This window comes from Microbacterium psychrotolerans, from assembly GCF_031085295.1.
GTDB classification, from domain to species: Bacteria; Actinomycetota; Actinomycetes; order Actinomycetales; family Microbacteriaceae; genus Microbacterium; species Microbacterium psychrotolerans.
Genome location: NZ_JAVFWO010000002.1, coordinates 274,189 through 500,380 on the forward strand (window position 1 = coordinate 274,189; position 226,192 = coordinate 500,380).

The window sequence follows — 226,192 nt, forward strand, 5'->3', positions numbered from 1 at the left end:
CCGCCGATTCAGCGACGGCACGACTGCCGACCGGAAAGACCGTCCCGGTCGATCAGCCGACCCGATACGAGGCTCCGACGGCCGAGACGGAACCGCTGCGGCCGTCCGCGCCCGCCAGTGCGACGGTGGGCCGTGTCGGCGAGGCTCCGTCATGGACGACGGAGGCTTCGCCTGCGGAACCTCGCCCGGCCCGGCGCCGCCGCCGAGCGGGAGTCATCGCCGCCGCGCTGATCGTCCTGGTCGCGCTCGGAATCGGTGCCACGCTGCTGTTCACCCTCCAGCGGCCGCGGGCACAGCCCGACGCGGACCCGACGGCGGCGCCCACTTCGTCGTCGACTCCGGTCGAGGAGTCGGCCGAGCCCGAGACGGTGCCGCCCGTGCCGGCCACGTCGGCGCCGCCGGAGGAGGAGACGGAGCCCGACCCCGTTCCGGTATCGTCCGAGCAGCGGGTGGTCGACACGATCTCGGGCTATTACGCGATGATGCCCGATAATCGGGACGGCGCCTGGCCGCTGATGACCGCGGACTATCAGGAGAACCACGCCGGCGGTCGCGGCGGGTACGAGGAATTCTGGGCTGCGATCTCGGATGTCTCGATCGCGGACGTCACCGCGACGGGACCCGACAGCGGGCAGGCGACGCTGACGTACTACTTCCGAGACGGCCGCGTCGTGGAGGAGGTCACGGCCTACCGGCTCACGGATGAGGCCGGCGTGCTGAAGATCGCTGCGACCGAGGTGCTGAGCAGCCGATGACGCCGGCGAGACGGGGTCGCGCACGGGCGTCGCGTGGCGTCATCCCCTGCCGTCGGCGATGACCTCGGCCGCGGCATCCGACCCCAAGGCGAGGTAGTCGGGATTGTCGTTGCTCTGGGCGAGGAGCATCAGCACGACCGCTGCCGCCCACGCGTGCGCGCGTCGCCACGTCGCGGCGTCGTAACGCGTGCCCGTCGCGGCGATGAAGTGGGCGCGGCCGGCCGCGTCGAATGCGAGCCAGGCGACGGCCAGGTCGTACGCGGGATCGCCGGAGGTCACGTCGCCGAAGTCGATGATGCCCACCAGCACCCCCTCGTGCGAGACGAGGTTGCCGGGGTGCAGGTCGCCGTGGATCCAGACCGGGGGCCGGTCCCACGCCGCGGCCTCGAGGCCCCGGCCCCAGACGTCCTCGAGAGCGGTGGCGGATGCCGCGTCCAGCGTGCCCGCCGCGCGCAGGGCGTCGAGTCGCTCCGCGGTCGCCCCGGAACGCCCCGCCAGTGGGACCCCGCGGAACGGGTTGACCGGGTGGTCCGCGGGAGCATCGACGTGGAGGGCTCCGAGCGCACGTGCGAGCGTCTCGGCCCACGCGCCGCGGGCGGCCGCTGGCTCGTCGAGCGCGCGCTCGCCGTCGATCCACGGTACGACCGACCACGCCCACGGGTACCCGCTGCCGGCGACACCGCGGACGACCGGCGCTGGCACCCGCACGCCGACGGGGGCGAGTCTCTCGGCGATGGCCGGAAGGACCAGGTGCTCGTGCCGCACCAGTGGGGCGGCCAGCGCCCGCCGGGGAAGTCGCACCGCGTGGTCTTCTCCGAGCCTCCAGACCTCGCTGTCCCAGCCCTCGGCCACCTTGTCGAGGGGAAGCGTGGCGGCCTCGGGGATCGCGTGCGTGGCCTGCTCGGCGAGCAGAGCGCGGATGAGTGCGGCGTCGATGTCGACCTCGGCAGCGGGTTTGTCTGGCATCCTCCGAACATATCGGTTGTGTTTATGTTGGAATGTGTTGTATTGTGTGGGAATCCAACGAAGGGTTGTGCAGATGTACGCGACGGAGCGCCACGAGCAGATCGAACGCCTGCTCGCCGCACAGGGTCGGGTGAGCGTGGTCGACCTCGCCGACCGCTTCGACGTCACCACCGAGACCATCCGCCGCGACCTCGACCACCTCGAATCCGCCGGCGCCCTGCGCCGCGTGCACGGCGGAGCCGTCGGGCGCGAGCGGGGGAGCACGCGCGAGCCCTCACTGGCCGAGCGACTCGAACACCACGGCACCGCCAAGGAGGCGATCGGCCGGCGGGCGCTGGACGCGCTCGGCCGCGACTTCACCGGCTCGGTGTTCCTCGATGCCGGCACGACCACGGCGGCGGTCGCGTCGGCGCTCATTCCGCGCCTCGCGGGCACGCCGATCGAGGTCGTCACCCACTCGCTGACCCTCGGCAACGCCCTCGCCGGGGTCCCGGGCGCCTCGCTCTCCTTCGTCGGCGGGCGGGTGCGCGGTCTCACCGCCGCCGCCGTCGGCGCCGACACCGTTCAGGCCATCGGGGGGATGCGGCCGGACGTCGCGTTCATCGGCACCAACGGGGTGTCGGCGTCGTTCGGCCTCAGCACGCCGGATCCCGACGAGGCGGCCGTGAAGCGGGCGATCGTCGCGTCGGCGAGACGCGTGGTGGTCGTCGCCGACGCCGAGAAGCTCGGCGCGGAGCTGCTCGTGGGCTTCGCGTGCCTGTCGGATGTGGACGTGCTCGTCACGGATGCCGCACCGGACCCGGAACTCGCCGACGCGCTCGCGGACGCCGACGTGGAGGTCTGGCTCGCATGATCGTCACGCTGACCGCCAACCCCTCCCTCGACCGCACGGTGGTGCTGCCGGCTCCGCTGCAGGTGGGCGACGTCCAGAGCGCCGATTCGGCGCGTGAGGATGCCGGCGGCAAGGGCATCAACGTCGCCCGCGCGATCGCCGCCGCGGGTGAGGACTGCCTCGCCGTCCTGCCTCTCGCCATGGGTGACCCGTTCGACGCGGCGCTCCGCGAAGCCGCCCTCCGCACGCAGGCCGTGCCCGTCCGTGGTCACGTCCGCGCGAACCTCGCGATCACGGATCCTGCCGGAGTGACGACGAAGCTCAACCTGCCGGGCGCCGAGCTGTCGGCCGACGAGGCCGCCGCGGTCATCGACGCCGTGGTGGCCGCATCCGCCGGCGCCGGCTGGCTCGTCCTCGCCGGCTCGCTGCCGCCCGGTGTCGCCGACGACTTCTACGTCCGCATCATGCGTGCCGTGCGGGCCGCTCACGGCACGGCCGCCCCGTTCATCGCCGTGGACGCGTCGGGCCCGGCTCTCGCCTGCGTGGTCGCCGACGGTGCTCCCGACCTCATCAAGCCCAACGACGACGAGCTCGGCGAGCTCGTGGGCATGCCGCTCGACGGCGCCGACACCGCCGCCGTCCTCGAGGTCGCCCGATCGCTCGTACCCGCGCGCGTCGGCGCCGCCCTCATCACGCTGGGCTCCCGCGGCGCCGTGCTGGTCAGGGCCGATGGCGCGTGGCTGGCGCGGCCGCCGCGGATCCAGGTGCGCAGCACCGTCGGGGCGGGCGACAGCTCCCTCGCCGGCTACGTGCTCGCCGCGATGCGGGGAGCCGACCACGAGGAACGGCTGCGCCTCGCCATCCGCTACGGCGCGGCGGCGGCATCCCTCCCGGGTACGCAAGCGCCGACCCCCGCAGATCTTCCGGTGGGCGACGTGCCCGTCGCCCGTCTCGCCTGAAACCCACCCCACGACCGCAGGAGGTCACCGTGTCCGACACCATCACCACAGGCCTGGTCAGCCTCGACGTCCCCCTGGGCGCCGACAAGTCCGACGTCATCCGCTCCCTCGCCGCACGCGTCGTCGCACAGGGTCGCGCGACCGACGCGCAGGCCCTCTTCGACGACGCCTGGGCGCGCGAGGAGAAGGACGAGACCGGGCTGCCCGGCGGCATCGCGATCCCGCACGCCAAGAGCGCGGCCGTCACCACGCCTTCGCTCGCGTTCGCCCGGCTGACCCCCGGCGTCGACTTCGGCGCTCCGGACGGCGCGGCCGACCTCGTGTTCCTCATCGCGGCGCCCGCCGACGCCGCCGAGGCGCACCTGGCCGTGCTGTCGAAGCTCGCGCGCAGTCTCATGCAGGCCGACTTCACGGAGGGCCTGCGCGCAGCGACGACGGATGAGGAGGTGGTCGCGATCGTGCAGACGGCGATCGGGGAGCGGGATGCCGCCGCCGCACCGCCGGCGCCCGAGGCCCCGGCGCCCACCGTCGCAGGTTCGGCCCAGCCTGCAGCCGTAGCAGGCCTCGCAGTCGACGGCCGCCCCGCCCGTGTCGTCGCGGTGACGGCCTGCGCCACCGGCATCGCGCACACCTTCATGGCGGCCGACGCCCTGACGGCGGCCGGCAAGAAGGCCGGAATCGACCTCGTCGTCGAGCCGCAGGGCTCGAGCGGCTACCAGGCACTCCCGGCGGACGTCATCCAAGGAGCCGACGCCGTGATCTTCGCCACTGACGTCGACGTGCGCGAGCCGCAGCGGTTCGCGGGCAAGCCCGTCGTGCGCTCCGGCGTCAAGCGCGGTATCGAACAGCCCGACCAGCTCATCGCCGAGGCGGTGGCCGCAGCGAACAACCCGAACGCGACCCGCGTCGGCGGTGAGGCCGCTGCCGCGACGGCCGTCGCGGGCGAGAAGCTCTCGTGGGGCGCCCGCATCCAGCGGATCCTCCTCACCGGCGTCAGCTACATGATCCCGTTCGTCGCCGGCGGCGGCCTGCTCATCGCCCTCGGGTTCCTGTTCTTCGGGGACGACTACTCAGCGCCGGGCAATGCGACCAAGGTGATCGTCACGAACTCGCTGTGGGACCTGCCCGAAGGCGGACTCGGGATCTATCTGGGCTCGGTCGCCTTCGCGATCGGCGCCGCGTCGATGGGCTTCCTGGTCTCGGCGCTGGCGGGATACATCTCCTTCGCGATCGCGGACCGACCGGGCATCGCCCCGGGCTTCGTCGCCGGAGCGATCGCGGTCACGATGAATGCCGGCTTCATCGGCGGCATCGTGGGTGGTCTGCTCGCGGGTGTCACCGCGTGGTGGATCGGCACGTGGCGCGTGCCCCGCTGGCTCCGCGGGCTCATGCCCGTCGCGATCATCCCGCTGCTGGCATCCATCGTGGCCTCGGGGCTGATGGTGCTCTTCCTCGGCCGTCCGATCGCGACACTGATGGTGTGGCTGACGGACTGGCTCAACGAGCTCGCAGGCACGTCGGGGATCGTCGTCGTCGGGATCGTGCTGGGTCTGATGATGTGCTTCGACCTGGGTGGGCCGGTCAACAAGGTCGCCTACGCGTTCGCGGTGGCGGGGCTGGCCACCGCCTCTCCCGAGAACACCACGCCCTACCTGATCATGGCGGCGGTGATGGCTGCGGGAATGGTGCCGCCGCTCGCGATGGCCCTGGCATCCACGGTCCTCGCACGCGACCTCTTCCCGCCCGTCGAAAGGGAGAACGGCAAGGCGGCGTGGCTGCTCGGCGCGGCCTTCATCAGCGAGGGCGCGATCCCGTTCGCTGCCGCGGATCCGCTGCGGGTCATCCCGGCTTCGCTCGTCGGCGGCGCGGTCACAGGCGCCCTCAGCATGGCGTTCGCGGTCCAATCGCTCGCGCCCCACGGCGGCATCTTCGTGTTCTTCGCCATCAACCCCGTCTGGGGCTTCCTGGTGGCGATCGCGGCCGGCACGGTCGTCAGCGCTCTCGCCGTCATCGCGCTGAAGAAGTGGGTGGGACGCAAGGAACTCGAACAGGCCGAAGCGGTCGAGTCCGGCCTACCCGTGGCGGCCTGAGGCCCTCGTCCGACAGAATCGGATTCGTCGACCGCGCAGAGGTCCGACGCAGACAGGAGAGAACCATGGCAGAACGTCAGGCCACCATCGCCAGCAGCTCAGGACTCCACGCACGCCCCGCGAAGCTCTTCGTCCAGGCGGTGCAGGCGCAGTCGGTCCCGGTGACCATCGCCGTCGAGGGCGGCGCCGACCTCAACGCCGGCAGCATCCTGTCGCTGATGGGACTCGGCGCCTCTCAAGGCACCGTCGTCACGCTGAAGGCCGACGGCGACGGCGCCGAGGAGGCCCTCGACGCACTGGTCGCGCTGCTCGAGACGGACCTCGACGCGCAGTAGGCCCCGACCGTCCGCACGGCGTCCGCGCCAGGCGGATCGCACCGAGACGACGGATGCCGCAGATCGAAGCTGCTGCGGCATCCGTCGTCCGCGTTTCGCGGTCGACGTCGGGTCAGACGTCGGTGGAGTCGCCCGGGTCGAGGTTCACGAGCTCGCCGCCGTGCTGCTCGGCGGCCCACCCCAGGCGCAGGCGTCCGGTGTCGCGGCCGGCCACCGAGAGGGTGAGGTCGTGCGTGCCGAAGACGCGGCGCGGTGCGACGGCCAGCACGAAGTCCATGGCCTCGCCGATCTTGAGCCACGGCGCCCCGACGGGCGCCGCGAGCAGCTTCACCTCACGTCCCTCGGGGACGGCGTAGGAGTCGCCGGGGTAGTAGAACTCGTCGTTGACCAGCACGCCCACGTTGTCGACCACCGGCACCGACTCGTGAATGAGCGCATGACGGCCGCCGAAGAACTCCAGGCGGAACGGCTCGACCTCCATCACGTCGCCGGGACGCACGATGGTGATGTCGTAGTCGGCGGCGGCTTTGGCCACACCCTCGGGGCCGTAGATCGGGATGCCGGGGAATGTGCCGAGGATGCGGTCGAGGTGATCCGAGGTCCAGTGGTCGGCGTGCTCGTGGGTGATGACGATCGCCACCACGCTCTCGAGCTCACCGAGGGGTGCGGTGAACGACCCCGGGTCGACGACCAGCGTCTTCCCGGCGTTGAAGAGGGTGAGTGTGGCGTGCTCGAACTTCGTGACTCGCATGCGACGAGTCAAGCGCCCCGGGGCCGCTCGGGCAAGCCGCAGGGGAGGTCTGCGCCCCGGCCGTGTCGATTTGGACCGGGCATATGCGACGTGGCATAATCGAACGGTTGCCTGAACGGCCCCATCGTATAGCGGCCTAGTACGCCGCCCTCTCACGGCGGTAACGCGGGTTCGAATCCCGCTGGGGTCACCAGTCAGGCAGCAACGTCGCAGCAGCCGCTGCGGCACGCTGTACGGCCCCATCGTATAGCGGCCTAGTACGCCGCCCTCTCACGGCGGTAACGCGGGTTCGAATCCCGCTGGGGTCACACACGCAAGTCGAGAAGCCCGGTCCATGAGGACCGGGCTTCTCGCGTCAGCGGCTACCGACGTAGGGCAGCAGCACGATCACGGCCGACACCGCACCGCACCCGATGACGAAGAGCGTCAGGAGGAGCAGGAGGCCGGCGCCCGGCAGGTCGCCGGGGCGATCATGCAAGAGTGCACGGCTGACGAGCGTCTGGCGCGCCCGCGCCCGTGCCCACAGCAGCACCGCGAACACCAGCCCGAGGATGCCGGGAGCGACCCAGGCCGGCTGCAGCTCAGTCGCGCGGGTCATCGACCGTCTGCGGGGCCGGGGGTACGGCATCCGCTCGACTGCGGCGCCTCCCGCGCACGAGCCGCACCACGCCCCACACGATGAGAGCGGCGACCGCTGCCACGGCGAGCCAGGGCAGCAGGAAGCCGATCGCGATCACGATGCCGTTGAGCGTGGCGACGAGCCCGTTCCAGCCCGCGGCGAGACCGTCGCCGAAGCCGGCCGGATCGGCGGTCACGGTCTCGATGTCGGGCACCACGGTGACGGACAGGGTCGACATCGCCACCTGATCGTCCAGCATCTCCAGCTGCTGCTGGTACGACTCGAGCAGTGCCTGACGCTCCGACAGCGCCGCTTCGGCCGCGATCAGATCGGCGACGCTCTGCGCCTGGCCCATGAGCTCGGTCAGCCGGTCGACGGACGCCTGCGCCGCGTCGATCCGGGCCTCGAGGTCGACCGTCTGTTCCGTGACGTCCTGCCGCGAGAGGTTCGTCGCCGTCACCTCGCCGACATCGTCGAGCTCGTCGACGACGTCGGTCAGCTGATCGGCCGGTACGCGGACGGTGATCCACGCGCCGTCGGTGGGGGACGGGTACGGCATCGTGTCGTAGACGACGCCGCCGTCGCTCGGTGTGACCGGGTAGACGGCGCCGTCGCTGCCGATGCTCATCGACTCGACGTAGCCGCCGTGGGCGACGGCGGAGTTGGCGATGGAGCGCGTGGCCGCGTCGACCTCGTCGACCGAGACGGTGGCCGAGGCCGTCGTGATGATGTCGCGGTCCGCCGCGATCTCGCCGGACGACTTGTCGCCGGCGGCGGCATCGGGCGCGATGGTCAGGGGTGCGGATTCGGTCGTGGTCGCCGAGTCCGAGGAGCCGTCGGAGCCGGCGCCCGAGTCGGCGGGGGCGACCGGGGCGACGGCGTACTCGTCGGCGGCGCCGCCGACGCCGCCGACGAGTACGCCGACGGACGGTGCGATGACCGCGGCGACCGCGATGATCGCCGCCGCGGCGCCGCCCGCGATCCACAGACGGCCGCGGCGCGTACGCCGGGCCGATCGTCGCAGGCGGTCCCGCGCGATGTCGGCGAAGAGTGCGTCCTCGATCTCGTCGATGCGCTCTGCGCTGAGGTCGGGAAGCGGTGCCGGGGTGCCGGCGACCGGGGGCTGCGTGTTCATGTGCTCTCCTTCACGACGGTCCGCAGACGGGTGCGGATGCGGGAGAGACGATTGCGGACGACGCCGTGTGCGACGCCGAGCTCGTCGGCGGCGGCCTGGTAGGCGTACCCCTCGGTGGCGCACAGCCGGAAGATCGCCCGATCGAGTTCGCTGAGGCCTGCGACTTCGCGGAGGATCGCGTCCGCGAGCCGTTCATCGATCACCTGCTGTTCGACGTCGACCGTGGCGGGCAGATCCTCGTCGGCGGCGGCCGTGGTGTGCAGTCGGTCGCGTCGCTGCCGGCGCACGCGATTGGCCGACTGGAAGCGGCAGATCGTCGCGAGCCACGGCAGCAGCGAGTCGCCGGCGAGGTCGAGGCCGGGCAGCTTCCGCCAGGCGACGAGGAACGTCTCCTGGGTGACCTCCTCGGCGTCGGCGGGATTGCCGACGAGGCCATGCGCCAGCCAGTACACCGGTCGCACGTACGCACGGTACAGCGCGCGGAAGGCGTGCTCGCTTCCGCCCGCGGCCAGCACCACGAGCTCGGCGTCGCCGGTGGCGCCGCGCGGCAGGTCGTCGTCGGGCATCCCCATCCTCCGAATTGTCTCTCACCGTGACAGTGTCCGCACCGCCCTGATCGTCTCAGCGACGCCGGGCGCGGCATCCCGACCCTGTATCCTGTTGCGAGCGAGAGGGAGTATCCCGACACCGCGCATCCGTCATCACGGGTCCCGACAGAGCGACCCCGGGTACGCGCCGCAGGCCGACAGGTCGCGGGGGAGAGACTTTCGGCACCGACCGACCCCTCGTTCGCCCCATTTCGAAAGGCCCTGCATGGACCTCGAACTCCCCCTGTGGTTCGAAATCGGATCCCTCGTGATCCTCATCCTGATCCTCCTCGCGGATCTGCTGCTCATCCTGAAGCGGCCCCACATCCCGTCGACACGCGAGTCGACCCTGTGGGTCGTGTTCTACGTGACGCTCGCGCTGATCTTCGCGGGCCTCATGTGGGTGTTCGCGGGACCGGAGTACGCCGGCCAGTTCGTCGCCGGCTGGCTCACCGAGTACAGCCTGTCGATCGACAACCTGTTCGTGTTCGTGCTCATCATGAGCCAGTTCGCGGTGCCTCGTCGCTATCAGCAGGAAGTGCTGATGGTCGGCATCATCATCGCGCTCGTGCTGCGCGGGCTGTTCATCCTCGCCGGCGCCGCGATCATCGAGCAGTTCAGCTGGGTGTTCTACATCTTCGGAGCGTTCCTGGTTTGGACGGCGTGGCGACAGGCCTTCCCGGGCGGCGACCACGACGAGGACGTCAAGCAGGAGAACTTCGTCGTGCGGCTGCTGCGTCGCGGGATCGACATCAGCGACCACTACGACGGCGCGAAGCTGCGCACCGTCGTGGACGGCAAGAAGATGTGGACGCCGATGATCATCGTGTTCGCCGCGATCGGCGTCACCGACCTGTTGTTCGCCATCGACTCGATCCCCGCCATCTTCGGCATCACGACGAGCCCCTTCATCGTGTTCACGGCGAACATCTTCGCGCTGATGGGCCTGCGACAGCTCTACTTCCTGCTCGGCGACCTGCTCGACCGCCTCCGCTACCTCCACTACGGGATCGCGTTCATCCTCGCCTTCATCGGCGTGAAGCTCGTCTTCCACGCGATGCACGTCAACGAGCTGCCGTTCATCAACAACGGCGAGCACATCGAGTGGGCGCCCGAGATCTCGACCTGGATGTCGCTCGGCGTCATCATCGTCGCGATGACGGTGGCGACCATCGCCAGCCTCGTCGCATCCGCTCGCGACAAGCGCCGGGGACTGACGGATGCCGCAGCCGGCGGCACCCCGGAAGCCCACGGCTGACGCGCACGGCGCACCATTGTCGGCGACCCACGGCGGTGCGATACTGCCGCCATGGGGAGCGGGGGATTCCTCGCGGACGGCGCTCTCGACGCGGAGCTGACCGCCCTGAGGGCACGTGCGTATGGAGTGGACGCCGACATCGACGCCGACCCCGTCGCCGCGGCACGGCTGGCCGAGCTCGAGGAGCTGCATGCGGCGTCCCTCGCGAGGGCCGTTCATGAGTCTGCTGCGCGCGGTGCAGAACCTGCGGCGAGGGCGATCGAGACGGGCGCACCCGACGACGGCGCCCCCCGAGACCGCAGCTGGTGGTATCGCGGCCGCACGGGTGCGTTCCTCGCGGGCATCGCCGTCGCCGCCGCCGCGGCGGCGGCCGTAGCCGCGTGGATGCTGTGGACCGGCCCGCGGCCGGACGCCACGCTGCGCCCGACGGGGGTGGCGCCGAGCGAGCAGGTGCTCCGTCTCACGGATCACGCCCGCCGGCAGATGGTGTCGAAGACCACGCTGCGCGGATTCGAGCCGATCCTCGGGCTGGAGGTGTGGGAGGCGCAGAGCGGCCTGGGCAACAGCTGCCTCCTCGTGTTCGAACCGGCGACCGACGATCTCCTCGCCGTCGGGTGCGTGCCGCCACCGGCGAACCCGGGCGTCGAGATCTACGACGTGCCGGTCGCCTGGACGCAGGAATGGACGGAGCGCTTCCCGACCGGAACCGTGGTGCGTTTCGTCCTGACCGAGGACGCCGTCGACGTCTGGATCCTCGAGGGAACCTCGTGAGCGCTCGCCCGCGTCCGAGGTCGCCGGGTGACGTCCGGGAGCCGATCGCCGCAGCGGCGGTGGTAGCCTGGGCACGTGCGGATCGCTCGCCTTCTCCTTAGCGGCCGCGACGAGTCCTAGTTTCCAGGCCTCTCTCGTCGCGGAGTTCGTCGCGGGCCCCACCCCATGCGGGCACAGTCCCTCAGAGGAGAACGACTAGCAATGAGCACGACCGATTCATCCGGCATTCCCGACCGCCCCCGCACCCTCGCCGAGAAGGTGTGGGACGACCACGTCGTGGTCCACGGCGAGAACGGCCAGCCGGACCTGATCTACATCGACCTCCACCTGGTGCACGAGGTCACGAGTCCCCAGGCCTTCGACGGCCTGCGCGCGGAGGGCCGGCCGGTGCGCCGTCTCGACCTCACGATCGCGACCGAGGACCACAACACCCCGACGCTCGACATCGACAAGCCGATCGCCGACCTCACCAGCCGCACGCAGATCGAGACGCTGCGCCGCAACGCCGCCGAGTTCGGGGTGCGCCTGCACTCGCTCGGCGACAAGGAGCAGGGCATCGTCCACGTGGTCGGTCCGCAGCTGGGGCTGACCATGCCCGGGATCACGGTCGTGTGCGGAGACAGCCACACCTCGACGCACGGGGCGTTCGGCGCGATGGCGTTCGGCATCGGCACCAGCGAGGTCGAGCACGTGCTGGCCACGCAGACCCTGCCTCTGAAGCCATTCAAGACCATGGCCATCACGGTCGAGGGCGAGCTGAAGCCCGGTGTCACGGCCAAGGACATCATCCTCGCGGTCATCGCGAAGATAGGCACCAACGGCGGCCAGGGCTACGTCCTGGAGTTCCGCGGCAGCGCCATCCGCGCCCTGTCGATGGAGGGCCGCATGACGATGTGCAACATGTCGATCGAGGCCGGGGCCCGCGCCGGCATGGTCGCGCCCGACGAGACGACGTTCGCCTACCTCGAGGGCCGCCCGCATGCGCCGAAGGGTCAGGACTGGGACGACGCCGTCGCCTACTGGCGGACGCTGCCGAGCGATGAGGGCGCGGTCTACGACGCCGAGGTGTTCCTCGACGCGAACGAGCTCGAGCCGTTCGTCACATGGGGCACGAACCCGGGCCAGGGCGTGTCGCTGAGCGACACCGTTCCCTCGCCCGACGACTTCGCCGACCCCAACGAGCGTGCCGCCGCCGAGCGTGCGCTCGAGTACATGGACCTCGCCCCGGGCACCCCGCTCAAGGAGGTGCCCGTCGACGCGGTGTTCATGGGCTCGTGCACCAACAGCCGCATCGAAGACCTCCGCGCGTTCGCGTCCGTCATCGAAGGCCATCGCAAGGCCGACGGGGTACGCGTCATGGTCGTGCCCGGCTCGGCTCGCGTCCGCCTCGAGGCGGAGGCCGAGGGCCTCGACAAGATCTTCCAGGAGTTCGGCGCCGAGTGGCGCTTCGCGGGCTGCTCGATGTGCCTGGGCATGAATCCGGACCAGCTGGCACCGGGGGAGCGCTGCGCCTCGACGAGCAACCGCAACTTCGAGGGCCGGCAGGGCAAGGGCGGGCGCACGCACCTGGTGTCGCCGCTGGTGGCGGCCGCCACCGCGGTCATGGGACGCCTCGCCAGCCCCAGTGACCTTCCTGCGCCCGTCGCAGCCGCAGCCCAGGGTTCGGAGGCCTGACATGGACGCGTTCACCACGCACACCGGTATCGCCGCCCCGCTGAAGCGGTCGGCCGTCGACACCGACCAGATCATCCCCGCCGTGTACCTGAAGCGCGTCACCAAGACGGGCTTCGAGGACGCACTGTTCGCCAGCTGGCGCCAGGACCCCGAATTCGTCCTCAATCAGCCGGTCTACGCGGGTGCGAGCATCCTCGTCGCGGGACCCGACTTCGGCACGGGCTCGAGCCGCGAGCACGCCGTCTGGGCGTTGCGGGACTTCGGCTTCAAGGTCGTGCTGAGCCCCCGCTTCGCCGACATCTTCCGCGGGAACGCGGGCAAGCAGGGACTGGTCGCGGGGGTGATCTCGGAGGCCGACCTCGAGGCGGCGTGGGCGGCCATCGAGGCGAACCCGGGTGTCACCATGACGGTCGACCTCGCGGCGCGCACCGCAACCATCGGCGACCCGGCGACGGGTGCGGCGGAGCGCCTGGAATTCGCTTTCGAGATCGATGATTACACTAGGTGGCGGCTTCTCGAAGGGCTCGATGACATCGGGCTCACGCTGCGCGACGAAGACAAGATCGCGCAGTTCGAGGCTCGCCGAGAGGCGTGGCGGCCGCGGACGCTACCCGTTCCGTAAGCCAGGCCGGGCACCCACAACACGGGCGCCCGACCCTCTCAAGCCCCCTCGTGCACACCAAGTGAGGACCACCGGATGAAGCCACTTCTGAATGTCGCCGCGGGCGAGAGCACTGCCACCGAGGCGGGAGAACAGGAAGTGACCGGAGAAGTCCTGGCGATCAGGGGCGGGCGACCGCTGACCGGTCGCGTCGAGGTCAAGGGTGCGAAGAACCTCGTCACCAAGGCGATGGTCGCCGCTCTCCTCGGTGAGACGGTGAGCACGCTGCGCGATGTGCCCGACATCAGCGACGTTCACGTCGTGCGGTCGCTCCTCGAGGTGCACGGTGTGCGCGTCGAGGACGGCGAGGAGGAGGGGACCTTCCACTTCGACCCGAGCGGCGCCGTCTCCGCCCACTTCGAGGAGATCGACGCCCACGCCGGCGCCTCCCGCATCCCGATCCTGTTCTGCGGTCCGCTGCTGCACCTCCTCGGCGAGGCGCTCATCCCGGATCTCGGCGGCTGCCGCATCGGCGACCGGCCGATCAACTTCCACATGGACGCGCTGCGTGCGTTCGGCGCCGTCGTCGACAAGAGCTACGAGGGCATCCGGATCACGGCCCCGAACGGCCTGCACGGCGCGAACATCGAGCTGCCTTATCCGAGCGTCGGCGCGACCGAGCAGGTGCTGCTGACCGCCGTCAAGGCCAAGGGCACCACCGAGCTCCGCAACGCCGCCATCGAGCCCGAGATCATGGACCTGATCGCGGTGCTGCAGAAGATGGGCGCGATCATCTCGTACGAGCCCAACCGCGTCATCCTCATCGAGGGCGTCGACACGCTGCGGGGCTACGACCACCGGGCGATCTTCGACCGCAACGAGGCCGCCTCCTGGGCCTGCGCCGCTCTCGCCACCGACGGCGACATCTTCGTCGGCGGCGCGCGCCAGCAGGAGATGCTGACCTTCCTCAACGTCTTCCGCAAGGCCGGCGGCTGGTTCGACGTTCGCGAGGACGGCATCCAGTTCCGCCGTGACGGCGCGCTCAAGCCCGTGGTCGTCGAGACCGACGTGCACCCCGGCTTCATGACGGACTGGCAGCAGCCCCTCATCGTCGCGCTTACGCAGGCGGAGGGCACCTCGATCGTCCACGAGACGGTGTACGAGAACCGCCTGGGCTTCACCGACGCGCTCAACCAGATGGGGGCCGACATCGTCGTGCACCCGCGTGGTCTCGACACCCCCGGCCGGCGCGTCCCGCGCCGCGCGCTGGAGCAGGCGGCTGTCATCAACGGCCCGACCGCCCTGCACGGTGCGGACGTGGTCGTGCCCGACCTGCGCGGCGGCTACAGCTACGTGATCGCGGCACTCGCGGCTGAAGGAGAGTCGATCGTGCGCAACGTCGGCATCATCCGCCGCGGCTACGAGAAGTTCCTCGCCAAGCTCGACATGCTCGGCGCCGACTTCGACGTCATCGGATAACCCGGTGGCGACCGATCGTCGGCGCGCATCGGCCGAGAAGACCCGCCCGAGCGTCTTCTGGCCGCTGGCGGCCATCGTCGTGCCCCTGCTGAGCCTGATCTTCAAGGTCGAGGTCGAAGGAGCCGATAAGCTCCCGCGCGACGGCGCCTACGTGCTTGCGCCGAACCACGTCAGCGAGATCGACCCGCTCGTCGTCGCCCTCGCGGTGTGGCGCATCGGCCGGGCCCCCCGGTTCATGGCCAAGGAGAGCCTGTTCCGCGTGCCGGTGCTCGGCGCCGTCCTGCGGGCCACCGGGATGGTGCCGGTCGCCCGCGCCACGTCGGCCGCCTCGGCCCGCGCGACGCTCGAGGCCTCGGAGACGCTCGTCAAGCACGGTCGCGGCGTGATCGTCTACCCGGAGGGATCGCTCACGCGCGAGCCTGATCTGTGGCCCATGCGCGGCAAGACGGGGGCGGTGCGCCTCGCCCTGGCCGGCGGCATCCCCGTCATCCCGATGGCGCACTGGGGCGCCCAGCAGGTGCTTCCCCGCTACGGCAAGCTCAAGCTGTGGCCGCTGCGCCGCCGCGTGCGCGTGATCGTCGGCGAACCCGTGGACCTGTCGGCCTACGCCGGGCGTGCGTCGTCGCAGAGCGCCCTCGTCGAGGCGACCGACGCCGTGATGGCCGACATCGCCGGGCTGCTCTCGCAGCTGCGCGGCGAGCCGGCGCCGCCGGAGCGCTGGAACCCGGCCGACCACGGCCAGAAGGAGACGGGGCGCCTTGAGCCGTAGGCAGGATGCCGCACGCCCGCGCGTCGCCGTCGTCGGCGCGGGCAGCTGGGGCACGACATTCGGCAAGATCCTGGCCGACGGCGGCGCGCACGTGACGATGTGGGCACGCCGCCCCGAGCTCGCGAGCGAGATCCAGGAGGGCAAGCGCAACAGCGAGTACCTCCCCGGCATCAACCTGCCCCGCGACATGCACGCCACGCACCACCTCTCCGAGGCGCTCGAGGGTGCCGAGCAGATCTACCTGTCGATCCCCAGTCAGGCGGTGCGACAGAACCTCAAGGCCGTCCGGCCGTTGATCGCCCAGAGCGACGCACCCATCGTGTCGCTGATGAAGGGCGTCGAGCGACGCACGGGCCTGCGCATGAGCCAGGTGATCGAGCAGGAGCTGCACTGCGATCCCGCGCGCATCGCGGTCGCATCGGGACCGAACCTCGCCCTCGAGATCGCACGTGAGCAGCCGACGGCGGCCGTCATCTCGTCGACCAGCCAGGAGACGGCCGAGGCCGTCGCCCGCCGTGCCCGCAACCAGTACTTCCGCACCTTCGTGAACACCGACGTCATCGGCACCGAGTTCGGCGGCGTGCTCAAGAACCTCATCGCGGTGGCCATCGGCATCGTCGACGGCGTCGGCTACGGCGAGAACACGAAGGCGTCGATCATCACGCGGGGCCTCGTCGAGATGACCGACTTCGCGGTGGCTTTCGGAGCGCAGCACGAGACGCTGCAGGGCCTTGCCGGCCTCGGCGACCTCATCGCGACGTGTCAGTCGCCGCTCAGCCGCAACAACACCGCCGGACGCCTGCTGGGTCAGGGCTACCGCTTCGACGACGTCGTCAAGCAGATGAACCAGACCGCCGAGGGACTCGCCTCGGTCGCGCCCATCCTGCAGCTGGCGCGCGATGTGGGCGTGCAGATGCCCATCGTCGAGCAGGTCAAGATGGTGCTCGACGGCACCATGAATCCGCGCGACATCGCGCCGCATCTCACGACAGACGATGACACCCCCCAGGGCGAGAGGACGACGAATGGACAAGCCGGCGGTGGCGGTGCTCTTTGGCGGTCGATCCAGCGAGCACTCGATCAGTTCCGCAACGGCGGGCGGGGTGCTCCGGGCGATCGACCGTGACAGCTACCGCGTGATCCCCATCGGGATCACGCGCGAGGGGGTCTTCGTCCTCGAGGAGGACGACCCCGACAAGTTCGCGCTCGACGCCGACCGGCTCCCCGAGGTCGTCGACAACGGCACGCGGGTGGTGTGGCCCGAGGGCGGCGCCGACCGCACGCTGCGGGTCCGGCGCGCCGACGGCGCGCTGGACGAGCTCGGCCGCCTCGACGTCGTGCTTCCTATCCTTCACGGCCTCCACGGCGAAGACGGCACGGTCCAGGGCTTCTTCGACACGCTCGGCATCCCGTACGCCGGCGGGGGTGTGCTCGACTCCGCGCTCTGCATGGACAAGCACTTCATGAAGATCGTGCTCGCCGCGGCCGGCGTGCCGGTGTCGCCGTCGATCACGGTCACCCGTGCCCGCTGGGAGAGCGATCCGGAAGGCGTGCGGGCCGATGCCGCGCCCCTCGGCGAGCCGACCTTCGTGAAGCCCGCCCGCGCCGGCTCGAGCGTGGGCGTCTCGAAGGTGCACGATGCGTCCGAGCTCGACGGCGCACTCGCGATCGCGTTCGCCGAGGACGACAAGGTGCTCATCGAATCGGCGATCGTCGGCCGCGAGGTCGAGGTGGCGATCCTGGAGGGACGCCGCGGTGGCGCCCCGCGGGCGTCTCTGCCCGGCGAGATCGTGCTCACGACCCGCGAGTTCTACGACTTCGAGGGCAAATACCTCGGCGGCGACGGCGCCGAGGTGGTCTGCCCCGCTGATCTCACGGACAGCGAGATCGCCGCGATCCAGGAGCTCGGCATCCGCGCGTTCCAGGCTGTCGACGGCAAGGGACTGGCGCGTGTGGACTTCTTCCTCACGGCGGACGGCCTCTACGTCAACGAGCTCAACACGATGCCCGGCTTCACGCCGATCTCGATGTTCCCCAAGTGCTGGATCGCGTCGGGCATGTCGTACCCGCAGCTGATCACGGAGCTGATCGACACGGCGCTCGAGCGCACGACGGGCGCGACGGTCGAAGCGGCCGCACGCTGAGTCCGCCGGCTCGGCGAGCGTCCGCTTGTCGGGCCTCGGTGGTCAGGGTGCCGGCGTCGCCTCGGCGCGGTCGAGGCATTCGCCGTCGACCGGCAGCACACTCACGATCGGCGACAGAGCGTCGAGGACGTCGCGGCTCGACGCGCCGTTCCCGTCCTCGTCGGCGGTGGTGTCGAGGTAGATCTCGACGGCAGGGGTGCGGCCGAACGTCGTGATCCGGAAGCGCGGCGCATCGGAGTCGTCCACGATCCAGTCCACGCCGGCGACGCTCTGGCAGCGGAGGGTGGTCGGCCCCGGCGGCTCGACCCCGCACGTCAGCAGGACCCTCGTCGGCTCGCCCCATGCGCCGGTCGCCTGAGCGTCCGTCCAGCGACGCGGCTGCCCGCTCAGCGTGTCGGGAAGGTTGGACGTGATCTCAGCGCACTGGGGATCGTTCGCGGCCTCGGCCGGATCGAGGTCGACGGTCGACGTGCAGCCGGCGAGTCCCAGCACGGCGACCGCGGCGAGGCCGAACGCAGCCAGTGGGGGAAGAACGCGCACGCTCCAGGCTAACCCGGCGGGACGGCCGCCCTCGCCGCCGGCGGTAGCGTGGTGATGTGGACGACGAGCGCGGGGATCCGACGGTGGGCGAGCTCAGCGAGGGGCGGATCCTCCGGCGGATCCTCGAACGCCTGGGCGAGTCCAACGCACTCGTCGGCCCGGGCGACGACGCCGCCGTGATCGCCGCGGCCGACGGTCGCGTGGTCGCCACCGTCGACACGCTCGTCCACGGGCCCGACTTCCGCCTCGCCTGGTCGAGCGCGTACGACCTCGGCTACAAGGCGGCCGCGGTCAACCTCGCCGACATCGCCGCGATGGGGGCGACGCCGACCGCTCTGCTGGTGGCGCTCGCGATGCCCGACGAGACGCGGCTGTCGTTCGTCACGGGAATCGCCGACGGCCTCCGCGCGGCGTGCCGCGACCTGGCCCCCGGCTGCCGCGTCGAGGGCGGCGACCTCACCGTGTCGGACACGCTCACGATCGCGGTGACGGCGCTCGGGGCGTTGGCCGGACGGGCGCCGGTGCTCCGCTCCGGCGCACAGGTCGGCGACGTCGTGGCGGTGGCAGGCGAACTGGGTCGCGCGGCGCGGGGCCTGCGCACGCTCTTCACCCGCTTCACGGATGCCGCGGGTGCTCCGATCGCCGTGGACGAGCGCGTCCTCGAGTCCACCGAGCTGACCGACCTCGCGGCGCAGCTGCGGCCGTCACCTCCCGTCTGGCTGGGCCCCGACGCTGCGGATGCGGGCGCGACGGCGATGATGGACGTGTCCGACGGGCTCGTGCTGGATGCCACGCGTCTGGCGTCGGCATCCGGAGTCACCCTCTCGCTGGAGTCGGCGCTGCTGGGCGCCGATCCCGCATCGGCATTGTCCGGCGGAGAGGATCACGCGCTCCTGGCGACCTTCCCCGCTCGCCGCCCGCTGCCGCACGGGTTCGTGCGGGTGGGGGTCGTCCAGCCGCGGGGCGCGGACGCTGTGATGGTAGACGGCCGGCCGTACGAGGGCCGAGGCGGCTGGGACCCCTATCTCGACTGGGACGCCCGAACGGGGTGATGTGCGCTGTCGCAGCCGGGCGCTACCGTGACACGGTGACCGATCTGCTTCCGCGCTCGACCCCCGAATCGCAGTCCGTGCCCTCGGCGGCGATCTCCCGCCTCATCGCCGCGCTCGACGGCATCGACCACGTCCACACGTTGACGGTCCTGCGACACGGCCACGTCATCGCCGAGGCCACTTGGGCGCCGTACGACCGCGATCTGCCGACGGCGATGTACTCCGTGAGCAAGAGCTTCACCTCGATCGCGGTCGGTCTCGCGATCGAGGAGGGCAGGTTCGCGATCGACGACCGCGTCGTCGACCTCATCCCGGATGCCGCTCCCGACGACCCCTCCGACCGGCTGGCCGCGCTGCGCGTGCGGCACCTGCTGACGATGACGACCGGTCATGCCGCCGAGCCGCCGCTCGACGACCGCGATTGGGCCCGCACCGCCCTGTCCGCCGACTTGGCGTACGAGCCGGGGACGCACTGGCTCTACAACACGCCCGCCACCTACCTGCTGTCGCAGATCATCCAGGCCCGCACCGGCGAGCGGCTGCTCGATTTCCTGCGCCCGCGGCTGTTCGATCCGCTCGGCTTCCGCAACCCCTGGTGGCTGCAGAGCCCGAACGGCGTCGATGCGGGCGGGTTCGGGCTGTCGATCCGGCCGGAGGAGCTGGCCGCTTTCGGCCAGCTGCTGCTGCAGCGCGGAGAATGGCAGGGGAGGCGGCTCGTCCCCGCGGCATGGATCGACCAGGCCACGGCCCAGCAGGTGGCGAACGAATCCGACAATGCGGACTCTCGCCAGGGCTACGGCTTCCAGTTCTGGCGCTGCCGGCACGGCGCCTACCGTGGCGACGGCGCCTTCGGCCAGTACGTGATCGTGATCCCGGATGCCGACGCGGTCGTCGCCATCACGGGAGGCCTGCCCGACATGCAGGCGACCCTCGATGCAGTCTGGGACGAGCTGCTGCCGGCTTTCGACACGGAGGACGCCGGGCCGCGCCGTGCCGCCCCCACGCCGATTCCCGCTCCGGGCGGCGACCTGCGCGACGGAGAGGTCCGCCATCGCTACGACGGTCCGGTGCGCGAGCTGCGGATCGCCCGCGGCGTCATCGAGATCGACGGCCGTGAACTGCGGTGCGTCCCCGGCACGTGGTCGGTGGCGACGTTCGCCGGTGATGCTGCGACGGGACGAGAGTGGTACGGCGACCAGGTGGCGGTCGCCGGAGGGTGGCACGACGACGTGTTCGTCGCGGAGCTGCGCATCCTGAGCGACGCGCCGACGTTCCGGCTCGAGCTGCAGTCGAGCGGACGGCTCCGCATCACGCGCGATGTGGGGTTCGACGGCTCGGAGGTCTGGGAGGGCGCGCCGGCGACTCAGTCCGCGACCGCGGCCCACCACAGCGCGGTGTCGCCGTAGCGCTTCGAGCGGCCGACGGCGAGGTGGTCGGGCAGGGTCGGCTGGGGTGAGCGCGCAGCGCGTTCGATGACGACATCCGCTCCCGCTGACAGGACCGGCACGAGCAGGGCGAGCGTCGACGAGAGCTCGGCCTCGCTCACGTCGTAGGGCGGATCCAGGAACACGAGGTCGAACGGGCCGTGCGCGGTCCGCAGAAACGCGTCGGCCGAGCTGCGGTGCACGCGCACCGCGGCTCCCGCGCCCACGGCCTTCGCCACCCGGGCCGCGTTGCGCTGTGCGACGGTCGCCGCCCGGGGCGACTTCTCGACGAGGTCGGCGGATGCCGCGCCGCGGCTGAGAGCTTCGAGCCCGAGGGCGCCGGATCCGGCGTAGAGGTCGAGCACGGCAGCGCCGCGCAGCGCGTCCGCGGACTCGAGCGCCCCGAACAGGGACTCGCGCACCCGATCGCTGGTCGGCCGGGTGCCGGCGTCCGGCACATCGAGCACGAGGGAGCCGGCGCGGCCCGCGATGATGCGCGTCATCCCCTCACGATATCTCCGGCATCCTCTTCCCTGAGGCGGGGCACGGTGCGCAGTTCGGGGCGGAGGCCCGACTTGTCGGCGTAGAACGCCCGGATCACATCCATATCGCCGCGCACGTCGCCGGTGAGCTCGATGGTGGGGCCGAGGCCCGTCGTCATCGTGGTGCGGTCGACGTAGCCGAGGGTGACGGGCAGCTGCGCCTCGCGGGCGATGCGATAGAAGCCGGACTTCCAATAGGAGCCCGAGCCACGGGTGCCCTCCGGCGTGACGACGAGGCCGAACACCTCGCCCGCGCGGATGCGTGCCACCACGTCGCCCACCACCCGTGAGGGATCCGCCCGGTCGACGGGGATGCCGCCGAGGCCGCGCATGAGCGGGCCCTTCCACCCGCGGAAGAGGCTCGCCTTGCCGAGCCAGCGCACCGGCATGCCGAGCCGCCACGCGATGCCGAGCATGAGGACGAAGTCCCAGTTCGAGGTGTGCGGCGCCCCCAGCAGGACGGTGGGGCGGTCAGGCGCCGGCTCGGTGGACAGCGTCCAGCGACTGCAGGCCCAGTAGACACGGGAGAGGAGTCGTCGGAGCATCTCGCCACCTTAGGATCCGCCGCTGTGGTTCGGCCGACAGTGGGTCCGTGGCGGCTCCTAGACTCGTCTCATGGCGTCCTTCACCCTCGACTCGAGCCTTGGTGGCGCGGTCGGCGGCAAGACGGCGGCGGCGCTGGAGCGCGCATTCGGCATGACGACGGTCGGCGACCTGCTGGTCCACTATCCGCGCCGATACGCGCGCCGCGGTGAGCTGACGCAGATCTCCTCGCTGCCGGTGGGCGAGCCGGTGACGATCGTGGCCGAGGTCAGGCGCGTCAACGAGCGGCGGATGAAGAACCGCAACGGATCGCTCCTCGAGGTCGTGATCAGCGATGGCAACGGCGAGCTGTCGCTGACGTTCTTCAACCAGGCGTGGCGCGTCAAGGATCTCCGGCCCGGGCGGCGCGGCATCTTCGCGGGCAAGGTGGGGGAGTACCGCGGTGCGAAGCAGCTCGCGCACCCCGACTACGAGCTCTTCGACGACGAGGAGCAGGCCCGCCTCACGGCCGAGGCCAACATCAACCTCCCGATCCCGATCTACCCCGCCACCAGCACCGTCGCCAGCTGGCAGCTGCAGAAGATCGTCGACCTCGTCCTCGACGGGCTGGGCGACGTGCCGGAGCCGCTCACCGACGAGCTGCGCGCCCGCCACGGGCTGCTCGACGCCCGGACCGCGATCGAGCGCATCCATCGCCCCAAGGCGCTCGAGGAGATCGAGCCGGCGCGGGAGACGCTGCGCATGCAGGAGGCCTTCGTCCTGCAGGTGGCGCTGCTGCAGCAGCGTCAGTTCGTGCGGGCGCTGTCGGCGACTCGTCGGGTGCCGGGTGCGCTCCTAGAGCGGTTCGATGAGGCGCTGCCGTTCCCGCGGACACCCGACCAGGTGAGCGTCGGGGACGACGTGGCGCGCGACCTCCAAGGAGACTGGCCGATGAACCGGCTGGTGCAGGGCGAGGTCGGCTCCGGCAAGACGCTCGTCGCGCTCCGCGCGATGCTTCAGGTGGCCGAGGACGGCGGCCAGTCGGCGCTCATCGCCCCCACCGAGGTGCTGGCCGCCCAGCACGTCCGCTCCATCGCGCGGATGCTGGGGCCGCAGCTCGCGCCCGAGCTCATGCCGACGCTCCTCACCGGGCAGCTTCCCGCGGCCGAGCGACGCAAGGCCGCGCTGCGCGCGGCGTCGGGACAAGCGCGCATCGTGGTGGGAACGCACGCCCTCCTCAGCGAGAGCACCACGTTCGCCGACCTCGGTCTCGTGGTGGTGGACGAACAGCATCGGTTCGGTGTCGAGCAGCGCGAGTCGCTGCGTGCGAAGGGCTCGTCGCCGCACGCCCTCGTGCTGACTGCGACGCCCATCCCGCGCACGGTGGCCATGACCGTGTTCGGGGACCTCGACGTCTCCACGATCCGCACGATGCCCGCCGGTCGCGCCGGGATCGAGACCTTCGTCGCTCCGCTCGCGGAGCGACCCGGCTGGTTCGGGCGCGTGTGGGAGCGCATCGCCGAGGAGGTCGGCCAAGGGCGCCAGGCGTTCGTCGTGTGCGCCGCCATCGATGCCGAGGCGCTCACAAAGGACGACACGGCGGATGAGCCGCCGGGCGACACCGAAGGCGAGACCAGCCGCACCCGCTGGGGCGTCGTGCAGGTCGCCGACCTGCTGTCTCGGCATCCGTCGTTCTCCGAGATCCGGGTCGAGAAGCTGCACGGCAAGATGCCCTCCGACGAGAAGGATGCCGTGATGCAGGCGTTCGCTCGCGGTGACATCGACGTGCTCGTGGCGACGACGGTGGTCGAGGTCGGCGTGGATGTGCCGAACGCCTCGACGATGGCGATCCTCGAGGCCGACAGGTTCGGCGTCTCGCAGCTGCACCAGCTGCGCGGGCGCGTGGGCCGCGGCGGGGTGCCCGGCCTGTGCCTGCTGGTCACCGAGGCGCCGGCCGGCACGCCCGCACGCGAGCGCGTCGAAGCCGTCGCCTCGACGCTCGACGGCTTCGCGCTGGCCGAGGTCGACCTCGAGCTGCGCGGCGAGGGCGATGTGCTCGGCGACGCGCAGTCCGGCGCGCGGTCGTCGCTGCGACTGCTGCGCGTCGTGAAGGATGCCGACATCATCTCCGAGGCGCGGGTCGCCGCCGAGCAGGTGCTCGCCGATGATCCGGCCCTGCAGCGGCACCCCGGTCTCGCGGCCGCCCTGGAACGCAATGTCGGCATGGCCGAGCGCGCTGCGCTCGCGAAGAACTGACGCGGCCGGCCGTCCCGGCGCCGCCCAGTAGGCTGGTCCGCATGAGCAGCCGGATCGCCGTCGTCCCGGGATCGTTCGATCCGCCGACCCTCGGTCATCTCGACGTGATCCGTCGCGCCGCGTCGCTGTACGACCAGCTCCACGTGCTCGTCGTGCACAACCCCGGCAAAGAGGCGATGCTGCCGATCGCGCAGCGTCAGGCGCTCCTGGAGCAGTCCATCGCCGAGAGCGACATCGACGGCGACGTCGTCGTCGCCTCGTGGAGTATGGGACTGCTCGTCGACTACGCGACGGATGTCGGTGCGAGCGTCCTCGTGAAGGGCATCCGCTCGCAGGTCGATGTGGCGTACGAGACGCCGATGGCGATCGTGAACCGCCACCTCGCGCATGTCGAGACGGTGTTCCTGCTCCCCGACCCCGCGCACGCGCTCGTCTCGAGCTCGCTGGTGCGCCAGGTGGCCGCGCTCGGCGGCGACGTCTCGCCGTACGTGCCGTCGGCGGTGGCGCGGTTCCTCGACACCGGCGCACGGGGCATCTGACCACAGGCCTTCTGAGCGCGCGGTATCCGGCCACGGGGCATCTCACCAGGAACCGCCGCTAGGCTGGAGGGGTGGTCAGAAAGCATGTGACGGGTCCGTTCGTCCTCCCGATCCGCGACATCATCCACCGCTCGGGCGAGATGCGCGAGCACACCATCGAAGTTCCGGCGCCCGGCAAGTGGGGCGAAGGACTGGTGGCCGTCGCCGAGGGCGAGCCCGTCGTCGTCGACGTCCGTCTCGAGTCGGTGCACGAGGGCATTCTCGCCTCCGGAGAGATCGACACCGAGTACACCGGCATCTGCAGCCGGTGCCTCATCGACATCGGCGAGGGGCTCAAAGTCGAGTTTCAGGAGCTTTTCGCGTATCCTGGGGAGGAAGAAACTGACTTCGAGGTTCAAGACGACCACGTGGATCTTGAAACTCTGGTCAGGGAAGCGGTCGTCCTGTCGCTTCCGTTTCAGCCGGTGTGCCAGCCGGATTGCCCCGGCCTAGATCCGGTCACGGGCGAGCGACTGGCCGACGACGCCGGATCGCAGCAGAGCGAGCCTCTCGATCCACGATGGGCCGCGCTCCAGGACTTCACCACGACCAACGACGACGATTCACCGCGCTCCCGCGGCTGACACGCCATCGAGAACACAGAAGAGAGCTAGCCATGGCAGGCAACCCCCCGAAGCGGAAGGTCTCCCGTTCCAACACGCGCTCGCGTCGCGCGCAGTGGAAGGCGGCGCCCATCACGCTGACCACCACGATCGAGAACGGCAAGAAGGTCTACAGCCGTCCGCACCAGGCGAAGGTCGTCACCGACTCGCAGGGCACCGAGCTGTTCCTCGAGTACAAGGGCCGCAAGGTCGCCGACGTCTGACCGTCCTGCACTTGACGTGACAGACGTCGCTGCCGAGCGGACCGCTCACGCAGACCTCACGCAGAAGCTCGGAGTCGTCATCGACCCCGAGCTTCTGTCGCTGGCGCTCACGCACCGGTCCTGGGCGTACGAGAACGGACAGGTGCCGAACAACGAGCGACTGGAGTTCCTCGGCGACTCCGTGCTGGGCCTCGCCGTCACCGTGCGACTGTTCACCGGTCACCCCGATCTCGAAGAGGGCGCTCTGGCGAAGCGCCGTGCCGGCGTGGTGTCGACGGTGGCCCTCGCGGAGATCGCGCGCGGCATCGGCCTGGGCGAGCACCTCATGCTGGGGCGGGGCGAGATCCTCACTGGCGGTCGCGACAAGGACTCGATCCTCGCCGACACCATGGAGGCCATCTTCGGCGCCGCCTACCTGTCGGCAGGATCGGATGCCGCGACCGGCCTCGTGCTGCGGCTCGTCGAGCCGCTGCTCGCCGACCCCGAGCGCTATGGCGCGGCGATGGACCCCAAGACGGCACTGCAGGAGCTCGCCGCGCACAGCGGACTGCAGCCCCCGGTCTATGCCGTGACCTCGACCGGCCCCGACCATGACCGGCGCTTCACCGCTGCCGTCACCGTCGGCGACCTCATCGCCGAGGGCGGCGGGACGAGCAAGAAGCACGCCGAGATGGCCGCGGCGCTCACCGCGTGGCGCGAGCTCAGCGGGCGTGCCTGAGCTTCCCGAGGTCGAGGTCGTCCGTGCCGGCCTCGCACCCGCGGTCACCGGCGCCCTGGTGCTCGGAGCCACCGTGCTCGACGAGCGCGCGCTGACCCGGCACACCGGAGACGGCGCCGAGTTCGAAGCCCGCCTCACCGGACGAGTCGTGCTCTCCGCCGCGCGGCGCGGCAAGTTCCTGTGGCTGCCGCTGCAGCCGGCGACGGACGGAACCGCCGCGACGGACGCCGTCGTGGGGCATCTCGGCATGAGCGGTCAGATGCTGCTGCGGGCTCCCGGCGCGCCGATGGAGCGGCACGAGCGCGTGCGCATCGACCTGGCGCACCCCGTCCACGGCGAGCTCTCCGTCGTCTTCGCAGATCAGCGGACGTTCGGATCGCTGGCGATCGACGATCTGATCCCCACTGCGGACGCCGCAGCGGGCGGACAGGGGTGGGCCGAGGCATCCGTTCCCGCCCAGGTCGCCCACATCGCGCGGGACCCGCTGGATCCGGCGTTCTCCGACGGGGCCTTCCGTCGCACCCTCGACCGCAAGGACTCGGCGATCAAGCGCGTGCTGCTCGATCAGACGGTCGTGAGCGGCGTCGGCAACATCTACGCCGACGAGTCGCTGTGGGCTGCCCGCATCCATCCCGAGACGCCGGCGCGGGCACTGTCCACGCGCGCGGTGAAACGGCTTCTCGCGGAAGTGCGACACGTGCTCGAGAAGGCGCTGGCCGAGGGCGGCACCAGCTTCGACGCGCAGTACGTGAACGTCAACGGCCAAGCCGGCTACTTCGCGCACTCCCTGAACGCGTACGGCCGCACCGGAGAACCCTGTCCCCGATGCGGCCGTCCGATCGTGCGCGTGTCGTTCACGAATCGCTCGAGTCACTTCTGCCCGCACTGCCAGCGGATGCCGCGCTCCCTCCCTGTGACGCGCTGACGGCGTCCGAAGGGCGCGGCGGCCAGCGGTGCGATCACACCGCGAGAACCTTCTTCCACGCACCCGCGTACGACGCGGGCACGAACCCGATCGTCTCGTTGATGTCGAGCATGTGGCGGTTCTCCTCGGCGTTGAACGTCGAGACCCGCGGCGACTCGGGCACGAGCTCCCGCCAGCGCAGCAGATTCGCGCACTTCACGATGGTGCCGAGGCGGTGGCCACGGTGCTCCTTCACGACGAGCGTTCCGAACTGCTGGGTCGCCCCGGCACGGTCTTCACCGATGGCGAGCTCGTTGTATGCCGCGATCCGCCCGGTGGGCACGTGCAGCACGGCGGCCACCGAGACGGTGAGTCCCTGAGCCTTCAGCCGGGCGTCGCGACGCTCGACGCGCGCCGCGTCCCAGTGCTGCTCGTCGATGACCAGGCCGCCCGCCGGCACGTCGGTCGACATGCGCGAGATCGCGTAGGCGAACCCGTCGACGTGCTCCGGCGGCGTCGGCGACGTCCACTGGATCGAGCGGTACTCCTCGCCGGCGATCGCCAGAGCCTCGTCGAGCATGCGCTCGACGAGCGAGAGGTCGCCGGTGAGGTCGAACACGCTGTTGCGCTCCACCTGTTCGAGCGTGAAGCCGCTCGCCAGCTGGAACTGCGTCTGCGGATCCTCCGCGGGTACCGAGCCCCATCCGGTCGACGGCTCGAGACGTGCACCGTCCGTGTGCGGGCGATGCAGCGTCCACGTCTGGATCGTGCCGAGCCCGCGTTCCCGGGCCTCACGCTCGACCTCGGCGAGGAGGACCTCCTCGATGCCGTGGCCGCGGTGCGGCGGGTCGACCATGAGATCGAACTCTACGGTGCTCGCGTCCGGCTGGTTGGAGATCATGAGCTTCACGGCGCCCAGCACGTCTTCGCCGCGGATCGCGGCGAACCCGAGCTGGGTCCAGTCGGTCTGGTCCTGCCAGAACCCGAGCATCTCCTCGGGCTCTTCGTGCAGGTAGTCGTGGCCGGCGTCCGCGAGGCAGACCGCGTTGGCGATCCGCACCATCTCGAGGAACAGGCGTGCGTCCGCGGCAGCGGCCGTCTCGGGGACGGGGATCCGCTGGACGGTCACGACGGTGGTCTCGGCGAGATCAGTCATGGAGCACCTTCTTCCATGCGCCCTCGTACGCGACCGGCTCGAAGCCGATCGCCTCGTTGATGTCCAGCATCGGTCGGTTCTCCTCTGCGTTGTAGGTGATGACGCGCGCGGACGCGGGCGCCACGTCGCGCCAGGACAGGAGCCCGGCGCACTTCACGAGCGTGCCGAGCTTGTGCCCGCGGTGCTCCTTGAGGACGAGGGTGTCCTCCTGATGGGATGCCTCGGTGCGGTCCTTGCCGATCACCAGCTCGTTGAACGCGCACAGCTTGCCGGTCTCGATGTGCTGCGCCGCGGTGACCTGGATGGTGCGGCCGGACGACGTGTAGCGGCCGTCGTGCTCGGCGATGCGGGCGGCGTCCCATGTCTCCTCAGCGAACTCGAGAGCGGCCGAGGGTGCATCGGTCGACATCCGGGACTTCATCCAGGCGTAGCCCGCGACGAACTCCTCGGGGGTCGGGGCGAACCACTGCACGACGCGATAGTCGGGTGAGGCGGCCTGCGCTTCGGCGAGCAGCTTTTCGACGCCCGCGAAGGAGCCGGTCAGATCGAAGGCGCTGTTGCGTTCCACCTGCTCCAGCGCGTACCCGTGACGCAGGTAGAACCGCGCGACGTGGTCCTCGGGGATCGCACCGAACCCGGTGGGCGGCGCGAGCTGCGGTCCGGGAGCGGCGGGATGCTCGGCCCACGACTGCAGCACGGTGCGGCCGTACTCGCGCGCAGTCTTCTCGACAAGCTCGTAGGCGGCGGAGCCGATACCCCGACCCCAGGTCTCGCGCAGCAGCTCGATCAGCCAGAACGCGGCGTTCGATCCCTCCTCATGAGGGATGTCGACGCCGACCCGGCCGATGATGGCGCCGTCGTCGACGATCACCCAGGACAGGCGGGTCTCGTACTCGGTGGGCCGATAGTGGGGGAGCAGTTCGTCGGCGGCGATGCGGTGATCGTCGTGCCCGGAGATCTCCCGGTAGATGACGTTGCGGACCCGGACCATCTCGACGAAGTCGGCGGCGTCCGGTCCGTCGATCGAGGCGGGTACGACGAGGGGGCGGAATTCCAGCCCCGTGATGGTGGTCATGTCAGCGCGTCCTTGCGAGGTCGATGCGGATGGTGGAGGTGTGGGGTCCGCCGCCCGGGTGCGGGCGGCGGACCCGGTGGCCGTCACGGCCGGGGTGCGAGGCTGGCCTCGCGGAGGTAGGTGCGTTCACGCTGCGCGGTGGCCTCCTGGTGCCGGTACGTGTGAGCGTGCCGGCGGCGGTCGTCCGCGAGCCGCGGGGTGCGGGTGCTCCACAGCAGCAGCCTCAGGCCCACGTGCAGGGCGAGGCGGTCCAGGAGCGAGGTCCGGGTGTCGCGGCTCGGGAGCCGCAGCGTATCGGGAAGCCCCGACGGGCGCTGCGGCGCAAGGAGAGTATTCATGATTGCTCTTTCCGGTTGTGAAAGGGATGCCTCGGCCGGCGCCGGAGGCGGGGGATGTCATGCCGCAGCACGACGGGACGAAGGCAGGAGTGCGCTCAGCACCGCGAAGCGGATGCGGCGCAACAGACGGGTATCGCCCGAGAACGGGCAGACTCGTCCCCTGCGGGGATCAGATGGCGGCGGGGAAGCGGCCGCTCAGCACAGCGCCGAAGGAGAAGGTCCCCGACGCGACGGCACGAATCGCTCCGCCATCACGGGCGGCGATTCCAGTGGGATTCATCAGCATCATCGGGGGACCTCCTTTCTCGACTTCAGACGCGGAGAGTCACGCTAGCGCGTGCCGGATGCCGGCGTCAAGCGAATTCGCAGATTCGGTCTTCGCATGGCGTGTCGCGGCATCCGGGTCCTGCGGCCGGTCTGCCGGGCGACGGGGCCGCGCTCCGGTAGCGTAGGCGGGTAATCGACCGGGTGGGGGGCGGATCCATGCACCTGAAGAGCGTGACGCTCAAAGGGTTCAAGTCGTTCGCCCAGCCGACGACCTTCGCCCTCGAGCCCGGGGTGACGTGCATCGTGGGCCCTAACGGCTCCGGCAAGTCCAACGTCGTCGATGCTCTCGCCTGGGTGATGGGGGAGCAGGGCGCGAAGACGCTCCGCGGCGGCAAGATGGAGGACGTCATCTTCGCCGGCACGGCGACGCGCGGTCCCCTCGGTCGTGCCGAGGTGCAGCTCACGATCGACAACAGCGACGGTGCCCTCCCCATCGAGTACGCCGAGGTCACCATCAGCCGCACGCTGTTCCGCAACGGCACCAGCGAGTACGCCATCAACGGCGAGTCGTGCCGCCTGCTCGACGTGCAGGAGCTGCTGAGCGACACCGGCCTCGGCCGCGAGATGCATGTCATCGTGGGTCAGGGACGGCTCGACAGCGTGCTGCAGGCGACTCCCGAAGATCGCCGAGGCTTCATCGAGGAGGCCGCCGGCATCCTCAAGCACCGGCGTCGCAAGGAGAAGACGCTCCGCAAGCTCGACGCGATGGAGGCCAACCTCACGCGACTGAGCGATCTCGCGGGCGAGCTGCGCCGGCAGCTGAAGCCGCTGGGCCGGCAGGCCGAGATCGCCCGTGAGGCGGCGACCATCGCCGCGGTCGTGCGCGACGCGAAGGCGCGGCTGTTCGCGGACGAGATCTCGGGCCTCCGCGCCGAGCTGGCGTCGCACGCGCAGAGCGAGCAGGAGCGTCACGCCGAGCGGATGGTGCTGCAGGACCGGCTGGACAACGTGCGGGCGCGCATCGAGCAGCTGGAGAACGACCAGCGATCCGAGAGCGTCGACCGTGCTCGTCGCGTCGCCTTCGGGCTCGAGCGCGCACAGGACCGCCTGCGCAGCCTCTACGCACTCGCCGGCCAGCGTCTCGCGCTGCTCGGGGACGCCGAGGACGAGGAGCGCCTGGAGCTCACCACCGTGTCGCAGGCGATGATCGACGAGGCCCGCACCGAGATCGACGACGTGTCGGACGGCCTGGGCGCCGCGCAGGACGCCGCCGCCGCGGCCGCACGCGACGTCGTGCGCGCGCGCGCCGAGCTCGACGCCCTCGATTCCGATATCGCCGCGCAGAGCGCTCTCGTCTCCGAGCACGACATGAGGATCACCGCACTGCGCGGCACGGCCGAGGCTGCGGCATCCGCCCTCGCCGCCGTCCAGACCGCGGTCGAGCGCCAGCAGAAGGCGCTGGATGCCGCGCTGGCGCGTCGCGCCGAGGCCGAGGAGACCCTCGCCGGTGTCGACCCCGACCTCGTGCCGGACGCGTCGACGGCCGACCATGCCGCCGCCTACGAGCGTGCACAGCGCGATGCCGCCGAGGCGGAGGCGTCGGTGGCGTCGTTGCGTGAGCGGCTGCACGCCGCGGAGCGGGAGCGCGAGGCGCTGACCGCGCAGACGGCCGCGCTGAGCCGCGCGCTGGATGTCAAGAACGGCGCGTCCGCACTGATCGCGCAGGGCCGCGACGGTGTTCGTGGCCTCGTCGGGGACGCGGTGCAGGTGCGATCCGGGTTCGAGGCCGCGATCGCGGCCGTGCTGGGCCCCATCGCCGAGGGGGTGCTGGTCGCCGATCGCGAGAGCGCCTTCGCCGTGGCAGACGCGGCGCGTGACGCCGAAGCCGGCATGGTCGACATCGTCATCGCGTCGGCGGGCATGATGCGACCTGAGTTCCCGCAGCTGCGCGGGGTCGTCCCTGCGCGCGAAGTGGTGACGGCGCCTGAAGGCGTGCTCGGCCTGCTCTCGTACGTCGTGGTCGTCGACGACCTCGAGACGGCCCGGGAAGCCGGACCGGTGCTCGCGAGCGCAGAACTCGGCGGACCGCTCACGCTCGTGACCCGCCGCGGCGAGGTGTACACCGAGTACTCGCTCCGCGCAGGTGCAGGATCGTCCTGTTCCCGGCTGGAGCTGGCAGCTGAGCGGGACGCCGCGGCCGAGCGCCGCGACGAGATCACGGTGGTGGCCGAGTCGCTGCGAGAGGCGCTCGGCGATGCCACCCGAGAGCTCGACTCCGCACGCCTGCGCACCAAGACGGCGCTGGCGACGCTCCGTGAACACGACGCAGCCCTCGCCGCCCACGCCGAGCAGGTGAACCGCGCGACTGTGCGGCATGAAGCGGCCGTCGCCGAGTGCGAACGTCTCGCCGCGGGCCTCGCGCAAGCCGCCGCGGCGGTCGAAGAGGCCGAGGGCTCTGCGCGCTCGGCGCAGGATCAGCTCAACGCTGCGCTCGAAGCTCCCCGGCCCATCCTGGATGCGTCGGCCCGCGACGGCATGCTCGCCGCACTCGAAGCGGCCCGCGACGCCGAGATGGCTTCGCGTCTCGACGTCGAGACGCTCCGCGAGCGCATCCGCGCCGGTGAGGCGCGGGTCGCGGGGCTCGAACGCCAACGGGAGCGCGAACGCGAGGCCGCCGCCGAGGCGGCGCGCCGGGCGGTGGTGCGCCGGGCCCAGCGTGAGATCGCAGCCGGCGTCGCCGGGCAGCTGCCCGCAGTGATCGACTCGGTCTCCCGCTCGCTGGCTCAGGCGCGGGCGGAGCTCGCCGCCGCCGAGTCGGAGCGCACCGCGGTGACCGCCGAGCTCGGCGAACTCCGCGCCCAGGAGAGCTCGGCGCGGGAGCGACTGGCCGGCCTGACCGAGAGCGTGCACAACCTCGAGTTGCAGATCCACGAGAAGCGGCTGCACGTGGGCGGTCTGCTCGCACGCGTGCAGTCCGAGCTCGGCCTCGACGAGGACATTCTCATTTCGGAATATGGGCCGGACCAGCCCGTTCCACTCCATGCGACGACTCAGCCCGCCGAGCCGGACGCGGAGGGCACGGAGGCGGATGCGATCCCCTACGACCGCACCCAGCAGCGGCGCCGACTGCAGGAGGCCGAGCGGAAGCTGACGCAACTCGGTCGGGTGAACCCGCTCGCGCTCGAGGAGTTCGAAGCCCTCGAGCAGCGGCACAAGTTCATGACCGAGCAGCTCGCGGACCTCACTCAGACCCGCAAGGATCTGCTGACGATCATCGAAGAGCTCGACGAGCGCATGCAGTCGATCTTCCTCGCGGCGTTCGAAGACACGAGGGTCGCCTTCGGCGAGGTGTTCCCGATCCTGTTCCCCGGCGGAACGGGGTCGATCACGCTCACCGACCCCGACTCCCCGCTCACCACCGGCATCGAGGTGGCCGTCCGACCGGTCGGCAAGAAGATCGAAAGGCTCTCGCTGCTCTCCGGCGGCGAGCGTTCTCTTGCCGCGGTGGCGCTCCTGACGGCGATCTTCAAGGCGCGGCCGAGCCCTTTCTACATCCTGGACGAGGTGGAGGCCGCGCTGGACGACGCCAACCTCGGCCGCCTTCTGGGAGTCTTCGAGCAGCTGCGCGAATCGAGCCAGCTCATCGTCATCACGCATCAGAAGCGCACGATGGAGATCGCCGACGCGCTCTACGGCGTGTCGATGAGGCAGGACGGCGTGTCGGCCGTCGTCGGTCAGCGCATCGTGGAACGCGTGGCCTCCTGATCGCTGCGTGGGCTCCGCAGGCAGCCTGCGCGGACGCCAGGGCTGGGGAGTAGCGTTCGCCTATGCACACCTCTGCGCGCGCGGTGATCGCCGGACTGCTGCTGTCGGCGTTCGCGCTGACCGGGTGCTCGCCGTTTCCACCGGGTGCGCGGCTGCTGTCGCCTGAGCCCTCCGACACCGCCTCGCCGGACGCCGCCGAGACGCCTGAGCCTGCGGACGACGCCGGCACTCCACCGACCGAGATCACCTTCGCGGCGGGCGCGGAGCTGGACCCCGCGCTATGGACGGTGGGCTGGGACGATCGGCTGATGGCCGCCGACGAGCGTTTCACGGCATCGTCGCCCGACGACGGCAACGGCAGCTGGGCCTATCTGGATGGACAGACCCAGTGCACCGTCGCCTTCTACCAGGGCGCCATCACCGACCTCGAGCTCGGAGCGGACGATCGCGAGAGCACCGACAACATGCTCGCCGCGGTGCTCAGCACGCAGATCCCCGGCGTGACGGGCGCAGACGTGAGCGCCAATGCGTCGGACGACTACGTCGCCCAGACGACGCAGGAGGGGACGGTCGACATCCGCATGGTCGGCGGCACTGGCGGCGCGGGCGGCGACGACGCGAGCTGGAGCGAGTTCGGGCGCACGTTCGGCACCCTCGGCACGTCACTGGTCGTGAATGTGGAGTGCCCGCCAGGACAGGACGTCGCCACCGAGGTGACCGACCTGCTGGGCAGCTACCTGGGCATCGCGGTGGCGCCCGCGTCGGGGTGAACGGCGCGGGCACTTAGGCTGGGGGGATGGCAGACAGCTCCTGGTCGCTCGGCCGTGCGCTGCGCGGCATGTTCGTCAAGCCCACGATCGATGAGACGACCTGGGAAGACCTCGAGACGGCGCTCCTCACGGCGGACTTCGGCCCCGACATCACCGAACGCATCATCGACGAGCTGCGCGAGAAGGTCGAGCGGTATCGCACGACCGACCCGCGCGACCTGCAGCGGATGCTGAAGGAGACGCTCGAGGAGCACTTCGCGAAGTTCGACACCACCCTGCGCCTCACCGAGCGACCGGCCGTCGTGCTCGTCGTCGGCGTGAACGGCGTCGGCAAGACCACGACCATCGGCAAGTTCGCGAAGTTCCTGCAGCGCTACGGGCGCTCGGTGGTGGTCGGTGCGGCCGACACCTTCCGTGCCGCGGCCGTCGACCAGCTCGCGACGTGGGCCGAGCGGGGCGGAGCGGCGATCGTCCGGCCGCAGCAGGAGGGCCAGGATCCGGCATCCGTCGCCTTCCAGACCATCGAGTACGCCAAGAGCACGGGCACCGAGATCGTGCTCGTCGACACGGCCGGCCGCCTGCACACCAAGGGCGGGCTCATGGACGAGCTCAGCAAGATCCGACGCGTGATCGAGAAGCAGGCGCCCATCAGCGAGGTGCTCCTGGTGCTCGACGCCACGACCGGTCAGAACGGCGTCATGCAGGCGCAGGCGTTCCTGGAGCACGCGGGCGTCACGGGCCTGGTCCTCACCAAGCTCGACGGCTCGGCCAAGGGCGGCTTCGTACTCGCCGTGCAGGAGCGCACCGGGATTCCGGTGAAGCTGCTGGGCCAGGGCGAGGGCATCGGCGACCTCACGGGCTTCACCCCGCACGTGTTCGCGGCGGCTCTCGTCGACTGATCCGACCGCCGCCGCGGACCGAATTCGCGCCATGCCGTGTTCGGGCTATCGCCGACGGGCTCGTTGCGGTTTCATGGGGTCATGGCGATCGAGCACGACTACTTCGGACTCCTGGAATCGGGGCCTGACGGATCGATCTTCTGGTCGGAGAACGTCGAACTCGGAGACCAGTCCGTCACGGTGGATCTCACGGCGCCCGACCAGGACGACGTCTCCGAAGCGGCCCTCGACGTCGCCGCCGCGCTCATCTCGTCGATCGAGGACATCGACCGCAGCGCGCGCAACGGCATGGTGAACGAGCTGAACGATCGCACCAGCGAGGTGACCGAGTACATCCTGCAGCAGCAGGAGACGCTGGGAGAAGCGCTCGAGGACACGCTCGTCGACATCTCGGGTGACGTCCAGATCGACGTCATCCGCTCGCTCCAGCTCATGAGCATGACGATCCTCGCTGACGAGCACGGCGGCTCGGACCCGTTCGCGGTGCTGGAGTACGCGCTCGATCCCGACGCCACCGACGATGTGCTGCTGGTCAACCTGGATTCCGACGGGGCCGTGCTGTCGGTCACGAGCGCGGATTGACCGCCGCCGTCACACCGCCTGCGCGAAGCCGCGCTCGACGTGGACGTCCTCGGCGATGTGCGCGAGGTGCGCCGGGATCTCGCGACCCTTGGACAGCATCGACTGCGCCCAGAGGCGGCCCGCACGGTACGACGAGCGCACCAGGGGACCGGCGAGCACTCCGAGGAATCCGATCCGCTCGGCCTCCTCTTTGAACTCGACGAACTCCTGGGGCTTGACCCACCGCGCGACGGGCAGGTGACGGGGCGACGGGCGGAGGTACTGGGTGATGGTGATGATGTCGGTGCCGGCGGCGTGGAGGTCCTCGAGGGCCTGGACGACCTCCTCGGGCTCTTCCCCCATGCCCAGGATGAGGTTCGACTTGGTGATGAGGCCCGCATCGCGCGCCTGGGTCAGCACGTCGAGCGAGCGCTCGTAGCGGAAGGCGGGCCGGATCCGCTTGAAGATGCGAGGGACCGTCTCGACGTTGTGTGCGAAGACCTCGGGGCGGCTCTCGAACACCTCGCCCAGCAGCGCCGGGTCGCCGTTGAAGTCGGTGGCGAGGATCTCGACGCCCGTGTTCGGATTCATCGCGTGGATCTGCCGGACGGTCTCGGCGTGGAGCCACGCGCCGCCGTCCGGCAGGTCGTCTCGCGCCACGCCGGTCACGGTGGCGTAGCGCAGGTTCATGCGCACGACGCTCTCGGCCACGCGGCGGGGCTCGTCGGTGTCGTAGTCGGCGGGCTTGCCGGTGTCGATCTGGCAGAAGTCGCAACGCCGCGTGCACTGCGACCCGCCGATGAGGAAGGTGGCCTCGCGGTCCTCCCAGCACTCGTAGATGTTGGGACAGCCGGCCTCCTGGCACACGGTGTGAAGCTCCTCGGTCTTCACGAGCGAGTGCAGCGCCTGGTACTCGGGCCCCATCTTGGCCTTGGTCTTGATCCACTCCGGCTTGCGCTCGATCGGAGTCTGCGCGTTGCGCACTTCGAGCCGCAGGAGCTTCCGTCCGTCAGGACCGGAGGGAGCGGATGCCGCGTCCGGCGTGCCCGCCGCGCCCGGCCCGCTGCTGCACGCGCTCATGCCGGCACCCCGGCGAAGTCGGCGGCGAACACGCGGCTCACCGTGTCGATCACGTCGCTCGGCGCGATCTCCGCGCCGGCGACCTCGCTGATCGTCGTCACTCCGGCATCCGTGATCCCGCACGGGATGATGCCGCGGAAGCCGGCGAGGGAGTTGTCGCAGTTGAGCGCGAAGCCGTGCATCGTCACCCCGCGCTGCACGCGCACGCCGATCGCGGCGACCTTGTCCTCGCCCAGCGGGCGGCGCACCCACACGCCGCTGCGTCCTTCGACCCGGTAGCCCTCCACGTCGTACTCGCCCAGCACGTCGATGAGCAGCTGCTCGAGGCGGCGCACGTGGGCGACGACGTCGACGGGTTCGGTGAGCCGCACGATCGGGTAGCCGACGAGCTGTCCCGGCCCATGCCACGTGATCTTGCCGCCGCGGTCGACATCGACCACCGGCGTGCCGTCGGTCGGGCGCTCATGCCGCGCCGTGCGAGCGCCCGCGGTGTAGACGGGCTCGTGCTCGAGCAGCAGCAGTGTGTCGGGTCGCGTACCCGTCACCACCTCGGCGTGGATGCTGCGCTGCAGAGCCCAGCCGTCGAGGTACGGCACGTAGTCGGGGGAGAGGCCGACCGTCTGGATGTCGAGCATCGCGCTCCTTCACTCGTTCGCTCGTGGCGATTGATGGATTGCGTCCAACAATACATCCGCGTCGCGACATGCACGGCGCATCCGGCAACTCCGATGCCGCGCGCTGCACCGGTCATAAGGTGGCTTCATGTCCACCGAGCCGCGCGCGGGACGACCGAAGGCGTCGTCGCGCGAGACCATCGCCGAAGCGGCGTGCGAGCTGTTCCTCGAGCAGGGCTACGAGCAGACCTCGATCGCCGACATCTCCAGCCGCGCCGGCGTCAGCCGGTCGAGCTTCTTCAACTACTTCTCATCCAAGTCCGACGTGCTGTGGGCCGGGCTCGACGAGCGACTCCTCGCCTTCGAGGGGCGTCTGGGCTCCGACGAGGAGGCGGATGCCGTCGCCGCCGTCCGCGCGGCGACCCTCGCCATCTCCGAGGGCTTCGCGCCCGACAGCCTGGCGCTGGGCATCGTGAACGCGACGGCGATGGGACTCGAGGCCGAGTACGAGCGAGACGCCGCCCTCCGCCGGGCGCGCGTGGCGAGGTCGGTCGCGACGCGGTTCGTCCGTGCCGGCTCGGATCGCGTGCACGCCGAGGTCGCCGGCGCCGCGTGGGGCGGAGCCGTGCTCGCCGCCGTCGAGGCGTGGGCCCACGACGGTGCCGGACGCACCGCGCTCGCGCGCTTCCTGGCGCGTGCCGCGGACGCCGCTCAGGTCGTCAGACCCATGCGCGCCGGAGAGGTGCGGCAGCTGCGCGTGGTGGTAGAGGCACCCGACTTCGAGGACGCCCTCCGCTTCTACCGCGACGTCGTCGGGATGCCGCAGGCCGAGGCGTACGAGGCCGAGGGCGGCGCCCGTGTGGCGATCCTCGACGCGGGGCGCGCGACCCTCGAGCTGTCGAACCCGGCACAGGTCGCCTTCATCGACCGTGTGGAGACGGACGGCGATGCGCCGAGCGAGCGCATCCGGCTCGCACTCGAGGTGGAGGACTCGACAGCCGCGGCGGATCGGCTGGCGGCCGGGGGAGCGGCGGTCGAGGCATCCGCCCGCGAGACTCCCTGGCGCTCGGTCAACGCGCGGCTTCGCGGGCCGGCCGACCTGCAGCTGACGCTCTTCCAGGAGCTCGGGCCGCAGTAGCCAGGACGAAACGCCGGGTGCCGGACACGTACGGAGTGAGACCACCCCGACGATGGAGGCACCATGACCCGCGACGCGTTCGATGATCTGCTCGACCGCTCGGCTCCGGCGACCCGCGAACCGCTCGACGCCGACCTCGCCGCGATGATCGCCGAGGCCCGCACCGAGGTTCCGCGTCCGCGTCGACATCGGATCGCGATCGCCTCCGGAGTCCTCGCGATCGCCCTCGTCGGCGGAGCGGGCGTCGCGGTGGCGACTGATGGCTTCAGCTGGGCGCCGTGGGCGCAGGACCCCGTGGGCGCCGTGTCGTTCTCGATGTCGAACGGGTTCGACTGCGAGCTGCGGTTCTCGCGATACACGGCAGGATCGGATCCCGCGTTCCTCGCCGACGTCAACCGCACTCTCGAGGACTGGTACCGCGCGACGGATGTCGTTGGCCGAGCACAGGCTCGCATTCCACAGCAGCAGGAGGATCTCGCTGCAATGAGGACAGCCGAGGAGAAGGCGGAACTCGATGCCCAGCTGGCGGAACTGTCGCCGCAGGAGCGTGCCGAGGCGATCGCGCACAACGCCTGGGCGGATGAGTGGATCGCGTGGGAGCTCGTGGTGAGCGACCTCGAGACGGCGGCGCTCCGGGAGGCCGGATTCGCGGTGCCCGACGAGCGATTCGTCGGCAGCGAGCGCGGCTCGCAGATCCAGTGCTTCGACGAAGACGGGGAGCCCTACGGTATGGGTGCCGGTTCGTGAGCCGCGACGAGCGACGGCTCACGACGGCGCTGCGCGAGGCATCTGGCGACCTTCTCGCCTACCTGCAGCGGCGCGTCGGGAACGACGACGCCCCCGATCTTCTCGGCGAGACGATGGTCGTCGCCTGGCGACGGGTCGGCGACCTTCCCGACGACCCGGAGCGAGCGCGGATGTGGTTGTTCGGCATCGCCCGTAAGACGCTCCTCAATCACGCGAGGGGCGAGCGTCGCCGCTGGGCGCTGGCCGATCGCATCCGCGGACAGGTGACGACGGATGCCGCGGCCGCGGCCGCCGACGAGGGAGCCGAGGTGCGCGACGCCATCGCCCGCCTGCAGCCCGATCTCGCGGAGCTCGTGCGGCTCGTCCACTGGGAGCGCTTCTCCATCGCGGAGGCCGCCGAGGTCCTCGGGGTCCCCGCATCCACGGCTCGCGGCCGGTATGCGCAGGCGAAGGACGTGCTGCGCGCCGCGCTGGATGCGGGCATCGTCGTGCCTGGTCGCTGAGCGGCGGCGGGAGGCGGCATCCGCTCGCGTAGAATCGGGGGATCATGGCGACTTTCGGCACCCTCTCCGACCGGCTCACCGAGACCTTCCGCAGCCTCCGCACCAAGGGCAAGCTCACGCCCGCGGACGTCGACGGCACGGTCCGCGAGATCCGGCGTGCCCTGCTCGACGCCGACGTGGCGCTGCCCGTCGTCAAGGAATTCACCGCCAAGGTGCGCGAACGCGCCCTCGGCGACGAGGTCAACCGGGCGCTGAACCCCGCGCAGCAGGTCGTCCAGATCGTCAACGAGGAGCTCGTGGCGATCCTCGGCGGCGAGCAGCGTCGCCTGCAGTTCGCCAAGAACCCGCCGACCATCATCATGCTGGCGGGCCTGCAGGGTTCGGGAAAGACGACGTTCGCCGGCAAGCTCGCCCGTCAGCTCGAGAAGGACGGCCACACGCCGCTCCTCATCGCCGCCGACCTCCAGCGCCCCAACGCCGTCAACCAGCTGCAGGTCGTCGCCGAGCGCGCCGGTGCCGCGATCTACGCGCCCGAGCCGGGCAACGGCGTCGGCGACCCGGTCAAGGTCGCCCGCGACGGCGTCGAGGTCGCGCGCCGCCAGCAGCACGACGTCGTCATCATCGACACCGCCGGCCGTCTCGGCGTCGACGCCGAGCTCATGAAGCAGGCCGCCGACATCCGCAAGGCCACCGATCCGGACGAGGTGCTGTTCGTCATCGACGCGATGATCGGACAGGATGCCGTCAACACGGCGAAGGCCTTCCAGGACGGCGTCGACTTCACCGGCGTCGTGCTCTCGAAGCTCGACGGCGACGCCCGCGGCGGTGCCGCCCTCTCCGTCGCCTCGGTGACGGGCCGCCCGATCATCTTCGCCTCGACGGGCGAGGGCCTGGACGACCTCGAGGCCTTCCACCCCGACCGCATGGCGTCGCGCATCCTCGACCTCGGTGACATCCTCACCCTCATCGAGCAGGCGCAGCAGGCGTTCGACGAGGAGGAGGCGCTCAAGGTCGCGGAGAAGCTCGCGACCGAGCAGTTCACGCTCGAGGACTTCCTCGCCCAGATGCAGCAGATGCGCAAGATGGGCTCGATGAAGAAGATGCTCGGGATGCTCCCGGGCATGGGCTCCATGAAGGATCAGCTCGAGAACTTCGACGAGCGCGAGATCGACCGCACCGAGGCGATCATCCGCTCGATGACCCCCGCTGAGCGCCGCAACACCAAGCTCCTCAACGGCTCCCGCCGGCTGCGCATCGCGCGCGGCTCGGGCATGACCGTCACCGACGTCAACCAGCTCGTGCAGCGTTTCGAGCAGGCCGCGAAGATGATGAAGACCGTCGCACGCGGTGGCGTGCCGAACATCCCCGGAATGGGGCCGATCCCCGGCGCCGGCCGGCCGGGCGCTTCGTCCAAGCGCGGCAAGCAGCAGAAGGCGAAGGGCTCGCGTTCGGGCAACCCCGCCAAGCGCGCGGCCGAGAACGCCGGCATCGCGGCTCAGGGCGCCGAGGCACCCACCGGCTCGGGCTTCGGGCTCGGCGCCGGCGGTGCGAAGGGCGCCCCGACCGAGGCGGACCTGGCCGAGCTGCAGAAGATGCTCGGTCGCGGCTGACGCCGCATCAGCCGGCTGCCCCGGCCGCGGCATCCGCCCCTTCCAGGACGAGCTCAGGTGATGTCGCCGGCGTAGGCCCCGGCATGGCAGCCTCCTGCGAAGCGAGAATGCGGGTCAGTGGCCGAGCGTGGCCAGGTGCTCGCGCAGCGTGGGGCCGGAGCGGAACTCGCCGACCAGGTGGCGCACCACCTCGCGGAGGTCGCCGTCGGCCGCATCGGCCACGGCGAGCTGGCGGGAATAGCTCGCGCCGCCCGTGAGAATGGCCTCTATGCCCGCCAGCTCGCGGGCGCATTTGAGGTCGTCGGCGATGTCTCCGATCTCGGCCAGCGTCTCGCGCAGGTGCTCGGTGACGAGGCGCTGGGTGCCGTGATGATCGACGATCACACGGGCGTCGAGTCCGTAGCGGGCGGCGCGCCACTTGTTCTCGCGGACGAACCAGGGCTGGATCGTCTCGAGCGGCAGGCCCTCGTCGAGACGGCGGGAGAAGTGCTCGACCAGCAACTGCACCAGGGCGGCGACCGCGGCCAGCTCGGGGAGTGTCGACATGCCGTCGCACGCGCGCACCTCGATGGTTCCCCAGCGAGGTGCCGGGCGGATGTCCCACCGCACCTCCGTGGCGTCCTCCATGACTCCGGTGCCGACCATGTCGTCGAGATAGCCCTCGAACTCGCTCCAGTTCTGGAGCGGCCACGGCAGGCCCGCGGTGGGCAGCTGCTGGAAGACGAGCGCCCGGTTCGACGCATAGCCGGTGCGCTCACCGGCCCAGAACGGGCTCGACGCCGACAGCGCCTGCAGGTGAGGCAGGTATACCGCGAGGGCGTTGATGATCGGGAACACCTTGTTGACGTCATCGACGCCGACGTGCACGTGGATGCCCCAGATCATCATGTTGCGACCCCACCACTGCGTGCGCTCGATGAGCTTGTGATAGCGGGTCTTGTCGGTGACGCTCTGGTCGTACCACTGCGCGAACGGATGGCTGCCTGCACAGAGGAGGTCGACGCCGTGCGGGTCGGTGTAGGTGCGCACCTCGGCGATGGCGTCGGCGATGTCGTCGACGGCGGCCGCGACGGTGTCGCCGATGCCGCTGGTCACCTCCACGGTGTTCGTGAGCAGCTCGCCGGTGACGGTGTACCGCTCGAGGCTGGAGCGCTCTTCGAGTGCGGCGAGCAGATCCGGCCCACGCGGGATCAGGTCCCCGGTCGCGGTGTCGGCGAGCATGAGCTCCCACTCGAGGCCCACCGACGAGCGGGCGGATGTCGCGAAGGGCACCGTCATGCGCACAGTCTGGCACGCACGTGTCTGGACTCCGGTGGTTCGCGGCATGGTGCGTCATCTGGCAGAATAGAGGGCTGGACCACACGCTCGACCCTCTATCCAGCGTCGTGCTCCTCCTCTGAGCTCCCGCCGGGTGTGCACCCCACGCTCCAGGCGACAGGTTCGTTCGCTTTCCACACATTCAGGAGAATCGTGGCTGTCAAGATCCGTCTCAAGCGCCTCGGCAAGATCCGTGCGCCCTACTACCGCATCGTCGTGGCCGACTCGCGCACCAAGCGCGACGGCCGTGTCATCGAAGAGATCGGCAAGTACCACCCCACCGAGGAGCCCTCGTTCATCGAGGTCGACTCGGAGCGTGCCCAGTACTGGCTGAGCGTCGGCGCGCAGCCCACCGAGCAGGTGCGCGCGCTCCTCAAGCTCACCGGCGACTGGGGTCAGTTCAAGGGCGACAAGAACGCGGTCTCGACCGTGAAGACCCGCGAAGAGAAGCCTGCGTTCGAGATCGACTCCTCGAAGAAGTCGGTCGTGAAGCCGAAGGCCGAGAAGAAGGCCGAGGCCGCCGAGGCTCCCGCCGCCGAGGCGACCGACGAGGCCGCCGCCGAGTCCGCAGAGTAATCCGTTGCTCGCCGCCGCGCTCGAACACGTCGTCAAGGGGATCGTCGATCACCCGGACGACGTCCGCATCGACTCGTCCACGTCGCCTCGCGGCGACGTGCTCGAAGTGCACGTCCACCCCGATGACCGGGGTCGCGTGATCGGGCGCGGCGGCCGCACGGCCAAAGCCCTGCGCACCCTCATCAGTGCCCTCGCCGACGGACGCCGCGTGCGCGTCGACGTCGCGGACGACTGAGGTGTCAGGCGAGAACACCGCGGGATCGGGCGCAGACGCCCGCAAGCCCGTGAATGCCGTTCCCCCCGCGGGCAAGACGCAGCTCCGTGTCGGTCGCCTCGTCAAGGCGCACGGGCTCAAGGGGGCCATCAAGCTCGAGCTGTACACCGACGACCCCGAGGGCCGCTTCGTCCCCGGTGCCACGTTCACCCTCCAGGTTCCCGAGTCGTCGCCCTGGCACGGCAAACCGCTCACGGTGCGCGAGTTCCGCTGGATGAACAGCCACCCGGTCGCCTTCTTCGAAGACGTCGACGACCGCGACGCCGCAGAGGCGCTCATCCGCGCCATCCTGTGGGTCGATGAGGACATCCAGGCCTCGCCGGCCGAGGAGGACGCCTGGTTCGATCACCAGCTCGTCGGACTTGACGTCGTGCGCGACGGCCAGGTCGTCGGCAAGGTCGCCCGGGTGGATCACTTCCCCGCGCAGGACCTGCTCATCGTGAAGGTTCGCGACGACGAGGTGCTGGTGCCGTTCGTCAAGGCGATCGTGCCGGAGGTCGACATCGCGGCCGGGCGCGTCATCGTGACACCGCCCGCGGGCCTCTTCGAGGATCTCCCCGAGGACGACAACGACGACGACGACGATGCGGCGGACACCTCCGCCGCAGTCGACGACGACGACACCGCTCGCTGACCCGTCTCACGCGGGCCCGCCGGTGCCCGTGCGGCAGATGTGATCTGCGGGAAACACGGCGGGAAACGCCCCGGAACCTCCATCCCGGATCATCGGAGGCATGGGCGAAGTACGCACCGTGTGCTCCTACTGCGGCGTCGGCTGCGGTATCTCGGTGACGACCTCTCACGCCGGGGCCGGGCAGCCGCTCACCATCGCGAAGGTCGCCGGCGACCGCTCCCACCCCACCAACGCCGGCCGGCTCTGCACCAAGGGCGCGACCCACGCGGAGCTGATGCAGGCTCCGGGCCGCATGACCTCCGCACACGTGCGCGGCGCACGAGGGGAGCCGGCCGAGCCCGTCGCGCTGGCTGATGCCGTGACGGATGCCGCCACGCGCCTGCGCGCGATCCTCGACGAGCACGGGCCCGACGCCATTGCGATGTACGTGTCGGGACAGATGAGCATGGAGGCGCAGTACCTGTCGAACAAGCTCGTGAAGGGCTACGTGCGCGGCATCCACATCGAGTCGAACTCCCGCCTGTGCATGGCGTCGGCCGGGACCGGCTACAAGCAGTCGCTCGGTGCCGACGGCCCTCCCGGCTCGTACGAGGACTTCGACCACGCCGACCTGTTCTTCGTGATCGGATCGAACACGGCCGACTGCCACCCGATCCTGTTCCTGCGGATGGCCGACCGGCTCAAGCAGGGCGCGAGGCTCATCGTCGTCGACCCGCGCCGGACCACCACGGCCGACCGTGCCGATCTCTTCCTGCAGATCGCCCCCGGAACCGACCTCGCCCTCCTCAACGGCCTGCTGCACCTGCTCGTGGAGGCGGGCGACATCGACGAGAAGTTCATCGCGGCCCACACCGAGGGCTGGGAGCATATGGCGGAGGTCCTCGCCGAATACCCACCCGCGCGCGTCGCGGAGCTCACCGGCCTCGCCGAGGACGACATCCGCACGGCCGCCCGCTGGATCGGGGAGGCCGACGAGTGGATGACGCTGTGGACCATGGGCCTCAACCAGTCCACCCATGGCACCTGGTCGACCAACGCGATCTGCAACCTCCACCTCGCGACGGGCGCCATCTGCCGGCCGGGGAGCGGGCCGTTCTCGCTGACGGGCCAGCCGAACGCGATGGGCGGGCGCGAGATGGGGTACATGGGCCCCGGCCTTCCCGGGCAGCGCGCCGTCTTCAGCGCGCCGGACCGCGCCTTCGTCGAAGAGGTCTGGGGGCTGGAGCCCGGGTCGATCCGCGCCGAGTCCGGGGCCGGCACCATCGACATGTTCCGCCGCGCCGCCGAGGGCGAGATCAAAGCGGTGTGGATCATCTGCAGCAATCCGGTCGCCTCGGTCGCGAACCGCAAGACGGTGATCGAGGCGCTGGAGAAGGCGGAGCTGGTCATCGTCCAGGACGTGTACACCGAGACCGCCACCACCGCTTACGCCGACATCCTGCTGCCCGCCACGCTGTGGGTGGAGGCCGACGGCGTCACCGTCAACAGCGATCGCACGCTCACGCTCGTGCGCGACGTGCTGCCCGCTCCGGGCGAGGCCCAGCCGGACTGGCTGACGATCTGCCAGGTGGCGCGGGCGATGGGGTTTCCCGGCTTCGACTTCGCCTCGAGCGATGAGGTGTTCGACGAGATCCGCCGCTTCTGGAACCCGCAGACCGGGTGGGACCTGCGCGGCGTCACGTACGAGCGGCTGCGCGAGACGCCGGTGCAGTGGCCCGCGCCGCCTGAGGACGCCGCGACGCGGCATCCGATCCGGTACCTCAACGACGGGGTGAGCCAGTCTCTGCACGTCGAGGACGACGGCACGGTGCCCCGCCTCGCCTTCGCGACCCCGTCGCGCCGCGCACAGTTCCTGGCGCGCCCGCACCTGCCTCCTGCGGAGCTGCCCGACGACGACTATCCGTGGGTGCTCAACACGGGCCGGCTGCCGCACCACTGGCACACCCTGACGAAGACGGGCCGCGTCGCGAAGCTGGCGAAGCTGCACCCCGGCCCGTTCGTGGAAGTGCACCCCGTCGACGCCGAGCGGCATGGGATCGCGGCGGGCGACCTCGTCGAGGTCGCATCGCGCCGCGGCCGCTTCGTCGTGCCCGCAGTGCTCACCGATCGCGTGCAGCCCGGGGCGCTGTTCGCCCCGTTCCACTGGAACGACGAGCACGGCGAGTACGTGACCGTGAACGCGGTCACCAACGACGCGGTGGACCCGCTGTCGGCCCAGCCCGAGTTCAAGTTCGCCGCCGTGACGCTGCGGCGCGTGGGGCCGCCGCCGGGCACGGCCGCGACGGGTTCCGCCGACGAGGCGCTGGCCGCCGCCGGGGTCGACCTCGCGCCGCCGGCGCTCGACGATCTCGAAGGCGCCTACCTCGTGGGGTTCCTGTCGACGGTGCGCTCGGCGGTGCTCGCGCCCGGTGAGGTTCCCGTGCTGCCCGTCGAGGCGCCGCTCGGTGCGCGAGCGCGAGCCTGGTTCGACGGCGTGCTCGCCGGCGCCTTCTCGCGCACCACCGTCGGCGGCGGGATGCCGGCGGCCGCGGCCCAGGACGAGGTCGTGGTGCTGTGGGGATCGCAGACGGGCAACGCCGAGGAGTTCGCCACCGCGGCGACCGCGGCGCTCGGTGCACGCGGCATCCCGGCGCGTGCCCGGAGCATGGCCGAGCTGCGCGCGTCGGACCTGACCGCGGTGCGCCGGCTGCTCGTCGTCACGTCGACGTTCGGCGACGGCGGCCCGCCCGACAACGCGGTGGCGCTCTGGCACGAGCTGAACGCGGACGGCGCCCCCGAGCTGTCCGGGCTGCGCTACGCGGTGCTCGCCCTCGGCGACTCGAACTACGACGACTTCTGCGGTCACGGCCGCCGGTTCGACGCGAGACTCGGCGAGCTCGGCGCGACAGCTCTGCTCGAGCGCGTGGACCTGGAACCGGATGCCGACGAGCCGCGTGCGGCATGGCTGGCGCAGATCCTCGAGACGCTCGCGGCGGAGGGTGCGGACACCGCGTCGTTCGGCGGCGGGGGCGGGGGAGCACTCGGGCTCCAGGCGCCGCCCGCCCGGCGGTTCTTCAGCCGTTCGAACCCGGTGGGCGCGACGCTCGTGCGCAACGACCTGCTCAGCGGACCGGGCTCGCAGAAGGAGGTGCGACGCATCGCGTTCGACCTCTCCGACACGGGCGCGCGGTACGAGGCCGGCGACTCGCTCGGCGTGGTGTGCTCCAACTCGCCCGGCGTCGTCGCAGAGTGGATCGAGGCCACCGGGATCGCGCCCCACACGATCGTCGAACTCGACGGCCAGGAGCGGACCTTCGTGGACGCTCTGCGCACGCGACTCGACATCACCAAGACACCGCTCGACCTGGTCCGGTTCATCGCCGAGCGCAGTGGCGACGGCACGCTGTCGGCGCTGCTCCGCCGCGAGAACAAGGGCCGTCTCGAGCAGTTCCTGTGGAGCCAGCAGGCTGTCGACCTCGTGCGCGACTTCCCGGTGACGGCCACCGCCGCCGACTGGGTCGGCGTGCTCAAGCGGCTGCAGCCGCGCCAGTACTCGATCTCGTCTAGTCCCAAGAGCGACCCCGATACCGTCGAGCTGACGGTCTCGGTCGTGCGTTTCGAGACGGAATCGGGCCGCGCGCGCGGCGGCGTGTGCTCGACGTTCCTGGCCGACGGCGATGCGGCCACGGCTCCTGTGTACCTGCAGCGATCTCCTGCCTTCCGCCCGCCCGCTGCCGGTGACACGCCGATGATCATGATCGGGCCGGGCACCGGCGTCGCGCCGTTCCGAGGGTTCCTGCACGATCGCCGGGCAGACGGGCACACCGGCCGTAACTGGCTCTTCTTCGGGGAGCAGCACGCGGCGACGGACTTCTACTATCGCGAGGAGCTCGAGGAGATGCGCGAGGACGGCTTCCTCACGCGCCTGGACCTCGCCTTCTCGCGCGACCAGCGGCAGAAGATCTACGTCCAGGACCGCATGATCGAGCACGGTGCGCGGCTGTGGCGCTGGCTCGAGGAGGGCGCCCACGTCTACGTGTGCGGCGACGCGACGCGCATGGCGAAAGACGTCGACGCGACGCTGGTCGCCATCGCGCAGCAGCACGGCAAGCTCTCGGAGGAGGCGGCGATGGAGTACACGCGCGCTCTCGCCGCCGAGGAGCGCTACGTCCGCGACGTGTACTGACCTGCCCTCCGAACGCCGGGAATCGCGAACGGGAGGTTTCCGCACGCTGGGACGTGCGGAGACCTACCCTTCGCGACTCCATACGAGCGGAGATCTATCCTTTCGCGGATCCTGCCGACGACCACGAAAGAGCGGATGCCTCGATTCGAGGCATCCGCTCTTCTGGTGACGACGTGCGGTCAGATGCGCTGCTTCGCCAGCGACGGCCGCGGGATGACGTAGACGAACAGGGTCAGCAGGAGCAGACCGACGTAGGCGGCGACGAAGCCCACGAACGCGGCCGAATAGCCGCCGGTCGCCAGCTGCGACGCGTTCAGCACCTGCGGCACCAGGAAGCCGCCGTACGCGCCGATCGCCGAGATGAGGCCGAGTGCCGCGGCCGACTTGCGCTGCATCTTGACGGCCTCGGGCGTGCCCGGAGCGAAGCCCTTGGCGATCGTGCGGGCGGCGAAGATGCTCGGGATCATTCGGTAGGTGGAGCCGTTGCCCATTCCGGTCGCGGCGAAGAGCACCAGGAAGCAGGCGAGGAACACCGCGAAGTTGCGCAGCGGCAGCGTCCAGACGAGCGTGAGCGCGCCGAGCGCCATCACCGCGAAGGCGCACACGGTGACCCGCGCGCCGCCGAAGCGGTCCGCGAGACGACCGCCGTAGGGACGGGCGAGCGAGCCGACGAGCGCGCCGAGGAACGCCAGCGAGACGGCGGCCTGGCCGACCTGGATGGTCGAGAACTCCGGGAACTGGTCGGCGATGAGCTTGGGGAACACGCTCGCGAAGCCGATGAACGAGCCGAACGTGCCGATGTAGAGCACGGCCATGATCCACAGGTGCGGTTCGCGCAGGGCTGCGGCGGAGCTGCCGAAGTCGGCCTTCGCAGACGACAGGTTGTCCATGTAGCGCCACGCGCCGAACATCGCCACCAGGATCAGCGGGATCCACATCCATCCGGCGAGGGAGATGTTGAGGGTGGCACCCGCGCCGATGGTCACCGCGATCGGGACCGCGAACTGCGCGACCGACGTGCCGAGGTTGCCGCCCGCGGCGTTGAGGCCGAGCGCCCAGCCCTTCTCCCTCTGCGGGAAGAAGTACGTGATGTTCGCCATCGAGCTCGCGAAGTTGCCACCACCGACACCGCCGAGCGCCGCCACGAGAAGCAGCACCCCGAACGGCGTGTCGGGGTTGCCGACCACGATGCCGAGGAGCACGGCCGGGATCAGCAGGAGTCCTGCCGACACGATCGTCCAGTTGCGGCCGCCGAAGATCGCCACCATGAACGTGTACGGAAAGCGAAGGGTCGCGCCGACGAGGCTCGGCAGCGAGATGAGCCAGAACGACTCAGAGCTCGTGAGCTGGAAGCCCGCCGCCGGGAGCATGACGACGACGATGCTCCACAGCTGCCAGATGATGAACCCGAGGAACTCGGCGAAGATCGACCACCCGAGGTTGCGCCGCGCGATGGCGCGACCCTCTCCGAGCCAGAATGTCGCGTTCTCGGCGTTCCACCCGTCGATCCAGCGCCCGGGGCGATGAGCGAGGGCGACCGGCGCATCGGCCGGCGAGGTGGTGCGGGGCGATGATGCGGTATCCGTCAACGACGGCGAATCGGTCGTGGTCATGGCGCCTCCCTGAGGGTGAGCAAACACGTGGGGGTGAGTGTGTCTCCACGTTAGGAACGCGGTGTTTCCGCCCGTCGGCCCGTGCGGTTACTTCTCGATCACTTCTGCGTCACCGCCGGCCCCGCGCCGAGGTGGATGCGCCGTCACACGCCGGAAACACGGCGGCCTCCTAGACTCGGAGGCATGCGCGTCGACATCGTCACGATCTTCCCGACGTTCTTCGACGTGCTCGGGGTCTCGCTGATCGGGAAGGCCCGTGACCGCGGCATCCTCGACATGCACGTCCACGACCTGCGCGACTGGACGCACGACCGCCACCGCACCGTCGACGACACCCCGTACGGCGGCGGCGCGGGCATGGTGATGAAGCCGGAGCCGTGGGGCGAGGCGCTCGACGAGCTGCTGAGCGACGATGCCGTGCTTCTGGTGCCCTCGCCCGCCGGGGAGCTGTTCTCGCAGCCGATGGCGCGGGAGCTGGCCGAGGAGAAGCACCTCGTCTTCGCCTGCGGACGCTACGAGGGGATCGACCAGCGCGTCGTGGATCATTACGCCGCGCGCGGGCGCGTGAGACTCGTCAGTCTCGGAGATTACGTGCTCAACGGCGGCGAAGTGGCCGCGATGGCGGTCATCGAGGCGGTGTCGCGCCTCATCCCCGGCGTGGTCGGAAACCCCGAGAGTCTCGTGGAGGAGTCGCACGAGCTGGGCCTGCTCGAGTACCCGAGCTACACCAAGCCCGCCGAGTGGCGGGGCATGGAGGTTCCTCCGGTGCTGCTCAGCGGCAACCACGGAGCGATCGCCGCGTGGCGGCGAGAGCAGAGTCTCGAGCGCACGCGGGCGCACCGCCCCGATCTGCTGCCGGAGCCCGAGCCCGAGTCGGCGCCCTGACACGGCTCAGGCGGGTTCGATCACGTTGAGCCGGTAGCCGCGTTTGACGACTGTCTTCACCAGGTCGGGAACGCCGAGCGCCTCGCGCAGCCGTGCGACGGCCATCTCCACCGCATGGGTGTTCTCTCCGGACCGGGGGAGTGCCGCCTGCAGGCGGGGACGTGAGACCACGCCGCCCTGTGCGTCGAAGAGGGCCGCGACGATGTCGGTGGCGCTGCGTGAGAGCGCGATGTGCCGGCCGTCCAGCACGATCCCACCGCTGCGCAGCTCGAGCCGTCCGGCGGATGTCGGGAGGGATGCCGCGCCGCCGCCGCCGAAGTGCGTCACGACGGCGCGCACGAGAGAGCCCAGGCGGCCGCGTTCCGCGATGAGCGGGTGAAGGCCGGCATCCTGCAGCGGACCTGCGGTGATCGGCCCCACCGCGGCCATCAGCACGCGCCGCTCGGTCTCGCGCTCGACGATCGCCTCGAGCACGCCTTCGTTGCGGGCCGCGGTGATCCACTCGGCGGCGCCGGGTGCGGAGGTGAACAGCACGGCGTCGACCTCGCCCGCCGCGGCCGCGACGACCGAGCGCGAGACCGCCGCCGGATCCGGCGGCGGGCCCCAGCGGTACACCGTGAGGCTGACCACGTCGGCGCCGGCACGCGTGAACAGCTCGTCGAGGCCGTCGGCGCCGGAGCCGTGATGCTGCACCGCGACGCGTCTGCCGGCGACTCCCTCGGCGAGGAGGAACTCGCCGAGCTCGACCGACGTCTCGGACTCCGCCACCCAGTCGGCGGTCAGGCCCGCCTGCTGTATCGCGCCGCGGGCCTTGGGGCCGCGGGCGACGATCTGCGCGCGGCCGAGCGCTGCGTGGAGGTCGTCGAGGAGTCCCGCTTCGTCGGCCGCCTCCATCCAGCCGCGAAAGCCCACGCCGGTGGTCGCGACCACGACGTCGGGCTGACGCGCGATCAGCTCGCGGGTGGCTGCGATCAGGGCGTCGTCGTCGATGTGCGGCACGATCGTGAGCGCCGGCGCGTGGCGGACCTGTGCGCCGTGGCGCTCGAGGGCAGCGGCGAGCTCCGACGACCGACGGTCGACGGCGATGACGATCGTGCAGCCGTCGAGTGCGGCCGACAGGGTGGGGCGGGTGGTGGAGCTCAACGGACGGTGTCACCTGCCAGCTGGTGTTCGGGCTGCAGCAGCCCGGCACGGGCGACGTCGCCCACGACGATGACGGCGGGGTTTCGCACACCGGCACGTCCGGCATCCAACACCACCGAGCCCAGCGTACTGCGCGTCGTCCGCTGATCGCGGTGGTGCCCGCGCTCGACGATCGCCACCGGGCGGTCGGCCGGGACGCCGGCGTGCAGCGCGTCGGAGACGATGCGGGGCAGCGCGCCGACGCCCATCAGGATGACGGTGGTCACGCTGTCGTCGCGGAGCGCGGCGAGCGTCGCGTCGGTGACCTCGGACGGGCCGTTGACGATGTGGACGGCGCCGGCGACGCCGCGATGCGTGACCGGGATGCCGGCGGCCTGCGGCACTGCGATGGCGCTCGAGATGCCGGGCACGACGTCGACGGGGATGCCGGCTGCCAGGCAGGCGGCGACCTCTTCGCCGCCGCGGCCGAAGACGAACGGATCGCCGCCCTTGAGGCGCACGACACGCTTGCCGTTCCGCGCGCGGGCGACCAGGAGGTCGTTGATCTCCTCCTGCGGCACCGGGTGGTGCCCCGGGTGCTTGCCGACATCGATGACCTCGACATCCGGCCCGACATGGTCGCGGATGTCGGTCGGCCCCAGCCGGTCCATCACGACGACGTCCGCCCGCTGCAGCAGACGCCACGCCCGAAGGGTGAGCAGGTCGATCGGACCCGGACCGCCGCCGATGAGGTCGACGCGCCCGACCGCGCTCATCTCTCACCCTCCCAGCGGACGAGCACGTGTCCGTCGTCCACCGCGACGGGCCAGACGTGCAGGCTCTTGGGCTCCTTGCCCTGGGTATCGAGGCACGCGCCGGTCCGCAGGTCGAAGACCTGCTTGTACATCGGGGACGCGACCGTGGGCACGTCCTGGCGTGTTCCGACGATGCCCCGTGAGATGACGTGCGCGTGGCTGTACGGGTCGAGGTTCGACACCGCGTGCACGCGGCCGCCCGAGCCGTCCGGTCCGTGGAGGAGGAACAGGGCGATCTGGGTGCCGCCGAGGAGCGCGGCGCGGCCGCGCTCCACCTCGAGGTCGTCGAGGGCGCATACGCGCACCCAGCCGTCGGGAGCGGTGTACTCGGCCGTCTGCGGGTCGACGAGCGTCATCGGCGCACCTCCAGTGTCGTTCCGGCGATGAGCACACGCGAATCGGCGCGCTCGTCCTCGGTCGCGGGTCGGGGCTGTCCGCGCTCGGCGGTGTAGGCGAGCGAGGGGTCGGGAGTCGTCGGCGCGTTAACGAAGGAGGCGAACCGGCGCAGCTTCTCGGGATCCTCGAGCGTGGCCTTCCACTCGTCCTCGTAGGAGTCCACGTGCGCGGCCATCGCGGCGTCGAGGTCGGCGCAGATGCCCAGGCTGTCGTCGAAGATCACGGCGCGGAGCCCTTCGATGCCCCCGTCCAGATCCTCGAACCACGGCGCCGTCCGCTGCAGGCGGTCGGCGGTGAAGATGTAGTACATCAGGAAGCGGTCGATCGCGGTGAGCAGCTCTTCGTCGCTGAGGCCCTCGGCCAGCAGCACCGCGTGGCGCGGAGTGAAGCCGCCGTTGCCGCCGACGTACATGTTCCAGCCCGCCTCGGTCGCGATGACCCCGACGTCCTTGCCGCGCGCCTCCGCGCACTCGCGGGCGCAGCCCGAGACGCCGAGCTTGATCTTGTGCGGTGAGCGCAGGCCGCGGTAGCGCAGCTCCAGCTGCACCGCCATGCCGACGGAGTCCTGCACGCCGTACCGGCACCACGTGGACCCGACGCACGACTTCACCGTGCGCAGCGACTTGCCGTAGGCGTGTCCGGACTCGAACCCCGCCTCGACGAGGCGCTGCCAGATGTCGGGCAGCTGCTCGAGCCGGGCGCCGAACATGTCGATGCGCTGCCCACCGGTGATCTTGGTGTACAGGCCGAAGTCCTTCGCGACCTGGCCGATCACGACGAGCCCCTCAGGGGTGATCTCTCCGCCCGGGATGCGGGGGACCACCGAGTAGCTGCCGTCCTTCTGCAGGTTGGCCATCACATGGTCGTTGGTGTCCTGCAGCGTCGCGTTCTCGCCGTCGAGAACGTGCCCGCGCACCAGCGTCGAGAGGATGCTCGCGAGCGCCGGCTTGCAGATGTCGCAGCCGCGGCCGGTGCCGAAGCGCTCGATCACGGCGCTGAAGGTCGTCAGCCCCGACACGCGGACGGCGTCGAACAGCTGGCGGCGCGACATGTCGAAGTGCTCGCAGATCGCGTTGCTCAGCGCCGCACCCGTCTTCGCGAGCTCCGTGCCGACGATCTTCTTGACCATCATGACGCACGAGCCGCAGGCGGCTCCCGCCTTCGTGCACGCCTTGATGCCGGCGACGTCCGTGCAGCCCTCGTCATGGACCGCGTGCCGGATCCGGCCGGCGGTGACGCTGTTGCACGAGCACACGAGCGCGTCGTCGGGGAGATCGCCGGTGGGAGCCGCGACGCCGCCCTCGGGCATGAGGTAGGCGGCCGGGTCGCCGCCGAGCGCGCCGCCCACGAGGGGCCGCAGCGAGCCGTAGGCCGATGCGTCGCCGACGAGGATGCCGCCGAGCAGTGTCTTCGCGTCGTCAGAGAGCACGAGCTTCTTGTAGACGCCGGCCACCGGGTCGGCGTATGTGACATCGAGGGCGCCCGGGGTCTCGGCGAAGGCGTCGCCGAAGCTCGCCACATCGACGCCCGACAGCTTCAGCTTCGTCGACAGGTCGTAGCCGGGGAACGACGCCTCGCCGCCGAGCAGACGGGTCGCGGCGACCTCCGCCATCGCGTAGCCCGGTGCGACCAGTCCGACGCACATGCCGTCGTAGTTGGCGACCTCGCCGATCGCGAGGACCCGCGGGTCGGAGGTCTGGCACCCGTCGTCGATCAGCACGCCGCCGCGCTCGTGCACGTCGAGGCCCGCACTGCGGGCCAGCTCGTCGCGCGGCCGCACGCCGACCGTGAACACGACGACGTCGGTGCGTGCATAGGAGCCGTCGCGGAACTCGAGGCCGGTCACCTGGCCCGACCGGTCAGGGTCCAGTCGCGTCGTCACCGTCTCGGTCTTGACGGCGATTCCCCGCGATTCGATCAGCCGGCGGAGCGCGTTGCCGCCGGGCAGATCCAGCTGGGCCGACATCAGACGGTCGGAGGACTGCACCACGGTGCAGGCGACGTCGAGCCCCTGGAGGGCACCAGCTGCCTCGAGCCCCAGCAGGCCGCCGCCGATGACGGTGCCCACGAGCGGTCGACCGAGCTCGGCCGAACGTCGCTGCACGAAGTCCTCGAGCTTCTCGACGTCGTCGAGGGTGCGGTAGACGAAGCAGCCCTCCAGGCCGAAACCGTCGACAGCGAGCCGCGCGGCGTAGGAGCCGGTCGCGAGCACGAGCCGGTCGTAGGCGACGCTCGTGCCGCTGCGCGTCGTCACGCGGCGCGCCGCGCGATCGATGCGGGTCACGGCATCGCCGCGGAGGAAGCGCACGCGGCTGTCTTCGAGGACCGAGCGCTCGAGCTCGAGATCCTCGGCGGACGCCCCGGCGAAGAAGCCGGTGAGCCCGACCCGGTCGTACGGGTGACGCTGCTCCTCGGCGATCAGCGTGATGTGCCACTGCTCGCCCGCTCGGCTCAGCAGGCTCTCGACGAATCGGTGAGCGACCATGCCCGCGCCGACGACCACCACATGGGTGCCGAGGGCAGGGGTGTCGCTCATGTGGTCACCGTACGCGGCTGATGTTGCAGCAGCGTCAGCGTCATGTTTCCGGCTGTCGACACGATCCCGGTGGGCCATGGCTCCTCCTCGTGGGGCGAAGGTCTCGGTGATCCAGACGCTACGAGGGCGGTGTTTCACCCCCCGACCGCCCACCGTTACCCCGAGCGAACGTTTCTCTCACAGCCCGAGCGGCAGGGGTGTGAGAACGGCGTGGTCGACCACGCGCATACCGTGTCTCCGGCGCCGGGCACCACCCCGAGCCTCCGTTCCCTTGCGCCCGCTAGGGTGAAGGCCCCGCCGAAATGGAGGTCGCATGCAGATCTGGCCCGGTTCCCCGTATCCGCTGGGGGCGACGTTCGACGGCAGCGGCACCAACTTCGCGCTCTTCAGCGAAGGCGCCGAGCGCGTCGAACTCTGCCTCTTCGATGACGACGGCACCGAGACGCGCGTCGACCTCGTCGACGTCGACGCCTTCGTGTACCACGGCTATCTGCCCTCCATCCAGCCGGGACAGCGCTACGGCTATCGGGTCCACGGAGAGTACGACCCCGCCTCAGGCAAGCGGTTCAACGCGAACAAGCTGGTGCTCGACCCCTACGCCAAGGCGGTGGAAGGTCAGGTGCGGTGGGGGCAGGCCGTGTTCGGCTACGACTTCGGAGCGCCCGATTCGCGCAACGACGAAGACTCCGCGTCCCACCAGATGATGGGCGTCGTCGTGAATCCGTACTTCGACTGGAGCGGCGACCGGCTGCCGAAGACGCCGTACGCGGAGTCGTTCATCTACGAGGCCCACGTGCGCGGGCTGACGAAGCTGCACCCGGCGATCCCCGAGGAGATTCGCGGCACCTACAGCGCGATCGCGCATCCCGCGATCATCGAGCACCTCGAGAAGCTCGGCGTGACGGCGATCGAGCTCATGCCGGTCCACCAGTTCGTCAACGACTCGGGACTCGAGGAGAAGGGCCTCTCGAACTACTGGGGCTACAACACCATCGCGTTCTTCGCTCCGCAGAACACGTACTCCTCGAGCGGCGAGCGCGGCCAGCAGGTGCAGGAGTTCAAGGCCATGGTCAAGACCCTGCACGCTGCGGGCATCGAGGTGATCCTCGACGTCGTGTACAACCACACCGCCGAGGGCAACCATCTCGGCCCGACGCTCTCGATGCGCGGCATCGACAACGAGGCCTACTACCGTCTCGAAGACGACGACAAGCGCTACTACACCGACTACACCGGTACCGGGAACAGCCTCAACGTCGGCAACCCTCACACGCTGCAGCTCATCATGGACTCGCTGCGGTACTGGGTGCTCGAGATGCACGTCGACGGGTTCCGCTTCGACCTCGCGTCGACGCTCGCCCGCGAGTTCTACGAGGTCGACCGCCTGTCGACCTTCTTCGAGCTGGTCCAGCAGGATCCCGTGGTGTCGCAGGTGAAGCTCATCGCCGAGCCCTGGGACGTCGGCCCGGGCGGCTACCAGGTCGGCAACTTCCCGCCGCAGTGGACGGAGTGGAACGGCAAGTACCGCGACACGGTGCGCGACTTCTGGCGGGGTGAGCCGGCGACCCTCGGCGAGTTCGCATCGCGACTCACCGGCTCGTCGGACCTCTACGAGCACTCGGGGCGCCGGCCGGTGGCATCCATCAACTTCGTCACCGCGCATGACGGATTCACTCTGCGTGATCTCGTCTCGTACAACGAGAAGCACAACGAGGCCAACGGGGAGGACAACCGCGACGGCGCCGATGACAACCGCTCGTGGAACGGCGGCGTCGAAGGGCCGACGGACGATCCGGGCGTGCTGGCGCTGCGTGCCCGTCAGCAGCGGAACTTCATCGCGACGCTGATGCTCTCGCAGGGCGTTCCGATGCTGCTGCACGGCGATGAGCTCGGCCGCACCCAGAGCGGCAACAACAACGGCTACGCGCAGGACAACGAGGTCACGTGGGTCGACTGGTCGGCGCCCGACCAGCCGCTGCTCGAATTCACCGCGGCCCTGGCGCGGCTGCGTCGTGAGCATCCCACGTTCCGTCGCCGTCGCTTCTTCGACGGACGCCCGGTGCGCCGCGAAGAGGGCGCGCCGATTCCCGACATCGTGTGGGCGCGTCCCGACGGTTCGCAGATGCAGCCGGAGGACTGGGGGTCGGGCTTCGGCCGCGCCGTCGCGGTGTTCCTCAACGGCGGCGGCATCCGCGAGCGCGACCGCCGCGGCGAAGCGATCTCGGACCGCCATTTCATCGTGCTCTTCAACGCCGGAGACGACCCGGTGGACTTCCTGATCCCGGCGGTCGAGTTCAGTCCGAAGTGGGACGTCATCGTCGACACTGCGGGGCTTCACGCCAACACCGAGCCCATCGAGCCGGGGTCGACGCTGGCGGTTCCCGCCCGGTCGCTGATGGTGCTGCGAGAGCACGAGCTGCCTGAGCCGGAGGTCGACCACTCCGTGGCGGCGTCGCTCGCGGCCGCGAATCCGGTCGGACCGGACGAGGTGCGCGGTGCCGCTCCGCGCGCAGAGCTCCGCCACTGAGAGGATCTGAAGAGCCATGCCGACGTCGCGTCCGGCCTCCACGTATCGTCTGCAGATCCGTCCGTCGTTCACGCTCGACGACGCCGTCGCGCTCCGCGACTACCTGAGCGATCTCGGCGTCGACTGGGTGTACTTCTCGCCCCTCCTCACCTCTTCCGAGGGGTCCGACCACGGCTACGACGTCGTCGATCCGACGTCCGTCGACCTCTCACGAGGCGGCAGGGCGGCGCTCGAGCGTGCGGCCCACGCCTTCCACGAGGCCGGTCGCGGCATCCTCGTCGACATCGTCCCGAACCATGTCGGCGTCGCGCGCCCCGAGGAGAACCCGTGGTGGTGGGATCTGCTGACGCATGGTCGCCGGTCGCGCTGGGCTGATGCCTTCGACATCGACTGGGACTTCGGCGGAGGCAAGGTACGGCTGCCGGTCCTCGGCGAAGCCCCGCAGCAGGCGGCGGCGGCCGGCACCCTCCGCGTCGAGGACGGCGAACTGCGCTACTACGACCACCGTTTCCCGCTCGCGCCGGAGAGCGCGGGATCCGACGCGGACGACGTGCTGGCCGTGCACGCGCGCCAGCACTACGAGCTCATGTCGTGGCGCCGAGAGGCCTCCGACCTCAACTACCGCCGGTTCTTCGGCGTCTCGAGTCTCGCAGCGGTGCGTGTCGAGGACCCGGCGGTGTTCGAGGCCAGCCACGGCGAGATCGGCAGCTGGTTCGCCGACGGCCTGGTCGACGGCCTGCGAGTGGATCATCCCGACGGTCTGCGTGCCCCGGTCGAGTACCTGGAACGCCTGGACGCGCTCACCGGCGGCGCCTACGTCATCGTGGAGAAGATCCTCGAGCACGGCGAGGCGCTGCCGCAGTTCTTCGCGACCGACGGCACGACGGGCTACGAGGCGCTCGCCGCGATCGACCGGGTGTTCGTGGATGCCGCCGGCGAAGCACAGCTGGACGCCGTCGACGCGCGGCTGCGCGAGCGCTCGAACCTCCCCTCGGCGATGCCGTGGTCCGAGACGATTGCGGCGACGAAGCGCGCGATCGGCGAGGGGATCCTGCGCTCCGAGGTGCGCCGGCTCGCCCGTGACCTCGGAGCGCCCGACGATGCGGCGACCGAGGACGCGCTCGTCGAGCTGCTCGCACGCTTTCCGGTGTATCGCTCCTATCTGCCGGCGGGCCGCGAGCACCTGGACGCGGCCGAGGCCGCCGCCCGCGCGCACCGACCCGACCTGGCCGCGACGTTCGAGGCGGTCCTGCCGGCGCTCGCGGACCCGCAGCATCCCGCCGCCCTCCGCTTCCAGCAGACCAGCGGCATGGTGATGGCGAAGGGCGTCGAAGACACGGCGTTCTACCGGGCGACGCGTCTCGGGACGCTCACCGAGGTGGGCGCCGATCCCTCCGTGTTCGCGCTGTCGATCGACGAGTTCCACGCCGCCCAGGCCGCACGCCACGCCGCCTGGCCGCACTCGATGACGACCCTGTCGACGCACGACACCAAGCGGGGCGAAGACGTGCGCGCGCGGCTGGCGGTGCTCTCCGAGATCCCCGAGAGGTGGGGTGAGGTGCTGCAGAATCTGACGGATGCCGCCACCACCGGCCACGGACCCTTCGACGCCCTGCTCTGGCAGGCAATCGTGGGTGCCTGGCCGGCATCGCGTGAGCGGCTGCGCGCATATGCCGAGAAGGCGGCGCGCGAGGCCGGCGAGGCCACTTCGTGGCTGGAGCCGGACGCGGCGTTCGAGCGCCGCCTCCACGCGGCGGTCGACGCGGCCTTCGACGACCCCGCGGTGACGGCGCGCCTGGAGACCTTCGTCTCCGAGATCGAGGGCGCCGGCTGGTCCAACGGACTGTCGGCGAAGCTGCTCCAGCTCACCGGTCCCGGCGTCCCCGACGTCTATCAGGGCAGCGAGCTGTGGGAGCAGAGCCTCGTCGACCCCGACAACCGCAGGGCCGTCGACTTCGACGAACGCCGTCGGCTGCTGTCACGCATCGACGCGGGCGAGCAGCCGATCGTCGACCGGAGCGGTGCGGCGAAGCTGCTCGTCACCTCCCGCGCCCTGCGGCTCCGCCGCGACCGTCCGGACCTGTTCACGCGCTATACGCCGATGACGGTGGTCGGCGTGGCCGCCGAGCATGCGATCGCGGCAGACCGCGGCGGCGCGGTGGCGGTGGCGACGCGTCGCCCGGTCGGGCTGGCACGGCGCGGTGAGGCGACCGGATCCCCGTGGGGTGACACGGTTCTGCTGCGGCACGCCGGACCGACCACCGACGTGCTCACCGGGCGGTCGTTCACGGGTCACATCGCGTTGGCGGAGCTGCTCGACGTCTATCCGGTCGCGCTGCTCATCCCGGGGGAGCAGTCATGATCCCCGAAGTCTGGGCTCCGCGGGCGACGAGAGTCGCGCTGCGTGCGCCCGGTCGCGGCGCCGACAGCCCGATGACTCACGTGGGCGGGGGCTGGTGGCGCGCCGGCATCGAGCTGGGGCACGGCGACGAGTACGGCTTCGTCCTGGACGACGCGACGGTCGCACGGCCCGATCCGCGATCACGGCGGCAGCCCCGCGGTGTGCACGAGCTGAGCGCCGTCTTCGACCCGGGCCGCCACGAGTGGAACGACAGCGCGTGGACCGGGCGGCAGCTCGCCGGGGGAGTCATCTACGAGCTGCACGTGGGGACCTTCACGCCGGAGGGGACGCTGGATGCCGCCGCCCGGAAGCTCGGACACCTCGTCGAGCTCGGCATCGACTTCGTCGAGCTGCTGCCGGTCAACGGGTTCAACGGCGCGCACAACTGGGGCTACGACGGCGTGCTCTGGTACGTCGTCCATGAGCCGTACGGCGGGCCGGCCGCATACCAGCGCTTCGTCGACGCGTGCCATGCGGCCGGGCTCGGCGTGATCCAGGACGTCGTCTACAACCACCTCGGCCCGAGCGGCAACTATCTGCCCGAGTTCGGACCGTATCTGCGCGACGCGGAGTCGAACACCTGGGGGTCCTCCGTCGACCTCGACGAGCCCGAGGTCCGCCGCTACATCGTCGAGAACGCGCTGATGTGGCTGCGCGACCACCACGTCGACGGCCTGCGGCTCGACGCCGTGCACGCCCTGAAGGACGAGGGCCCCGTCCACGTCCTGCAGGAGCTCGCGGAGTCCGTCGACGCGCTCAGCGCACACCTCGGCAGGCCGCTCACGCTCATCGCGGAATCCGACCTGAACGATGCGCGCCTGATCTCGGCGCGCGAGGCCGGAGGCTACGGGCTCACGGCGCAGTGGAGCGACGACTACCACCACGCGCTGCACGTGGCGCTGACGGGGGAGACCAGCGGCTACTACGCCGACTTCGCCTCCCTCGAGTCGCTCGCGAAGGCGGCCACCCGCGGCTTCTTCCACGACGGCACCTGGTCGTCGTTCCGGGGTCGGGCGCACGGCCACCCCATCGACCGGCGCATCCCCACCTGGCGACTCGTTACTTTCTCGCAGGATCACGATCAGATCGGCAACCGGGCCGCCGGCGACCGCCTCTCGCAGACGCTCGACGAAGGCGGTCTCGCGATCGCCGCGGTCCTCACGGTTCTCGCGCCGTTCACGCCGATGCTGTTCATGGGCGAGGAATGGGCCGCCTCCACACCCTGGCAGTTCTTCACCTCCCACCCCGAGCCCGAACTCGGCGCGGCCACCGCGCGCGGGCGCAAGGCGGAGTTCGCGCGGATGGGCTGGGACGAGTCCGTCGTTCCCGACCCGCAGGATCCCGAGACGTTCCGGCGCTCCACCCTGCGGTGGGAGGAGAAGGATGCCGGCAGCCACGCGAGCGTCCTCGCCCTCTACCGCGAGCTCCTCGCGCTGCGACGGGAGCGCCCCGAGCTCGCCGACCCCGACTTCCGCCACATCGCGGCCATCGCCGACGACGGAGCACGCTGGTTCCGGCTCGATCGCGGCGGCACGGAGATCGTCGTCAACTTCTCGACCGAGCTCCTCCACCTGCCGGTGAGCGGCCCGGGGCGGATACTGCTGTCGACGGATCCGGCAGCGTCGGCGGACGAGGGGACGCTCGCGCTGCCTCCGCGCTCAGCGCTCGTGGTCGCGACCGGAGTGGGCTGAGGTCAGCGGACGCCGAGCCACGAACGGTCCGAGAGCACGATCGGGCCGTCATCGGTGATCGCGACGGTGTGCTCCGAGTGGGCACCGCGCGACCCGTCGACCGAGCGGAGCGTCCAGCCGTCCGGGTCGGTGATGAGCTCGTCCGTCGTCTGCAGGAACCACGGCTCGAGGGCGAGCACGAGTCCTGCCCGCAACGGGTAGCCCCGCCCGGCCTTGCCGTCGTTGGCCACATGCGGGTCGCCGTGCATCTCGCGACCTACGCCGTGCCCGCCGAAGTCCGTATTGATGGAGTACCCGTCGCCATGGGCGACGGCGGCGATGGCTGCGGAGATGTCGCCGATGCGGTTGCCCACCGTCGCCGCCGCGATTGCGGCATCCAGCGCCCGCTCCGTCGTGTCGATCAGCGCGAGGTCCTCGTCACGGGGTGTGCCCACGACGAAGGAGACCGCGGAATCGGCGACCCAGCCGTCGATCGACACGGCGAAGTCGAGCGACACCAGATCCCCGTCGCGGAGGGCGTAGTCGAACGGCAGTCCGTGCAGCACCGCGTCGTTCACCGAGGTGCAGATGACCTTGCCGAACGGGCGGGCGCCGAAGGACGGGTGGTAATCGATGTAGCACGACTCGGCACCGGCCCGGCGGATCAGCTCGTGGGCTCGGCGGTCGATCGCCAGGAGGTTCGTGCCCACCTTGGTCTCGTCGCGCAGCGTCGCGAGCGTCTCGGCGACGAATCGCCCGGCGGGCTTCATCGCCTCGATCTCGGCAGGGGTGCGCAACTCGATCATGTGGAGCTTCCTCTCAGTCCTCCTCCATTCTGTCGGACTCGTCGCCACCGGGCTGGGAGGATGCCCCGTGGCACGCGGAACCGCGCCATGACCCGCATCGGCGGCGTAGCATCGGAGGCATGTGGCTGCGTCGCGCGTTCTTCGGCTGGCTCATTCCGGCGGCCTTCCTGCTGCCACTGTGGCTCTTCGTCGGATGGGCCGTCTTCAACGCGGGCGGCTGGGCGTTCCTCTGGGTGCTGTTCCTCGCGATACCCGGCGTCTTCGTCTGGCAGCTGATCCTCACCCTTCTGGTGCGGGCACGCGGCACCGTCCGCGCCCATCGCGCCGTCTCGTGGTGGGACGTCCTCGGGTTCACCGTCTGGCACTTGCTCGTCATCTCGCTCGGCTTCTTCGCCGAGGCCTGGTGGGCTCCTGTGATGGTCGTGACGATCCTGGCCGGTGTCGGGCTGTTCTGGCTCGAGCTGTGGCAGCTGTGGAGCGAGGCGCGGCCGTCGCGATTCGTCCTGCGCACCTCGGACGGCGTCGCCTACATCCCGGCGCAGACCGATGAGCCGCGCGCCGCGGAACGCGATGTCATCATCATCTCCGAGAAGCAGACGCCGCCCGCGAGCTGACGCGTTTTGGCCGGGTGCGGCATCCATGGCAGAATGGCTGTTTGTGCCCTGACCGGTTCTGCCGCAGGGGAATCAGCTGAACGGCGTCACGCCGGAGGCCTGCGGCACACCGAGTCCTTCACCTTACTTCCCGCGGTCGACCTGTGGCGGCCGCAGAGAGAGACGATCATGCAGATCCTCGACGCCGTCGATGCGGCTTCGCTCCGCTCCGACATCCCCGCCTTCAACGCCGGCGACACCGTGAAGGTGCACGTCAACATCACCGAGGGCAACCGCTCGCGTATCCAGGTCTTCCAGGGCGTCGTCATCGGCCGCTCGGGCGACGGCGTGCGCGAGACCTTCACGGTCCGCAAGATCAGCTTCCAGGTCGGCGTCGAGCGCACCTTCCCGGTGCACTCCCCGGTCATCGACCACATCGAGGTCGTGACCCGCGGTGACGTGCGTCGCGCGAAGCTCTACTACCTGCGCAACCTCCGTGGCAAGAAGGCCAAGATCAAGGAGAAGCGCGACAGCTGACACCCGCTGCCTGCAGCGCTGTCTCGAGGCCCCGGACGCTTGCGTCCGGGGCCTCGTCCGTTCTCCGGAGCGGCCGGAATGTGCGACCCTTGAAGGCGGGTCGCCGCGACCGTCGGCGCCCGCGAAGGAACTCCATGACGACCGAGAAGTCGGCTCCTGCCGAGCCGGCGCCCGGGCCTGAGCCCGCAGCGACCAATCAGCCGCGTCGTCGGGGCTGGCTCGTCTTCCTGCGCGATGTGATCGTGATCATCCTGATCGCCGTCCTCGTCTCGCTCGTCGTGAAGACATTCCTCGTCCGCTCGTTCTACATCCCGTCCGGATCGATGGAGGACACCCTCCACGTCAAGGACCGCATCCTCGTCGACGAGATCACCCCGCGGTTCGGCGCCTACGACCGGGGCGACATCGTCGTGTTCCAGGATCCCGGCGGCTGGCTGCCGCCGAGCACGGAGCCTGCCCGCCCGCCGATCGTGGAGGGCGTGGAGTGGGTGCTGTCGCTCGTGGGCCTTGCCGCGCCCGACAGCGATGACCACCTCGTCAAGCGCATCGTCGGACTCCCGGGCGACCATGTCGTCTGCTGCAATGCCATCGGTCAGATCACCGTCAACGACGTTCCCATCGACGAGAGCGGCTACATCAAGCTGCCCGCGGGGGAGTCGGCGGCATCCGGCGACCCCTTCGACATCGTCGTGCCGGAGGGCAGCCTCTGGGTGCTGGGTGACAACCGCTACCGCTCCAAGGACTCGCGGTACAACACCGACCAGCCGGGGAAGGGCTTCGTGCCGATCGACAACCTCGTCGGTCGCGCCTTCCTGGTGACCTGGCCGTTCGACCGGTTCGGCTTCCTCGACTTCCATCACGACGTGTTCGCCGGCGTTCCCACGCCGGAGCCGGAGGGCGGCGCGAAGTGACCGTCGCGGAGCCTCGTCTCACGCTCGAGCGCCGACTCCTGCGGGAGCACACGCTCGTGATCGCGTGCGACGAGGTCGGCCGCGGTGCGCTGGCGGGTCCGGTGGCCGTCGGCGCGGCGGTGGTCGACGCCCCCCGCTCCCGCAAGCGGATCCCGCAGGGGCTCCGCGACTCGAAGCTCGTCCCGGAACCCCGACGCGCCGACGTCGCCGCGCGGGCGGCATCGTGGGTCGCCGCGAGCGCGGTCGGCTGGGCGAGCTCGGAGGAGATCGACGACATCGGCATCATGCGCGCGCTGGGGCTCGCCGCCATCCGCGCGATCGCCGACCTCCGCGCTCACGGGGTGGTCCCCGAGGACGCCATCGTGATCCTCGACGGCAACTACGACTACATCCGCCCCGCCGGTGCATGGGGACTGACGGTGCAGCCGGTGATCAAGGCCGACCGCGACTGCGCATCGGCGGCAGCGGCATCCGTCATCGCCAAAGTCGCGCGCGACAGTCTCATGACCGAGCTCCACGACGAGCTTCCGGCCTACAACTGGGCGCGCAACAAGGGCTATGCGAGCCCCGACCACCGCGAGGCCATACGCACGCACGGCATCAGCCGGCACCATCGCGCGTCCTGGTCGATCGCGGACGCGCCGACGCTCTTCTGAGCGTTCGCCACGCGCGGACCGGCGTCGCGGCATCCGTTCGCGCCCATAGGATGGGAGCACCATGGATGACGAGGTCTTCGAAGACTATGACCGCGAACTCGAACTCGCGCTCTACCGCGAGTATCGCGATGTCGTCTCGCAGTTCCAGTACGTGATCGAGACGGAACGGCGCTTCTACCTCGCGAACGAGGTCAACGTCGTGCGCCGCGACACCGAGCACGACTTCTACTTCGAGATCTCGATGTCGGACGTCTGGGTGTGGGACATCTACCGCGCCGACCGCTTCGTCAAGGCGGTGCGCGTGCTCACCTTCAAGGACGTCAACGTCGAAGAGCTGTCGCGCCGGGACTTCCACCTGCCCGAAGAGCTCTCGCTCGACACCTGAGCCGCCGGCTCCTCCCCAGCCCGCACGATCCTGGGACGCACACCGGTTCTGAACGGATGCCGCTGCCGGGCGTCCGCGCGCGTGCACGCTCACGCGACGATGCCGTCATGGCAGACAAAGACGTGCTCGGCCGAGCGGGCGAAGACCGCGCCGCACGGTACTTCGAGACCCAGGGCTTCACGGTCCTCGCGCGCAACTGGCGAGGCCGTGAAGGCGAACTCGACCTCGTGGTGGCGGACGGCGCCGCGGTGGTCGTCGTGGAGGTCAAGACGCGGCGGGGCGAAGAGTTCGGCCACCCGTTCGAGGCCATCGACGCGCGCAAGCGTGTACGACTGTGGCGGCTCGGCGTCGCCTGGGCGAGCCAGCACCGCGAGCTCGTGCAGGGGCGTCGGCTGCGCATCGACGCGATCGGCCTCACGGGGACGGAGCCCTCGACGGCTCGCCTGGAGCACCTCGTCGACGTGGAGGTGCCGTGAGCGTCGCACGCACGTGGGCCGTCGCGCTCGTCGGCGCCGAGGGCGAATGCGTCGAGGTCGAGGCGGACCTGTCGCAGCAGACCCCGGAGTTCCGCATCATCGGCCTGCCCGACAAGGCGCTCGGCGAGGCGGTGCAGCGCGTCCACAACGCGTGCGCCAACAGCGGCACCCCGCTTCCCCGGCGACGGCTGACGGTGAACCTGTCACCGGCGAGCCTGCCGAAGCAGGGATCAGGCTTCGACATCGCGATCGCCATCGCGTCGCTCGCGACCGAGTCCTCGATGGATGCGGCCTCCGTCGCGTCGGCCGTGCACATCGGCGAGCTGGGCCTCGACGGGCGCCTGCGCCCCGTGCCGGGCGTTCTGCCCGCGGTGGTCGCCGCCCGGCGGGCAGGTCATCGGCGGATCGTCGTGCCGCACGCCAACGGCGCCGAAGCCGCGCTCGTCGGTGGAATGGACGTCCTGGCAGCCGTCAACCTGGCGCAGGTGGTCGCCTGGCACGGCGGCGACGTGGAGGTCGTCGCCGAAGAGCCCGTCGCGCTGCTGGACGACGAGCAGGCTCCCGAGCCCGCACTCGATCTCGACGAGGTGATCGGCCAGCGCGATGCCGTGGACGCGCTCATCGTCGCAGCGGCCGGCGGGCATCACCTGCTGATGTGCGGACCGCCGGGTGCCGGCAAGACGATGCTCGCGCGACGGCTGCCCGGCATCCTGCCCGAACTCGACGACGGCGCGGCGCTCGCGAGTGCGTCGATCCGCAGCCTCGCGGGCTCGCGCGTCGTGGAGCTGTCACGGACACCGCCGTTCGAAGCCCCGCACCACAGTGCGAGCGTCGCCGCTCTCGTCGGCGGGGGATCGCGCCTCATCCGGCCCGGCGCGATCGCCCGCGCGAGCGAAGGCGTGCTGTTCCTCGACGAGGCCGGCGAGTTCGCCGCAAGCGCCCTCGACGCCCTGCGGCAGCCGCTGGAGTCGGGTTCCATCACGATCCATCGCGCCGGCGCGTACGCACGGTTCCCGGCGCGCTTCCAGCTGGTGCTTGCCACGAACCCGTGCCCGTGCGGCGACTACGGGATCCGCGGCGGCACCTGCACGTGCCCGCCGGCCGCGATCCGCCGCTACCTCGGCCGGCTGTCCGGGCCGCTGCTGGACCGGATGGACATCGAGCTGACCCTGACGAGGGTTTCCGTCGCCCACCGCGGCCGCGGACCGACGATCTCGACCGCTGCCGCGCGCGACCGGGTCGCCGAGGCCCGTGGGCGCGCGCGTCACCGGCTCCGGGGAACGCCCTGGCGCGTGAACGCCGACGTACCCGGGACCTGGCTCCGCGAGGGACCTGCCGCTCCGCCGCCCGTCGTCCGGCGGCCGTTGGACGCCGCGCTGCACCGCGGCGCGCTGACGCTGCGCGGCTACGATCGCGTGCTGCGGGTGGCATGGTCGCTGGCCGACATCGAGGGCAGAGGGCAGCTGAGCGCCGAGCACATCGGGCGGGCGCTCTATCTGAAGAAGGGGCTGGCCCTGTGATCTCGTTCGACCTGAGTGCCGACGCCGCCCGGCGTGCGCTCGCACCGCTGGGCATCCACCACAGCGCCGACGCGGCTCGCGAGCGATACGCGACGGCGGTGTGGTGCCACCTGATCGAGCCCGGCGACTCCGTGGCAGGGCGCATCGTCGCCGCTCGCGGTGCCGCGCCCGCGCTGGAGGCGGTCCTCGCGGAGGGGAACCTCGCAGACGTCACCCCGCGCGAACTGGCCGAGGGCCGCAAGCGGTGGCTGCCGCGGCTCTCAGCGCGCGCCGTCGAGGACTCGTTCCTCAGGGCCGCAGCGCGCGGCGTCAGTCTCGTGACGCGGGCCGATCCCGAGTGGCCGGGCCAGCTGGACGACCTCGAGGCGCATGCCCCCCTGTGCCTCTGGCTGCGCGGCGATGCCACTGCGCTCCGACGCCTGGACGCATCCGTGGCCATCGTCGGCGCACGGGCGGCGTCCCGCTATGGAGACCATGTCGCGATGGAGCTCGCGGCCGACCTTGCCGGTGACGGCATCGCGGTGGTGTCGGGCGGCGCATACGGCATCGACGGGTCTGCCCACCGCGCGACCCTCGCTGCGAGCGGTCTGACGGTCGCCTTGCTCGCGGGCGGCGCCGACCGCTCGTACCCTGCCGGGCATGCGGGTCTGATCGACGAGATCGCCCGGCACGGTGTCGTGGCGAGCGAGGTGGCCTGCGGCTCCGCTCCCACGAAGTGGCGCTTCCTCCAGCGCAATCGGCTCATCGCAGCACTGTCTGCGGCGACGGTGGTCGTCGAGGCCGGGTGGCGGAGCGGCTCGCTCAACACCGCCGGCCATGCGGCGGCGCTGTCGAGGCCGCTCGGCGCGGTTCCGGGCCCGATCACCTCGGCGACGTCTGCGGGCACGCATCGCCTCATCCGCGAGTACGGCGCGCAGTGCATCACCGGGGCCGACGATGTGCGGGAGCTGCTCGGACTGGCGTCGGCGAAGGATGACGGCGCCACTCGGGTGCCGGGCTACACGGCGGACGCGATCCGCGTGATGGACGCGATGAGCACACGCGCCTGGCGCGGCCCCGGCGACATCGCGCCGGGCGGGGATGGCCGCGGACGCCGTCGAGGGTGTTCTCGGCCTTCTGCGACTCGACGGAGCCGTGGAAACGGGCGCCGAGGGATGGAGGCTGCGACGCATGGGGGCATGACGAGCGCGCAGCCGCGGGGGCGTGCAGTCGCGGGTCGCGCAGTCGTGACTGGCGCGCAGCCGTGGGGGCGCGCAGTCGCGGGTCGCGCAGTCGTGGGTAGTGCGCAGCCGTGGGTAGTGCGCAGCCGTGGGGAGCGCACAGCCGTGGGGAGCGCGCAGCCGTCGGGAGCGCGAGGTCGTGTGCGAGGGCACGGCCGTGGGAAGCCAGCGGCGTGGCGAGCGCAACGCCGTGGAGCGCAACGCCGTGGAGCGCAACGCCGTGGAGCGCAACGCCGTGGAGCGCACCACCGTGCCGCGGGCCGTCCGTGCCGGGCCGTCCGTGCCGAACGCGCGGTGGCGACGAGCTCATCGCCGTGCCGTTCTCGCCGGCTTCGACGCGCCATCCAGCGAGAGCTCGCGAGGCAAGAGGCAACCGCGCGGTGCGTCGCCGCGCCGCGCCCCTCACCGGGGCGCAAGCTGGAGGCATGGAGATCGTCGACGCCGCAGAGGCGTACCTGCGCCATCTGGCGGAGGTGCGTCGTCTGTCGCCGGCGACGGTCCGCGCGTACCGCTCCGACCTCGCCGGGCTCGCCGTGGCGTGCGGCGACGTCGATCTCGCCGTCGTCGACCTCGAGAACCTCCGCAACTGGCTGTGGCAGGCGGTGCAGCGGGGCGACAGCCGCGCCACCATCGCGCGCCGGACGGCCGCCGTACGCGGCTTCTTCGCCTGGGCGACCGAGAGCGGCGCCGTGGCGTCCGACCCCAGCCTGCGGTTGGTCGCTCCCAAGCGAGGCCGTACGCTGCCGAAAGTCGCGACCGCCGACACGCTGACCAGCGTGCTGGAGCGGCTCGAATCCGCGGCCGCCGACGGCGACCCGCTGGCACTGCGCGACCACGCGATGCTCGAGCTCCTCTACGGGGCCGCGGTGCGCGTCTCCGAGCTGTGCGGACTGGACGTCGGCGACCTCGACCGCGAACGACGCACGGCCCGCGTGTTGGGCAAGGGCTCCAAGGAGCGGGTGGTGCCTTTCGGGCTGCCCGCGCTGCGCGCCGTCGATGCGTACCTCGTGCGGGGGCGGCCGGCGCTCGCGGCGCGTCGAGTCGACGGTGCCGCCGCCTCCGCCCTGTTCCTCGGCGCGCGAGGCGCCCGCATCGGGCCTCGTGCTGTCTACGATCTGGTCTCTCGTGAGCTCGGGCCGGAACTCGGCGCCCAGGTCGGTCCGCACGCGCTGCGGCACTCGGCGGCGACGCATCTGCTCGACGGCGGCGCCGACCTGCGCGCGGTCCAGGAGATGCTCGGCCACGCGAGCCTCGGAACCACGCAGATCTACACTCACGTCTCGAGCGAGCGGCTGGCGGCCTCCTACCGCCTCGCCCACCCGCGCGCATGAGCAGGCGTTCAGCAGCAGGGCAGCAGCACCGCTCGCGGTACGCCGCCCAGCAGCACGAGCGGGTTGATGTACCGGCCGTCCAGGCGCACGCCGAGATGCAGCACGCCGGGCGTCGTGTGGCCGCCGACGGAGACGCGCCCCACGGCGGCGCCGGCGGCCACCGGCGTGCCGGCCACGAGGTCGGACTCCACGGGCTCGAGGGTGGACACGAGGCCCTCCCCGTGGTCGATCGTCAGGATGCCGCGCCCGGCCACCTGGCCGGAGAAGGCGACAGCGCCCGGCGCGGGGGCGTGGACGACGTCCTCGCCGATCGCGGCGAGATCGATGCCCCGGTGTCCGGGGCCGTAGTCGTGAGCCGGGGCGACGAAGGGGCGCTCGAGGCGGAAAGGCTTCACGGGCCACAGCCAATCGCGTGCGAGTGAGACCGACCCGGCGTCCGCGCCGCCCCCCGCCGGAGGGTCGCCCTCATCCGGCGTCGCGGCTGAAGCGGTCACAGGCGCCGCTGCGATCCACACGACGAGTGCGAGCGCCGTCACGGCGCGAAAGCGCCGGAAAGAGGTGGGTGGGATGACACGCATGGCCCGACCCTTCCGCATGTCGTCCGGGCGCGACGGCCGCGCAGGGAACTCGTGGAGAACCGTCGGCGGGCGCCGAGGGGGGAGGAGGGTCGGCCCGGTCGCCTGCTGATACACTGGATGCGCACTCCGCGTGTCGGAGTGACTCCGCGTGCCCACAGCGCCACATACCCCGAGTCTGACGAAGGGTGACGGCGCGGCATCCACTCCCAACGGTCCCTGCGAACGCTCATGAGCGGGCGCGGGGTGGGAATGTGCCGGGCACCAGGCTCGCCGGCTCCATGCCGGCGCGAGAACAACCGCAACAGGCGCGTACGCGCCGGAACAGGAGAACGGCCATGGCCGTCGTCACCATTCGCCAGCTGCTCGACAGCGGCGTGCACTTCGGACACCAGACCCGCCGGTGGAACCCGAAGGTCAAGCGCTTCATCCTCACGGAGCGCAGCGGCATCCACATCATCGACCTGCAGCAGTCGCTGACGTACATCGACAAGGCGTACGAGTTCGTCAAGGAGACCGTCGCCCACGGCGGCACCATCCTCTTCGTCGGCACCAAGAAGCAGGCGCAGGAAGTCATCGCCGAGCAGGCGACCCGCGTGGGCCAGCCCTACGTCAACCAGCGCTGGCTGGGCGGTCTGCTCACCAACTTCTCGACCGTGTCGAAGCGTCTCGCCCGCATGAAGGAGCTCGAGGAGCTCGACTTCGAGGACCCGGCCGCGAGCGGCTTCACCAAGAAGGAGCTCCTCCTCAAGAAGCGTGAGCTCGACAAGCTGCACAAGTCGCTCGGCGGCATCCGCAACCTCCAGAAGACCCCCTCGGCCATCTGGGTCGTCGACGCCAAGCGTGAGCACCTCGCGATCGACGAGGCGTCGAAGCTCGGCATCCCCGTGATCGGCATTCTCGACACGAACGCCGACCCCGACGAGTTCCAGTACCCGATCCCCGGCAACGACGACGCGATCCGCTCGGTGGGCCTGCTCACGCGCATCATCGCCGACGCCGCCGCGGAGGGCTTGATCCAGCGCCACCAGCCCACCGACGAGACCGCTGACGCGGAGCCCCTCGCCGACTGGGAGCGCGAGCTGCTCGAGCAGGGTGCGCCCGTCGAGACCGACGTCGCCGAGGTTGAGACCATCGCGACCGAGTCGGCCGCCGATGAGGCCGGCGCCGAGGCCGCTGAGGTCGTCGAGACCGCCGACGTCGTCGAGACCGCCGAGGCCGCTGACGCTGCCGAGGTCGCCGAGGCGACCCCCGCCGAGTAAGCCCCACTCACACTCCGCCTCGGCGGGATCGTCCTGGCCCCACGGCCGGACGGTCCCGCCGAGGCATCCACGAGAACTCACGAGATTCAAGGAGCCGCCACCCATGGCAAACTTCACGATCGCCGACATCAAGGCCCTGCGCGAGCAGCTCGGCACCGGCATGGTCGACACCAAGAAGGCGCTCGAGGAGGCCGACGGCGACCTCGAGAAGGCCGTCGAGATCCTGCGCCTGAAGGGCGCGAAGGGCAACGCCAAGCGCGCCGACCGCTCCACGAGCGAGGGGCTCGTCGCGGCCAAGGAGGTTGACGGTCAGGTCACGATCATCGAGCTCAACACCGAGACCGACTTCGTCGCGAAGAACGAGCGCTTCATCGCCCTCGCCGACAAGGTGCTGGACGCCGCCGCTGCCGCTCACGCCGAGTCGGCCGAGGCTGCGCTGGCCGCGCCCGCCGGCACCCAGACGGTCGCCGAGCTCATCTCGGACGAGGCCGCCATCATCGGCGAGAAGGTCGAGCTGCGCCGCGTGAGCACGCTCTCGGGCGACAACTTCGAGATCTACCTGCACAAGACCAGCAAGGACCTGCCGCCGCAGGTGGGCGTCGTGCTCGCCTACTCGGGCGACGACGCCGAGACGGCGCGCAGCATCGCGCAGCACATCTCGTTCGCCAACCCGTCGTACCTGTCGCGCGACGAGGTCCCCGAGGCGGATGTCGACAAGGAGCGCGAGATCGTCACCGAGATCTCGCGCAACGAGGGCAAGCCCGAGGCTGCCCTTCCGAAGATCGTCGAGGGCCGCGTCAACGCGTTCTTCAAGCAGGTCTCGCTTCTCGACCAGGACTACGCGAAGGACAACAAGCAGTCCGTCGCGCAGGTCGCGAAGGATGCCGGTCTGACCCTCACGGGCTTCGCCCGCTACAAGGTCGGCGCCTGATCCATTGAGAAGGCCCGCATCGGCAATCCGATGCGGGCCTTTTCTCATGCCCTTCGGTAGTTTGTCGTAGACGAGAGGACCACAGTGATCAACGAGAACACCGGGCGCCGCCGCGTCCTTCTGAAGCTGTCCGGCGAGGCGTTCGGTGGGGGCCAACTGGGTGTGAACCCCGACGTGGTCAGCCAGATGGCGCAGGAGATCGCTGCCGCGGTCGACCGTGTCGAGATCGCCGTCGTCGTCGGCGGCGGCAACTTCTTCCGCGGCGCCGAGCTCAGCCAGCGCGGCATGGACCGCGGGCGTGCCGACTACATGGGCATGCTGGGCACCGTGATGAACGCCCTGGCGCTCCAGGACTTCCTCGAGCAGGCGGGCGCCGCGACGCGCGTGCAGTCGGCCATCTCGATGACCCAGGTCGCCGAGCCGTACATCCCGCGCCGCGCCGAGCGGCACATGGAGAAGGGCCGCGTCGTGATCTTCGGCGCCGGCGCCGGCCTGCCGTACTTCTCCACCGACACCGTGGCCGCTCAGCGTGCCCTCGAGATCGACGCGCAGGAGGTCCTCGTCGCGAAGAACGGCGTGGACGGCGTCTACACGGCCGACCCGAAGAAGGATGCCTCGGCCACGCTGATCGATCGCATCACGTACCTCGACGCGCTGCAGCGAGGCCTCAAGGTCGTCGACTCGACCGCATTCAGCCTCTGCATGGACAACCGCATGGACATGCGGGTGTTCGGCATGGAGCCGGCCGGCAACGTGACGAAGGCCCTCCTCGGCGAGACCATCGGCACGCTCGTCACGGCGTGACGACGCTGCCGCCGATACACTTGACCAGCCCCATCTACCTGAAGGAGACACTGTGATCGCGGACGTCTTGGCCGATGCCGGAGTGCGCATGGACCGCGCTGTCGAGGCTGCGAAGGAGGACTTCGCGACGGTGCGCACCGGACGCGCGAACCCGCAGCTGTTCCAGAAGGTCCTCGTCGACTACTACGGCAGCCCGACGCCGCTCGCGCAGCTCGCGTCGATCAACAACCCCGAGGCGCGCACCCTCCTGATCACGCCGTACGACAAGTCGGCGCTGAAGGCGATCGAGCAGGCGATCCGCGACATCCCGAACCTCGGGGTCAACCCGACCAACGACGGCAACCTCGTGCGCGTCACGATGCCCGAGCTGACCGAGGAGCGTCGCAAGGAGTACGTCAAGCTCGTGCGCGGCAAGGGCGAGGACGCCAAGGTGCATGTGCGCGGCATCCGCCGCAAGGCCAAGGACGACATCGACGCGCTGAAGGGCGAGGTCGGTGAGGACGAGCTGGCCCGCGCCGAGAAGGAACTCGACGCGCTGACGCGCGCCCACGTCGACGGGATCGACGACGCGCTCAAGCGCAAAGAGGCCGAGCTCCTCGAAGTCTGAGGTCTGCCCATGACCGACGCATCGGACCCGCCGCGCGGCGAAGAGGCCGCTTCTCCGCAGACGCGGCGCGAAGCGGGCGACGCACGGCGTAACGCGGAGGCCCACGACACCCCGCCGGCGCTGCAGGCGCATCTGCGCGCCGCGCGCAGTGAGCTGGAGAGCCAGGTCGCGCAGGCGAGGGCCGACTTCGAGGAGGCGAACGAGCGCATCAAGGAGCGCACCGGACGAGATCTCATCGTGGCGACCTTGATCGGGCTGGCCATCGGGGTCGCCCTGCTCGGCTCGCTGATCTTCGTGAAGTGGGCGTTCGTGCCGTTCGCCCTGGCGGCGGCGCTGCTCGCGATGTTCGAGTTCTCCCGCGCGCTTATCGCGAGCGGACGCCGCGTCGACCTGGTCCCGCAGCTCGTCGCGGGTGCCGTCGTCATGCTGTCGGCCTACTTCGTGGACGCGTGGCTGCAGTGGGTTCTGCTCTTCGTCGTCCTGGCGTTCCTCGTGGTGTGGCGGCTCGTTGCGCAGATGGCCTCCCACGACGGCCGCGTCTACTCCGCCGTGCTCGGGGATGTGCTGATCGCCGCCTTCCTGCAGCTGTACGTGGCGTTTCTCACGAGCCTCTGCCTCGTGCTGCTGAGCCAGGACCGCGGCGAGTGGTGGGTGCTGTCGTTCATCATCGTGGCGGTCGCCGTCGACACCGGTGCGTACATCGCAGGCATCACCCTGGGCAAGCATCCGATGGCTCCACGCATCAGCCCCAAGAAGACGTGGGAGGGCTTCGCCGGCGCCGCGGCGGCGGCCACCATCGCAGGCGTGCTGGTCGGCATGTTCATGCTCGGCCTCGAGTGGTGGATGGGCGCGGTGTTCGGCATCCTCATCCTCGCAACGGCCACGGTCGGCGACCTGGGAGAATCGATGATCAAGCGCGATCTCGGCATCAAGGACATGAGCTCCTGGCTGCCCGGTCACGGCGGCGTCCTCGATCGACTCGATTCGATCCTGCTGTCGGTCGTGGCGGCGCTGTCCCTCTACTACCTCTTCACTCCGCTGGTGGCATCATGACGGCATCCGAGACGACCTCCCGGGCATCCTTCCCCGAGGCCCGCGGGCGCGAGAAGGGCTACGACAAGCAGCCGGTAGACGAGTTCCTCGCCCGCGCCCGCGCGTCGTTCGAGCAGGGCAGCGAGTCCCTCACGTCGGCCGACGTCCGCCAGGTGGCCTTCCCGCTGGTGCGGCACGGGTATGCGATCGCATCGGTCGACGCGGCGCTCGGTCGCATCGAAGACGCGTTCGCTGCGCGTGAGCGCGCTTCCGCGATGGCGGCCGCAGGCGTCCAGGCATGGGTCGGCCACACCCGGGAGCTCGCGCAGGAGGTGCTGGATCGCCTGTCGCGCCCCACCGGGCGCCGCTTCGACCGGGTGTCGCGGCTGCGCTACGGCTACCGGGTCGCCGAGGTCGACCTGGTCACCGACAAGCTCGCGCGATTTCTCGAGACCGGCGATTCCGTGACCGTCGAGCAGGTGCGCGCGGTCGCGTTCCGCATGCAGCGCGGCGGCTACCGCGAGACGCAGGTCGATGCCGTGCTCGACGCGGTCGTCGAGGTGATGCTCGCGGTGAAGTGACACGCGCGGGCGTCGCGGATGGCACGGCCTCGTGCCGGTATGCGAGAATCGGGGCACTGTGACTTCTGGAAACGAGCTGAACCCGACCAGGCGCGCCCGTCGTCACGAGGTGTCGACCCGGGCTGCGGGACGCGTCGTCTCGACTCCGACCGTCGCTCCGGCGGCGACAGCCCGCCCGGCGGGCTCCCCGGCCCGATGGTCACGTCGCCGCGGTGTGCTGGGAGGCTTCGCAGCGTTCGCGGTGCTGGGGTTCGTGGTCGCCTATATCGGTCCGACCGGTTTCGCCCTCGCGCAGGCGACGGCCGAAGAAGCTCCGCAGGTCTCGCTCTACGCGAGTTCGCTCGACGACGTCCAGTCCCTGAGTGGCGATGGAAGCGCAGAGGCCGAGCCTGCAGCGCTCGACCGCGGCGGCTATTCCGTGTACGTCAAGCCCAAGCCCACTCCGACGGTGGCGCCGACGGCCGCCTCGTCATCGTCGTCCGGTGGTTGGCGGCCTCCGTTCGTCACCCCCGACCCCGGCACGGCGCAGGCCATCGCCTACGACATGGTGCTCGCTCGCGGCTGGGGCGACGACCAGTTCGCCTGTCTGGTGGCGCTGTGGAAGAAGGAGTCCGGCTGGCGGGTCAACGCCTACAACGCCGGCAGCGGCGCCTACGGCATTCCTCAGGCGCTGCCCGGCAGCAAGATGGCGACCGCCGGTGCCGACTGGGAGACCAACCCGGCGACCCAGATCACCTGGGGCCTGGGCTATATCGGCGGTCGCTACGGAACGCCGTGCGGCGCCTGGGACCACTCGCAGCGCACGGGCTGGTATTGAGCCGTGCCCCGATCGAACCGCCGCCGTCCTGATCCGAGCGGCGACGAGTCCTTCGAGCGACTCCTCGCCGGCTGGAAGCGCAGTGAGATGCGGCGAGGCGTGGAGTGGATCGTGCAGCCGGTCTCGGCCGCCCAGGCTCAGAAGCCCTACACATGCCCGGGCTGCGGTCGCCAGGTGGACGTCGGCGTCGCCCATCTGGTGGCCTGGCGCGCCGACGGAGTGCTCGGCGACGCCGCGGATCTCGCCGCGCGCCGGCACTGGCATCAGCACTGCTGGAAGGTGGCGTGACATGGAGATCCGCGGACCGATGCTGCTGCCCGCACGGCGTGAGGACATCGAGCTCGAGACGCTCGACGGACTGACGCTCGTCGGTGAGCTCGCACTGCCCGAGAGCCGGGATCCCGTCGCGACCCTCGTCACGCTGCATCCCCTGCCGACGGCCGGCGGATTCATGGACTCGCACATCATCCGCAAGGCGGCCGGGCGCCTCCCCGCGCTGGCGGATCTCGCGGTGCTGCGGTTCAACACGCGGGGCACGACCTCGCCCCGGGGGACGAGTGACGGCGCCTTCGACGGCGGCCGAGCCGAGGCCTTCGATGTCGCGGCCGCGATGGACTTCGTGCACAGCCGTGGCCTGCCGCGGCCCTGGCTGGTGGGATGGTCGTTCGGCACCGAACTCGCGCTGAAGTACGGGCGCGATCACGCGGTCGAAGGCGCGGTCCTGCTCTCGCCGCCGCTGCACCGCGCGACCACGGAAGATGTTGCGGCGTGGGCCGGCGACCACAGGCGCCTGATCGTGCTCGTTCCGGAGTTCGACGACTATCTCCGACCGGATGCCGCGACCGAGCGCTTCGCGAGCGTCCCCGAGGCGATCCTGATCCCGGTCGAGGGCGGCAAGCACCTGTGGGTGGGCGAGAACCAGACTCGGCGCGTGCTGACCGAGATCGTGGCGGCCGTCAATCCGGACGCGCTGCCGTTGCCTCTGGAGTGGGACGGACCCGTCGTCGCCGACGCCTGATCCGCACCTCGGCGCGTCTCTGACCCGGCCCGGGTGCGACCGGCCTCAGCGCTCGTTCTGCCGCGGGATCACGACCTGGCGGTAGATGATCAGGATGCTGGCGGCCACCGGGATCGCGACCAGGGCGCCCAGCAGTCCGAGCAGCGATCCGCCGGCGAGGGCGGCGATCACGACGACCGCTCCGGGGACCGAGACGGCTCTGCCCATGATGCGCGGCGAGATCACGTACGCCTCGATCTGCATGTAGATCAGGTAGTAGATGGCCGCGATGAGCGCGGTCGTGGGGGAGCCCACTACCAGGCATGTCAGGACGATGATGACGGAGCCGGTCAGGGTGCCGACGAGCGGGATCAGCGAGAAGAAGAAGGCGATGACTGCGAGCACCGCGGGGAACGGCGCTTTGATGATCGACAGGAAGATCGCGCTCAGCACGCCGTTGATGAGGCCGAGGAGGAACTGGCCGATCACGTAGTAGCCGACGGAATCGGTGATCTGCTCCCCGAGGTCCATGAACCGGGCGCGCTTGGATGCAGGCACGAGCTGGTAGACGGCCCGCTTCAGGCTCGGAGTCGACGCCGTGAAGTAGATCGTCAGGATGAGCACGATGAACGCCCCGGCGAACCCGGCAATGAGCGCGCCCATGATGGTGATGATGCTGCCGCCCACTTCGGAGCCGATCGCCCCGACGTCCAGCGACGCGTACCAGTCCTCGATGTAGCCCCACACCTCATCCACGTTGAGTGCGGGGAACACCGTGTGCAGCCAGTCCTGGATCGCGCCCACCGGGTCGTCGAAGGTGCCCTTCTCGGCCAGGTCCTGGATCGTGGTGACCAGCTGGCCGATCTGCTGCACGATGATGGGGACGATCATGAGGACGATCCCCGCGAACGCGGCGAGCACGCCGAGGATCGTGATGAGGACGGCCGCCCAGCGCGGCAGCTTGCGGCGCTCGAGCCACGCGACGATCGGGTCGAGACCCAGTGACAGGAACAGAGCGGTGCCGACGTAGAGGAGGATCGTCTGGAGGTTCTGGATGCTGCCGATCAGCAGCAGACCCAAGCCGACACCGAGCGTCGCGAGCAGCGCGGTGCGGAACGGGCTGTGCAGCTTCATCGAGGTCCCCCTGCCGATCGACTTCCCGTCGATGCGTTGTGTCCGCCCAGGATACGCATGTGGAGTGCCCAGTCCGTGGAATGGTCCCTCCCACGCGCCTCACAGGTCATTCCCGCTAGTCTGAAACGTCGAATCGAAGGGTTGCGCTGCGTCTGCGCGCCCGGGAAAGGTGTTCTTCGTGCGTTTCGTATGGGCCGTGGCGGCCTTCGTGCTCGCCACCGTGATGATCGGGGCGGGCATCGCCCAGCGGACGATCTTCCAGGGTCCGAGGACCGAGACCACGGCCATCTCGGTCGAGGAGGAGACTCCCTACCTCCTGATCGACGGCGCCGTGCTCAATCAGAAGCCGGGTACCCAGACGCTCCGCGCCCAGGCCGAGGGCGACATCTTCGCCTCGTACGGGCGGACGGCCGACATGGAGGCGTGGTTGTCCGACACCACGTACACCCACGTCACCCTGGCGGGCGACGGCGACGTCGAGACTGCGGTCGTCGAGCCCGAGATCGACGCGATCGCCGACCCCGCGACGGACGCCCCCGCGGACGGCTCCGCGACAGACGACGCTGCCGCTGACGCGTCGACGGATGCCGCGACCGACGCGGCTGGCCGCAGCCCGGTCGGTTCGGACCTGTGGCTCGACGAGTATCAGCAGAAGGACCTCCTCATCGCGCCCCTCCAGCTCCCGGAGGAGATGAGCGTGCTCGTCGCCGCCGACGGCACCGCACCCGCACCGAGCAAGGTCACCGTGACCTGGCCGCTACAGACTTCGACGCCGTGGGCGGGTCCGCTCATCGTCGGCGGCGGCATCCTCATGGCCGCCGGCGTGTTCCTGTACATCCTCGGCATCCGCCACGCCCGTCGCAAGCGGGGACCCCGCCGCAAGGGCCTGCCCCTGCCGGTGACCGAGCCGATCGACATCGCCATCGACGGCGACGACAAGGGCGTCATCAGCAGCTCGCGTCGTACCCCGCGCGCGGTCGCGAGCGGCCGCCGTGCGTTCGCGGTGCTGCCGGTCATCGCCGTCTCGGCCCTGCTCTTCACGGGCTGCTCCGCCGATGCCTGGCCGCAGCTCGGTGCGTCGCCGACCCCCACGCCGACGGCGACCGTCATCGCGCCCGACGGCCAGCAGGCGCCTGCCGTGACCAAGGCACAGGCCGAGCGGATCCTCACCCGCATCGCTGCCACCGTGGCGGACGCCGATGCGGCGATGGACGGCGACCTCGCCGAGACGCGGCTCGAGGGTGCGGCTCTGGCTGCACGCGACACGAACTACAAGCTGCGCTCGGCGCTCGGCGACTATCCCACGCCCGCCCCGATCCTCTCGAAGCCGCTCGAGATCATCCTGCCGCAGGCCTACGACGCGTGGCCGCGTTCGGTGATCGCCATCGCCGACGACGAGGAGTCGAAGACCTCGAGCATCATGGTCCTCACCCAGCAGGATCAGTGGTCGGAGTACAAGCTGTCGTACGTCGGGAGCCTGGAGGCGTCGACCGCCATCCCGGATCTCGCCCCGGCATACATCGGTGCGGCGGCGGTCGAGCCCGATTCGCCCTTCCTCGTGCTGCCGCCCGATCAGGTGGCTGCCGCGTACGCGGACGTCATCAGCAAGGACAAGGAGAGCGAGTACTACGACCTCTTCGAGGCCGACGGCGATCAGCTGCGGGCGAGCATCGCCGCAGACCGTCAGCGACGGCGCGACGAGTTCAACCAGACCGCGAACTCCGGCGCATCCACGGGCACCCTCGAGTTCGGTGCCGTGGCCGGGCCTCAGGCGCCCTTCGCGCTGCAGACGGTCGAGAGCGGCGCGATCGTGGCCGTGAACATCAACGAGGTCGACACGGCCAAGCCCACCAACGCGGATGCCGTCATCAAGGTGGAGAACAACCGGACGGTGAAGACGCTGGCAGGCGCCGACCAGTCCGCCACGGGCTTCGAGACGACGTTCAGCGATCAGGTGTTCTTCTACGTGCCGAACGCCGGTTCGAACGAGAAGATCCGCCTGCTCGGTTACTCATCCGACATTCTCGATGCGAAGATTCTGTAGTGACCGATCCCACTCTTGGTGCCTCGCTGCGTGGTGCCGTCGACCTGTCCACTCTCCGCAATCGGCCCGCGTCCACCGGGCCGGCCGCACCCGGTGAGGAGGCCCCCGCGGGCAGCGGGGCCCTCGTCCCGTCACTCGTGCTCGACGTCACCGACGAGACCTTCCCGCAGGTGCTGGAGCTGTCGCGCACCGTTCCGGTGGTCGTCGACCTCTGGGCCGAATGGTGCGGCCCGTGCAAGCAGCTGAGCCCCATCCTCGAGAAGGTCGTCCTCGAGCTCGGCGGCCGCCTCGTGCTTGCGAAGGTCGACGTGGACGCCAATCCGCAGCTTTCGCAGGCGTTCCGGGCGCAGTCCATCCCCATGGTCGTCGCGCTCGTCGCCGGGCAGCCGGTGCAGATGTTCACCGGGGCCGTGCCCGAGCAGCAGGTGCGCGAGGTCTTCGCCCAGCTTCTCCAGCTCGCAGCGCAGAACGGTGTGACCGGCACGGTCGCCGTCGACGGCGAGGCGCCGCACGAGGCGGCCGATGAGCCCGCGCTCCCGCCGTTGCACGCCGAGGCGTTCGAGGCCATCGAGGAGGGCGACTACGCCCGTGCCGTCACGGCATACGAGAAGGCGCTCGCAGAGAACCCCCGCGACGCGGAGGCACGTGCCGGGCTCGGTCAGGTGCAGCTTCTGCTCCGCGTCCAGGGCGTCGACCTGCAGGCGGCACGTGCGGCCGCGGCATCCGCTCCACAGGACATCCCCGCCCAGCTGACAGTCGCCGATCTCGACCTCGCGGGCGGACACGTCGAGGATGCCTTCGGTCGCCTGCTCGATTTGTTCGCGCAGCTGCCTGCCGACCAGCGCACGCCCGTACGGGAGCGCCTGCTGGAGCTCTTCGCGCTCGTGGGCGACGCTGACCCGCGCGTCATCGCGGCACGCGGTCGCCTCGCCTCGCTGCTGTTCTGAGTCGCGCGGACCGACGGCGGGTCAGCCCCGCGTCGGTGACGGGATGTGTGCGCTCGTCTCGTGACGCAGCCACAGCACCCCGAGGGGCGGCAGCACGAGCGACGCTCGTCCGTCGGCGCCCGCGTGGACGACGCCCAGGTTCCCGACCCCGGATCCGCCGTACGCCTGCGCGTCGGTGTTGAGGATCTCGTGCCACACACCGCTCTCGGGCAGGTCGAGTTCGTACGACGTGAGCGGCTGGCCCGAGAAGTTCGCGGCGACGACGATGGTGTTGCCGTGCCAGTCCCGTCGGGCGAACGCGATCACGTTCGGGTTCCACTTCGGGGAGCCGAGCCGTGTGAACGCCGCACCGTCGCTGTCACGCGCCCAGAGAGCGGACTGCTCGCGGTACACCCGGTTGAGGACGCCGACGAACTGCTGCAGCTGGGCGTGGGTGGGCTGATCGAGCAGCCACCAGTCGAGTGAGCGCCCCTCCGACCACTCCGACAGCTGGCCGAACTCCTGGCCCATGAACAGCAGCTGCTTGCCCGGGTGCCCCCACATGTACGCGAGGAACGCGCGCATGTTCGCGAGCTGCTGCCAGTGGTCGCCCGGCATCCGCGCGAACAGGCTGCCCTTGCCGTGGACCACCTCGTCATGGCTGATCGGCAGCACGTAGTTCTCGCTGAACGCGTACACGAACGAGAACGACAGCTCGCCCTCATGGTGGGCGCGGTAGATCGGGTCGCGCTTGATGTACTGGAGCGAGTCGTTCATCCAGCCCATGTTCCACTTGAACCCGAATCCGAGGCCCGCCTGGCTCGTGGGTGCCGTCACTCCGGGGAAGCTCGTCGACTCCTCCGCGATCATCGCGATGCCGGGATAGCGCTTGTACGCGGTGGCGTTGACCTCCTGCAGGAAGTGGATCGCCTCGAGGTTCTCACGGCCGCCGTGGACGTTGGGCGCCCATTCGCCCTCGTTGCGGGAGTAGTCCAGATACAGCATCGACGCGACGGCATCCACTCGCAGACCGTCGACGTGGAACTCCTCGAACCAGTACAGCGCGTTGGCGACGAGGAAGTTGCGCACCTCGCTGCGGCCGTAGTCGAAGATGTACGTGCCCCATTCGCGGTGCTCACCGCGTCGGGGATCCGCGTGCTCGTACAGCGGCTCGCCGTCGAACCGGGCCAGCGCGAAGGCATCCTTCGGGAAGTGGCCCGGAACCCAGTCCATGATCACGCCGATGCCGGCCTGGTGGAGTCTGTCGATGAGGTACCGCAGATCGTCGGGGTGCCCGAACCGGCTGGTGGGCGCGTAGTAGCCCGTGACCTGATAACCCCACGAGCCGCCGAACGGATGCTCGGCGAGCGGGAGGAACTCGATGTGCGTGAATCCCTGGCCCGTGACGTAGTCGATCAGCTGATCAGCGGCGTCGCGGTACGTCAGTCCCTGACGCCATGAGCCGAAGTGCAGCTCGTACACCGACATGGGTCGCGACACGGGCGTCGAGCGAGCCCGCTCGGCGAGCCAGGCGGCATCGCCCCAGGAGTACGACGAGCCGACGACCACGGATGCCGTCGCAGGCGGCACCTCGGCGAACCGGGCCATGGGGTCGGCCTTCAGCGCCCACTCGCCGCCGCGACCGCGCAGTTCGAACTTGTAAGTGGTGCCCTGGCCGATGCCCGGGACGAAGATCTCCCACACGCCGCTGCCGCCCATGGAGCGCATGGCGTGGCCCTGGCCGTCCCAGCCGTTGAAGTCGCCGACCACCCGGACGGCCCGCGCGTTGGGCGCCCACACCGTGAAGGCGGTGCCCATCGTGCCGTCGTGCTCGCGCTCATGGGCGCCGAGTGCGCGCCACAGCTCTTCGTGGCGCCCTTCGGCGATGAGGTGCAGGTCGAGCTCGCCGATCGTCGGCGTGTGACGGTAGGGGTCGTCCGCCACGTAGTCGGGTCCGTGCGCGTAGGTGGTGAGCAGCTCGTAGCGGGTGAGGGCGCCGGCGCGCGTGCCCTCCCAGATCCCCGCTCTCACGTGCTCGAGCGGAACGCGCGTGCCGTCGGCGAAGACCGCTGTGACGCTGCGGGCGAGCGGCCGGCGCGCGCGGATGATCCACGTCGCGGTGCCCTCGGCATCCGTGTCGGGATGGATGCCGAGCACGGCGTGGGGGTCGTGGTACGAGCCCGTCGAGACGGCATCGAGGATCTGGTCGGTGAGCGTCATCGCGGCCCCTTGACGTGGAGGATGTGGACGGGCTCGGTGAACGCGTCGAGCATCACGAAGTTGTGATCCGACCACGTCCACCGACCGCCGGTGACGAGGTCCTCGACCTCGTACGGCGAACCGGGCTCGACGCCCCAGATGCGGGTGTCGAGGTGGACCATCGTCTGGCGCACCGAGTGGGGGTCGGTGTTGACGACGACGATGATGGTGTCGCTGCGACCGTCGGGGGAGAGCGCCGCGTCCAGGTGCTTGGCGTACACGAGGATCGCGTCGTCGTCGCTCCAGTGGACGCTGAGGTTGCGCAGCTGCCGGAGAGCGGGGTGCGCGCGCCGGATCTCGTTGAGCCTGGCCAGGAACGGGGCGAGCGAGTCGCCGCGCTCGGCGGCGCCCGCCCAGTCACGGAACTTGTACTCGTACTTCTCGTTGTCGATGTTCTCTTCCGAGCCCGGACGCGCCACATTCTCGTAGAGCTCGTAGCCGGCGTACACGCCGTAGGTGGGCGCGGCGGTGGCCGCGATGGCGGCGCGGATGCGGTAGGCCGCGCGCCCGCCGAACTGCAGGTACTCCGTGAGGATGTCGGGCGTGTTGACGAAGAGGTTCGGACGCAGGAAGTCGTCGGTCTCGTGGGCGAGCCCCGAGAGGAACTCCTCCAGCTCGGCCTTGGTGTTGCGCCAGGTGAAGTACGTGTAGCTCTGCTGGAAGCCCGCGGACGCGAGGCTCTGCAGCGGCGCGGGCCGTGTGAAGGCCTCGGCGAGGAACACCACGTCGGGGTCTTCCGCGGTGACGGTCGCGATGAGCCACTCCCAGAACTGCAGGGGCTTGGTGTGCGGGTTGTCGACGCGGAAGATGCGCACGCCCTGTGCGATCCAGTGGCGCACGATGCGCAGGACCTCGGCACGGATGCCGGCCGGGTCGTTGTCGAAGTTGACCGGGTAGATGTCCTGGTACTTCTTGGGCGGATTCTCGGCGTACGCGATGGAGCCGTCGGGCAGCGTGGTGAACCACTCCGGGTGCGCGGCGACCCACGGGTGGTCGGGAGCGGCCTGCAGCGCGAGGTCGAGCGCGACCTCGACGCCGGCGGCACGGGCATTACGCACGAAAGCCCGGAAGTCGGCGAGCGTGCCGAGGTCCGGATGGACCGTGTCGTGCCCGCCGTCCGCCGAGCCGATCGCCCACGGCGAGCCGGGATCGCCGGGACCTGCATCGAGGGTGTTGTTGGGTCCCTTGCGGTTCACGGTGCCGATCGGGTGGATCGGCGGCAGATAGAGCACGTCGAAGCCCATGTCCGCCACGGCCGGCAGACGCTTCGTCGCGGTGCGGAACGTGCCGCTCTTGACCGTGCCGTCCTTGAGCTGCCGGGCGCCCTCGGACCGGGGGAAGAACTCGTACCATGCGCCCACTCCCGCGCGCTCGCGCTCGACGAGCAGCTCGAGGTCGTCGCCGACGGTCCCGAGCGACATGAGGGGGCGCGCTCGGAAGTAGCCGGCGATCACCGGGTCTTCGACGATGCTCAGTGCGGCCGCGTCATCGACCGTCGCGTCACGGAGGGATACCGCAGCCGCGGCGAGCGCGCGGCGCTCGGCGACCGGGCGCCCCTTCTCGGCGCCGGCGCGATCGAACAGGAGCGCACCGAGTTCGCGCATGAGCGCGGCATCCACTCCCGCGGCGATCTTGAGCGACGCGGCGTGCTCCCACGTGGCGAAGTCGTCGCCGAACGCCTCGAACCGGAAGCTCCAGATGCCCTGCTCGAGCAGCACCACCTCGGTCTGCCAGCGGTCGAAGCCGTCGTCGAGCGACTCGAGGCGATGCAGGGACTCATCGCCGGACGGCGAGAAGAGACGCACGTGGACGCCGATGCGGTCGTGTCCCTCGCGGAACGCCGTCACGCGGAACGGCACTGCTTCGCCGTTGTACGCCTTGGGCCGGTAGTCACCCCAGGGGACGGCTGGTGACGGCTGGGCGAGCGGGACGCGCCGTGCGGCGGTGTCTCGTTCAGCCTGCCAGGCATGGATGTCGCGAACAGGGAGGGCCGTGGCGCTCCGCCACGGGCGGGAGCGCGCGGAGCGCGTCGTCGTGACCACGTCTCGAACCTATCGCGCGACCGACCGGGATGACAGCGACGTGACGGGGCGCGTCCGCCGGGTCACTGCTTCTGGTCTACTCGGCACGGAAGAGGCGCATCGAAGTGCCGGGCAGCGCGACGGTGTCGCCCGGCTCGAAGGTCGGCGTCAGCTCGGAGGGCGTCTCGTCGGCGCTCGACCACAGCGAGACGTAGCGTGTCACGTCCTCGACATCGGGAAGTGTGACCGTTGTCGGATGCTCGGTGCCGTGGACCATGAGGAGCACACGGTTGAACCCCTCGAACTCCGGCGTGGACGCCGCCACGTACTGGAGCGTGCGGTGTGCGGGATCGGTCCATCGCTCGAGCGACATCGTCTCGCCGCGCTCGTCATACCACTCCATGACGGATGCCGAGGGCGTGCGTTCGCCGAGACGCGCGAAGCGGCTGGGGCGCAGGGCCGGGTTCTCCCGCCGCAGCCGCAGCAGATGCCGCACGTGCGCGTACAGGTCGCGCTGCCAGGGCGCGTGCTCCCACGACAACCAGGTCAGCACCGAGTCGTGGCAGTACGCGTTGTTGTTGCCCCGCTGCGTTCGTGCGAACTCGTCGCCCGCGGTCAGCATCGGCACGCCGGCCGACAGCAGGAGCGTGCCGAGCAGGTTGCGCATGGCCTTGCGCCGCGTGGCGAGGATCCCCAGGTCGTCCGTCGGCCCTTCGGTGCCGTGGTTGAAGGAGCGGTTGGTGTCGGCACCGTCGCGGTTGTGCTCGCCGTTGCCGAAGTTGTGCTTGACGTCGTACGAGACGAGATCGCGCAGCGTGAAACCGTCGTGGGCGGTCACGAAGTTCACTCCCGCGAGCGGCCCTCGCGCTTCGGCGAACGTGTTCGCGGAACCTGCGAGCCGGTTGGCGAAGCCGCCGATGCCGACGGGGGAGGTGGACGCTCGTCGTGCGTAGTCGACGTCGCTCAGCCAGAAGTTGCGGACGCGATCGCGATAGCGGTCGTTCCACTCGGTCCAGCCGTCTCCGAAGTTGCCGGTCTGCCACCCGCCCATGCCGACGTCCCAGGGCTCTGCGATCTTCTTGACCCCGGCCAGCGCGGGGTCGTCCACGATGGCACGCAGCAGCGGGTGCTCCGGAGTGAAGGCATGGGTCTCGTCGCGGCCGAGCGTCGCGGCGAGATCGAACCGGAATCCGTCGACCTGCACGTCGTTCGCCCAGTAGCGCAGCGAATCGAGCACCAGGCGGGCCGCGGCATCGGTCGAGGTGTTCAGCGAATTGCCGCAGCCCGTGACGTCGATGTAGACCCCGTCGTCCTGCTGGCGGTAGTACGCGCGGTTGTCGATGCCGCGCAGGCTCGAGCGGGGGCCGCCGATGCCCTCTTCCGCCGTGTGGTTGTACACGACGTCGAGGATCACCTCGAGACCCGCCTCGTGCAGCAGCCGGACCATGCCCTTGAACTCGCGCAGGACGGCCTCGGGACCCTGCCGGCGGGCCTCCTCGGTGGCATACGCGCCGTGGGGCGCGAAGAACCCGAGCGAGTTGTAGCCCCAGTAGTTCGCGAGGCCGTGCTGGAGCAGCCTCGGCTCGGTCGCGAACGCGTGGATGGGCAGGAGCTCGATGCTCGTCACGCCCAGGTCGAGGAAGTGCTTCACCATCGCCGGGTGCGCGAGCCCGGCATACGTGCCGCGCAAACTCCCCGGGACATCCGGATGCCGCTTCGACATGCCCTTGAGGTGGCCCTCGTAGAGGACGGTGCGGTCCATCGGGACTGCGGGCTTGGACACGCCGCCCCAGTCGAAAGACCCCTCGACGACGGCTGACCGCCAGCCGTCGTAGCCGGTCCGTTCCAGGCCGCGGGCGTAGGGGTCGAGCAGGAGCGTGCCGCGGTTGAACGTGTTGCCGGCGCCCTGCGGGCCGTCGACGCGGATCGCGTAGCGGGTGCCCGGCCGCAGGAGCGGGGTCGAGATCTCCCACACGCCACCGCCCGTGGGGGCGAGGGGCTCGGTCGCGGTGATCCAGTCGAGGTCGGTGTCGTCGAAGACGACGAGGTCGACCGCATCAGCTGCACCCGACCAGACCCGCAACCGACCGCCGTCGGGATGCAGCACGACGCCCAGCCCGTCGAGCTGCGGGCTGAGCAGACCCGCGGCTGGGGGCGAGAGGACGGACTCCGGGCTGACCATGCGGACTACCATAACCATGGTCCGAGTCGGACTTGTTACGAGACCCGGTTCCGCGGTCCACGGGACTCGGATGCACCAGACGGGCAGGCGATCGTGAAGGAGGTCGAGCGGTCATGAGCGACGTGCAGATCTACCTCGACCACGCTGCGACCGCACCGCTGCGTCCGGAGGCGCGCGACGCGTGGCTCGATGCCTCCGCTGCGGTCGGCAACGCCTCGTCGATCCATGGCGCGGGCCAGCACGCACGCCGCGTGCTCGAAGAGGCCCGCGAGCGCCTGGCAGCGGTGATCGAGGCGGACCCGATCGAGGTCGTCTTCACGTCCGGCGGCACCGAGGCCGTGAACCTCGCCGTCAAGGGCCTGTGGTGGGCGCGGCCGGCCGATGCCGATGCCGTCGTGCTCCCGGACGGCGAACATCACGCCACCCTCGACGCGGTCGAATGGCTCGAAGGGCAGGGTGCGCGGGTACGGCACGTCGGGATCGACGCCGCCGCCCGCATCAGCCTCTCCGAGTTCTCCGCGGCGCTGCCGGGGGCCGCGGTCGCCACGGCCGTCGTCGCTAACAACGAGGCGGGAACGGTCAACGACGCCGCCGCACTGTCCGCCGCGACCGCCCAGGCCGGCGTGCCGCTGCACCTCGACGCGGTAGCCGCGTTCGGCCACGTGCCCGTGTCGTTCCGCCGCTGGCGCGGCGACGCGCAGGGCCGCGCCGGGCTCGCGGCGCTCAGCGTCTCGGCACACAAGATCGGCGGGCCGACGGGCGTCGGAGCGCTGGTGGTCGCGCGCGGCGCCGAGCTCGCGCCGCTCCAGCACGGCGGTGGCCAGCAGCGGCGGCTGCGCGCCGGCACGCAGGATGTGGCCGGCGCGGTCGCCTTCGCCGTGGCCGCCGAAGCCGCGCGCAATGAGCGTGAAGCCGAGGCGGCGCGCCTCGGGGCGCTGCGGGATCGGCTCGTGAGCGGCATCCGTCGCAGCATTCCGGATGCCGAACTGCTCGGCGACCCCGTCGACCGGATCCCCGGGAACGCCCACGTCCTGTTCTCCGGAGCGTCCGGGGAGACCCTGTTGTTCCTGCTTGACCTCGCCGGGATCGCGGTCTCCACCGGGTCCGCGTGCCAGGCCGGAGTGCCGGAGCCCTCGCACGTCGTCCTCGCCATGGGGCGGACGGATGCCGAGGCGCGGCAGGTGCTGCGGTTCACGCTCGGCCGCACCACCGTCGACGGCGACATCGACGCGGTGCTCGCCGCCCTTCCCGGTGTCGTGGAGCGGGCGCGCGCGGCATCCGGGTCCCGGTCAGCTCCGGGTTCGTAGACTGGACCCATGCGAATCCTTGCGGCCATGAGCGGCGGAGTGGACTCCGCTGTCGCGGCCGCCCGGGCCGTCGAGGCGGGACACGACGTCGTCGGCGTGCACCTCGCGCTCTCACGCGCCGGCGGCACGCTGCGCACCGGCAGCCGCGGCTGCTGCACCATCGAGGACGCCATGGATGCGCGGCGCGCGGCCGATCGGCTCGGCATCCCGTTCTATGTGTGGGACTTCTCCGAGCGGTTCCGCGACGACGTCATCGACGACTTCGTGGCCGAGTACCGCGCCGGCCGGACGCCCAACCCCTGCATGCGGTGCAACGAGAAGATCAAGTTCGCGGCTCTGCTCGAGCGGGCGCTGGAGCTGGGGTTCGACGCAGTGTGCACCGGTCATTACGCCACGCTCGTGGACGGACCGGAAGGCCTCGAGCTGCACCGGGCCTCGGATGCGGCGAAGGACCAGTCCTACGTGCTCGGCGTGCTGAACGCCGAGCAGCTCGCGCACACCTACTTCCCGCTCGGGGCGACGCCGTCCAAGGCGCTCGTGCGGGCCGAGGCCGAGGAGCGCGGGCTCACCGTCGCGCACAAGCCCGACAGCCATGACATCTGCTTCATCCCGGACGGCGACACCCGCGGCTGGCTTGCCGACAAGGTCGGGGCGGAGCGCGGCGACATCCTGGATCGCACGGGGGCGGTCGTCGGCTCGCACGAAGGCGCTCACGCTTTCACGGTGGGTCAGCGCCGCGGCCTGCAGCTCGGTGTGCCCGCACCCGACGGCAAGCCGCGCTTCGTGCTCGAGGTGCGCCCTGTCTCGAACACGGTCGTCGTCGGGCCGAAGGAGGCCCTCGCGACCGCGGAGATCGCCGGTGAGCGCTTCTCCTGGGCCGGGCGTCCGCAGGAGGCGGGGGAGTTCGCATGCCACGTGCAGATCCGCGCGCACGCCGATCCGGTGCCGGCGACGGCCACGCTGGCGGCGGGCCTGCTGACCGTGGTTCCCGAAACGCCGTTCGACGGCGTCGCCCCGGGCCAGACCGCCGTGCTCTACGAGGGCACGCGGGTGATCGGCCAGTTCACGATCGATCGCACCGTATCGGCCGTCCCCGCAGACGCGTGAGCGCACGCGGCGGCGACCGGGCCGCCCGGCGCAGCGCGGCCCGTCGAGCCTGCCTGCTGTCGGAGCCCGCTTCTAGACTGGCGTGGTGACGGATGACCTCGGTACGCCAGCCACCGCGCCGCTCGATGCGCCGACCGCCCTCGCCGCCGACGGAGGCCTCGCCGCCGATGCGGGTCTCGACGCGTCACGCGCCGAGGCCGAGGCGCTGACCGAGCGCATCCTCGACGCGCGAGACGCCTACTACGGCCGCAACGCCGAGATCGTCGACGACGCCACATACGACGGCTGGATGCATCGGCTCGAGGAGCTCGAGCGGCTCCACCCCGAGCTGCAGAGTCAGGACTCGCCGACGCAGACGGTCGGCGCGGCCGAGAGCTCGATGTTCGCTCCCGTCGAGCACGCCGAGCGGATGCTGAGCCTCGACAACGTGTTCAGCCTCGACGAGCTGCGCGACTGGTGCCTCAAGGCCGAGGCGTCGGCCGGCCGGCGGGTGCGCTGGCTCACCGAGCTCAAGATCGACGGACTCGCGATCAGCCTGCGCTACGAGCGCGGCGTGCTGACCTCTGCCGCCACCCGCGGCGACGGCCGGATCGGCGAGGACGTGACGGTGAACGCCGTTCGCGTCGCCGGCATCCCGCAGCGACTGGCCGGCAGCGGGCACCCCGATCTCGTCGAGGTGCGCGGCGAGGTGTTCATCCCGGTCGCCGCATTCGAGCAGCTCAACGCCCTTCAGGCCGCCATGCGGGATCGCGCCGTCGACGAGACCCGCGCACGCAGCCGCGCGTTCGACGAGGCGAAGGCGCGCCTGAGCGCCGAGCGGCGGTTCCCGTCGTTCGCGAATCCGCGGAACGCGGCCTCGGGGGGCCTGCGCCAGCAGCTCGACAAGAAGGACGGCCTCGAGCGCGAGGCGGGGCAGGCTCGGCTGGATTCCCTGCGGCTGTTCGTCCACGGCATCGGTGCGTGGAGCCGCCCCCCGGTCGACTCGCAGAGCGAGATCTATGCGCTGCTCGCGGAGTGGGGACTGCCGACGAGCCCGTACTTCCGCACCTCCGACGACATCGACGGCGTGCTGGACTTCGTCGCCCACTACGGCGAGCACCGCCACGACGTCGAGCACGAGATCGACGGGGTCGTCGTGAAGGTCGACGAGCTGGCGCTGCACGACGAGCTGGGCGCGACGAGCCGTGCTCCGCGGTGGGCCATCGCGTACAAGTACCCGCCGGAGCAGGTCAACACCAAGCTGCTCGACATCGTCGTCTCCGTCGGCCGCACCGGTCGCGCGACGCCCTTCGCGGTCATGGCGCCCGCCCGCGTCGCGGGGTCCGTGGTGCGGCAGGCGACCCTGCACAACCAGGACGTCGTCCGCGCGAAGGGCGTCCTGATCGGCGACACCGTCGTGCTCCGCAAGGCGGGCGACGTCATCCCCGAGATCCTCGGACCCGTCGTCGAGCTGCGCGACGGCACCGAGCGCGAGTTCGTGATGCCCTCGGCGTGCCCCGAGTGCGGGTCGCCCCTGGCGCCGGCCAAGGAGGGCGACATCGATCTGCGCTGCCCGAACACGCGCGCCTGCCCGGCGCAGGTGCGCGGGCGCGTCGAGCACATCGGCTCGCGGGGCGCGCTCGACATCGAGGCGCTGGGCGAGGTCACGGCGGCGGCGCTGACCCAGCCGTCGGTTCCCGACGTGCCGCCCCTCGAGACCGAGGCGACCCTCTTCGAGCTCACCGTGGAGCAGCTCGTGCCGATCGAGGTGGTCGTCCGCGACGCCGAGACCGGGGAGCCGCGCATCGACGAGAAGACCGGTGCCATCGTCCGCCGCTCGCCCTTCCGGCGCAACCCGACGCAGGCCGAGAAGAAGGCCGGTTCCACCGGAGCCCAGCCGTCGGCGCAGGCGCTGACGCTCATCGATCAGCTCGAGCGGGCGAAGACCAAGGAGCTGTGGCGGTACCTGGTCGCCCTGAACATCCGCCACGTCGGTCCCGTCGCAGCCCGCGCACTCGCGCAGTGGTTCGGCTCGGTCGAGGCGATCCGCACGGCGTCGCGCGACGAGCTCGCCGGGGTCGAGGGCGTCGGCGGCATCATCGCAGACTCTCTTCTCGACTGGTTCGAGGTCGACTGGCACCGCGAGATCGTCGAGCGCTGGGCGGCAGCGGGGGCCCAGTTGGCCACGCCGGGCCACCCCGGGCCGGGCGCCGCGATCGACGCCGGGGGAGTGCTCGACGGGATCACGGTCGTCGCGACCGGGTCCCTCGATGGCTACAGCCGCGAAGGCGCGCAGGAGGCGATTCTCAAAGCCGGTGGCAAGGCGGCCTCGAGCGTGTCCAAGAAGACCGACTTCGTGGCCGCAGGACCGGGTGCGGGATCGAAGCTCGCGAAGGCCGAGGAGCTGGGCATCCGCATCCTCGATGCCGCGCAGTTCCACGTCCTGGTCACCCAAGGACCCGAGGCGCTCGACACGGCTGCTTCCGACGCCGGCTGACCCGTGCGGTCGCGCGCCGCGACTGGGATGATGGCGGCATGGCGCAGTGGCTGTATCGCATCGTCCCTACGCGGCCCGCGATGGTGAGCGATCCGACGCCCGACGAGCAGCGGATCGTCGGGGATCACTTCGCGTACCTCGTCGCGCTCCGCGATCGCGGCATCCTGCTTCTCGCCGGCCGGACGCAGGAGGCCGAGGGCACGTTCGGCATCACGATCTTCGAGGCGGACGACGAAGGGGCGGCTCGCGAGATCATGCACGCCGACCCCGCGGTCGCGGCAGGCGTCTTCGACGCGACAGTCCATCCGTACCGGATCGCGGTCGCCCGCGACGGACTGGGGGAGTGAGGGTCAGACTCCCGTGTTCAACGCGAGCAGGCGGTCGCGGACCTGCCGCCGCAGCACCTTGCCGATGAGCGACTTCGGAAGCTCGTCGACGACGTAGATCCTGCGAGGCACCTTGTACGGCGTCAGGATGCCGCGCGCGAACTCGCGCACCGCCTCCACGTCGATCTCCTCGCCCTGCCCCACGACGATCGCGGCGGCGACCTCCTCACCCGAGTGCTCGCTGGGCAGGCCGACGACGGCTGCGTCCTCGACCTGCGGATGCTGCCGCAGAGCGTTCTCGACCTCGGTGGGGGCGACGTTGAAGCCGCCAGTGATGATGAGCTCCTTGATGCGGTCGACGATGCGCACGAATCCCGCGTCGTCGATGGTGACGATGTCGCCCGTGCGGAACCAGCCGTCGGCGAAGACCGCCTCGGTCTCCTCGGGCTTGCCGTAGTACCCGCCGAAGACCTGGGGACCGCGGACGACGAGCTCACCCCGCTCGCCCGCGGGCACATCCTGTGTCGGGTCGTCGGGATCCACGACACGGCACTCGGTGCCGGGCAGCGGCAGACCGACGGTGCCGGGCACACGGTTGTCGGCGACCGGGTTCGCCATCAGCACCGGCGAGCACTCGCTCAGCCCGTACCCCTCGACGAGGAACCCGCCGGAGGCCGCCTCGAACGGCACGACGAGTTCGTGCGGCAGTGCCATCGCCCCGGAGATCGCGACCTCGGTGCCGGCGAGCGACACTCCCTTCTCGCGCGCCGCCTTGAGCAGCCGATCCGCGATCGGCGGCACCAACGGCAGGAAGGTCGCGGGGTGCTTCTTCGTGACCTCCAGCACCATGTCGGGGTCGAAGCGCGGGAACAGCACCAGGCGCGCCCCCATCGACATCGCGAACGTGAGGCACAGCGTGAGTCCGTAGGCGTGGAACATCGGCAGCACGGCGTAGACCACGCAGCCGTCGCCGCGAACGATCGACGGGACCCAGGCCTGCGCCTGCGCGGCGTTGGAGAGCAGGTTGCGGTGGGTCAGCGCCGCGCCCTTGGGGGTGCCGGTGGTCCCGCTCGTGTACTGGATGAGGGCCAGGTCGTCGGTACCGGGGCGGGGGTGGGATGCCGGCAGCGGGGCGCTGCCCACGACCTGCTCCCACGGGACGGTGCCCGACACGCGCTCGGTGAGCGCCTCGCGCGCCTCGCGCGCCTTCGCGACGGGGAGCCGGAGGGCGACCCGCGTGCCGAACGGCATGGCCTTGATCACGTCGACGGAGACGAGACTCGTTACGGCCAGGTCGGCGGGGAACTCTTGCACGCTGGCCACGACCTTGGTCCACACGATCGCGTGCTTCGCGCCGTGGTCCTCGAACTGCTTGCGGAGCTCTCGCGGCGTGTACAGCGGGTTGTGCTCGATGACGACCGCCCCGAGTCGCAGGATGGCGTAGAAGGCGACGATGTGCTGCGGGCAGTTCGGGAGGACGATCGCGACGGGGTCGCCCGCCTTCACGCCGAGTTCTCGGAGCCCTGCGGCGGCACGCTCGATCTGCTCGTGCAGCGAGCGGTACGACGTCTCCCGTCCGAAGAACTGGAGGGCTGCGGCATCCGGATAGTCGCGCGCCGACGCGTCGACGATGTCGACGAGAGAGCCGGTCACGGGTGCGAGGTCCTCTGGGACACCATCGGCGTAGCTGGCGATCCAGGGGCGCGGCGGGTCGTAGGTCGTCACGCGATCAGCCTACGCCGGGGCCGCCGTGGGCCAGGGGCGCGGCCCCGGTAGGCTGGAGGGGTGTCTGAAATCACCCCCGATCTCGTGCGCCATCTCGGTGTGCTCGCCCGGATCCAGCTGAGCGACGAGGAGGTCGAGCGCCTGACCGGCCAGCTCGACGCGATCGTCGACAACATCGCCAAGGTCTCCGAGGTCGCCACGCCCGACGTCGCCGCCACCAGCCACCCGATCCCGCTCGAGAACGTGTTCCGGCCGGACGTTCCAGGAGACCTGCTGACGCCCGCGCAGGTGCTGCAGAACGCACCGGATGCCGCGGACGGCCGGTTCCGCGTGACGGCGATCCTCGGCGAAGAGCAGTAAGGGGCCCGACGTGACCGATCTCACGAAGCTGAGCGCTGCCGCGCTCGCAGACAAGCTCGCCGCCCGGGAGGTGTCCAGCGTCGAGGCGACGCAGGCCCACCTGGACCGCATCGCGGCGGTGGACGCCGACGTCCACGCCTTCCTCCACGTCAACGAGCACGCGCTGGACGCGGCTGCCGACATCGACCGCCGCCGTGCGGCCGGTGACCACCTCGGCCCGCTCGCCGGCGTGCCGCTCGCCATCAAGGACGTCCTGGTGACGACGGACATGCCGTCGACGAGCGGCTCGAGGATCCTCGACGGCTACATGTCGCCCTACGACGCGACCGTCGTCGCGCGCTCCCGCGCGGCCGGGCTCGTCCCGCTGGGCAAGACGAACATGGACGAGTTCGCCATGGGTTCGTCGACGGAGCACTCGGCCTACGGTCCGACCCGCAACCCCTGGGATCTCACCCGAATCCCCGGCGGCTCCGGCGGCGGTTCGGCGGCCGCGGTCGCCGCGTTCGAGGCACCCCTCGCGCTCGGCTCCGACACCGGCGGCTCCATCCGCCAGCCGGCGCACGTCACCGGAACGGTGGGCATCAAGCCCACCTACGGCGGCGTCAGCCGGTACGGCGCGATCGCGCTCGCGTCCAGCCTCGACCAGGTCGGCCCCGTGACGCGAACCGTGCTCGACGCCGGACTGCTGCACGACGTCATCGGCGGGCACGACCCGCACGACTCGACCTCTCTCGCCCACGATTGGCCGTCGTTCGCCGACGCCGCGCGCGAGGGCGCCGACGGTCAGGTGCTGAAGGGCCTCAAGGTCGGCGTCATCCGCGAGCTGCCCGACAGCGGCTTCCAGGCCGGCGTCTCGGAGTCCTTCCGTGCCGCGCTGGCGGCGATGGAGGCACAGGGCGCCGAGATCGTCGAGATCAGCGCACCGCACTTCGAGTACGGCGTCGCGGCGTACTACCTGATCCTCCCCGCGGAGGCATCCAGCAATCTGGCGAAGTTCGACTCCGTGCGCTTCGGCCTGCGCGTCGACGTGCCGGGCGGCACCGTCGAGGACGTCATGGCGAAGACCCGCGACGCCGGCTTCGGCGACGAGGTCAAGCGCCGCATCATCCTCGGCACGTACGCGCTGTCGGCGGGATACTACGACGCCTACTACGGCTCGGCGCAGAAGGTCCGCACCCTCATCCAGCGCGACTTCGCCGAGGCGTTCGCGCAGGTCGACGTCATCGCGACGCCGTCGGCGCCGACCACGGCGTTCCGCCTGGGGGAGAAGATCGACGACCCGCTGCAGATGTACCTCAACGACGTGACGACGATTCCGGCGAACCTCGCCGGCGTGCCGGGCATCTCGATCCCATCCGGGCTCGCGTCCGAGGACGGTCTTCCCGTCGGCATCCAGTTCCTCGCGCCGGCGCACGAGGACGCGCGGCTGTACCGCGTGGGGGCGGCGCTCGAAGCCCTGCTCGTCGACTCCTGGGGCGGCCAGCTCCTGGACAGGGCTCCCATGCTGGAGAAGGCGCCGGAGCTCGGCGCGAACGGAGGAGCGCGCTGATGGCCAAGGACAAGCTGATGGACTTCGACGAGGCCCTCGAGCGGTTCGAGCCGGTGCTCGGGTTCGAGGTGCACGTCGAGCTGAACACCGAGACCAAGATGTTCTCCGCGGCGGCGAACCCCGCCAACTCCGCGAACCACGAGGCAGGGCCGAACACGCTCGTGGCGCCGGTCGACATGGGCCTGCCGGGCGCGCTCCCGGTGGTCAACGAGACCGCGGTGCGCTACTCGATCAGCCTGGGTCTCGCGCTCGGCTGCTCGATCGCCCCCTCGAGCCGGTTCGCGCGGAAGAACTACTTCTATCCCGACCTCGGCAAGAACTACCAGATCTCGCAGTACGACGAGCCGATCGCCTTCGAAGGTTCCGTGGACATCGAGCTCGCCGACGGCGAGATCGTCACGGTGCCGATCGAGCGCGCCCACATGGAGGAGGACGCCGGCAAGCTGACGCACGTCGGCGGGTCGACCGGTCGCATCCAGGGCGCCGAGTACTCGCTGGTCGACTACAACCGTGCGGGCGTGCCGCTCGTCGAGATCGTCACGAAGCCGATCTTCGGGGCGGAGCACCGCGCGCCCGAGATCGCGAAGGCGTACGTCGCGACGATCCGCGACATCGTGATCTCGCTGGGCATCTCGGAGGCGCGTATGGAGCGCGGCAACCTCCGCTGCGACGCGAACGTCTCGCTGCGCCCCCGCGGCCAGGAGAAGCTCGGCACGCGCACCGAGACGAAGAACGTCAACTCGATGCGTTCGGTGGAGCGCGCGGTGCGTTACGAGATCCAGCGCCAGGCCGCGATCCTCGCGGCGGGCGGCACGATCACGCAGGAGACCAGGCACTGGCACGAGGACACCGGCACCACGTCGCCGGGTCGCCCGAAGTCGGATGCCGACGACTACCGCTACTTCCCGGAGCCCGACCTGCTGCCGGTCGCGCCCTCGATCGAACTGATCGAAGAGCTCCGTGCAGCGCTCCCCGAGCCGCCCGCGGCACGCCGTCGCCGCCTGAAGACCGAGTGGGGCTTCACCGACCTCGAGTTCCAGGACGCGGCGAACAGCGGCATCCTGCCCGAGATCGAGGCGACCGTCGCCGCCGGCGCCTCGCCGGCGACCGCTCGGAAGTGGTGGACCGGCGAGATCGCCCGCATCGCGAAGGTGCAAGGTCGTGAGGCTTCCGAGCTGGCGACGCCCGCCGATGTCGCTGCATTGCAGGCGCTCGTCGACGCCGGCACGCTCACCGACAAGCTCGCCCGTCAGGTGCTCGAGGGCGTCATCGCCGGCGAAGGCTCCCCGCAGGAGGTCGTGGATGCCCGTGGTCTCGCCGTGGTCTCGGACGACGGCGCCCTCATCGGCGCGATCGACGAGGCGCTCGCCTCGCAGCCCGACGTGCTCGCGAAGATCCGCGACGGCAAGGTGCAGGCGGCGGGAGCGGTCATCGGCGCCGTCATGAAGGCGATGAAGGGACAGGCGGATGCCGCACGCGTGCGTGAACTGGTCCTCGAGCGCGCGAGCGCGACCGACGCCTAGCCGCTGATCCGGGTGCCCGCACCTGATCGAACCCCGAGAGGGCGGACCCGGCAGGGTCCGCCCTCTCGCGTCGATGTCGGCGGCTGCTGCGACAATGGACGACATGGGGCGTGGTGACGGATCCGGGCGTCTCGTCTCGCCCGAGAACGCCGACGACACCGGTGCCGGCATCCTGCACGTCGACATGGATGCGTTCTACGCCTCGGTGGAACAGCTCGACGACCCGTCGCTCCGAGGCAAGGCGATCATCATCGGCGCCCCTGAGAGCCGGTCGGTCGTGTCCAGCGCGTCGTACGAGGCGCGTCGATTCGGCGTGCGATCGGCGATGCCGGTCGGCCAGGCGCTCCGGCTCTGCCCGACGGCGATCGTCGTCCCTCCCCATTTCGAGCGGTACCTCGAGATGTCGTCGCAGGTGATGCGGATCTTCCGCGACGTCACGCCGCTCGTCGAGCCGCTGTCGATCGACGAGGCGTTCCTCGACGTGCGCGGAGCGCGCCGGCTGTGGGGGAGCCCCGGGAGGATCGCGCGCATGCTGCGGCAGCGAGTGCTCGACGAGACCGGGCTGACCTGCAGCATCGGCGCCGCAGCGACGAAGCACGTCGCGAAGATGGCCTCCACCATCAGCAAGCCCGACGGGCTGCTCATCATCGCGGAGGCGGACACCGCGGCGTTCCTCGCCCCGAGATCGGTGCGCGCGCTCTGGGGCGTCGGTCCGAAGGCCTCGGAGGCTCTCGAGAACCGGGGGATCCGCACCATCGCCGACGTGATCGAGGCACCGCGCGAGATCCTCGATCGCGCGCTGGGCTCGGCGATGGGCGACCGGGTGTGGCACCTGGCGCGCGGGATAGACGCCCGGGAGGTCGACACGCGCCGCGTCGAGAAGAGCGTGGGCCACGAGGAGACGTTCCACGACGACATCGCTGACACAGCGATCCTGCGTTCCGAGCTGCGCCGTCTGGCCGACCGAGTGGGCGCTCGGCTGCGCGGCAACGGCTGGGAGGCCTCGACCGTGGCGATCAAGGTGCGCTTCGCCGACTTCACGACGATCTCCCGCTCACAGACACTCGTCGAGCCGACGGCCGTCGGCCAGCGGATCGGGGACGCCGCCCTCGAGCTCTTCGGCTCGCTCGAGCGCACGCTTCCCGTCCGGCTGATCGGCGTTCGTGCGGAGAAGCTGCGCACCGCCGGCGCCGCGGCGCCGACGCTGTGGGACGACGACGAGGGATGGCGGCGCATCGAGGACGCTCTCGACGGGGCGACGGCGAAGTTCGGCCGCGGCGCTGTCACACGCGCCACGCTGCTCGGCACCCGCGGGGGCGGCAGCATTCCGACGAGCCCTCCCGCGCCGCGCCTGGACCAGGGCTGACCCCGCCGACGTGGTTCCGCGCGTCGGGGCCGGTTCATGTCGCCGCAGCGGGTGTGCCGGAAGGCCCCGGGCCGCTACCGTTGACCCATGCCCAACATCGCACTCGAACTCGGCAAGCAGTCCGCCTCCTTCGGCGTGAAGAGCGCATACGGGGACCAGCAGGACGTCGACGGCGTCCGCATCATCCCCGTTGCGCTGACGTGGTCCGGCTTCGGCGGTGGCTCCGACGAGGCCGGTAACGGCGGCGGTGGCGGAGGCGGCTGGGCGATCCCCGTCGGCGCTTATATCCGCCGCGGGGACGACCTTCGCTTCGAGCCGAACCTCATCGCGCTGCTCACCGTCGCGGTCCCGTTCGTCTTCTTCGCCGGCCGCGCCCTCAGCCGTGTCATCCGCACCATCAAGAAGTAGCACGGACGCAGTCGGCAACTCGCTTGCGATCGCGGTCGACCAGATCAGCCAGGCGATCGCGGCGGTTTCGGCATCCAATCCCGTCGTCCTCATCGACGGCCGCAGCGGTGCCGGCAAGTCGTCGCTGGCACGCGCGCTCGTCGCACGGTGGCCGCTGCGCGGCCGCGTGCAGGTCGTCGCGCTGGATTCCCTCTATCCGGGGTGGGACGGTCTGGACGACGGCGTCGAGCTGGCGCGGGAGCTGATCCTGAGACCGCATGCCCGAGGCCTCGTGGGCGTATGGCAGCGGTGGGACTGGACCATGGGAGAGCCGGCGGAGGCGCATGCGGTCGATCCGTCGCTGCCGCTCATCGTCGAAGGTGCCGGACTGCTCACCCCGGCGACCGCGCGGCTCGGAGACGTGCGGGTGTGGCTCGAATCGCCCGCGGCCTCACGCAAACAGCGGGCGCTCGCCCGCGACGGCGACGCCTACCGTCCGCACTGGGAGCGCTGGGCGCGCCAGGAGCAGCGGCACGTCGCACGCGATGATCCCATGCGGCTGGCCACCCTCGTCTTCCCCGTGCCCTGACGTCGGGCGTCAGTCGTCGGTGTCGAGCGCGTTCACGAGGCCGTCCAACCGGTACCCGATCCAGTCGTAGATGCCGAAGCGCGGGTCGGTGGTGTCGTGATCGTCCTCGCCCACGACACCGAGACGCGTGGCGAGGACCAGCCGCACCGCCGCGAGAGTGCGCAGCCACGCGTGTCCCGCAGCCGGTTCGAGCCGGATCTCGACCTGCTCGAGCAGAGCCGGGTCGTCGGGATCCTCGGGAATCGTCGCCGCCTCCTGCAGCGACGCCAGGACGTCGGCGGCGTCGGCGGCGCGCCGGTCCAGCAGATCGGACTGCGTCAGCGCGCGGAACTCCTTGGCGGCGTCGTCATCGTCGGAGTACGCGGGGGGCACGAGCCGCTCGAGCGCGGGATCGCCGTCCTCGGGCGCGGAGTCACGCAGCAGCTCGGCGAACTGGCCGACGAGGCCGGCGAGATGCGCGGCCTCCAGACGGGTGATCTCCATCACCACGACACGGTCGCTCATGCGGGCTCCTGCCGAACGGTCGCCCACAGGCCGTAGTCGTGCATGGCCTGGGCGTGCAGCTCCATCTGCTCCCGGGCCCCCTGCGCGACCACCGCGTGGCCCTCGTTGTGCACTGCGAGCATCAGGCGCTCCGCCTCGGCGCGCGCGAGCCCGAAGTACTCGCGGAACACATGCGTGACATAGCTCATCAGGTTGACCGGGTCGTCCCAGACGACCGTCTGCCAGGGTCGTGCCGGGTCGACGCGGGCTGCGAGATCGAGCTCGTGGTCGAGGGAGGGGACGGCGACGGGTGTCATCACGCCCACCCCAGCTCGTGCAGACGGTCGTCGTCGATCCCATAGAAGTGGGCGATCTCGTGCACGAGGGTCGTGTGGACCTCGTCACGCAGCTCGTCCTCGTCGTCGCACGCCGCCAGGTGCGGCTCACGGTAGACGATGATGCGGTCCGGCAGCTCGCCGACTCCGTACCGCTCGCGCTCCGTCAGCGCCCAGCCGTCGTAGAGTCCCAGCAGATCCAGACTGCCGTCCTCCGGGCGGTCTTCGACGACGAAGACGACGTTGTCGAGGCCCTCCACCATGTCGTCGGGGAGTGCATCCAGCTCATCCGTCACGAGTTGCTCGAAGGTCGCGGCATCCATCTCCATCATGATGCCTCGCCTCGACGCGAATGGGGCGCGAATACGCGCCCCATTCGACCGGAATTGGGGTGAGTAACGGGACTCGAACCCGCGACATCCGGCACCACAAGCCAGCGCTCTACCAACTGAGCTATACCCACCATGTCTCCCGCCTGAGCGGGCAACCAGACGATTCTCTCACACCTCTGGGGCAAACGACGACACCACGGCAGCGGCTGCTGCGCGCGCGCCGTCGCTCGTCGGACCCGGCTCGGGAACGAACACCGCCTGGCGGTAATACGCGAGTTCGCGGATCGATTCGAGGATGTCGGCGAGGGCCCGGTGGCCGCCGTCCTTCGCCGGAGCGTGGATGTACGCGCGCGGGTACCAGCGCCGCGCGAGCTCCTTGATGCTCGACACATCGACGTTCCGGTAGTGCAGCCAGCGGTCGACGCGCGGCATGTACTTCGCGAGGAACATGCGGTCGGTGCCGATCGTGTTCCCCGCGAGCGGGGCCCTTCCTTCGAGCGGCACGAAGCGCTGGATGTACTCCAGCACCTGGAACTCGGCATCCGCCAGGCTCACGCCGTGAGGGATCTCGTCCAGCAGTCCCGACGAACGATGCATGTTCGTCACGAACTCGTTCATGTTCGCCATCGCCGAATCGTCCGGCTTGATCACGACGTCGAAGCCCGCGTCGAGCGGTCGCAGCTCGAAGTCGGTCACGACGACGGCGATCTCCACCAGTTCGTCGACGCCGAGGTCGAGCCCCGTCATCTCGCAGTCGATCCACACCAGACGGTCGTTCTCGGATGCACCCACCATGTGCTCCATCCTTGTCGCAAGTCCAGACATCCCACGGGCCTGGACCCGAGTTCCGGCTCCCACGCCGGACCCGTTGCCCCTCCGGGAGGATTCGAACCCCCGACCTTGCGGGTAGAAACCGCTCGCTCTGTCCCCTGAGCTACGGAGGGAAAGGTGTTTCCACACTACCGGGTCGCACCACGCCGTCGCGGACGCTGGTGGATCGGGCCGGCGCGGCGTACCGTCGGCATCGGAGGCATCGAAAGGAGTTCACGATGAGCACCACAGAGACGCACCACCCGCTCTGGGTCGCCTACGGCGCGTCGGGCGTGGCAGGAAGCATCCGCAAGGACGACGACGGCTACACCGTCACGATGGCGGGCGCCGACCACTCGGCGGGCACCTATCCGACCATGGAGATCGCGAAGAGCGCACTGCATTCGCGGATGGCGCCGGGAAGCGACTGGCCGCTCTTCCGCGAGCACTGAGCGCGGCTCTCCGTCCGACGCCGCTGCCACCGGCGAGAGTGGGCCGCGTGTGGCTGCGGTGTCAGCGCGCCCGTTCGGCCACCACGGCCTCGCGTCGGCGCGTGTCGAGCAGGGGAAGTGCGACGTGGACGAGCGGGCCGATCAGTACCGCGAAGAGCACGGTACCGATGCCGACTGTGCCGCCGAGGAGCCATCCGATGAGTAGCACGGTGAGTTCCACCAGCGCGCGGCAGAGCCAGATCGGCCAGCCGAGCCGCGCGTTCATGCCGGTCATGAGCCCGTCACGCGGCCCGGGACCGAAGTGCGCACCGATGTAGAGGCCTGAGGCGATAGCGACCAGCAGGATGCCGCCCAGCAGCGTCGCGAGCTGTGCGGGGAACCCCGTCACCGGCGGGACGACCCCGATCACGAGCTGCATGCTGGTGCCGACGAGCAGGATGTTCGCGATGGTTCCGACACCGGGCTTCTGCCGCAGCGGAATCCACAGCAGCAGCACGATGAAGCCCACGATGTTTGTGATCCAGCCGATGCCGATGCCCGTTCGCACGGAGAGTCCTTGCGCGAAAACAGTCCAGGGGTCGACGCCCAGTCCCGCCTGCACAGTGAGGGCGCAGCCGGCTCCGTAGAGGAACAGGCCGACGAGCAGCTGGATGATGCGGCGGGGCATGACTCCATCCAATCTCATGATTGGCCTGCGACATGCAGTCCAATATGACTACGCTGGCCTTATGGATTCTCGGGTCTCGGCGCGCGCCCTGGCAGCCTCCCTCGGCGGCTGGCGCACGAGAGAGCCCGCGTACGAGGCACTGGCCGACGGCATCCGGCTGCTCTGCCTCGACAACCGACTCGCGCCGCGGACCGCCCTGCCCGCGGAACGGGAGCTGGCCGGCGCACTTCACGTGAGTCGCAGTACCGTCGCTGCGGCCTATCGGAGTCTGCGCGACACCGCCCACATCGCGAGCCTGCGAGGATCGGGCAGCGTCACCCTGCCGCTCGGACGCCGCGACGCCGGCCGCGTCGACGCGGTGGACGGCATGATCGATCTGCAGCAGGCCAGCCCACCGGCGTGGCCGGGGCTCGCGGGCATCATGGCGGAGACGGCGGCGAGCGCATCCTCGCTGGTGTCCCGCGTCGGATACGACGTGCTCGGACGCATCGAGCTTCGCGAGGCCATCGCACGCCGCTACACGGACCGGGGCGTGCCGACGCATCCGGACGAGGTGCTCGTGACGACGGGTGCGCAGAGCGCGATCCATCTCGTCTCGTCGGTGCTCATCGGACGCGGCGACCGTGTGCTCGTCGAGACGCCGACCTACCCGCACGCGGCGGACGCCATCCGACGCGTAGGAGCGCGGCTCGTCGGAATACCGGTGACGACAGACGACGGGTGGGACATCGACCGCGCCGAGCAGGCGTTCGTGCGCACGCTCCCGGTCATGGCGTACCTGATGCCCGACTTCCAGAACCCGACCGGGCGCAGTATGACCGCCGAGGAACGGCAATCGATGCTCGTGGCGGGTGAACGCTCGGGATCCGTGCTCGTGCTCGATGAGACGACTGCCGATCTCGACATCGATCGCGGCACCTTGCCACCGGGTTTCGAACCCTCTGAACCGGGGACGGTGGTGCGGCTCGGCTCGCTCGGGAAGACGGTATGGGGCGGGCTGCGGCTCGGCTGGGTGCGCGCCGACGGCGAGCTCATCCGCCGGCTCGTGGCGGCGAGGCCGGCGCACGACCTGGGAACGCCGGAGTTCGAACAGGCGATCGCGACACGCCTGCTGACCCGCTTCGACGAGATCGTGACCCAGCGATCGCAGCTGCTGCGGTCCGGTCGCGACGCGCTGGTGGCTGCGCTCCGCGCGGCTGTCCCGTCATGGGACATCCCGGCCGTCCACGGAGGAGTGTCGCTGTGGATCGAACTCGGTGCGCCGCTCAGTTCGGCGCTGGTCATGGAGGCACGCTCCCGCGGTCTGCTGTTGAGTGCGGGACCGCGGTTCTCCGTCGAGGGTGGCCATGAACGTCACCTGCGGGTGCCGTTCACCGCCCCGCCCGAGGAGATGGTGCGCGCCTCACGCGTGCTCGCCGAGGCATGGGAGGCGGTACGGGCAGGTGCCCCGTCGTCCATCGCGGAGCGAGCCGACGCGGTCATCTGAGCGGGCGCCCGGCACGCTCCTCACCGCGCGAATCGCAGGCACTCCACGGCGTCGTCGGCGCTCCAGAAGTCCCCGAGGTCGCGAAACGCGTGGGAGGGCGCGTGGAAACGGCGCGCCCGGAAGCGGCTCCCGCCGGGATGCGGCACCCCCTGCAGGTGGCCGATGACCACGCCCGCGTGATCCAGCACGCGCCAGAGTGCGGGCGCCGCGGCGACGAGATGCACGCGCGGGTTCGAGGTGAGGCGAGGTGTGCGGGATTGTCCAGCTTCGATGACGGTCGACATGATTCCTCCTTCCGCTCGAACATATCTACGGGTTGCGACATTCCATGTTCGCGCGGCCTCCGGCGATTCCTCCCCAGATCCCCCCTGGCACGGGCTCTCCCCAGATCGCCGGTTGCCCAGCCCATGCACCGGGTCGCCGGGTGAGGCTGGACCCACCGCCGGCGTCCTCGGGCACGGGGCGCCGGCGGTACCACCCGGGGAGAGTCCCCGGCCTGAGAGACGGGACACGATATGAGCGACAGAGGCGACACCATCACGATCACCGGGAATGTGGCCACGCCACCTGAGCTGAAGCGCACGCCGGGGGGTGTGGTGATCACGACCTTCCGCGTCGCGAGGAGCCTTCGGCGGTACAACCGCGAGACCGGCGCCTGGGCCGATGCGGGCACGAACTTCTATACGGTGTCGGCCTACCGCACCCTCGCCGAGCACGCGCACCACTCGCTCCGCAAGGGCGATCGCGTCATCCTGACCGGCCACCTGCGCGTGCGCGAGTGGGACAACGGCACCCGCAAGGGGACCGCGGTCGAGATCGACGCCGATGCGATCGGTCACGATCTGCGGTGGGGGACGACGACCTTCCTGAAGGATTCGCAGGACGCGACGATGGATGCTGCGCGCGTCCTGCCGCAGGGGGCGGAGGAGGACGCGTGGGCGGCTCCCGGTGTCGAATCCGCTCCCGCGGGCAGCGACGGTCCGGATGCGCCGCCGGTGCTCGTCGGGGCAGTGTCCGCTGCCTCTTCGGCAGTCGACGGCGACGAGACACCCTTCTGACGCGTGCAGGCTGCGCCGGGCGGGCGGCCCTAAACTCTCCCCGTGGCCCGAGACCTCCCGCCCCGCGCTCGCTTCGAAGCCCGGCACCGCCCTATCGCATCGGCGATCGCGGCATTGCTGCTCGCCGCCGCATTGACCGCGTGCGCTCCGGAAACCGTCCCCGACCCGACGTCCTCGCCGACCGTCACCGCGACGACCGCTCAGCCCGGTCCGAGCTCGACCCCCGAGAGCCCGGCCGAGGCGACGCTCATGCCGGACGGTACGGCCGCAGACAACCTCCCGCTGTTCGCGGCGGTGACCGCCGCGGTTTGGGCGTCGGAAGGCCGAGTGACCGGACGTGCATACGTGGACGCGCTAGCGGCCGCCGGCTTCGACAAGGCGGCGATGCAGGTGACCGCCGATCAGACGACGGTGGGCAACCCGGCAGAGAGCATCCAGTTCGCGGTGCGCTGGGGCGACGAATGCCTCGTCGGCCAGGTGGGTCCGGCGACCGGGAACCCGGTCACGGTGGTGGTGCCGGTCCTCGCCGAAGGAACCTGCCTCGTCGGACAGACACGACCCATCGACTGGTGACACCCGCCGTCGCGTGGGACGCGCCGGACGGCGGCGGTCCGCAGCTCGCGGGCTCGCACCGGGAGTCGGTCGGTCGAGAGGCCGGTAGGCTGGGACGCTGACGTCCGAAGTCCGAGGAGAGCAGAAACCCGCATGGCTGAGTACATCTACTCCATGGTCCGCGCCCGAAAGGCCGTCGGCGACAAGCTGATCCTGGATGACGTCACGATGGCGTTCCTTCCCGGCGCGAAGATCGGCATGGTCGGTCCGAACGGCGCCGGAAAGTCCACGATCCTGAAGATCATGGCGGGCCTCGACACCCCGTCGAACGGCGAGGCGAAGCTGAGCCCCGGCTTCAGTGTCGGCATCCTCATGCAGGAGCCCGAGCTCGATGAGACCAAGACCGTGCTGGAGAACATCGAGGACGGCATCGCGATCAAGGCGAAGGTCGACCGCTTCAACGAGATCTCGGGCCTCATGGCCGACCCCGATGCGGACTTCGATGCACTGCTGGCCGAGATGGGCGTACTGCAGGAAGAGATCGACGCGGCAGATGCGTGGGACCTCGACTCGCAGCTCGAGCAGGCGATGGACGCGCTGCGGACCCCGCCCGGGGACGCCGAGATCGGCCCTCTGTCGGGCGGTGAGAAGCGGCGTGTCGCACTGACCAAGCTACTGCTTCAGAAGCCCGACCTGTTGCTGCTCGACGAGCCCACGAACCACCTCGACGCCGAGAGCGTGCTGTGGCTCGAGCAGCACCTCCAGAAGTACCCCGGCGCAGTGATCGCCATCACGCACGACCGGTATTTCCTCGACAACGTGGCCGAGTGGATCGCCGAGGTCGACCGCGGCCGCCTCATCGGCTACGAGGGCAACTACTCGACGTACCTCGAGAAGAAGGCGGAGCGTCTCGCCATCCAGGGCAAGAAGGACGCGAAGCTCGCCAAGCGTCTCGCCGAGGAGCTCGACTGGGTGCGCTCGAACGCGAAGGGCCGCCAGGCGAAGTCGAAGGCGCGTCTGGCCCGCTACGAGGAGATGGCCGCTGAGGCCGACCGCACGCGGAAGCTGGACTTCGAGGAGATCACGATCCCGCCGGGGCCGCGCCTGGGAAGCGTCGTGATCGAGGCGAAGAAGCTCCAGAAGGGCTTCGACGGCCGGTCGCTCATCGACGGTCTGAGCTTCAGCCTGCCGCCCAACGGCATCGTCGGCGTGATCGGCCCCAACGGCGTCGGAAAGACGACCCTGTTCAAGACGATCGTCGGCCTCGAGCCGCTTGACGGCGGAGACCTCAAGATCGGCGAGACGGTGAAGATCAGCTACGTCGACCAGTCCCGCTCGAACATCGACCCCAGCAAGACGCTGTGGGAGGTCGTCTCGGACGGGCTCGACATCATCACGGTCGGCAAGACCGAGATTCCGTCGCGCGCCTACGTGTCGAAGTTCGGCTTCAAGGGACCCGATCAGCAGAAGAAGGCCGGCGTCCTGTCGGGTGGTGAGCGCAACCGCCTCAACCTCGCGCTGACGCTCAAGGAGGGCGGAAACCTTCTGCTCCTCGACGAGCCGACCAACGACCTCGACGTCGAGACCCTGCAGTCGCTCGAGAACGCGCTCCTGGAGTTCCCCGGCTGCGCTGTGGTCATCACGCACGACCGGTGGTTCCTCGACCGCATCGCGACGCACATCCTCGCGTACGAGGGCACCGATGAGGACCCCGACCAGTGGTACTGGTTCGAGGGCAACTTCGAGGCGTACGAGGCCAATAAGATCGAGCGCCTGGGTGCCGACGCCGCGCGTCCGCACCGCACCGCCTACCGCAAGCTCACGCGTGACTGACACCCGCGACGCGGCGGTCGCGCTCGATGGAGCCGGCCGCCGCCTGCACATCCCCATCCACCTGCGGTGGGGCGACCTCGACGCGTTCAACCACGTCAACAACACGTCCATGCTGAAGCTCCTCGAAGAGGCGCGCGTGCGGGCGTTCTGGCTGCCGGAACCGGGGGAGGACGCGCCCGACACCGCGGTGCTCGACTCCAGCATCTTCAGTGGGATGCTGACCCTCATCGCCCGGCAGGAGATCGAGTACCTGGCGCCGGTGCCGTACCAGCGGCACCCGCTCGACGTGCAGATGTGGTTCGGCAAGCTCGGCGGCTCGAGCATCGAGGTCTGCTACGAGGTGCGCAGCCCCGTCGAGACGGGCGCCGATGGCCAGACCCTCTACGCGCGCGCCACGACGGTGATCGTGAAGGTGGACGCCGCGTCAGGCCGCCCGCTCCGACTCAGCCCCGAGGAGCGGGCCGCGTGGCGACCATACATCGGCGAGCCCATCGTCTACGCCCACCGTCACTGACGCCGCCGGCGCCGACGCATCGCTCCGACGCTCCGCGCTGACGCTCCGGCGCGCACCCATCGCTTCGATTCTCTGGCGCCGACGCTCCGGCGCCGCCGCATCGCGCTGACGGTCGGGCGCTCACGCCTCCGGCGCCGCCCCGGAGGCGCTGGCGCACCGGCGCAGACGCCGGGTGCGCGTCAGCCGGCGGCCCCGGCCTCGTCGGGGACGCGGACCATGATCTCCTGCGCGACGCTGGCCAGCAGCGTGCCGTCAGCAGCATAGATGCGTCCGGTCGCCAGGCCTCGCCCGCCGCGAGCGCTCGGCGACTCCTGGACGTACAGCATCCACTCGTCGACACGGCCGAAGCGGTGCCACCACATCGCATGATCGAGGCTGGCGACCTTGAGCCCGGGAGTGGCCCATGAGACGCCGTGCGCGCGGAGGATCGACTCCTGGATCGTCAGGTCGCTCAGGTAGGCGAGCGCCGCCCGGTGGGTCGCGGGGTCGTCGGGGATCTGTCGGCGCACGCGCATCCAGACCGCCTGCCGCGGAGCGCGCTCGGGGTCCGCGGCGACGTAGATCGGCGCGGGGATGTGGCGCAGGTCCACCGGCCGGTCGGTGAACAGACGCTTCGACATCGGGTGCAGGCCTTGAAGGTGCGATTCGACGTCGGGAAGCTCGTCGGGTGCCGGCAGGCCTTCGGGCATCGGCTCATGGTGGTCGAGACCCGGGTCCTCGTCCTGGAACGAGGCGATCATCGAGAAGATCGGCACGCCCTCCTGGTACGCCTGCGTACGCCGCGTCGAGAAGGAGCGTCCGTCATGGATGCGGTCGACCGAGAAGGTGATGCCCTTCGTCGAGTCGCCGGGGCGCAGGAAGTACCCGTGCATCGAGTGCACGATCCGCTCGTCGGGGATGGTCCGCGACGCCGCGACGATCGACTGCGCCAGCACCTGACCGCCGTATACGCGGCCTAGCGGCATCGACTGCGACCGCCCCGTGAAGATGTCCTCGGTGGTGCGGGCATCCGAGGCGCTCAAGTCGATCACCGACAGCATCGACGCGACCGGATCGGTCTCGGGCGCCGCCTCGGCGTTCGGCTCGGCTTCCACGGTGCTCCTCTCCCGGCCGGCGACCGCCCGCAGGTCCGGTTGGTAGCTTAGAAGACGATGTCTCCGCGCCTGTTGCTTGCCGACCCCGAGTCCGCGGCCGACGCCCTCACGTTCGCCGCCCGCGCCGCGCGCTTCACGGTCGAGGGCGTGCGGCTGCAGGCCTCCGGTGGCGTGCTCGCGATGACCGCCGCCCCGCTCGCGCCCCGCGGGTTCGGCGACCCGACGCCCACGGTGCTGGCTCTGCGCACCCTCGGGGCGGATCCGGAGCTCGTGTGCGACCTGGTGGTCGATGCCTCCGCTCTCTCCGCATCTCCCGACGATGCGCGGGCGCTGACGCTTCCCGAGACCGCCCTGTCGCCGGCGTGGGCAGGCATCACGCCGCCCCGCAGCGGTTGGGAAGCACGGCCCGGCATCGACGCGTCGACCCTTGCCGCGAAGGCCCAGGGCGGGATCGCCCGTGTCGCCGACGCCGTGCCGACGGATGCCGGCGAAGACGTCGTGCGGACGGTGCGCGCCGCGGTGTGGGGGGCGCCCGACGACGAACTGGGCGGGCTGCCGCTCGGCGTCGCCTTCGCTGCGCTCAGCCTCGGGTTCATCAGCGGCGGCGAGACCGCCCGGGTGTTCTCGAGCGGGCCGTGGAGACGCGTGAGCCTCACGCGGGGGCACGTGCTGATGCGCGGACCGGTGGCCACCGGTCTCACGCCCGTTCGCCGGACAGGTCCGGCCGCGAGCTGAGGCCGACGTCCGGTCCGCCCGGACGTCTGATCACACGCGAGGTCAGACGGCCGCCGCGGCGGCCCGGCCGGCCACGCGCCCCGAGAAGAGGCATCCACCGAGGAATGTCCCCTCCAGGGCGCGGTAGCCGTGCACGCCGCCGCCGCCGAACCCGCTCGCCTCTCCCGCGGCGTACAGTCCGGGGACCGGTTCGCCACCGACGCCGAGCGCCCGGGCGGACAGGTCGGTCTCGATGCCGCCCAGGGACTTGCGCGTGAGCACGTGCAGTTTGACGGCGATGAGCGGTCCGGACTTGGGATCGAGGATCCGGTGGGGGCTCGCCGTGCGTATGAGCCGGTCCCCGCGGAAGGCCCGTGCCGAGCGCAGCATGGCGATCTGCGCGTCCTTGGTGAAGTCGTTGGCCATCTCGCGGTCCCGTGCTTCGACCTCGATTCGCACGCGATCGGGGTCGAGGGCATCTCCTCCGGGGAGAGCCTGCATGCCGGCGATGAGATCGTCGAGTGTGTTGCGCACGACGAAGTCGGCGCCCTGGTCCATGAACGCCTGCACCGGGCCGGACGCGCCCTTGCCCAGGCGGGACTTGGCGAGCAGCCGCACGTCCTTGCCGGTGAGATCCGGATTCTGCTCGCTGCCCGAGAGCGTGAACTCCTTCTCGATGATCTGCTGCGACAGCACGAACCACGAGTGGTCGTATCCCGTGGCGCGCAGGTGCGCGAGGGTGCCGAGGGTGTCGAACCCCGGGAACAGCGGGACCGGCAGGCGGTTGCCCGTCGCGTCGAGCCAGATCGACGACGGGCCGGGGAGGATGCGGATGCCGTGATCCGGCCACACCGGGTCCCAGTTCTGAATGCCCTCGACGTAGTGCCACATGCGGTCGCCGTTGATGAGACGGGCGCCCGCCGCCTCGCTGACCGGCTGCAGGGAGCCGTCGACGTAGGCCGGGACACCGGTCAGCATCGTCGCCGGGGGAGTGCCCAGGCGGTCCGGCCACCACTTGCGCACCAGCTCGTGGTTGCCCCCGATGCCTCCGGACGAAACGATCGTGGCGCCCGCGGTGATCGAGAACGCGTCGACGACCTCCCGCGAGCTCGCCGCACCGCGCGCCGCCCCGGACGGTGCGAGCACGTCGCCCGAGGCACCGGTGACCGTGCCGGCGTCCAGCGTGAGCGAAGTGACGCGGTGGCGCGGCAGGATCGTCACGCGTCCCTCCGCCTCGCCGGCTTCGACGGCTGCCTGGAACGGGGCCACGACGCCCGGTCCGGTACCCCAGGTCACGTGGAACCGGGGCACCGAGTTCCCGGGTCCGGTGGCGGAGTATCCGCCGCGCTCGGCCCAGCCGACGATCGGGAAGAAGCCGACGCCCTTCTCGCGCAGCCACGAGCGCTTCTCCTCGTGGGCGAACTGCAGGTAGGCCTCGGCCCAGCGGCGCGGCCAGAGGTCTTCGTCGCGGTCGAAGCCCGCGTTGCCCAGCCAGTCCTGACGGGCGAGGTCGAGCGAGTCATGGATGCCGAGGCGGCGCTGCTCCGGCGAATCGATGAAGAACAGCCCGCCGAACGACCACCACGCCTGACCGCCGAGATTGGAGCGGGGCTCCTGGTCCACGATCGTGACGCGTTTTCCGGCGGCGACGGCCTCCGCCGTCGCGACGAGACCGGCGAGGCCCCATCCGATGACGAGGATGTCGGTGTGGTGGGCGGCGGGGGGCATGTCGACTCCTTCGTCGGCGGGGGTGAAGACCGAGACCGTGTCTCAGCGAGCGGTGCCGGGCTCCGCGGGCGGGGCTGCCGTCACGGGGAAGGATGCCGTGCTGCGAGCGCCTGCGGCGGGTCCGATGCCCGAAGGCTCGAAGGTGTTCACCATCGCATACGCGGCACGCTGCAGGTAGTCCCAGAGCGTCACCTCGTGCAGGGGCGGCAGTTTCAGCTCGTCCACCGCGACGCGCATGTGGGCGAGCCACCGGTCGCGCGCGCCGGGATCGACATGGAACGAGGCGTGCCGCATGCGCAGGCGCGGGTGCCCACGCTCCTGGCTGTACGTCGTCGGGCCGCCCCAGTACTGCTCGAGGAAGAGGGTCAGGCGCTCTTTCGCGGGACCGAGGTCCTCTTCGGGGTACATCGGCCGCAGCAGCTCGTCGTCGGCGACGCCGCGGTAGAACGCGTCCACGAGCCGCACGAAGGTGTCATGTCCGCCGACCTCGTCGTAGAAGCTGAGCGGCGCAGCCGGTTCCGCGGCGGGCAGAGGGGAGGCGCCCGCGTCGCCCGGGGCGCCGGCGGGCGGCAGGGGAGGCGTGGGGTCGGTCATGGCGTTCCTCCGGGGGTCGTGCCGAGCTGATCGTCCGGTGACGCGGTCTTCTTGCTCGTACGCTTGGGCTTCCACACGGCACGCTCGGGAGTGGACGTCACGGGGGTGGGCTTGGTCCTCGGCGGGTTGGCGCCGCGCACGCGCTGAGCGCCCTCGATACCCGTGGGCATCACTGCGGTGAGCGCGGGAAGCGTGATGCCCATCTCGTCGATCGTGTGCTTGAGCCGCATGCGCAGCTCGCGCGCGACGTCGTCCTTCGCGTTGGCGCGGGTCTTCATCACGAGGCGGATGACGAGCGCGTCGCCCGAGATGGACTCGAGTCCCCACACCTCGGGCTGCTCGAGGATCCGCGTGCGCCACTTGGGGTCCTTCGCCAGGGCCTTGGCGGTGTCGAGCATCGCTTTCTCGACCTCGTCGATGTCGGAGTCGGTGGCGACGGACAGATCGAGGATGACGCGGGACCAGCCCTGCGACAGATTGCCGATGCGCGTGATCTCGCCGTTGCGGACGTACCAGAGTGTGCCGTTGACGTCGCGCACGTGGGTCACGCGGACGCTCACGTACTCCACGATGCCGGTCGCGAGACCGAGGTCGACGACGTCGCCGATGCCCACCTGATCCTCGGCGACGATGAAGATGCCGTTGAGCACGTCCTTGACGATGTTCTGGGCACCGAAGCCGAGGCCGGCGCCGATGGCGGCGGTCAGCAGGGTGAGCGAGCCGAGCGCTGTCGGGGCGAGGACGTTGAGGATCAGCAGCAGCGCGATGATGACGATCGTCACGTTGACGATGTTGCTGAGGATCGAGCCCAGGGTGCGCGTGCGCTGGACGAGCCGCACCGACGCGAGCGGTGACCGCTCCAGCGCCTGCGTGTCGTCGACGTTCGCCTTGTTCTTCGCGCCGTTGACGATCCGGTTCACCACGCGGTGGATGACGAGGCGCAGGATCCACGTGACCAGGATCGCGCCGACGATGATGCCGGCGACAGCGGCCAGGTTCAGACCTGCCCTCGTGAAGAATGCGCCGACCTCCTGCCACAACGCCGCGTCCGTGAGGTCTACGGTCTCGGGCGAAGGCGTGGCGTTGTCGAGGGGAGCGCTGATCATCGTGACGATCCTAACGGCGCACCCGCCGCTCGGCCTGAGGCCGTACTCAGGCTGTCTGGCTGCTGCCGTCAGCCCCGCCACCGCCGCCAGGTCGCCCCGGCGACGCTGCATCCACGAGACGGAGACGGTGCGCGAGGATCACGGCGTGCACGCGGTCGCGGGCGCCGATCTTCGCCAGGACACGTCCGACGTGCGTCTTCACCGTCGACTCGCTGACGAAGAGGTGCTGCGCGATCTCCGCGTTCGTCATGCCGTGCGCGATCGCGAGGAACACCTCACGCTCCCGCTCGGTCAGCTCAGAAGTGGGATCGGCAGGCGCCGGTGGCGGTGCGAGCGGGGTGCTCGGCGCGGCGTGCAGCCGCTCGATCAGGCGGCGGGTGACCGCGGGCGCGAGCACGGCATCACCGCGATGCACGGCACGGATGGCCGCTGTGAGCTCGGCGCGCTGTACGTCCTTCAGGAGGAACCCGCCGGCACCGGCCTCGAGGGCACCGAACGCGTACTCGTCCAGGTCGAACGTCGTCAGCACGAGCACGCGCGTCGCGGGATGGGCCGCGACGATCTCGCGCGTCGCGGCGATGCCGTCGGTGCGCGGCATCCGGATGTCCATGAGCACGACGTCGGGGGAGTGCTCGGCGACGGCGCGAACGGCCTCCTCACCGTCGGCGGCCTCGCCGACCACCTCGAACTCGGGCTCGGCCTCGAGAACGAGCCGGAAGCCGAGACGGATCAGCTCCTGGTCGTCGGCCAGCAGGATGCGGATGCCGTCGGTCATGGATTCTCCTTCCCGGGATCGAGCCCGGTGTCACTCGCCCCGGCGGCCGGGAGCGAGGCCCGCACCATCCAGCGCCCGCCCTCCGCGGGTCCGGCGGTCAGCTGTCCGCCGACATGCGCGGCGCGCTCGCGTAGACCCGGCAGCCCATAGCCTCCGCGGGCATCGCCTGCCGGCTCAGGGCGCGCGCGGACGCCGTCGTTGACGATCTCCACCTCGACGTCGTCGCCCACGACGATGCGCACGTCGATGCGGGACGCGGTCGGTGCGTGCCGCATGGCGTTGGTCAGTGACTCCTGCACGATCCGTGTCACCGCGAAGCGCACCTCGGCGGGTACGGAGTCGATGCGCCCCTCCGTGTGGAGGCGCACCGGGAAGCCGGCACGCTGGGCCGCCTCCACGGCGTCGCCCGCCGTCGCGGGCAGGACCGGCGACAGGGGTGCTCCGGGTGACGGGTCGGGGTCGCGCAGCACACCCAGCATCGCCCGCATCTCGGCGAGCGCACCGCGAGCGGTCGCGGCGATCTGCTCCGTCGCCACCCGGGCGCGCGCCGGATCCGTGGTGGCGGTCGCGCCCTCGGCCAATGCGACGACGACGGTCAGGTTGTGCGACACGATGTCATGCATCTCCCGCGCGATGCGCGTGCGCTCGGCCGCGGCTCCCAGCCGCGCCTGTTGGTCGCGCTCGACGAGCAGCTGCCGTGAGCGGTCTATGAGCGCCTCCAGGTACCGCCGCCGGTTGCCGACGTTCACTCCGATGAGCGCGGCGATGAGCAGGACGACGACCGCCGATACGAGCGTGGTGACGAGCGACGTCAGCTCGGACGGCAGCGCGAGCACCGTGATGGCCGTGGCCAGCGTCATCGCCGCCGTCGCCGCCCCCAGGGCGATCCAGCAGGCGCGTGCGGAGCGGTACACCGCGACGGCGTAGAGGGCGAAGGCCGGGAGGAGATGGGATGCCGGAACCAGGCTCGGCGGAAGCACCAGCACCGGCACCATGGTGGCGGCGAACACCGCGAGCGGCCGATCACGGCGGAGCATCAGCGCGGCGGACGCGAGCAGGATCAGGACGACCGCGAGCCAGACCTGCGCGTCCGTCGGCGGCGCACCGAACTCCGCGCGGAGTGTCACGGCCGGTGCCGACAGCACCAGCGCGACGAATGCGATGACTGCGTCGGCGATGCGCCGATGCCGCGCCCAGTAGCGGCGGAAGAAGCCGGGCTCCCGCGGCAGCAGCAGACCGTCGTCGGCGCCCGGAGGGGCGCCGACGACGGCCGTGAGAGTGCGACGGGGCATCCGGCCGACTCTACGCGTCGCGGGTGCGCAGCACCGCCCAGCCGCCGACGAGCAGCACGGCGACCCAGCCGATCAGGGCGAGGAGTGCCGGCAGGACGTCTTCGGCGCCGGGAGTGGAGATGGTGCTCGCGGCGGCCATGGGCAGGTACTCCCCGAGGTCGACGATCCACTGCCATGCCTCGCCCGCCATGGCGAACATGCTCGTGACGATCGGCAGCACGAACAGCAGGCCGACGGTCGCCGCGATGGCTCCCGCGCCGTTTCGGACCAGGAACCCCCACCCCAGCCCGATGAGCGTGAACGCCACCATCGACAGCACGCCGTAGGCGAGCGGGATCCACGACTGCGCGGCATCCGACCAGTCGATCTGCTCGGAGAGCAGCGGCGAGGTCGCGAGGATGGCGATCGCGTACATGACGACCGTCGTCGCGGCCATCAGCGCGCTGACGACGACCGCCTTGGCGGCGAGCACCGTCCCACGGCGGGGGTCCGCGGTCAGGGTGGAACGGATCATGCCGGTCGAGTACTCGCCCGTGATCGCGATGGCACCGAGGATGCCCGCGACGAGCATCGTGAACTGGGTGGGCGTGAGGATGGCGCTCACGGCGGGGAATTCCGGTCCGAACGACGAGGAGGCTGCCGCGATCATCATCGATATGCCCACCGAGAGGGCTGCCGCGATGCCGAGCGACCACCAGGTCGACCGCAGGCTGACGAGCTTGATCCCCTCGCTGCGGATGAGGTGGCCGAACGTCAGGCGGTGGGCGGAGGCGGCCCGGGTCGCGTGGGCCGGAGGCGCGGTGAGCGTGGTCATGAGATCTCCTTGGAGGCGTACTCGACGGCTTCGCCGGTGAGGGCGAGATAGGCGTCCTCGAGCGATCCGGTTCGTGAGGTCAGCTCGTGCACGGGGATGCCGAGCGAGGCGGCGAGGTCACCCACGACGGCGGCGGTGACGCCCGAGATCTCCGCGGCGCCGGGTTCGGTCGCGGTCACCGCGATGTCGGGGCCCCCGAGCGCCGCGACGAGCTCCGTGAGGCGCGGGGAGCGCACCGCCACGGTGTTGGTGGTCCAGGCGCGCACCAGTTCGGAGAGCTCGGCGTCGGCGAGCACCCGGCCGCGGCCGAGGACGATGACGTGATCGGCGGTCTGCGCCATCTCACTCATGAGATGTGAGGACAGCAGCACCGTGCGTCCTTCGGCCGCGAGATGGCGGACGAACTGCCGCACCCACCGCACGCCCTCGGGATCGAGCCCGTTCACCGGCTCGTCGAGGATCAGGGTCCGGGGGTCGCCGAGCAGGGCCGCAGCGATGCCGAGCCGCTGGCCCATGCCGAGGGAGAACTTGCCGGCGCGCTTGCCTGCGACGGATCCGATGCCGGTGAGCTCGATGACCTCATCGACCCGCGCATTGCCGATGCCGTGGGTCGCGGCCATCGCCCGCAGGTGGTTGCGGGCCGAGCGCCCCGTGTGCACCGCCTTGGCGTCGAGCAGCACCCCGACTTCTGTCAGCGGCGCGCGAAGCCGCGAGTAGGGCTCCCCACCGACGGTGACGGTGCCCGACGTAGGCCGGTCCAGGCCGACGATCATGCGCATGGTGGTGGACTTGCCGGCACCGTTCGGACCGAGGAACCCGGTCACCTTGCCCGGCTGCACCGTGAACGAAACGTCCGATACGGCGGTCTTGTCTCCGAATCGCTTCGTGAGATTCTCTGCAACGATCATGCTCCCACGCTAGGAGCGCGCCGCTTCGGGCGCGTCCACCTGGAGGACGAACATGCGCCTCGACGAGTGGTACCACGGTGCCGCAACGACGGATGCCCCGGCTCGGCGACTGCCGAGGCCGGGGCATCCGTGTGTCGGCTACTGGGCGTCGCGGTCCTGCACCGAGAGCGCGCGCTCGACGCCCGCGAGGTTCTCGGCCACCAGGCGGCGCAGCGCCGGGGCGGCGTCGACGTTCGCCTCGAGCCAGGCGCGCGTGGCGTCGCGCAGGGCGACGTTCGCGAGCGGCGCGGGGTAGAGGCCGACGATCAGGTACTGCGCGATCTGGTAGGTGCGCGAGTCCCAGATCGGCAGCAGTGCGTCGAAGTAGCGCGCGACGAAGCCGTCGAGCAGCTCGCGGCCGGCCGGGTGCACGAAGCCGAGCGCGGCGGCGCGGACGATCGTGTTCGGCTGGTCGTCGCTGTCGACGAGCGACGACCACGCGGCGGCCTTCGCCTCGGGAGAGGGCAGGGCGGCCTTGGCCTGGGCAGCGAACTCCCCGCCCTTGGCGGTGTTGTCGGCTGCGAGCGCGGCGTCGATGTCGTCCGCCGTCACGACGCCGCCGGCCGCGAGCGACACGAGCAGCTGCCACGACAGGTCGGTGTCGATCGCGAGGTCGGCGAAGGTGACCTCGCCGTCGCGCACTTGACGCACCTTCTCCCACTGGCTCGGCGTGGCGGCCGCCGAGGCGAACGCCGTGACGAACTGCAGCTGGCTGTCGCTGCCTGCCTCCGCTGCCTCGGCGAGCTGCCACAGCGCATCGGCGACGTGGGCGCGGGTGACGTCGCGCTTCTCGGGCGCCACGTACGAGTTCGCCGCGAGCTGCAGCTGCGCGAGCGTCGTGCGCACGGTGGTCGACTCGGTCTCGGCGCCGATGTTGCGCAGCACCAGGTCGACGTAGTCCGAGGCGGATGCCTCGGCGTCGCGCGTCTGGTCCCACGCGGCACCCCACACCAGCGACCGCGCGAGCGGGTCGCTGATCTTGCCGAGGTGATCGATCGCGGTCTGCAGCGACCGGTCGTCGAGGCGGATCTTGGCGTACGCCAGGTCCTCGTCGTTCAGCAGCACGAGCGCGGGGCGCGTGCGGCCCTTGAGCTCCGGTACCTCCGTCAAGTCGCCGTCGACGTCGAGCTCGACGTGGTGCACGCGCACGAGGGCGTCGCCGTCGAGTTCGTAGAAGCCGACGCCGAGACGGTGCGGCCGGATCGTGGGGTAGTCGGCCGGCGCGGTCTGCACGATCGCGAAGCGCGTGATGGTGCCGTCGACATCCGTCACGATCTCGGGCGACAGCGTGTTCACGCCGGCGGTCTCGAGCCACTTCTTCGACCACGTCGAGAGCTCACGGCCGCTGGTGACCTCGAGCTCGGAGAGCAGGTCCGACAGCTCGGTGTTCGACCACTCGTGCTTCTTGAAGTAGGCGCCCACGCCCGCGAAGAACTCGTCGATGCCGACCCACGCGGCCAGCTGCTTGAGCACCGAGCCGCCCTTGGCGTACGTGATGCCGTCGAAGTTGACCTGCACGTCTTCGAGGTCGTTGATCTGCGCGACGACGGGGTGCGTGGAGGGCAGCTGATCCTGGCGGTACGCCCAGGTCTTCTCCATGGCGTTGAAGGTCGTCCACGCCTCGGTCCACTCGGTGGCCTCGGCGGTGGCGATCGTCGACGCCCACTCGGCGAACGACTCGTTCAGCCAGAGGTCGTTCCACCACTTCATGGTGACGAGGTCGCCGAACCACATGTGCGCGAGCTCGTGCAGGATCGTGACGACGCGACGCTCCTTGACGGCATCCGTCACCTTCGAGCGGAACACGTAGGTCTCGGTGAAGGTCACCGCGCCGGCGTTCTCCATCGCCCCCGCGTTGAACTCGGGGACGAACAGCTGGTCGTACTTCGCGAACGGATAGGCGTAGTCGAACTTCTCCTCGAAGTAGGCGAAGCCCTGACGCGTCTTGTCGAAGATGTAGTCGGAGTCGAGGTACTGCCAGAGGCTCTTCCGGCCGTACACGCCGAGGGGGATGACGCGGCCCGACGAGCTGGTGAGCTCCGAGAACGTCGCCTCGTAGGGGCCGGCGATGAGCGCCGTGATGTACGACGAGATGCGCGGAGTGGGCTCGAAGCGCCACGTCGCGGTGCCGTCCCCGTGCTTCTTGGGCTCGGGGGTGGGGGAGTTGGAGACGACCTTCCACGGCTCGGGCGCGGTCACCGTGAACGCGAACGTCGCCTTCAGGTCGGGCTGCTCGAAGACCGCGAAGACGCGGCGCGAGTCGGGAACCTCGAACTGCGAGTAGAGGTACACCTCGCCGTCGACCGGGTCGACGAAGCGGTGCAGGCCCTCGCCTGTGTTCGTGTAGAGGCAGTCGGCGTCGATGACGAGCTCGTTGTCGGCGGCGAGGCCGTCGAGGGCGATCCGCGAGTCCGCGAAGGCGGCTGCCGGGTCGATGGACCGCCCGTTGAGGGTGATCTCGCGCACATCGCGCGCGATGAGGTCGATGAACGTCGCGGCGCCCGCAGTGGCGGTGAAGCGGACGACGGTGCGCGATCCGAAGATCTCGGCGCCCTTCGTCAGGTCCAGCGCGATCTCGTAGGACTGCGTGTCGACGATCGCGCGGCGCTCCTGCGCCTCGATCCGGGTGAGGTTCTCTCCAGGCACTGCTTTGGCTCCCATGGGTGAGGATGACGGATGATCTCGATAAGCCCGTTGCGCGGACACTCGATCCGGCGGCCGCCATCAGCGCTGCTGGCACCGATGACAACCGGTCCAGCCTATGTCAGCCGCCGTGTGAAGCACCGATCGTGGGCGGAATCGTGCGCTCCGGGTGTCAGGATGGAGGGGTGACCTCTCCCGAGCAGCACGTCGTACCGTTCGCATCGCCCGCCGCCGCCTCCGGGGCTCCGTACGTGGAGCAGGCCGTCGCCTACGACGGCATCCTGCTCGCCGGGTTCGGGGGTCCCGAGGGCCAGGACGACGTCATCCCGTTCCTCCGCAACGTCACGCGCGGTCGGGGCATCCCCGACGAGCGCCTCGAGGAGGTCGCCCACCACTACCGCCATTTCGGCGGGGTGAGCCCGATCAATGCGCAGAACCGTGCGCTGAAGGCTGCGCTCGAGGCGGAGCTCGCCACCCGCGGCATCGATCTTCCGGTGTACTGGGGCAACCGCAACTGGGCGCCGTATCTCGATGAGGCGGTGACGGATGCCGCGGCCGCGGGCGACACGAGGCTCCTGGGCCTCGCCACCAGCGCCTACTCGTCGTTCTCGAGCTGCCGGCAGTACCGCGAGGATTTCGCACGCGTGCTCACCGAGACGGGACTGGAGGGCACCGTCACGATCGACAAGGTGCGCCAGTTCTTCGATCACCCCGGCTTCGTACAGCCCTTCGTCGACGGCGTGCGCGACGCCGTGAGCGGATTCCTCGCCGACGGCATCGCCCCCGAGGCGATACGCGTGCTGTTCTCGACCCACAGCATTCCGACCGCGGATGCCGAGCGGTCCGGCCCGCGCGAAGGGGACGAGCAGCACCGTGATCTCGGCGAGGGGGGCGCTTACGCGGCCCAGCACCTCGCCGTCGCCGAGGTGGTCATGGCGGCGGTCGCGGCGGAGGTGCCGGGCGCCGACCGGGTCGCGTGGGATCTCGTCTACCAGTCGCGCTCGGGCCCGCCGAGCCAGCCATGGCTCGAGCCCGACGTCAACGACGTGATCGCCGAGCTTCCCTCGGCCGGCGTGCAGGCGGTGGCGATCGTCCCCCTCGGCTTCATGAGCGACCACATGGAGGTTCTGTGGGACCTCGACACCGAGGCGATGGATGCCGCGGCGGAGGCGGGAATCCGTGCTGTGCGCACGCCGACGCCCGGTGTCGACCCGGTGTTCGTGTCGGGGCTCATCGACCTCGTCCAGGAGCGGTTGAACGGAACCCCGGCAGCGCAGCGCCCGCACGCGACGGACCTCGGGCCGTGGTTCGACGTGTGCCGCCCGGCCTGCTGCGAGAACGTGCGCGCGGGCTTCAAGCCCGCTGCCGCCGGCGTCGCGCCCTGAGCCACCGGATCCGCACCACGGCAGCGCCGGCACCGACGTGCCGGCATCCGTCACCGTCCCCTCCGGCTTCCCTAGGATTGAGCCCATGCGCATCCACATCGCGACCGACCACGCCGGCCTCGAGTTCTCGACGCAGCTGCAGCACCATCTCGCGGCGGCGGGTCACGAAGTCGTCGACCACGGCCCCCTCGAGTACGACCCGCTCGACGACTACCCGGCGTTCTGCATCCGTGCCGCCCAGGCCGTCGTGCGCGACCAGGCCGCCGGCATCGAGACGCTCGGCGTCGTCTTCGGCGGCTCCGGAAACGGCGAGCAGATCGCGGCGAACAAGGTCGTCGGCGTCCGTGCGGCTCTGGCGTGGAGCATCGCCACCGCCGAGCTCGCGCGTGAGCACAACGACGCGAACGTGATCGCGATCGGCGCCCGCCAGCACACCTTCGAAGAGGCGACGACGTTCATCGACCGCTTCATCGCCACCCCGTTCTCGGGCGAGGAGCGCCACGCGCGGCGCATCGCGCAGCTGGCCGCCTACGAGCAGGACGGAACGCTGCAGCCCGACCCGCGCGCCGCTCAGCAGCCCGACGTCCTGGCCGCCGACGACAGCTCGTTCGACCCCGAAGCCGGCTGACCCGATGCCCGAGGGCCATTCCGTCCATCGCATCGCCCGCCAGTTCGACCGCAACTTCGTCGGCCGCGCCGTCGCGGCCACGAGTCCGCAAGGTCGTTTCGTCGAAGGCGCCGCAATCCTCAGCGGGCGCACCGCGACGCGGGTGCGGGCCGTCGGCAAGCAGATGTTCCTCGAGTTCGACGACGACCTGTGGCTGCGCGTGCATCTGGGCATGTACGGTGCATGGGACTTCGCCGGCGACATCGTGGTCGACCCCACGATCGCCTCGGCGAACGGCCGCATGGGGCAGACCAATCAGCGGGGGACCGACCTCGGCGAGGTGGTCCTCGACGGCGCCGGTGAGAACTCGCTGACCTCGATCGGAGCGCCGCGACGGACCCGCGTGCACGTGCGGATGTCGGAGCAGACCACGGGTCTCGCCGACGAGGGCGACGAGTGGCCCCCGCCCGTGGTGGGGCAGGTGCGGCTGCGGCTCCTCACGGATGTCACGTGCGCCGATCTGCGGGGTCCGACGGCATGCGAGCTCCAGAGCCCGGACGAGGTCGCAGCCACCATCGCGAAGCTCGGCCCCGACCCGCTCGTCGACGACGTCACGGAGGGGGAGGAGCGGTTCACCTCGGTGGTGCGCCGCAAACCGACATCCATCGGCCTGCTGCTCATGGACCAGACCGTCGTCAGCGGCATCGGCAACGTGTACCGGGCAGAGCTGCTGTTCCGTGCGCGCCAGAACCCCCACACACCGGGCCGCGAGGTGCCAGAGGAGGTCGTGCGCGGGATCTGGCGCGACTGGGTGCGGCTGCTCGCGATCGGCGTCGAGACCGGTCAGATGATGACGATGGACGACCTCGACCCGGACGCGTACCGCAAGGCGATGGCGAGCCGTGACGATCGGCACTGGGTGTACCACCGCGCGGGGCTGCCCTGCCGGGTGTGCGGCACCGCGATCGTCGTCGAAGAGGTCGCCACCCGCAAGCTCTACTGGTGCCCCTCCTGTCAGGCGTGACACCGCAGCTGACGGCTGCGCCGCCCGAATAGGCTGAGTCCATGCGCCAGAACCCGAGCTTCGCGATGTCGGATGTCGGCGAGATCCGCCGGCTCATCGAGCAGAATCCGTGGGTCACGATGGTCAGCTCCACGGACGCCGGACTCGTCGCCTCGCACTATGCGGTGCTGCTCGACGCCGACCGGGACGACCTCACCATCGTGGGTCACGTCGGCAAGCCCGACGACCTCATCCACGGGCTGGGCGAGCGCGAGCTTCTCGTCGTCGTGCAGGGTCCCCACGGGTACATCTCACCCGGCTGGTACGGCGACGTGCAGAGCGTGCCGACCTGGAACTTCGTCTCGGCGCACCTCACCGGCATTCCGGAGCTGCTGACGCCCGAGGAGAACCTCGCCGTGCTCGAACGCCTCGTCGCGCGCTTCGAGAGCGGCATGCCGCAGCCCCGGATGATGTGGGCGCCGCCCAACGACCCCGAGTTCGTGCGCCGCCTCGAGAAGGGGACGGCGGGGTTCCGCCTCACGCCGACCCGGGTCGTCGGCAAGCGCAAGCTCAGTCAGAACAAGCCGGACGAGGTCGTCGAGACGGTGATCGTCGAGCTCGAGGCCGGTGCGGGCCCGTACGCCGATCCACGGCTGCCGGCCGAGATGCGCCGCGACCTCGAGACGCGGAAGGCCGCCCGGTGACGCTCGCCCGCGGTGACGCCCCCGACGTGATCGCGAACGCGCGGCTGACCGGATCCCAGCGCACCGACCCCTTCGGATCGGACCCGGTCGACGTGCACCTTGCCGAAGGACTCGTCGTCGACATCGCGCCCGCCGGGGCGCTGCCGAGGAACGGTCGCGTGCTCGACGCCGGCGGCGGCTGCGTCATCCCGGGCCTCTGGGACCACCATGTGCACACCGTCCAGTGGGCACTCACCGCTCAGCGCGTCGCTCTGGGCGGGGCCGAGTCCGCCGCACACGCGGCCGCGCTCATGGCCGCCGCCGAGACGATGTCCGACGGACGCCGAGTGGGCAGCGGGTATCGCGACGCGTTCTGGCCCGACGCACCGGACCTCGCCGTCCTCGATGCAGCGACCGGCGATGTGCCGACCTACCTCATCAACGCCGACGTGCACAGCGTGTGGCTGAACACCGCCGCGCTGCGCCGCGAGGGATTCGCACCCGACGGCGTCGGCGTGCTCCGCGAGGAGCCCGCGTTCGAGATCTCGCGGCGGCTCAACGCCGTCGACGCATCGGTGTCGGATCCGCTCGTCGGCCGCATGGCGCAGGATGCCGCAGCCCGGGGCGTGGTGGGCCTCGTCGATCTCGACATGGCGTGGAACGAGGACGCGTGGGTGCGGCGCCTCGCCGACGGCTTCGACGCGCTCCGGGTCGTGTTCGGGATCTACCCCGAGTTCCTCGACCGGGCGGTCTCGGAGGGACTTCAGACCGGTGATGTCGCCCGCGGCGCGGCATCCGACCTGGTCCGAGTGGGTCCGCTCAAGGTCATCACCGACGGCTCGCTGGGCACCCGCACAGCGGCCACCTCCCACTCCTATCCAGGCGATCCGCACAACCACGGAGTGCTGACGGTCGACCTCGCCACGCTGGTCGATCTGATGACACGCGCGACCGCGGCCGGCATCGCGTCCGCGATCCACGCGATCGGCGACGTGGCGAACTCCCACGCGCTCGACGCGTTCGCCGCCACCGGCGCGTGGGGGACCATCGAGCATGCGCAGCTCGTCGCGCACGCCGACATCCCGCGCTTCGCGCGTCTGGGCGTGGGAGCGAGCGTGCAGCCCGAGCACGCACTGGACGACCGCGACCTCACCGATCGCGTCTGGGCGGGCCAGACGGCACAGCCCTACCCGCTGCGCGCCCTCGCCGACACCGGGGCGAACCTGCTGTTCGGCTCGGACGCGCCCGTGGCGCCGCTCGATCCGTGGGCGACGATGGCGGCGGCCGTGTTCCGCACGCGCGACGGCCGCGCCGCCTGGCAGCCCGAGCAGCGAGTGGACGCCGCCACTGCGCTCTCGGCATCCACCCGCGGCGGGTCGATCGAGCCCGCACGCATCGAGCCGGGGGACGTCGCGGACCTCGCGATCTGCGAGCGCGACCCGCTCGCCGCCGACGAGACGGGGCTCCGCGGCATGCGCGTCGGCGCGACGCTCCTGGGTGGGCGCCTGACGCACCTGGCGTAAAGCCCTCCCCGCGATCCGGGGGTCTACCCCCATACGGGTTCGGGAGGGGGTCGGATGCCGCCGCGACGGCGTCGTCGCGAGGCTGGATGCATGACCTTCCCGCCGCCCACGCAGCGAGCCCCGCGGCCGCCGTCCCCGCCCGCCATGGACCCGCCGAGCGCCACGCCACGCCGGCGACGTCGCCGGCTCGTCATCGTCCTCGTCGCGATCCCGCTGGCCGTCGTCGCCCTGCTCATCGCCGCGGGTGGGATCTGGTTCGCCACGAACGCCGTGCGAGCCACACCACCCGCCGTGGGGACGATCGACTTCCGCGCACCGCTCGCCGTCCCACCGCTGGCGCCGTCGCGCGTCGAGGACGGCGTTCGCGTCTTCGAGCTGACCGCGCAGGAGGGCAGCTCGTCCTTCGTGCCCGAGGGGCGGACTCCCACTCTCGGCTACGACGGCGCGTACCTCGGCCCGACGCTCGTCGCCGAGCGGGGCGAGCAGGTGCGCGTCGACGTGACCAACGGCCTCGCGGATCCGACGACCGTGCACTGGCACGGCATGCACCTGCCTGCCGCCATGGACGGCGGGCCCTACTCGCCGATCACCGCGGGTGCCTTGTGGCAGCCCGAGTGGACGATCGACCAGCCTGCGGCCACCCTCTGGTACCACCCCCATCTTCACGGGCGCACGCGTGAGCAGGTCGACGCCGGGCTCGCCGGCATGTTCCTCGTGCAGGACGACGAGGAGGCCGCACTCGCCCTGCCCCGCGAGTACGGCGTCGACGATCTGCCCGTGATCGTGCAGGACCGCTCCTTCAACTCCGACGGGTCGTTCGCCGGCGGTCTCGGCATGCAGTTCGACGGAGTGCTGGGCGACACGATCTTGGTCAACGGCACGGTCGCGCCCTACCTGGATGTCACCACCGAGCGGGTGCGCCTGCGCCTGCTGAACGGGTCGAGCGCGCGCATGTACGACTTCGCATTCGCCGACGGCCGCGAGTTCGACCTCATCGGCACCGATGGCGGTCTGCTCCAGGCGCCCGTCACCGCGACCGACATCCCGCTGTCCCCGGGCGAGCGGGCCGAGATCGTGGTGTCGATGAAGCCGGGGGAGCGCATCGTGCTCCGGTCTCTCGCGCCCGACCCGGCGCTCAACGCGGGCGCGGCCAGTTTCGATGTGATGGAGCTGCGCGCCGCGTCATCGCTGACAGCCTCACCGGAGGTTCCGTCACGGCTCGCGGACGTGCCGGCGGCGGATGCGACCGGCGCTGCGGCCGAGCGCGACTTCGTCATGTCGGGCCACAACATCAACGACCGGCAGATGGACCTGGGCCGCGCGGACGTCGTCGCCACCGTCGACACCAGCGAGGTGTGGACCGTGCGCAACGAGAATCCGCTGCCGCATTCGTTCCACGTGCACGACACGCAGTTCCGGATCCTCAGCGTCGACGGCGCCGCTCCGCCGGCCCGGCTGGCCGGCTTCAAAGACACGATCGCGCTCGAGCGCGACCGCGAGTACCGCCTGCTGGTGAGGTTCGACGATTACGCCGATGCGACCACTCCGTACATGTATCACTGCCACCTCCTGTGGCACGAGGACCAGGGCATGATGGGACAGTTCCTGGTCGTCGAACCGGGCCAGCAGCCCGACCTGAAGCGTCCCGAGGGAGACACCGATGACCGCCACGATCACTGAGCCGGCCCCGCTGCAGCCGGACGCGTCCGCACCCGCCACCGGGTTCTGGGCGTCCTACGGGCGCGCCTGGATCCGTACGCCGGGCAGCGCGCTCTACCTCCTGGCGGTCTTCGTCCTCGCGATGATCTCGATCAGCGTGCTGGCCCCGCTGTTCTGGACGAGCGTCGGTCTGCTGGTCATCCTGATCGGCCTGCCGCTCGGTGTGCTCACCCTTCTCATCGCGAGAGGGTTCGGCGTCGCCGACCGGTTCCTGCTGCTGCTCACGGGTCTTCCCGAGATCGACGAGCCGGAGTGGAACCGCGACACCACCGACAGCACCGGCTTCTGGATGACGCTCACGCGACCCATCCGCAACGCGCACTACTGGCTCTATCTCGTGCACGGCATGATCGTGAGCCCCATCATCAGCACCATCTCGTTCGCACTGACGACGGTATGGCTGAGCGTCGGCCTCGGGGGACTGACCTACTGGTTCTGGGGGTCGTTCATCCCTCGCGGCGGCAGCGACGGACGCGACGGCGAATGGGGCCGTTTCGTCGCCGACTACCTGCCGTGGCTGTTCGGCGGATGGTCCAGCTGGGCTGTCGAGGTCACGCTGTACCTCGTCGCCGGCATCGTCTTCACGGTCACCATGCCGTGGGTGCTCGGCGGGCTGGCCCGTGGCCACCACGCCGTCGCCAAAGGCATGCTGGGCCGTTGGAACTCCGATGAGCTCGCCGCCGAGGTGCGCGCGGAGTCCGCTGCCCGGAGCGCCGCGGTGCACGCCGAGGACGTCGCGCTTCGCCGCCTCGAGCGCGACATCCACGACGGACCGCAGCAGCGCCTGGTGCGCCTGCAGATGGACCTGGCGGCGCTCGAGCGTCGGGCCGAAGCCGGAGACGCGGATGCTGCCGCCGAACTCGCCCGCGAGGCACGCGGCCACGCGAAGGCTGCGCTCGACGAGCTGCGCGCGCTGTCCAGCGGCGTCGCGCCACCGCTCCTGCAGGATCGCGGCCTCGCCGCCGCGCTCGACGCGCTGGCGGCCGGCTCGCCGTTGTGGGCGCAGGTCGAGATCGACCCGGCCATCGACCGCGCGGTGAGCCAGGAAGTCGCCCGGACGGTGTACTTCGTGGTCGCCGAGCTGATGACCAACGCCGTGAAGCACTCGGGCGCCACCGCAGCGACGGTGCGCGCGTCGCTTCGCCGCAACGCCGCCGGTGCGCCCACACACCTCGACGTCTGGGTCGTCGACAACGGTCGCGGCGGCGCCGTCATCACGACGGGACACGGCCTCGAGGGGCTGCGCGAGCGCGTCGCGGGTCTGCGCGGCATCCTCGTCGTCACGAGCCCCGTCGGCGGGCCCACGTCCGTCGGAGCGCACATCCCGCTGGTGGTCGCACCATGACCGCTGCCTATTCTGAGGAGATGGCCGCCTCGCAGGACTCGCCCGCGCTCCGCGTCGTTCTCTTCGAAGACTCGGTCCTGCTCCGCGAGGGGCTCGTCCGGCTGTTCGACGAGGCCGGCTACACGACGGCCGGTGCCTGGGGCGATGCACACGACGTCGTGACGCGGGTCAGCGACGCGCACGCCGACGTCGCGATCCTCGATGTGCGCCTGCCGCCGGGCTTCCGTGACGAGGGGATCCGTGCCGCACTCGCGGTGCGCGCCGCCCTTCCCCACGTCGGCATCCTCGTCCTGAGCCAGTACGTCGAGGGCGTCTACGCGCGGGAGCTGCTCGCAGGCGGCGAGGGCGGGGTCGGCTATCTCCTGAAGGATCGCGTCACATCCCTCGACGAGTTCACGGATGCCGTCCGTCGCGTCCGCGAACGCGGCACGGTGCTCGACCCCCTCGTCGTGCAGGGGCTGCTCTCGGCCCGACCCGACCCGCTGGCGGCGCTCACCCCGCGCGAACGCGACGTGCTCACGCTCATGGCGGAGGGACGCAGCAACGCCAGCATCGCGGAGCGGCTCTTCATCGGCGTCGGCGCGGTCGAGAAGAACATCAGCGCGATCTTCGCGAAGCTCGGCCTGGAGGAGTCGGGCACCGAGCATCGCCGGGTGCTCGCGGTCCTCGCCTACCTGCAGCATCCGTGAGACGACGAAGACCCCCGGGATCCCCGGGGGTCTTCATCGTGAGATCAGCTCACTCGGCGAGGTGCGCGAAGAGGAACCAGCGGTCCTTCTCGAGCGACTCCTTGATGCCGATCGCGATGTCCTGGCTCGTCAGGTCGAACTCGTCCAGTCCGTCGATCGCCGCCTGGACGTCCGCGATGACGGTGTCCATGTCGGTGATCACGTTGCGGATGAGCGCGTCCCACTGGGTGAATCCGGCAGGCACGGCCGTCGCGGTCTTCTGAGCCACGGTGCCGACGCGGGCGTCGACCGGCAGTCCGAGGGCGACGATGCGCTCCGCGGCCTGGTCCGCACCGTCCTGCGCGTGGGCGACGACGGAGTCGAGGAGCTCGTGGATCGCGATGAAGTTCGCGCCGCGCACATTCCAGTGCGCCTGCTTCCCGTTCACGGCCAAGGCCTGCAGGCCCAGGACGACGGGGGTGAGGAACTGCGCCGTCGCGGCGGCGACGTCGGGGTTCGCTGCGGTTGCGGGGGTGGTCTGGGTGTTCGTCATATCTGTCGCCTCCATCGTGCGGAGGGTCGCTCAGCTCGGCGATCGCCCTCCAGTGACTGCAACGCTACTCACCGGGAGTCATTCCGCAAGCAAGACAAGGCTGGGCTAAACCGGCGAATCCACGCTGTCGGTGCGGGGCAGACGCGCGACAGCGGCTAACGTCGTTTCGTGCCTTCCGCCGATCACGACCTCGGACCGCAGCATCTGAGCGTTCCCGCCAAGACCGTGACCCGCGAGCCCCGCGACCGCTCGCCTGAACACGCCGAGCCCTCCCGCTTCATCCCGCACGTGCAGGGGCTCCGCGCGATCGCCGTCCTCTGCGTCGTGCTGTACCACTTCTGGCCCGGCCGTCTCACCGGCGGGTACATCGGCGTCGACATCTTCTTCGTCATCTCGGGCTTCCTCATCACGGCCCACCTGATGCGCGAGCTCACCGCGACCGGCACCGTCCGGCTCGGCCAGTTCTGGGCGCGCCGTGCGCGCCGCCTGCTTCCGGCATCCCTGCTCGTGCTGCTGTTCTGCGCGGTCGTCGTGATGTCGCCGTACCTCATGCCCACCTCGGCTCTGCCGAACGAGGTGCGCGAGATCCTGGCGTCGACGTTCTACGTCGAGAACTGGTACCTGGCGCTGAACTCGGCGGACTATCTCAACCACGCGGGCTCGCCGACCACCGTCCAGCACTATTGGTCGCTGTCGCTCGAAGAGCAGTTCTACGTGATGTGGCCGCTCATCATGCTGCTGGCGGCCTGGATCGGCGTGAAGTGGTTCCGCGGCGAGCGACGCCGCACCGTCATCGCCGCGCTCGGCATCGTCACCGTGGTGTCCTTCGTGTTCTGCGTCATCTTCACGATCACGAACCCCGCGCCCGCCTACTTCGTCACGTTCGGCAGGATGTGGCAGTTCGGCGTGGGCGCGCTGATCGCCCTCGTGCCGATGCTGCGAGTGCGCAACGCACTCGGCAGCTTCGTGCTCGGGTGGGCCGGCATCCTGATGCTCCTCTACGTCGCGTTCACGTTCGATGCCCAGACGCCGTTCCCCGGGTATATGGCGGCATTGCCCACGCTCGGTGCCGCCGCGGTGATCGCCGCGTCCAACACGGACCGCTGGTGGTACCCGACCCGCATCCTCGCCATCCGCCCCGCGCAGTTCGTCGGCGACATCTCGTACTCGCTCTACCTGTGGCACTGGCCCCTCATCGTCATCGCGCCGTCGGTCCCGTTCTGGGGTCTCACGATCTACCACCGCGTGGCGCTCCTAGGCCTCTGCTTCGTGCTCGCATGGCTGACCAAGCGGTTCGTCGAAGACCCCGCGCGCGGCTGGAAGGTGCTGACCTCGCGACCGCCACGGGTGACCCTCTGGTCGGCCCTGGCGGCGATGGTCGTCGTCGCCCTCGTCGCGAGCACCGCATGGCTCGTCAACGCGCCGCTCTACAACCAAGGCACCCGCGACATCGCCGCGCTGCAGGAGAACCCGCCGGAGTGCTTCGGCGCGGCATCCGTCCTCGACGCCTCCTGCGCCGACGCCGACTTCGGCAGCGAGATCCTGCCCGCTCCGGGGTTCGCGGGCATCGACCGCCCGGAGCACCCGCAGTGCTTCGTACAGCTGACGGACTCGCGGCCGGTGTCGTGCACATTCGGATCGGACGACCCCGACGCACCGCGGGTGGCCCTCATCGGCGACAGCCACGCGTACCAGCTGCTCTCGACGTTCCAGCGCATGGCCGACGAGAACGGGTGGCAGCTGGTCACCTGGTTCAAGGGCGCGTGCCCCTGGAACACGACGCCGCTGTCGACACCCGGAGCCTTCGGCGCCGCGTGCACCGAGTGGCGTGAGCGCGTCCAGAGCGCGATCGACGACGCGGAGCTGGATGCCGTGTTCACGGCGGCCCTCGCCACGACGCCGTATTCGTCCGCCGGGTACGACTCGTCGCACGACGCTGCCGTGGCCGGCTACCGCGAGGCGTGGAGCACGGTGATGGATCGCGGCATCCCCGTCATCACCGTGGTCGACAACCCCGTCTGGGAGACCGACCCCAACAAGTGCCTGCGGACGCGCGACGTGGCGGAGTGCGACGGCGTCCGCTCGGACGTGCTCGTCGCCGACGATCCGCTCAAGGATGCGGCATCCGGTCTCGACGCTGCGACGCTGCTCGACTTCACCGACGTCTACTGCGGCGCCGAGCTGTGCGTCCCCGTCGTCGGAGGCGCGAACATCTACCGCGACCAGGACCACCTCACGGTGACGTTCGCCGACACCCTCGCGCCCTGGTACACCGACGCGATCGAGACCGCGCTCGCGAAGAGAGGCCAGCCATGACGATCGCACCCGGAGCCTCGGTGCTCGCCGCCGCCGGCAGGACGCCCGACGTCGACCCCACGGCGTTCGTCGCCGCCGGTGCGCGCATCGTCGGGGGAGTCACCCTCGCCCGGGGCGCGAGCGTCTGGTACAACGCCGTGCTCCGCGCCGACGGCGACACGATCACCGTCGGGGCCAACAGCAACCTGCAGGACAACGTCTCGGTGCACGTCGACGCCGGCAGACCCGTCGTGATCGGCGAGAACGTGTCGGTGGGCCACAACGCCGTCGTGCACGGCTGCACGATCGGCGATGGCTCGCTCATCGGCATGGGAGCGGTGGTGCTCAACGGTGCCCGGATCGGATCGGGATGCCTCATCGCCGGCGGCACGGTCGTGCTGGAGGGATCCGAGATCCCCGACGGCTCGCTCGTCGCCGGCGTGCCCGGCAAGGTGCGGCGCGAACTCACCGACGAGGAGCGCGCCGGCCTGCTCGCGAACGCCGAGCATTACCTGGCGCACGTGCGGGAGCACCTCGAGGCGAGCCCCCTCGGCTGAGCAGCGCCCGCGCGCGGGATCGCCCGGGACGAATCAGTCCTGCGATCTCGCCGGCGGGTGGTGCTTGCCCCGGTGCACCTCGTAGAGGCGGACGTGCCCCGGCCACGCCGGGTCGTTCTCGATCGGCAGGTCGTCCATGAAGTGCCGGATGACGTGCGCGAGCTGCCCGGGGTGACTGAAGTTGATCGCATGCGCGGCGCCCTCGAGCATCACGACGAGGACGTGGCTGTCGGTCTGGCTGGCGATCTCGTCGACCCGGTGCGCGTGCGGCAGCAGCGGGTCGCGCTGACCCAGCACGACGAGCGTCGGGAGGCGCATCTCGAGCAGTCGCTGCAGCGACGGATATTGCGTGAGCGAGCGGAACATGCGCATCGTGCTCGGCACACCGAACCGCACGTAGTCGGGCACGGCGACGCGCGCCATCCGGACGGGTTCCCTCGGCGCGTCCTGTGTGAGCTGCCTCATCGCCCGGCGCAGCGGCTGATTGAACAGCCCGCCGGCGGGGGAGACCAGCACGGCGCGGTCGATGCGGTCGGGGTAGCGGTGCGCGAACTCGATGATGACCGGGCAGCCCATCGAGTTGCCGACGAGCGTCGCCTTCTCCACGCCGCGATCGTCGAGGAAGTCGAGCGTGGCGCGGGCGAGGTCGGGGATGTCGAGCATGTCCCGTCGTTTGCCGCTGCGGCCGAAGCCGGGCAGGTCGGGGACGTATGTGTGGAACTCGTCGGCGAGCATCTCCGCCGTCGGCAGCAGATAACGGCCCGACAGGCCGAACCCGTGCACGTGCGCCATGACGCGAGGATCACGGGACGGCCGCGGCGACTCGCGATAGAAGACGTCGACGTCGTCGATGCGCGTCCACTTCTCGGCGAGGCTGGATGCCGGGCGTCGCGGAAGCTTCTTCGGCGGTCCCGGTTGCGGGGCGGGGGTCGGGCTGCTCATCGCGGCTCCTGCAGGCCATGGGACGGATGCTCCACAGTCTGCCGCGTCGAGGGGCGCGCGCAACAGTAGGACGCGCCGAGGGTGACCCCCGAAGCACGTGGGCTCCGCCGCCAACCACGCGAACGCCCCGCGAGGGCGACCTACGGCCGGCCTCGCGGGGCATCGGAGGGGATGACGGGAATCGAACCCGCACCATCAGTTTGGAAGACTGAGGCTCTACCATTGAGCTACATCCCCGTGCGCCCGCGAACGGGCACCGCCCAATCGTAGTACATCGGGACTCGTCCGAGAGACGCCGCTCCGGGTGACACCGCTCGCCGCGGCAGCGAGGTAGGCCGCCCTCGTGGAGTCCATCCGGTGCCCGCGCAGGAAGGGCACGGGCAGGTCGGCTAGACTTCTCGGGGCCGAAAGGCGCACGCACGCGTGCGAACCCGCCCGGGGCGTAGCTCAGCTTGGTAGAGCGCCCGCTTTGGGAGCGGGAGGCCGCAGGTTCAAATCCTGTCGCCCCGACATCACGGCCCTCAGAATTCCGAACCCAGACCTTCAACTGCCGCGTCCTCGCGCGGTCCGATAGAGGAGAAGTACAGGCATGGTGAACAGCACCGTCGAGAAGCTCAGCCCGACCCGGGTGAAGCTGCACATCACGGTCAGCCCCGACGAGCTCAAGCCGTCGATCAAGCACGCGTACGAGCACATCGCGCAGGACGTGCAGATCCCCGGCTTCCGCAAGGGCAAGGTGCCCGCACCGATCATCGACCAGCGCATCGGGCGCGTCGCGGTGCTGGAGCACGCCGTCAGCGAGGGCCTCGACACGTTCTACCGCGAGGCCGCTGCGGCCCATGAGCTGCGCGTGCTCGGCCGCCCGTCGGCCGAGGTCACCGAGTGGCCGAACGAGAAGGACTTCTCGGGCGACCTCGAGGTCACCGTCGAGGTCGACGTGCGCCCCGAGTTCGACCTGCCGTCGTTCGAGGGCACCACCGTCGAGGTGGACGCCATCGAGGTCGACGAGGCCGCCATCGACGAGGAGCTCGACCGCCTCCGCGCCCGCTTCGGCACGCTCGTGACCGTCGACCGCCCCGCCGCCACCGGAGACTTCGTGGAGCTCGACCTCGTCGCCACCATCGACGACGCCGAGATCGACCGCGCCGAGGGCGTGTCGTACGAGGTCGGCTCGGGCGAGCTGCTCGAGGGCATCGACGAGGCCATCGAGTCCCTGACCGCCGGTGAGGACACCACCTTCCGCTCGAAGCTGGTCGGCGGCGACCACGCCGGCGACGAGGCCGAGGTCTCGGTGACCGTCAAGGCCGTCAAGGAGCGCGAGCTTCCCGAGGCAGACGACGACTTCGCCCAGATCGCGAGCGAGTTCGACACCATCGCCGAGCTCCGCGACAGCCTCAAGGAGCGCGTCGGCCAGCAGGGCGCCTTCACGCAGGGCTCCGCCGCGCGCGACAAGCTGATCGAGACGCTGCTCGAGCAGGTCGAGATCCCCGTCCCGCCGCAGCTCATCGAGGACGAGGTGCACAACCACCTCGAGGGCGAGGGCCGTCTCGAGGACGACGTGCACCGCGCCGAGGTCGCCGAGGCCAGCGAGAAGCAGTTCAAGACGCAGATGCTCCTCGACAAGATCGCCGAGACGGTCAACGTCCAGGTCTCGCAGGACGAGCTCACGCAGTACCTCGTGCAGTCGGCCGCCCAGTACGGCATGGCTCCGCAGGAGTTCGTCAACGCGCTGCAGGAGGGCAACCAGCTGCCCGCCATGATCGGCGAGGTCGCCCGCAACAAGGCTCTGGCCGTCGCCCTCGGCAAGGTCACCGTCGTCGACACCAACGGCAACCCGGTGGACCTGAGCGGTTTCGTCGCCACCGAGGACGAGGCCGCGGACGAGGAAGAGGTCGTCGAAGAGGCGGAGGAGATCGCGGATGCCGCGGCCGACGCCGACGCGGTGATCGAGGCCGAGGAGGCCGAAGCGTCCGCGAAGCCGGCCAAGAAGGCCCCCGCGCGCAAGCCCGCCGCCAAGAAGGCCGCCGACGCCGATGAGGACGCCGCCGAGAAGGCTCCGGCCAAGAAGGCGCCCGCGAAGAAGGCTCCGGCGAAGAAGGCCGCCGCCGCCGAGTGACACGCGCTTCGGCCGGCGCTCTCGCAGTGACCGATTGACGCAAGAGGACGGATGCCGCGGCATCCGTCCTCTTGCGTCCGCCCCCGCTCTGCCCAGGGCGAACACGGGCGGGTCGCTCGTGGCGCGCCGGTAGATTCGATGGCGACCCAAGGAAACAGGAGTACAAATGGCCGAACCACTTGTCGCGACCAGCGTCTTCGACAGGCTGCTGAAGGACCGCATCATCTGGCTGGGGTCGGAGGTGCGCGACGACAACGCCAACGAGATCTGCGCGAAGATCCTTCTGCTCGCCGCTGAGGACTCCGAGAAGGACATCTACCTCTACATCAACTCGCCCGGCGGCTCGATCACGGCCGGCATGGCGATCTACGACACCATGCAGTTCGTGCCCAACGACATCGTGACCGTGGGCATCGGCATGGCGGCGTCGATGGGGCAGCTGCTGCTGACGGCCGGCACGAAGGGCAAGCGCTACATCACGCCCAACGCCCGCGTGCTGCTGCACCAGCCGCACGGTGGCTTCGGTGGCACCGCGAGCGACATCCAGACGCAGGCGCAGCTGATCCTCGACATGAAGAAGCGCCTCGCCGAGATCACGGCGTCGCAGACCGGCAAGACCGTCGAGCAGATCAACGCCGACGGTGACCGCGACCGCTGGTTCACCGCGCCTGAGGCGCTCGAGTACGGCTTCGTCGACCACATCCGCGACTCGGCACTCGACGTCATCGGCGGCGGCGGCACCGCCGTATCCGCGAGCTGACGGCACCCGAAGGCGAAAGAGAGAGAATCCGAATGCAGACCCCCACCTTCGGCGGAGCCCCGCTGGCACCCCAGGGCCTCCAGATGCCCGGCAGCCGCTACATCCTGCCGCAGTTCGAGGAGCGCACGGCCTACGGCTACAAGCGCCAGGACCCGTACAACAAGCTGTTCGAGGACCGCGTGATCTTCCTGGGCGTCCAGGTCGACGACGCGTCGGCGGATGACGTCATGGCCCAGCTCCTCGTGCTCGAGAGCCAGGATCCCGACCGCGACATCATCATGTACATCAACTCGCCGGGCGGCTCGTTCACGGCCATGACCGCGATCTACGACACCATGCAGTACGTGTCGCCGCAGATTCAGACGGTCGTGCTCGGCCAGGCGGCCTCCGCCGCCGCGGTCCTGCTGGCCGCCGGCGCCCCCGGCAAGCGCCTCGCACTGCCGAACGCCCGCATCCTGATCCACCAGCCCGCCGTCGGCGAGGCCGGGCACGGTCAGGCGTCCGACATCGAGATCCAGGCCGCAGAGATCCTCCGCATGCGGACGTGGCTCGAAGAGACGCTCGCGAAGCACTCGAACAAGACGCAGGCAGAGGTCAACAAGGACATCGACCGCGACAAGATCCTCTCCGCCGAGGAGAGCGTCGCGTACGGTCTCGTCGACCAGGTGCTCACCACGCGCAAGCGCGGTCAGCAGGCTGCGCTGACGAAGTAGCCGCTTCGAACCGCAGCGGTTCATCGGCGCCCCGTCGCCCGGATCCTCCGGCCGGCGGGGCGTCGTCGTGCTGCCGCATACCGCGTCCGCTGAGCGCGAAACCGACGATTCCACAACGTGTGTCGCAATGCCGCCGCATGTCGGTGTCAGCTATTAGGCTCGGAGAACAGCTGGGGGGCTTGCCCCGACGTCACGAGGAGGAGCGGAATGGCACGCATCGGTGAGAGCGCCGACCTGTTCAAGTGCTCCTTCTGCGGGAAGAGTCAGAAGCAGGTCCAGCAGCTGATCGCAGGACCGGGCGTCTACATCTGCGACGAGTGCGTCGAGCTCTGCAACGAGATCATCGAAGAGCGCATGGCCGAGTCCTCGTCGGGCGTCGTCGCCGACTTCGATCTGCCGAAGCCCCGCGAGATCTTCGCGTTCCTCGAGGAGTACGTCGTCGGTCAGACCGATGCCAAGCGGGCCCTGTCGGTCGCCGTGTACAACCACTACAAGCGCGTCCGCGCGCACGGCACGATCCAGTCCGCCGAGCAGCGCGCCGACGAGATCGAGCTCGCCAAGAGCAACATCCTCCTGCTCGGCCCTACGGGCTGCGGCAAGACCTATCTCGCGCAGACGCTGGCCAAGCGCCTCAACGTGCCCTTCGCCGTCGCCGACGCCACCGCACTCACCGAAGCCGGCTATGTCGGCGAAGACGTCGAGAACATCCTCCTCAAGCTGCTGCAGGCCGCCGACTTCGACACGAAGCGCGCCGAGACCGGCATCATCTACATCGACGAGGTCGACAAGATCGCCCGCAAGGCCGAGAACCCGTCGATCACGCGTGACGTGTCGGGAGAGGGCGTCCAGCAGGCGCTGTTGAAGATCCTCGAGGGAACGGTCGCGTCGGTGCCGCCCCAGGGCGGACGCAAGCACCCGCATCAGGAGTTCATCCAGATCGACACCACGAACGTCCTGTTCATCGTCGCCGGTGCCTTCGCCGGCCTCGAAGACATCATCTCGTCGCGTGTCGGCAAGCACGGCGTCGGTTTCGGCGCTTCGCTGCACCGTAAGGACGAAGACCTCAACCTCTTCGGCGATGTGCAGCCCGAAGACCTCCACAAGTTCGGCTTGATCCCGGAGTTCATCGGACGGCTCCCCGTCGTCGCCTCGGTCTCCCCGCTCGACCGTGAAGCGCTCATGGAGATCCTCACGGAGCCCAAGAACGCGCTCGTGAAGCAGTATCACCGCATGTTCGAGCTCGACGGCGTCTCACTGGAGTTCGAACGTGAGGCGCTCGAGGCCATCGCCGACCTCGCCGTGGCGCGCAAGACGGGTGCTCGTGGCCTGCGCGCGATCCTCGAGGACGTGCTCGGACCGATCATGTTCGAGATCCCCTCCACCGACGACGTCGACAAGGTCGTCGTGACCCGGGCCGCCGTCGAAGAGGGCGCTCCGCCGACGCTCGTGCTGCGGGAGAAGCGCAAGAGCGCCTGACCGTCCCCGCACGCGGCGCAGCGATCTGGCGAGAGCGCCCGCACCGCAGCGCGGATACAGTTCGAGGATGGACGCGTTCACTCCCGATCTCGACGGGTTCAATGGAGTCATCAGCATTCGCCGTGGCGACGATGTCATCGGAGAGTGGGCGGTCGGTCTCGCGGACCGCACCTTCGACGTCGCCAACACGCCCCAGACGCGCTTCGGACTGGCGAGCGGCACGAAGACCTTCACGGCGGTGACCGTGCTGTCCCTGGTGGGCGACGGCATCCTGAATCTCGACACCGCCGCGCGCGAACTCCTCGCGGACGACCTCCCGCTCATCGCCGACGACGTCACCGTCGATCACCTGCTGACGCACACCTCCGGCATCGGGGACTACCTCGATGAAGAGGTGGACGCGCTCGCACCCCTGACCGTCCCTGCTCAGCGGCTGGACTCGACTCCGGCGTACCTGCCGATGCTCGACGGCTTCCCGACGAAGTTCAGCGCGGGCGAGCGGTTCTCCTACTGCAACGGCGGGTACGTGGTGCTCGCGGTCATCGCCGAGCGCGCCGCCGGCATGCCGTTCAGCGAGCTCGTCGCGGCCCGCGTCTTCGCCCCGGCCGGGATGACGGCTTCCGGCTTCCCGCGCTCCGACCTGCTGCCGCCCGGGACCGCCACCGGCTACAAGGACGACGGGCGGACCAATGTCTTCGAGCTGCCCGTCGTGGGTTCCGGCGATGGCGGGGCTCATTCGACCGTGGCTGACCTGCACCGGTTCTGGGTCGCCCTCCGCTCCGGCACGATCCTCCCGCCGGAGCTGGTCGAACGCGCCATCGAGCCCACGACGGCGGACGCCGACGACGGACTGGGATACGGACGCGGCGTATGGCTCGACGAGGGCGACCTGGTCATGGCGGGCGGCGACCACGGAGTGACGGCGGTGAGCCGGCACGATCCGGCGACCGGCATCACCGTGTCGGCCCTCGCGAACATCGAGGTGCGGACCTTCGCCCGGACGCGCGAGGCCATGCAGGCCATACGGGAGCGTGTCGGAGGCGCCGAGTAGCTTCGGCGTGTGAACAGCCCGCGCCCCTTCTCGATCCAGGTGCCCGATACCGAACTCGCCGATCTGCGCGATCGTCTCGCGCGATTCCGGCCGTTGCCGGACTCACCGCGCCGACCGGAGTCCGGCATGAGTGCCGACTACCTCGCCGAGCTCGTCGCGACATGGCGCACGTGGGACTGGCGCGGCCGCGAAGTGTGGCTGAACAGGCATCCGCAGTTCCTCGCCGAGATCGGCGACAGCACGGTCCACTTCGCCCACCTGCGGTCCGAGCGGGATGACGCACCGGCGCTGCTCGTCATGCACGGCTGGCCCCACACCTTCGCCCTGCAGCTGGACTTCGCCGATCTGCTGCCGGACTTCCACGTCGTCGTGCCCAGCTTCCCGGGCTTCGCCTACTCCTCGGCCTATGCCGAGGGGCCTGTCACGGAGGTCCGTCTCGCCTCGACGATGCACGCGCTCATGACGGATGTGCTGGGCTACGAGAAGTACCTCACGTACGGCGAGGACGTGTCGGCCAACGTGAACGATCTGATCGCCGGCTCCTATCCCGACGCCGTGAGCGGCGTCATCGTGACGCACTCGCATTTCCCGTCGGCAGCCGAGCGACCGAGGCTCACGGCACCCGACGAGGTGGCGTTCTTCGCACGCCTTCAGCAATGGGGCGGCGTCAACGGAGCATACGGTCACGTGCAGGCGACGCGACCCGACACCCTGGCGGCGGCGCTGAACGACTCCCCGGCCGGGCTGATCGCCTGGCTGGCTGAGAAGCTCGTCGAGTGGAGTGACACACCGTCGGCGGATCCACGGGCGGTGGAACGTCGGATCTCGCGGGAACGCATCCTCACCGAGGCGATGATCTACTGGACGACGCAGAGCATCGGCTCGTCCTTCCGGCCGTACTACGAGGGGGCCGACCAGCCCGATGAGATGCCGCCGGTGGTGATCCCGGCATCCGTGCACATCCAGCGCCACGAAGGCGACTATCCGGAATCGCTCGCGCGGCGGTTCTACCTCGACCTGCGCACCTTCGAGCGCCTCGACGAGGGCGGGCATTTCGCGGTCGCCGAAGTGCCGGAGGTCATGGCAGACCGCGTGCGGACGTTCGCGCGCGAGCTGGAGCTGCTCTGACGTCGGCGTTGGACGCTGACGGCAAGGGATGGGAGGGTGGCCGCATGACCGATGTGACGACGTTCGTCCTGGTCCCCGGATTCTGGCTGGGCGGGTGGGCCTGGGACGGCGTGGCAGACAGGCTGCGCGACCGGGGAGGGATCGTCGACGCCCTCACACTTCCCGGACTCGAGCCGGCAGCGGCAGCCGGCGAGGCGGATGCGACCCTCGACGATCAGATCGCCGCGGTGGTCGACGCGGTGCGCCGGGCGCAGGGTCGCGTGGTCCTCGTCGGTCACAGCGGCGGCGGTGCGGTGGTCACCGGAGCGACGGATACCGTGCCCGACCTGGTCGACGACCTGGTGTTCGTCGACAGCGGTCCGGTCGCCGACGGCGCAGTGGCGTCGCCCGAACTCGCCGACGACGTCCGCGCGCTCGACCTGCCCGACTGGGCGGCGCTGGAAGCGGCAGGATCCAGCCTCGCCGGCCTCGATGACGACGACCTCGCGGAGTTCCGGCGTCGCGCCGTGCCCCATCCCGCCGCCGCCGCGCGTCAGCCGATCGCGCTCCACGACGAACGGCGCCGGGACGTACCCGTGACGTTGGTGTGCTCGAGCATGTCGGCACAGCAGGTGCGCGACATGGTCGACGCGCGGCATCCGTGGTTCGAAGAGCTCGGACGCTACACCTCGGTGCGGCTCGTGGACCTGCCGACCGGCCACTGGCCGATGTGGTCGCGCACCGACGACCTGGCCGACGAACTCCTCACGATCGCGTCGACGAGCACGCCGGCGCAGTAGCCGGCGGCCCGGTGATCAGCCGGCGAGGCCGCGGCGCTCCAGCAGCGGCTGGATCTCGGCATCCCGCCCGCGGAAGTCCCGGTAGGCCTCGAGCGGATCCTTCGACCCACCGACGCCCAGAAGGCGGCCCCGGAAGCGATCGCCGTTCTCGCGGCGGAGGCCGCCGTTCTCACGGAACCACTCCACGGTGTCGGCGTCCAGCACCTCGCTCCAGATGTACGAGTAATAGCCCGCGCTGTAGCCGCCCGAGAACACGTGCGCGAAGTACGTGGACGAGTACCGCGTCGGCACGACGGGGTTGTCGAGACCGATGTCGGCGAGAGCCCCGGCCTCGAACGCGGCGACGTCGAGATCGGGCGACGCCGCGTCGACCGAGAGCGAGTGCCACGCCTGGTCGAGCCACGCCGCCGCCAGGTATTCGCTGGTCGCGAAGCCCTGGTTGAACGCCTCCGAGGCGTGCAGCTTCTCGATGATCTCGGCCGGCAGCGGCTGGTCGGTGTCGATGTGGCGGGCGTACGACGCCAGGATCTCGGGCCAGTAGATCCACATCTCGTTGACCTGGCTCGGGAACTCGACGAAGTCGCGGTAGACGTTGGTGCCTGCGAAATGGGGGTACGTCACCGTCGCGAACAGGCCGTGCAGCGCGTGGCCGAACTCGTGGAACAGCGTGGTCACCTCGTCGAGGCTCAGGAGCGTCGGCCGCCCCTCCGCGGGCTTCGGGACGTTCAGGTTGTTGACCACGATCGGCTGCGTGCCGCGCAGGCGCGACTGCAGGACGATCGAGTTCATCCAGGCACCGCCGCGCTTCGTGTCGCGGGTGTACAGATCGAGGATGTAGAGCCCGAGGGCGGATCCGTCGGCGTTGTGGACCTCGAAGACGCGGGTGTCGGGGTGATAGCCGCCGAGATCGCCGCGCTCGGTGAACGTGATGCCGTAGAGATCGGTCGCCGCGCGGAACACGCCGTCTTGGAGCACGCGTTCGGCCTCGAACCACGGACGCAGGGCGGACCGATCGAGGTCGTACTCCGCCGCCCTCACCTTCTCGGTGTAGAACGCCCAGTCGTGCGCCTCCAGCGGGAACGGGGCGCTGCCGGCGTCGATGATCGCCTGCAGCTTCTCCTGCTCCCTGCGCGCATTGCGGGCCGCCGGCACCGCGAGCTGACGCAGCAGGTCGTGCACCGCTGCGGGGGAGCCCGCGGTCTCGTCCGAGGTGATGTACGCGGCGTGCGAGTCGTAGCCGAGGAGCGCCGCGCGCTCGGCCCGCAGGCGCACGATCTCCAGCAGAGTGGCACGGTTGTCGTGCTCGTTGCCGCGGGAACCGCGGGAACGGGATGCCGTCAGCAGCCGGGCCCGGGATTCCCTGTCGGTCAGGCTCGAGAGGTAGGGGTGTCCGGTGAAGAGCGTCAGCGTCACGACCCACTTGCCGTCGAGGCCGCGATCGGCCGCCGCCTGTGCCGCTGCCGAAAGCTCGCCCTCCGAGAGCCCGTCGAGCTCGGCCGCGTCGTCGAAGACGACCGCCAGGTCGTTCGTGTCGGCGAGCAGGTTCTTCTCGAACTGCGTGGTGAGGGTCGACAGACGCTGATTCAGCTCGGTCAGGCTCTTCTTGGCATCGTCGTCGAGGCCGGCGCCCGCGTGAGACATCTCCGTGTAGTGGCGCTCGACGAGATACCGCTGCTCCGGCGCGAGGTCGAGCTGGTCGAGCTGATCGTGGATCGTCTTGATGCGCCAGTACAGCGCCGAATCGAGCTGGATCGAGTCCTGGTGTGCCGACATGAGCGGCGCGAGCTTCTCTTCGATCTCCTGGATCTCGTCCGTCGCATCCGCCGAGGACACGGTGTAGAACGTCCGGGCGACATCGCCCAGGAGGCGCCCGCTCTCCTCGAGCGGGACGAGGGTGTTCTCGAACGTCGGCATGGACCGCACTCGCGTGATCGCCGACACCTCCGCCGCGTGTGCCGCGAACGCCTGCTCGAACGCGGGCAGATAGTGCTCGGGGAGGATCGCGGAGTAGTCCGGGAGCCCGTAGGGGAGAGTGCTGGGCGCGAGAAGCGGGTTGTCGTTCGGCATGGCGTCCAGCCTAGTCACGCACGACGATCATGCCGCGATCCCTTTGCAAACAATCGGTTGCAAAGAAATGCTTGCAAAGAGTTCTTTGCATAGCTATCCTGATGGCATGGCAGACAACGAGGACCAGCAGGCGGATGCCGCGGCCCGCAGCGAGCAGCGTCACAACGAGGACCGCGTCCTCGACTCCGGCGCCCTGCGAGCGCTGGCGCACCCCCTCCGCGTGAGGATCTACGACATCCTCAGCCAGTACGGACCGCAGACGGCCAGCTCCCTCGCCGAGCGCCTGGGCGAGTCCAGCGGCTCGACGAGCTACCACTTGCGCGCACTCGCCAAGCAGGACCTCATCCGCGAGGCCGCCGACCGCGGCACCGGCCGCGAGCGGTGGTGGGAGCGTCCGGTCGGCGGCGTGTCGTTCGCCAACCCTGACGCGATGTCCACGCCCGCCGGCCGCGCAGCCACCCAGGTGGTCATGAACGAGTTCCTGCGAAACCGGAACGACCAGCTCCTCGAGTTCGTCAACCGGGGGATCGGGGGCGAGGACGAGCTCTGGCAGGACGGCACGCTCATCTCCACAGCCACCGCGCGACTCACGCCCGAGCAGAGCAAAGAGCTGACCCTCAAGATCATGGCCCTGATCGACGAGGCCGTGGACAACTACCGCAATCAGACCGGCGAGAACGTACGCCCCGTCACGATCCGGGCTGACGTCTTCCCGCTTCCGCAACTAGGAGGACAGTCATGACCACCATCACGGCAGGCGAACTCGCGGCACGCGGCTTCGGCGCATCTGCCACACGATTCGACCGCGCGCTGCTGCGCGCGGCATCCGCCATCGACGCGTACGTGATCGCACGCGTCGAGCGGCGGGACGGCGCCGAACGGCGCCGCGCACTGACCGCACAGACCGCCGCGAGCGGCGCACGGCGCGACGCCGAGGCGCTCGCTGCGACGGGGATGCTCCCGCGATGAGCGAGAGCGTCGACACCGCGGAGCGGCCGGGGTCGTCGGCCGGGCGGGCACGCAGGGTCCCGCTCGGCCGCGATTTCGGCAAACTGTGGACCGCTGCGGCCTTCAGCAACCTGGCGGACGGGGTGGGCCGCGTCGCCGTCCCGCTCATCGCGACCACGCTCACCCGCGATCCGCTCGCGATCTCCGCGCTCGGCGCGCTCGCGTTCCTGCCGTGGCTGCTCTTCGGTCTCCCCGCCGGGATGATCGTCGATCGGTTCGATCGCCGATGGGTCATGGCGATCGCCAACGGCCTTCGCGGCCTCGCCGCCGTCGGGCTGGCCGCTCTCACCGTCACGGGTGCCATCGACATCTGGTGGCTGTTCGCGGGTGTGCTCGTGTTCGGCCTGGGGGAGACTCTCTTCGACAACGCGACCAACTCGATCGTCCCGAGCGTGGTGCAGCGCCCCGCGCTGGACCGTGCCAACGGCTGGCTGCAGGCGGCGCAGATCACGATCGACAGCTTCATCGCCTCTCCTATCGGCGGTGTGCTGTTCGCCGTGGCGCTGGCGCTGCCGCTCTGGGTCGGAGCCGCGGGCTATCTCATCCCCATCGTCCTCGCCGTGATGCTGCCGCTGTCAGCCGCGCGCCCGCTGCGGACCGAGGCACCGACGGGCAAGAGCGCGACGACGACGGCCGAGGCCGCGGTCGCAGCGGGCGAGCCGCTCGCAGCGGCCGATATGGACGCCGAGGTCGAGGCGAGCGCAGAGGTGGAGGCCTCCGAGGCCTCGGCAGCGTCGAACGTGTCCGCGCGCGAAGCTCTCGTATACCTGTGGCGGCACCGCTTCCTCCGGTCGATGGTGGTCTTCACCTCCATCGTGGGCTGCGCGTTCGCCTTCGCCCAGGCGCCGGTGTTCCTCTACTTCCTCGATGTGCACGGTGTCGCGCCGGCCGCCATCGGGCTCGTCACCGCGGGGATCGGGCTCGGCGGCCTCGGAGGCTCGCTGGTCGCGGCGTCCCTCGTCACGAAGTTCGGACGCGGCAAGGTCATGCTCGGCGCCAACATCGTCGCGGCGGTGGGACTGGCGGGAGTGTGGGCGGCGCCGGAGGCGATTTCGGCGACCATCGCGTACGCCACCATGGCGGCAGCGGTGTCGATCTGGAACGTGCCGTGGGGCGCACTGCGTCAGCGGATCGTGCCCGGGCATCTGTTCGGCCGCGTGCTCGGCATCAGCCGGACCCTGACGTGGGGGATCTTCCCGTTCGCGACGCTTCTCGGCGGCTGGGTGGCGCGGATCGATCTGCGACTGCCGTTCCTGCTCGCCGCGGGGGTCACGCTGGTGGCCACCGCGGTAGCGGTACGGCTGCTGCTCTCGGCCTCCACCCACAACGAACCGGAGGAGTGAGGCTCCGGTCTACCCGAAGCCGTCGTCCGGATCGTTCCGGGCGACGGCTTCACCGTCGGCGTCGAGTGTCACGATGACACCGGTGTCGAGCTCGGCGATCGGCTTGCCCTCGAGCCAGGTGAGGGTCCAGCGCGGCCGCGGCTGACCGAGCTGGTCGCCGGGGATCGTCTCGTCGACGGAGCGGATGCCGCGACGCAGCGCCTCCGGTACGGCTTCAGGCGGTTCGTCGCCCGAGGTCCAGCGCGTTCCGAGCTGCATGTCATGCCTCCTGGGGGACGAGTTCGATCTCCGACACCGACAGGCTGTCGGCCTCCGCATAGTCGATCTCGGCGATGCGCCCGACGGCCTTGAGGTCGCCCTCGGCGAGTCGCAGTGCCGCGATGGCTTCGGCCGGCGCGGCGATCGTGACCTGCGACACCTCCGCCTTCTGCGACACCTTGGCCTCGGTCTTCGCACGGCGCACCCCGATGAGCGCCTCGCCGACGATGCTGAGCACCGCCGGGTCGCCCTGGATGCCGAGCGGTTCCGGCCACTCGGCATTGTGCACCGAGCCCTCGTTGAACCACGACCACGATTCCTCGGCCGCGAAGGCGAGCACCGGGGCGAACAGGCGCAGGAGTGTGGAGAGGGCGATGCGCAGCGCGAGAGCCGCGGATGCCTGGCCGACGTCGGCCTGATTGTAGGCGCGCTCCTTGACCAGCTCGAGGTAGTCGTCGCAGAACGTCCAGAAGAACGACTCGGTGACCTCGAGCGCACGCGCGTGGTCGTAGGCGTCCAGCGCCTTGGTGGCGTCGCGCACGACCGTGTCCAGGGCGGTCAGCATCGACGCGTCCAGCGCGTGCGTCACCTCCGCGCCCTCGGGCACGGGGAAAGACAGCACGAACTTCGCAGCGTTCAGCACCTTGATCGCGAGGCGACGGCCGATCTTCACCTGCGTCGGGTTCTGGGGGTCGAACGCCGCATCGGTGCCGAGCCGGCTCGACGCCGCCCAGTACCGCACCGCATCCGAGCCGTGCTGCGAGAGGATGTCGGCCGGCGTGACGACGTTGCCCTTCGACTTCGACATCTTCTTGCGGTCGGGATCCACGATGAAGCCCGAGATCGCGGCATCCGTCCACGGAGCGCGGTCGTCCTCGAGCGCGCTGCGCAGCAGCGTCGAGAACAGCCACGTGCGGATGATGTCCTGACCCTGGGGGCGCATGTCGAACGGCGCGACGAGGTTCCAGAGCTCGGGATCGCGCTCCCAGCCCCCGGCGAGCTGCGGCGTCAGCGACGACGTCGCCCAGGTGTCGAAGATGTCGTTCTCACCCTCGAAGCCGCCTGGCACGCCGCGCTGGTCGGCGGTGTAGCCGGCCGGCACATCGGTCGAGGGGTCGACGGGCAGCGATGCGTGGTCGGGCGTGATGACGCGGTCGTAGTCGCGCTCACCGTTCTCGTCGAGCGCGTACCACACCGGGATCGGCACGCCGAAGAAGCGCTGGCGCGACACCAGCCAGTCGCCGGTGAGGCCGTTGGTCCAGTTCTCGAAGCGCACCCGCATGAAGTCCGGGTGCCATGACATCGATGCGCCGAGGGAGATGAGCTTGTTGCGCAGCGCCTCGTCGCGAGCGCCGTTGCGGATGTACCACTGGCGCGTCGAGACGATCTCCATCGGGCGATCGCCCTTCTCGTAGAACTTCACCACGTGCGTGAACGGCTTGGGCTCGCCGATGAGCTCGCCGGACTCCTGCAGGAGCTCGACCACGCGCTTCTTGGCGCTGAACACCGTCTTGCCGGCCAGCTCGGCGTACGCCGCCTTGCCGGCATCCGTCACGATGGCCTCCGGCGCGTCGGGCACGATGCGCCCGTCCAGTCCGAGGATGGTGCGGTTCGGCAGGTTCAGCTCACGCCACCAGATGATGTCGGTGACGTCGCCGAAGGTGCAGATCATCGCGATTCCCGAGCCCTTGTCGGGCTGGGCGAGGGGATGCGCCAGCACCGGCACCTCGACGTCGAACAGCGGGGTGCGCACGGTGCTGCCGAACAGCGGCTGGTAGCGCTCGTCGTCGGGATGCGCGACCAGCGCGACGCAGGCCGCGAGCAGCTCGGGCCGGGTCGTCTCGATGTGCACGTCGCCCGTGCCGTCCGTCTTGTGGAACGCGACGCGGTGGAAGGCCGCGGGCTGCTCCCGCTCCTCGAGCTCGGCCTGTGCGATGGCCGTGCGGAAGTCGATGTCCCACATCGTGGGCGCGAGGTCCTGGTAGGCCTCGCCGCGCTCCAGGTTGCGCAGGAACGCCCGCTGGCTGGTGCGGATCGTGTCGTCGGAGATCGTGCGGTAGGTCTGCGTCCAGTCGACGCTCAGCCCGAGCTGGCGGAAGAGCGCCTCGAAGTGCTTCTCGTCCTCGACCGTGAGCCGCTCGCACAGCTCGATGAAGTTGCGGCGGCTGACGGGCACCTGGTCGGCGGCGCGGCTGGACTTGTTGTCGCCGCCCTCGAACGGAGGAGTGAAGCCGGGAACGTACGGCAGCGACGGATCGCAGCGGACGCCGTAGTAGTTCTGCACGCGACGCTCGGTGGGCAGGCCGTTGTCGTCCCAGCCCATGGGATAGAACACCGTCTTGCCGCGCATGCGCTCGTACCGCACCTTGAGATCGGTGTGCGTGAATGAGAAGACGTGTCCGATGTGCAGGCTGCCCGAGGCAGTCGGCGGCGGAGTGTCGACCGAGTACACGCCCTCGCGGCCCACTTCGGCGGCGCGCGCGCGATCGAACAGGTACGTGCCCTGCTCGGACCACGCGGCATCCCACTTGTCCTCGAGGCCCTCCAGTGCGGGCTTGTCCGGAATCTGTCCCTGTGCGGGGCGGCCGTCGGTCATGCGGAACTCCTCGAGCGATATGTGCGGCACTGTGTGAGCGTGCCTGAGTGTGGGATGTCGCTCGATTCTAGCCCGGGCCCGCTGGACGAGGAAAAGCGGACGGATGCCGCGGCAGCCGGCATCCGTCCGCTCTCGGGCGGCTCTGCGTTCAGGCCGTCGCCGTCGCGCTGGCAGGATCCGTCGCGAGCTCCGGCTCGACGGCGCGCCGCGTGGCCAGCCATGCGGACACGAGCGTCACGGCCGACATGATCGCCAGGATGACGCCGGGGTGCCACCACGCGTAATCCGTCGCCTCGCCGAGCGTGAGCGTGAGGTACGGGACGAACCCGCTGATGGTCGCCGCCAGCGCGTACGCGAACGACAGGGCGGAGTAGCGGAACCGGTCGGGGAAGAGGTCGTTCATCAGCCCGCCGAGCGCCGCCCAGGCCATCGTCGGAAGGATGCCGCCGATCAGCATCGTCGCGACGAGGATCGGGAAGGTCGCGAACTGGAGCAGGAAGTACATCGGGAACGTGATGAGCAGGGTCCCGAGCGCGCCCCAGAGCACGACGCGTGCCGAGCCGATGCGCGACGCCCAGCCCCCGAACAGCGGGATGGTCACGAGCTGCAGGAGGCCGCCGATGGTGGTCGCGATGAGAAGGTCCTGGAAGCTGAACCCCAGCTGCTCCACCCCGTAGTTGACGGTGTAGGTGTTCATGAGCGAGTACGACCCGATGCCCAGCAGGGCCGCACCGATCGCGATCGCCATGGCTCCGGGGCGCTTCGCGAACATCGTGATGAACGGGATGCGATCGCGGCGTCCCTCGGCCACGACCCCCTCGAAGACGGGGGTCTCGGAGATCGACCACCGCAGATACAGCGACACGAGCAGCAGCGGGATGGCGAGGAGGAACGGGATGCGCCATCCCCACTCGGCGATCTGCTCGGCGGGGAGCACCGCGGTGAGGACGATGAACACGGCCGCCGACAGGATCGATCCGACGGGGGAGCCGAGCTGGGGGATCGCGGCGTAGAACGCCCGCTTGACCGGGCCGGAGTTCTCGGTCGCGATGAGGATCGACCCGCCCCACTCGCCGCCCAGCGACAGACCCTGCACGATGCGCAGCAGGATCAGGAGCACGGCTCCGAGCCAGCCCGCCTGCGCGTAGGTCGGCAGGAGGCCGATGAGACCGGTCGCGACGCCCATGATGCCGACGGTCCACAGCAGGGTGGCCCTGCGACCGACGCGGTCGCCCATGTAGCCGAAGATCACGGCACCGATGGGGCGGACCACGAAGGCGAGCGCGATCGTCAAGAATGCCGCACTCGTGGCGCCGAACTGCCCGAGCGGGTCGAAGAACAGCGGCCCGACGAAGAACGCCGAGAAGTAGGCGAAAAGGTAGAAGTCGAAGGATTCGAGCGAGGTTCCCACCATCGAGGCCCACGCGACTCTGCGCGTCGGGGCGGATTCGGGAACCAGAGCGGATTCGGGTGCTGCTGCGGTCACGGATGTCAATCTTGGCACGAGTCCAGAAACCCCGGCGCCGTGCTCCGCATTCCCCGCTTGCGCAGCCACGGTACACTCGTGTCAGCAGCGTCGATCCGGCCATCACCGGGGAGCTCTCGGAAGAAAAGGTGCCCGCTCAGGCGGATTCCCCACTAGAACCGAGCGGGTCAGGCCCGTCACAGCCGCAGTGAGAGAGGGCAGCTCGGTCCCCGCGAAGGACCGAGACGTCAACGCAGGGTGGTACCGCGGTACGTCTGGTCACCGTTCCAGGCATGTCGTCCCCGCAGGAAGCACACGAGCGAGCACCTGCGAGAGAAATGACCTATCCCCGCCCCTCCGCCTTCGGACCTGCGGCCGATGTTTCGGCACGCCCGGGCACCGGAGCGAGTCCCGTCGTCCCCAGCCCCCGCTTCCCCGACATCGAGCGGGAGACGCTCGCGTTCTGGAAGGCCGACCAGACCTTCCGCGCCTCGATCGATCAGCGCGACGGCGCCGACGAGTGGGTCTTCTACGACGGTCCGCCGTTCGCCAACGGTCTGCCCCACTACGGCCACCTCCTCACCGGCTACGCCAAGGACCTCTTCCCGCGCTTCCAGACCATGCGCGGCAAGAAGGTGGACCGCGTGTTCGGGTGGGACACGCACGGACTGCCCGCCGAGCTGGAGGCGATGAAGCAGCTCGGCATCACCGAGAAGAGTGAGATCGAGGCGATGGGCATCGCCGCGTTCAACGCCAAGTCCCGCGAATCGGTGCTCGCCTACACCCGCGAGTGGGAGGACTACGTGACCCGGCAGGCACGCTGGGTCGACTTCGAGCGCGGCTACAAGACGCTGGACCTCACCTACATGGAGTCCGTGCTGTGGGCGTTCAAGACCATCTACGACAAGGGTCTGGCCTATGAGGGTCACCGCGTCCTGCCCTACTGCTGGCGCGACGAGACGCCGCTCTCGGCGCACGAGCTGCGCATGGACGACGACGTCTACAAGATGCGTCAGGACCCGTCCGTGACGATCACGTTCCCGCTGACGGGCCTCAAGGCGGAGGCGCTGGGCCTCACCGCCGTGCGCGCGCTGGCCTGGACGACGACGCCGTGGACCCTGCCCACGAATCTCGCGCTCGCGGTGGGCCCCGACATCCGCTACGTGGTCGTGCCCGGGGGGCCGAACGGGGCCGCCGACGTGCACCGCGACGACGAGCCCGCGGAAGCGGAGTCGCACCGCTACCTTCTGGCCGAGGAGCTGCTCGCCGGGTACGCGAAGGACCTGGGCTACGACTCGGCCGAGGCCGCCCGCGAGGCGGTCGAGCAGACGGTGCTCGGCGCCGATCTCGAGGACGTCACCTACGACCGTCTCTTCGACTACTACGCGGATGCCGCCATCTGGGGCACGCAGCGCGCCTGGCGCATCCTCGTCGACGACTACGTGACCACCGGTGACGGCACCGGCATCGTGCACCAGGCGCCGGCCTTCGGTGAGGACGACCAGCGGGTGACCGAGGCCGCCGGCATCCCGCTCATCATGAGCCTCGACGACGGCGGACGCTTCCTGCCGCAGGTGACCGATGTCGCCGGCCAGCTGTGGATGGACGCCAACCGACCGCTGATCCGGCTGCTCCGCCAGGAGGGGCGGCTCCTCCGGGAGGCGAGCTACGAGCACTCGTACCCGCACTGCTGGCGGTGCCGCAACCCGCTCATCTACCGCGCCGTGTCGAGCTGGTTCATCCGCGTCACCGACATCAAAGACCGCATGCTCGCGAACAACGAGCAGATCACCTGGGTGCCCGAGAACGTCAAGCACGGCCAGTTCGGCAAGTGGCTCGAGGGGGCGCGCGACTGGTCCGTCAGCCGCAACCGCTACTGGGGCTCGCCGATCCCGGTCTGGAAGAGCGACGACCCCGAGCACCCGCGCGTCGACGTCTACGGCTCGCTGGAGGATCTCGAGCGGGACTTCGGTCGCCTCCCGCGCAACGCGGAGGGAGAGGTCGATCTGCACCGGCCGTACATCGACGACCTGACGCGCCCGAATCCCGACGACCCGACCGGCAAGAGCACGATGCGCCGCATCGAGGACGTCTTCGATGTCTGGTTCGATTCCGGCTCGATGCCGTACGCCCAGGTGCACTACCCGTTCGAGAATCAGCAGTGGTTCGACGAGCACTCGCCGGCCGACTTCATCGTCGAGTACATCGGGCAGACCCGCGGCTGGTTCTACGTGATGCACGTCCTGTCGACGGCGCTGTTCGATCGCCCCGCGTTCACCGGGGTGTCGTGCCACGGCATCGTGCTCGGCAGCGACGGACTCAAGATGTCGAAGTCGCTGCAGAACTATCCCGACGTCAGTGAGGTCTTCGACCGCGACGGCTCAGACGCGATGCGGTGGTTCCTCATGTCGAGCTCGGTGCTGCGCGGCGGCAACCTCATCGTCACCGAGGAGGGCATCCGCGCCGGCGTGCGCGAGTTCCTGCTGCCGCTGTGGAACGCCTGGTACTTCTTCGCGACCTACGCCAACGCAGCAGGCGGTGCGACCGGCGAGGGCTACCAGGCCTCCTGGCGCACCGACTCGACTGACGTGCTGGACCGCTACATCCTGGCGCTCGCGGGCGACCTCGTGCGCGATGTCGCGGCCGACCTCGAGGTGCTGGACTCCACGCTCGCGGCGGCGAAGCTGCGCGACTTCGCGGAGGCGCTGACGAACTGGTACATCCGCCGCTCTCGAGACCGGTTCTGGGTCGGCGTCTCCGACGACCCCAAGAGCAGGGAAGCGTTCGACACGCTGTACACGGTGCTCGAGACGCTCACCCGCGTCGCGGCGCCGCTGATCCCGCTGGTGGCCGAGAAGGTCTGGCAGGGCCTCACCGGCGGCCGGAGCGTGCACCTGCAGGACTGGCCCGACGCCGACGCGTTCCCCGCCGCGGACGACATCCGCACGGCGATGGATGCCGTGCGCGAGGCCTCCAGCGTGGCGAACGCCCTCCGCAAGAAGGAGGGTCGTCGCGTGCGCCTGCCTCTGCCGGCGTTGACCGTGGCGGTGGCGGATGCCGCGTCCCTCGCCCAGTTCGACGGCATCCTGCGCGACGAGCTCAACGTGAAGTCGGTCGAGCTGATCGAGCTCGGCGACGACGTCTCGACGCGCTACGGCATCAGCAAGCGCCTGACCGTCAATGCGCGCGCCGCCGGGCCTCGCCTCGGCAAGCAGGTGCAGCACGTCATCGCGGGAGCCAAGGCCGGAGTGTGGGAAGAGCGCGACGGCGGCGTGGTGGTCGACGGCATCGCGCTGCAGCCGGGGGAGTACGACCTCACCCTCGAGGCGGGCGGCGTCGCGGACGGCACGGCCATCGCGCTGCTCTCGGGCGACGGCTTCGTGCTGCTGGACACCACGACGACGCCCGAGCTCGAGGCCGAGGGCCTGGCCCGCGACGTCATCCGCGCCGTGCAGGACACCCGCAAGGCAGCCGGCTTCGACGTCAGCGACCGCATCGGGCTCGGACTGCTGTTCGACGACCCCGCGGACGCCGAGGCGGTCGCCGCCGCATTCGACGTCGCGAACGTGGCCGGCGAGACCCTCGCCGTCACGCACGCGGTGCGCTCCCGCGTCGCCGAGCTGACCGCCTCGGGTGACGGCCGCGCTCCCGTCGAGTACGAGGCGGTGATCGACGCGGGCACCTATGCCAATCGCGGCGCATTCACCGTCTCGGTCGGCCGGACGGGGGTCTCGGCATGAGCGATCGTGAGCGCCGCAGGGCCGACGCCGTCTACGAGGCGCTGCTGCAGCGGCAGGGCGAGCAGTGGGTGCAGCCGCGTGTCGAGCGCACGCGCCGGGTGCTCGAGCTGCTCGACGACCCGCAGAAGACCTACCGCGTCGTCCACGTCACCGGCACCAACGGCAAGACGTCGACCAGCCGCATGATCGAGAGCCTCGTGCGCGCCCACGGCCTGAGGACCGGACTGTTCACGAGTCCGCATCTCGAGCGCTTCACGGAGCGCATCATGATCGACGGGGAGCCCATCGACGATGCCGCTGTGGCGGACGCGTGGGATGAGATCGCTCCGTTCGTCGACCTGGTGGACGCCGAGCTGGCGGCGAACGACGATGCGCGGCTCACGTTCTTCGAGCTGCTCACGGTTCTCGCGTTCGTCGCGTTCGCCGATGCGCCGATCGACGTTCTCGTGCTCGAGGTGGGCATGGGCGGCTCGTGGGACTCGACCAACAGCGCCGACGGCGACGTGGCGGTCTTCGCGCCGATCGATCTCGATCACGCCGACCGCCTGGGCGACACCATCGCCGAGATCGCCACGGTCAAGGCCGGCATCATCAAGGACGGCGCCGCGGTCGTCTCAGCACGACAGGATGCCGCCGCCGAGGCCGTGCTCCGCTCGGCCGCTGCGGCGCACGGCGCCTCGATCGCCTTCGAGGGCGCCGAGTTCGCGCTGGCCCAGCAGCGACTGGCCGTCGGGGGGCAGCAGATCACCGTGCGCGGGCTCGCCGCGACTTACGAGGACGAGTACCTGCCGCTGTACGGCGCGCACCAGGGCTTCAACGCCGCTCTCGCGATCGCCGCTGTGGAGTCCCTCGTCGGAGGCGGCTCCCAGCCCATCGCCGGGGACGTGCTCGCGGACGGCCTCGGCGGCGCGACCTCGCCCGGCCGTCTGCAGCTGATCGGCGCCGGCCCGACGGTGCTCGTCGACGCGGCCCACAACCCGCACGGCGCCCGCGCGCTCGTGACCGCGCTGCGCGAGGCCTTCGACTTCGACGAGTGGGGCGTCGTGCTCGGCGTGCTCTCCGACAAGGACGCAGCGGGCATCGTCGCCGAGATCGCACCCGTCGCGGCACATGTGTTCGCTACCGCACCGGACTCGGAGCGCGCCGAGGACGCCGACGCGATCGCCGACCTGGCCGAGGCGCACGACCTCCGGGTCTCGGTGCATCGGGATCTCGCGGAGGCCGCCGAGGCGGCGCGGGCGTGGGCGGCGGCATCCGATCGCCGCGCCGTCGTGATCGCAGGATCCGTGCTGCTCGCCGGCGAGGCGCTGACTCTCGCCGCGGCGGAGGACTGGAAGGCCGGGTGGAGCGAATGAGCGCCGAGCGCGCACCCCGCACCCGGCGCCCGCGTGGTGCAGCCGAGTCGCTGGCGACGATCGTGCTGGGTTTCGAGTCCATCGTCGCCTTCCTGGCGGGACTCGTGATCTACGGGCTCAGGGCGCTGCCCGCGCAGATCGCGCCGTGGTGGGGCGTTGTCGCCGGCGCCGTGCTCGCGCTGCTGATGATCGCGACGACCCGGGTGGTGCGCTATCGCTGGGGCATCGTCCTCGGCTGGGTGCTGCAGGGGATCGTCGCGCTCGGCGCGTTCCTCGTGCCGGCGCTGGCGATCGTCGCCCTCATTTTCGGCGCCATGTACGGGTATGCGACGATCAAGGGAGCTGCTCTCGACCGGCGCAATGCGCAGCTCGCGGCGAATCCCCCCTCATAACCGATCCGAAACGGAGACCCGCATGGCCACCGAAGAGACCCTCGTCCTCGTCAAGCCCGACGGCGTCGCGCGCGGCCTCACCGGCGCGATCCTCGCCCGTATCGAGGCGAAGGGATACGCCCTCGTCGACATCCGTCTCGTGGAGCCCGATCGCGAGACCCTCGAGCGCCACTACGCCGAGCACGAGGGCAAGCCGTTCTACGAGCCGCTGGTCGAGTTCATGATGTCGGGCCCTTCGGTCGCGATCCGCCTGGCAGGCAACCGCGTCATCGAAGGCTTCCGGTCGCTCGCGGGAACGACCGATCCCACCACGGCCGCCCCCGGCACCATCCGCGGCGACTTCGGCCGTGACTGGGGCCTCAAGGTTCAGCAGAACCTCGTGCACGGCTCCGACAGCACAGAGTCCGCGGCGCGCGAGCTCGAGATCTGGTTCGGCTGATCAGCCCGCCGGCTGGCCGCCCGGAGACACCGGCGGTCAGCCGAACAGTGTCTGCCAGATGTTGACGACGGCGTTCATCTCGAGCTGCGCGAGCAGCAGGATGATCGCGAAGCTGACGATGGCGGCCAGAGGGACCCAGGCCATGAGCCGATCGGCGGCGTTGCGCACACGCTCAGAGGCGGGTACGAGTCCGGCACGCAGCAGGTGCAGCGTCACCGCGTAGAACGTGGGGATGGTGACCGACCAGGTGACCATGCACCACGGGCACAGCGTGTGCAGGTTGGGTGCGTAGATGCTCTGGCCGATGAGCCAGATCACGAGGCCGAACGCGAACGCGATCCCCAGCCAGAAGCACCACCAGAACCACCGCGCGAACCGGGCGCGTGCGAGGATCGCCATGCCGACGACGATCGGCGCCACCCAGCCGGTGATTCCGAGGAGGGGGTTGGGGAAGCCGAAGATACTTCCCTGCCACGAGCCGAGGTTCGCAGTGCACTGCACCAGGACGCTGAAGTCGCATGACGCGATCGCGTTGGGATCCGCGAGTGCGTGGAGCTTCTCGATCGTGAGCGAGAAAGCCGCCCACCACCCGACGACCCCGGCGATCACGAGCCAGATGGCGAGTCCCGTGGGACGGGTGTGGGTCTGCTGCTCGGGCATGACTCGGATTATGGCATCGCGATCTGCATGGATGCCGCACCGGCCGCCGTGGCAAATCGGGCCGCCGCGGCGTGGGGAAGTCGCTCGCGCGGTGCGAATGGGCATTCTGGCTGGGGAAGTGCGATAATGGGGGTCGATGACTCGCGGCCGCGCCGTGACGATCATCACCAGAAGACTTCAGGGCGACGAATGCCCTTGGCAGCGCGAGCATCCGCCTAGCGCCGGATATCCGCTGCAGACCGAGTGAGTTCGCGGCACCGCCCCGTCCGGTGGGCATGGGCGGCGCCGCACGAGATTTCGCCGGGCGACGCGCGGTGTCGCCCCGCTAGGAGTACGCCAGTGATGGCTGATGGAAACGATGCCGAATTCACCCCTCAGACCGAACCCGACGCGCCGCTGACGCCAGCGGACGATGCGGTGCCCGCCCCCGAGGCGGACACGGCGGTCGAGGCCTCGGAGACGACCGGCGAACCCCAGGAATCGGACGAGCGCGCCTCTTCCGAGGCTGTTGCCGACGACGTGCAGTCCGATTCCGAGGACGACGCCGTGCCGTTGGGCGCCACCGACGCCTCGCCGCAGAGCGCCGTCCCCGTCGCAGTGCCTGACGAGTCGGCGACCGAGGTCGAGCCTGCCGCCGAGTCCACCACTCCGGAAACGCCCGAGGCGGGCGCCGCCGCCGAGGCTGAGGCGTCGGGGGACGCCGACGCCCCGTCGGAGCCCGACGCCCCGTCGGAAGCCGACGCCCCGTCGGAGCCGGAACGCCTGACCGCCGTGAGCCTCGGCCTGCTGCCCGAGGACTTCGTCTCGGCCGTGTCGACGCAGCTGGTCTTCTACGCGCCCGAGATCGCCCCGCTGCCGCCGCGTTCCGGGCGTCAGCCGGAGGAGGAGCCGGAGACCGCCGGCTCGTCGAGCACTTCGCGCCGGCGCAGCCGTCGCCGTGGCGGCGAGGGCCGGGATGAGGCATCCGCCCCCGCCGAGCAGCCGCAGTCGCCGTCGCAGCCGCGCCAGCGTGCCGTCGAGCTCATCACCGAGCCGCAGCGCATCAAGGGATCGACGCGCCTGGAGGCCAAGAAGCAGCGCCGCCGCGACGGCCGCGAGGCGGGGCGCCGCCGCGCGGTCGTGACCGAGGCGGAGTTCCTCGCGCGTCGTGAGTCGGTAGACCGAGTGATGATCGTGCGCTCGCGCAACGGCCGCGTGCAGATCGCCGTGCAGGAGGACAACGTCCTCGTCGAGCACTACGTTGCGCGCAACCAGGACGCGTCGCTGATCGGCAACGTCTACCTGGGGCGCGTGCAGAACGTACTCCCCAGCATGGAGGCGGCGTTCGTCGACATCGGCCGCGGCCGCAACGCCGTGCTCTACTCCGGCGAGGTCGACTGGGATGCCGTGGAGACGGGCAACCAGCCGCGCCGCATCGAACTCGCTCTCAAGACCGGCGACCGCGTGCTGGTGCAGGTGACCAAGGACCCGGTGGGCCACAAGGGTGCCCGTCTGACGAGCCAGATCTCTCTCCCCGGCCGGTACCTCGTGTACGTGCCCGGCGGTGCGATGAACGGCATCTCGCGCAAGCTGCCCGACACCGAGCGCGCACGCCTCAAGAAGATCCTCAAGGAGGTGCTTCCCGAGTCGTCCGGCGTCATCGTCCGCACCGCCGCCGAGGGAGCCACCGAAGACCAGCTCACCCGCGACGTGCAGCGCCTCACGAACCAGTGGGAGCACATCTCGAAGCAGATCGAGACGATCCAGGCACCCGCTCTGCTGCACTCGGAGCCCGACCTCCTGGTGAAGATCGTCCGTGACGTCTTCAACGAGGACTTCTCGAAGATGCTCATCCAGGGCGAGGACGCGCATCACACCATCTCGAAGTACCTCGAGTCGGTCGCGCCCGATCTCCTCGACCGGGTCGAGCGCTACGAGGGCGAACAGGACCCGTTCGACGCCTTCCGCGTGACCGAGCAGATCGAGAAGGCCCTCGACCGCAAGGTCTGGCTGCCCTCCGGCGGCTCGCTGGTCATCGACCGCACCGAGGCGATGACGGTCGTCGACGTCAACACCGGCAAGTTCGTCGGATCCGGCGGCAACCTCGAAGAGACGGTCACCAAGAACAACCTGGAGGCCGCTGAGGAGATCGTCCGGCAGCTGCGCCTGCGCGACATCGGCGGCATCATCGTGGTCGACTTCATCGACATGGTGCTCGAGTCCAACCGCGACCTCGTGCTGCGCCGCCTGGTCGAGTGCCTGAGCCGCGATCGGACCAAGCACCAGGTGGCCGAGGTCACCTCGCTCGGTCTGGTGCAGATGACCCGAAAGAAGCTGGGTCTCGGCCTGCTGGAGACGTTCAGCGAGGCGTGCGAGGTCTGCGCGGGGCGGGGCGTCATCGTCCACCACGACCCGGTCGTCAAGCACCGCGCACCCGCTGCCGGCGCGCCGACCTCGGGCCGCCGACCGCGCGGCGGCGCGCCGGCGCCCGCGAACGGCGGATCCAACGGCACCCACGTCATCACCGAGGGCGTGAAGTCGGCGCTCGCGCAGATCGCGGCATCCACGATCCATCACAACGACGAGGCGGTACCGGCGGAGCCGGCGGCGGTCATCGAGCAGGCGCCCGTCGAGCGCCCCAAGAAGCAGCGCAAGAAGCGCCCGGACTCGGGGTCGAAGAAGGAGAGCCGGACCGAGAAGGACCTGCTCCTCGACTCGGTGCTCAATGCGCTCCCCGAGCCCAAGGCTCCCGGTCAGGGCCGCTCCCGCCGCCGCGTCACCACCGCGGCGCTGACGGGCACCCCGGTGCCTCACACGCCCTCCGACGACTGAGATCCACGTCGCTCCCCGCCCTGGCCGTCGCCGGAGCGGGGAGCGCGTGCGTTCTCGCGGCGGAGCACGGTGGCACACGCCGTGCAGCCGACGTGCTCGAGCTCTCGGCTGCGCCCGCGTCTGCGGTTCAGTGACGATCGCGGGCCCGCACCCGCAGTCCCGACGCGATGAGCCGCCTGACCAGCTCATGGCCGCTGACATGCTGCGCACCCGCGGCGATCAGTCGCGCGTGCGCCTCTTCGGGCACGTCGTAGTGGTCGAGGTCGAAGCCGCGGCGTGGGATGCCGTTCGCCGCGGCGAAGGCATGGAGTTCGTCGAGGTCCGAGTCGGACACCAGATGCGCCCACAGACGCCCGTGCGCCGGCCAGCGAGGATCGTCGATCAGGATGGCCACGTGCAGATCCTACGGGGACGCCACGACACGGCGGGGGCGTGCTTTCGCGGACTGATCGCGCATCTGATAAAGTAGACCCTTGGTGCGTCGAGATATCCGCGCCAAGTCTTGGATGACGTCATGAGCGCGTGCGCTCCCAGAAGAAACAGGTGTGAAGTGGTTTACGCAGTTGTGCGCGCCGGAGGCCGGCAGGAGAAGGTCGAGGTCGGCACGATCGTCGTCCTCGATCGCCAGGCGGCCAAGGTCGGCGACAAGATCGAGCTCCCCGCGGTGCTCTTCGTCGACGGTGACTCCGTCACGACCGACGCGGACAAGCTCGCGAAGGTCACCGTGACCGCCGAGGTGCTCGGTGAGGAGCGCGGCCCGAAGATCGTGATCCAGAAGTTCAAGAACAAGACCGGTTACAAGAAGCGCCAGGGGCACCGTCAGGACCTCACGCGCGTCAAGGTCACCGGCATCAAGTAAGTCCAGGAAGAGACGCAGAGATGGCACACAAAAAGGGCGCAAGCTCCACCCGCAACGGTCGTGACTCCAACGCTCAGCGACTGGGCGTGAAGCGCTTCGGCGGCCAGCAGGTCCTCGCCGGCGAGATCATCGTCCGTCAGCGCGGCACCCACTTCCACCCCGGCGCCAACGTCGGCCGCGGTGGCGACGACACGCTGTTCGCTCTCGCCGCAGGCGCGGTCGAGTTCGGCCACAAGGGCGGCCGCAAGGTCGTCAACATCGTGGCGGCCGCGGAGTAATCCAGCCAGTCGCACAGACTTCCGGAAGGGGCGGGCTTCGGCTCGCCCCTTCCCTTTATCGCTTTCCCGCACCGGCGGGAAGCATCCAGACCTCAGGGGGACCGCATGGTCACGTTCGTCGACCGAGTGACGCTGCACCTGCGCGCCGGCAAGGGCGGCAACGGCTGCGTGTCGGTCAAGCGCGAGAAGTTCAAGCCGCTCGCGGGCCCTGACGGGGGCAACGGCGGTCACGGCGGCGACGTCGTGCTCGTCGCCGACCCCCAGGTCACGACGCTGCTTTCGTACCACCACTCGCCGCACCGCTCCGCCGGCAACGGCGGCTTCGGAATGGGCGATCACCGCTCCGGCGCGGCCGGGGAATCGCTCGAGCTGCTCGTCCCGGTCGGCACGGTGGTCAAGGACGAATCGGGCGAAACACTCGTCGACATGATCGAACCGGGCATGCGCTTCGTGGCGGCTCCCGGCGGCCTCGGCGGGCTCGGCAATGCCGCCCTCGCCAACCCCAAGCGCAAGGCGCCGGGCTTCGCGCTCCTCGGCACGCCCGGCTGGGAGGGCGACGTCCTCCTGGAGCTCAAGACCGTCGCGGATGTCGCGCTCGTCGGCTTCCCCTCCGCGGGCAAGTCCAGCCTCATCGCGGCCATCTCGGCCGCACGGCCCAAGATCGCGGAGTACCCGTTCACCACCCTCCACCCCAATCTCGGCGTCGTGCAGGCGGGGGAGCAGCGGTACACCGTCGCCGACGTGCCCGGACTGATCGAGGGCGCCAGCGAGGGCAAGGGTCTCGGGCTCGAGTTCCTGCGCCATGTCGAGCGCTGCACGGCTCTCGTTCACGTCCTGGACTGCGCCACGCTCGAACCCGGTCGCGACCCGCTCAGCGACCTCGAGGTCATCCTGGCCGAGCTGGCGGCCTACCCTGTTCCCGACGGGCAGACGCCGCTGCTGGAGCGCCCGCAGCTCATCGCGCTCAACAAGATCGACGTGCCGGAGGCGAAGGACCTCGCCGACCTGGTGCGCCCCGATCTCGAGGCCCGCGGCTTCCGCGTGTTCGAGATCTCCACGGTGAGCCACGAAGGTCTGCGACAGCTGACGTACGCCCTCGGCGACATCGTCGCGGCGCATCGTGCCGAGCTGGCGGCGACGCCCGCGCCCGAGCGCATCGTGATCCGCCCGCGCGGCTCCGAGAAGGAGTTCTCGGTGCGCGTCGAGGGCGGCACGTACGGCAACATCTACCGGATCCTCGGCGACAAGCCGGTGAAGTGGGTGCAGCAGACCGACTTCCAGAACGAGGAGGCCGTCGGCTACCTGGCGGACCGGCTGCAGAAGCTGGGCGTCGAGGACCAGCTCTACCGCTCCGGCGCGACGCCGGGTGCCACTGTCGTGATCGGCGAGGGCGACGGCATCATCTTCGACTGGGAGCCCTCGATCTCGTCGAACGCCGAGCTCATGACCGCGCCGCGCGGCACCGACCCGCGCCTGCTGCGGGACAGCCGCCGCACCACGTCGGAGCGACGCGAGAAGTACCACGACATGATGGACGCGAAGGCCGAGGCCCGCGCCGAGCTCGAGGCCGAGCGGATCGCCGAGCGTTACCGAAACGAGGAGGACGCGGAGTGAGCGCCCGCGAGCGCCGCGACCTCCCGGCGGCCCGCCGGGTCGTCGTCAAGGTCGGCTCCTCCTCGATCAGCGGCGACAACGCCCACAAGATCAAGCCGCTCGTCGACGCCCTCGCCGCGGCCCACGGGCGGGGCACCGAGGTCGTGCTCGTCTCCTCGGGCGCGATCGCGACGGGGATGCCGTACCTCCTGCTCGACGAGCGTCCGAGCGACCTCGCCACGCAGCAGGCGGCTGCGGCGGTGGGGCAGAACGTGCTCATCTACCGGTACCAGGAGGCCTTGCGGCCGTTCCGGATCGTGGCCGGCCAGGTGCTCCTGACGGCGGGTGACCTCGAGAACCCGACTCACCGCTCCAACGCGCGGCGTGCGATGGAGCGGCTCCTGGGCCTGCGCATCCTGCCGATCGTCAACGAGAACGACACCGTCGCTACGCACGAGATCCGCTTCGGCGACAACGACCGGCTCGCCGCCCTTGTCGGCCAGCTGATCGGTGCCGACGCGCTGCTGCTGCTGAGCGACATCGAGTGCCTCTACACCCGTCCGCCCGACGAGCCCGGCGCCCGGCCCATCCCGCACGTCACGTACGGCGACGATCTGCACGGCTTCGAGTTCGGCTCTGTCGTGGTCAACAGCGTCGGCACCGGGGGAGCGGCGACCAAGGTGTCGGCGGCGCGGCTGGCCGCGGCATCCGGGATCGGCGTGCTCGTGACCAGCGCGGACCTCGTGGGTGAGGCGCTGTCGGGCGAAGAGATCGGCACCTGGTTCCAGCCGAACCCCGAGCCGACGGCGCCCGCCGCCACCGGTCCGGTGCGCACCGCGGTCGATACACTGGGCTGATGACCACCACCGCCACGACGGCACAGGAACGGATGCTGCTCGCCAAGGATGCGGCGCGCAGCATCGGCCTTCTCGGCGACGATGCCAAACGCGATGCGCTGCTCGCGATCGCCGACGCCATCGAGGCCGCCGCCCCCGAGATCGTCGCCGCCAACGCCGACGATCTGCGGCGCGGAAGCGAGGGCGGTCTGTCCGCGGCGCTGCAGGACCGTCTGCGTCTGGACGAACCCCGCGTCGCGGCCCTGGCGGCCGCCGTCCGTGAGATCGCCCAGCTGCCCGATCCCGTCGGCCGCGCCCTCGACGAGCGCACGCTCGCGAACGGAGTGTCGCTCACCAAGGTGTCGGTGCCGTTCGGCGTCGTGGGCTCGATCTACGAAGCCCGCCCGAACGTCACGGTCGACATCGCCGCCCTGGCGCTGCGCTCCGGTAATGCCGTCGTGCTGCGCGGAGGCTCGGCCGCCGAGCACACCAACGCGGCGCTCGTGCGTGCCATGCGCGGGGCGCTGGCCGACCGCGGCATCGACCCTGAGGCCATCCAGACCGTCGACGAGTTCGGACGCGAAGGCGCGCGCGAGCTGATGCACGCGCGCGGCATCGTCGACGTGCTCGTTCCCCGCGGCAGCGCACAGCTGATCGAGACCGTGGTCACCGAGTCGTCCGTCCCCGTCATCGAGACGGGCGCGGGCGTGGTCCACATCGTCCTCGACGAGACCGCGCCGCTGGAGTGGGCGCGCGACATCGTGGTCAACGCGAAGACGCAGCGCCCGAGCGTCTGCAACGCCGTCGAGACGGTGCTCGTGCACCGTGCCGCCGCCGATCGCCTCGTCGGCCCGGTCGTCGCGGCGCTGCAGCAGAGCGGCGTCACCGTCCACGGCGACGAGACGGTCGGGCGACTCGCATCAGGCATCGTCCCCGCGACCGACGAGGACTGGGCCGCCGAGTACCTCAGCCTGGACCTCGCCATGCGGGTCGTGGACGATCTCGACGACGCGCTCGCCCACATCCGCCACTACTCGACGCATCACACGGAGTCGATCGTGACGCAGGATGCCGCCAGCGAGGCGCGCTTCCTGGCGGAGGTCGACTCGGCCGTGGTCATGGCCAACACTTCGACGCGCTTCACCGACGGCGGCGAGTTCGGGTTCGGCGCCGAGGTGGGCATCTCGACGCAGAAGCTGCATGCCCGCGGCCCGATGGGACTCGCCGAGCTCACCAGCTCGAAGTGGCTCGCGCGGGGTGCCGGGCAGGTGCGCGCGTAACGGAATAGACTTGATCAGTCCCGCGTCCCCGCGGCGAACCCGAACGGAGCCCGAATGACACTCGCCACGATCATCGCCCTCGCTGCCGAGGAGACCGAGCACCACGGCAACGTCGCCCTCGAGACCGTGGGGTACGGCATCACCGCGATCGTGGTCTTCGGCGCGCTGGCCCTGGTGACCCTGTCGTACCGCAACGTGGCGAACCGCCATTCGCAGAAGGCCGAGGCGTACGCCAGGGCCCACGCGGATGACGTACAGCGAGCGGGGCACGGCCACTGAGGTCCTCTGCATGTCGGTGACGACAGCCCCCAGGGTCGGAGTGATGGGCGGCACTTTCGATCCGGTCCATCACGGGCACTTGGTGGCTGCCAGCGAGGTCGCGCAGTGGTTCGACCTCGACGAGGTCGTCTTCGTGCCGACGGGTGAGCCCTGGCAGAAGGCCGACGTCTCGCCGAGCGAGCACCGCTATCTGATGACTGTCATCGCGACGGCATCCAACCCCCGATTCACCGTCAGCCGCGTCGACATCGACCGGGACGGACCCACCTACACCATCGACACGCTCCGCGATCTGAAGGCCCAGCGCCCGGATGCGGAGCTGTTCTTCATCACGGGCGCGGACGCCATAGCGCAAATTCTCAGTTGGAGAGACCATGATGAGTTGTGGGACCTCGCCCACTTCGTGGCTGTGTCCAGGCCCGGACACGTTCTGAACACCGACGGCCTGCCCAGCGACGACGTCAGCCAGCTCGAGATCCCCGCCCTTTCCATCTCGTCGACGGACTGCCGTGATCGAGTTCAGCGAGGACACCCCGTGTGGTACCTCGTGCCCGACGGGGTCGTCCAATACATTGCGAAGCATCATCTCTACCGGAGCAAGGAATGAGCACACCCGAGCACCCGGCAACGCCAGCCCTCACCCGCAAGCAGATCCGCGAACTGCGGAACACGGGATCCACTCCCGTCATCACTGCGACCCCGACGTCCGACGAGCCCGTCGACGACCCCGCCACGCCCGCCGAGGCGCTTCCGGTCGCCGCAGCGCCGGTGGCACCGCCTCCCTCGCCGTTCAGCGGGGCACCCGCCGCGGCAGCGCCCGTGACAGCCGCGCCGTTCCCGCGACCCGCCGAGCCGGTAGCCGTCGCGCCCGCGCCGGTTCCTGATTCCGCGGTCGACCTCGGAGTCTCTCCGCTGACGCGCCGCCAGGCACGCCAGCAGGAGCGCATCCGGACGGCATCCGTGCCCGTGATCACCCCCGAGGTCGTCGCGGCGCATGCCGCCGCGTCGACGGGCGCTGCGCCCGCGTTCGCCTTCCCGGCGGCGCCGCCGCCTGTCGCCCCATTCCGGGAGACCGAGAACCCGCTGGTCACCGCCCCGCAGGATGACTCTCAGGTGCCGACCGACAGTGGGATGCACGCGCTGTTCGGCCTGCCGCGCGAATCCGCGCCACAGGAGGCGGCTGCCGCCCCCCGCTGGGAGGAGCCGGCAGTCGCGGCGAGCATCGCGGTTCCCGAGTTCGCCACCGCACCGCAGACATCGGAAGCACCCCAGCCGGAGGTCGAGCAGTTCTCGTCCGTCTTCGGCGACGTCGCGAACACGGACGACGCGGCCGCGGAAGAGGCAGTCGAGGAGCCGGTCGCCGTGCCGAAGGCGGTCAGCCCGCTGCTGGGTGCCAGTCTGCTCGATGCCGCACCGGTGCCCGGCGAGCCCACCGCCGTCGAGTTCCCGCCCTCGTTCGATCAGCTGTTGTCGCGCACCACGGGCTCCGTCGCGATCCCCAACACGCTGATCGTGTCGCAGGCACCCGAAGTCTCGCCGCTGGTGGCTCCGGTCACCGCCACGGGAGAGGTCATCGTCACCGGCACCTTCAACCTTCCCGAGGGACTCGGCTCGACGGGCCGCGCCAAGGGGACCGCCGACGGCAAGGAAATCGACGCCACCCTCGTGGACGGCGAGCTGCCCTCCCACTCGTCGCCGACGCCGATCGCGGCCAGTGCCGCAGTGAGCACGGTCAAGATGCCCGGCGATGTCATCAAGCCGCCGACACCCGAAAAGGGCGGCAAGCTGATGATGTCGCTCGCCATCACAGCGGGCGTCCTCGCCCTCGCATTGGTCGGCGTGCTGATCCTCGCCTTCGTGACAGGAGTCTTCTGATGGTCGCGAGTGCGCAGTCGCATGACATGCTCCAGATCGCCGCAGCCGCGGCGGACGCCAAGGGCGGCGAGGACCTCGTCGCCCTCGACGTGTCGGAGCCGCTTCCGCTGGTCGACATCTTCCTGCTCGTCACCGGGCGCAGCGAACGCAATGTCGCCGCCATCGCGGACGAGATCGAGGACAAGCTGCTCGAGGCCGGCCACAAGCGGCTGCGCCGAGAGGGCCGGCAGGAGTCGCGCTGGGTCCTGATCGACTTCGGCGACCTCGTGGTGCACGTCTTCCACGAGGAAGAGCGGGTGTACTACGGGCTCGAGCGCCTGTGGAAGGACTGCCCTCTCGTTCCCGTCGAACTTCCCGCGCCGGCGGCCGCCGAGGACTGAGCCTGGTTCGGAGCACGGCTCGGAATGTTGTAAGCTTGACGAGTTGCCCCGCGAGAGCGGGAGCAGCGTCAGGGCCTGTGGCGCAGCTGGTAGCGCACCTGCATGGCATGCAGGGGGTCAGGGGTTCGAGTCCCCTCAGGTCCACCAAAACTCCCGGTAAAGCACCGAATCTTCACTCCCTGATCCGGGAGTTTGAATGTTTGGTAGTCGTTTACTGGACACTTCGCCAAGTCGCCGCAGGCCGCTTTCGAGCGTTCTCGAAGTATCTGGAAGGTACGCGGCAACGCCCGTGCACCTTCGCTGTATGGATAGTGCGAGCACCTCAGAGTCGGCACACGGAAGCTACGTGTCGTTGGCGGAGCTTGCCGCGCAGCTCAAAGTTTCGGTGCAGACGATCTACGACCTGCGGAGCAAGGGTCGCGGCCCTCGTGGTTTCCGTGTCGGCGCGCAGCTGAGGTTTCGCGAGAGCGAGATCGATGCCTGGGTCGCGCGCATGGAGCTGGCCGATGAACAGCGCCACGCCGGCGGCGCGTCATGAACGGCGGGCGGCCGCGCACCCTGATCGGCTCGTACGGAGCCATCAGTGTCAGCAGGCGGGGCACCTCGTACGTGGCTCTCGCGCGCATCCGTGACGCCGACAGGGCCGGCTTCGGGGCCGGCGGACTCCTCGACCTCAGCAGCTCTTTCCGAGACCTCGCCGACCTGTGGCTCGAGGATCTGGAGCTGCGCGAGCTATCGGACGGGACGAAGAAGAACTATCGCGATGATCTCCGGCTTCGAGTGAGGCCGCAGTTTGAGCACTTCTCACTCGGTGAGATCACCACAGGCCGCGTGGAGTGGTTCCTCCGATCCGAAAGCGCCGCGTCGTTCTCGCGCGCGCACCACTCGCGAACAGTCCTCTATCAGCTCTTCGCGTTTACTCCGGCACGACGCGATTCCGCGGAATCCAGTGCAGGGCACGGGTCCGCTACGGCGGCCGCAGGGCGAGCGGCAGGCGCTGAACGTCGAGCAGATCAGCGCAATCCGCGACGCCGCCAGTCGCTGGCGGACCGGTCCCGATGTCAAAGGGTCCCAAGCCCGACGGTCAGGTGCGCGACATCATCGAAGTGCTCCTCGGAACGGCGCTCCGCATCGGTGAGTGCCTCGCGCTCCGTGTGTGCGATGTCGACGACGGTCCCAGCGGGATGACGATCTCCGTGACACGAACGGTCGTGTTGCGCACCGGCAGCGGCGCCGTCCGGCAAGACCACCCCAAGACGGAGCACTCCATCCGTCGCATCGCTGTCCCCGACTTCGCGGCTGCCGTGCTTCGCGCACGGATTGCCTGGCACAGAGAATTCCTCGTGCCCCCCCGGAGAAGTGCGTACGACCCAAATGTTCGATTACGCGAAGCTGGGACCGGTCTCATATGTCGCCACCAGCGGAGGCAGTTCCTACGATGGCACCGGTGGTGTCACGACCACAGGTCAACTCGCATTCGCACATGACGGACGAACACACGTCTTCGCGAGCTTCGAGGAGCCGGCGGAAGCGAAGGTTCTCGCTGAGGCCATAGCGACAGAACTCGACCGACGAAATCGGGCGATCCCGTCATCGTCTTCGGGTGATGACGCGGCATCGGCTGCCGATCTTCTTCGCGCGTTGCGTGTGCTCGCGGACGCGGGACTGCTGACCGAACAAGAGCTCGCGACGAAGAAGGCGACGATCATCGATCGGTTCTAGTCCGGACCGGGGGAAGCGCACGGTGACAGAGACGCGCAACCGGATATGGCCACGACTTTGCTCGATCCAAGCGTCGAACGCATGAGCGACGTCCGCGCATCTTTCGGATCCCTCAGCGGGTGGCGAGCAGTGATCACCGGTGGTCGCTCGATTCAGTGGGTCTCAAGCCCGTCGATCACGAGGTCGAGCATCCGTGGGGCGCGGTTCTCGCCGTCGGCCTGCGCGCGCCAGAGCGCACCGGTGAATTGGAGGAAGTCTCCTGGGTCGGCGTCTGGCCGGATCGAACCGTCGGCCTTGGCGGCGTCCAGCAGCTGTGTGATCGCGGTAATCACCGGGTCGTAGGTCTCCTCGTTCAGCTTGTGCAGTGCGGAGGCGCTGATGGCATCGCCAAGTCCGTGCTTCTTGCGCATTGCTTCGACCAGGTCAAGGGTCCAGAACCGGAGTGCGTCGACGGGGGCCATTTCAGTTAGCAGGCGAGTAACCGACCCGACGATCCGCTCGACCTCCTCCTGATAGACGGCCAGAACGAGAGCTTCGCGCGTGGGGAAGTGGCGATACAGCGTGCCCGCTCCGACGCCCGCCGTCTGAGCAATCTGATTCATCGAGACGTCGCCCGTCTCGGCAAATGCAGCGCGCGCGGCATCCATGATTCGTCCGCGGTTTTCGCGTGCATCGGATCTGACCATCAGCCCTCATTTGCTAACCGGAGAGGTCTCCGTTACTGTAACCGGAGAGTTCTCCACCACACTAGCAAAGGACGCGCATGGCACACGTACTGGTCACCGGAGGGTCTGGCTTCATCGCGAGCTGGTGCATCCTCGAGCTCCTCCAATCCGGCCACACGGTGCGAACGACGGTGCGGAGCGCGGAAAAGGAGCAACTGCTGAGACAGCAGCTACACGCCGCAGCCGACTTCGACGATGCGCGCCTCACTGTGGTCCTCGCGGATCTGCAGAGTGACGCCGGGTGGGCCGATGCCCTCACGGGGTGCGACTACGTGTTGCACGTGGCCTCTCCGACGCTGCGCAGCGGTGGCGCGAGCGAGGAGGAGATGATCGCCGTTGCGCGCGGCGGGGTGCTGCGGGTGCTGTCGGCTGCACGAGATGCGGGCGTGCGCCGAGTGGTTCTTACCAGCGCGTCGGGTGCGATCGTCTACGGCCACAAGGACGAGTCCCGCCCCTTCACCGAAGAGGACTGGACGGACGTCACCGCCGACATCGCGCCGTACCAGAAGTCCAAGACGCTGGCGGAGCGCGCCGCGTGGCAGTTCATCCGTGATGAGAGTGGCGGTCTCGAGCTCGCGGTTGTCAATCCGACCGCGGTGATCGGCCCCTTGCTCGGGCCCGACGATCCGCCGTCTTTGCGAACGATCAGGGGGATGCTTCGTGGCGATCTGCCGGCGGCGCCGCCATTCGGTACCGGATGGGTCGACGTCCGAGACGTTGCCGATCTCCACATCCGCGCCATGATCGACCCTGCGGCCGACGGGGAGCGGTTCCTTGCGATCGCAGGGCGCAGTCTGCGCGTGATCGAGGTCGCGCGCATTCTCCGCCAGCGTCTCGGCAACGAGGCGGCGAAGGCGCCGACCTGGGAGATGCCGCTACTGCTCGCGCGCGCGCTCAGCATCGTCAACCCTGCTTTACGGTCTCTTCGCCCTCAACTCGGCCACCATTTCCCTGCCACGAGCGCGAAGGCGGAGAACCTCCTCGGATGGCGTCCGCGACCCATCGAGGACTCGATCGTCGATACAGCACAGAGCCTGCTCGCACACGACGCCGTCGGTCGCGATCGTTCGACCGACAGTGCCGAACGACGCTGAGCGGATACCTCGCGACAGGTCTCTCCGAGAGGTACGCATCGATCCCTAAACGTGCACGGCGCGGTTGAGGGGCTTCATCGTGTGGTCAATCCGTCATACCCGCTAGATTCACGAGCATGAACCGAGCAGCCAAGGTCACCACGGTCGTCGTCGCCAGCGCAGCAGCCGTCGTGGGGATCGGTTTCGCCGCAGCAGCCATCACGTCGGGCGTCGGCTTCGCACCGGTCGCAACCGCGGCTGGCCACTCAATCGACGCCCAGGGCACGAAGAACAAGACGCGCGTCGTGGCCGCCGAGCCGGAGTCCGCGGTCGTCGCTAACGAAGCACTGTGCGCCTCCCGCGCCCACATTCCTTGGGTGCAGAGCGAGTTCCCAGCGCTGGTCGGCACGCTGGTCGACAACGGCCCGACGGAGCTCGCCGACGGGCAGGTCGGCTACGACGCCGAAGGACAGATCGCGACCTACACTGTGCAGCCCGGCGACGCCGGCGAGTCGATCGGTAACCGTTTCTGCATCGACTTCCTCTCCCTGGCGAGCTACAACGGCCGCAACGGCCCGATGGTGATTCAGCCCGGCGATGTCCTCGTGCTGCGCCCGACCAAGGAAGACTGGGCTGAGCGCTCCGCCGCACTCGTCGCCGCCTACGATGCCGCCGCCGCCGCGTGGGGACGCTCACTGCCGACTGGCTACAAGTGGCCCACTGCTACGGACCGGATCGCCAGCGTGGAGAGCGCGCCGCGGACGGTCGTCTACGACTGGCTCTGCGCGTCCGCTGACGCCGCCGCACGCGGCGACGCTGCGGCTGCCGCTGCGCTCGTTGAGCACCGCGATGCCCTCGTAGTTGAGTTCGCCGACGTCGGCGCGGACATCGACGAGGGCGACTTCCGCACACTCCAGCGGCACTTCGCAATACCTGTCGAGATGCGCCCCTAGCTGCCTTCATTCAACGGCCGCGCCTTCAGCGTGGGGACTCGCCCGCCGGAGCTGTACGCGCCGCCTGACCCTCAACCACAGGAAACTGGTTAGCAATAACAGCACACCACGGGAGTTGATCGGCGCCGTGCGGAGACATCCTCTTACGGTCGCCGCGCGTGAGAGGAACCGGAACGCGCAATTGCGATCCCGAATGCGCCGTGTGTCTAGACCAAGCTTCCGTCTCACCCCATGCCGGGCGCCCCATGTTGGGCTCCATCCGGCAGTTCCGGGCAAGAAGCGGCAGCTGTCTGGGCTGCGATCTCCGCACGCACAGCGACGCCGTCCGGAACGATTCGGAGGGTGTACACGATTCCCTCCTGAGCGCCCGGTTCCGGGATGTACCCGAGGGTCATCCCGTCACTGTTCATGCCGTCGGGCCGGTGGTCTCCCCACACAGAGACGAGACCGCCGGCGGGGTGTTGGTCGAGCCAGTCGGCGGTATCGCTGAGAGTGGCATCGGGGACCAGCCAGAACGCCTCAAGCTCAGAGACCGGCCCGCACGGCCAGCCCGTGTAGGAGAGGAACGAGGCGACCGTCGAAGTGGCGGTAGTCGAGCCGGGCGGGAGGGAGATGTCGTCGAGCCATGCCTGGGCCTGCGCATGTGCCTGCTCGTCGTCGCTTCCCGATTCGATGACACCAGAGGGAGACGGTGTCGGCTCGGGCGTGGTGGCGGCTGCCGGGGCGGGTTCACCCGCAGGCGTCTGACCGGTCGCGCATCCGGTCAAGGCGAGGGCTGCCAGAACCGATGCTGCGAAGGTGAGGCGGTGGCGCATCCGACCACTCTAGGAGGCGCGTCTAGAAAACGGTGCGCGCTGACGGGTCGCTTACCGTGCGCTACTGGAGCCGGGCCGTGCTAGGAGCTTCTCGATCTCATCGGCGAGTTCGCTGATGGGTCGGCACGCATGAAGCTCCTGAGTCGCGCCGTGACGCAGCAGGGGCTCGACGTCCCGCACATATCGGCGTACCTCGGCCTGATCGCGTTCTGACTTTCCGTAGGGATTGTTCGTTCGCGCCGAGGGGCGGTGTAGCAGGACGTCGATCGGTGCGCTGAGGAGAATCACGGCACGGAAGCGGTCGTAGAAGCGCCCCTGATTCTCTACCCTCCCCGAGACGATGATGGGGGACGCGGCGGAGAGCAGAGCAGTCATTCGTGGTTCGTCCCACGCGCCGTCTGCGCGCACCCATTGGCCGTAGTCCGTGTCGACCGTTCGATGGCCGCGACGGGAAAGCTCACAAAGGACCGATGACTTTCCGACGCCAGACATTCCAGTGATCAGGATGTGGTGCACAACTCGGGAGCATAGACCTGCGCCGTGCGGTAGCCGGTTGGGGCAACGTGCGCGGTCGGACGATTCATCGATGCGGTTCGTGCTCTCAGCGCCGAGAACGCGTAGTGATCTGGCGGGGTCCTCGGTCCGCAAGCGGGTCCACTTTCGGGCGTACCTGGGCGGCGCAGTGGTCCAACCCCGCGGGCTTCATCGCGGGGTGAGCTGGACTGTCGATAAGCGTCGTCCCGTGCGTCCTTCGAGGGCGACCAGGGTGATCCAGTTCACGGTCAACAGCTCCCCTTCGACGGCGTTGACGACGGTCCCAAGCGTGACGTGTGGACGATACCCACCCGTCCAATATGCAGGCTCCGCCGCCGCGAATCCGGTCAGCCCCTTTACCCGCGCGGCGAGAGCAGTGTGCAACAGGTGGAACATCGGATGCTCGGCAAGCAACACGGGAATGTTATGTGAGCCTCCGAACTGCGCAGCGGGCCCGAGTCGAACTTGAAAAGCCTGGACGCTACTGGTGACAGTGGCCAAATCCGTCGAAAGAACGTCGTGCGCCTTTGGGTCGACGTGGAAGTTCCCGACAAGAGTCACGTGCACAGGCCGACGACGACGATCAACGGTCGCGGCGACCTCGCCAGGAGTGGCCATGATCGTGACCAGCCGGTGGTGTTCCATGAGCCAACGGTAACCGCGGACTACATGCTGTACTCACACTCGACGGCCGGATGCGGGTCCCTTAGCGAGCGCTGGGCATGTCGCGACGACCACGACGAGCGGATCATCCGACCGGATGTGACCGCGCTCGATTAGCACGCGCGCTCCGATGCACGACGAGCCGGCGCTCTACGCGCGGGAGCCGCAGGGGAGCGGGGTGCGCCTCACACGGCATGTTGGTGGTGGCTTTCTATTCGCCTTTTCAACTGGAACCAACCCGAATCAACCGCGTCGTCGAGCCTCCGGCGGTGCGGGACGACAACCTAGAATCCCTTCTAGCGACTGAGAAGTCGAAACAACAGAAAGGATCCGGATTTCGTGCACGCCTCTCAGGGGGTCAGGGGTTCGAGTCCCCTCAGGTCCACCGAAAAAGGCCGCCCGATTAGGGCGGCCTTTGGGTTTTCCCGGCGTCGCATCGCGAACATCGCACCCACGACGGCGGATCATCCCTGCATCCGAGGATCCTCCGTCGGGTCCGCGTACGGCGCGGGGCATCCACCACCGACCGCCTCCCGGCGCAGTTCGAAGTGCCACGACTCGTTGCCGTAGGTCTGGCACAGTCCGTAGGCGTCGCCGTGCTCCGACATCCAGGCGACGGCGTCGAACGAGCCGATGTCGACGGCTTCTCCTGCGACGTGCGCCGAGGTGGCAGCGGTGGCCACCCATCGGGCTGCCTCGGCCTCGGACCCGTACTGCGACACCGCCTGCTTAAGGAGCTCGTCCTGGTACTCGGGGGAACGCCACCCGCTGTTGACGTGGATCACGATGCCCTGGTGCCCGGCGTCCTCTGCCGCCCGGCGCAACGCGTCGAGCAGATCCGGCGAGAGGCGCGTGATGCCCGGATAGGCGCCGTCGAACGCCGTGACGCCATCGGGAAGGATGCCGTCCTCCTCGGTGACGACGCCGTCGGCGACGACCTCCGCGGGGTCCTGCGCTGGACCTGGACCGGGCCCCTGCGCGGGGACGGTGCCCGGCACGGATCGGTCGGCGCCCGCTGCGGACTGGTGGAGCGCAGCCCCGACGGAGACCGCGCACACGAGGACCAGTGCGAGGATCACTCCCCACACGGCGACGGAAGGCTTCAAGGGTGCGGAAGCAGTACGAGACATGCTGCCACTCCACACGCGCGCGCGTTGCGACGGCGTATGCGGATTCGCATAGGCGGACGATATGCGCCGACTCGTACGATCGGAGCATGCGCGTGCTGGTGGTGGAAGACGAACCTCTCATGGCCGAGGCGATCCGCGACGGCCTGCGTCTCGAGGCCATCGCGGCCGACATCGCGGGAGACGGCGACACCGCGCTCGAGTTGCTGAGCATCAACGCCTACGACATCGCCGTCCTGGACCGCGACATCCCGGGGCCCTCCGGGGATGAGATCGCCGGGCACATCGTTTCTTCGGGCAGCGGCATCCCGATTCTGATGCTCACTGCTGCCGACAGGATCGACGACAAGGCCACGGGCTTCGGGCTCGGCGCCGACGACTACCTGACGAAGCCGTTCGATCTGCAGGAGCTCGTGCTGCGCCTGCGCGCACTGGATCGTCGCCGTGCGCACAGCCGGCCGCCCGTGCGGGAGATCGCAGGACTCCGGCTCGATCCGTTCCGGCGCGAGGTCTATCGCGACGATCGCTACGTGGCGCTCACCCGGAAGCAGTTCGCGGTGCTCGAAGTGCTCATGGCCGCCGACGGCGGAGTCGTCAGCGCGGAAGACCTGCTGGAACGGGCATGGGACGAGAACGCCGACCCGTTCACCAACGCGGTGCGCATCACGGTCTCGGCCTTGCGCAAGCGGCTCGGCGAGCCATGGGTGATCGCCACCGTCCCTGGAGTCGGCTACCGGATCGACGCGGAGGGAAGTGGCGGCGGTGACTAGGGAGCCGGGGCTCAGCGTCCGGCTCAAGCTGACACTGAGCTACGCGGCGTTCCTCATGGTCGCCGGCGGAGTGCTGCTCGCGATCGTCTGGGTCTTCCTGTTGCGCTACGTCCCCAACGGGCCGATCACGGGCCCGGGTCCGTTCGTGCCGAACCGCGGCGACCTCATCCGTGCCTTCGCCCCCGCGGCCGTCTGGGCGCTGCTCTTCCTGCTCGCGTTCGGGCTGCTGGGCGGGTGGTTCCTCTCAGGGCGGATGCTGGCGCCCTTGCGGCGGATCACGGAGGCCACCCGACTCGCGGCGGGCGGTTCGCTGTCGCACCGGATCGAGCTCGAAGGCGCCGACGACGAGTTCCGCGAACTGGCGGACAGCTTCGATGCGATGCTCGCGCGGCTGGAGGCGCACGTCGGGGAGCAGCGCCGGTTCGCCGCCAACGCCTCACATGAGCTGCGCACGCCGCTGGCGATCACGCGGACGCTGCTCGACGTCGCGCGGAACGATCCGGATCGCGATGTCGATGAACTGATCGAGCGTCTGCGCATCGTGAATGCTCGCGCCATCGGCCTCACCGAGGCGCTCCTGGTGCTGAGCCGGGCGGACCAGCGCTCGTTCCGGCGGGAGCCCGTCGACCTGTCGCTCATCGCGGAGGAGGCGGCGGAGGCGCTGCTGCCCCTCGCCGAGGCGCGCGGCACGACCCTGCGGACGCAGGGTACGGTCACGCCCGCGCACGGATCTCCCGCGCTGCTGCTGCAGCTGGTGTCGAACCTGCTCCACAACGCGATCGTCCACAACCTTCCGCATGGCGGCACGGTCGATCTCGTGACGACCGTGGACGCCGGTGCCGCCGAGATCGTCGTCGAGAACACGGGCGAGAAGCTCAGTCCGCAGCTCGTCTCGACGCTGACCCAGCCGTTCCAGCGGGGCAGCGAGCGCGTGCGCACCGACGACCATGCGGGCGTGGGGCTGGGACTCGCCATCGTCCGCAGCATCTCGGACGCTCACGGGGGGACGCTCGGCATCGACCCACGCCCGGATGGCGGTCTGCGGGTGACGGTGCGGCTGCCGCAGCACGCGTGAGACGCGCATCCACCCATTGCGTGCATCCCTCCCGTCGGCGAGTGTGGGACGCATGAGCGCAGTCACCCCCTTCCTCTGGTTCGACGACAGCGCCGAAGAGGCGGTCACGTTCTACACGGCGCTCATCCCGGACTCGGAGATCGTGACGATCGACCGGTATCCCGACGAGGTGCCGGGCATGGGCGGAAAGGTCATGCACGTGCACTTCCGGCTGGGAGGACGCGACTACTTGGGGATGGATGCCGGGCCGCAGTTCCCCTTCACCGAGGCGTTCTCGCTGTACGTGCCCTGCCGGGATCAGGCCGAGGTCGACCGCTACTGGGATGCCTTGACCGCGGACGGCGGGCAGGAGCAGCCCTGCGGCTGGCTGAAGGACCGCTGGGGCCTCTCGTGGCAGATCATCCCCGACCGACTGGTCGAGCTGATCCGTCACCCCGACCCCGACGTCGCGCACCGGGCGGTGCAGGCGATGCTGCGCATGCGCCGGATCGATCTCATCGTGCTCGAAGCGGCCGTGGCGGACGGATGAGGCGACGCGCTTCGGCAACCGCGATCGGATGCCTCCTCTTGCTGCTGATCGCCGCACCTGGCTGCACCGTCGCCGCGCCGAGGCCCGCGCCTTCGACCGAAGTGCCCACGGTCGGCCCGAGCCGATCGCCGGCGGCGGAGACCTGGTGGCGGACCGGCGACGTGACCGGGGCCCTCGCGTCGGGTCTCGCCGCGCCGTGGTCGGTGCTGCCGCTCGCCGGCGGAGGAGCACTCGTATCGCAGCGCGATGACGGCGCGGTGCTCGAACTGACGACGGCCGGATCGGTGCGTCAGGTCGGCGCAGTGCCGGGCGTCGTCTCGGGTGGGGAGTCGGGGCTCCATGGACTCGCCCTGCTCATGACCGGCGAGACACCGATGCTGTACGCGTACTTCGGCGCTGCAGACGACAACCGCGTGGTGCGGATGCCGCTGCGCGGCGAGCCGGGATCGTTCGAGCTGGGCGAGCCGGACGTCGTGCTGGACGGCATCCCCCGGGCGAACACCCACGACGGAGGTCGTCTGGCGTTCGGCCCGGACGGCTACCTGTACGTCACGACGGGCGACGCCCAGCAGCGCGAAGCCGCCCAGGATCCCGACGCACTGGGCGGCAAGATCCTGCGCATCACCGCCGACGGTGAGGCTGCCCCGGGCAATCCGTGGGGCACGCGCATCTGGTCTATGGGCCATCGCAATGTGCAGGGCATCGCATGGACCGCCGACGGGACGATGTGGGCGAGCGAGTTCGGGCAGAACACGTGGGACGAGGTCAACCGCATCGAACCGGGCACGAACTACGGCTGGCCCGTCGTCGAAGGGATCGCCGGACGAGAGGGATTCGCCGACCCTGTCGTCCAGTGGGCGACCAGCGAGGCGAGTCCGAGCGGCATCGCCGCCGTCGGCGACACGGTGTTCGTCGCGGGTCTCCGCGGGGAGCGGCTCTGGCAGCTCGACACGCGCGCGGGCGCGGCGGTCGGCGTGCCGACGGCCGCGTTCGCCGGAGAGTTCGGGCGTCTCCGTGACGTCGTGGCCCTGCCGGACGGCTCGCTGTGGCTGCTGACGAGCAACACCGACGGCCGGGGGTCGCCGCGACCCGACGACGACAAGCTGCTGCGGGTGGAGCTCGTTCGGGCGCCGTGACGGATGCTCCCGCCGCCGCGGCGGCACGCTACGGTGAGACCGTGAGCTCGCAGCCCCGCTGTCCGCATTGTCGCCACTTCGTCTACCTCGACACCCTGCGGTGTCCGAACTGCGAGGCCGAGATCGGCTACCACCTGCAGACGCGCGAGTTCCACGGTATCCGACACGGTCAGGTCACCATCGACGGCGAGAACTGGTACACGTGCTCGAACCGCGAGTGGGCGTGCAACTGGCTGGTGTGGGAGAACGCGCCGGCAGGCCGCTGCTTCTCGTGCCGCCTCACCCGCCGCCAGCCGGCCAGTAACGACACCGTCGCGCTCGAGAAGCTGGCGAAGACGGAGGAGGCGAAGCGGCGCCTGATCCTCCAGCTCGCGGACCTCGGCCTGCCGATCGTCGGCTGGGACGTCCAGAAGGGCGGACTCGGGTTCGACCTCATCTCGAGCCTGTCCGACGGCAAGCCCGTCACGATCGGGCACGCCAACGGCATCATCACGATCGACCTGGCCGAGAGCCTCGACGACCGGAGAGAGGCGCTGCGCGTGCGGCTCGGCGAGCCTTACCGGACGATCCTCGGGCACCTCCGGCACGAGGTCGGCCACTACTACCAGAACGTGCTGCTCACCGACGACGAGCTGTGGGCCCGCTGCCGTGAGCTGTTCGGCGACGAGCGCACGAGCTACCGTGACGCGTTGAAGCGTCACTACCGGGTCGGTGCGCCGTCCGACTGGAGCCATTCGTTCATCTCTGAGTACGCGACGATGCATCCGTGGGAGGACTTCGCCGAGACGTTCGCTCACTACCTTCACATCACCGGCACCCTCCAGACCGCGGCAGTCATCGGCATCCACCTCGACGCGTCGGTGACCAACCTCCGCGACACGGATGTCGTGCCGCTCGACTCCTATGAGCGCGAGCCGATCCAGCGGCTGCTCACCGACTGGGAGTGGCTGTCGCAGGGATTCAACCGCATCAACCGCTCGATGGGCTTCGGCGACCTCTACCCGTTCACGATCGTGACGCCGGTGCGCCACAAACTCGCGTTCGTCCACGACATCGTGACGCGGGCCCCGCTCAGCCCGGGAGAGCAGTACGCCCTCGCGATGGCGGTGGAGACGGAGCGGTCATGACCTCGTTCGCGCGAGGGCAGCGGGTGATCGGCGCGGCGACGCACTACGTCGAGAACCAGCCGCCCTGGCGCGTCGATGTCGACGAGTACGCGCTCAACGCGCCGCTGGGCGGCGCCGTTCGCGCGTTCGGCGCCGACTGGGCGCAGGACGGGCTGCGCGAGGCCGGGGGAGTGGTGGGCTCGGGCTCGTTCCAGCGCGACGCGGAGCTCGCGAACATCCACACACCCGTCGCGTACTCGCACGACCGCTGGGGCTACCGTCTCGACGAGGTCGAGTACGACCCTTCGTATCACCGTGTGATCGGCGAGGCCATCGCCCGCGGGGCGCACACCTCGGCCTGGGCCGACCCGCGGCCGGGCGCGCACGTCGCGCGCGCAGCCATGTTCATGCTCTTCGCGCAGGTCGAACCGGGGCACGCCTGCCCCGTCTCGATGACCCACGCCGCGGTCGCCTCGATCAAGGGCTCGCCCTGGATCGCCGACACCTGGCTGCCGCGACTGCACTCCCGCCAGTACGAGGCGCGTCTCATCGTCGAGGGCGAGAAGGCCAGTGCGCTCATCGGGATGGCGATGACCGAGAAGCAGGGCGGCTCCGACGTGCGCGCCGGCACGACCGTCGGCGAGTCGATGGGCGGTCACGCGTACCAGCTCACCGGCCACAAGTGGTTCTGCTCGGCGCCGATGTCGGACGGATTCCTCGTGCTGGCGCAGACGCGCCGCAGCGGGGTCGACGAGGGGCTGACCTGCCTGTTCGTGCCCCGTGTCCTGCCGCACGGCATGCGCAACGTTTTCCGCATCCAGAGGCTGAAGGACAAGCTCGGCAACCGCTCCAACGCCTCGGCGGAGGTCGAGTTCGACGGCACCGTCGGATTCCTCGTCGGAGAGCCTGGCAGGGGGGTGCGCACCATCATCGAGATGGTGCAGCGCACCCGCCTCGACTGCGTGCTCGGCACCGCGGCCGGCATGCGGCAGTCCCTCGCCGAGGCGCTCTGGCACGCCCGCGGGCGTGCGGCGTTCGGCGCGCTGCTGGTGGATCAGCCCGCTATGACCGGCGTGCTCGCCGACCTCGCACTCGAGTACGAGGCGGCCATGCTCACGGGCATGCGTCTCGCACAGCTCTTCGAAGCGGAGGCGTCAGATCGCGACGTCGCCCTCCGTCGCCTCGCGACCCCGGTGTCGAAGTACTGGGTGTGCAAGCGCGGCCCGCAGCACGCGTACGAGGCGCTGGAATGCCTGGGCGGCAACGGCTACACCGAGTCGTTCCCGCTCGCCCGCCGTTACCGCGAGCAGCCCGTGATGGCGATCTGGGAGGGCTCGGGCAACGTCATCGCCCTCGACGTGCTGCGCGCGCTCACGCGCGACCGCGACTCGGGCGACGCGTTCGCCGACGAGCTCGGGAGTACCGCGGGCGCCTCCGTCGCGCTCGATCGCCACGTCGACCGCACGCTGGGCCTGCTGCAGCGGCTGACGGCGGATCCGGGTGAGGCAGCGTCGCAGGCCCGCCGGCTCAGCGAGGATCTGGCGTTGGCGTTCCAGGCGTCGCTCATGCTGCGACACGCGCCGGGGCGCGACGCGGAGGCCTTCATCGCCGCGCGTCTGGGCGAGGAGCGCGGTGCGCAGTACGGCGTGCTGCCGATCGGAACGGATGCCGCGGCCATCGTCGCGCGCCACTGACGTCGCCTACCGTTCCCAGTCCCCTTGCACGCAGCACGCATAGGCTTGCCGGATGACTTCTGCGCCGCGCTTCGCCCTGCTCGCGGCGGTCGTGGCGCTCGCCGCGATGTGCGCGTCGTGCGCCCCGGGGCCGGCTGTGCAGCCGTCGGCGTCGCCGTCACGGACGGTCTCGGCCGCGCCGGAGCCGTCGTCCACGCCCGAGGCGACGCCGGCCGAAGCGACCGTGAGGGAGATGTCCCTGCGCGAGCGTGCGGCGAGCGTCGTGATGGGGCACATCCCGACCACGGATGCCGCCGCCCTCCACGCCTACATGGCGTCCTCCGGCGTCGGCGGCTTCCTCCTGATGGGGGCTAACATCCCGGGCGACGAAGCGGCGCTCCAGACGATCACCGCCGCACTCACGGTGGACCCGGCACGACCCCCGCTCATCGCTGTGGATCAGGAGGGCGGCGACGTGTCGCGCCTGCCCTGGGATGGCTTCCCCGCCCCGCTCGACCTGCAGCAGGCCGACCCGCCGGCCGCCGAGGCGGCGTTCGCCGGCCGTGCGGCGCTCGTACGCCAGGCTGGGATCCTGGTGAACTTCGGCATCGTGGCGGACGTCACGGCCGACGCCGACTCGTTCATCCACCGGCGCGTGCTCGGAACCACGCCTGACGCCGCCTCGGCGCGCGTGGCCGCCGCCGTGCGGGGAGAGGAGGGCTCGGTGTTCTCGACGCTCAAGCACTTCCCCGGGCATGGCGCTGCCCCCGGCGACTCGCACACCGCGATCCCGTCGACCGCCCTGACGCTGGACCAGTGGCGTGCCGCGGACGCGCTCCCGTTCCAGGCCGGCATCGACGCCGGCGCCGAGCTGCTGATGTTCGGCCACCTGGCCTACACCGCCGTCGATCCCACGCCTGCGAGCCTGTCGCCCGAGTGGCACCGGATCGCGCGGGAGGAGCTCGGCTTCGACGGGGTGACCATCACGGACGACCTGGGAATGCTGCAGGGTTCGGGGCAGCCGCAGTACGCGGATCCGGTCGCCAACGCCGTCGCCGCTCTGGCGGCGGGCAACGACATGGTCCTGACGGTGGTGTACTCGACGCCCGACACGGCGCCCCGCGTCGTCGACGGCATCGTGGCCGCCGTGGAGTCGGGCGCCCTGCCGGCCGAACGGCTCGAGGAAGCGGCGACACGCGTGATGGAGTTGCGCCTCGCCGTCGCCGAGGCCGGCGATGGCGACCTGCCCTGCACGACCTGCGCCCCGACGGACTGAGCTCAGCCCGCCGAGACGTCGATCAGTCGCCGCCGGATCACTCCGCCGCGGTCGGCGAACGTCCGCTGGGCGCGCACGTAGGCGGCCTTGCCCTCGGCCGTCTCGATGGGCACGGCGTCGTAGCCCCAGTCGGCGAGGTCGTACGGCGAGGCGCGCATGTCGAGCACCCGGATGTCGCGGGCGAGCTCGAATGCGTCGAGGAGCAGCTCGCCTGGAACGAGCGGTCCGAGCTTCACCGCCCACTTGTACAGGTCCATCCCGGCGTGAAGGCACCCGGGCTGCTCGAGATCCGCCTGCCGTTCCCGCGTCGGGGTCTCCCGGTTGCGGGGCGCCGCCTCGGGCGTGAAGAAGCGGAACGCGTCGAAGTGCGTGCAGCGCAGCTCGTGGACCTCGACGACGGCGTCGGTCGCGTCCTGCCCGAGTCGCAGCGGCACCGGATGCCGGTGCTGCGGCTGACGGTAAACCATCGCCCACTCGTGCAGCCCGAAGCAGCCGAAGCCGGGGGCGCGGTCGGCGGTGGCGCGGAGGATCCTGCACACGTTCGCGACCAGGGCGCCCCGTTCGGCGCGGAAGCCCGCCCCGTCGACGGAGATCGAATCCTCCGTCATGCCGGGTCGGTACCAGCGCCAGGCGGCCCGCGGGTCGGCGGCGGCATCCGCCAGTTCCACGCCCTCGCCCGGATGCCACCGGTGCAGCACCGAGGGCTTGTACGAGTAGTAGGTGAAGAGGAAGTCCTCGACCGGGTGCGCTTCGCCGCGCGCCGCGCGCTCACGATGGGCGCTCGTCAGCGCCCGGGCACGGGCCTCGTGCGCCGCTTCGCTCGCACGCCAGACGTCGCCCGCGAGCACCGGGACGGCAGGAGGCGCGATCGTCACCGTACGAGGATACGCGGGTGGTCCCGCCCGCCCGCCCCTCAGCGGGTCAGGGCTCCACCGGCTCGATGAGCTCGGGGGAGTTGTTGCGGACGTTGCCCACGGCCTTCGAGACCTCGTGGTCCTCGAGCGTGTCGGCGAGGGCGGGGGCTGCGTCGATCGCCGCGTCGAGCACGTCGCGCACGTTGTCGGTGGTCGGATCGAGCCAGGCGTCCGCGTGATCAGGATCGAGGAAGAGCGGCATCCGGTCGTGGATGGAGCCGAGGTGCCCGATCGAGTCGCGGGTGAGGATCGTGAAGCTGAGCAGCCACCGCTCGGGGTCGTCGTCGCCCTTGGTCTTGTCGCGCCACCACTCGTAGAGCCCGGCGAGGAACAGCGGCTCGCCGTCGGCCGGATGGATGAAGTGCGGGACCTTGACGCCGTCGACGTTCTTCCACTCGTAATAGCCGGATGTCGGCACCACCGCCCGCCGCTTCTCGAGCGCACTGCGGAACATCGGCTTGTCTTCGAGCTCCTCCGCGCGTGCGTTGAAGGCGCGCGCGCCGATCTTGGTGTCCTTCGCCCAGGACGGGATCAGCCCCCAGCGGGCCGCCTCCAGTCGCCGCGTGGGCGGCTCGGTCTTGGCCGAGTCCAGCACGATCGCGGCGCGATTCGTGGGTGCGACATTGAAAGACGGCTCCGGCAGGTCGTCGCCCTCGACATCGACACGCAGCACCCCGACGAGCTCGGAACCGGCACTGGCCACTACGAAGCGTCCGCACATGCGGCAAGCCTACGCGCGGGCTCCGACGTCAGACCGTCGCGGTACCGGTGCTTCCCAGCACGCCGACGGACTCGAGCCGCTCCAGGAGGCCGGCTCCGTCGTTGTCGCTCACCCAGGGCACCTCGGCCGCGGCGTGGTCGTTGACGGCGGTGCGCCCGCCCGCGAGGACCGCCTCGGCGGGGGAGAGGCGGCGGATGGCGACCGCGACCACTCGCGAGGGATGCTCGTCGGTGAAGGTCGTGTAGATGGAGTCGTCGTGCTGGCCGTCGTCGCCGATCAGGAGCCACCGCACGTGCGGGAACTCTTCGGCGAGACGGCGGAGGTTCGACAGCTTGTGCGCCCGGCCGCTGCGGAACCACCGGTCGTGGGTAGGCCCCCAGTCGGTGAGCAGGAGCGCCCCCGGCGGGAACACGTGGCGGCTCAGGAACCGGATCAGGGTCGGGGCGATGTTCCACGCGCCGGTCGACAGGTAGACCAGCGGCGCTCCGGGGTTCTCGCGCACGACGCGTTCCATCAGCACGGCCATGCCCGGAACCGGCTGACGCGCGTGCTCGTCGACGACGAAGGAGTTCCAGGCCGCCAGCAGCGGACGGGGGATCGCCGTGACCATCACGGTGTCGTCGACGTCCGACACGATGCCGAACCGCACGTCGGGAGCGACCACGAACGCGCGCGTCTCGATCGGCTCGCCGCCTTCGACCGACATCGTGAACGTCTGCCAGCCCGGCTCGAGAGCCGCCGGCAGACGGGTGTCGATCACTCCGCCGCGGTCGGCGACGACCTCGTGCTCGACGCCCGCGATGGTCACCGTGACCTGCGCGTACCCGATCGGCACGGCCACGAAGCTGCGCCAGCCGCGCACCCCGGCATACTCGCCGCCCTCGGAGACCTTCGCCGGCGGCACGATCATGACGCGACCCAGCACGCGCACCCATCCCGGACCGCCGTACCCGGGGAACGGGGTCACCGTGGGCTTCTGGCCACGCCGGCGCGCACGGCGCTCGCGCCACGCGTGGAACCCGTACTCCAGGCGTGCGAGCCACAGAACCTTGGCGCGCACGGGCTGGGGATCCGTCTGAGGCATCCCCTCAGTCTTTCACGTCCGCAACGGACGCCTCGTCCGGACCCTCGTGGTCGAGGTGCTTGCGCTCGGCCCGCTCGATGACCTTCTTGCTGACGAACACGAGCACCAGGAACAGGACGATGACGCCGACGAAGATGTAGCCCGCGTAGTGGAGCTGGTCGGCGAGCTCACGGTACGTGCCGGCGGCGAGGGCCACCACCGAGATGTAAAGGGTGGACCAGATCACGCATGCGGGGATCGTCCACGCGAGGAAGCGCCGGTACGGATAGCCGCTCATGCCCACCGTCAGCGGCACCAGCGAGTGCAGCACCGGGAGGAATCTCGAGATGAAGATCGCGGGGCCGCCACGGCGGCGCAGGTACCTCTCGGAGCGTTCCCAGTTCGCCTCCCCGATGCGGCTGCCCAGCCGCGAGTGCTGGATCTTCGGGCCGAGGAACCGGCCGAGCCAGAAGCCGATGCTCTCCCCGATGAGGGCTCCCACCACGACCGCGACGCCCAGCAGCACCCCCTCGAGCGGAGATGCGACGGCCGTGCCGGCAACGATGACGATGGTGTCGCCGGGCACCACGAGCCCGATGAGCACGCTCGTCTCGAGCATCATCGCGAAGCCCGCGAGAAGGGTTCTCACCACCGGATCGACGCTCTGAACGGCGTCGAGCAGCCAGGTGAGGAACTCGTTCACGCCACGAGCCTAGAGGCCGCTGCGCCCCTCTAACCTGGGAACATGTCGGAGACCCTCGCCGCCGCGCGCATCGCGCAGTGGGTGGATCCGGCATCCGTCTTCGCCACCCTGTTCGCGCAGGAGCCGCACGCCTTCTGGTTGGATGCCGGACCCGGCGCCGCCGCCGGCTGGAGCTGGATGGGCAGCGGCACGCCCGACGACCCGGCGCGCGCCACGGCCACCGTGTGCAGCGGCGAGTCCGGCGATGACGGCCGGCGCGAGATCCCGTTCCGCGGCGGGTGGGTCGGCTGGACGGGCTACGACGACGCGGCCGCGCGGGCGGGTGCGCCCTCCTTCCGCGACGCCGACGGCGTGCCGCAGGACCTCTGGCTGCGGGTGAATCGGCTCGTCGCCTTCGAACACGACACGCAGCGGATCCACGTGTTCACCTCGTCGGACGATCTCCCTGGGCTGGCGGCGGCGCTCACCGCCGCCGCGGCGGCGCCGGAACCGCCGGTCGCCCTCGGTCGGGCACTCGCGAGCGCTCGGCACACACCTGATGAGTACGCCGGCCTCATCGAGCGCTGTCGCGACGCGATCCGCGAGGGTGACGCCTATCAGCTGTGCCTGACGACACGGTTCGAGGTGGCGGCGTCCGTCGACCCGGTCGAGGCGTACGGGCGACTGCGTCGAGCGACCCCCGCGCACCACGGCGGGTTTCTGCGCTCGGGGGAGATCGCGCTGCTCAGTGCCAGTCCCGAGCGCTTCCTCCACGTGGCGCCGAGCGGCGACGGGGCCGGCATCGTCCGCACCCGGCCGATCAAGGGGACGCGGCCGCGAGGCGCGGATCCGGCGAGCGATGCCGCGCTCGCCCACGAGCTGCGCGCGAGCGAGAAGGAGCGCGCCGAGAACGTCATGATCGTCGACCTCATGCGCAACGATCTCTCGCGTGTGTGCCTGCCCGGCACCGTCGGCGTCGACGCGCTCCTCGAGGTGGAGTCGTACCCCGCCGTGCATCAGCTCGTCAGCACGGTGTCCGGCCGCCTGGTGCCGGGCACGACGGTCGGCGACCTGCTCGAGGCGACCTTCCCCGCGGGCTCCATGACGGGTGCCCCCAAGCTCTCCGCCATGACGATCCTGCATGGCCTCGAGGCGGCGCCTCGCGGCGTGTTCTCGGGCTGCTTCGGCTGGATCGGCGACGACGGCGGGCTCGACCTCGCCATGGTGATCCGCTCCATCGTCGTCCGCCGCGACAGCGCCTACGTCGGAGCCGGGGGCGGCATCACGTGGCGATCGGATGCCGCGGCCGAGGTCGCCGAGGTCGGCATCAAGGCGCGCGCGCCCTTGGCGGCGCTGGGGGCCGCGCTGCCGCCCGGCTGGTGAACCCGCCGTTCCGCTAACCTGGAAGACGCGCTTCGCGCGCTGCGCGCGCTTCCCGGCATCCCATGATTGGTACTTCCCTCGTGAGTCACACCGACACCCCCGTCACCTCTGCGCCCGCGGAGGGCTACGACGCGTACTCGATCCAGCAGAAGTGGCAGGCGCGCTGGGCCGAGGCCGACCCGTTCCGCGCCGGCGGCGCGGACGACACGCGTCCGCGGAAGTACGTGCTCGGGATGTTCCCGTACCCGTCGGGCGACCTGCACATGGGGCACGCCGAGAGCTACGCCTACGTCGACATCGTGGCGCGGTTCTGGCGCCACCGCGGCTACAACGTCCTGAACCCGATCGGATGGGACTCGTTCGGCCTGCCCGCCGAGAACGCGGCCATCCAGCGCGGCGCCGACCCGCGCGAGTGGACCTACGCGAACATCGAGCAGCACAAGAAGAGCTTCCGCGAGTACGGCTCGTCGTACGACTGGAGCCGCATCCTCCACACCAGCGACCCGGAGTACTACCACTGGAACCAGTGGCTCTTCCAGCGCCTCTACGAGCGCGGCCTGGCCTACCGCAAGGAGAGCCCGGTCAACTGGTGCCCGAACGACCAGACCGTGCTCGCCAACGAGCAGGTCATCGACGGGCACTGCGAGCGGTGCGGTGCCGAGGTGATCAAGAAGAAGCTCACGCAGTGGTACTTCAAGATCACCGAGTACGCGGACCGGTTGCTGGACGACCTCAATCAGCTCGAGGGCTTCTGGCCCCAGAAGGTCATCCGCATGCAGCGGAACTGGATCGGCCGCTCGGTGGGCGCCGACATCGACTTCGAGATCGAGGGCCGTGCCGACAAGGTCACCGTCTTCTCGACGCGCCCCGACACGCTCCACGGGGCGACCTTCATGGTCGTCGCACCAGACAGCGACCTGGCCGCCGAACTGGCCGCAGGCTCGTCCGCCGAGGTGCGCATGCGCTTCCAGGACTACCTCGAGAGCGTCCAGCGCGAGACCGAGATCGAGCGGCAGAGCACCGACCGCCCCAAGACCGGCGTCTTCCTCGACCGGTTCGCGATCAACCCGATCAACGGCGACCGCCTGCCGATCTGGGCCGCCGACTACGTGCTCGCCGACTACGGGCACGGTGCCGTCATGGCCGTGCCCGCACACGACCAGCGCGACCTCGACTTCGCGCGCGCCTTCGATCTGCCGGTCAAGGTCGTCGTCGACACCACCGCACCGATCACCGGCGCCATCCCCGTCATCGAGCTCGACGACGACGGCGTGCCGATCGATCCGGGCCCGCTCGATTCGCTGTCCGACATCGATCCGGCGCGCACCGGCATCGCGCTCACCGGCGAGGGGCGGCTGATCAACTCCGGGTCGCTGGACGGCCTGTCGAAGCGGAACGCCATCGCGCGCATCATCGAGCAGCTCGAGGCCGCCGGCACGGGCCGTGCGGCGAAGTCGTACCGCCTGCGCGACTGGCTCATCTCGCGCCAGCGCTTCTGGGGCACCCCGATCCCGATGATCCACACCGAGGACGGCCGCATCGTGCCCGTCCCCGCCGACCAGCTGCCGCTGCGCCTGCCCGACGCGCAGGGCCTCGACCTCGCGCCGAAGGGGACGTCGCCGCTCGGCGGCGCGACCGAGTGGATGCAGACGACCGACCCCGAGACGGGGGAGCCGGCACTGCGCGACCCCGACACGATGGACACGTTCGTCGACAGCTCGTGGTACTTCCTGCGGTTCCTCGCGCCGAAGGACGCCACCGAGGCGTTCTCGTCGCGCGAGGCGGACCGCTGGGCGCCGGTCGATTCCTACATCGGCGGCGTCGAGCACGCGATCCTGCACCTGCTGTACGCGCGCTTCATCACCAAGGTCCTCTTCGACATGGGGCTGATCGACTTCACCGAGCCCTTCTCCAGCCTGATCAACCAGGGCATGGTGCTCCTGGACGGCTCGAAGATGTCGAAGTCCAAGGGCAACCTGGTCGAGTTCGCGTCGAGCATGGTCGATCCGGGCGCCGACGCCGTGCGCGTGGCGATCGCCTTCGCCGGACCGGTCGAGGACGACATCAACTGGGAGGACGTGTCGACCACCGGCGCCCAGAAGTTCCTGGCGCGCGCCTGGCGCGTCGCCACGGACGTCACGAGCGACCCCGACGTCGTCTGGGCGGAGGGCGATGCGTCGCTGCGCCGGGTGACGCACCGGCTGCTCGCCGACGCCCCGGGCCTCGTCGAGCAGACGAAGTTCAACGTCGTCGTCGCACGCCTCATGGAGCTGGTCAACGCGACGCGCAAGGTGATCGACACCGGCGCAGGCCCGGCGGACCCTGCGGTGCGCGAGGCCGCCGAGGCGACCGCGATGATCCTCGACCTGTTCGCCCCGCACCTCGCGGAGGAGATGTGGCAGATCCTCGGCTACGACGGCTTCGTCGGTCTCGTGCCGTGGCGTAACGCCGACCCGACCCTCCTCGTCGAGGAGAGCGTGACGGCGATCGTGCAGGTCGACGGCAAGGTGCGCGGCACCCTGCAGGTCGCCGCCCGCATCGACGCCGCAGAGCTCGAACGCCTCGCCCGCGCCGACGAGAAGGTGGTCCGTGCCCTCGGCGACCGTGAGATCACCCGCACCGTCGTGCGGCCGCCCAAGGTCGTGAGCTTCAGCACGCACTGACCTTCCTCCCCAGGAAGGCGGCGTCGGGGAAAGTCCACATCCCTGCGCCGGCGCGCCGACCGGCTGTCACCGGCCACTTAGCGTGAATCCGGTGACAGCCGGTGACCGCGACGAGCCGCCCGCGGCGCATCGCTCGGCGGCGCGGCGCCGTATCGGGATCGGCGCCGTCGTCGTGCTCGTGATCGCGGCACTGGCCATCACGGTGGGCATCGGCATCCTGCGCGGTGCGCTGGCGCCGGTCGACGAGATCGTCGTCGAGCAGACGCCGGCTGCGGTCGCCACGACGGGGGCCGACCTCTACGTGCACGTGTCGGGGGCGGTGCGCGTCCCGGGACTGTACGTGCTTCCCGTCGGCGCCCGCGTCGTGGACGCGGTGGCCGCGGCGGGCGGTTTCGCCGACGACGCCGACCGTGATGCGGTGAACCTCGCCCGGACCCTCGACGACGGCGAACAGCTGCCCGTGCCCCGCGAGGGCGAGGCGCCGCCGGTCGGTGGGACCGCCGCCGCACCCGCCGACGGTCGGGTCGACCTCAACACCGCGGATGCCGCGCTGCTCGAGACGCTGCCACGCATCGGCCCGGCCCTCGCCGAGCGGATCATCGCGTGGCGCGACGACAACGGCGGCTTCACCAGCATCGAAGACCTCCTGGCGGTGCCGGGCATCGGCGACAAGATGCTGGAGTCCCTCCGCGACCTCGTGACGGTGTGAGATGCCGCGGGCCCCGGCGCTGAGACTGGTACCCGTCGCCGGGATGTGCTGGGCGACGGCCGGTGCCTCGGCCCTCGTGCCCGCCGCCGCGCACTGGATCGCCCTCGCCCTGTGGGCGATCGTCGCGTCGACCACCCTCGCCGTCCTGATCCTGAGTGACGGTACGAGATCCCTCCCGCGCCCCGCGCAGCATCCGCAGCCGCTCCGGATGCCGCGCCATGCGCTGCGGCGCATCCTGGTGGTCGCGGTGCTCGCCGCCGCCGCTTCGGCAGCGGCCGCCTCCCACGTCGCCTGGGCCCAGCCTGCGCGCGCGAGCATCGCCGACCTGGCGATCGACGGCGGACGCGCCGTCGAGGTGCGCGCACAGGTCGTCGGCAAGGTCGAGCGCCGCGCAGACGGGACGCTCTCGTTCGATGCCCGGACGTCGCAGATCGCGATCGGCGCCGAGACGCATGCGGCCGATGTCGACGTCACCGTGCGCGTTGCCGGGGACGACGTGGATCGTCTCCGGCAACTCGACGTCGGCGCCGCGGTCGACGCCCGCGGCACCGCGGCACCCGGCCGTCCCGCCGAGCGGTCGGCGATGGTGCTGTGGGCCTCCCGCGGCGTCGACGTCGTGCGCCCACCGGAGGGTCTCACCGCAGTAGCCGCCGACCTTCGCCACGGGCTCCTCCGCGCGGTGGCGGGTCTGCCGGGTATGGGCGCCGGCCTCGTGCCGGGACTGGCGGTCGGCGACACCTCGCTCGTGTCGCCGACGCTCGACACGGCGATGAAGGCGGCGTCCCTGTCGCACCTCACAGCGGTGTCGGGCGCGAACTGTGCGCTCGTCGTCGGCATCGCCTTCGCCCTGGCCGCCGCGTGCGGTGCGTCAAGGGGTGGGCGTGTCGTGTGCGGTCTCGTCGTGCTCGTGGGCTTCGTGGTGCTGGTCACGCCGGAGCCCAGTGTGGTGCGCGCCGCCGCCATGGCCGCCATCGCGATGCTCGCGGTGCTGCTCGGCCGGGCCGGGGTCGGGATCGCCCTCCTGTCCACGGCGGTGACGGTGCTTCTCATCGCCGATCCCTGGCTCGCGGCTTCGCTCGGCTTCGCGCTCTCGGCAGCAGCGACGGCCGCGCTGCTGCTGTGCGCGCGGCCGCTCGCGGCGGGCCTCGCTCATCATGTTCCCCGGCCCCTGGCGCTGGCGGTGGCCATGCCGCTCGCCGCCCAACTCGCCTGCGGGCCACTGCTCATCCTCATCGAGCCCACCGTGCCCGTCTACGGCGTGATCGCGAACCTCCTCGCAGGTCCTGCGGCACCGGTCGCGACGGTGCTCGGGCTGGCCGCGTGTGCTGCGGCGCCCCTGCCCTGGCTGCAGTCCGGTCTCGCAGCTCTCGCGTGGGTGCCGGCATCCTGGATCGCGGCGACGGCGACCACGACAGCCGTCCTGCCCGGCGGCGCGCTGCCATGGCTGGAGGGGTGGCCCGGAGCTGTGGCTCTGGCGATCCTCGGGCTGGCGATCGGGCTGGTCGTCGTGCGGGGGCGGGGAGCGTCGCGTATACAGCGGCTGGCTCGAGCAGGATCGGTCTGCCTCGTGGCGGTGGTCACCGGCGCCGCGCTGGGCGCGGGCGCGCTCACCTCGATCGCAGGCCGGTGGACACTGCCCGCCGACTGGGCGGTGCTCGCCTGCGACGTCGGCCAGGGCGACGCGGTGCTGCTCCGTTCGGCCGGGGCCACCGCGCTCATCGACACGGGCCCCGCTCCCGAGCCGCTCGCCGCCTGTCTCTCGCGGGCCGGGATCGAGCGCATCGACCTGCTTGTGCTGACCCACTACGACCTCGACCACATCGGCGGTCTCGCGGCGGTGCGCGGCCGGGTCGGCAGCGTGCTCCACGGTCCCGGCGACGCCGAGGGCAAGGCGCAGATCGCCGCGCTGACGGCACAGGGAGCGCGGGCGACAGAGGCATCCGCGGGCCTCACCGGCTCGCTCGGCGAGGCCCGGTGGCGTGTGCTCTGGCCGAAGCCCGACAGCCGGGCGTTCCCGGTGGGCAACGACGCCAGCGTCGTCGTCGACGTGCGCGGCGGCGGCATTCCGCCCACACTGGCGCTCGGCGACCTGTCCGCGTCGCCGCAGCGCGTGCTCACGGCATCCGGCGCGCTCGCACCCCCTTACGCCATCGTCAAGGTCGCCCATCACGGCAGTGCTGACCAGGATGCCGAGCTGTACCTCGCCGCCCAGCCCGCGGTGGCCCTCGTCACGGTCGGGATCGACAACGACTACGACCACCCGCGATCGGAGACGCTCACGATCCTCGACACCGTGGGCGCGCGGATCGTGCGCACCGACCAAGACGGCGCGATCGCGCTCTGGTCGTCGGACGGAGCCGTCGCGATCTGGCGCGAACGCGGCGGCTGAGCGACCGTGTCTTCGGCGACGTAGACGGGTCCCGCTGCAGCGGCGCCGACGTGCGCCGACGTTCGCCGTCGGTGGTCGTCGGTAGGCTGGGGGAATGGCTTCTCCCGCTCGCCGAGCCCCCGCGAAGGCGGCGCGCAGCGCCATTCCCCAGCTGTCGTGGCGGGCGCCCCAGCCCGCGCCGATCGTGCTGGTGTCGGGTCCCGAAGAGGTCTGCGCCGAGCGGGCGATCGCGGGGGTGCGGGACTATCTGCGCGCCGAGGATCCGACGCTCGAAGTCTCCGACATCCGCGCCGACGACTACACCGCGGGAACCCTCTTGGGCGTCACGTCACCATCGCTGTTCGGCGAGCCGCGCCTGGTGCGCGTGAGCGGTGTGGAGAAGTGCTCCGACACCTTCCTGGCCGAAGCCGTCTCGTACCTGTCGGCGCCGCAGGACGGCGCGACCGTGGTGCTCCGTCACACCGGTGCCAGCGTCCGCGGCAAGAAGCTGCTCGACGCGATCCGCGCCGGGGAGGGCTCCGGCGTCGAGATCGCATGTCCTGCGGTCAAGCGCGACTCCGATCGCTTCGACTTCGCCGCGGGGGAGTTCCAGGCGGCCAAGAAGCGCATCGCACCCACCGCCCTGCGCGCGCTCGTGTCGGCCTTCGCCGACGACCTCACCGAGCTCGCCGCCGCGTGCCAGCAGCTCATCGCCGACGTGCCGGGCGACATCACCGACCAGATCGTCGAGCGCTACTACGGCGGCCGTGTCGAGACCTCGGCGTTCACGGTCGCCGACACCGCGATCGCCGGCCGCTACGGCGAGGCGCTGATCGCCCTCCGCCACGCACTCGCCTCGGGTGCCGACCCCGTCCCGTTGGTCGCGGCGGTGGCCATGAAGCTGCGCACCATGGCGCGGGTGGCGGGCAACCGCGAGCCCTCGGCGGCTCTCGCGGCCCGGCTGGGCATGAAGGACTGGCAGGTCGATCGCGCCCGCCGCGACCTGATGGGGTGGAACGAAGAGAGCCTGGGCCGCGCGATCCAGGCGACGGCGAGGGCGGATGCCGAGGTCAAGGGCGGCTCTCGCGATGCGGTCTTCGCCCTCGAGCGCATGATCACGGTCATCGCGACGCGCGCGCCGTACGGCGCCTGAACGCGGGTACGCGAAAGGCCCACCCCGTGACGGGACGGGCCTTTTCGACGCATGCTCACCGGGCGATCTCGCGGCCGGTCGCGACCTCACGGCCGCGGAGCGTGTCGAAGTCTCAGAGCGCGGAGACCTGCTTGGCGATGGCCGACTTGCGGTTCGCCGCCTGGTTCTTGTGGATGACGCCCTTGCTGACGGCCTTGTCGAGCTTCTTGGACGCCGTGCCCAGAGCCTTCTCGGCGGCGGCCTTGTCGCCCGCGGCGATGGCCTCGCGGGTGCGACGGACGTGCGTCTTCAGCTCGCTCTTGACGGCCTTGTTGCGCTCGCGCGCCTTCTCGTTGGTCTTGTTGCGCTTGATCTGCGACTTGATGTTCGCCACGTGTCGACGTTCTTTCGTTCGAAGGGAATCGGATGGATGTGCCGGTCAGCGAGAGAGGGGCGCTTCGCGACGGTCGTGAGGGCGAACCCACACGCAAGCCAAACAAGGATTCTATCAGGTCGGTCGACGTGCCACGGACGCCCGGACGCGTGCATGCGGCAGGGGCACGATGATGCATGATCTAGGCGTGGGTGCGTGCACCCGAGGCGTGCGTCCATGACGAAGGAGTCCACCGTGCCGCAGCATCCGTCCGTCGACCTCGCACCGTTCCCGCCGGGCTTCCGGTGGTCCGCGGCGACCGCTGCGTTCCAGGTGGAGGGCTCGCGCACCGCCGACGGACGCGGCCGCTCGATCTGGGACGACTTCGTCGACGCTCCCGGCGCCGTCCGCGACGCCGCGACAGCGGACCCGGGCCCCGACAGCTATCGGCGACACCGCGAAGACGTCGCGCTGCTCGCAGGTCTGGGCGTCGACCGCTACCGCTTCTCGATCTCCTGGGTGCGCGTGCAGCCCGAGCCGGGCGGCCCGGTCCTGCAGGCGGGACTCGACTACTACCGCCGCCTCGCCGACGACCTTCTCGATGTCGGCGTCACCCCGTTCGCGACGCTGTACCACTGGGACCTGCCGAGCGCGATCGAAGAGCAGGGTGGATGGCTGTCGCGCGACACCGCGGAGCGCTTCGGCGAGTACGCCGCGGTCGTGGCCGAGGCTCTGGGCGATCGCATCCTTCACTGGTACACGCTCAACGAACCCGTCTCGACGTCGCTGCAGGGCTATGCCGTCGGCACGCTCGCGCCGGGTCGTCAGCTGCTGTTCGGCTCGCTGCCCACCGTCCACCATCAGCTTCTCGCCCACGGTCTGGCGCAGCGGGCGCTGCGAGCCGCGGGCGCCGAGGAGGTCGGCATCGTCAACAACCACACGCTCGTGCTGCCCGCGAGCGGGGCGGATGCCGACGTCACCGCCGCCGCGGTGTACGACGTGCTCCACAACCGGGTCTTCGCCGAGCCGGTGCTCGTCGGGTCGTACCCCGACCTGGAGGCGTTCGGCATCCCGCCGATGCCGGTCGAGGACGGCGACCTCGAGCTGATCTCGGCGCCCGGAGACTTCTACGGCATCAATTTCTACAATCCGACGACGGTCGCGGACGCCGCGCAGGGCAGCCCCGTCCCGTTCGAGATCGTTCCCACGCCGGGCGCACCCGTCACCGGGTTCGGTCCGGAATGGCCCATCGTGCCCGCTTCGCTCACCGAGCTCCTGCTCGACTTCCGCGAACGCTATGGCGACCGCCTTCCTCCGCTTGTGATCGGTGAGAACGGCGCCTCGTTCCCCGAGCCCGAGCATGTCGACGGCCCCGTCGGCGACGGGGACCGCATCGCGTATCTCGCCGGCCACATCGACGCCCTCGGCGCTGCCGTGCGCGCGGGCGTCGACGTGCGCGAGTACACCGTGTGGTCGCTGCTCGACAACTTCGAGTGGGCCGAGGGGTGGTCGCAGCGCTTCGGGCTGGTGCACGTCGACTTCGACACGGCGCAGCGCACGCCGAAGGCGTCGTTCGACTGGTACCGCTCGCTCATCGCCGAGGCGCGCTCGTGAGCGCGCGGCAGCGCGGCAAGGTCGGCGCGAGCTGGTTCACGCTCTTCACCCTGGCGTGGCTCGCGCTGTGGACGGTGCAGCTGACGCCGCTGCAGCTGCTGATACCCCTGCAGCTCGACACCCCCGACGACGCCGCGGGCTGGGTGTCGGGGGTGGTCTCGTCCGGACTCGTCCTGGCCATCGGCGGCGTCGCGGGTGTCATCGCCGCCCCGCTGGCGGGTGGACTGTCCGACCGCACGCGCGGACGATGGGGACGACGGCGGCCGTGGGCGCTCGGGGGGGTCTGGCTCGGCACGGCCTCCCTCACGGCCATCGCGTTCGCGTCGGGTCCCTGGGGCGTGGGTCTCGCGTGGGTCGGCGTCTCGGTGGGCGTCGCCGTCGCCTCGGCGGCCTTCACCGCACTGATCGCCGACCAGCTGACGACCCAGCGAGGCGCAGCATCCGCAGCCGTCTCCTCCTCGCAGGCGCTCGGAATCGTGGTCGGTGTGGGGGTGATCGTGCTCCTGGAGCTCGGTGTCGTGGTCGGCTACCTCGCGCTCGCCGGCTTCCTCGTCGTCGTGGGGACCATCGCGGCCCTGCTCCTTCCCGACCCGCCCGCGCGCGCCGAGGTGTCCGCGGCGCGGGAGGTCAGGACGCTGCGCGAGCGCCTCGCCGCGCTGCGCGACCGCGACTTCGCCTGGCTGCTCGCGGGTCGGCTGACGGTCAACATCGGCAATGCGCTCGGAACCGGGCTGCTGCTGTTCTTCCTCCTGTACGGCCTGCACCGGGATGCCGCGACCGCCGAGGACGAGCTGCTGCTGCTGATCCTCGTGTACACGCTGTTCGTCGTCGTGTCGTCCATCGTGTCGGGCTGGATCTCCGATCGCACCGGTCGGCGTCTTCCGTTCGTGGTGTGGCCGGCCGTGATCCAGGGGCTCGCGTCGATCCTCCTCGTCGTGGCGCCGTCGCTCACCTCGGCCATGATCGCCGCCGCCCTCCTCGGCGTCGGCTACGGGGCCTACATGTCGGTGAGTCTGGCCCTGGGCACCGACCTGCTTCCGTACGCGGAGGACCACGCCCGCGACCTGGGCTTCGTCAACGTCTCGGCGAGCCTGGGTCAGCTCATCGGCCCGCTTCTCGGCGCCGGGCTGGTGGCGCTCGTCGGCGGCTTCTGGCTGCTCTTCCTCGTGGGCGGGGTCCTGTCGATCGTCGGCGGTTTCATGACCTATGCGATCCGCATGCGCGATCGCACGACATCAGCGGTCTGAGGACTCCAGGGTCGTCAGTGCCACCTCGAGGAGGGCGTCGAACACGCGCGGGCGCATCACGGTGACGTGGTGCGTCGTGCGGGGCACGACGACGAGCTCGGCATGCTGCGCGATGCGCATGAACAGCTTCTCGTTCACCCGGAGCTGGTCGTACTGCCCGTTGACGAACCACAGCGGCACGTCGATGCGATGGAGCGCGGCGAGCAGGTCCAGCACCGACAGGCTGCGCAGCGCGGTGTCCTGCGCATCCAGCGCGTAGCCGCCGGCGCCGAAGTCGGCGCGGGTCTCATCGGGAAGGATCCGATCGAGCATGCGGTCCGTCAGCCACATGCCGCGATCGGGCAGGGAGTCGAAGCCGCGCGCGAGCATGCGGTAGGCCGCGAGGCCCACACTCCGGGGGATGGCGGTGCACGATGCCGCGATGAGACCCGCGACGGGAGGCGGATCCTCCGCGCCCACGTATTCGACGCACAGCAGTCCGCCCATCGAGTGCCCCGAGAGCAGGACCGGTCCGCGCGCGGCTGCGGAGCGCACCGCGCCGTCGATCGTCGCCATCGCCGATTCGAGCGTGAACTCCTCGGCCATGCGCGATCCGTGACCGGGCAGGTCGACGGCGGTGACCGGCGTGCCGCGGTCGGTCAGGTAATCGACCTGGGCGCGCCACATCGTCGCGGACGTCCGGATGCCGTGGACGAGCACGACCTGGACCACCATGACGACAGGCTAGCCGTGGGCGCCGCCTTAGCATGGCGGCATGCCCGAGATCGCTCCGCACATCGCGCACATGCCCGGCTCGGGGGTGCGCCACATCCTCGAGCGTGCACTGCGCCGACCCGGCACGATCATCCTCGCGGTGGGCGAGCCGGGCGAGGTCGCGCCCGACAGGATCCGGGACGCCGCGGCCGACGCCTGGCGTGCCGGCGCCATCCGCTACACGCCCAACGGCGGCATCCCGCCGCTCCGGGACGCGATCCGCGAGAAGCTCGCGCGTGAGAACGGCCTCGACGTCGACACCGAGCAGATCTGGGTCACCGTCGGCGCCACGCAGGCGCTCCATCTGGCAATGGCGCTCACGCTGTCGCACGGCGACGAGGTGCTGGTGCCGGATCCCGGCTACACCACGTTCACCATGAACGCCCACCTGCTGCAGGCGGTGCCCGTGCCCTATCCGCTGCACCCGGAACGGGACTTCCAGCCGGACCTCGCGGAGCTCGAGTCGCTCGTGACGCCGCGCACGCGTGCGCTGATTGTGAACACGCCCTCCAACCCGCTGGGCTCCACCTTCGATCGTTCGACGCTGGAAGCACTCATCTCGCTGGCCCGGCGGCACGACCTGTGGATCCTCAGCGACGAGGTGTACGAGCGGTTCACGTGGGGAGCCCCGCACGTGAGTCCCGCGACGCTCGATCGCGACGGCCGGGTGCTGTCGGTGTTCTCGATGTCGAAGACGTACGCCATGACGGGCGCCCGTGTGGGCTGGCTCGTCACGCCTCCGGGCTGGCGGCAGACGATGCTGCGCGTGCAGGAGTCCGTCGTCAGCTGCGTCGACGAGCCGTCGCAGCGGGCCGCGACCGAGGCGCTCACCGGCGACCAGGGCGCCGTGTCGCAGAGCGCCGCGCACTATCGTGACAACCTCGCCGCCGCCACCGCACTGCTGTCGACGCGGGGTCTGCGCCACCTGACGCCCACCGGCGCGTTCTATCTGTGGATCGACGTCTCGCACGTCTCGCAGGGTGACGTCATGGCGTGGTGCGAGCGATTCCTCGACGAGCAGGGGGTCGCCGTCGCGCCGGGGAGTGCGTTCGGCGCATCGGGGGAGGGCTGGATCCGCGTGTGCCTGGCCAGCGACCGCAGCGAACTGCTCGAGGGCCTGAGCCGACTGCCCGCACCCGCCTGACGGGCGCCCGGCGCATCGCGCGGACCCCGCTCGCCGAGAGCCCCGCCGTCACAGCCCGGCGACTCGCAGAGTCTCGGCATCCCGCACCCGTACAATCGTCTGGACATGTCACCCCGCGCCCTGAAGCCCCTCGAGCCCTCCGCCACGCCGCCCGAGCTGATCCGCAACTTCTGCATCATCGCCCACATCGACCACGGCAAGTCGACGTTGGCCGACCGCATGCTGCAGATCACCGGCGTCGTCTCCGACCGCGATATGCGTGCGCAGTACCTCGACCGCATGGACATCGAGCGCGAGCGCGGCATCACGATCAAGTCGCAGGCGGTGCGGATGCCGTGGGCGACCGGCGATCAGACGTTCGCGCTGAACATGATCGACACGCCCGGCCACGTCGATTTCACCTACGAGGTCTCGCGGTCGCTCGCCGCGTGCGAGGGCGCGATCCTGCTCGTCGACGCGGCACAGGGGATCGAGGCGCAGACGCTCGCGAACCTGTACCTGGCGCTCGAGAACGACCTGCACATCATCCCCGTGCTCAACAAGATCGACCTGCCGGCGGCCGATCCCGACAAGTTCGCCGCAGAGCTGGCGAACCTCATCGGCGGCTCGCCCGACGACGTGCTGCGCGTGTCGGGCAAGACCGGAATGGGCGTCGAGACGCTCCTCGACCGCATCGTCGAGCAGATCCCGGCACCCAGGGGGAATGCGGATGCGCCGGCCCGCGCCATGATCTTCGACTCCGTGTACGACTCCTACCGCGGCGTGGTGACGTACGTCCGCATGGTCGACGGCAAGCTGGAGCCGCGCGAACGCATCCAGATGATGTCGACGAAGGCCACGCACGACCTCCTCGAGATCGGCGTGTCGAGCCCCGAGCCCGTCCCGACGAGAGGGCTCGGCGTCGGCGAGGTGGGCTACCTCATCACCGGTGTGAAGGACGTTCGCCAGTCCAAGGTCGGCGACACCATCACCACCGCGCGCAAGCCCGCCGTCGATGCGCTCGCGGGCTACACCGATCCCAAGCCGATGGTCTTCTCGGGCGTCTACCCGATCGACGGCAGCGACTACGGCGACCTGCGCGAGGCCCTCGACAAGCTGAAGCTCTCGGACGCGTCGCTGCAGTACGAGCCCGAGACGTCGGTCGCGCTGGGCTTCGGCTTCCGGTGCGGCTTCCTGGGCCTGCTGCACCTCGAGATCATCACCGAGCGGCTCGCGCGCGAGTTCGACCTCGACCTCATCACCACCGCGCCCTCCGTCATCTACGAGGTCACCACCGACACCGGCGAGCAGGTCACGGTCACGAACCCGAGCGAGTATCCCGACGGGCGCGTGGCCACGGTGAGCGAGCCCGTCGTCAAGGCCGCCATCCTGACGCCGAAGGACTACGTCGGCACCGTCATGGAGCTGTGCCAGTCGCGTCGCGGCCAGCTGCTGGGCATGGAGTACTTCAGCGAGGAACGCGTCGAGCTGCGCTACAACATGCCGCTCGGCGAGATCGTTTTCGACTTCTTCGACCAGCTGAAGTCCCGCACCCAGGGCTACGCGAGTCTGGACTACGAGCCCGCGGGCAGCCAGGAAGCCGACCTGGTGAAGGTCGACATCCTGCTGCAGGGCGACAAGGTCGACGCGTTCAGCTCGATCGTCCACCGTGAGAAGGCGTACGCCTACGGCACGATGATGACCGAGCGCCTGCGCAAGCTGATCCCGCGCCAGCAGTTCGAGGTGCCCATCCAGGCGGCGATCGGCGCGCGCATCATCGCGCGCGAGAACATCCGTGCCATGCGCAAGGACGTCCTCGCCAAGTGCTACGGCGGCGACATCACGCGCAAGCGCAAGCTCCTCGAGAAGCAGAAGGAGGGCAAGAAGCGCATGAAGATGGTCGGTCGCGTGGAGGTCCCCCAGGAGGCGTTCATCGCCGCGCTCTCGGGTGACGTCGAGGGCAAGGGCGCCAAGTAGGCTGGTCTGCATGCGTCGAGGAACCTTCCGTGACGACACCGTCGACTACGCCGCCGTCGGGGCGACGCAGGCGCCGGATCTGATGCACTACCCGCCGGAGCGCAGCATCCCGGCGGAGGAGTCGTGGCGCATCGGCAGCGGCGAAGCCCGATTCCGCGCCGCCGGCGAAGCGCTGCTGTCGTGGACCGCCCAACGCGGCGCCGGCCTCGAACTGAGCGACGTGCGGCCCGCCTCCGGCCCCATGTACTCGGGCGTCAGCTTCGACGCCGAGGGCACCCCGGTCGCTCCCAGCCGCACGGAGGCCGAGCAGCGCTTCGACGCCGACGGCACGCCGTACGTGAGCGCAGGCACGACCATCCGCGTCGACGGCCGCGTCAAAGGCCTGCGGGCCGACGCGGAGCTGCGTGTCATCTTCGCCGTAGAGGAGCCCCGTCGCATCGGCTTCGCGCTGGGCACGGTGAGCGACTCGGTCGTCAGCGGCGAAGAGTCGTTCATGCTCGACTGGTACGACAACGACGAGGTGTGGTTCACGGTGCGTGCGTTCGACGCACCCCGTGCCGTCCTCTATCGCGTACTGCCGGGGCTCACCAAGCGCCGTCGGCGCGAGCTGTTCACGCGGTACCTGCGCGCCATCTCGCCGCTGTACACGACTCCCGCGTGAGGCGCTGATGGGCTCCGCTCTTCCGCTCGGCGAGCCCGTTCCCGCGGACGGCTCGCTGCCGTCGGGCATCCGCATCGATCCCTCGACCGATTTCGGCGTGTACCTGCACGTGCCCTTCTGCCGTGTCCGCTGCGGCTACTGCGACTTCAACACGTACACGGCTTCCGAGCTGCGGGGCGCACGCCAGGACCAGTACGCCGACACGCTCCTGCGCGAGGTCGCCCTGGCGGCGCCGGTGCTCGAGCGCGCCGGGGGGAACCGCCCGGCCACGACGGTGTTCTTCGGCGGCGGCACGCCGACGCTCCTTCCCCCGGGGGATCTCGCCCGCATGCTCGGCGGCGTTCGCGACACGTTCGGCATCGTCGACGGCGCCGAGGTGACGGTCGAGGCCAATCCCGACACCGTCTCGCCGACAGTCGCTGCCGAGCTCGCGGCATCCGGCGTCACGCGGCTCTCGATCGGCATGCAGTCCGCTGTTCCGCACGTCCTCGCGGCGCTGGACCGCACGCACGACCCCGAGAACGTGCGCACCGCGGTGTCGGCCGCCCGAGACGCCGGTCTCGACGTCAGCGTCGACCTCATCTACGGCGCTCCGGGCGAATCGCTCGCGGACTGGCGGTCGTCGCTCGAGGCCGCGATCGCACTCGAGCCCGACCACATCTCGGCCTATGCCCTCATCATCGAGGACGGCACCAAGCTCGCGCGCCAGATCCGCCGCGGCGAGGTCGCTGCGCCCGACGACGACCTGCAGGCCGACATGTACGAGCTGGCCGACGATCTGCTCGCCGGCGCGGGATTCGACTGGTACGAGGTGTCGAACTGGGCCCGCGACGCCGCCCACCGGTCCCGGCACAACCTCGCGTACTGGGTGGGGTCGGACTGGTGGGGCTTCGGACCCGGGGCCCACAGCCACATCGGGGGAGTGCGCTTCTGGAACGTGAAGCACCCCGCGGCCTACGCACAGCGGCTCGCTGCGGGGGAGTCGCCCGCAGCCGGTCGTGAGACGCCGGATGCCGAGGCCCGGGCGCTCGAGAGCGTGCTGCTGCGCACGCGGGTCCGGGAAGGGCTTCCCGTCGGCGAGCTGCAGGGGGAGGGGCGTCACGCGGTCGCCGCGCTCATCGCGGACGGCCTCATCGAGGGTCCCACGGCGCTGCGCGGACGCGTGGTGCTCACGCGTCGCGGACGTCTGCTGGCGGACGCCGTCGTACGCGCGCTCACCGAGTGACGAGGCTCCGCCGTGCCGCCGCGGCGCGGCTCCACCCGGCGCGGCGTCGTTCGGCGATCCTGACAGGGTCATCGGATAGAATTGGCACTCCAGTCATGCGAGTGCCAGACGCCCTGGTGCCGACAGCAGCGTGAGGAGGCGGGATGGTCAGCGAGCGAGGCCTGCAGGTGCTGCGGGCGATCGTCCAGGACTACGTCGACACGCGTGAGCCGGTCGGCAGCAAGACGATCGTCGAGCGGCATGCGTTCGGCGTCTCCGCGGCGACGATCCGCAACGACATGGCTCTGCTGGAAGACGACGAGCTCATCGTCGCGCCGCACACGTCGTCCGGACGCGTGCCGACCGACAAGGGATACCGCGTCTTCGTGGACCACCTCGCCGAGATCCGTCCACTCTCGTCGGCCCAGCGCTCGGCCATCGCCTCGTTCCTGGACGGCTCCGGCGACCTCGACGACGTGCTCGTGCGCACCGTGCGCGCCCTGACGCAGCTCACCGGCCAGGTCGCGATCGTGCAGTACCCGTCGTTCGCCCGTGCCAACGTCACGCACGTGGAGCTGGTCCAGCTCGGCGGGGGACGGATGCTGGTGATCGTCGTCACCGACACCGGCCGGGTGTCGCAGCGGCTGACCTTCGTCGGAGAGGACTTCGACGACACCGATCTCGCGCACATCCGCGCCCGGCTCGGCACGCTGCTGGTGGGCCGACCCGTCCGCGAGGGTCTCCAGCGCATCGCCGAGCGGCTCGAGGTGCCGGATGCCCAGGCGCCCGCGCACGAGCGAGCGACGGACGAGATCATCCGCGCCGTCGCCGAAGAGCTGGAAGAGTTCCGCCAGGACAAGCTGGTCATGGCCGGCAGCGCGAACCTCGCGCGGAGCGAGTCCGATTTCCGCGGCAGCATCTACCCGCTCCTCGAGGCGATCGAGGAGCAGGTGACCCTGCTGCGGCTGATGGGCGAGATGGTGGCCGACGAGCAGGGCCTGGCCGCGAGCATCGGGCGTGAGAACGAGGCGTTCGGCCTGGCCGAGGCATCCGTCGTGGCCAGCGACTACGACGCGACCGGATCACTCGCCCGGGTCGGTGTGCTCGGCCCGACGCGCATGGACTATCCCACGAACCTCGCGACGGTCCGTGCCGTCGCGCGCTATCTCACGCGGATGCTCGAGCAGGACGACAACTCCCGCTGACGCGGACGCGCATCATCGATTCCGCGGCTCGACCGCGGCAGGAAGGCGAAAGTGGCTGACCACTACGAGGTCCTCGGCGTCTCACGCGACGCCACCACCGACGAGATCAAGAAGGCGTACCGCAAGCTCGCTCGGCAGCTGCACCCGGATGTGAATCCCGGCGAGGACGCTTCCGAGCGGTTCAAGCTCGTGACGCACGCGTACGACGTGCTGAGCGACCCCGACCAGCGGGCCCGGTACGACATGGGCGGGAGCGAGTCGCCGTTCGGCGGCGCCGGCGGCTTCGGCGGCTTCAACGACATCTTCGAGACCTTCTTCGGCGCGGCCGGCGGCTCGCGCGGCGGGCGCCCGCGGTCGCGGCGCGAACGCGGCCAGGACGCCCTCGTGCGTGTGACGCTCGAGCTCGGCGACGTCGTGTTCGGCACTCACCGCGACATCGACGTGGACACCGCGGTGCTCTGCGAGACGTGCCAGGGCTCGTGCTGCCAGCCGGGGACGAGCCCGGTCACCTGCGACATCTGCCACGGCACCGGAAACGTGCAGCGGCAGGTGCGGAGCCTCCTCGGCAACGTGGTCACGACGCAGCCCTGCAACGTGTGCCAGGGCTACGGCACGACGATTCCCTACCCCTGCGCGACGTGCCAGGGTCAGGGCCGCGTGCGCGCGCGCCGTACGGTCTCGCTCGACATCCCCGCCGGCGTCGAGACCGGCCTGCGGCTGCAGCTGCCCGGCTCGGGCGAGGTCGGCCCCGCCGGCGGCCCGAACGGCGACCTGTACATCGAGGTCACCGTCTCGCCCCACGAGGTGTTCAGCCGCGACGGCGACGATCTGCTCGCCACCCTGGAGGTGTCGATGCCCGACGCGATCCTCGGCACCACGACGACGATCGAGTCGCTCGACGGCCCTGTGGACCTGGAGGTGCGCCCGGGCGTGCAGGCCGGCGACATCCTGACGATCAAGGGCCGCGGCATCACCCCGCTGCGCGGCTCGCAGCGCGGCGATCTGAGGGTCGGAGTGCACGTCGTGACGCCCACGCGCCTGGACCACAAGGAGCGGGCCCTCATCGAGGAGTTCGCCAAGCGCACCAAGGCGCCCGCCCCGCGGCTGTCGGAGTTCCACCAGGGCCTGTTCGCCAAGCTGCGCGACCGCTTCCGGAACGCCTGACCGGTGGCCCTCCACTTCCTCCTCGACGGGCCGGCGGCTGCGCCGGGCGATGCAGTCGCCCTCACCGGCGCCGAGGCGCACCACGCCTCCAGCGTGCGGCGGGTGCGCGTCGGCGAGGAGGTGACGGTCGGCGACGGCCACGGCGCGTGGCTCACGGGCGTCGTCGAGTCGGTGGCACCACGCGAGGTCGTGGTGCGCATCCGCGAGCGGGCGGACGTCGCCCAGGCGAGTCCGCGCGTGGTGCTCGTGCAGGCGCTCGCCAAGGGCGACCGCGACGAACTGGCGGTCCAGGCGGCGACGGAACTCGGAGTCGACGAGATCGTCCCGTGGCAGGCCGCACGAAGCGTCTCGCGATGGGACGCGGCGAAGGCTGTGAAGGGCCGTGCGCGCTGGACGACCATCGTGCGCGAGGCGGCGAAGCAGGCCCACCGCTCCTGGGTGCCCGAAGTGACGGAGCTCACCTCGACGGCCGGGCTCGTGCGCCGGGCCGCGGCATCCCGCATCCTCGTCCTCGAGCCGACCGCGGCCGAGCCGCTCAGCGCCCTCGCGGTGGAGCCCGGCGACGCCCGCGACGTCGTGCTGGTGGTCGGTCCGGAGGGCGGCATCGCACCCGACGAGCTCGAGGCCCTCGCCGCCGCCGGAGCGCGACTGGTGCGCCTCGGCGACACCGTGCTGCGCACGTCGACGGCCGGTCCGGCGGCCCTCGCGGTCGTGAGCACCGCACTCGGGCGCTGGTGAGCCGTCCGACAGGCTCACCGACCGGTCTCCGAGCCCGTCCGACGCCCCCGTCGCTAGACTGGCGACCATGAGCGAGCCGTCGATCTTCACGCGCATCCGCAACGGAGAGATCCCGTCCGAGATCATCGCGGAGACCGAGAATGCGTTCGCGATCCGCGACATCTCGCCGCAGGCGCCCCTGCACCTGCTGGTGATCCCGAAGACCGAGGAGTACCGGAACGTCGTCGAACTCGCCGCCGGCGATCCCGAGCTGATGGCCGAGCTCGTCGGGCTGGCGAACACGCTCGCCGCGGAGCATTCGGACGGGGACTTCCGCCTCGTGTTCAACACCGGCCCGAACGCGGGCCAGACCGTCTTCCACGTGCACGCCCATGTGCTCGCGGGAGGCCTGGAAGAGAAGAGTGTCGGTGCCTGATCAAGACGGTCATGAAACCGTGAGCGACCGCGTCTACGCGGACGGGGTCGCGATGGTGCAGCTGCTGGGTCCCCAGGATCGCCTGCTGCGGGTCGTCGAACGTGAGCACCCCGGTGTCGACGTGCACGTGCGCGGCAACGAGATCACCCTCACGGGCGAGGCCGACGCCGTCGCCGCGGCGCGGTCGCTGGTGGACGAGCTGCTCGCGATGACGAAGGCGGGGCACTCGCTCGGCGAGGAGGACGTCACCTCGTCGAACCGCATCCTGCGCACGGAGGGCGGTCCACGGCCATCCGAGGTGCTCGGCGAGGCGATCCTGTCGTCCCGCGGCCGGGTCATCCGCCCGAAGACGCTGGGCCAGAAGGCGTACGTCGACGCGATCGAAGAGAACACGATCGTGTTCGGCATCGGTCCGGCGGGAACCGGCAAGACCTACCTGGCGATGGCCAAGGCCGTTCAGGCGCTCCAGCGCAAGGAGGTCAGCCGCATCATCCTCACCCGTCCTGCAGTGGAGGCGGGGGAGCGGCTGGGGTTCCTGCCCGGTACGCTCACCGACAAGATCGACCCGTACCTGCGGCCGCTGTACGACGCCCTGAACGAGATGATGGACCCCGAGCTGGTACCCAAGCTGATGGCGACGGGCACCATCGAGGTGGCGCCGCTGGCATACATGCGCGGACGCACCCTGAACGACTCGTTCGTCGTGCTCGACGAGGCGCAGAACACCACGCCCGAGCAGATGAAGATGTTCCTCACCCGGCTCGGCTTCGGCACGCGCATGGTCGTCACGGGTGACATCACGCAGATCGACCTGCCGCAGGGCGCGTCGGGACTCCGCCTCGTGACCCGCGTGCTGGGCGACATCGACGACATCCACTTCGCGTACCTCACGAGCGACGACGTGGTGCGGCACACGCTCGTGGGACGGATCGTCGATGCCTACAGCGTGTACGACGAGCGTCGCATGGCCGCACGACGGGAGCGCGACGAAGCCTCGGAGTTCGCCAACCGAGCGGATCGCCGCGCCGCCATCCCGCGCACCGGCGGACCCCGTGACCACCTTCCGAAGCGAGGACGCTCATGACCATCGAGATCGGCAACGAATCCGGGATCGCCGTCGACGAGACGGTGCTGCTGCGGCTCATGGAGCACAACTTCGCCGAGCTGCACGTCAGCCCCGACGCCGACGTCGCCATCCTCCTCGTCGACGAGGGCGCGATGGAAGCGCTGCACGTGCAGTGGATGGACGAGCCGGGTCCGACCGACGTCCTCAGCTTCCCCATGGACGAGCTCCGCCCGGGCACCGAAGACGCCCCGACGCCCCCCGGACTCCTCGGCGACATCGTGCTGTGCCCGCAGGTCGCCGAGACGCAGGCGGTGGCCGCCAAGCACTCGACGCTCGACGAGCTGATCCTCCTCACCACGCACGGCCTGCTCCACCTCCTCGGCTTCGACCACGCCGAGCCTGAGGAGGAGCGGGAGATGTTCGGACTGCAGCGGGAGCTCATCACCTCGTTCCAGGCGTCCGAGCGTCGACGACCGCGCGCATGACCGCTGCCCTCCTCCTCGTCGCGGCGGCGCTGCTGCTCGCGTTCGGCGCCCTGATGGTCGCCATCGACGCGGCGCTCAGCGTCACCTCGCGCGCCGATCTCGCCGAACTGGCGGCGGGGGACCGCAATCCGGAGCCGTTGCGCAAGATCGCGGCCGACCCCGACGCCCACGCCAATGCGGTGATCTTCATCCGCGTCCTCGCCGAGACGACCGCGGCGGTGCTGGTGACGGTCGCGTTCACCGACCTGTTCAACAACATCTGGTGGGCCATGCTCGCCGCGGCGATCCTGATGACGGGCGTGTCGTACGTCATCGTGGGGGCGAGCCCGCGCACCGTCGGCAGGCTCCACGCCAAGGCGCTGCTGCGCGGCGCCGCGCCGGTCATCCGCGGTGTGCGCATCATCCTGGGCCCCCTCGCCCACGGGCTGGTCGCGCTCGGCACCCGCATCACCCCCGGCGCCTCTCGCGGCTCGTCGTTCGCATCCGAGGAGCAGCTGCTCAGCATCATCGACGAGGCCGCCGAGAACGAGCTCATCGAACAGGATGACCGCGAGCTCATCCATTCGGTGTTCGACTTCACCGACACCTTCGTGCGGGCTGTCATGGTGCCGCGCACAGACATGGTGACCGTGGATGCCTCTGCCTCCACGCGCGAGGCGATGTCGATCTTCCTCGAGAAGGGCGTGTCGCGCGTGCCCATCGTCGACGACGACGCCGACGACGTCGTGGGGGTGCTCTACCTGAAGGACCTCGTGCAGTTCGGCTTCCGCGACGAGTCGGGGTGGCGCGATGCCCCGATCAGCCGCATCGCGCGGCCCGCGGTCTTCGTGCCCGAGTCGATGAAGGCCGAGACACTGCTGCAGCAGATGAAGCGGGACGCGGTGCACGTCTGCCTCGTCGTCGACGAGTACGGCGGCGTGTCGGGGCTCGTGACCCTGGAGGACCTCATCGAGGAGCTCGTCGGTGAGATCTCCGACGAGTACGACCCCCGGGCCGAGGAGGTCACCGAGCTCGAGCCCGGTCACTACCGGGTGAGTGCCCGCCTCGGACTCGACGAGGTCGGCGATCTCTTCGGCCTCGAGCTGGAGGACGAGGACGTCGACTCGATCGGAGGACTCCTCGGCAAGGCGCTGGGCCGTGTGCCGCAGCCCGGTGCGACCGCCGAGTACGCCGGACTCGTGCTGACCGGCGGCGCGTCGCGCGGCCGCGGACGCGGCATCTCCACGGTGTTCGTCGAACGCGGCGCGCCCACGCTCGACATGGGCCGGCCGCGCACCGGCGAGATCCGCATTCCGAGCCCTCGCACCGGCGAGATCCGGCTGCCCAAGAAGGAAGACACCCCATGACCGAGAACGACGCCACGCCGGCTTCTGGGCCCGCTGCGGTCCCCGCCTCCGCTCAGGCCCCCGAGCCTGCCGACGGGCGCTCCGGCTTCGTCACCTTCGTCGGCCGCCCGAACGTCGGCAAGTCCACCCTGACGAACGCCCTCGTCGGCGAGAAGGTCGCCATCACCAGCGACAAGCCCCAGACCACGCGGCGCGCCATTCGCGGCATCCTGAACCGCCCCGCCGGCCAGCTGGTCATCGTCGACACGCCAGGCCTCCACAAGCCCCGCACCCTGCTGGGTCAGCGGCTCAACGACCTCGTCGAGCAGGTGCTGGGCGATGTCGACGTCATCGGCTTCTGCGTTCCCGCGACAGAGAAGGTCGGCCCCGGCGACCGTCGCATCGCCGAGTCGCTGGGCGGCTACGGCCGGGCGAAGAAGGTCGCGATCGTCACCAAGACGGATGCCGCGTCCCGCGACCAGATCACCGAGAGGCTGATCGAGGTCGACCAGCTGCGCGAGGACTGGGCCGCCGTCATCCCGCTCTCCGCACTCACCCGCGATCAGCTCGACGTGCTGACCGACGAGCTGCTCGCACTCATGCCGAAGGGTCCCGCGCTCTACCCCGATGGGGTCGTCACCGACGAGTCGATCGAGGACCGCATCGCCGAGATCATCCGCGAGGCGGCGCTCGAGGGTGTGCGCGATGAGCTGCCGCACTCCATCGCGGTCACGATCGAGGACATCTCCGAGCGCGACACCGGGTCGATGACCGACATCCATGCGAACCTCATCGTCGAGCGCGACAGCCAGAAGGCGATCATCATCGGCCACAAGGGCTCGCGCCTGCGCGACGTCGGCGCGCGGGCCCGCGCGCAGATCGAGCCGCTGGTGGGCACCAACGTGTTCCTCAAGCTGCACGTCCGCGTCGCCAAGGAGTGGCAGCGCGATCCGAAGCAGCTCGGGCGCCTCGGCTTCTGACACGGCGCGGCGCCCCCTGTCGCGCGTCGATCAGCCGCCGGTGGGCGTCATCGCCGACCTGATGATCACGGTGTCGTCGCCGTACTCCGCGTTCGCGGCGTCCTGCCAGCTGCCGTCGTCCCAGACGACATCGACCCACAGCCACCCGTCCTGCGGAGAGGAGCTCAGGTACGCATCGCCGAGGCGCTCGGGCAGCTCGTCCTGGATGGCGGCGAGCGTCGCCTCGTCGCCCGCGCCGGGCCTGCCGCCGGTCGGGTCCTCAGGACGGATCGGGTCGTACAGGGCCAGCAGGATGGGCGGCTGCGTCACGGTGAACGACGTGCCGTCGTATGTGCCGCGTACCGCATAGGCGCCCCAGGTCACGTCGCCCGACGAGTCGGCACCCTCGACGCCGTCCCAGCTCCAGCCCTCGAGCGGGATCCCCGTGCACTGCGGCGGGTACGACTCCGCCACCGGACCCAGGCAGAGCTCAACGTCGCCCGCGGCATCCAGCACCGTGCCTGTCGCGGCGACCTCACCCTCGGGCGGAACCGGCGTGATCGACCCGAGTGCGGCCGGCGGGGGCGTGCTCGCCGGATCGGCGCTCGCGCATGCGACGGCGACGAGCCCGACGAAGAGGGTGGTGGCGGCGATGCCGAGCGGGCGGCGAAGACCTCTCATACCTCGATGGTGTCGCACGTCCCCCGATCGTCTCAGCAGCGGATGTTGCGGCATCCGAGTCCGAGCTGTTCGCGTTGCGCGCAGAACCGGGTGTAGCCTGGTCTCATGCGCTTCGGCCGGCTTCTCCTTCTTAGCCGCCGCGACGAGACCTCGTTCTAGGGCCTTCCTCGTCGCGGAGCTTTCGCCTGGCCCGCATCATCAGGCTTCGAGCCACCCCGATCGGGTTGACGGCTCGAGACAGACGAGAGAAGCGATCGAACATGAAGAACAATCAGAAGCCTTCGGGCATGCCGGTTCAGAAGTATCTGCCGTTCCACGAGCAGATCACCGTCGAACTGCCCGACCGCACGTGGCCGGACCGGCGCATCACGAGCGCACCCCGCTGGTGCGCGGTCGATCTGCGCGACGGCAACCAGGCGCTCATCGACCCCATGAGCCCTGAGCGCAAGCGGGTGATGTTCGACCTCCTGGTGCGCATGGGCTACAAGGAGATCGAGGTCGGCTTCCCCTCGGCGAGCCAGACCGACTTCGATTTCGTGCGTCAGCTCATCGAAGAGAACCTGATCCCGGACGACGTCACGATCCAGGTGCTCACGCAGGCGCGTGCGCACCTGATCGAGCGCACCTACGAGTCGATCGCCGGTGCGAAGCAGGCGATCGTGCACCTGTACAACTCGACCAGCGTGCTGCAGCGCGAGGTCGTGTTCCGCACCGACGAGCAGGGCATCATCGACATCGCGCTGGAGGGCGCGCGGCTGTGCCGCGAGTTCGAGAAGCGCATCCCCGAGACGCAGGTCTTCTACGAGTACTCGCCCGAGAGCTACACCGGCACCGAGCTCGAGTTCGCCGTGGACGTGTGCAACCAGGTGATCGAGATCTTCGAGCCCACACCGGAGCGCAAGGTCATCATCAACCTGCCCGCGACCGTCGAGATGGCGACCCCCAACGTCTACGCCGACTCGATCGAGTGGATGAGCCGTCGCCTCGCGCACCGCGAGAACGTCATCCTGTCGCTGCACCCCCACAACGACCGCGGCACCGCGATCGCCGCGGCGGAGCTCGGGTACATGGCCGGCGCCGATCGCATCGAGGGCTGCCTGTTCGGCAACGGTGAGCGCACGGGAAACGTCGACCTGGTCGCGCTGGGCATCAACCTGCTGACGCAGGGCATCGATCCGCAGATCGACTTCAGCGACATCGATCAGGTCAAGCGGACCGTCGAGTACTGCAACCAGCTGCCGGTGCACGAGCGCAGCCCGTGGGCGGGCGACCTGGTCTTCACCGCCTTCAGCGGGTCGCACCAGGACGCCATCAAGAAAGGCTTCGAGGCGATGGAGGCCCGCGCCGCCGCGGCCGGCGTCACGGTCGACGAGATCGACTGGGCCGTGCCGTACCTGCCCATCGACCCCAAGGATCTGGGCCGCTCCTACGAGGCCGTCATCCGCGTCAATTCGCAGTCGGGCAAGGGCGGCGTCGCCTACCTGCTCAAGACCGACCACTCGCTCGACCTGCCCCGCAAGCTGCAGATCGACTTCTCCGGCGTCGTGCAGGCCAAGACCGACGCCGAGGGCGGCGAGGTCACGAGCGACCAGATCTGGAAGATCTTCACCGACGAGTACCTGCCGTCGGAGGTCGCCGACGAGCGCTGGGGCCGCTTCGAGCTGCTGGCGACGAGCACCCGCAGCGATCTGTCGGGTGATGTCGCGCTCGACATCACGCTGCGCGACGGCGATCAGCGCTTCGAGGCCTCGGGCCGCGGCAACGGCCCCGTGGCGGCGTTCCTCGAGATCGTCCGCGCGCAGGGGTTCGACGTCACGCTGTACGACTACGTCGAGCACGCTCTCAGTGCCGGTGGCGACGCCCAGGCCGCCGCGTACATCGAACTTCAGGTCGACGGCGAGCGCCTGTGGGGCGTCGGCATCGACTCTGACATCTCGACCGCATCGCTCAAAGCGATCGTGTCGGGAGTGAACCGCGCCATCCGCACGCGGCAGCGCTCAGGGGCCCTCGCGGCCGTCTGAGCGCGAACCGTCGACGGGTGTGCGCGGGTGATCCCCGTGCGCGCCCGTCGGTGTGCGTCCGTGCCGGCGGGGGGGCAGCAGGTCGATCAGGGCTTGACGATCGGGATGGTCGAGGTCTCGACGGCGACCTTGCGGCGATACAGGGCGCGCTGCTCCGGCAGCGAGATGTCGAACATCACCGCGAGCAGCCGGATCACCGTGGTGACCACGATGCCGACGATCGCCGCGATCACCAGATCGAGCCCGAGCGCGTTCGCGACGGCGAGGACGAGGCACCCGGCTCCGGCGGCGACCGCATAGAGCGAGCCGACGTGCATGATCGCCACCGGGAGGCCCATGATCATGTCGCGGAGGATGCCGCCGCCGACTGCCGCGCACACGCCGACGAAGACAGCCGGCACGAGGGGGAGACCGAGCGCGAGCGCCTTGCTGGTGCCGAAGGCGCCGAACAGGCCGATGACCAGGGCGTCGAGGCCGACGATGACGCCGTTGAGCCTCTGAAAGAGGCCGGCGAGCAGCATCCCGAGCAGTGCCGCGCCGGTGGCCGTCAGCAGGTACCAGTTGCTCTGCAGCGTGGTGGGCGTGACGTTCAGGAGCAGGTCGCGGATGAGACCGCCGCCCATCCCGACGACGATGCCGATGATGGCCACCCCGAGGAGGTCGAGCCGCCGCTGGCCACGGAATCCCGAGGCGAAGAGGGCGCCCTGGATCCCGCCGAGTCCGACGGCGGTGAGGTCCGCCCATAGCGGGATCACGAAGATCGGCTCGTCCACCCCTCCATTGTCGGGGCGCGTCAGGGGATGTGCGTGCGCACCGCCGTCATGAACCCGTCCAGGTCGTCGACCCAGAGCCGCACGGCGTCGACCTCGGCGGCGGTGTCGCCGAGCCGCACGGCCACCGGACGCTCGAGGATGACGAGGACGTTGGTCTCGTCCTGCATGCGCAGTGCGAGAGTGCGTCCATGCGGCTCGTCGCGGATCTTCGGCGCCTTCTCGAGCACATCCCGGGACTTCTCGACGCTCGCCACGGTCTCCCACGGCAGGTCGATGTCGACCTCGGCGCCTGAGCGAGCGTGGATGCCGTCCGGACCGACGGCGTGGGGACGGGTGAGGAAGCCCAGTAGGAGGCCGATCATCCACGTCACGCCCCAGATCCCTGCGGCGAGGAGGGGGATGCGCAGCCACGGCCAGTCGTGGACGATCAGGTCGACGATCGGGATCTCGATCGCCGAGAGGACGATGAAGATCACCAGGATCGTCAGCACAGGGGAGTGGTAGGAGAAGCCGGATGCCCCGCGCGGCACCCGCGGCCGGCGGAACAGCCAGCGGTAGAGGCTCTTCCACACCCCGATCTCGGCGCGCCAGGCGGCGCGGGCCAGCTTGGCGATCCGCGCGGCGAGCGGAGTGCGCGGAACGGCGGCGGATGTGACGTCGGTCATGCGTAGTCCTCCCTCTCGCGCTGCGCGCGCTCGTGCTCGGCGATCAGGTGCTCGAGCCTGCCGCGCACGTGGTCGATGCCGCGGACCATCGCGTCGACGGTCTGCGCGTCGAGGCCGTCGACGAGGGCGGCGCCGAGTTCGGCGAGTTCGATGTCCATGGCCTGCATGAGCGTGCGCCCTCGATCGGTGAGGTGGACGAGCACGGCACGCCGGTCGGTGGGATGAGGCTCGCGGCGTGCCAGGCCCGTCGCGTCGAGGGCATCCACCAGCGTCGTGATATGGCGTGGAGTCACGTCGAGGGCCTCGGCCAGCTGAACCTGCGTGGCCGGTCCGCCGTGGTGGAGCACCCAGAGCAGATGCGTGCGGGGAGCGGTCAGCCCCCGACGGTCGAGCTCGCGCTCCTGATCGGCCTGGAGGACCTGGGTCAGCGCGAGCAGCGAATCGAGCACCTGCGTTCCGGACATAGTGAACAGAATACATTATGTTGCTGAGGGTTGACCTGCGCCGAGTCCGCTGGGATCCTTGCGATGGTTCACGCGGTACTGGGGAAAGGTGATCGCGATGGCGGCGATGTCCGATCGCGCGACACGGGCGAAAGCGGCGGTCGACGTCGTGACGGCGTTCTTCGCACGCATCCAGGCGACGGCGGACGACCCCGACGCTCTCGATTTCACGTTCGGCAACCCGCACGAGCTGGCTCTTCCGGGGCTAACGGCGGCCATGCAGGCCCAGGTCGAGCCGCGGTCGGTGGACTGGTTCGCCTACAAGACGAGCGAGCGGCTTGCGCAGGAGACGGTCGCGGCAGGCTTGCGCACCGAGCTCGCCCTCGACTTCGAGCCCGACGACATCGCGATGACCCAGGGCGCCTTCGGCGCGCTCTCGCTGGCGTTCGCGCTGCTGGCGGACGCGGGCGACGAGGTCATCATCCCCGTGCCCGGATGGTTCTGCTACGAGCCGATGCTCCATGCCGCGAACCTCCTTCCCGTGCGCGCCGCGCTCGATCCCGAGACGTTCGATCTCGACGTCGGCGCGATCTCCCGCGCGATCGGACCGCGCACACGGCTCGTCGTCGCGAACTCTCCGGCCAACCCGACCGGACGCGTCTATTCGCAGGACACGTGGCAGGCGCTCGCGGACGTGCTCGAGCAGGCCTCGCGCACGCACGGTCGCCGCATCTGGCTCGTATCGGACGAACCGTATCGGCGCATCCGCTTCGACGGCATCGACTTCGCGAGCCCCGCCGCCTCGTATCCGTGGACGGTGATCGACTACAGCTACGGCAAGGTGCTGCTCGCACCGGGCCAGCGCCTCGGGTACCTCGCCCTGTCCCCGCTCATCCCGCCTGCCGAACGGGACGAACTGCGCACCGCGCTCATGCCCCTGGGTCTCGCGATCGGATGGGGATTCCCCGACGCCGTGATGCAGTACTCCGTGCCCGCGCTCGAGTCGGTGTCCCTCGACATGGCCGAACTCGCCCGGAAGCGCGATCGGCTTTTCGGCGCGCTCGTCGACGCGGGTGTGCGTGTCACCCGCCCCGAGGGCACCTTCTACCTGTGGGGCGAGGCCCCGGGCGGCGATGCGGCCGGCTTCTGCGACGCCCTCGCCGCGCGCGGCGTCCATGTGATGCCCGGCACGCTCTTCGACCAGCCGCGCCACTTCCGGATGTCGCTCACAGCCACGATGGAGACCATCGACCGGGCGTTGCCCGATCTCGCGGAGGTCGCCGCGGCGCTCAGCGCGACGGCGTCCGGGGCGTCAGGGCCCGAGCCGGGGAGACGGCATCCATAATTGACGGGTGCCCACCTACCGCGATGAAGTCGTGGTCCTGCGCACCCACAAGCTGGGGGAAGCCGACAGGATCGTGACGATGCTCAGCCGTCGCCACGGCAAGCTGCGCGCGGTCGCGAAGGGGGTGCGTCGTACGTCGTCGCGGTTCGGCGCGCGGCTCGAGCCGTTCATGGTCGCCGATGTGCAGCTCTACCAGGGGCGCTCGCTCGACATCGTGCAGCAGGCCGAGTCGCTGGGCTCTTACGGCGCCGAGATCGTCGCGCACTACGACCGCTACACGTCCGCCCACGCGATGGTGGAGGCCGCTGATCGGCTGAACGAGGCCGAGGCGACGCCGCAGCAGTACCTGCTGCTCGTGGGCGGGCTTCGCGCCCTGTCGCGCGGCGAGCACGCCTCGCGCAGCGTGCTGGACTCCTACCTGCTGCGCGCGATGGCGCTCTCGGGGTGGGCTCCCGGGCTCGGCGAGTGCGCCCGCTGCGGGCGCAGCGGCCCGCACGACACGTTCGTCGCACAGCAGGGCGGCATCATCTGCCGCGACTGTGCGCCGACGGGCGCCGCCCGCGTTGACGCCGCCACCGTGTCGCTTCTCCAGTCGCTCATGGCGGGGGAGTGGGACCTGGTGGATGCCGCATCCGCCGGCTCGACGGCCGCCGCGTCGGGGCTCATCGCCGCCTACGCACAGTGGCACCTGGAGCGCGGCATCCGTTCGCTCTCGCACGTCTCAGCCCCGCAGGAAGGCAGCCGGTGACCCCGAAGCCCTACACGCATCGCGACGCGGTGCCGTATCGCCCCCTGGACTGGACCGGTGTCTACCCTCCCGCCTATCCGCGCGGGGCGGTGCCGAACCACGTGGCCATCGTGATGGACGGCAACGGCCGGTGGGCCAACCGCCGGGGTCTCACGCGCATCGAGGGTCACAAGGCCGGCGAGGCCGCGCTCCTCGATGTCGTCGCCGGCGCCATCCAGGCCGGCGTCAAGCACCTGTCGGTGTACGCGTTCTCCACCGAGAACTGGTCGCGCTCGCCCGAAGAGGTCCGCTTCCTGATGGGGTACAACCGCGACGTCCTGCACCGTCGCCGCGACCAGCTCAACGAATGGGGCGTGCGGATCCAGTGGGCCGGACGCAAGCCGCGGCTGTGGTCGAGCGTCATCAAGGAGCTGCAGTTCGCGGAGCGGCTCACGGCGGGCAACGACGTCCTCACCCTCACGATGTGCGTCAACTACGGAGGAAGGATCGAGCTCGTCGACGCGATGCGCTCCATCGCCGACGACGTCGCGGCCGGCAGGCTCAAGCCATCAGCCGTGTCGGAGAAGCTCATCCAGCGGCGGCTGTACCGTCCCGACATGCCGGACGTCGACCTCTTCCTGCGTTCCAGCGGTGAGCAGCGCACCTCGAACTTCCTGCTGTGGGAGTCGGCCTACGCCGAGTTCGTCTTCCTCGACACGCTGTGGCCTGACTTCTCGCGGCAGGACCTGTGGCACGGCATCGACACGTACCTCGGTCGCAACCGCCGATTCGGCGGCGCCGTCGACGCGCCCGACGCGTCGGCATCCTGATTCGGGGCCGGCACACCGCCGGGGTATCCAGCGAGCCCCAGCGCCCTCATCATTGACGTGAGCCGCGTACGCGGCCGGTCAGGAGGCGCATCATGGCGCTGTCACGACCTGGGGTCGGCATTGCCGCGGGCCTGAGCATCGTGCTGCTGCTCGCCCTGTCGGGATGCGGAACCCCGGTGACCGAGGAGGGCACCGGTCGCACGACGACCGCGAGTGCGAGTCCGTCTCCGGAGCCCACGCCCGAGCCTACGGAGGACGGCGGGGGCGACGAGGGTGGCGGCGACGAGGACGGCGGGGAAGACCCGGCCCAGGACCGTGTGCGCACCGGGCCCGTCGCCCAGTACGGCGGTCCGGCCTACGGTGACCAGGGCGACGCCGAGATCATCGAGGCGGGCCTGTGGTGCAAGACCATCGCGGTCTTCTGGGGCGGGGACGTGCCGGACGGTGTCCGCTACACCTTTCAGAGCGCGGTGACGGACCGCGCCGGCCTCGCGGTGGAAAGCGATGTCTGCGGTTCGCGGGAAGCCGATCGCGGGTGCCTCGACATGACCGTCGAGGCGAACCAGTCCCAGATCAGGTGCAGCCTCGTCCTGCGTCCTGGAAGCGACTTCCAGGACGGCACCGCGATCACTTTCGTGGGCACGCTGGAGTGCCCGTCCGCCGAGATCTGCGACATCGTCGCCGCCCGTGAGGTGGACCCAGGACCGCCGATCATCGTCGTCGACCCGGAAGCCTCGGACGACGAGGAGCAGAACCAGGATCAAGACCAGCAGGAGCAGCAAGACCAGCAGGACCAGCAGGACCAGGACCAGGACCCGGACCAGGACCAGGACCAGGACGAGGATCAGCAGGAGGAGGAGGGGAGCGGGTGATGGCCCGCCGGCCACGCCGTCCGCGGCCGGAACGATCGGCCGTCGACGCGCCCGCGCAGGCGACCGAGACGACGGTCACCGCGGCAGCACCTCCCGACCGCGCCGCCGCGCTGCCCAGAGAGCCCGGACTCGGCTTCGAGAAGTGGATGGGGTTCCTGTCGTCGTTCGTGGCCCCGCTCACTCTGGTCACGGCGCTCCTGTTCTACTTCGGTTACGTCTCCACGCGCGAGTTCTTCCGCTACTTCGGCGTGGACGTCGACATCATCGGGCTGAGCTCCCAGGAGTTCGTCATGCGCAGCCCCGGAGCGCTGTTCATCCCCGTCATGGTCCTCACACTCCTGGCGGTCCTGGCGATCCTCGGCCATCGGGCGCTGCGGAAGTGGCTCGTGGTGCAGCAGCGCGCGACCCAGCGCCGCGTGGTCGGCATCGTCGCGTGGACCGGCATCGCGTTCGTGCTCGCCGGTCTCGCGCTCGCCTTCGTCGTGCCGTTCCTCCCCGGATGGACATACGGTCAGCTGCTGACGCCGCTGTTCCTCGCGATCGGCGCGGGCCTCGCCGCCTACGCGGCGTCGACCGTGCGCGCCCTGAACACCGCGAGCGGTGGCCGGAGCGTCGTGGTCCTGCTGGTCCTGGTGATGATCGCGGGCACGTTCTGGTCGACGGCGACCATCGCGCAGTGGTGGGGTCTCGGGCAGGCGCGGTCGCTCGCGGCCGACCTCACCACACTGCCTGCGGTCGTCCTCGACACACACGAGCGGCTCTACCCCGGCAACGACGACATCACGTTCCGGCAGCTCGGCGACGAGGCATCCACCGAAGATCCCGCCGCCGGGGGCCCCGCGTTCGGCTACCGCTATTTCGGTCTCCGGCTTCTCGCGCAGGGCGGAGGCCGGCTGTACCTGGTGCCGGACACGTGGTCGCCGGATGCCTCGACGATCGTCGTGCCGTACGACGATGTGCGGGTGCGATTCCGGTTCGTCCCCGACGCGGACCCACCGACTCCCTGAGCATCGCGTCTCCCGACGCATTCGACGGAATAGAAGCGTGCGCGCGGACCGTTGTCCTCAGCATGACGGATGCCATCAAGATCGACGTGTGGAGCGACATCGCCTGCCCCTGGTGCTACATCGGCAAGCGCAACCTCGAGAACGGGCTGGCCGCGGCATCCGCGGATGACGACGCCCCCTCCGTGGAGGTGACCTTCCACTCGTTCGAGCTGTCGCCGGACACGCCCGTCGACTTCGAAGGCGATGAACTCGACTTCCTCGCGAAGCACAAGGGGATGCGCCGCGAACAGGTGCAGCAGATGCTCGAGCGCGTCACCGGCGTCGCCGCCGATGCCGGGCTGGAGTACCGTTTCGACCTGCTCAAGCACACCAACACCGTCAAGGCGCACGAACTGCTCCACTTCGCGAAGGAGCAAGGACGCCAGCACGAGCTCGCCGAGCGACTCATGGCGGCGTACTTCACCGAGGGCCGCCACCTCGGGCGCGAGGACGAGCTCGTCGACCTCGCCACGGATGCCGGACTCGACGCCGACGCGGCGCGCGAGGCCCTGCAGAGCGGCCGCTACCTGGACGCCGTCCGCGCCGACCAGGCTCAGGCCACGGCGTACGGCATCAACGGTGTGCCGTTCTTCGTGATCGACGGCAAGTACGGCGTATCGGGCGCGCAGCCCGCTGAGGCGTTCGCGCAGATCGTCCGCCAGGTGTGGTCCGAGCACCGCGAGCCCGCAGGCGTCGAGGCCTGACCAGGTACGCACACGAAACGGGCCCGCCGCGAATCATCGCGACGGGCCCGTTCTCTGCATCAGGTCAGCGGGTCCTCGAGGGTCTCCGCCATCGAACCGGGCGCCGGGGAGCCTCTGCCCCGCACAGGGAAGCGCCCCGTTCAGCCAAGGGACGGATTCCTGTAAGAGAATGGAGGCGTGACGACTGCCCTCGCTCCCGCGCGCACGCTGCGCATCGGGCCCATCGAACTCGATGCGCCCGTCGTGCTGGCGCCGATGGCGGGTATCACCAACACCGCGTTCCGGCGACTCTGCCGCGAGTACGGCGCCGGCCTCTACGTCAGCGAGATGATCACGACGCGCGCCCTCGTCGAGCGCAATGCCACCACGATGCGGCTCATCACGCACCACGAGTCCGAGAAGCCGCGTTCGATCCAGCTCTACGGCGTGGATCCGGCGACCACTGAGGCGGCTGTCCGCCTCCTGGTCGAGGAGGATCGCGCCGACCACATCGACCTGAACTTCGGCTGCCCCGTCCCCAAGGTCACCCGCAAGGGCGGGGGAGCGGCACTGCCGTGGAAGCTCGGACTGTTCCGCGACATCGTCACGCGCGCGGCGCGCGCCGCCGGCGACATCCCGCTCACGGTCAAGATGCGCAAGGGCATCGATGTCGACCACCTGACATACCTCGACGCCGGACGCATCGCAGAGGATGCCGGCGTCGCCGCCGTCGCCCTGCACGCCCGCACGGCCTCGGAGTTCTATTCGGGGCAGGCCGACTGGTCGGCGATCGCCAATCTCAAGGAAGCGGTCACGAGCGTCCCGGTGCTCGGCAACGGCGACATCTGGTCCGCCGACGACGCGGTCCGCATGATGGACGAGACGGGCTGCGACGGCGTCGTCGTCGGTCGCGGCTGCCTCGGGCGTCCGTGGCTCTTCGGCGACCTCGCCCGCGCGCTCGGCGCACCCGGCTCCGCACTCGCCGAGCCGGTCGACGCGACCCTGGGGTTCGTCGCCCGCGCCTTCCGCCGCCACGCGGAGCTGCTGGTCGAGTTCTTCGAGGACGAGGGCCGCGGTTGCCGCGACATCCGCAAGCACGTCGCCTGGTACTTCAAGGGGTACCCGGTGGGCGGCGACCTCCGCGCGAGCCTCGCCACCGCCTCTACCCTCGCCGAGATCGACGACCTCCTCGCGACCCTCGACCTCGACGCGCCTTACCCTGGCGCCGCGGCGGAGGGCCAGCGGGGTCGCGCCGGCACTCCCAAGCGTCCGGCGCTGCCCGATGGCTGGCTGAACTCGCGCGAGCTGGGGGCCGCGGCATCCACCGCCCTCGCCGAAGCGGAACTCGACCACAGTGGCGGGTGACGTGGCCGCCGCGTCCGACCGCCCGGCGGGGTACGAAGACGCCGACGCCGCCCGCTTCCACGCCGAGCGCCATCGATCGCAGCGGGACGACTTCGCGCGCGACCGCGCCCGCGTGCTGCACTCGGCGGCGCTGCGTCGCCTCGCCGCGAAGACCCAGGTGCTCAGCCCCGCGAGCCCGGCGGACTTCGCACGCAACCGCCTGACCCACTCGCTCGAGGTCGCGCAGGTCGGACGCGAGCTGGCGACAGCGCTCGACCTCGCCGCCGACGTCGTCGACACCGCCTGCCTCAGCCACGACCTCGGTCACCCGCCGTTCGGCCACAACGGCGAACGGGCTCTCAACGAGTGGGCAGAGGGCTTCGGCGGCTTCGAGGGCAACGCGCAGACGCTGCGCATCCTCACGCGCCTCGAGCCCAAGGTCATCGACGCGGAAGGCCGCAGCTTCGGCCTGAACCTGACGCGTGCGAGCCTCGACGCCGCCTGCAAGTACCCGTGGACGGCCGACCACCCGCTGCCCGATCCCGGCGGACGCCTGAAGTTCGGCGTGTACCCCGAAGACGAAGAGGTGTTCCGCTGGCTCCGGGCGGATGCGCCGGGGCGCGTGCGGTGCATCGAGGCCGAGGTCATGGACCTCTCCGACGACATTGCCTACTCCGTCCACGACTTCGAGGACGCCGTGGTCAACGGCTACCTCGACCCCGCCCGCCTCGTCGACGCGCGGGAGCACCAGTGGCTCCTCACCGCGATCCAGTCCTGGGTGGGCTTCGACTTCGCGCGCGACGAACTCGAGGACGCCCTGTTCCGCCTCACACGCATGCCCGAGTGGATCGACTCCTTCGACGGGACGCGTGCGGACCTGGCGCGTCTCAAGAACCTCACGTCCGACCTCATCGGCCGGTTCGCCCGCGCTGCGACGACCGCGACCCGGGAGTCGTACGCGACTTCGGTGCTGACGCGCTACCGCGGTCACCTCGTGGTGCCCCGCATCGTCGAGGCCGAGATGGCGGTGCTCAAGGGCATCATCGGCGCCGCGGTGGTGTCGATCGAGGGGCGCAAGGACCTCTACAAGGAGCAGCGCCGGCTCCTGAAGCGCCTGGCGACGGCGCTCTGGGATCGCCCGGACGCGCTGGACCCCCTGCACGCGGAGGACTTCGCGGCGGCGGAGACGGATGCCGCACGCCGGCGGGTCGTCGTCGACCAGGTCGCCAGCCTCACCGACCAGCTGGCGATCGCGTGGCATGGGTCGCTCGTCGGGCCGGTGGATCCGGCATCCGTCGGCGTCTGGGCACCGGGCGCCCGCCCGATGGACGCCGCCGCGCGCACCGCCCGCGATCCGTCCGGGGTGCGCTGATGGCGGGGCGCATCCGTCAGGCCGACGTCGACGAGGTGAAGGCCCGCACCAACATCGCCGACATCATCGGCGAACGGGTCGCGCTGAAATCCGCGGGCGTCGGATCGCTGAAGGGTCTCTGCCCGTTCCACGACGAGCGCAGCCCGAGCTTCAACGTGCGCCCGCAGGCGGGCTTCTACCACTGCTTCGGCTGCGGTGAGTCCGGCGACGTGTACTCGTTCCTGCGCGCGATGGACCACGTGACGTTCACCGAGGCGGTCGAGCGCCTCGCCGGCCGCATCGGCTTCACGCTGCACTACGAGGACGGCGGCGCCGCCCCCGAGCACACGGGGCGTGCGCGGCTGTACGCCGCCAACGCGTCCGCGGCGGAGTTCTTCCGCGCGCAGCTGATGACGCCCGAGGCCGATATCGCGCGGCGTTTCCTCGGGCAGCGCGGGTTCGACGCGGGCGCCGCCGGGCACTTCGGCGTGGGGTACGCCCCGAAGGGCTGGTCGGGCATGCACTCGGCGCTGCGCGCCCAGGGTTACACCGACGAGGAGCTCTCGTCGGCGGGCCTGGTGTCGCAGGGCCAGCGCGGCGTCTACGACCGGTTCCGCGGCCGGGTGGTGTGGCCGATCCGCGATGTCACCGGTCAGGTCATCGGCTTCGGCGCGCGCAGGCTCTACGACGACGACAACGGTCCCAAGTACCTCAACACCCCCGAGACGACGATCTACAAGAAGGCGCAGGTGCTCTACGGGCTCGACCTCGCCAAGCGCGACGTGTCGCGGGAGCACCGCGTCGTCGTGGTCGAGGGGTACACCGATGTCATGGCGTGCCACCTGGCCGGGATCACGACCGCGATCGCGACGTGCGGCACCGCGTTCGGCTCCGACCACATCACCGTGCTCCGCCGCGTGATGGGCGACGATTCCACGGCGGGCGAAGTCGTCTTCACCTTCGACCCGGATGCCGCGGGCCAGAAGGCCGCGCTGCGCGCCTTCGCCGACGCCAAGCGGTTCAACGCCCAGACGTATGTCGCCACCGGCCCGGAAGGCCTCGACCCCTGCGACCTCCGGCTCGCGCGGGGCGACGGCGCAGTGCGCGCGCTGCTGGAGACGAAGGTGCCGATGGTCGAGTTCGTCCTCGATCAGCGCATCTCCGGCTACGACCTCGCCAGCGTCGAAGGACGCGTAGGTGCGCTGCGCACGGCAGCCCCGGTGGTCGCAGAGCTGCGAGACCCGCTCCTGCAGCCCGAGTACGTGCGGGTGCTCGCCCGCCGGCTCGGCATGGACACCGAAGACGTGCGCCGCGAGGTCGAGCGGGCGGGCCGCGGCGGCGGCCGTCGCGACGCCGCGCCCGGCACGCAGACCGTCGAGCC

212 protein-coding genes, 7 tRNA genes and 1 pseudogene (2 of these 220 running past the window's edge) are annotated in these 226,192 nt (G+C 70.2%); 153 read left to right on the forward strand and 67 right to left on the reverse strand.

All coding sequences use genetic code 11. The features are described from left to right. Positions 1-755 carry the end of a serine/threonine-protein kinase gene (locus Q9R08_RS05965; protein WP_308866967.1) on the forward strand. Its footprint begins 1,084 nt before the window's first position, so the window shows 755 of its 1,839 coding nt (coding positions 1,085-1,839); its start codon lies beyond the left edge, outside the window; it ends in the stop codon at positions 753-755. A 39-nt stretch (positions 756-794) separates the two neighbouring features. Here the strand turns inward: Q9R08_RS05965 and Q9R08_RS05970 are convergent, their stop codons facing one another. After that, the gene (locus tag Q9R08_RS05970) at positions 795-1,721 is read right to left on the reverse strand and encodes an aminoglycoside phosphotransferase family protein (protein ID WP_308866968.1); all 927 of its coding nucleotides are present in this window, start codon (positions 1,719-1,721) and stop codon (positions 795-797) included. Positions 1,722-1,794: 73 nt separating this feature from the next. Here Q9R08_RS05970 and Q9R08_RS05975 point away from each other — a divergent pair, with 73 nt between their 5' ends. From Q9R08_RS05975 to Q9R08_RS05990, 4 genes are all read left to right on the forward strand, one after another. Then, positions 1,795-2,574, forward strand: a complete 780-nt coding sequence (locus tag Q9R08_RS05975) for a DeoR/GlpR family DNA-binding transcription regulator (protein WP_308866969.1) — start codon at positions 1,795-1,797, stop codon at positions 2,572-2,574. Continuing rightward, positions 2,571-3,512: a 1-phosphofructokinase gene (gene pfkB / locus Q9R08_RS05980; protein WP_308866970.1), complete on the forward strand. Its 942-nt coding sequence runs from the start codon at positions 2,571-2,573 to the stop codon at positions 3,510-3,512. Before Q9R08_RS05975 ends, pfkB begins: the two co-directional genes overlap by 4 nt. Before the next feature lie 29 nt (positions 3,513-3,541). Then, on the forward strand, positions 3,542-5,602 hold the full coding sequence (locus Q9R08_RS05985) for a PTS fructose transporter subunit IIABC (protein ID WP_308866971.1): 2,061 nt from the start codon (positions 3,542-3,544) through the stop codon (positions 5,600-5,602). A gap of 65 nt (positions 5,603-5,667) precedes the next feature. Next, positions 5,668-5,937: an HPr family phosphocarrier protein gene (locus tag Q9R08_RS05990; RefSeq protein ID WP_308866973.1), complete on the forward strand. Its 270-nt coding sequence runs from the start codon at positions 5,668-5,670 to the stop codon at positions 5,935-5,937. A gap of 112 nt (positions 5,938-6,049) precedes the next feature. On the opposite strand, the gene Q9R08_RS05995 is transcribed toward Q9R08_RS05990, so the two are convergent. Continuing rightward, positions 6,050-6,688: an MBL fold metallo-hydrolase gene (locus Q9R08_RS05995; protein WP_308866974.1), complete on the reverse strand. Its 639-nt coding sequence runs from the start codon at positions 6,686-6,688 to the stop codon at positions 6,050-6,052. Positions 6,689-6,805: 117 nt separating this feature from the next. On the opposite strand from Q9R08_RS05995, the gene Q9R08_RS06000 reads away from it, so the two are divergent. Next, positions 6,806-6,881 (forward strand) — tRNA-Glu (locus Q9R08_RS06000). 42 nt (positions 6,882-6,923) lie between these two features. Then, positions 6,924-6,996, forward strand: a tRNA-Glu gene (locus Q9R08_RS06005). Between the two features lie 47 nt (positions 6,997-7,043). Here the strand turns inward: Q9R08_RS06005 and Q9R08_RS06010 are convergent. From Q9R08_RS06010 to Q9R08_RS06020, 3 genes are read right to left on the reverse strand one after another with little or no spacing between them, the layout of a single operon-like run. Then, positions 7,044-7,286, reverse strand: a complete 243-nt coding sequence (locus Q9R08_RS06010) for a hypothetical protein (protein WP_308866975.1) — start codon at positions 7,284-7,286, stop codon at positions 7,044-7,046. Beyond that, on the reverse strand, positions 7,270-8,442 hold the full coding sequence (locus Q9R08_RS06015; RefSeq protein ID WP_308866976.1) for a DUF4349 domain-containing protein: 1,173 nt from the start codon (positions 8,440-8,442) through the stop codon (positions 7,270-7,272). The genes Q9R08_RS06010 and Q9R08_RS06015 overlap by 17 nt, the downstream gene beginning before the upstream one ends. Then, a complete protein-coding gene (locus Q9R08_RS06020) occupies positions 8,439-9,008 on the reverse strand; it encodes an RNA polymerase sigma factor (RefSeq protein WP_308866977.1) in 570 nt (189 codons plus the stop codon). The genes Q9R08_RS06015 and Q9R08_RS06020 overlap by 4 nt, the downstream gene beginning before the upstream one ends. Positions 9,009-9,255: 247 nt before the next feature. Between Q9R08_RS06020 and Q9R08_RS06025 the strand changes: the two genes are divergently transcribed. The 8 genes from Q9R08_RS06025 (at position 9,256) to Q9R08_RS06060 (ending at position 17,725) form a co-directional block, all read left to right on the forward strand. After that, the gene (locus tag Q9R08_RS06025; RefSeq protein WP_308866978.1) at positions 9,256-10,287 is read left to right on the forward strand and encodes a TerC family protein; all 1,032 of its coding nucleotides are present in this window, start codon (positions 9,256-9,258) and stop codon (positions 10,285-10,287) included. A gap of 51 nt (positions 10,288-10,338) precedes the next feature. Further along, the gene (locus Q9R08_RS06030) at positions 10,339-11,058 is read left to right on the forward strand and encodes a hypothetical protein (protein WP_308866979.1); all 720 of its coding nucleotides are present in this window, start codon (positions 10,339-10,341) and stop codon (positions 11,056-11,058) included. A 201-nt stretch (positions 11,059-11,259) separates the two neighbouring features. Next, positions 11,260-12,732, forward strand: coding sequence for a 3-isopropylmalate dehydratase large subunit (gene leuC, locus Q9R08_RS06035; protein WP_308866980.1), 1,473 nt, complete (start codon positions 11,260-11,262; stop codon positions 12,730-12,732). 1 nt (position 12,733) lies between these two features. Beyond that, on the forward strand, positions 12,734-13,354 hold the full coding sequence (leuD, locus tag Q9R08_RS06040; protein WP_308866981.1) for a 3-isopropylmalate dehydratase small subunit: 621 nt from the start codon (positions 12,734-12,736) through the stop codon (positions 13,352-13,354). 75 nt (positions 13,355-13,429) lie between these two features. Next, a complete protein-coding gene (murA, locus tag Q9R08_RS06045; RefSeq protein WP_308866982.1) occupies positions 13,430-14,812 on the forward strand; it encodes a UDP-N-acetylglucosamine 1-carboxyvinyltransferase in 1,383 nt (460 codons plus the stop codon). 4 nt (positions 14,813-14,816) lie between these two features. Continuing rightward, positions 14,817-15,581 carry a lysophospholipid acyltransferase family protein gene (locus tag Q9R08_RS06050; protein WP_308866983.1) on the forward strand — a complete coding sequence of 255 codons (765 nt, stop codon included), beginning with the start codon at positions 14,817-14,819 and terminating at the stop codon, positions 15,579-15,581. Then, positions 15,571-16,707 carry an NAD(P)H-dependent glycerol-3-phosphate dehydrogenase gene (locus Q9R08_RS06055; RefSeq protein WP_308866984.1) on the forward strand — a complete coding sequence of 379 codons (1,137 nt, stop codon included), beginning with the start codon at positions 15,571-15,573 and terminating at the stop codon, positions 16,705-16,707. The genes Q9R08_RS06050 and Q9R08_RS06055 overlap by 11 nt, the downstream gene beginning before the upstream one ends. Next, positions 16,607-17,725 (forward strand): D-alanine--D-alanine ligase family protein, encoded by a 1,119-nt coding sequence (locus Q9R08_RS06060; RefSeq protein WP_308866985.1) that lies wholly within the window; start codon positions 16,607-16,609, stop codon positions 17,723-17,725. The genes Q9R08_RS06055 and Q9R08_RS06060 overlap by 101 nt, the downstream gene beginning before the upstream one ends. A 42-nt stretch (positions 17,726-17,767) precedes the next feature. Here the strand turns inward: Q9R08_RS06060 and Q9R08_RS06065 are convergent, their stop codons facing one another. After that, positions 17,768-18,265 (reverse strand): DUF3515 family protein, encoded by a 498-nt coding sequence (locus Q9R08_RS06065; RefSeq protein ID WP_308866986.1) that lies wholly within the window; start codon positions 18,263-18,265, stop codon positions 17,768-17,770. A gap of 56 nt (positions 18,266-18,321) precedes the next feature. Here Q9R08_RS06065 and thiL point away from each other — a divergent pair, with 56 nt between their 5' ends. Continuing rightward, entirely contained in the window at positions 18,322-19,317 is a 996-nt protein-coding gene (gene thiL / locus Q9R08_RS06070) for a thiamine-phosphate kinase (RefSeq protein ID WP_308866987.1), read from the forward strand. 35 nt (positions 19,318-19,352) lie between these two features. Continuing rightward, on the forward strand, positions 19,353-20,723 hold the full coding sequence (locus tag Q9R08_RS06075) for a serine hydrolase domain-containing protein (protein ID WP_308866988.1): 1,371 nt from the start codon (positions 19,353-19,355) through the stop codon (positions 20,721-20,723). Here Q9R08_RS06075 and rsmD read toward each other — a convergent pair. Next, complete coding sequence (gene rsmD, locus Q9R08_RS06080) at positions 20,681-21,244, reverse strand: 16S rRNA (guanine(966)-N(2))-methyltransferase RsmD (protein WP_308866989.1); 564 nt, start codon at positions 21,242-21,244, stop codon at positions 20,681-20,683. The genes Q9R08_RS06075 and rsmD overlap by 43 nt on opposite strands. Next, on the reverse strand, positions 21,241-21,828 hold the full coding sequence (locus Q9R08_RS06085) for a 1-acyl-sn-glycerol-3-phosphate acyltransferase (RefSeq protein ID WP_308866990.1): 588 nt from the start codon (positions 21,826-21,828) through the stop codon (positions 21,241-21,243). The genes rsmD and Q9R08_RS06085 overlap by 4 nt, the downstream gene beginning before the upstream one ends. 70 nt (positions 21,829-21,898) lie before the next feature. Here Q9R08_RS06085 and Q9R08_RS06090 point away from each other — a divergent pair, with 70 nt between their 5' ends. The 6 genes from Q9R08_RS06090 (at position 21,899) to mutM (ending at position 27,108) form a co-directional block, all read left to right on the forward strand. Next, positions 21,899-24,061 (forward strand): ATP-dependent DNA helicase RecG, encoded by a 2,163-nt coding sequence (locus Q9R08_RS06090; RefSeq protein ID WP_308866991.1) that lies wholly within the window; start codon positions 21,899-21,901, stop codon positions 24,059-24,061. A gap of 41 nt (positions 24,062-24,102) precedes the next feature. Beyond that, positions 24,103-24,600 carry a pantetheine-phosphate adenylyltransferase gene (gene coaD, locus Q9R08_RS06095; protein ID WP_308866992.1) on the forward strand — a complete coding sequence of 166 codons (498 nt, stop codon included), beginning with the start codon at positions 24,103-24,105 and terminating at the stop codon, positions 24,598-24,600. Between the two features lie 140 nt (positions 24,601-24,740). Next, entirely contained in the window at positions 24,741-25,223 is a 483-nt protein-coding gene (locus Q9R08_RS06100; protein WP_418001334.1) for a YceD family protein, read from the forward strand. A 32-nt stretch (positions 25,224-25,255) separates the two neighbouring features. Next, entirely contained in the window at positions 25,256-25,465 is a 210-nt protein-coding gene (gene rpmF / locus Q9R08_RS06105; protein WP_163617368.1) for a 50S ribosomal protein L32, read from the forward strand. A gap of 16 nt (positions 25,466-25,481) precedes the next feature. Continuing rightward, positions 25,482-26,183: a ribonuclease III gene (rnc, locus tag Q9R08_RS06110; RefSeq protein WP_308866993.1), complete on the forward strand. Its 702-nt coding sequence runs from the start codon at positions 25,482-25,484 to the stop codon at positions 26,181-26,183. Beyond that, positions 26,176-27,108 (forward strand): bifunctional DNA-formamidopyrimidine glycosylase/DNA-(apurinic or apyrimidinic site) lyase, encoded by a 933-nt coding sequence (gene mutM, locus Q9R08_RS06115; RefSeq protein ID WP_308866994.1) that lies wholly within the window; start codon positions 26,176-26,178, stop codon positions 27,106-27,108. Before rnc ends, mutM begins: the two co-directional genes overlap by 8 nt. 34 nt (positions 27,109-27,142) lie before the next feature. Here the strand turns inward: mutM and Q9R08_RS06120 are convergent, their stop codons facing one another. From Q9R08_RS06120 to Q9R08_RS06130, 3 genes are all read right to left on the reverse strand, one after another. After that, positions 27,143-28,243 carry a GNAT family N-acetyltransferase gene (locus Q9R08_RS06120; RefSeq protein WP_308866995.1) on the reverse strand — a complete coding sequence of 367 codons (1,101 nt, stop codon included), beginning with the start codon at positions 28,241-28,243 and terminating at the stop codon, positions 27,143-27,145. Then, complete coding sequence (locus Q9R08_RS06125) at positions 28,236-29,318, reverse strand: GNAT family N-acetyltransferase (RefSeq protein WP_308866996.1); 1,083 nt, start codon at positions 29,316-29,318, stop codon at positions 28,236-28,238. The genes Q9R08_RS06120 and Q9R08_RS06125 overlap by 8 nt, the downstream gene beginning before the upstream one ends. 83 nt (positions 29,319-29,401) lie before the next feature. Further along, entirely contained in the window at positions 29,402-29,656 is a 255-nt protein-coding gene (locus tag Q9R08_RS06130) for a hypothetical protein (protein WP_308866997.1), read from the reverse strand. Positions 29,657-30,139: 483 nt separating this feature from the next. On the opposite strand from Q9R08_RS06130, the gene smc reads away from it, so the two are divergent. The 4 genes from smc (at position 30,140) to Q9R08_RS06150 (ending at position 35,939) form a co-directional block, all read left to right on the forward strand. Further along, positions 30,140-33,688 (forward strand): chromosome segregation protein SMC, encoded by a 3,549-nt coding sequence (gene smc, locus Q9R08_RS06135; protein ID WP_308866998.1) that lies wholly within the window; start codon positions 30,140-30,142, stop codon positions 33,686-33,688. A 62-nt stretch (positions 33,689-33,750) separates the two neighbouring features. After that, entirely contained in the window at positions 33,751-34,458 is a 708-nt protein-coding gene (locus Q9R08_RS06140; protein ID WP_308866999.1) for a hypothetical protein, read from the forward strand. Positions 34,459-34,484: 26 nt separating this feature from the next. Further along, a complete protein-coding gene (gene ftsY / locus Q9R08_RS06145; RefSeq protein WP_308867000.1) occupies positions 34,485-35,357 on the forward strand; it encodes a signal recognition particle-docking protein FtsY in 873 nt (290 codons plus the stop codon). Positions 35,358-35,438: 81 nt separating this feature from the next. Beyond that, positions 35,439-35,939 carry a DUF2004 domain-containing protein gene (locus Q9R08_RS06150; RefSeq protein WP_308867001.1) on the forward strand — a complete coding sequence of 167 codons (501 nt, stop codon included), beginning with the start codon at positions 35,439-35,441 and terminating at the stop codon, positions 35,937-35,939. Between the two features lie 9 nt (positions 35,940-35,948). Here Q9R08_RS06150 and lipA read toward each other — a convergent pair whose 3' ends face one another. After that, the gene (lipA, locus tag Q9R08_RS06155; RefSeq protein ID WP_308867002.1) at positions 35,949-36,998 is read right to left on the reverse strand and encodes a lipoyl synthase; all 1,050 of its coding nucleotides are present in this window, start codon (positions 36,996-36,998) and stop codon (positions 35,949-35,951) included. Next, positions 36,995-37,633 carry a lipoyl(octanoyl) transferase LipB gene (gene lipB, locus Q9R08_RS06160; RefSeq protein WP_308867003.1) on the reverse strand — a complete coding sequence of 213 codons (639 nt, stop codon included), beginning with the start codon at positions 37,631-37,633 and terminating at the stop codon, positions 36,995-36,997. Before lipB ends, lipA begins: the two co-directional genes overlap by 4 nt. A gap of 127 nt (positions 37,634-37,760) precedes the next feature. Here lipB and Q9R08_RS06165 point away from each other — a divergent pair, with 127 nt between their 5' ends. The 4 genes from Q9R08_RS06165 to ffh all read left to right on the forward strand — a co-directional run bounded on the left by Q9R08_RS06165 (position 37,761) and on the right by ffh (position 41,610). Further along, positions 37,761-38,750 (forward strand): TetR family transcriptional regulator, encoded by a 990-nt coding sequence (locus Q9R08_RS06165; RefSeq protein ID WP_308867004.1) that lies wholly within the window; start codon positions 37,761-37,763, stop codon positions 38,748-38,750. 63 nt (positions 38,751-38,813) lie between these two features. Continuing rightward, positions 38,814-39,497: a hypothetical protein gene (locus Q9R08_RS06170; RefSeq protein WP_308867005.1), complete on the forward strand. Its 684-nt coding sequence runs from the start codon at positions 38,814-38,816 to the stop codon at positions 39,495-39,497. Next, the gene (locus Q9R08_RS06175) at positions 39,494-40,000 is read left to right on the forward strand and encodes an RNA polymerase sigma factor (RefSeq protein ID WP_308867006.1); all 507 of its coding nucleotides are present in this window, start codon (positions 39,494-39,496) and stop codon (positions 39,998-40,000) included. The genes Q9R08_RS06170 and Q9R08_RS06175 overlap by 4 nt, the downstream gene beginning before the upstream one ends. A 44-nt stretch (positions 40,001-40,044) precedes the next feature. Then, positions 40,045-41,610 carry a signal recognition particle protein gene (ffh, locus tag Q9R08_RS06180; protein WP_308867007.1) on the forward strand — a complete coding sequence of 522 codons (1,566 nt, stop codon included), beginning with the start codon at positions 40,045-40,047 and terminating at the stop codon, positions 41,608-41,610. 114 nt (positions 41,611-41,724) lie between these two features. Here ffh and Q9R08_RS06185 read toward each other — a convergent pair whose 3' ends face one another. Then, positions 41,725-42,888 (reverse strand): glutamate--cysteine ligase, encoded by a 1,164-nt coding sequence (locus tag Q9R08_RS06185; RefSeq protein WP_308867008.1) that lies wholly within the window; start codon positions 42,886-42,888, stop codon positions 41,725-41,727. A gap of 192 nt (positions 42,889-43,080) precedes the next feature. On the opposite strand from Q9R08_RS06185, the gene rpsP reads away from it, so the two are divergent. The 4 genes from rpsP to Q9R08_RS06205 all read left to right on the forward strand — a co-directional run bounded on the left by rpsP (position 43,081) and on the right by Q9R08_RS06205 (position 48,576). Next, positions 43,081-43,503: a 30S ribosomal protein S16 gene (gene rpsP, locus Q9R08_RS06190; RefSeq protein WP_308867009.1), complete on the forward strand. Its 423-nt coding sequence runs from the start codon at positions 43,081-43,083 to the stop codon at positions 43,501-43,503. A 4-nt stretch (positions 43,504-43,507) separates the two neighbouring features. Beyond that, positions 43,508-43,738, forward strand: a complete 231-nt coding sequence (locus Q9R08_RS06195) for an RNA-binding protein (RefSeq protein ID WP_045276246.1) — start codon at positions 43,508-43,510, stop codon at positions 43,736-43,738. Positions 43,739-43,787: 49 nt separating this feature from the next. Further along, positions 43,788-44,411, forward strand: coding sequence for a ribosome maturation factor RimM (rimM, locus tag Q9R08_RS06200; protein ID WP_308867671.1), 624 nt, complete (start codon positions 43,788-43,790; stop codon positions 44,409-44,411). A gap of 100 nt (positions 44,412-44,511) precedes the next feature. Then, positions 44,512-48,576: a bifunctional nitrate reductase/sulfite reductase flavoprotein subunit alpha gene (locus Q9R08_RS06205; RefSeq protein WP_308867011.1), complete on the forward strand. Its 4,065-nt coding sequence runs from the start codon at positions 44,512-44,514 to the stop codon at positions 48,574-48,576. Between the two features lie 179 nt (positions 48,577-48,755). Here the strand turns inward: Q9R08_RS06205 and Q9R08_RS06210 are convergent, their stop codons facing one another. Continuing rightward, on the reverse strand, positions 48,756-50,189 hold the full coding sequence (locus tag Q9R08_RS06210; protein ID WP_308867012.1) for an MFS transporter: 1,434 nt from the start codon (positions 50,187-50,189) through the stop codon (positions 48,756-48,758). 183 nt (positions 50,190-50,372) lie between these two features. On the opposite strand from Q9R08_RS06210, the gene trmD reads away from it, so the two are divergent. Beyond that, on the forward strand, positions 50,373-51,074 hold the full coding sequence (gene trmD, locus Q9R08_RS06215; RefSeq protein ID WP_308867013.1) for a tRNA (guanosine(37)-N1)-methyltransferase TrmD: 702 nt from the start codon (positions 50,373-50,375) through the stop codon (positions 51,072-51,074). 6 nt (positions 51,075-51,080) lie between these two features. Here the strand turns inward: trmD and Q9R08_RS06220 are convergent, their stop codons facing one another. The 4 genes from Q9R08_RS06220 to nirB are packed head-to-tail and all read right to left on the reverse strand — an operon-like array spanning position 51,081 to position 55,943. After that, positions 51,081-52,217, reverse strand: a complete 1,137-nt coding sequence (locus Q9R08_RS06220) for a uroporphyrinogen-III synthase (protein ID WP_308867014.1) — start codon at positions 52,215-52,217, stop codon at positions 51,081-51,083. Further along, entirely contained in the window at positions 52,214-52,972 is a 759-nt protein-coding gene (gene cobA, locus Q9R08_RS06225) for a uroporphyrinogen-III C-methyltransferase (RefSeq protein WP_308867015.1), read from the reverse strand. Before cobA ends, Q9R08_RS06220 begins: the two co-directional genes overlap by 4 nt. Continuing rightward, entirely contained in the window at positions 52,969-53,367 is a 399-nt protein-coding gene (gene nirD / locus Q9R08_RS06230) for a nitrite reductase small subunit NirD (RefSeq protein ID WP_308867017.1), read from the reverse strand. The genes cobA and nirD overlap by 4 nt, the downstream gene beginning before the upstream one ends. Continuing rightward, entirely contained in the window at positions 53,364-55,943 is a 2,580-nt protein-coding gene (gene nirB / locus Q9R08_RS06235) for a nitrite reductase large subunit NirB (protein WP_308867018.1), read from the reverse strand. The genes nirD and nirB overlap by 4 nt, the downstream gene beginning before the upstream one ends. A 313-nt stretch (positions 55,944-56,256) precedes the next feature. Between nirB and glgX (Q9R08_RS06240) the strand changes: the two genes are divergently transcribed. From glgX (Q9R08_RS06240) to treZ, 3 genes are read left to right on the forward strand one after another with little or no spacing between them, the layout of a single operon-like run. Further along, positions 56,257-58,470 (forward strand): glycogen debranching protein GlgX, encoded by a 2,214-nt coding sequence (gene glgX / locus Q9R08_RS06240; RefSeq protein WP_308867019.1) that lies wholly within the window; start codon positions 56,257-56,259, stop codon positions 58,468-58,470. Positions 58,471-58,486: 16 nt separating this feature from the next. Continuing rightward, the gene (gene treY, locus Q9R08_RS06245) at positions 58,487-60,832 is read left to right on the forward strand and encodes a malto-oligosyltrehalose synthase (RefSeq protein WP_308867020.1); all 2,346 of its coding nucleotides are present in this window, start codon (positions 58,487-58,489) and stop codon (positions 60,830-60,832) included. Then, on the forward strand, positions 60,829-62,562 hold the full coding sequence (gene treZ / locus Q9R08_RS06250; RefSeq protein WP_308867021.1) for a malto-oligosyltrehalose trehalohydrolase: 1,734 nt from the start codon (positions 60,829-60,831) through the stop codon (positions 62,560-62,562). Before treY ends, treZ begins: the two co-directional genes overlap by 4 nt. 2 nt (positions 62,563-62,564) lie before the next feature. On the opposite strand, the gene map is transcribed toward treZ, so the two are convergent. Further along, on the reverse strand, positions 62,565-63,347 hold the full coding sequence (gene map / locus Q9R08_RS06255; protein WP_308867022.1) for a type I methionyl aminopeptidase: 783 nt from the start codon (positions 63,345-63,347) through the stop codon (positions 62,565-62,567). A gap of 119 nt (positions 63,348-63,466) precedes the next feature. Here map and Q9R08_RS06260 point away from each other — a divergent pair, with 119 nt between their 5' ends. The 9 genes and pseudogenes from Q9R08_RS06260 (at position 63,467) to Q9R08_RS06300 (ending at position 70,976) form a co-directional block, all read left to right on the forward strand. Continuing rightward, the gene (locus Q9R08_RS06260) at positions 63,467-63,961 is read left to right on the forward strand and encodes an MFS transporter permease (RefSeq protein ID WP_308867023.1); all 495 of its coding nucleotides are present in this window, start codon (positions 63,467-63,469) and stop codon (positions 63,959-63,961) included. Between the two features lie 168 nt (positions 63,962-64,129). Next, a complete protein-coding gene (rplS, locus tag Q9R08_RS06265; RefSeq protein WP_308867024.1) occupies positions 64,130-64,477 on the forward strand; it encodes a 50S ribosomal protein L19 in 348 nt (115 codons plus the stop codon). Positions 64,478-64,611: 134 nt separating this feature from the next. Then, the gene (lepB, locus tag Q9R08_RS06270) at positions 64,612-65,388 is read left to right on the forward strand and encodes a signal peptidase I (RefSeq protein ID WP_308867025.1); all 777 of its coding nucleotides are present in this window, start codon (positions 64,612-64,614) and stop codon (positions 65,386-65,388) included. After that, a complete protein-coding gene (locus Q9R08_RS06275) occupies positions 65,385-66,044 on the forward strand; it encodes a ribonuclease HII (protein WP_308867027.1) in 660 nt (219 codons plus the stop codon). Before lepB ends, Q9R08_RS06275 begins: the two co-directional genes overlap by 4 nt. A 61-nt stretch (positions 66,045-66,105) precedes the next feature. Continuing rightward, a complete protein-coding gene (locus Q9R08_RS06280; RefSeq protein ID WP_045297888.1) occupies positions 66,106-66,429 on the forward strand; it encodes a DUF2469 family protein in 324 nt (107 codons plus the stop codon). Positions 66,430-66,536: 107 nt separating this feature from the next. Next, complete coding sequence (locus tag Q9R08_RS06285; protein WP_308867029.1) at positions 66,537-66,905, forward strand: YraN family protein; 369 nt, start codon at positions 66,537-66,539, stop codon at positions 66,903-66,905. Next, the gene (locus tag Q9R08_RS06290; RefSeq protein ID WP_308867030.1) at positions 66,902-68,425 is read left to right on the forward strand and encodes a YifB family Mg chelatase-like AAA ATPase; all 1,524 of its coding nucleotides are present in this window, start codon (positions 66,902-66,904) and stop codon (positions 68,423-68,425) included. Before Q9R08_RS06285 ends, Q9R08_RS06290 begins: the two co-directional genes overlap by 4 nt. Beyond that, positions 68,335-69,315 (forward strand): annotated as a pseudogene (gene dprA, locus Q9R08_RS06295) (DNA-processing protein DprA); the annotation flags it as partial. The gene Q9R08_RS06290 and the pseudogene dprA, both read left to right, overlap by 91 nt. Before the next feature lie 755 nt (positions 69,316-70,070). Continuing rightward, positions 70,071-70,976, forward strand: coding sequence for a tyrosine recombinase XerC (locus tag Q9R08_RS06300; RefSeq protein ID WP_308867031.1), 906 nt, complete (start codon positions 70,071-70,073; stop codon positions 70,974-70,976). An 8-nt stretch (positions 70,977-70,984) separates the two neighbouring features. Here Q9R08_RS06300 and Q9R08_RS06305 read toward each other — a convergent pair whose 3' ends face one another. Beyond that, positions 70,985-71,554 carry a murein hydrolase activator EnvC family protein gene (locus tag Q9R08_RS06305; protein WP_308867032.1) on the reverse strand — a complete coding sequence of 190 codons (570 nt, stop codon included), beginning with the start codon at positions 71,552-71,554 and terminating at the stop codon, positions 70,985-70,987. Between the two features lie 335 nt (positions 71,555-71,889). Here Q9R08_RS06305 and rpsB point away from each other — a divergent pair, with 335 nt between their 5' ends. The 9 genes from rpsB (at position 71,890) to Q9R08_RS06350 (ending at position 78,603) form a co-directional block, all read left to right on the forward strand. Further along, positions 71,890-72,813 (forward strand): 30S ribosomal protein S2, encoded by a 924-nt coding sequence (rpsB, locus tag Q9R08_RS06310; RefSeq protein WP_308867033.1) that lies wholly within the window; start codon positions 71,890-71,892, stop codon positions 72,811-72,813. A gap of 103 nt (positions 72,814-72,916) precedes the next feature. Further along, complete coding sequence (tsf, locus tag Q9R08_RS06315) at positions 72,917-73,744, forward strand: translation elongation factor Ts (protein WP_308867034.1); 828 nt, start codon at positions 72,917-72,919, stop codon at positions 73,742-73,744. A gap of 84 nt (positions 73,745-73,828) precedes the next feature. Further along, positions 73,829-74,548, forward strand: coding sequence for a UMP kinase (pyrH, locus tag Q9R08_RS06320; RefSeq protein ID WP_308867035.1), 720 nt, complete (start codon positions 73,829-73,831; stop codon positions 74,546-74,548). A 52-nt stretch (positions 74,549-74,600) separates the two neighbouring features. Next, positions 74,601-75,155: a ribosome recycling factor gene (frr, locus tag Q9R08_RS06325; protein WP_308867036.1), complete on the forward strand. Its 555-nt coding sequence runs from the start codon at positions 74,601-74,603 to the stop codon at positions 75,153-75,155. A 9-nt stretch (positions 75,156-75,164) separates the two neighbouring features. Next, positions 75,165-76,208, forward strand: a complete 1,044-nt coding sequence (locus Q9R08_RS06330) for a phosphatidate cytidylyltransferase (protein WP_308867037.1) — start codon at positions 75,165-75,167, stop codon at positions 76,206-76,208. After that, positions 76,205-76,768 carry a DivIVA domain-containing protein gene (locus Q9R08_RS06335; protein WP_308867038.1) on the forward strand — a complete coding sequence of 188 codons (564 nt, stop codon included), beginning with the start codon at positions 76,205-76,207 and terminating at the stop codon, positions 76,766-76,768. Before Q9R08_RS06330 ends, Q9R08_RS06335 begins: the two co-directional genes overlap by 4 nt. Positions 76,769-76,826: 58 nt before the next feature. Next, positions 76,827-77,585 (forward strand): aggregation-promoting factor C-terminal-like domain-containing protein, encoded by a 759-nt coding sequence (locus Q9R08_RS06340; RefSeq protein ID WP_308867040.1) that lies wholly within the window; start codon positions 76,827-76,829, stop codon positions 77,583-77,585. Positions 77,586-77,588: 3 nt separating this feature from the next. Then, positions 77,589-77,873: a hypothetical protein gene (locus Q9R08_RS06345; protein ID WP_308867041.1), complete on the forward strand. Its 285-nt coding sequence runs from the start codon at positions 77,589-77,591 to the stop codon at positions 77,871-77,873. A gap of 1 nt (position 77,874) precedes the next feature. After that, complete coding sequence (locus tag Q9R08_RS06350) at positions 77,875-78,603, forward strand: alpha/beta hydrolase (RefSeq protein ID WP_308867042.1); 729 nt, start codon at positions 77,875-77,877, stop codon at positions 78,601-78,603. 45 nt (positions 78,604-78,648) lie between these two features. On the opposite strand, the gene Q9R08_RS06355 is transcribed toward Q9R08_RS06350, so the two are convergent. Next, complete coding sequence (locus Q9R08_RS06355) at positions 78,649-79,716, reverse strand: AI-2E family transporter (protein ID WP_308867043.1); 1,068 nt, start codon at positions 79,714-79,716, stop codon at positions 78,649-78,651. A 178-nt stretch (positions 79,717-79,894) separates the two neighbouring features. Here Q9R08_RS06355 and Q9R08_RS06360 point away from each other — a divergent pair, with 178 nt between their 5' ends. Continuing rightward, complete coding sequence (locus tag Q9R08_RS06360) at positions 79,895-81,760, forward strand: DUF8094 domain-containing protein (protein WP_308867044.1); 1,866 nt, start codon at positions 79,895-79,897, stop codon at positions 81,758-81,760. After that, complete coding sequence (locus Q9R08_RS06365) at positions 81,760-82,707, forward strand: tetratricopeptide repeat protein (protein ID WP_308867045.1); 948 nt, start codon at positions 81,760-81,762, stop codon at positions 82,705-82,707. Before Q9R08_RS06360 ends, Q9R08_RS06365 begins: the two co-directional genes overlap by 1 nt. 21 nt (positions 82,708-82,728) lie before the next feature. Here the strand turns inward: Q9R08_RS06365 and glgB are convergent, their stop codons facing one another. The 3 genes from glgB to glgX (Q9R08_RS06380) all read right to left on the reverse strand — a co-directional run bounded on the left by glgB (position 82,729) and on the right by glgX (Q9R08_RS06380) (position 89,148). Continuing rightward, positions 82,729-84,906 carry a 1,4-alpha-glucan branching protein GlgB gene (glgB, locus tag Q9R08_RS06370; protein ID WP_308867047.1) on the reverse strand — a complete coding sequence of 726 codons (2,178 nt, stop codon included), beginning with the start codon at positions 84,904-84,906 and terminating at the stop codon, positions 82,729-82,731. Beyond that, on the reverse strand, positions 84,903-86,918 hold the full coding sequence (locus Q9R08_RS06375; RefSeq protein ID WP_418001335.1) for a maltotransferase domain-containing protein: 2,016 nt from the start codon (positions 86,916-86,918) through the stop codon (positions 84,903-84,905). Before Q9R08_RS06375 ends, glgB begins: the two co-directional genes overlap by 4 nt. Positions 86,919-87,063: 145 nt before the next feature. After that, positions 87,064-89,148 carry a glycogen debranching protein GlgX gene (glgX, locus tag Q9R08_RS06380; RefSeq protein WP_308867672.1) on the reverse strand — a complete coding sequence of 695 codons (2,085 nt, stop codon included), beginning with the start codon at positions 89,146-89,148 and terminating at the stop codon, positions 87,064-87,066. A gap of 122 nt (positions 89,149-89,270) precedes the next feature. On the opposite strand from glgX (Q9R08_RS06380), the gene Q9R08_RS06385 reads away from it, so the two are divergent. The 4 genes from Q9R08_RS06385 to Q9R08_RS06400 all read left to right on the forward strand — a co-directional run bounded on the left by Q9R08_RS06385 (position 89,271) and on the right by Q9R08_RS06400 (position 94,385). After that, on the forward strand, positions 89,271-90,455 hold the full coding sequence (locus Q9R08_RS06385) for a cysteine desulfurase family protein (RefSeq protein WP_308867673.1): 1,185 nt from the start codon (positions 89,271-89,273) through the stop codon (positions 90,453-90,455). A gap of 9 nt (positions 90,456-90,464) precedes the next feature. Beyond that, positions 90,465-91,562, forward strand: a complete 1,098-nt coding sequence (gene mnmA / locus Q9R08_RS06390; protein ID WP_308867051.1) for a tRNA 2-thiouridine(34) synthase MnmA — start codon at positions 90,465-90,467, stop codon at positions 91,560-91,562. Positions 91,563-91,767: 205 nt separating this feature from the next. Further along, positions 91,768-94,038, forward strand: coding sequence for an NAD-dependent DNA ligase LigA (ligA, locus tag Q9R08_RS06395; protein WP_418001336.1), 2,271 nt, complete (start codon positions 91,768-91,770; stop codon positions 94,036-94,038). A 38-nt stretch (positions 94,039-94,076) separates the two neighbouring features. Continuing rightward, complete coding sequence (locus tag Q9R08_RS06400; RefSeq protein WP_308867053.1) at positions 94,077-94,385, forward strand: YciI family protein; 309 nt, start codon at positions 94,077-94,079, stop codon at positions 94,383-94,385. Between the two features lie 3 nt (positions 94,386-94,388). Here the strand turns inward: Q9R08_RS06400 and Q9R08_RS06405 are convergent, their stop codons facing one another. Continuing rightward, entirely contained in the window at positions 94,389-96,089 is a 1,701-nt protein-coding gene (locus tag Q9R08_RS06405) for a long-chain-fatty-acid--CoA ligase (protein WP_308867054.1), read from the reverse strand. A gap of 60 nt (positions 96,090-96,149) precedes the next feature. On the opposite strand from Q9R08_RS06405, the gene gatC reads away from it, so the two are divergent. From gatC to Q9R08_RS06435, 6 genes are all read left to right on the forward strand, one after another. Then, on the forward strand, positions 96,150-96,449 hold the full coding sequence (gatC, locus tag Q9R08_RS06410; protein ID WP_163617313.1) for an Asp-tRNA(Asn)/Glu-tRNA(Gln) amidotransferase subunit GatC: 300 nt from the start codon (positions 96,150-96,152) through the stop codon (positions 96,447-96,449). A gap of 10 nt (positions 96,450-96,459) precedes the next feature. Further along, a complete protein-coding gene (gatA, locus tag Q9R08_RS06415) occupies positions 96,460-97,998 on the forward strand; it encodes an Asp-tRNA(Asn)/Glu-tRNA(Gln) amidotransferase subunit GatA (protein ID WP_308867055.1) in 1,539 nt (512 codons plus the stop codon). Then, positions 97,998-99,521, forward strand: coding sequence for an Asp-tRNA(Asn)/Glu-tRNA(Gln) amidotransferase subunit GatB (gene gatB, locus Q9R08_RS06420; RefSeq protein WP_308867056.1), 1,524 nt, complete (start codon positions 97,998-98,000; stop codon positions 99,519-99,521). The genes gatA and gatB overlap by 1 nt, the downstream gene beginning before the upstream one ends. 103 nt (positions 99,522-99,624) lie before the next feature. Next, complete coding sequence (locus tag Q9R08_RS06425) at positions 99,625-100,887, forward strand: DNA polymerase IV (RefSeq protein ID WP_308867057.1); 1,263 nt, start codon at positions 99,625-99,627, stop codon at positions 100,885-100,887. A gap of 87 nt (positions 100,888-100,974) precedes the next feature. Further along, a complete protein-coding gene (locus Q9R08_RS06430) occupies positions 100,975-101,295 on the forward strand; it encodes a hypothetical protein (protein ID WP_308867058.1) in 321 nt (106 codons plus the stop codon). Next, the gene (locus Q9R08_RS06435; protein ID WP_418001318.1) at positions 101,270-101,863 is read left to right on the forward strand and encodes a hypothetical protein; all 594 of its coding nucleotides are present in this window, start codon (positions 101,270-101,272) and stop codon (positions 101,861-101,863) included. The genes Q9R08_RS06430 and Q9R08_RS06435 overlap by 26 nt, the downstream gene beginning before the upstream one ends. 9 nt (positions 101,864-101,872) lie before the next feature. Here Q9R08_RS06435 and Q9R08_RS06440 read toward each other — a convergent pair whose 3' ends face one another. The 6 genes from Q9R08_RS06440 to Q9R08_RS06465 all read right to left on the reverse strand — a co-directional run bounded on the left by Q9R08_RS06440 (position 101,873) and on the right by Q9R08_RS06465 (position 103,957). After that, on the reverse strand, positions 101,873-102,367 hold the full coding sequence (locus Q9R08_RS06440) for a DUF2017 family protein (RefSeq protein ID WP_308867059.1): 495 nt from the start codon (positions 102,365-102,367) through the stop codon (positions 101,873-101,875). Next, positions 102,364-102,663, reverse strand: coding sequence for an ATP-dependent Clp protease adapter ClpS (gene clpS, locus Q9R08_RS06445; RefSeq protein ID WP_308867060.1), 300 nt, complete (start codon positions 102,661-102,663; stop codon positions 102,364-102,366). The genes Q9R08_RS06440 and clpS overlap by 4 nt, the downstream gene beginning before the upstream one ends. Then, positions 102,663-103,013: a metallopeptidase family protein gene (locus Q9R08_RS06450; protein ID WP_308867062.1), complete on the reverse strand. Its 351-nt coding sequence runs from the start codon at positions 103,011-103,013 to the stop codon at positions 102,663-102,665. The genes clpS and Q9R08_RS06450 overlap by 1 nt, the downstream gene beginning before the upstream one ends. Positions 103,014-103,068: 55 nt before the next feature. Continuing rightward, positions 103,069-103,144 (reverse strand) — tRNA-His (locus Q9R08_RS06455). 37 nt (positions 103,145-103,181) lie between these two features. Then, the gene (orn, locus tag Q9R08_RS06460) at positions 103,182-103,808 is read right to left on the reverse strand and encodes an oligoribonuclease (protein ID WP_308867063.1); all 627 of its coding nucleotides are present in this window, start codon (positions 103,806-103,808) and stop codon (positions 103,182-103,184) included. Between the two features lie 76 nt (positions 103,809-103,884). Beyond that, a tRNA-Arg gene (locus Q9R08_RS06465) sits at positions 103,885-103,957 on the reverse strand. A 105-nt stretch (positions 103,958-104,062) separates the two neighbouring features. Between Q9R08_RS06465 and Q9R08_RS06470 the strand changes: the two genes are divergently transcribed. Continuing rightward, entirely contained in the window at positions 104,063-104,275 is a 213-nt protein-coding gene (locus tag Q9R08_RS06470) for a methyltransferase (protein WP_308867064.1), read from the forward strand. 61 nt (positions 104,276-104,336) lie between these two features. On the opposite strand, the gene yczE is transcribed toward Q9R08_RS06470, so the two are convergent. Continuing rightward, complete coding sequence (gene yczE / locus Q9R08_RS06475) at positions 104,337-104,942, reverse strand: membrane protein YczE (RefSeq protein WP_308867065.1); 606 nt, start codon at positions 104,940-104,942, stop codon at positions 104,337-104,339. A 61-nt stretch (positions 104,943-105,003) separates the two neighbouring features. Between yczE and yczR the strand changes: the two genes are divergently transcribed. Then, positions 105,004-106,428, forward strand: a complete 1,425-nt coding sequence (gene yczR, locus Q9R08_RS06480) for a MocR-like transcription factor YczR (RefSeq protein ID WP_308867066.1) — start codon at positions 105,004-105,006, stop codon at positions 106,426-106,428. Positions 106,429-106,448: 20 nt separating this feature from the next. Here the strand turns inward: yczR and Q9R08_RS06485 are convergent, their stop codons facing one another. Beyond that, positions 106,449-106,712 (reverse strand): hypothetical protein, encoded by a 264-nt coding sequence (locus Q9R08_RS06485; protein WP_308867067.1) that lies wholly within the window; start codon positions 106,710-106,712, stop codon positions 106,449-106,451. A gap of 231 nt (positions 106,713-106,943) precedes the next feature. Here Q9R08_RS06485 and ssb point away from each other — a divergent pair, with 231 nt between their 5' ends. The 4 genes from ssb to Q9R08_RS06505 all read left to right on the forward strand — a co-directional run bounded on the left by ssb (position 106,944) and on the right by Q9R08_RS06505 (position 110,385). Then, complete coding sequence (gene ssb / locus Q9R08_RS06490) at positions 106,944-107,486, forward strand: single-stranded DNA-binding protein (protein ID WP_308867068.1); 543 nt, start codon at positions 106,944-106,946, stop codon at positions 107,484-107,486. Between the two features lie 42 nt (positions 107,487-107,528). Further along, on the forward strand, positions 107,529-108,059 hold the full coding sequence (locus tag Q9R08_RS06495) for a DUF6993 domain-containing protein (RefSeq protein WP_308867069.1): 531 nt from the start codon (positions 107,529-107,531) through the stop codon (positions 108,057-108,059). Between the two features lie 132 nt (positions 108,060-108,191). After that, positions 108,192-109,871 (forward strand): energy-dependent translational throttle protein EttA, encoded by a 1,680-nt coding sequence (gene ettA / locus Q9R08_RS06500; protein ID WP_308867070.1) that lies wholly within the window; start codon positions 108,192-108,194, stop codon positions 109,869-109,871. Then, positions 109,864-110,385 carry an acyl-CoA thioesterase gene (locus Q9R08_RS06505; protein WP_308867071.1) on the forward strand — a complete coding sequence of 174 codons (522 nt, stop codon included), beginning with the start codon at positions 109,864-109,866 and terminating at the stop codon, positions 110,383-110,385. The genes ettA and Q9R08_RS06505 overlap by 8 nt, the downstream gene beginning before the upstream one ends. A 179-nt stretch (positions 110,386-110,564) precedes the next feature. Here the strand turns inward: Q9R08_RS06505 and Q9R08_RS06510 are convergent, their stop codons facing one another. Then, positions 110,565-111,425, reverse strand: coding sequence for an acyl-CoA thioesterase (locus tag Q9R08_RS06510; protein WP_308867675.1), 861 nt, complete (start codon positions 111,423-111,425; stop codon positions 110,565-110,567). A 111-nt stretch (positions 111,426-111,536) separates the two neighbouring features. On the opposite strand from Q9R08_RS06510, the gene Q9R08_RS06515 reads away from it, so the two are divergent. After that, positions 111,537-112,214 (forward strand): DUF8185 domain-containing protein, encoded by a 678-nt coding sequence (locus Q9R08_RS06515; protein WP_308867072.1) that lies wholly within the window; start codon positions 111,537-111,539, stop codon positions 112,212-112,214. Positions 112,215-112,256: 42 nt separating this feature from the next. Here Q9R08_RS06515 and Q9R08_RS06520 read toward each other — a convergent pair whose 3' ends face one another. The 8 genes from Q9R08_RS06520 to pepN all read right to left on the reverse strand — a co-directional run bounded on the left by Q9R08_RS06520 (position 112,257) and on the right by pepN (position 122,095). Further along, positions 112,257-113,921 carry an FAD-binding dehydrogenase gene (locus tag Q9R08_RS06520; RefSeq protein WP_308867073.1) on the reverse strand — a complete coding sequence of 555 codons (1,665 nt, stop codon included), beginning with the start codon at positions 113,919-113,921 and terminating at the stop codon, positions 112,257-112,259. A gap of 42 nt (positions 113,922-113,963) precedes the next feature. Then, on the reverse strand, positions 113,964-114,515 hold the full coding sequence (locus Q9R08_RS06525) for a globin (protein ID WP_308867074.1): 552 nt from the start codon (positions 114,513-114,515) through the stop codon (positions 113,964-113,966). Continuing rightward, positions 114,512-115,621: a mechanosensitive ion channel family protein gene (locus Q9R08_RS06530; RefSeq protein WP_308867075.1), complete on the reverse strand. Its 1,110-nt coding sequence runs from the start codon at positions 115,619-115,621 to the stop codon at positions 114,512-114,514. The genes Q9R08_RS06525 and Q9R08_RS06530 overlap by 4 nt, the downstream gene beginning before the upstream one ends. A gap of 46 nt (positions 115,622-115,667) precedes the next feature. Then, the gene (locus Q9R08_RS06535; RefSeq protein WP_308867076.1) at positions 115,668-116,396 is read right to left on the reverse strand and encodes a response regulator transcription factor; all 729 of its coding nucleotides are present in this window, start codon (positions 116,394-116,396) and stop codon (positions 115,668-115,670) included. After that, positions 116,393-117,688, reverse strand: a complete 1,296-nt coding sequence (locus Q9R08_RS06540; protein WP_308867077.1) for a sensor histidine kinase — start codon at positions 117,686-117,688, stop codon at positions 116,393-116,395. The genes Q9R08_RS06535 and Q9R08_RS06540 overlap by 4 nt, the downstream gene beginning before the upstream one ends. A 10-nt stretch (positions 117,689-117,698) precedes the next feature. Continuing rightward, positions 117,699-118,502 (reverse strand): ABC transporter permease, encoded by an 804-nt coding sequence (locus tag Q9R08_RS06545; RefSeq protein WP_308867078.1) that lies wholly within the window; start codon positions 118,500-118,502, stop codon positions 117,699-117,701. Then, a complete protein-coding gene (locus tag Q9R08_RS06550) occupies positions 118,499-119,410 on the reverse strand; it encodes an ABC transporter ATP-binding protein (protein WP_308867079.1) in 912 nt (303 codons plus the stop codon). The genes Q9R08_RS06545 and Q9R08_RS06550 overlap by 4 nt, the downstream gene beginning before the upstream one ends. A 138-nt stretch (positions 119,411-119,548) precedes the next feature. Further along, positions 119,549-122,095 (reverse strand): aminopeptidase N, encoded by a 2,547-nt coding sequence (gene pepN, locus Q9R08_RS06555; RefSeq protein WP_308867676.1) that lies wholly within the window; start codon positions 122,093-122,095, stop codon positions 119,549-119,551. A 182-nt stretch (positions 122,096-122,277) separates the two neighbouring features. Here pepN and Q9R08_RS06560 point away from each other — a divergent pair, with 182 nt between their 5' ends. From Q9R08_RS06560 to Q9R08_RS06595, 8 genes are all read left to right on the forward strand, one after another. Next, entirely contained in the window at positions 122,278-123,477 is a 1,200-nt protein-coding gene (locus tag Q9R08_RS06560) for a ferrochelatase (RefSeq protein ID WP_308867080.1), read from the forward strand. Between the two features lie 85 nt (positions 123,478-123,562). Then, positions 123,563-124,105, forward strand: a complete 543-nt coding sequence (locus Q9R08_RS06565; protein ID WP_308867081.1) for a ribose-5-phosphate isomerase — start codon at positions 123,563-123,565, stop codon at positions 124,103-124,105. 4 nt (positions 124,106-124,109) lie between these two features. Then, the gene (locus Q9R08_RS06570; protein ID WP_308867082.1) at positions 124,110-125,108 is read left to right on the forward strand and encodes an Fpg/Nei family DNA glycosylase; all 999 of its coding nucleotides are present in this window, start codon (positions 124,110-124,112) and stop codon (positions 125,106-125,108) included. 41 nt (positions 125,109-125,149) lie between these two features. After that, on the forward strand, positions 125,150-125,791 hold the full coding sequence (locus Q9R08_RS06575; protein WP_308867083.1) for an FMN-binding negative transcriptional regulator: 642 nt from the start codon (positions 125,150-125,152) through the stop codon (positions 125,789-125,791). Next, complete coding sequence (locus tag Q9R08_RS06580) at positions 125,788-127,293, forward strand: amidohydrolase (RefSeq protein WP_308867084.1); 1,506 nt, start codon at positions 125,788-125,790, stop codon at positions 127,291-127,293. Before Q9R08_RS06575 ends, Q9R08_RS06580 begins: the two co-directional genes overlap by 4 nt. A 90-nt stretch (positions 127,294-127,383) precedes the next feature. Continuing rightward, positions 127,384-128,973, forward strand: a complete 1,590-nt coding sequence (locus tag Q9R08_RS06585; RefSeq protein ID WP_308867085.1) for a multicopper oxidase family protein — start codon at positions 127,384-127,386, stop codon at positions 128,971-128,973. Then, complete coding sequence (locus tag Q9R08_RS06590; RefSeq protein WP_308867086.1) at positions 128,954-130,357, forward strand: sensor histidine kinase; 1,404 nt, start codon at positions 128,954-128,956, stop codon at positions 130,355-130,357. The genes Q9R08_RS06585 and Q9R08_RS06590 overlap by 20 nt, the downstream gene beginning before the upstream one ends. 20 nt (positions 130,358-130,377) lie before the next feature. Further along, complete coding sequence (locus Q9R08_RS06595; protein ID WP_308867087.1) at positions 130,378-131,046, forward strand: response regulator transcription factor; 669 nt, start codon at positions 130,378-130,380, stop codon at positions 131,044-131,046. A 49-nt stretch (positions 131,047-131,095) separates the two neighbouring features. Here the strand turns inward: Q9R08_RS06595 and Q9R08_RS06600 are convergent, their stop codons facing one another. Continuing rightward, a complete protein-coding gene (locus Q9R08_RS06600; protein ID WP_163630393.1) occupies positions 131,096-131,578 on the reverse strand; it encodes a Dps family protein in 483 nt (160 codons plus the stop codon). A gap of 168 nt (positions 131,579-131,746) precedes the next feature. On the opposite strand from Q9R08_RS06600, the gene Q9R08_RS06605 reads away from it, so the two are divergent. Then, a complete protein-coding gene (locus tag Q9R08_RS06605; protein WP_308867088.1) occupies positions 131,747-133,894 on the forward strand; it encodes an acyltransferase family protein in 2,148 nt (715 codons plus the stop codon). Then, a complete protein-coding gene (locus tag Q9R08_RS06610) occupies positions 133,891-134,430 on the forward strand; it encodes a gamma carbonic anhydrase family protein (RefSeq protein ID WP_308867089.1) in 540 nt (179 codons plus the stop codon). The genes Q9R08_RS06605 and Q9R08_RS06610 overlap by 4 nt, the downstream gene beginning before the upstream one ends. Positions 134,431-134,463: 33 nt before the next feature. On the opposite strand, the gene Q9R08_RS06615 is transcribed toward Q9R08_RS06610, so the two are convergent. Next, positions 134,464-135,372, reverse strand: coding sequence for an alpha/beta fold hydrolase (locus tag Q9R08_RS06615; RefSeq protein ID WP_308867090.1), 909 nt, complete (start codon positions 135,370-135,372; stop codon positions 134,464-134,466). Between the two features lie 166 nt (positions 135,373-135,538). Then, positions 135,539-135,609, reverse strand: a tRNA-Gly gene (locus Q9R08_RS06620). 199 nt (positions 135,610-135,808) lie between these two features. Here Q9R08_RS06620 and Q9R08_RS06625 point away from each other — a divergent pair. From Q9R08_RS06625 to Q9R08_RS06660, 8 genes are all read left to right on the forward strand, one after another. Continuing rightward, a tRNA-Pro gene (locus tag Q9R08_RS06625) sits at positions 135,809-135,882 on the forward strand. A 79-nt stretch (positions 135,883-135,961) separates the two neighbouring features. After that, positions 135,962-137,488, forward strand: coding sequence for a trigger factor (tig, locus tag Q9R08_RS06630; protein WP_308867091.1), 1,527 nt, complete (start codon positions 135,962-135,964; stop codon positions 137,486-137,488). 166 nt (positions 137,489-137,654) lie between these two features. After that, on the forward strand, positions 137,655-138,248 hold the full coding sequence (locus Q9R08_RS06635) for an ATP-dependent Clp protease proteolytic subunit (protein ID WP_194415272.1): 594 nt from the start codon (positions 137,655-137,657) through the stop codon (positions 138,246-138,248). Between the two features lie 32 nt (positions 138,249-138,280). Next, entirely contained in the window at positions 138,281-138,961 is a 681-nt protein-coding gene (locus Q9R08_RS06640) for an ATP-dependent Clp protease proteolytic subunit (protein WP_308867092.1), read from the forward strand. 207 nt (positions 138,962-139,168) lie between these two features. Beyond that, complete coding sequence (gene clpX, locus Q9R08_RS06645; protein ID WP_308867093.1) at positions 139,169-140,437, forward strand: ATP-dependent Clp protease ATP-binding subunit ClpX; 1,269 nt, start codon at positions 139,169-139,171, stop codon at positions 140,435-140,437. Positions 140,438-140,504: 67 nt separating this feature from the next. Then, positions 140,505-141,488, forward strand: coding sequence for a serine hydrolase domain-containing protein (locus Q9R08_RS06650; RefSeq protein ID WP_308867094.1), 984 nt, complete (start codon positions 140,505-140,507; stop codon positions 141,486-141,488). Between the two features lie 9 nt (positions 141,489-141,497). Then, positions 141,498-142,616, forward strand: a complete 1,119-nt coding sequence (locus tag Q9R08_RS06655; protein WP_308867095.1) for an epoxide hydrolase family protein — start codon at positions 141,498-141,500, stop codon at positions 142,614-142,616. 44 nt (positions 142,617-142,660) lie between these two features. After that, positions 142,661-143,395 (forward strand): alpha/beta fold hydrolase, encoded by a 735-nt coding sequence (locus Q9R08_RS06660; RefSeq protein ID WP_308867096.1) that lies wholly within the window; start codon positions 142,661-142,663, stop codon positions 143,393-143,395. Between the two features lie 15 nt (positions 143,396-143,410). Here Q9R08_RS06660 and Q9R08_RS06665 read toward each other — a convergent pair whose 3' ends face one another. Beyond that, positions 143,411-145,462 carry a M3 family metallopeptidase gene (locus Q9R08_RS06665; protein ID WP_308867097.1) on the reverse strand — a complete coding sequence of 684 codons (2,052 nt, stop codon included), beginning with the start codon at positions 145,460-145,462 and terminating at the stop codon, positions 143,411-143,413. A gap of 106 nt (positions 145,463-145,568) precedes the next feature. Here Q9R08_RS06665 and Q9R08_RS06670 point away from each other — a divergent pair, with 106 nt between their 5' ends. From Q9R08_RS06670 to Q9R08_RS06680, 3 genes are read left to right on the forward strand one after another with little or no spacing between them, the layout of a single operon-like run. Then, positions 145,569-146,204, forward strand: a complete 636-nt coding sequence (locus Q9R08_RS06670; RefSeq protein ID WP_308867099.1) for an ArsR/SmtB family transcription factor — start codon at positions 145,569-145,571, stop codon at positions 146,202-146,204. Then, entirely contained in the window at positions 146,201-146,431 is a 231-nt protein-coding gene (locus Q9R08_RS06675) for a hypothetical protein (RefSeq protein WP_308867100.1), read from the forward strand. Before Q9R08_RS06670 ends, Q9R08_RS06675 begins: the two co-directional genes overlap by 4 nt. Next, positions 146,428-147,813 (forward strand): MFS transporter, encoded by a 1,386-nt coding sequence (locus tag Q9R08_RS06680; protein ID WP_308867103.1) that lies wholly within the window; start codon positions 146,428-146,430, stop codon positions 147,811-147,813. The genes Q9R08_RS06675 and Q9R08_RS06680 overlap by 4 nt, the downstream gene beginning before the upstream one ends. 9 nt (positions 147,814-147,822) lie before the next feature. Here Q9R08_RS06680 and Q9R08_RS06685 read toward each other — a convergent pair whose 3' ends face one another. From Q9R08_RS06685 to Q9R08_RS06695, 3 genes are all read right to left on the reverse strand, one after another. Then, entirely contained in the window at positions 147,823-148,071 is a 249-nt protein-coding gene (locus tag Q9R08_RS06685; protein ID WP_308867104.1) for a hypothetical protein, read from the reverse strand. Between the two features lies 1 nt (position 148,072). Then, the gene (gene valS, locus Q9R08_RS06690) at positions 148,073-150,667 is read right to left on the reverse strand and encodes a valine--tRNA ligase (RefSeq protein ID WP_308867106.1); all 2,595 of its coding nucleotides are present in this window, start codon (positions 150,665-150,667) and stop codon (positions 148,073-148,075) included. A 148-nt stretch (positions 150,668-150,815) separates the two neighbouring features. Beyond that, positions 150,816-152,153: an MFS transporter gene (locus Q9R08_RS06695; RefSeq protein ID WP_308867108.1), complete on the reverse strand. Its 1,338-nt coding sequence runs from the start codon at positions 152,151-152,153 to the stop codon at positions 150,816-150,818. Positions 152,154-152,470: 317 nt separating this feature from the next. On the opposite strand from Q9R08_RS06695, the gene ileS reads away from it, so the two are divergent. The 4 genes from ileS to ndk are packed head-to-tail and all read left to right on the forward strand — an operon-like array spanning position 152,471 to position 158,058. After that, positions 152,471-155,872 (forward strand): isoleucine--tRNA ligase, encoded by a 3,402-nt coding sequence (gene ileS / locus Q9R08_RS06700; RefSeq protein ID WP_308867109.1) that lies wholly within the window; start codon positions 152,471-152,473, stop codon positions 155,870-155,872. Continuing rightward, entirely contained in the window at positions 155,869-157,227 is a 1,359-nt protein-coding gene (locus Q9R08_RS06705) for a bifunctional folylpolyglutamate synthase/dihydrofolate synthase (RefSeq protein WP_308867110.1), read from the forward strand. Before ileS ends, Q9R08_RS06705 begins: the two co-directional genes overlap by 4 nt. After that, complete coding sequence (locus Q9R08_RS06710) at positions 157,224-157,619, forward strand: DUF4233 domain-containing protein (protein WP_308867111.1); 396 nt, start codon at positions 157,224-157,226, stop codon at positions 157,617-157,619. The genes Q9R08_RS06705 and Q9R08_RS06710 overlap by 4 nt, the downstream gene beginning before the upstream one ends. 22 nt (positions 157,620-157,641) lie before the next feature. Further along, on the forward strand, positions 157,642-158,058 hold the full coding sequence (ndk, locus tag Q9R08_RS06715) for a nucleoside-diphosphate kinase (RefSeq protein ID WP_308867112.1): 417 nt from the start codon (positions 157,642-157,644) through the stop codon (positions 158,056-158,058). Positions 158,059-158,094: 36 nt separating this feature from the next. Here the strand turns inward: ndk and Q9R08_RS06720 are convergent, their stop codons facing one another. Further along, the gene (locus tag Q9R08_RS06720) at positions 158,095-158,718 is read right to left on the reverse strand and encodes a vitamin K epoxide reductase family protein (RefSeq protein ID WP_308867113.1); all 624 of its coding nucleotides are present in this window, start codon (positions 158,716-158,718) and stop codon (positions 158,095-158,097) included. A gap of 342 nt (positions 158,719-159,060) precedes the next feature. Between Q9R08_RS06720 and Q9R08_RS06725 the strand changes: the two genes are divergently transcribed. Continuing rightward, positions 159,061-161,529: an Rne/Rng family ribonuclease gene (locus Q9R08_RS06725; protein ID WP_308867114.1), complete on the forward strand. Its 2,469-nt coding sequence runs from the start codon at positions 159,061-159,063 to the stop codon at positions 161,527-161,529. A 127-nt stretch (positions 161,530-161,656) separates the two neighbouring features. On the opposite strand, the gene Q9R08_RS06730 is transcribed toward Q9R08_RS06725, so the two are convergent. Then, on the reverse strand, positions 161,657-161,923 hold the full coding sequence (locus Q9R08_RS06730) for a DUF4031 domain-containing protein (RefSeq protein WP_308867115.1): 267 nt from the start codon (positions 161,921-161,923) through the stop codon (positions 161,657-161,659). Between the two features lie 156 nt (positions 161,924-162,079). Between Q9R08_RS06730 and rplU the strand changes: the two genes are divergently transcribed. The 13 genes from rplU to Q9R08_RS06790 all read left to right on the forward strand — a co-directional run bounded on the left by rplU (position 162,080) and on the right by Q9R08_RS06790 (position 170,631). Then, entirely contained in the window at positions 162,080-162,388 is a 309-nt protein-coding gene (gene rplU / locus Q9R08_RS06735) for a 50S ribosomal protein L21 (RefSeq protein WP_308867116.1), read from the forward strand. Positions 162,389-162,408: 20 nt separating this feature from the next. Then, positions 162,409-162,666: a 50S ribosomal protein L27 gene (gene rpmA, locus Q9R08_RS06740; RefSeq protein ID WP_308867117.1), complete on the forward strand. Its 258-nt coding sequence runs from the start codon at positions 162,409-162,411 to the stop codon at positions 162,664-162,666. Positions 162,667-162,771: 105 nt separating this feature from the next. Beyond that, on the forward strand, positions 162,772-164,280 hold the full coding sequence (gene obgE, locus Q9R08_RS06745; protein ID WP_308867118.1) for a GTPase ObgE: 1,509 nt from the start codon (positions 162,772-162,774) through the stop codon (positions 164,278-164,280). Beyond that, positions 164,277-165,116, forward strand: a complete 840-nt coding sequence (gene proB, locus Q9R08_RS06750) for a glutamate 5-kinase (protein ID WP_308867119.1) — start codon at positions 164,277-164,279, stop codon at positions 165,114-165,116. The genes obgE and proB overlap by 4 nt, the downstream gene beginning before the upstream one ends. Then, complete coding sequence (locus Q9R08_RS06755; protein ID WP_308867120.1) at positions 165,116-166,375, forward strand: glutamate-5-semialdehyde dehydrogenase; 1,260 nt, start codon at positions 165,116-165,118, stop codon at positions 166,373-166,375. The genes proB and Q9R08_RS06755 overlap by 1 nt, the downstream gene beginning before the upstream one ends. A gap of 54 nt (positions 166,376-166,429) precedes the next feature. Next, complete coding sequence (locus tag Q9R08_RS06760) at positions 166,430-166,654, forward strand: hypothetical protein (protein WP_308867122.1); 225 nt, start codon at positions 166,430-166,432, stop codon at positions 166,652-166,654. 10 nt (positions 166,655-166,664) lie between these two features. Further along, a complete protein-coding gene (gene nadD, locus Q9R08_RS06765; protein WP_308867123.1) occupies positions 166,665-167,261 on the forward strand; it encodes a nicotinate-nucleotide adenylyltransferase in 597 nt (198 codons plus the stop codon). Continuing rightward, positions 167,258-168,529 (forward strand): hypothetical protein, encoded by a 1,272-nt coding sequence (locus tag Q9R08_RS06770; protein WP_308867125.1) that lies wholly within the window; start codon positions 167,258-167,260, stop codon positions 168,527-168,529. Before nadD ends, Q9R08_RS06770 begins: the two co-directional genes overlap by 4 nt. After that, the gene (gene rsfS / locus Q9R08_RS06775) at positions 168,529-168,909 is read left to right on the forward strand and encodes a ribosome silencing factor (protein ID WP_308867126.1); all 381 of its coding nucleotides are present in this window, start codon (positions 168,529-168,531) and stop codon (positions 168,907-168,909) included. Before Q9R08_RS06770 ends, rsfS begins: the two co-directional genes overlap by 1 nt. 71 nt (positions 168,910-168,980) lie before the next feature. Further along, positions 168,981-169,056 (forward strand) — tRNA-Ala (locus tag Q9R08_RS06780). Between the two features lie 205 nt (positions 169,057-169,261). Further along, a complete protein-coding gene (locus Q9R08_RS06785) occupies positions 169,262-169,447 on the forward strand; it encodes a helix-turn-helix transcriptional regulator (protein WP_308867127.1) in 186 nt (61 codons plus the stop codon). Next, positions 169,444-170,097, forward strand: coding sequence for a tyrosine-type recombinase/integrase (locus tag Q9R08_RS20845; protein ID WP_418001319.1), 654 nt, complete (start codon positions 169,444-169,446; stop codon positions 170,095-170,097). The genes Q9R08_RS06785 and Q9R08_RS20845 overlap by 4 nt, the downstream gene beginning before the upstream one ends. A gap of 186 nt (positions 170,098-170,283) precedes the next feature. Beyond that, the gene (locus Q9R08_RS06790; protein ID WP_308867128.1) at positions 170,284-170,631 is read left to right on the forward strand and encodes a hypothetical protein; all 348 of its coding nucleotides are present in this window, start codon (positions 170,284-170,286) and stop codon (positions 170,629-170,631) included. 152 nt (positions 170,632-170,783) lie between these two features. On the opposite strand, the gene Q9R08_RS06795 is transcribed toward Q9R08_RS06790, so the two are convergent. Further along, the gene (locus Q9R08_RS06795; protein ID WP_308867129.1) at positions 170,784-171,317 is read right to left on the reverse strand and encodes a TetR/AcrR family transcriptional regulator; all 534 of its coding nucleotides are present in this window, start codon (positions 171,315-171,317) and stop codon (positions 170,784-170,786) included. Positions 171,318-171,394: 77 nt separating this feature from the next. Between Q9R08_RS06795 and Q9R08_RS06800 the strand changes: the two genes are divergently transcribed. Together Q9R08_RS06800 and Q9R08_RS06805 are read left to right on the forward strand one after the other, a co-directional pair. Next, on the forward strand, positions 171,395-172,450 hold the full coding sequence (locus Q9R08_RS06800; RefSeq protein WP_308867130.1) for an SDR family oxidoreductase: 1,056 nt from the start codon (positions 171,395-171,397) through the stop codon (positions 172,448-172,450). A 116-nt stretch (positions 172,451-172,566) separates the two neighbouring features. Beyond that, positions 172,567-173,382: a LysM peptidoglycan-binding domain-containing protein gene (locus Q9R08_RS06805; RefSeq protein ID WP_308867131.1), complete on the forward strand. Its 816-nt coding sequence runs from the start codon at positions 172,567-172,569 to the stop codon at positions 173,380-173,382. A gap of 224 nt (positions 173,383-173,606) precedes the next feature. On the opposite strand, the gene Q9R08_RS06810 is transcribed toward Q9R08_RS06805, so the two are convergent. From Q9R08_RS06810 to Q9R08_RS06825, 4 genes are all read right to left on the reverse strand, one after another. Then, positions 173,607-174,197 (reverse strand): hypothetical protein, encoded by a 591-nt coding sequence (locus Q9R08_RS06810; RefSeq protein WP_308867132.1) that lies wholly within the window; start codon positions 174,195-174,197, stop codon positions 173,607-173,609. Positions 174,198-174,248: 51 nt separating this feature from the next. Next, positions 174,249-174,713 carry an AAA family ATPase gene (locus Q9R08_RS06815; protein WP_308867133.1) on the reverse strand — a complete coding sequence of 155 codons (465 nt, stop codon included), beginning with the start codon at positions 174,711-174,713 and terminating at the stop codon, positions 174,249-174,251. Positions 174,714-174,899: 186 nt separating this feature from the next. Next, positions 174,900-175,376 (reverse strand): 2'-5' RNA ligase family protein, encoded by a 477-nt coding sequence (locus tag Q9R08_RS06820; protein WP_308867134.1) that lies wholly within the window; start codon positions 175,374-175,376, stop codon positions 174,900-174,902. A gap of 482 nt (positions 175,377-175,858) precedes the next feature. Then, entirely contained in the window at positions 175,859-176,524 is a 666-nt protein-coding gene (locus Q9R08_RS06825) for a M15 family metallopeptidase (RefSeq protein ID WP_308867135.1), read from the reverse strand. Between the two features lie 86 nt (positions 176,525-176,610). Between Q9R08_RS06825 and Q9R08_RS06830 the strand changes: the two genes are divergently transcribed. The 7 genes from Q9R08_RS06830 to Q9R08_RS06860 all read left to right on the forward strand — a co-directional run bounded on the left by Q9R08_RS06830 (position 176,611) and on the right by Q9R08_RS06860 (position 184,086). After that, positions 176,611-177,291 (forward strand): response regulator transcription factor, encoded by a 681-nt coding sequence (locus Q9R08_RS06830; protein WP_308867136.1) that lies wholly within the window; start codon positions 176,611-176,613, stop codon positions 177,289-177,291. Further along, positions 177,284-178,366 carry a sensor histidine kinase gene (locus tag Q9R08_RS06835; protein WP_308867137.1) on the forward strand — a complete coding sequence of 361 codons (1,083 nt, stop codon included), beginning with the start codon at positions 177,284-177,286 and terminating at the stop codon, positions 178,364-178,366. The genes Q9R08_RS06830 and Q9R08_RS06835 overlap by 8 nt, the downstream gene beginning before the upstream one ends. Before the next feature lie 52 nt (positions 178,367-178,418). Next, positions 178,419-178,895, forward strand: coding sequence for a VOC family protein (locus Q9R08_RS06840; protein ID WP_308867138.1), 477 nt, complete (start codon positions 178,419-178,421; stop codon positions 178,893-178,895). 161 nt (positions 178,896-179,056) lie between these two features. Then, positions 179,057-180,031, forward strand: coding sequence for a PQQ-dependent sugar dehydrogenase (locus Q9R08_RS06845; RefSeq protein ID WP_308867139.1), 975 nt, complete (start codon positions 179,057-179,059; stop codon positions 180,029-180,031). Positions 180,032-180,072: 41 nt separating this feature from the next. Beyond that, complete coding sequence (locus Q9R08_RS06850; protein WP_308867140.1) at positions 180,073-181,158, forward strand: zinc-binding metallopeptidase family protein; 1,086 nt, start codon at positions 180,073-180,075, stop codon at positions 181,156-181,158. Further along, the gene (locus Q9R08_RS06855) at positions 181,155-182,831 is read left to right on the forward strand and encodes an acyl-CoA dehydrogenase family protein (RefSeq protein ID WP_308867141.1); all 1,677 of its coding nucleotides are present in this window, start codon (positions 181,155-181,157) and stop codon (positions 182,829-182,831) included. Before Q9R08_RS06850 ends, Q9R08_RS06855 begins: the two co-directional genes overlap by 4 nt. 52 nt (positions 182,832-182,883) lie before the next feature. Next, complete coding sequence (locus Q9R08_RS06860; RefSeq protein WP_308867142.1) at positions 182,884-184,086, forward strand: glycoside hydrolase family 3 N-terminal domain-containing protein; 1,203 nt, start codon at positions 182,884-182,886, stop codon at positions 184,084-184,086. A 2-nt stretch (positions 184,087-184,088) separates the two neighbouring features. On the opposite strand, the gene Q9R08_RS06865 is transcribed toward Q9R08_RS06860, so the two are convergent. The 4 genes from Q9R08_RS06865 to Q9R08_RS06880 are packed head-to-tail and all read right to left on the reverse strand — an operon-like array spanning position 184,089 to position 187,487. Continuing rightward, positions 184,089-184,961, reverse strand: coding sequence for a 3-methyladenine DNA glycosylase (locus Q9R08_RS06865; RefSeq protein WP_308867143.1), 873 nt, complete (start codon positions 184,959-184,961; stop codon positions 184,089-184,091). 46 nt (positions 184,962-185,007) lie between these two features. Then, positions 185,008-185,721: an SOS response-associated peptidase gene (locus Q9R08_RS06870; RefSeq protein WP_308867144.1), complete on the reverse strand. Its 714-nt coding sequence runs from the start codon at positions 185,719-185,721 to the stop codon at positions 185,008-185,010. Between the two features lie 28 nt (positions 185,722-185,749). Next, complete coding sequence (locus tag Q9R08_RS06875) at positions 185,750-186,805, reverse strand: App1 family protein (RefSeq protein WP_308867145.1); 1,056 nt, start codon at positions 186,803-186,805, stop codon at positions 185,750-185,752. 4 nt (positions 186,806-186,809) lie between these two features. Beyond that, positions 186,810-187,487, reverse strand: a complete 678-nt coding sequence (locus Q9R08_RS06880; protein WP_308867146.1) for a DedA family protein — start codon at positions 187,485-187,487, stop codon at positions 186,810-186,812. A 42-nt stretch (positions 187,488-187,529) separates the two neighbouring features. Between Q9R08_RS06880 and Q9R08_RS06885 the strand changes: the two genes are divergently transcribed. From Q9R08_RS06885 to holA, 5 genes are all read left to right on the forward strand, one after another. Next, positions 187,530-188,849, forward strand: coding sequence for an anthranilate synthase component I family protein (locus Q9R08_RS06885; RefSeq protein WP_308867147.1), 1,320 nt, complete (start codon positions 187,530-187,532; stop codon positions 188,847-188,849). 62 nt (positions 188,850-188,911) lie between these two features. Then, complete coding sequence (gene leuS / locus Q9R08_RS06890) at positions 188,912-191,512, forward strand: leucine--tRNA ligase (protein WP_418001320.1); 2,601 nt, start codon at positions 188,912-188,914, stop codon at positions 191,510-191,512. A 91-nt stretch (positions 191,513-191,603) separates the two neighbouring features. Continuing rightward, complete coding sequence (locus tag Q9R08_RS06895; protein WP_308867149.1) at positions 191,604-192,221, forward strand: ComEA family DNA-binding protein; 618 nt, start codon at positions 191,604-191,606, stop codon at positions 192,219-192,221. Position 192,222: 1 nt separating this feature from the next. After that, on the forward strand, positions 192,223-194,610 hold the full coding sequence (locus Q9R08_RS06900; protein ID WP_308867150.1) for a ComEC/Rec2 family competence protein: 2,388 nt from the start codon (positions 192,223-192,225) through the stop codon (positions 194,608-194,610). 94 nt (positions 194,611-194,704) lie between these two features. Next, positions 194,705-195,742 carry a DNA polymerase III subunit delta gene (holA, locus tag Q9R08_RS06905; protein WP_308867151.1) on the forward strand — a complete coding sequence of 346 codons (1,038 nt, stop codon included), beginning with the start codon at positions 194,705-194,707 and terminating at the stop codon, positions 195,740-195,742. 112 nt (positions 195,743-195,854) lie between these two features. Here the strand turns inward: holA and rpsT are convergent, their stop codons facing one another. Continuing rightward, positions 195,855-196,115, reverse strand: coding sequence for a 30S ribosomal protein S20 (gene rpsT / locus Q9R08_RS06910; protein WP_163617239.1), 261 nt, complete (start codon positions 196,113-196,115; stop codon positions 195,855-195,857). A 216-nt stretch (positions 196,116-196,331) separates the two neighbouring features. On the opposite strand from rpsT, the gene Q9R08_RS06915 reads away from it, so the two are divergent. Continuing rightward, positions 196,332-197,708 (forward strand): GH1 family beta-glucosidase, encoded by a 1,377-nt coding sequence (locus tag Q9R08_RS06915; RefSeq protein ID WP_308867152.1) that lies wholly within the window; start codon positions 196,332-196,334, stop codon positions 197,706-197,708. Continuing rightward, a complete protein-coding gene (locus Q9R08_RS06920; RefSeq protein WP_308867154.1) occupies positions 197,705-198,955 on the forward strand; it encodes an MFS transporter in 1,251 nt (416 codons plus the stop codon). Before Q9R08_RS06915 ends, Q9R08_RS06920 begins: the two co-directional genes overlap by 4 nt. Here Q9R08_RS06920 and Q9R08_RS06925 read toward each other — a convergent pair. Next, a complete protein-coding gene (locus Q9R08_RS06925; protein ID WP_308867155.1) occupies positions 198,944-199,669 on the reverse strand; it encodes an alpha/beta fold hydrolase in 726 nt (241 codons plus the stop codon). The genes Q9R08_RS06920 and Q9R08_RS06925 overlap by 12 nt on opposite strands. A gap of 40 nt (positions 199,670-199,709) precedes the next feature. Between Q9R08_RS06925 and Q9R08_RS06930 the strand changes: the two genes are divergently transcribed. The 12 genes from Q9R08_RS06930 (at position 199,710) to era (ending at position 212,051) form a co-directional block, all read left to right on the forward strand. After that, positions 199,710-200,852, forward strand: coding sequence for a pyridoxal phosphate-dependent aminotransferase (locus tag Q9R08_RS06930; protein WP_308867156.1), 1,143 nt, complete (start codon positions 199,710-199,712; stop codon positions 200,850-200,852). Positions 200,853-200,957: 105 nt separating this feature from the next. Continuing rightward, positions 200,958-202,808 carry a translation elongation factor 4 gene (lepA, locus tag Q9R08_RS06935; RefSeq protein WP_308867157.1) on the forward strand — a complete coding sequence of 617 codons (1,851 nt, stop codon included), beginning with the start codon at positions 200,958-200,960 and terminating at the stop codon, positions 202,806-202,808. A 10-nt stretch (positions 202,809-202,818) separates the two neighbouring features. Beyond that, entirely contained in the window at positions 202,819-203,469 is a 651-nt protein-coding gene (locus tag Q9R08_RS06940; protein WP_308867158.1) for a DUF1990 family protein, read from the forward strand. Positions 203,470-203,476: 7 nt separating this feature from the next. Then, on the forward strand, positions 203,477-204,694 hold the full coding sequence (gene hemW, locus Q9R08_RS06945) for a radical SAM family heme chaperone HemW (RefSeq protein WP_308867159.1): 1,218 nt from the start codon (positions 203,477-203,479) through the stop codon (positions 204,692-204,694). Between the two features lie 143 nt (positions 204,695-204,837). Then, positions 204,838-205,878, forward strand: a complete 1,041-nt coding sequence (gene hrcA, locus Q9R08_RS06950; protein ID WP_308867161.1) for a heat-inducible transcriptional repressor HrcA — start codon at positions 204,838-204,840, stop codon at positions 205,876-205,878. A gap of 51 nt (positions 205,879-205,929) precedes the next feature. Beyond that, positions 205,930-207,042 carry a molecular chaperone DnaJ gene (gene dnaJ, locus Q9R08_RS06955; RefSeq protein ID WP_308867162.1) on the forward strand — a complete coding sequence of 371 codons (1,113 nt, stop codon included), beginning with the start codon at positions 205,930-205,932 and terminating at the stop codon, positions 207,040-207,042. A 3-nt stretch (positions 207,043-207,045) separates the two neighbouring features. Then, on the forward strand, positions 207,046-207,780 hold the full coding sequence (locus Q9R08_RS06960; protein WP_308867164.1) for a 16S rRNA (uracil(1498)-N(3))-methyltransferase: 735 nt from the start codon (positions 207,046-207,048) through the stop codon (positions 207,778-207,780). A gap of 67 nt (positions 207,781-207,847) precedes the next feature. Further along, positions 207,848-208,195 carry an HIT domain-containing protein gene (locus tag Q9R08_RS06965; protein ID WP_308867166.1) on the forward strand — a complete coding sequence of 116 codons (348 nt, stop codon included), beginning with the start codon at positions 207,848-207,850 and terminating at the stop codon, positions 208,193-208,195. 52 nt (positions 208,196-208,247) lie between these two features. Next, a complete protein-coding gene (locus tag Q9R08_RS06970; RefSeq protein ID WP_308867677.1) occupies positions 208,248-209,279 on the forward strand; it encodes a PhoH family protein in 1,032 nt (343 codons plus the stop codon). Beyond that, complete coding sequence (gene ybeY / locus Q9R08_RS06975) at positions 209,276-209,746, forward strand: rRNA maturation RNase YbeY (protein ID WP_308867167.1); 471 nt, start codon at positions 209,276-209,278, stop codon at positions 209,744-209,746. Before Q9R08_RS06970 ends, ybeY begins: the two co-directional genes overlap by 4 nt. Further along, complete coding sequence (locus Q9R08_RS06980; protein WP_308867168.1) at positions 209,743-211,092, forward strand: hemolysin family protein; 1,350 nt, start codon at positions 209,743-209,745, stop codon at positions 211,090-211,092. The genes ybeY and Q9R08_RS06980 overlap by 4 nt, the downstream gene beginning before the upstream one ends. Next, positions 211,089-212,051, forward strand: a complete 963-nt coding sequence (era, locus tag Q9R08_RS06985) for a GTPase Era (RefSeq protein WP_308867169.1) — start codon at positions 211,089-211,091, stop codon at positions 212,049-212,051. Before Q9R08_RS06980 ends, era begins: the two co-directional genes overlap by 4 nt. A 30-nt stretch (positions 212,052-212,081) precedes the next feature. On the opposite strand, the gene Q9R08_RS06990 is transcribed toward era, so the two are convergent. Next, complete coding sequence (locus tag Q9R08_RS06990) at positions 212,082-212,711, reverse strand: hypothetical protein (protein WP_308867170.1); 630 nt, start codon at positions 212,709-212,711, stop codon at positions 212,082-212,084. Positions 212,712-212,971: 260 nt separating this feature from the next. Between Q9R08_RS06990 and leuA the strand changes: the two genes are divergently transcribed. Beyond that, positions 212,972-214,732, forward strand: a complete 1,761-nt coding sequence (gene leuA / locus Q9R08_RS06995) for a 2-isopropylmalate synthase (RefSeq protein WP_308867171.1) — start codon at positions 212,972-212,974, stop codon at positions 214,730-214,732. An 86-nt stretch (positions 214,733-214,818) separates the two neighbouring features. On the opposite strand, the gene Q9R08_RS07000 is transcribed toward leuA, so the two are convergent. Genes Q9R08_RS07000 through Q9R08_RS07010 form a run of 3 tightly spaced genes read right to left on the reverse strand, consistent with a single transcriptional unit; the run spans position 214,819 to position 216,634 of the window. Next, positions 214,819-215,505, reverse strand: a complete 687-nt coding sequence (locus tag Q9R08_RS07000) for a trimeric intracellular cation channel family protein (protein ID WP_308867172.1) — start codon at positions 215,503-215,505, stop codon at positions 214,819-214,821. 20 nt (positions 215,506-215,525) lie between these two features. Next, on the reverse strand, positions 215,526-216,170 hold the full coding sequence (locus tag Q9R08_RS07005) for a hypothetical protein (protein ID WP_308867173.1): 645 nt from the start codon (positions 216,168-216,170) through the stop codon (positions 215,526-215,528). Next, positions 216,167-216,634 (reverse strand): MarR family winged helix-turn-helix transcriptional regulator, encoded by a 468-nt coding sequence (locus Q9R08_RS07010; RefSeq protein ID WP_308867174.1) that lies wholly within the window; start codon positions 216,632-216,634, stop codon positions 216,167-216,169. Before Q9R08_RS07010 ends, Q9R08_RS07005 begins: the two co-directional genes overlap by 4 nt. 97 nt (positions 216,635-216,731) lie before the next feature. Here Q9R08_RS07010 and Q9R08_RS07015 point away from each other — a divergent pair, with 97 nt between their 5' ends. The 9 genes from Q9R08_RS07015 to dnaG form a co-directional block, all read left to right on the forward strand. Continuing rightward, positions 216,732-217,958: an aminotransferase class I/II-fold pyridoxal phosphate-dependent enzyme gene (locus tag Q9R08_RS07015; RefSeq protein ID WP_308867176.1), complete on the forward strand. Its 1,227-nt coding sequence runs from the start codon at positions 216,732-216,734 to the stop codon at positions 217,956-217,958. Positions 217,959-217,965: 7 nt separating this feature from the next. Then, a complete protein-coding gene (gene recO / locus Q9R08_RS07020; protein WP_308867177.1) occupies positions 217,966-218,706 on the forward strand; it encodes a DNA repair protein RecO in 741 nt (246 codons plus the stop codon). Then, positions 218,703-219,515, forward strand: coding sequence for an isoprenyl transferase (locus Q9R08_RS07025; RefSeq protein ID WP_308867178.1), 813 nt, complete (start codon positions 218,703-218,705; stop codon positions 219,513-219,515). Before recO ends, Q9R08_RS07025 begins: the two co-directional genes overlap by 4 nt. 92 nt (positions 219,516-219,607) lie before the next feature. Further along, positions 219,608-220,387 carry a hypothetical protein gene (locus Q9R08_RS07030; protein WP_308867180.1) on the forward strand — a complete coding sequence of 260 codons (780 nt, stop codon included), beginning with the start codon at positions 219,608-219,610 and terminating at the stop codon, positions 220,385-220,387. After that, on the forward strand, positions 220,387-221,394 hold the full coding sequence (locus tag Q9R08_RS07035) for a hypothetical protein (protein ID WP_308867181.1): 1,008 nt from the start codon (positions 220,387-220,389) through the stop codon (positions 221,392-221,394). The genes Q9R08_RS07030 and Q9R08_RS07035 overlap by 1 nt, the downstream gene beginning before the upstream one ends. Before the next feature lie 62 nt (positions 221,395-221,456). Beyond that, complete coding sequence (locus Q9R08_RS07040; RefSeq protein WP_308867182.1) at positions 221,457-222,137, forward strand: DsbA family oxidoreductase; 681 nt, start codon at positions 221,457-221,459, stop codon at positions 222,135-222,137. A 177-nt stretch (positions 222,138-222,314) separates the two neighbouring features. Further along, positions 222,315-223,481, forward strand: coding sequence for a tRNA dihydrouridine synthase DusB (dusB, locus tag Q9R08_RS07045; RefSeq protein WP_308867183.1), 1,167 nt, complete (start codon positions 222,315-222,317; stop codon positions 223,479-223,481). Continuing rightward, positions 223,471-224,832, forward strand: a complete 1,362-nt coding sequence (locus tag Q9R08_RS07050; RefSeq protein ID WP_308867184.1) for a deoxyguanosinetriphosphate triphosphohydrolase — start codon at positions 223,471-223,473, stop codon at positions 224,830-224,832. Before dusB ends, Q9R08_RS07050 begins: the two co-directional genes overlap by 11 nt. Beyond that, positions 224,832-226,192, forward strand: the 5' portion of a protein-coding gene (gene dnaG / locus Q9R08_RS07055; RefSeq protein ID WP_308867185.1) for a DNA primase. 496 nt of this gene lie beyond the right edge of the window; the window shows 1,361 of its 1,857 coding nt (coding positions 1-1,361); it begins with the start codon at positions 224,832-224,834; its stop codon lies beyond the right edge, outside the window. The genes Q9R08_RS07050 and dnaG overlap by 1 nt, the downstream gene beginning before the upstream one ends.

Excerpts from the sequence above, each read along its gene's own strand:
- Q9R08_RS06840 (WP_308867138.1), top strand. The coding sequence starts at position 178,419 with ATGAGCGCAGTCACCCCCTTCCTCTGGTTCGACGACAGCGCCGAAGAG.
- Q9R08_RS06350 (WP_308867042.1), top strand. The coding sequence starts at position 77,875 with ATGGAGATCCGCGGACCGATGCTGCTGCCCGCACGGCGTGAGGACATC.
- Q9R08_RS06540 (WP_308867077.1), bottom strand. The coding sequence starts at position 117,688 with ATGCCCCGTCGCACTCTCACGGCCGTCGTCGGCGCCCCTCCGGGCGCC.
- tig (WP_308867091.1), top strand. The coding sequence starts at position 135,962 with ATGGTGAACAGCACCGTCGAGAAGCTCAGCCCGACCCGGGTGAAGCTG.
- leuC (WP_308866980.1), top strand. The coding sequence starts at position 11,260 with ATGAGCACGACCGATTCATCCGGCATTCCCGACCGCCCCCGCACCCTC.
- Q9R08_RS06565 (WP_308867081.1), top strand. The coding sequence starts at position 123,563 with ATGCGCATCCACATCGCGACCGACCACGCCGGCCTCGAGTTCTCGACG.
- Q9R08_RS06760 (WP_308867122.1), top strand. The coding sequence starts at position 166,430 with ATGACACTCGCCACGATCATCGCCCTCGCTGCCGAGGAGACCGAGCAC.
- tsf (WP_308867034.1), top strand. The coding sequence starts at position 72,917 with ATGGCAAACTTCACGATCGCCGACATCAAGGCCCTGCGCGAGCAGCTC.
- ndk (WP_308867112.1), top strand. The coding sequence starts at position 157,642 with ATGGCCACCGAAGAGACCCTCGTCCTCGTCAAGCCCGACGGCGTCGCG.
- holA (WP_308867151.1), top strand. The coding sequence starts at position 194,705 with ATGGCTTCTCCCGCTCGCCGAGCCCCCGCGAAGGCGGCGCGCAGCGCC.
- Q9R08_RS06930 (WP_308867156.1), top strand. The coding sequence starts at position 199,710 with ATGCCCGAGATCGCTCCGCACATCGCGCACATGCCCGGCTCGGGGGTG.
- treZ (WP_308867021.1), top strand. The coding sequence starts at position 60,829 with ATGATCCCCGAAGTCTGGGCTCCGCGGGCGACGAGAGTCGCGCTGCGT.
- Q9R08_RS06680 (WP_308867103.1), top strand. The coding sequence starts at position 146,428 with ATGAGCGAGAGCGTCGACACCGCGGAGCGGCCGGGGTCGTCGGCCGGG.
- hemW (WP_308867159.1), top strand. The coding sequence starts at position 203,477 with ATGGGCTCCGCTCTTCCGCTCGGCGAGCCCGTTCCCGCGGACGGCTCG.
- murA (WP_308866982.1), top strand. The coding sequence starts at position 13,430 with ATGAAGCCACTTCTGAATGTCGCCGCGGGCGAGAGCACTGCCACCGAG.
- Q9R08_RS06660 (WP_308867096.1), top strand. The coding sequence starts at position 142,661 with ATGACCGATGTGACGACGTTCGTCCTGGTCCCCGGATTCTGGCTGGGC.
- Q9R08_RS06335 (WP_308867038.1), top strand. The coding sequence starts at position 76,205 with ATGACGGCATCCGAGACGACCTCCCGGGCATCCTTCCCCGAGGCCCGC.
- Q9R08_RS07015 (WP_308867176.1), top strand. The coding sequence starts at position 216,732 with ATGGCGGCGATGTCCGATCGCGCGACACGGGCGAAAGCGGCGGTCGAC.
- Q9R08_RS06085 (WP_308866990.1), bottom strand. The coding sequence starts at position 21,828 with ATGCTCCGACGACTCCTCTCCCGTGTCTACTGGGCCTGCAGTCGCTGG.
- Q9R08_RS06150 (WP_308867001.1), top strand. The coding sequence starts at position 35,439 with ATGGCGATCGAGCACGACTACTTCGGACTCCTGGAATCGGGGCCTGAC.
- nirB (WP_308867018.1), bottom strand. The coding sequence starts at position 55,943 with ATGAGCGACACCCCTGCCCTCGGCACCCATGTGGTGGTCGTCGGCGCG.
- ftsY (WP_308867000.1), top strand. The coding sequence starts at position 34,485 with ATGGCAGACAGCTCCTGGTCGCTCGGCCGTGCGCTGCGCGGCATGTTC.
- Q9R08_RS06425 (WP_308867057.1), top strand. The coding sequence starts at position 99,625 with ATGGGGCGTGGTGACGGATCCGGGCGTCTCGTCTCGCCCGAGAACGCC.
- Q9R08_RS06810 (WP_308867132.1), bottom strand. The coding sequence starts at position 174,197 with ATGCGCCACCGCCTCACCTTCGCAGCATCGGTTCTGGCAGCCCTCGCC.
- Q9R08_RS06795 (WP_308867129.1), bottom strand. The coding sequence starts at position 171,317 with ATGGTCAGATCCGATGCACGCGAAAACCGCGGACGAATCATGGATGCC.
- Q9R08_RS06520 (WP_308867073.1), bottom strand. The coding sequence starts at position 113,921 with ATGCCCCCCGCCGCCCACCACACCGACATCCTCGTCATCGGATGGGGC.
- Q9R08_RS07030 (WP_308867180.1), top strand. The coding sequence starts at position 219,608 with ATGGCGCTGTCACGACCTGGGGTCGGCATTGCCGCGGGCCTGAGCATC.
- Q9R08_RS06615 (WP_308867090.1), bottom strand. The coding sequence starts at position 135,372 with ATGAGCAGCCCGACCCCCGCCCCGCAACCGGGACCGCCGAAGAAGCTT.
- Q9R08_RS06770 (WP_308867125.1), top strand. The coding sequence starts at position 167,258 with ATGAGCACACCCGAGCACCCGGCAACGCCAGCCCTCACCCGCAAGCAG.
- leuS (WP_418001320.1), top strand. The coding sequence starts at position 188,912 with ATGATTGGTACTTCCCTCGTGAGTCACACCGACACCCCCGTCACCTCT.
- rsfS (WP_308867126.1), top strand. The coding sequence starts at position 168,529 with ATGGTCGCGAGTGCGCAGTCGCATGACATGCTCCAGATCGCCGCAGCC.
- Q9R08_RS06585 (WP_308867085.1), top strand. The coding sequence starts at position 127,384 with ATGACCTTCCCGCCGCCCACGCAGCGAGCCCCGCGGCCGCCGTCCCCG.
- Q9R08_RS06300 (WP_308867031.1), top strand. The coding sequence starts at position 70,071 with ATGGAGATCGTCGACGCCGCAGAGGCGTACCTGCGCCATCTGGCGGAG.
- gatB (WP_308867056.1), top strand. The coding sequence starts at position 97,998 with ATGGCCAAGGACAAGCTGATGGACTTCGACGAGGCCCTCGAGCGGTTC.
- Q9R08_RS06570 (WP_308867082.1), top strand. The coding sequence starts at position 124,110 with ATGCCCGAGGGCCATTCCGTCCATCGCATCGCCCGCCAGTTCGACCGC.
- Q9R08_RS06510 (WP_308867675.1), bottom strand. The coding sequence starts at position 111,425 with ATGCTGTCGGTGATCGACTTGAGCGCCTCGGATGCCCGCACCACCGAG.
- glgX (WP_308867019.1), top strand. The coding sequence starts at position 56,257 with ATGCAGATCTGGCCCGGTTCCCCGTATCCGCTGGGGGCGACGTTCGAC.
- Q9R08_RS07010 (WP_308867174.1), bottom strand. The coding sequence starts at position 216,634 with ATGTCCGGAACGCAGGTGCTCGATTCGCTGCTCGCGCTGACCCAGGTC.
- Q9R08_RS05970 (WP_308866968.1), bottom strand. The coding sequence starts at position 1,721 with ATGCCAGACAAACCCGCTGCCGAGGTCGACATCGACGCCGCACTCATC.
- Q9R08_RS05995 (WP_308866974.1), bottom strand. The coding sequence starts at position 6,688 with ATGCGAGTCACGAAGTTCGAGCACGCCACACTCACCCTCTTCAACGCC.
- Q9R08_RS06165 (WP_308867004.1), top strand. The coding sequence starts at position 37,761 with ATGTCCACCGAGCCGCGCGCGGGACGACCGAAGGCGTCGTCGCGCGAG.
- Q9R08_RS06925 (WP_308867155.1), bottom strand. The coding sequence starts at position 199,669 with ATGGTGGTCCAGGTCGTGCTCGTCCACGGCATCCGGACGTCCGCGACG.
- yczR (WP_308867066.1), top strand. The coding sequence starts at position 105,004 with ATGGATTCTCGGGTCTCGGCGCGCGCCCTGGCAGCCTCCCTCGGCGGC.
- Q9R08_RS06860 (WP_308867142.1), top strand. The coding sequence starts at position 182,884 with ATGACTTCTGCGCCGCGCTTCGCCCTGCTCGCGGCGGTCGTGGCGCTC.
- smc (WP_308866998.1), top strand. The coding sequence starts at position 30,140 with ATGCACCTGAAGAGCGTGACGCTCAAAGGGTTCAAGTCGTTCGCCCAG.
- Q9R08_RS06060 (WP_308866985.1), top strand. The coding sequence starts at position 16,607 with ATGGACAAGCCGGCGGTGGCGGTGCTCTTTGGCGGTCGATCCAGCGAG.
- Q9R08_RS06430 (WP_308867058.1), top strand. The coding sequence starts at position 100,975 with ATGCCCAACATCGCACTCGAACTCGGCAAGCAGTCCGCCTCCTTCGGC.
- Q9R08_RS06210 (WP_308867012.1), bottom strand. The coding sequence starts at position 50,189 with ATGACCACGACCGATTCGCCGTCGTTGACGGATACCGCATCATCGCCC.
- Q9R08_RS06285 (WP_308867029.1), top strand. The coding sequence starts at position 66,537 with ATGGCAGACAAAGACGTGCTCGGCCGAGCGGGCGAAGACCGCGCCGCA.
- Q9R08_RS06575 (WP_308867083.1), top strand. The coding sequence starts at position 125,150 with ATGCGCCAGAACCCGAGCTTCGCGATGTCGGATGTCGGCGAGATCCGC.
- Q9R08_RS06305 (WP_308867032.1), bottom strand. The coding sequence starts at position 71,554 with ATGCGTGTCATCCCACCCACCTCTTTCCGGCGCTTTCGCGCCGTGACG.
- Q9R08_RS06665 (WP_308867097.1), bottom strand. The coding sequence starts at position 145,462 with ATGCCGAACGACAACCCGCTTCTCGCGCCCAGCACTCTCCCCTACGGG.
- pfkB (WP_308866970.1), top strand. The coding sequence starts at position 2,571 with ATGATCGTCACGCTGACCGCCAACCCCTCCCTCGACCGCACGGTGGTG.
- Q9R08_RS05990 (WP_308866973.1), top strand. The coding sequence starts at position 5,668 with ATGGCAGAACGTCAGGCCACCATCGCCAGCAGCTCAGGACTCCACGCA.
- Q9R08_RS06990 (WP_308867170.1), bottom strand. The coding sequence starts at position 212,711 with ATGAGAGGTCTTCGCCGCCCGCTCGGCATCGCCGCCACCACCCTCTTC.
- cobA (WP_308867015.1), bottom strand. The coding sequence starts at position 52,972 with ATGAGCGCGGTCGGGCGCGTCGACCTCATCGGCGGCGGTCCGGGTCCG.
- Q9R08_RS06705 (WP_308867110.1), top strand. The coding sequence starts at position 155,869 with ATGAGCGATCGTGAGCGCCGCAGGGCCGACGCCGTCTACGAGGCGCTG.
- lipA (WP_308867002.1), bottom strand. The coding sequence starts at position 36,998 with ATGAGCGCGTGCAGCAGCGGGCCGGGCGCGGCGGGCACGCCGGACGCG.
- yczE (WP_308867065.1), bottom strand. The coding sequence starts at position 104,942 with ATGCCCCGCCGCATCATCCAGCTGCTCGTCGGCCTGTTCCTCTACGGA.
- Q9R08_RS06185 (WP_308867008.1), bottom strand. The coding sequence starts at position 42,888 with ATGACGGTGCCCTTCGCGACATCCGCCCGCTCGTCGGTGGGCCTCGAG.
- Q9R08_RS06855 (WP_308867141.1), top strand. The coding sequence starts at position 181,155 with ATGACCTCGTTCGCGCGAGGGCAGCGGGTGATCGGCGCGGCGACGCAC.
- Q9R08_RS06825 (WP_308867135.1), bottom strand. The coding sequence starts at position 176,524 with ATGTCTCGTACTGCTTCCGCACCCTTGAAGCCTTCCGTCGCCGTGTGG.
- Q9R08_RS06635 (WP_194415272.1), top strand. The coding sequence starts at position 137,655 with ATGGCCGAACCACTTGTCGCGACCAGCGTCTTCGACAGGCTGCTGAAG.
- Q9R08_RS06720 (WP_308867113.1), bottom strand. The coding sequence starts at position 158,718 with ATGCCCGAGCAGCAGACCCACACCCGTCCCACGGGACTCGCCATCTGG.
- Q9R08_RS06100 (WP_418001334.1), top strand. The coding sequence starts at position 24,741 with ATGCGCGAGCACACCATCGAAGTTCCGGCGCCCGGCAAGTGGGGCGAA.
- Q9R08_RS06965 (WP_308867166.1), top strand. The coding sequence starts at position 207,848 with ATGAGCGAGCCGTCGATCTTCACGCGCATCCGCAACGGAGAGATCCCG.
- Q9R08_RS06125 (WP_308866996.1), bottom strand. The coding sequence starts at position 29,318 with ATGACCACCATCACGGGGCTGGAATTCCGCCCCCTCGTCGTACCCGCC.
- Q9R08_RS06280 (WP_045297888.1), top strand. The coding sequence starts at position 66,106 with ATGGATGACGAGGTCTTCGAAGACTATGACCGCGAACTCGAACTCGCG.
- hrcA (WP_308867161.1), top strand. The coding sequence starts at position 204,838 with ATGGTCAGCGAGCGAGGCCTGCAGGTGCTGCGGGCGATCGTCCAGGAC.
- Q9R08_RS06725 (WP_308867114.1), top strand. The coding sequence starts at position 159,061 with ATGGCTGATGGAAACGATGCCGAATTCACCCCTCAGACCGAACCCGAC.
- Q9R08_RS06470 (WP_308867064.1), top strand. The coding sequence starts at position 104,063 with ATGAGCACCACAGAGACGCACCACCCGCTCTGGGTCGCCTACGGCGCG.
- Q9R08_RS06685 (WP_308867104.1), bottom strand. The coding sequence starts at position 148,071 with ATGCAGCTCGGAACGCGCTGGACCTCGGGCGACGAACCGCCTGAAGCC.
- obgE (WP_308867118.1), top strand. The coding sequence starts at position 162,772 with ATGGTCACGTTCGTCGACCGAGTGACGCTGCACCTGCGCGCCGGCAAG.
- clpS (WP_308867060.1), bottom strand. The coding sequence starts at position 102,663 with ATGACACCCGTCGCCGTCCCCTCCCTCGACCACGAGCTCGATCTCGCA.
- Q9R08_RS07035 (WP_308867181.1), top strand. The coding sequence starts at position 220,387 with ATGGCCCGCCGGCCACGCCGTCCGCGGCCGGAACGATCGGCCGTCGAC.
- Q9R08_RS06010 (WP_308866975.1), bottom strand. The coding sequence starts at position 7,286 with ATGACCCGCGCGACTGAGCTGCAGCCGGCCTGGGTCGCTCCCGGCATC.
- Q9R08_RS06090 (WP_308866991.1), top strand. The coding sequence starts at position 21,899 with ATGGCGTCCTTCACCCTCGACTCGAGCCTTGGTGGCGCGGTCGGCGGC.
- Q9R08_RS06650 (WP_308867094.1), top strand. The coding sequence starts at position 140,505 with ATGGACGCGTTCACTCCCGATCTCGACGGGTTCAATGGAGTCATCAGC.
- rpmF (WP_163617368.1), top strand. The coding sequence starts at position 25,256 with ATGGCAGGCAACCCCCCGAAGCGGAAGGTCTCCCGTTCCAACACGCGC.
- Q9R08_RS05975 (WP_308866969.1), top strand. The coding sequence starts at position 1,795 with ATGTACGCGACGGAGCGCCACGAGCAGATCGAACGCCTGCTCGCCGCA.
- ileS (WP_308867109.1), top strand. The coding sequence starts at position 152,471 with ATGACCTATCCCCGCCCCTCCGCCTTCGGACCTGCGGCCGATGTTTCG.
- Q9R08_RS06790 (WP_308867128.1), top strand. The coding sequence starts at position 170,284 with ATGTTCGATTACGCGAAGCTGGGACCGGTCTCATATGTCGCCACCAGC.
- glgX (WP_308867672.1), bottom strand. The coding sequence starts at position 89,148 with ATGGTCAGCCCGGAGTCCGTCCTCTCGCCCCCAGCCGCGGGTCTGCTC.
- glgB (WP_308867047.1), bottom strand. The coding sequence starts at position 84,906 with ATGACGCTCACCGACCAGATCCTCGATGCCGTCTCGACGGGCTCGTAC.
- Q9R08_RS06515 (WP_308867072.1), top strand. The coding sequence starts at position 111,537 with ATGTCTCCGCGCCTGTTGCTTGCCGACCCCGAGTCCGCGGCCGACGCC.
- Q9R08_RS06870 (WP_308867144.1), bottom strand. The coding sequence starts at position 185,721 with ATGTGCGGACGCTTCGTAGTGGCCAGTGCCGGTTCCGAGCTCGTCGGG.
- Q9R08_RS06610 (WP_308867089.1), top strand. The coding sequence starts at position 133,891 with ATGACGATCGCACCCGGAGCCTCGGTGCTCGCCGCCGCCGGCAGGACG.
- Q9R08_RS06330 (WP_308867037.1), top strand. The coding sequence starts at position 75,165 with ATGACCGACGCATCGGACCCGCCGCGCGGCGAAGAGGCCGCTTCTCCG.
- rsmD (WP_308866989.1), bottom strand. The coding sequence starts at position 21,244 with ATGACGCGCATCATCGCGGGCCGCGCCGGCTCCCTCGTGCTCGATGTG.
- Q9R08_RS06260 (WP_308867023.1), top strand. The coding sequence starts at position 63,467 with ATGTGGCTGCGTCGCGCGTTCTTCGGCTGGCTCATTCCGGCGGCCTTC.
- Q9R08_RS06440 (WP_308867059.1), bottom strand. The coding sequence starts at position 102,367 with ATGAGCGACCGTGTCGTGGTGATGGAGATCACCCGTCTGGAGGCCGCG.
- mnmA (WP_308867051.1), top strand. The coding sequence starts at position 90,465 with ATGCGAATCCTTGCGGCCATGAGCGGCGGAGTGGACTCCGCTGTCGCG.
- coaD (WP_308866992.1), top strand. The coding sequence starts at position 24,103 with ATGAGCAGCCGGATCGCCGTCGTCCCGGGATCGTTCGATCCGCCGACC.
- rplS (WP_308867024.1), top strand. The coding sequence starts at position 64,130 with ATGCAGATCCTCGACGCCGTCGATGCGGCTTCGCTCCGCTCCGACATC.
- leuA (WP_308867171.1), top strand. The coding sequence starts at position 212,972 with ATGAAGAACAATCAGAAGCCTTCGGGCATGCCGGTTCAGAAGTATCTG.
- Q9R08_RS06015 (WP_308866976.1), bottom strand. The coding sequence starts at position 8,442 with ATGAACACGCAGCCCCCGGTCGCCGGCACCCCGGCACCGCTTCCCGAC.
- Q9R08_RS06485 (WP_308867067.1), bottom strand. The coding sequence starts at position 106,712 with ATGTCGACCGTCATCGAAGCTGGACAATCCCGCACACCTCGCCTCACC.
- Q9R08_RS06400 (WP_308867053.1), top strand. The coding sequence starts at position 94,077 with ATGGCGCAGTGGCTGTATCGCATCGTCCCTACGCGGCCCGCGATGGTG.
- treY (WP_308867020.1), top strand. The coding sequence starts at position 58,487 with ATGCCGACGTCGCGTCCGGCCTCCACGTATCGTCTGCAGATCCGTCCG.
- Q9R08_RS06820 (WP_308867134.1), bottom strand. The coding sequence starts at position 175,376 with ATGGAACACCACCGGCTGGTCACGATCATGGCCACTCCTGGCGAGGTC.
- Q9R08_RS06915 (WP_308867152.1), top strand. The coding sequence starts at position 196,332 with ATGACGAAGGAGTCCACCGTGCCGCAGCATCCGTCCGTCGACCTCGCA.
- Q9R08_RS06900 (WP_308867150.1), top strand. The coding sequence starts at position 192,223 with ATGCCGCGGGCCCCGGCGCTGAGACTGGTACCCGTCGCCGGGATGTGC.
- Q9R08_RS06755 (WP_308867120.1), top strand. The coding sequence starts at position 165,116 with ATGACCACCACCGCCACGACGGCACAGGAACGGATGCTGCTCGCCAAG.
- Q9R08_RS06830 (WP_308867136.1), top strand. The coding sequence starts at position 176,611 with ATGCGCGTGCTGGTGGTGGAAGACGAACCTCTCATGGCCGAGGCGATC.
- Q9R08_RS06970 (WP_308867677.1), top strand. The coding sequence starts at position 208,248 with ATGGTGCAGCTGCTGGGTCCCCAGGATCGCCTGCTGCGGGTCGTCGAA.
- orn (WP_308867063.1), bottom strand. The coding sequence starts at position 103,808 with ATGGTGGGTGCATCCGAGAACGACCGTCTGGTGTGGATCGACTGCGAG.
- Q9R08_RS06885 (WP_308867147.1), top strand. The coding sequence starts at position 187,530 with ATGTCGGAGACCCTCGCCGCCGCGCGCATCGCGCAGTGGGTGGATCCG.
- Q9R08_RS20845 (WP_418001319.1), top strand. The coding sequence starts at position 169,444 with ATGAACGGCGGGCGGCCGCGCACCCTGATCGGCTCGTACGGAGCCATC.
- Q9R08_RS06030 (WP_308866979.1), top strand. The coding sequence starts at position 10,339 with ATGGGGAGCGGGGGATTCCTCGCGGACGGCGCTCTCGACGCGGAGCTG.
- valS (WP_308867106.1), bottom strand. The coding sequence starts at position 150,667 with ATGACCGACGGCCGCCCCGCACAGGGACAGATTCCGGACAAGCCCGCA.
- Q9R08_RS06450 (WP_308867062.1), bottom strand. The coding sequence starts at position 103,013 with ATGATGGAGATGGATGCCGCGACCTTCGAGCAACTCGTGACGGATGAG.
- Q9R08_RS06130 (WP_308866997.1), bottom strand. The coding sequence starts at position 29,656 with ATGAATACTCTCCTTGCGCCGCAGCGCCCGTCGGGGCTTCCCGATACG.
- Q9R08_RS06140 (WP_308866999.1), top strand. The coding sequence starts at position 33,751 with ATGCACACCTCTGCGCGCGCGGTGATCGCCGGACTGCTGCTGTCGGCG.
- nirD (WP_308867017.1), bottom strand. The coding sequence starts at position 53,367 with ATGACGCTCGTCGACCCGCAGACGGCCGAGTACACCGCTCCCGACGGC.
- lipB (WP_308867003.1), bottom strand. The coding sequence starts at position 37,633 with ATGCTCGACATCCAGACGGTCGGCCTCTCCCCCGACTACGTGCCGTAC.
- leuD (WP_308866981.1), top strand. The coding sequence starts at position 12,734 with ATGGACGCGTTCACCACGCACACCGGTATCGCCGCCCCGCTGAAGCGG.
- Q9R08_RS06640 (WP_308867092.1), top strand. The coding sequence starts at position 138,281 with ATGCAGACCCCCACCTTCGGCGGAGCCCCGCTGGCACCCCAGGGCCTC.
- ssb (WP_308867068.1), top strand. The coding sequence starts at position 106,944 with ATGAGCGACAGAGGCGACACCATCACGATCACCGGGAATGTGGCCACG.
- Q9R08_RS06545 (WP_308867078.1), bottom strand. The coding sequence starts at position 118,502 with ATGACCACGCTCACCGCGCCTCCGGCCCACGCGACCCGGGCCGCCTCC.
- Q9R08_RS06590 (WP_308867086.1), top strand. The coding sequence starts at position 128,954 with ATGACCGCCACGATCACTGAGCCGGCCCCGCTGCAGCCGGACGCGTCC.
- rpmA (WP_308867117.1), top strand. The coding sequence starts at position 162,409 with ATGGCACACAAAAAGGGCGCAAGCTCCACCCGCAACGGTCGTGACTCC.
- trmD (WP_308867013.1), top strand. The coding sequence starts at position 50,373 with ATGCGCGTCGACATCGTCACGATCTTCCCGACGTTCTTCGACGTGCTC.
- ettA (WP_308867070.1), top strand. The coding sequence starts at position 108,192 with ATGGCTGAGTACATCTACTCCATGGTCCGCGCCCGAAAGGCCGTCGGC.
- ffh (WP_308867007.1), top strand. The coding sequence starts at position 40,045 with ATGGCGACTTTCGGCACCCTCTCCGACCGGCTCACCGAGACCTTCCGC.
- Q9R08_RS06940 (WP_308867158.1), top strand. The coding sequence starts at position 202,819 with ATGCGTCGAGGAACCTTCCGTGACGACACCGTCGACTACGCCGCCGTC.
- ybeY (WP_308867167.1), top strand. The coding sequence starts at position 209,276 with ATGACCATCGAGATCGGCAACGAATCCGGGATCGCCGTCGACGAGACG.
- clpX (WP_308867093.1), top strand. The coding sequence starts at position 139,169 with ATGGCACGCATCGGTGAGAGCGCCGACCTGTTCAAGTGCTCCTTCTGC.
- Q9R08_RS06600 (WP_163630393.1), bottom strand. The coding sequence starts at position 131,578 with ATGACGAACACCCAGACCACCCCCGCAACCGCAGCGAACCCCGACGTC.
- nadD (WP_308867123.1), top strand. The coding sequence starts at position 166,665 with ATGTCGGTGACGACAGCCCCCAGGGTCGGAGTGATGGGCGGCACTTTC.
- Q9R08_RS06205 (WP_308867011.1), top strand. The coding sequence starts at position 44,512 with ATGGGCGAAGTACGCACCGTGTGCTCCTACTGCGGCGTCGGCTGCGGT.
- Q9R08_RS06875 (WP_308867145.1), bottom strand. The coding sequence starts at position 186,805 with ATGCCTCAGACGGATCCCCAGCCCGTGCGCGCCAAGGTTCTGTGGCTC.
- rpsB (WP_308867033.1), top strand. The coding sequence starts at position 71,890 with ATGGCCGTCGTCACCATTCGCCAGCTGCTCGACAGCGGCGTGCACTTC.
- lepA (WP_308867157.1), top strand. The coding sequence starts at position 200,958 with ATGTCACCCCGCGCCCTGAAGCCCCTCGAGCCCTCCGCCACGCCGCCC.
- Q9R08_RS06675 (WP_308867100.1), top strand. The coding sequence starts at position 146,201 with ATGACCACCATCACGGCAGGCGAACTCGCGGCACGCGGCTTCGGCGCA.
- Q9R08_RS06670 (WP_308867099.1), top strand. The coding sequence starts at position 145,569 with ATGGCAGACAACGAGGACCAGCAGGCGGATGCCGCGGCCCGCAGCGAG.
- Q9R08_RS06710 (WP_308867111.1), top strand. The coding sequence starts at position 157,224 with ATGAGCGCCGAGCGCGCACCCCGCACCCGGCGCCCGCGTGGTGCAGCC.
- Q9R08_RS06535 (WP_308867076.1), bottom strand. The coding sequence starts at position 116,396 with ATGACCGACGGCATCCGCATCCTGCTGGCCGACGACCAGGAGCTGATC.
- Q9R08_RS06980 (WP_308867168.1), top strand. The coding sequence starts at position 209,743 with ATGACCGCTGCCCTCCTCCTCGTCGCGGCGGCGCTGCTGCTCGCGTTC.
- Q9R08_RS06170 (WP_308867005.1), top strand. The coding sequence starts at position 38,814 with ATGACCCGCGACGCGTTCGATGATCTGCTCGACCGCTCGGCTCCGGCG.
- Q9R08_RS07040 (WP_308867182.1), top strand. The coding sequence starts at position 221,457 with ATGACGGATGCCATCAAGATCGACGTGTGGAGCGACATCGCCTGCCCC.
- map (WP_308867022.1), bottom strand. The coding sequence starts at position 63,347 with ATGATCGAGTTGCGCACCCCTGCCGAGATCGAGGCGATGAAGCCCGCC.
- era (WP_308867169.1), top strand. The coding sequence starts at position 211,089 with ATGACCGAGAACGACGCCACGCCGGCTTCTGGGCCCGCTGCGGTCCCC.
- Q9R08_RS06525 (WP_308867074.1), bottom strand. The coding sequence starts at position 114,515 with ATGACCGACCCCACGCCTCCCCTGCCGCCCGCCGGCGCCCCGGGCGAC.
- Q9R08_RS06355 (WP_308867043.1), bottom strand. The coding sequence starts at position 79,716 with ATGAAGCTGCACAGCCCGTTCCGCACCGCGCTGCTCGCGACGCTCGGT.
- Q9R08_RS06120 (WP_308866995.1), bottom strand. The coding sequence starts at position 28,243 with ATGACTGATCTCGCCGAGACCACCGTCGTGACCGTCCAGCGGATCCCC.
- Q9R08_RS06025 (WP_308866978.1), top strand. The coding sequence starts at position 9,256 with ATGGACCTCGAACTCCCCCTGTGGTTCGAAATCGGATCCCTCGTGATC.
- Q9R08_RS06530 (WP_308867075.1), bottom strand. The coding sequence starts at position 115,621 with ATGATCAGCGCTCCCCTCGACAACGCCACGCCTTCGCCCGAGACCGTA.
- lepB (WP_308867025.1), top strand. The coding sequence starts at position 64,612 with ATGACGACCGAGAAGTCGGCTCCTGCCGAGCCGGCGCCCGGGCCTGAG.
- Q9R08_RS06020 (WP_308866977.1), bottom strand. The coding sequence starts at position 9,008 with ATGCCCGACGACGACCTGCCGCGCGGCGCCACCGGCGACGCCGAGCTC.
- Q9R08_RS06800 (WP_308867130.1), top strand. The coding sequence starts at position 171,395 with ATGGCACACGTACTGGTCACCGGAGGGTCTGGCTTCATCGCGAGCTGG.
- Q9R08_RS07005 (WP_308867173.1), bottom strand. The coding sequence starts at position 216,170 with ATGACCGACGTCACATCCGCCGCCGTTCCGCGCACTCCGCTCGCCGCG.
- Q9R08_RS06805 (WP_308867131.1), top strand. The coding sequence starts at position 172,567 with ATGAACCGAGCAGCCAAGGTCACCACGGTCGTCGTCGCCAGCGCAGCA.
- Q9R08_RS06595 (WP_308867087.1), top strand. The coding sequence starts at position 130,378 with ATGGCCGCCTCGCAGGACTCGCCCGCGCTCCGCGTCGTTCTCTTCGAA.
- Q9R08_RS06550 (WP_308867079.1), bottom strand. The coding sequence starts at position 119,410 with ATGATCGTTGCAGAGAATCTCACGAAGCGATTCGGAGACAAGACCGCC.